Here is a 226726-nt window from a genome sequence, read left to right on the forward strand (position 1 = left end):
GTTCGAGCCCTCACAGACGGCTCGGATCGTCCGCGAGGCTCCCGAGCGCCTCGGGGTGCCGGCCGACCGCATCCGCTGGACGGCCCCGAACATCGGAGGGCTGTCCGCCGCATGGCTGAGCGAGGGCGTGCGCGTGGCCCGCTGTCACGACCTCGCCCTGGCCCAGCGCATCCTGCGCGCTCGGCCCGAGTCCGTTGGCGGCTACGCGCCCGTGGTCGATCTGCCGGTCGAGCAGCCGCAGGACGAGGCGTCCTCGGCCCTGGTCGGCCGGGCGCCGGCGGGGCAGAGCTCGTTCTTCGACGCCGCGGAGCTTACGGGCGGGCCTGACGCCTCGGCCCCCGATGTCCTGCAGTTGGCCGCCGAGTTGGCGGCACAGGAGCGGGCCGCGAGCGCTTCGACGCATCCGGCACGGCTGCGTCTGCTGCTGGCGGCCGAGTCGCAGGGCGCGCTCATCGCCGAGGAGATCCACGCCACGGGTCTGCCGTGGCGGGCGGACGTCCACGAGCGGCTGCTGCTCGAGACGCTCGGTCCTCGCCCGGCTGAGGGCGAGCGTCCGCCTCGTCTGCAGGAACTCGCCGGGCAGATCGCCTCCGATCTCGGCGCCGTCGACCTCAACCCGGACTCTCCGACCTCGGTGCTGCGGGCGCTGCAGCAGGCCGGCGTGCAGGTCGAGTCGACCCGGCAGGGCGAGCTGCAGCGCTGGATCGAGGCCGGCGGCCGGGACCGGGAGCAGCGGCGACGTCTGCTCGGCTCGACGCTCGAGTACAAGCGGCTGGCCCGGCTGTGGACCGCCAACGGCTGGCACTGGCTGGACGAGTGGGTGCGCGAGGACCGATTCCACGCCCGCTATCTCGTGGGTGGCGTCGTGACGGGCCGGTGGTCGGCGCACGGCGGCGGGGCGATGCAGATCCCCTCGGCCGTGCGCTCAGCGGTGCTCGCCGACGCGGGGCAGCTGCTGACCGTCGCGGACGCCTCGCAGGTGGAGCCGCGGATCCTGGCCGCGATGTCCCAGGACGAGGCGCTCGCGGCGGCCGGCTCGACCCCCGATCTGTACCGGGAGGTGGCCAAGCAGGGGCGGGCCGCGGGAACGCGCCTGCAGGACCGGGACCGGGCCAAGGTGGCGTTGCTGGGCGCCATGTACGGCGCGACGACGGGCGACTCCGGGGCGCTGCTGCCCCACCTGCGCCGGCTGTACCCAAGAGCGGTCGGTCTGCTCGAACGGGCGGCGGCCGAGGGCGAGCGCGGAGGTCAGGTGAGCACGTGGCTTGGCCGTCCGAGCCCGTCCCCCGACGAGCGGTGGCACAGGGCGGTGGCCCAGACCGGCACGCGGCAGGACGAGGCCCGGGCCGCGACCCTGCGGCGCGGCCAAGGCAGGTTCACCCGGAACTTCGTGGTCCAGGGGACGGCGGCCGAATGGGCCCTGTGCTGGATGGGTGAGATCCGCCGGCGCCTCACCGAGGCCGGGCTCGGCACCCGGCTGGTGTTCTTCGTGCACGACGAGGTGGTGCTGCACGGACCCGAGCCGGAGGCCGAACAGGTGCGCGGCATCGTGCAGCAGGCCGCCGCCGCGGCCGGTCGGCTGCTGTTCGGCGCGGCCCCGGTGGACTTCCCGCTCACGGTGTCGTCCGTGCGGTGCTACGCCGACGCCTGAGCCGTCCCGTGTTCCCCGGGCGCCAGCCAACCTGCCCGAGGCTGGCGCGCCGCCCGCGGACGGAGGCTGCGTGGCTCAGTACTCGGTGAACTCGCCGCCGGCCGCGCGGAAGCCGCTGTCCGTGTCCGTGTTGAGGCAGGAGACGCCGTCGTCGAGGGCGGTGCACTCGAAGTCGCCGGCCTGGATGCTCTGGCCGGTCTCGAGCGTCTGCGCCTCGTCGGCCTGCTCCTCGCGATAGACGGGTGTCGTGGAACCGTCGTGGCCGTACGTCGACGTCGTCCCGTCGGCGAAGACCCCGACCGCCTCCATGGCGCCGTCCTCACCGGGCTCCGAGCCGCACTCGACGAACGTTGCCTCGGAGATCGCGCAGGCGATGCCTCCGCCGGCCACCTGGAAGACCACCTGGTCCTCGATGGTCGTCTCGGCGTCGACGAGTTCGCCGGTTTCGTGCTGGGCGGCGCCGCCGGCCTCCTCAGCGTCGGACGGGGCAGCGGCCGACTGCTCGTCCTCGGAGCCGTCGGACTCCGCCTCGCCCTCCTCGGTGCTGTCGCCGTCGGAACCACCGTCCTCGGCCGCCTCGGACGACGCGTCGTCGCTCGGCTCGGACGACTCGTCCGCGGCGTCCTCCCGGTCTGTCGAGCTGCCGTCCTCGGTGTTCTCAGCGCCGCCCTGGCCGTCCGCACCGTCCGGTTCGCCGCCCGAGCCCGTCCCAGGCTCGGCGGTGGGGCCGTCGCCCGAGGTGGGCTGCGCCTGCTCCCCACCGTAGCCGCCGCCGGACCCTCCGGACCGCCCGGACGCGCCGTCGCCAGCGTCAGAATCGCCGTTCTCCCCCTCGGTCCCCGTCTCGGCGCTCTGCGTCTCGGGCTGCTCGGAGGACAGCGGCGTCACCTTCTTGGGCTGACCCCAGTCCTCCTGCTCGCCGCCGCACCCGCTCACGGTGAGACTCAGCGCGGCGCAGGCGGCGGTCAGGGCGAGAGCGGAACGGCGGCCGGAGGCATGACGGAAATAGCTCATATCCCCATCATGCCCGCTGCGGCCGCCGTCGTCCCTCACGCGGTGGACTGGGTTCCGCCTCCGAAGAACAGGGAGAGATCCTCCTCGGTGATCTGGTACGCGTCCTTCGGAGCGGTGAAGTCACCGACCTCATCCTCGTACTCGACCTCCATCGGCAGCTCGAGGTCCTTGGCCTTCTCGAAGGTCTCCCGCTCGTCCTTCGAGGCGTCCTCCGGCGGATCGATCAGATCGACGGCCTGCATCGGGTCGACGCCGACCGTGCGGAGCTCCCCCTCCTGGATGGTGTAGACGACGTCGAAAGTCTCGTCGGTCAGGTACTCGGCGATCTCGTCACCGTCCTTCGGCAGCTCCGCATCCGGATCCGCCTGCCGGGCGTCCTCCAGCATGCCGTCGACGAGCTCGTCCTCCTGCTGCACGAACTGCTTGACCTTGATCTTCATCGTGTACTCGTCGCCGTTGCGCTCGACGTCGCTGTGCTCGAACAGCGCCTTCTCGAACTTCTCCGCGGTCTCCGGGTCGACCTGCTGCTCGATCCGGCCGGCCTCGGAGTCGTCGAATGCGGCGCGCACCATCTCCGGGTCGAAGCCGAGCCACTTCGCCGTGTAGACGTCCTCCACCCAGGACAGCTCCTTCGGCAGCGCGTCGAGCTGCGCCTGGATCTCCTCGGACGAGGGTGCCGTGGACCCGCCGAACTCGTCGAGCAGCGTCTGCACATCGGCGCGGAAGTAGACCTCCATGTCACCGGTCTCCATGAGCTGGACCAGCTCCTCGCCGTCACGCACGTAGTCGAAGGCCACGTCCATGTCGTCGATGTGCGTGACGTCCTGGAGCGGCTCCCCGTTCGTCGAGCGGGCCCGCAGCGTCAGCTCGGTGCTACGGATCTCATCCCAGATCCGTTCCGTGTCTTCACGCACGGACTCGGAGCTGCCGTCGTCGAACGTGTCGAGAAGCTCGTCCACCTGCTTGTCCGAGGCGGTGACGCGGAAGGTGCTGGAGGTCTCGGTCTGCTTGTTCCAGGCGTCGAAGGCCTTCTTCACCACGTCCTCGGGCTTCTGATCCGAACCGCCGTCACCACCATTGTGGCCCTGCTGCTCGGCGGCCTGGTTCGCACCGTCCTTCTCCTGCGACGAGTCGCCCGTCAGGCCGCAGCCCGTCAGCGCGAGGCTGCCCGCAAGCCCCAGACCAAGAGTGATTCGCGCGGTGCGGTGTGCCGTCATGTCCATCCCCTTCACGTGTTCACGGCGCCCTCAGTGGGCATGCAGTCGCCTATGGCGTCCGACACAAGGCTAACAAAACGGCCGTGATGCGAACCGCCGGAACGGGCGCTGTGGATGCCGGGCGCGGACGTTCAGAGCCCCAGGTCGAGAACGCCCTGGTCCTGGCTCGGCCCGAGCTGAGCGCCCGCGGCGGGGAGCGTTGACGACGACGCGGACGACACCATCGCGGCGAGCCCCTGCAGACCGCCGGCGAGCGCCTCGACACGTCCGGCGGCGGTCACGACGGCCTCGGGCGAGATTGGCGGGACGGAGCCGTCCTCGTCCTTGTACCCGGCGAGGAACTCTCCGGCCGGGGACGGAATGCCCAGCCGGGCGCACAGCAGCCACGCGACCGTCTCGGCCTCGAACTCGCGGCTGCGGCGGCTCGGGGCCGGCTGGCGGCGGGGGCTGCGACCGGGACCGGCGTGCAAGTGATGGCAGTACACGTGTCCGAGGCCGTGGAAGATCGTGGCGAGCGTCGCGGCGGGGTCCAGCGTCGAGTTCAGGACGATCTCGAACTGCGGTGAGGCCGCGCTGCCGAGCCGGGCGACCGTCGCCTCCGGGTCGATGCGGCGGACGATGCCGGTCATCTCGGAGCCGTGGTGACCGGTTTCGCAGCGGATGCCGCGGGAGGCCAGGCGGCGAGTGAGCTCCTCGACGCCGCCGCGGGAGACCTCCCCGGCGACCCTGTAGGGATCCGTGACCGCCGGTGGCAGCGGCGCGCCATCGGTGTCTCGCACGTCGAACACGAAGTCGACCGGGCCGAACGGCTTGAGCACGACGATCGGGGTCGCGTGGGGGCGGACCTGGCGGTTGAACTGACTCGCCCAGACGTCGCGCCGGGCGACGAACTGCGCGCCAGGGCGCTGGATGTCGGCGAGCATCGCGTTATAGGGGCCGAGCATCGGAAGCCGGGTGAGCACCGAGTGGATCTCGCGCAGCCGCTCGGCGACGGACTGCTCCTGCTGTGCCCGGGCGAAGAGCTGGTCGAGTCCGGCCAGGTCCTCCTGGATCAGGTGCTGCATGCGCGGTGGTCTCCTGCCCTGGCGTCGCGTCCCCGGCGTCCTTCACGCACGGGCCTGGGCCGAAAATAACAAGTCAGTCCGTCTCGGTCGGGGAAGACGACTGTGGCCGCGACGATTGTGTCGCGGCCACGGTGCGGCGGGTCTGCGACGGCGTGGGGCGTCTTCGACCCGGGTGAGCTGCGCTCAGCGGAAGATGCGGCTCACCAGCTTGTGCGCGACGCGACCGCCGGCGCGCTTGCCGACCGCCTTGGGGCCGCGGCGCACGGCGTTGACGTCGCCCTTGGCACGGCGAGCGCGAAGAAGCCAATTCAGCATGATGGGTCTCCTTTCCTTTCACTGCGCGGCCCGCGTTCTGCGAGCCGTCGTGCTGTTCACGGTGCCACGGCCGCGTCGGGCGGCGCCAGCCACGGTCGTCGCAACGGCCCAGCCCGAGCAGAGCCGTGCGGGCCGGGCACCCGGCGCTGCAGCGGAGTCCGTCGCCGTCCGGTCGAGGTCGGTTCGGATGCGAGAGACTGGACGGCATGCCCTCCGATCTGCGCATCAGCCCCGGGCCAGGGGTGCCGCGCGGGCTCGTGGTGCCCGCCGCGGAGCTGACCGAGCGGTTCTCGCGTGCCTCCGGGCCAGGAGGACAGGGCGTGAACACGACGGACTCGCGAGTGCAGCTGAGCCTGGACCTGGCCGCGACGAGCGCGCTCGACGAGAGGCAGCGGGCGCGGGTCATCGCGGGGCTCGCGCCGCGCCTGGCCGGGACCGTGCTCACGGTGAGCGCCGAGGAGCACCGAGCACAGCGGCGCAATCGCGTGGCCGCCCGCGAACGCCTCGCCGCGCTGCTGCGTCAGGCGCTGGCCCCCGACGCGCCGCGACGGGCAACGAAGCCCACACGCGGCTCGCAGCGGCGACGGCTGCAGGCGAAGCGTCGGCGCGGGGAGGTCAAGCAGGGCCGCCGCCGCCCCGCCCCCGAGTGACGCGGGGCGGGCACGGCGACGCTCCCTCGACGCGGACTACTCGCCGAGATCCCGGCGGCTCACCCGCCGCTTCTTGCCGAGGCGGCGCAGCACAGGCCAGGGGTCCCGCGTGGCCCGACCGGCGCGACGGTCCTTATGGGGCGAGCAGATGCGGCAGCCCTTGTGCTGCCGATGAGGTGAATGAGCCATGACGACTCCCTTCCGTGGACCACTCCCGCCACGGTGGGCGGGGTGGGCACGAGAACGGGTCACGGCTGTGCATGCAGGCCACCGTAGAACGGACTCCGACGCAGGTCGACATTCTGTGTGACGCCGCTCGCTTCCCCGATGCCGAGTGTGCACCGAGTCACCGCTAGGCTGTTAGGTGCATCTCTCGTTCCGACCGCCACGTATCGGAGGCATTATGTCGACCCGCATCCACCATCCCGGCCTGCGCGCCAAGGTGATGTCCGCCGAGCAGGCGGCCGCCTTCATCCAGCCCGGCACGACGGTGGGCATGAGCGGGTTCACGGGCTCGGGCTACCCGAAGGCCGTGCCGGCCGCGTTGGCCGAGCGCATCACGGCCGCGCACGCCCGGGGCGAGCAGTTCCAGATCAACCTCCACACCGGCGCATCCACGTCGACGGAGATGGACGGCGCCCTGGCCGAGGCCGGCGGCATCGCCCTGCGCACCCCGTTCCAGTCGGACCCGACGATGCGCAAGAAGATCAACGCCGGCGAGATCGAATACATCGACACGCACCTGTCCCATCTGGCGCAGACGGTGTGGAACGGCTTCTACGGGCCCATGCGCACCGCGGTGATCGAGGTCTCCGCGATCCGCGAGGACGGCACGCTCGTGCCCAGCTCCTCCGTCGGCAACAACAAGTCCTGGCTGGACCTGGCCGACCAGGTGATCCTCGAGGTCAACTCCTGGCAGTCCGAGGACCTCGAGGGCATGCACGACGTCTACTACGGCACCGCGCTGCCGCCGCACCGCAAACCGGTGCTCGTCAACTCGCCCTCGGACCGCATCGGGCAGCCGTACTTCGAATGCGACCCGGAGAAGGTCGTCGCCGTGGTCGAGACCCACGGCCCGGACCGCAATTCGCCGTTCAAGCCGGCCGACGACGCGTCGATCGCAATCGCCCAGCACCTCGTGGAGTTCTTCGAGCACGAGGTGGCCCAGGGCCGCTATGACGAACGACTGCTGCCGCTGCAGTCCGGCGTGGGCAACATCGCCAACGCGGTGATGGCCGAGCTCGTGAAATCCCGGTTCACGGGGCTGACGGCCTTCACCGAGGTGGTGCAGGACGGCATGCTGGACGCGCTGGACTCCGGCACTCTGGCCATGGCCTCGGCGACCGCATTCTCGCTGTCCACCGAGTCGGCCGAGCGGTTCAACGCCAACGCCGCGAAGTACCGGGACAAGCTGATCCTGCGCACCCAGGAGATCTCCAACCACCCGGAGCTGGTGCGCCGCCTGGGCATCCTCGCGATGAACGGCATGATCGAGGCAGACCTGTACGGCAACGTGAACTCGACCCACCTGATGGGCACGAAGATGATGAACGGCCTCGGCGGCTCCGGCGACTTCGCCCGCAACGCGTTCACCTCGTTCTTCCTGACCCCCTCGATCGCCAAGGGCGGGGACATCTCCTGCATCGTGCCGATGGTCTCCCACGTGGACCACACCGAGCACGACGTGCACGTCGTGGTCACCGAGCAGGGCCTGGCCGACCTGCGCGGCCTCTCCCCCAAGCAGCGCGCCCGCAAGATCATCGACACGTGCGCGCACCCGGACTACCGGGACCAGCTCGAGGACTACTACCAGCGTGCCCTGGCCGGCTCCGGCGGCCTGCACACCCCGCACCTGATCGGCGAGGCGCTGTCCTGGCACCAGCGTTTCCTGGACACCGGGACGATGAAGCAGGGCTGACGGCTCAGCCTTCGCGGCGACCCTGCCCGCCGGACCGGCGCACCGTCCGGACCGCCAGCACGACGCCGACGAGGCCGTTGAGCAGGCCGAGGCCGCCGAGACCGGGCGAGTCGTCGGCCTGCCCGGCCACGGCCACCAGGGCTCCGACGGCGATCAGCAACAGCGCCGCGAGCAGACACAGGGCGGTCCACACTCGGTCGATGCGCGATCGGCGACCAATGGGCTCGTCGTCTGCCGGTTGTGTCATCGTCGCGCTTCATTCTCTCCGACCGCGACGGGTGGCCTCGTCCACCGCTGTCTCGTCCATGCGGGCTCCTCGCGGTTCGACCGGGGTGGTCAGTTCGTGGTGCGGGCTTGCCGGGCGAGGTCCCCGCCGAGGATGCACAGCAGCGTGGACGTGTCCGCCCCGTCGGCCCCGACGACCCCGACGACGACGTCCCCGGGCGCGACCGTGAGGTCGAGGTCGGCGAAGAGCGTGCAGTGAGCGTGGCCGCCGGCGAGGGCGGAGGCGACGGGAGTGGCGGTCATGGGCTGTCAAGAAGGAGATCGAGCTGTTCGGCCATTGGCGTCAACCGGCGTGTGACGACAGACCAGACGAGGGCGTGGTCGACGACGCCGTACTCGTGAGCGAGGATGTTCCGCATGCCGATGGCCTGATCAACGCCCGTGATCGTCCCGGCGAGGTCGGGAGCATCACGACGGAGGCGTTTGAGAGCTTCCCCCAGGATCTCCAGCTGGCGTTCCACCGCAGATCGGTGCAGATCGCTGGCGTGGAACTCTTCCTCCGTGAGGTCGCAGACGAACCCGAGCGCCGCGACGCAGGCCTCCCGGGCGTCCCAGAGGTGCGCTTCAGCCCTGTGCGACATAAACGTCCTGAGCACTGGCTGCCGCGCTCTCACGGAAATAGGGGTTGCGCACGGCACGGCGGATAACCAGGTCAACGGGTCGGCCGACGACCGTACCGAGCTCCTGTTGAAGCCGGGTGTAATCCTCGAAGAGGTCTTCGCGTCCAGGAAGGAAGTCCACGAGGAAGTCGACGTCGCTCCCCTGGTGGTGAGTGCCCGTCGCGGCAGAGCCGAAGACTTGAAGCCGCTCGACGCCGTGCCGAGCGGCCAGTCGTGCGAGCGCGACATGATCGAGGTTCAGCGATGCGGTGGGCATGGGCTCAGTATGACAGTGGATTCACGGCCCATGAAGTCCACGCATGGGACCTACGCACGGCCCAGGTCGCCGCGGCCGCCGTGTGCCTCATTCACGCCGTGGCCTGTGCACTGCGCCGCCGATCAGAGACACCAGCTGAATGACATTCGGCCCACCCTGCAGAACGACCCCGGCGGTCACGACGACGGCCGGTCGACGCAGGCCGGCCGCACTGCCGATCGGAGTGCCGAGGTCCAGAGTGACGACGCCCCGGAAGACATCACTCATGCGGGGTGAGCATCCAGCCAGTCCTTCTCCTCTGGCCGCAGGTCGGCGGCCAGGCCCCGCGCCATGGCCCCCTGGCGCAGCGCGCGACGCGCTCGCCTGACGGTCTCGTCCATGGTCTCGCGGCGAGACGATGCCAGGTCGACGAGCCGGCGGTGGGTCTGCCGGCTGACGCGGACGGTCATGGTCTCTGCCATGCGGTGCGCCGAGACCGTGTAGACATGATCGTCTGCATCCCACAGGGCACGGTGCACCACCGGTGCATCACCCGTCGCAGCACGTGAGCCCCGGTTCCCCCGCTGCGTGTTGAACTGCCCGAGGGTCTACCGTGGTGCGCATCGCATCGCGTCGCGCTGGCGCGCGAGCGTCACCTGACACGGAGGGAACGACACATGACCACCACCCCGCAGCCGAACCAGCCCGCCCTCAAGGAAGGGCGTGCCAATCTGCAGCGCGGACGGGAGACGGTGGGCGGCCGCTTGCGCCTGCTCAGCGACCGACTGGTCTTCACCCCGCACAAGCTCAACTTCCAGACCGACCCGGTGGAGGTCCCGCTGGCCGAGGTGCGCGGCACCCGCCCGGTGTGGACGAAGTTCCTGGGTGTCCTGCCGCTGGCACCGAACTCCCTGGCCGTGGAGCTAGCCGACGGGACCGAGCACGCGTTCGTGCTGTCGGGGCGCCAGGGCTGGAAGAGCGCGATCGACGACGCGGTGGCAGCTCAGCGCTGAGCGCGCTGCACCCAGGCGGCCCAACGGCGCCTCGCCGAATGGTGGTGCCGTTCGGCCGCCGACGCTTGGAGCCTGGACCTGGTGAGCGCCGCCTCTCTCGTAAAACAGGGCCAACCCACCGATGAGCACGTGCGCATCTGCCTGCCGGTGGTGGGCCTGGACGCGGGGACGGCCCCCGGATCCCCTCGAGGTGGATGAAGCGAACGGGTCGGTCATCGCCGGATCCGCCCCTACACGCCCCGCCACAACGGGAAGGTCGAGCGGTACAACCGGCTGATGATCGACGGGTCCCTCTTCACCCGCCCCTGTAGCTCAGAAAACCAGCGGCGTGAGGCCTTGGCCGTGTAAGTGAATCACGACAACAACCACCGGCCTCATCCCTCCTGCGCAGACGCCCCTGTGACCTCACTGGCCCCGGTCCGTGTTAATAACATCACACCCTCCTACACCTAGGGGTGCTGCGGTGCCGTCGCGTGCCGCGAACGTCTCGCCTTCCACGCGCCAGCTGCGGTCGACGAGGGTGGCGGTCATGGATTCATGGTGGTGAGGCGCAGTCGCCGGCCCTCTGCGGTTGTGAAGCGGATACCTCCTCCGTATCATGCGTGTCGACGAATCGGAGAGGTCCTCCGCATCACGTCCAGTCCCCCACCAGAAGGAGCCCCATGCGCATCGGCATCATCGGCACCGGCAACATCGGCGGCAGCCTCGTGCGGCACCTCAGCCGCGCCAGCCACGACGTGAAGGTCGCGAACTCGCGCGGCCCGGAGACGATCGAGGCGGACCTGCTCACCCACGGCGCACGCGCCGTGACCGCGGCCGAGGCCGCGCAGGACGTTCAGGTCCTGATCCTCTCCGTGCCGCTGGGCGCGATTCCGCACCTGGCGGACATCGTCCGCACCCTGCCGGAGTCCGCCACGGTGATCGACACCTCGAACTACTACCCGCAGCGCGACGGCGAGGGCTTCCTCCCGGAGGGCACGGTGGAGAGCGTGTGGGTGACCGAGCAGCTCGGCCGCCCCGTGGTGAAGGCGTGGAACTCGATCGGCGCGTCACCGCTGGCCGAGAAGGGCCGGCCCGCCGGCACGGAGGGGCGTGTGGCCCTGCCCGTGGCCGCGGACCGGGAGGAGGACCGCACGCGCGCCCACGCCCTCGTGGACGCCACCGGCTTCGACCCCTACGACGCCGGCCCGCTCGCCGAGTCCTGGCGGCAGCAGCCGGGCACCCCGTGCTACGGCACGGACCTGACGCTCGGAGAGCTGCCCCAGGCCCTGGCCACGGCCGACGCCGAGCATGCGCCGCGGCGCCGGGACATCTACGTGGACGCGGCCGCGGAGCGGCTCGGCAGCGGAATCAGCCCCGACGCCGACTGGGGCGTGGCCCTGGCCCGGCTGCTGTTCCGCTGAGGCGGCGGACCGCACGGCCCACCCGGCGGGATGACCGACCGCCGACGCCGTGGACGACTGCTCAGAGACCCACATGACCGAAACCCCGCGTCCGCGCCCCGCGCGCCTGCCCGCCGGCAGCGGGCGGACCCCGTCCGCCGAGCGCTGGGAGGTCGACCTGGATTGGCTGTGGGGCGCCCCGCCGGGCAACGACGGATCTGCCGCGACACTGCGCCTCGATGTCACCGGGCCCGGCGCGGCCCGAGCGGCGGAGGGCTGGATGGACTCGTTGAGCGCGGATGAGGACGGCGTGCGCGGTGAGAGCGGCTGGCGCGCCGACCCCGGCGACGTCGAGGGCGGCGAGGACCACGTCGTGATCCTGCTGACTTCGGCCGGTGAGGACGTGGCCGACGGCCTCGAGGCCGCCGCGGACACGGCGTACGAGGCGCTGTCCGCGGTGCCGGGGCTACGTTTGCGCTGGACGCCGCTGCCCCGGCGCTGAACAGCCACTGTGCCGCCCGTCAGTAGGCCGCCCGCCAGTAGGCTGACGGCATGGCGACGGTACTTCTCGTGCGGCACGGCCGCACCACGGCCAATGCGTCCGGCATCCTGGCGGGCCGGTCCCCCGGCGTCGAGCTGGATGACACTGGGCGGGAGCAGGCGGCTCGGACTGGGGACCGGATCGCGGCCGTGCCCGTGGCCACGGTGGTGGCCAGCCCCCTGGAGCGGTGCGCGCAGACCGCGCGGGCCGTCGTCGAGCGCCAACCGGGCACGGTGGCGTCACTGGTTGACGGCGACCTCACCGAGTGTGACTACGGCCGGTGGCAGGGGCGGGCGCTCAGCGACCTGTCCGCCGAGCCCCTGTGGTCGACGGTGCAGTCCCAACCGTCCGCCGTCGTCTTCCCCGGCGGGGAGTCCATGGCGGGCATGCATGCCCGCGCGGTGGCGGCGATCCGCCGGCATGACGCCGCCGTCGAGGCCGAGCACGGGCCGGGCGCGGTGTGGGTGGCCGTCAGCCACGGGGACGTCATCAAGTCGGTCCTGGCGGACGCGCTCGGCATGCACCTGGACCTGTTCCAGCGGATCGAGGTCGGGCCCGCGTCGGTGTCGATCGTGAGCTACGGGCCGAGCCGGCCGCGCGTCTGGGCGATGAACACCGACGACGGGGACCTCGCTTGGCTCTCGAAGCTCACCCCGGCCGACGACGCCGCGGTGGGCGGCGGCGCGGGTACTGGCGCGGGCGGCGGGTCTGGGGCGGGCGCTGGCGCCTAGGATCGAGGCATGACCGACGCACCCGCCTCTGTTCATGAGTTCGACTGGCCGGACCGGTGCATCATCGGCACGATCGGCCGGCCGGGAGCCCGCGCGTTCTACCTGCAGGTCCGCGCCGGGTCGCAGACCGTGAGCCTGGCCCTGGAGAAGCAGCAGGCCGACATGCTGGCCCAGATGATGGACGAGATCCTCGACGAGCTGAGGGCCCTGGACGGCAACCCGCACAGCGTGCCGGAGCACACGCCCGCCGAGCTCGTGGACAACAACCCGCTGGGACCCGTGCAGGAGCGGTTCCGCGTGGGAGCGCTCGGCCTCGGCTGGGATCCCACAACGACCCAGGTGGTCATCGAGGCGCACCCGCTCGCGGATGAGGATGCTGCCGAGGAGGAGGCCGAGGTGCTGCGTGTGCGGATGCCGGTGGGGGCGGCGCGGGCGTTCGCCCTGCGCACCCGGGAGGTCGTGGACGCCGGACGCCTGTTCTGCTCGGACTGCGGCCAGCCCATGGACCCCGAGGGCCACGACTGCACCACGCCCGAGCTCCCATAATGGCCGACGCCGTGGAGGACAACGCGCTTGCCGGCGGCGAACTGATGGGCGGCGAGCTGATACTCACCGGGCGCATCACGACGGCGTCCAACGCCACCTTCCTGGGCAGCATTGGGGAGACGACAGTGGTCTACAAGCCGGTGACCGGCGAGGCCCCGCTGTGGGACTTCCCCGCCGGAACCCTGGCCCGCCGGGAGGTGGCGGCGTTTCTGGTGTCCGAGGCGCTGGGGTGGGGCATCGTGCCCCGCACGTGGCTGCGCGACGGCCCGCTCGGCGCGGGCATGGTGCAGCTCTGGCAGGAGCAGGACCCTACCCAGGGCGCGGTGGACCTATTCCCGGCGGCTGCGGTGCCGGCCTCGGGCTGGCGGACGGTGCTGGAGGGTGAGGACGAGAACGGGAATCGGCTGGTCCTGGCCCACGAGGACTCGCCGGCGCTGCGCCGCATGACGGTGTTCGACGTGATCGTCAACAACGCCGACCGCAAGGGCGCCCACATCCTCGCCATGCCCGGCGGGCACCGACACGGCGTGGACCACGGGCTCACCTTCCATGTGGAGGACAAGCTGCGGACCGTGCTGTGGGGCTGGGTGGGCGCGGCCCTGCGCGACGAGGAGCGCAACGGCATCGGCCGTGTGCTCGACGGGCTCGATGGCGATCTGGGTCAGCGGCTCTCGGATCTACTCAACACCGAGGAGATCCACGCTCTCGCCGGGCGGTGCGCCCAACTGCTGGACGACGGGAGCTTTCCAGCGCCCAGCGGCCGGACGCCAGCAGTGCCCTGGCCATTGTTTTAGGGGCTCACGCTTTTGGTGTCAACTCAGCAGTGAGACAGAGCTTTACCGGCGGCAGGTCCGACGGGGAATGCTAAACTCGTCGCTTCAGGAACTACGAGCGAGGCACCAGCCCCCACTGCACGGGATTAGAAACATCCATCGCCGTGCAGAAAAACTCTCCCTGACTAGGGGAAGAGGAAAACCCTTTGACTACTTACCGAGCTGACAATTCTTTAACCGCTCCGAGTTGAGCAACCCGGAAATCATCGTTTATTTTTATAACGACCTGGCTCATTAAAAGAAGTACCTGCAGATACGCCAAACGGTGACCCTCTTGCGCTTCCGTTAGCGGCACACGAGCGTGGATGTAACTATTTCGCAACTTGGGCCCATCACTGAATTCCCGATCATTGAGCATGAAGTTTAGGAAGCTCGCTTCTTCGCGAGTGAACAACCGGCCGCTCCAATTAAGCCACCCCCTCTTATCCATTCGCAATAGCTCACTACGACCCCCAGTATCCAACCAGCGAGTATTAATAGCCCCCACGCGATACAGCTGGCCGAGAAGCCTTACTTGACTGCCGCTGCGAAAGCGAACCCTAGATGAGAGCCGGTCCAAAACATCCAGCTTGCGCAAATTTTGAATCGCGGGCGTCTGGTAATCATGAAAGTCTGCAATAGATAATGAATGGGAAAGAATCAATTCCGCAAAACTATCTCCACGCCTATTTTCATCTATATAATTCAGAGAGGACTGGTCAGAGAATAGTGCGTACAGGATTGATTCAATTTCACCACCCTTTTGCGGGAGTGCGTATTTGTCCGAGGCTTGACTCGGCAGTTCTTCAATGACTAGAGAATCACTCCCGTAAATCAGTCGAGACGCATCGATCTTCTTGTATTTTACAAACAGATTATACTGTCGCATAACGCTCTCCATCTCAATGAGGAGATGCCGTATCCGCTCAATATTGGAAGACCCTGGGGTAGAACGCGTGAATGTGATCCGCTCACCTTGCATCCATTCCGACAAATATTCTGCGCAGAACCATGCAAAAACATCTTCCAGCTCAATATCATTGTCGGCAAGAAAGCTGCTGTAGGCATATAATTGGAGAAGGGAAATGTTCTCTTTAGAGGAAAACACAGTACCGCGTGGATAGTTTGACCGCACTTCAAACGTAAAAAGTCGTTCGAGCCCGCGCCTCTCGGACCCATACGAGGGGAGTGTTAGAATAACATTGTCATCAGCAAATCCGAGAAGAATCTGTAAATTATTCAGAATCGATGGAAAATCAAGCGTTTCCTCCAGCCAAGTTCTCGAGAAGATTTGTGAAACCTCAAGAACTCCATCCTCATTTTCCGAAACCTTCTCAAGTTCCTCTTCTCCGATTCCAACTTCATATCGAACCCGTAACCCACTCGACGGATTCTCTAGCAAAGAAGTCTCCAGCTCTTCACAGCGCTGAATTGCCCGGATTCTGACGTCGTCATTCAAACCTAGGATATCGCGCGAGCGTGCCGTCTTGAGGAGACGGACATAGTTCAAGTTAGCTTCGTCGCCGTTCAGATATTCCATTATGAGCGACGCCCATTCTTCCTCAGAAATGTTTTTCGGGGCGTGGAAGCCCCTCTTGGCGTTATCCTGCACCGACGCCCCCACAAGTGCCTCCACGACGATCGGGCTGGACATGACGTGAGGTTTGAGGACTGGAGCAAACTCTTGAACGAAACCATATGAACCAAGCGCGTCACCCAAAGAAGCGCCGGCCTCGAACACTGCACTTAAGATGGTCTCTAAGTTGATTTTCTCATGAACAGAATAGCGATTAATAGCCTCGATCAGGTCAAATCGATAGCCAGGATAAAGATCGGAGATCCTTGATCGGATATTATCTTCTCTTAGGCTGGAAAAAATCTAGCAGCCTTCCGCTTGGCGAGACTGGCAGCCTCTGCCAGCGAGTCCCGGTCTTTACCAGTCATACATGCTGGATAGATTCCCTCGCCGATGATCAGCGCACTGTGCCATCCCTCAAGAGCGTCTGAGACCGTCGCGAATGAATCATCCTGCAGAGATGATTCTAGGAATTCGACGGCTTTCCTCAACATGAATACAAAGGATAAATCATCACGCCCATAGTATTTGACCCGTGACATGATTCGCCCTTCTATGGTCCAAAAATTGCTCGGGTGGTTGGCGCCACTCTAGATAGGATGAGCGAACGTGAGCCCGCCGTTCACGGCGCCTACGCCTCGGATCACACGTTAAACCGGAACTCCACCACGTCCCCGTCCTTCATCACGTAGTCCTTGCCCTCCATGCGCACCTTGCCGGCGGCCTTGGCATCGGCCATAGACCCGGCAGCAATCAGGTCATCGAAGGACACGATCTCGGCCTTGATGAAGCCGCGCTGGAAGTCGGTGTGGATCACGCCGGCGGCCTCGGGCGCCGTCGCGCCGACCGGGATGGTCCAGGCGCGCGTCTCCTTCGGCCCGGCCGTCAGGTAGGTCTGCAGGCCGAGGGTGGAGAAGCCGACGCGGGCCAGCTGGTCCAAGCCGGACTCGTCCTGGCCGTTCATCTCCAGCATCTCGCGGGCCTCCTCCTCGTCCAGCTCCACGAGGTCGGACTCCAGCTTCGCGTCCAGGAACACGGCCTGCGCCGGCGCCACCAGATCCCGCAGCTGCTGCTGCTTCGCCTCGTCCCCCAGCACGGCGTCGTCCGAGTTGAACACGTAGATGAACGGCTTGGCGGTGAGCAGGCTCAGCTCCCGCAGCCGGTCCATATCCAGCTGGTCCTTGTCCTTCGCCGCGAAGATCGTCTCGCCCCGCTCCAGCACCGCGAGCGCAGCCTTGAGCGCCTCGAGGTCAGCGGGCTCCTTCTTCTTGCCCTTGACCTCCTTCTCCACGCGCGGGATCGCCTTCTCCACGGTCTGCATGTCCGCGATGATCAGCTCGGTGTTGATGGTCTCCATATCCGAGGCCGGGTCCACCGTGCCGTCCACGTGCACCACCTCGCCGTCGTCGAACGCGCGCACCACCTGGGCGATCGCGTGGGCCTCACGGATGTTCGCCAGGAACTGGTTGCCCAGGCCCTCCCCCTCAGAGGCGCCCTTCACAATGCCCGCGATATCCACGAAGGACACCGTGGCCGGCAGGATGCGCTCCGAGCCGAAGATCTCCGCCAGCTGCGGCAGGCGCTCATCCGGCAGGTTCACCACGCCCACGTTCGGCTCAATCGTCGCGAACGGGTAGTTCGCCGCGAGCACGGTCTGGCGCGTCAGCGCGTTGAACAGGGTCGACTTGCCAACATTGGGCAGTCCCACGAATCCGATAGTCAAAGCCACGGTCCACCATCCTACCGGCGCACCCCGGCCCACCCCGGCCACGGTGCGGCGCCGTACCACCCCGCCTCGCCGTCTCACCGCCCGCCCCGTCTCCCGTCTTGCCGCCGCCGGTGCACCTCCGTAGCGTTCGGCGCATGAGCACCCCCGACACCTCGCCCCAGCCCGAGCCGGACATCGTCGCCGCCGAGGGCGACGTCCGCCCCGCCTCGCACTACATCCTCCCGCTGATCGGCCTGGCCGTGGAGCACGTGTTCGACGTGCTCGGCCGCGAGGGCGAGTTCACACCCACCATCCTCGCCACCGCCGAGGACGCCACCCAAGGCATGTGGGCCATCGACGACCTCGTCCCCGAGGACGCCGCCACCTACGTCGCGCAGATCCAGCCGACCCCGCGCACCGCCGTCGCCGTGTTCCACGGCGAGGGCGAAGACGTCGAGGGCACCCGCTTCCCCGCCGTGTTCACCGAGTCCTTCGAGGCCGGGGAGGACAGCTCGGTGCGCATGGTCTTCCCCTTCACCCTCGGCGACCCCGACTCCGAGGACGGCCCGCGGCTGGACGGCGAGCCGACCGTGGTAGCGAACGGACCAAACCCGATCGGCTGACCGCCCCGCGCGCATGGCCTACGGTGCAGAGGTCCGACACAAGCAATGGAAAGGACCCCTCCCGTGGGCACGCCCCCGTCGTCGACGGCCACCGAGGCCGCACAGACACCGCCGACACCCGCACCTGACCGCGCAAACAAGCCGAAACACGCGGCCCTGAACCCGCCGGTGTTCATCGGCACCGCCGCGATCGTCGTCGCCTTCGCCGCATGGGCGATGATCTGGCCAGGCACCGCCGAGACGGTGATCTTCGACACGATGGCGTGGATCGCCTCGAGCTTCGGCTGGTACTACGTGCTCACCGCGGCCATCGTCGTCGTGTTCGTGCTCGTGGTCGCCCTCACCCGCGTCGGCCGCGTCCGCATGGGACCGGACCACGCGACCCCGCAGTTCAACATGTTCACCTGGTCCGCCATGCTCTTCGCCGCGGGCATCGGCGTGGACCTGATGTTCTTCGCCACCTCCGGCCCGGCGACGAACCTGCTCACCCCGCCGGACGTCGAGCCGATGTCCGACGCCGCGGCCCGCTACGCCCCGCTGTGGACGATCTTCCACTACGGCATCCCCGGCTGGGCCATGTACGCGCTGATGGGCATGGCCTTCGGCCTGTTCGCCTACCGCTACCACCTGCCGTTGAGCATCCGCTCGGCCCTCGCCCCGCTCTTCGGCAAGCGCATCCACGGCGGCATCGGCCACGCCGCCGAGATCGCCGCGACCGTCGGCACCATCTTCGGCATCGCCGTCTCCCTCGGCGTGGGCGTCGTGTTCCTCAACGCCGGCCTCGCCCTGATCTTCGGTATCCCGGTGAGCACCGGCGTGCAGATCGCGCTGATGGCCCTGGCGGTGGGCATCACGATCCTCTCCACCGTCTCCGGCATCGACAAGGGCATCCGCCGGCTCTCCGAGCTCAACGTGTTCCTCGCGATCATCATCCTCGGCTGGGTGCTGGTCACCGGCCAGACGACGTACCTGCTCAACGCCCTGGTGCAGAACATCGGCGACTTCTTCGCCGGCTTCCCGGCCATGCTCATGCGCACCTTCGCCTACACCGCCGGCACCGAGGCCTACCCGTCCGAACAGTGGCTCGCCGACTGGACGCTGTTCTTCTGGGCCTGGTGGATCGCGTGGGCGCCGTTCGTCGCCCTGTTCCTCGCCCGCATCTCCCGCGGCCGCACGCTGCGCGAGTTCGTGCTCGGCGTGCTGCTGATCCCCTTCGCGTTCATCATGCTGTGGGTCTCAATCATGGGCAATGACGCCCTCGGCTACTTCCGCGGCGGCGACCAGGCCATGCTCGACGAAGCAGTCAACGCCCCCGAGTCCGGTTTCTTCACGCTGCTGCAGCAGCACCCCGGCTCCGCGTTCCTGATCGGCCTGGCCGTGTTCACCGGCCTGTTCTTCTACGTCACCAGCGCCGACTCCGGCTCGCTGGTCATGGCGAACATGACCTCCAAGGACTCGGTCGAGGACTCCGACGGCGCCCCGTGGCTGCGCATCGTGTGGGCCCTGGTCACCGCCCTGCTCACGCTGTCCATGCTGTTCATCGACGGCGTGTACACCCTGCAGGCGGCGACCGTGATCGTCGGGCTGCCGCTGTCCATCATGATCTACCTGGTGATGATCAGCCTGTGGCGGGTGCTGCGCTCCGAGCTGCACGCACTGGACTCACGCACCGCCGCCCTTCCCGATGTGCTCTCCGGCCGCGTGCGCGACGGCAGCAGCCGCACCACGTGGCGCCAGCGCCTCGCCCGGCACATGGACTTCGCCACCGCCCGGCAGGCCACCGCATTCGTCGAACGCGAGGCCGACCCGGCCCTCGAGGAGGTCGCCGCCGAGCTGCGCGACCACGGTGCCGACGTCGAGATCAGCCGCGGCGTGCACCCCGAATGCGGCGTGCCGTGGGTGGACCTCACCGTCCGCTTCGCCGGTCAGAACGACTTCAAGTACCAGGCCTACCCGGTCGCCTACCCCGTGCCGAGCTTCGCCACGAACATCTCGGCGGTGCAGGACGTGTACTTCCACATCGAGGTCTTCTCGGCCACCGGATCACGCGGCCGCGACATCATGGGGTACACCCGTGAGCAGATCTGCGCCAACGTCCTCGACGACTACGAGGCGCACCTGGCGTTCATGGCCATGACCGGCGACGACTCCTCGCTGGCCGCGCGCCTGGACTCCGAGGCGCCCGACGTCTGGACCGACACCGACCACACCGCACCCGTCACCGGCGAGCAAATCTCCGTCGCCGGCGGCGAGCGCGGAACCGACACCGACTCGACCACCGTGAGGAGCTCGTGAGCATGAGCCAGACAGAGAACACCGTCGCCACCCAGTTCATCGACGGGGCCTGGGTCCCGTCCTCGAACGGCCAGACCCGCACGATCCACTGCCCCGCCGACGGCACCGAGGTCGGCGTCGTCGCCGAGGGCACCCGTGACGACACGCTCGCCGCGATCGCCGCCGCCCGCCGGGCGTTCGACGAGGGCTCCTGGGCGGACACCCCCGCCGCCGAACGCGGCGACCTGCTGCTGCGCCTGGGCGACCACATCCTGGCGCACAAGGACGAGTTCGCCCGCGCCGAGGCCCTCGACACCGGCAAGCGCCTCGTCGAGGCCGAGGGCGATATGGAGGACATCGCCGCCTGCTTCCGGTACTTCGGCAAGCTCGCCGGTCAGAATCCCGGCCGTCTCGTCGACGCCGGCGACCCGCGGGTCGTCTCCCGCGTTGTGAACGAACCGGTCGGCGTGTGCGGCATGATCACGCCGTGGAACTTCCCGCTGCTGCAGGCGGCGTGGAAGATCGCCCCGGCGATCGCCGCGGGCTGCACCTTCGTGCTCAAGCCCGCCGAGCTGACCCCACACACCGCGATCCTCACGATGAAGGCCCTCGACGAGCTCGGCCTGCCCGCGGGCGTCGGCAACCTCGTGCTCGGCTCCGGCGCCGAGGTCGGCGCACCGCTGTCCGAACACCCCGACGTGGACCTGATCTCCTTCACCGGCGGCCTGGTCACCGGCAAGCGCATCGCGGCGGCAGCCGCCGGCACGCTGAAGAAGACGGCCCTCGAGCTCGGCGGCAAGAACCCGAACGTCGTGTTCGCCGACGCCGACTACGAGGCCGCGCTCGACAACGCGCTGAACGCCGCGTTCACCGACTCGGGCCTGGTGTGCTCGGCCGGCACGCGCCTGATCGTGCACGAGTCGATCGCCGAGCGCTTCGTCGACGACCTGGTCGAGCGCGCCGGCCACATCGTCATGGGCGGCCCGTTCGACGAGAAGGCCGAGACCGGTCCGCTGATCTCCGCCGAGCACCGGGACAAGGTCACCGACTACGTCAAGCGCGGCGTCGAGACCGGGGCCCGGCTGCGCGTCGGCGGCCACTGGGGCGGCGAGGAGCACCAGGACGGCTACTTCTACGCCCCCACCGTGCTGGACCGGTGCGACCGCACCAACCCGGCCGTCGTCGAGGAGGGCTTCGGCCCCGTCATCACCGTCGAGACGTTCTCCACTGAGGCTGAGGCAATTGCCACCGCCAACGACACCGAGTACGGCCTCGCCGGGGCCGTGTGGAGCTCCGACGCGGGCACATGCCAGCGCGTCTCCCGCGCCCTGCTCCACGGCACCGTGTGGATCAACGACTACCACCCGTACCTGCCGCAGGCCGAGTGGGGCGGCTTCAAGAACTCCGGCATCGGCCGCGAGCTCGGCCCCACCGGTCTCGGCGAGTACGTCGAGCACAAGCACATCTACGAGAACACCGAGCCCGCCGTGACCGGCTGGTTCACCGACCGCCGCTGACCTCCCCCTCGCCGAGAAAGGACCCGTCCATGACGAACACCACCCCGAACTCTGAGGCCCCCGCCGGGCAGGACCCCGCCGAGGGCGTGCGCACCTACGACTACGTCGTCGTCGGCGGCGGCTCCTCCGGCGCCACCCTGGCCGCCCGCCTGTCCGAGGACCCGCAGATCACCGTCGCCCTGCTCGAGGCCGGCCCCTCGGACGTCGACCTCGACGAGGTGCTCACCCTGCGCCGGTGGCCCGAGCTGCTCGAGTCCGGCCTCGACTGGGACTACCCGATCGAGCCGCAGCAGAACGGCAACTCGTTCATGCGCCACGCCCGCGCCAAGGTGCTCGGCGGCTGCTCCTCGCACAACTCCTGCATCGCGTTCTGGCCCCCGCGCGAGGACCTGGACCAGTGGGAGGCGATGGGCGCGACCGGCTGGGGCGCCGAACACACCCTGCCGCTGGTGAAGAAGCTCGAGAACAACGCCGCCGAGGGTGAGAACCACGGCCACGACGGCCCCGTCGAACTGATGGACGTCCCGGCTGAGGACCCGACCGGCGTCGCCCTGCTGCAGGCGGCCGAACAGGTGGGCATCCCCACGACGACGTTCAACACCGGCCAGACGGTCGTGAAGGGCGCCAACTGGTTCCAGATCAACCGCAAGCAGGACGGCACCCGCGCCTCCTCGTCGGTCTCCTACCTGCACCCGATCCTGGACCGGCAGAACCTCGACATCCTCACCGAGCACTGGGCCACGGGCGTGCTGTTCGACGAACAGAACCGGGCGTACGGCGTGCGCTATGTGGCCGACCGACACGGACGGCAGTCCGAGATCCACGCCCGCGCCGAGGTCATCCTCTCCGCCGGCGCGATCGACACCCCGAAGCTGCTGATGCTCTCGGGCATCGGGCCGGCCGAGCACCTGGCCGAGCACCGCATCACCGCCCGCGTGGATGCCCCGGGCGTCGGCTCGAACCTGCAGGACCACCCCGAGGCCGTGATCTCGTGGGAGTCCAAGCAGCCGATGTACCGCGATGCCACGCAGTACTGGGAGATCGGCGTCTTCTCGCCGACGAAGGAGGGTCTGGACCGCCCGGACCTGATGATGCACTACGGCTCGGTGCCGTTCGACATGCACACCTACCGCCAGGGCTACCCCACCGCTGATGAGACGTTCTGCCTGACCCCGAACGTCACCCACGCCAAGTCCCGCGGCACCGTGCGCCTGCGCTCGAACGACTACCGCGACAAGCCGGCCGTCGACCCGAAGTACTTCACCGACCCCGAGGGCCACGACATGGCCGTGGCCGTGGCGGGCATCCGCCTGGCCCGCGAGATCGTCTCCCAGCCGGCGATGGCCGAGTGGGCCGGCCGCGAGCTGGCCCCCGGCGTCGAGGCGCAGACGGACGAGGAGATCGCCGACTACGTGAAGCGCACCCACAACACCGTGTACCACCCGGTGGGCACCGTTCGCATGGGCGCCGATGAGGACGCCATGAGCCCGCTCGACGCACGCCTGCGGGTCAAGGGCGTGACGGGCCTGCGCGTGGCGGACGCCTCGGTGATGCCCGAGCACGTGACCGTGAACCCGAACATCACGTGCTTCATGATCGGTGAGAAGGCCGCCGAACTGATCCTCGCCGACCGCGGCTGACTCACAGCTGACCGGCAGCTGACCCGCGAACGCGTGTACACCTGTTCCAGTTCTCCGCCCGGATCCCTGGCACAGGTGTACACGCGTCTGCGCACGGGGCCGGGGCGCCGCCCATGACATCCGTCATGCTGAATCTCTGACGCACGCCGCATCCGCCCGACCGTCCTGCTCGGAATACTGGTGGTCATGAGGCACACCACAGCAGACGGGCCCGCCATTGCCGCCCGTGACGTCCACCGGCACTTCGGCTCGGTCCGCGCCGTCGACGGCATGAACCTGACCGTCCCTCACGGCGAGGTCCTGGCCCTGCTCGGCCCGAACGGCGCCGGCAAAACGAGCCTGCTGGACACCGTGCTCGGCTTCGCCCGCCCCGATGCAGGCACGGTCAGCGTGTGCGGCACCTCTCCCGAGACGGCGGTGCGTGATGGCCGCGTCGGCGCTGTGCTGCAGACCGGCGGCCTGCTCTCCGACCTCTCCGTGCGAGAGACGCTCGAGATGGTCGCCGCCTGCCACCGCGCGCACGTTCCCGTCGCCGAGGTGATGGCCCGCGCGGACCTGGACCGGATCGCCCGACGGAAGGTGAAGAAGTGCTCGGGCGGCGAGCAGCAGCGGGTGCGCTTCGGCCTCGCCCTGCTCACCGACCCTGAGCTGCTCGTGCTGGACGAGCCCACCGCCGGCATGGACGTCACCGCCCGCCGCCGGTTCTGGAGCACCATGCACGCCGAGGCCGATCGCGGCCGCACCATCGTGTTCGCCACCCACTACCTGCCCGAGGCCGAGGAGTTCGCCGACCGGATCGTGCTGATGCACCGCGGCCGCGTCCATGCCGATGGCACCCCGGACGCGTTGCGCGAGCGCGAAGGAGTGCACCTCTCCGCCCTCCCGACGAGCGAGACGACGCCCTCCCGGCTGGCCGAGCGGCTCGACCTGGCCTGGGACGACGTCGATCTCCGCGACGGACGCCTCGCGATCCGGGTGCGCACCGGCGATGGCCTGAGCGCGGGGGCTCGCGCCGACGCCGTTGCGCGCACGCTGCTCGTCGACGGGCTCGGCCAAGACCTTGAGATCACCCGCGCCAGCCTCGACGACGTGTTCCTCGCGCTGACCGACCAGACCCGCACCGCAGAGCCGACGCCCGAGGAGGCCGTAGCATGAGCACCCCCGACACCGCCCACATCCGTCCTCGAGCTCTTGCCACAGCCCCGGCCCCCGCTATGACGACGACGGGCCCGGTCGGCCGCGTGATCGGCTTCGCCCGCCGGGACGTCGTGCGCACCGTGCGCATGCTGGACTCGACGTTCTTCATCCTGGTGCTGCCCGCGGCCATGTACCTGATGTTCGGCGTCTCATCCGGCGCGGGCGAGCTCACCGTCGGCCACGGCAACGCGACGGCCCACGTCATGAGCGGCATGGCGCTGTACGGCGCGATCACCGCGACGACGGCCATCGCCGGGACGGCGGCGGTCGAGCGGCAGGCAGGCTGGGGCCGGCAGCTGTCCCTGACCGCGCTGACCTCCCGGGGCTACATGCTTGGCAAGACCCTCGTGGCCGTGGCTGTCTCGGCCCTGCCGATCCTGCTCGTGCTCACCGTCGGCGCCCTGACCGGGGCCGAGTACGACGAGGCGTGGCGGTGGGCGGCGACCGGCGCCATCGCTCTGATCTGTGCCGCCCCCTTCGCCCTGTTCGGACTGGCCGCCGCCCTGCTGTTCCGCTCCGAGGCCGCCGTCAGCGCGGCCTCCGGCATGCTCGTCGTGTTCGCGTTCCTCGGCAACCTGTTCGTGCCGCTGACCGGGACGCTGCTCGAGGTCGCCCGCTTCACCCCGATCTACGGAGCCGCACTGCTGACCCGGTGGCCGCAGAGCCAGGGTGCCCAGCTGAATCTCGACCACCCGATGACGCCGCTGCAGACCCCGCTGTGGCAGCCGGTGGCGTCCCTGACGGTGTGGGCCGTCGTGTTCGCTGTGGTCTGTCTGCTGGCCTCCCGCCGTCGGACGGCCCGCGCATGAGCGCCCGCCACGGCCGCCGAGCCGCATCGCTCCTGCCCGGCCCCCACCGGCAGGCGCTTCCCGGCGACGACGCGCTGCGCGTCGAGGACTGGTACCCGGACCGGCTGCCGCGTGAGGCCTGGCCGACGACCCTGCTGTTCGCCGGCGTGTGGCTGGTGTTCTTCCTCAGTGCCGCCGCGTCCGTCGTCGTGGGGCGGCTGGCGGCCAACGACCCGGGCCCGGCCCTGCTCGTGGCGGCCGGCACCGCCGCATTCATCACGGTCTACTTGCGCGCGTTCGTCGTACCCCGCCCGCTGCGCACCCTGCCGCTCTCCGGGCGCGAGGCCCCGCGGTGGCTCAACACGGTCGGCTACACGCTGACCCTGCTGGCCTGCCTGGCCCTCATGTCCCCGTGGATGGGACCGAGCGTCATCGCCGCCGTGCCGTACCTGACCGCGGTGTGGGTGTTCCCGCACTCGATGCGGCTGGGCGTGCCGGTCGCGGCCCTGTTCGTCGCCCTCGGCCTGGCCGCGGTGGGTCTGCTCGCACCGGTGGCGGACCGCGGCTGGCTGGTCATGCCGGTCGTCTTGCCGGCGGTGATCATCATCCTGATGCGCTGGGCCACGGGCCGCGACGAACAGCACGGGCAGACCTTGCGCCGCCTCGCTCTGGCCCAGCAGCGCGAGCGGCTGTCCCTGGACCTGCACGACATCCTCGGCCACTCCCTGACCACCATCAACGTCAAGGCGCAGCTCGTGCAGCGGCTCATGGACGCGGACCCGGCCCGGGCGAAGGCCGAGGCGGCCGAGGTCGTCGCCCTCTCCCGCACCGCCTTGGTCGAAGCGCGGGCCGCCGTCGCGGACCTGGCGGTGCCCGAGCTGGGCGCACAACTGTCCACGTCGGTGGCCGCGCTGCGCGACGCCGGGATCGAGGTGACCGCGCCCCCGCACGGCGCCGTGGCCGAGGTGCCGGCCGACCGGCGCGAGCTCGCCGCCTGGTTCCTACGCGAGGCCTCCACCAACGTGCTGCGCCACGCCGGGGCCGCGGGCGTCGTCGTGGGCCTGGACGCCGGCGGCGCCTCCGTACAGGATGACGGCGTGGGCCTGCCCGAGCACGTGCTCGCCGGAGCCGGCCTGCACACCCTGCGGGCGCGCGCCGCCGAGGCCGGGGCACGTGTCGAGGCGACCGCCGGGACCAACGAGACCGGCACCCGTGTCACCCTGCTGTGGACGGACGAGCACGACGAGGAGGGCGCGCGCGCATGACCGAGTCCACAACCCTGCGGCTGCTGTTGGCAGACGACCAGGCGCTCGTGCGCGGGGCTCTGGCCGCCCTGCTGGAGACCGAGCCGGACCTGCGAGTGGTCGCGCAGACCGGCACGGGTGCGGACGTAGCCGAGTTGGCCACCGCGCACGACGTGGACGTGGTGCTGCTGGACATCGAGATGCCCGGGGTCGACGGGTTCGGCGCCCTCGAACAGATCCGTGCCGCCGGACTCGACTGCGCGGTGCTCATGGTGACGACCTTCGACCGGCCGGGCTACCTCGGCCGGGCCCTGGCCGCGGGTGCGCAGGGGTTCGTCGTGAAGGACACCCCGGCCGAGCAGCTGGCCGAGGCCGTGCGCCGGGTGCACCGCGGCGAGCGCGTCGTGGACCCGAGCCTGGCCGTCGACTCGCTGGCCGCCGGAACGTCCCCGCTGACCGCGCGGGAGGCCGAAGCGCTACGGGAGGCGCTGACCGGCGCGAGCGTGCGGGACATCGCGGCGAGACTGCACCTGTCCCCCGGCACGGTGCGCAACCACCTGAGCGCGGCGATCGGCAAGACCGCGACGTCGAGCCGGGGTGAGGCCGCCGTCGTCGCCCGCGACCGTGGCTGGCTCTGATCCCGTCCGTCTCGGCCCCGGCCCGGCGGGGCGCCGCTATCGTCTCGGGACGCTCTGCCAGGCTGGTCGGCATGGATCTTCTCTCTGTGCTCGTGGGACTGCTGATCGGCGTGGTCGTGGGCGCCTGCGTGGTGGGCTGGGTACTGCTGCGGCGCGGTGCCGAGCGGGAGCGCCAGGCGCAGGACCGCATCCGAGCCGCCGAGGCCGAGGCCGGCCAGTCTCGGCAGGAGCTCGTCGAGGCCCGCACACGCGCGCAGATGCTCGAGTCCGTGCAGCAGGAGTCCTCCCTGCGCCACGAACGGGACGCGAACGTGCTCAAGGCCATCGGCCCGCTCGGCGAGCGCATGCAGACTCTGCAGCAGCAGGTGGCCCAGCTCGAACGCGATCGCGTGGACCAGTACGCCACTCTCACCGAGCAGCTGCGCACCGCCGCCGGGCACGATCGCGAGCTGATGCAGCAGACCTCCCAGCTGCTGTCCACCCTGCGCTCTACCACCGCGCGCGGCCACTGGGGTGAGGTGCAGCTGCGCCGCGTCGTGGAGGCCGCCGGCATGCTCGCGCACACGGACTTCACGGAGCAGGCGTCCCTGCGCAACGCGGAGGACACGCGGATCCGCCCGGACATGCTCGTGCACGTGCCCGGCGGCACGACGATCGCCGTCGACGCGAAGGCCCCGGCCTCGGACGGCGTTGCGGCCCAGCACCTGGCCGAGGAGCACGACGAGGACGCCCGGGCCCGGCGGGATGAGCTGGTGCGCGCGCACGCGGCCGCGGTGCGGCGGCACGTCGACGACCTGGCGAAGAAAAAGTACTGGACGGGCCTGGAACAGACGCCCGAGCTGGTGCTGTGCTTCCTGCCCTCGGAGTCCCTGCTGGCCTGCGCGCTCGAGGCGGACCCGGGGCTGCTGGACCACGCTTTCGAGCGCGGCGTCGCCCTCGTCGCGCCGGTGTCCCTGCTGACGGCCCTGAAGTCCGTGGCGCACGCATGGCGGCAGGAGTCGATCGCGCAGAACGCGCAGCAGGTGGTCGACGCCGCCCGCCAGCTCTACGACCGGCTCGGCACCCTGACCTCCCACCTGACGAAGCTCGGCGCCTCGATCAACGGATCGGTCGAGAACTACAACCGGCTGCTCGGCACCCTCGAGTCGCGTGTGCTGCCCTCGGCCCGGCGGATGCAGTCGCTCGACGCGACCCCGGGCGAGCCGATCGCCGCCCCGGACGGTCTCGAGAAGCACCCGCGCCGGCTCAGCGCCCCTGAGCTCGCCTCGCGCGTCGATGACGCCACCGACGGCGGACTGGGCGTGAGCCGGCCCTGAGGGCGAACTCAGCCCCGGTGGCCGAGACCGCTCAGTCCCGCTTGCGCCCGCCCAGGCCGCGCGAGGTGTCGCCGACCTTCTTCAGCTCGGCGCGCAGCTCCTTCGGCAGGGAGAACATGATGTCCTCCTCCGCCGTCACGACCTCATCGACCTGCCCGTAGCCGTACTCGGCCAGCAGGTCGAGCACCTCCTGCACGAGCACCTCCGGCACCGAGGCCCCCGAGGACAGGCCGATGGTCGCGACGCCCTCGAACCAGGACTCGTCCACCTGGTGCGCGAAGTCCACACGCTCGGCCCGGGCCGCCCCGTACTCGAGCGAGACCTCCTTAAGCCGCACCGAGTTCGAGGAGTTCGCCGAGCCGACCACGAGCATCAGGTCCACCTCGGGGGAGATCGACTTCACCGCCGCCTGGCGGTTCGAGGTGGCATAGCAGATGTCGTCGCTCGGCGGGTCCTGCAGGTTCGGGAACCGGTCGCGCAGCACCGAGACGATCTCGAGCGTCTCATCGACCGAGAGCGTCGTCTGGGACAGCCAGGTGAGGTTGTCCGGGTCCTCGACCTCGACGGTACGAGCCTCCTCGACGTCGTTGACGATGGTCGTGTGCTCGGGCGCCTCGCCGTAGGTGCCCTCGACCTCCTCGTGGCCGGCATGGCCGATCAGCAGGATGTGCTTGTCCTGCTTCGAGAACCGCACCGCCTCGCGGTGCACCTTGGTCACAAGCGGGCACGTCGCGTCGATCGTGCGCAGGTTCCGCCGCTCGGCATCCTGGACGACCGCCGGGGACACGCCGTGCGCGGAGAACACCGTCAGCGCTCCCTCGGGCACCTCGTCCAGCTCCTCGACGAACACGACGCCCCGCTCGGAGAGGCTGTCGACCACGTGCCGGTTGTGCACGATCTCCTTGCGCACGTAGACCGGGGCGCCGTAGTGGTCCAGCGCCTTCTCGACGGCGATCACCGCGCGGTCCACGCCGGCGCAGTAACCGCGCGGAGCGGCCAGCAGCACACGCTTCTGGCCGGTCACGGGCGCGGCGGCCTCGATCTCCTCGCGGGAGTGGCGGACCCGGGGCACGTGCGGCATACCCAGGCCCACGGTGGTGGTGGCGGACTGGGACTCGGTGGTCGGTGCAGACATGCCGACCATGCTATCGGCCGTCCCGGGGGCGACGCCGTCGCCCAGGCCACGCCGCAGCCAGCACCAGTCCCACTGCGGCGACGGCCGCGGCGGCCAGCGCGGTGCCCGTCAGCACCGGGGTCACCTGCGCCTCGAGCGAACGCTGCAGGGCCGACTCGAGCGCCTCAACCAGCCCCCGCACCTGCTCAGGCGCGGCGCCGTGCGCGTCCAGCCGCACCGGGTACATCCCCCGAGCCCACGCCAGCAGCCCGCAGCCGGCCAGGGCGGAGAGCCCGGCGGCCACCAGCGCCCCGCCGCGCCACCGGCCCCGGGCCAGGACCACCGCGACGACGGTCAGCAGCACGGCCGCACCCAGCCCGACCCGCCAGTGGGGCACGAGAGCCCACAACAGCACCGGGTCGACCGGCGGCGGCCCGTCGCCGTTACCGACGCGTGCCGTGACCACGAGACGCTCGTCGTGCTCCAGCGCGTCGATCCCGCTGCGGGCCTGGCCCAGCAGCGCCCCGAGGCCGCCGGACCCGCCCGCGTCCTCACCCCCGCCGAGCCCCGGGACGCCCAGGCCACCGAGGCCGTCGCCGATGATCCGTTCGAGGCCGGACTCAACCTCGTCGAGCCCGTCGCGCGCGGCCTCGGCCACGGGACCGGCCCACGCGATGCGCACCTGCCCGTCCTCGGCCGTGACCACCGGCTGCGGGCCCGGCGCGCCGCCGCCGGCACCCGAGTCGTCCGATCCGTCCTGCTCGGGCCGATCCCCGGCATCCTCGGGCCCGTCCTGCCCGTCCAGCAGCGTCCGGCGCCCCTGCTCGGCCGCCTCGAGCAGCGCGCCGCGGTTCTCCTCGCTGCGCACCGCCGACTCGGCCTGCTCGGAGAGCATGCGCGGCAGGGCGCCGCCGAAGGCCTCGCGCACGCCGCGGGGCAGATGCTCCTGACTCAGCCCGTCGACGGCTTCCGGCACCGCGGCGAGCACCTGGTCGTCGGAGAGCACGTCGTTCATCGTCTGGCGCAGCGGATCGGGCGTGTGCACCGCCGCGTCGACCACCGCCGCGCAGACGCACAGCACGGCCAACAGACCCGCGAAGCAGGCGACGACGAGCGAGACGACGGAGCCGAGGGCACGGCGCATCACAACGATCCTTCCACGCTGGGCTGTTCGAGGCGGTCGGGCCACGACCGGGGCGATCCGTCGGGGCCGCCTCCACGTCGTCCGACGTTACTGGCAGGATGGCAGCGAACACAGCCGCGCCCGAGCCCGACGGCGAGAGGAGCATCCCCGGTGCAGCACCCCGACGACCGCGCCGCCCCCGACGGACCGGGAGGTCATGAGCGTCCTGCCGGGTCCGGCGAGCCCGCCTCCGAGTCCGTCGGTGCGGCACCGCAGCGGGCCGCGCAGACCTCCGCCGAGAACCCCTGGCCGCTGCGCCGCCTCTCGGAGAACCTCAAGGCGCACATCGAACGCGCCCCTGCCACGTGGGTCGAAGGACAGCTGATCGAGGTCAAGGCCCACCGGGGCAACGTCTACATGACGATGCGGGACCTCGAGGACGACGTGTCCCTGCCCGTGAACGCGTGGCGCAACGTCGCGGCCGGCCTCTCCCCCGGCGTCCAGCCCGGAGCACGGGTCGTGGCGCAGGTGAAACCGAACTTCTGGCTCAAGGGCGGCCGGCTGTCGATGACCGTGAACGCGATGCGCCCGGTCGGCGTCGGCGATCTGCTCGCACGCGTCGAGATGCTCCGCCGTGCCCTCGACGAGGAGGGTCTGCTCGACCCCGCCCGCAAACAGCCCGTCCCCGTGCTGCCCGGCTGCATCGGTCTGGTGACCGGACGGGACTCGGATGCGAAGAAGGACGTGCTGCGCAACACCCGGCTGCGCTGGCCCGCCGCCGCCTTCGAGGTCCGCGAGGTCGCCGTCCAGGGCCCCGACGCCCCGCGCCAGGTGGTCGAGGCGCTGGCCGAGCTGGACGCGCTCGCCCATGTGGACGTCATCGTGATCGCCCGCGGCGGCGGCGCCCTGGAGGAGGTTGTCCTCCCGTTCTCCGACGAACGCCTGGTGCGCGCCGTCGCCGCGGCGCAGACCCCCGTCGTCTCGGCGATCGGCCACGAGGCGGACCGCCCCGTGCTGGACGATGTGGCCGACCTGCGCGCCTCGACGCCGACCGACGCGGCGAAGCGAATCGTCCCGGACGCCGCGCAGGAGTCCGCGGGACTGGCCGACGCTCGGCTGCGTCTGGCCGCCGCCGTCGAACGCCGGGTGCGGCAGGAAGCCGACGGGATTGCCCAGCTGCGCTCGCGCCCGGTGATGCTCGCCCCGCACCGCATGGTCGAGGAACGCGCTGACGAGCTGGCCGCCTGGGTCGAGCGGTCCCGTCGCGGGCTCGGGCACCGGCTCGAGCGCGAGGCGGACGCCGTCGACTCGCTGCTGGCTCGCGTCCGTTCGCTCTCGCCCCAGCAGACCCTCGACCGCGGCTACGCGGTCGTGCGGCAGGGGGCTGAGGTGGTCCGCGACGCCGAGCAGGTCGGCCCCGAGGACGAGCTCGACGTGCTCGTCGCCCACGGCCGGATCGCGGCCACCGTCACCGGAACGACGACACCCCCACCGAGTAAGGAGACGCCATGAGCACCCAGGACGCCACGACCACGCCGTCCTCCACCCCGACCGCCGTCGACGGGTTCAGCGCCGCGGACACCTCCGACGTGCAGAACATGAGCTATGAGCAGGCGCGCGGCGAACTCGTCGAGACGGTGCAGCGGCTCGAGGCCGGCGGCACCGGCCTCGAGGAATCGCTGGCCCTGTGGGAGCGCGGCGAGGCGCTGGCCGCCCGCTGCCAGGACTGGCTCGACGGCGCGCGGGCCCGCCTCGACGAGGTCCGGGCCCGCGCCGCCGAGCAGGAGGACGCGGCCGAGATGACCGACTGAACCGGTCGGTTCGGCTCAGCCCTCGGCCAGCTTCTCGACCAGCGCCGCGTTGAACGCGTCGAGATCCTCGGGGCTGCGAGAGGTGATCAGCTGCCCGTCGACGACCACCTGCTCGTCCTTCCAAACCGCCCCCGCGTTCTCGAGGTCCCGCCGCACGGACACATACGAGGTCATGGTGCGGCCCGAGACCAGGTCGGCATCGATCAGCGTCCACGGGGCGTGGCAGATCGCGGCGATCGGCTTGCCCTGGTCGACGAAATCCCGCACGAAGGCGCGCACGGACTCGTCCACGCGCAACGCGTCGGCGTTCAGGGTGCCTCCGGGAAGCACGAGCGCGTCGAAATCCCCGGCGTCCGCCTCGGCGGCGGCGACGTCCACGGGGAACGTGTCGCCGTGTTCCCAGTCGCCCTGCATCGCGGTGATGCTCTCGGCCTGGACGGACACCAGCCGGGGCGTCGCGCCGGCCTGCGTCACCGCCTGCCACGGCGAGGTGAGCTCCACCTGTTCGACGCCGCGCGTGGCGACGAAGGCGACGGTCTTGCCAGTCAGGTCTGCCGTGTTCTGCATGGTTGCCTCCCGGTTTCTGTTGGGCATCACGACGCGGTTGCGCGCCGTTGCGGCGACAATAGACACAGAACCCCCGCCGTGGCACAACCCCGGGGCGACGCCGCGCGGTCGTGCCCCACCGGTTCCGCGGGATCGGCCTCAGGCCTGGCTCAGGCGTGGCGTTCGCGGTAGTCCTCGAGGAAGTCGGCCATGCGTCCGATCGCCGTCTCGAGGTCCTCGACCGAGGGCAGGGTCACCACGCGCAGGTGGTCGGTGCTCGGGTAGTTGAACGCGCCGCCGTGGCTGACGAGGATCTTCTTCTCCCGCAGCAGCTCGATCACGAACGTCTCGTCGTCCTCGATCGGATAGACCTCCGGGTCCAGCCGCGGGAACAGGTAGAGCGCTCCTCGGGCAGGCTGCACGCTCACGCCCGGGATCTGCGAGAGCATCCGCTGGGCCAGGTTCCGCTGCTCGAGCAGGCGCCCGCCGGGCAGCACGAGGTCGTCGATCGACTGGTAGCCGCCCAGCGCCACCTGGATGGCGTGCTGAGCGGGCACATTGGCGCACATGCGCATGTTCGACAACAACGTGAGGCCTTCGAGGAAGTCGGCCGCACGGCGCTTCGGCCCGGAGATCGCGACCCAGCCCGAGCGGTACCCGGCCACCCGGTAGGCCTTCGACAGTCCCGAGAAGGTCAGGGTGACCACGTCATCGCTGAGCCCGGCGGCATTGAGGTGACGGACGCCGTCGTAGGTGATCTTCTCGTAGATCTCGTCGGCCAGCAGCACGAGGTCGTGCCGGCGGGCGATGTCAATCATGCCCATCAGGATCTCGCGCGAGTACACGGCGCCGGTCGGATTGTTCGGGTTGATCAGCACCAGGCCCTTGGTGCGCTCGGTGACCAGCGACTCGATGTGCTCCAGATCCGGCTGCCAGCCCTCTTCCTCCACGCAGCGGTAGTGGACGGCACGGCCGCCGGCGAGGGTCGTCGCGCCCGTCCACAGCGGGTAGTCCGGAGAGGGCACGAGCACCTCGTCGCCGTCGTCGACCAGGGCCTGCAGGACCATCGAGATCATCTCGGAGACACCGTTGCCGATGAACACGTCGTCCACGCCGATCTGCCGGATGCCGCGGGACTCGTAGTACTGGCTCACGGCGGTGCGGGCAGAGTAGATCCCCTTCGAATCGGAGTAGCCCTGCGCGTGCGGCAGGTGCTGGATCATGCCCTTGAGCACGGCGTCGGGCGCCTCGAAGCCGAACGGGGCGGGGTTGCCGATGTTCAGCTTCATGATGCGGTGACCCGCCGCCTCCATCCGCTGAGCCTCCTCGAGGATCGGGCCGCGGACGTCGTAGCGGACGTTCAACAGCTTGGAGGACTGACGGATGGGGCGCGGATGGGAAGTCGAAGCCATTCCCCCATCTTGGCACCCGCGGCCGCGTCACGGGGGGAACCTGCGTGGCCGGTCGGTCAGAACCAGCCCCGCTGCGGGACGTACCAGTCCTCGGGCGCCTGCTCCTCGTCGCGGGAGACGAGCCAGTACTGCGCGGCCTCCTCGGGGCTGAGCGCGTCCGGTCCCGAGACGAGGGACTGCAGATCGCGCAGCCCGTCGGCGTCGAGCCGGCCCATGATGTGCCGCAGGTCCCGCTCGACGGCGTCGGGAACCTCGTCGCCTCGGCCGAGCACGGAGACACGCCCTTCCGGCAGCACGCGACCGGTGTCCTCGAGCGGCACGAGCCCGTGATGCTCGATGCCCGGGTCGACGCCATAGGTCAAGCCGATCTGGGCCCGGTCGTCGGCGACGTCTTCGGAGACGGAGGTCTGCGCGGGACGCCATGCCTCCGGTCGACAGCCGGCGAGTCGGTCCAGCCGCTCGCGCAGCAGCGCGGTCGCCTCCGGGCGGGCCGTGGAGTTCACGTCGACGCGGGCCGCCGCGGTGAACTCCTCGCACCGCTGGTTCAGGTCCTGGACGGACTCCAGGTCCAGGCGGGCGGCGGTCGTGGCCGTGACGAGCGCCCGCAGACGCGTGGTGCCCTTCGAGGGGGCGAGCACCGTGACGGGCGCCTCGGGCGCGGCCTCGGGTGAGGTGGAGGCGGAGCCCGAGCCGTCGCCGGAGCCGCCGAGGGCGGCCAGCCGCTCCTCCACGAGCGCGTCCACCCGGTCCGCGCTCAGTGCCGAATCGCCCGATGGCAGTGTGGTCGGGGCGGCCTGCGACGACGATGCCCCCGACGAGGAGGGTTCCGGCGAGCGGGAGTCGCCCGGGTTCTCATCCGCGTCTGCCGGCTCGGATTCGGTGGCGGTGGGCTCGGGCGGGGCCGGCAGAACGCCCTCGGCATCGGCCTGCAGGGCGAAGGCCAGGGTGTCCACGACGGCCACCGTCTGCTCGTCGGTGTGCTTCCACGGTGTGGCCACCGGTTCCGAGGGCTCGACGGCGTAGCCCTTGTTCTTCAGGTGGCGCTCGACGACCGCGGCCACGGCGCGATCCAGCTCCGCATCCGTGTGGACCACCGAGATCGGGGTGTCCGCATTACCGGCGCCGTCGACCTGCTCCGAGGCGCAGCCGCTCGCCCCGGCCGTCAGCAGCGCGACGGTCAGCGCGGCTGCGGCGCGACGCCCCGGCCTCGGCAGCCCGCGGGCCCGGCTCATGCGTCCTCCCCGGTCGGCTCGTTCCCGGTCGGGGCGTTCCCGGTCGGCTCGTTGCCGGGGGCATGGCCGCCGAGTTCGAGCGCGGCCTGCACCCACGAGGACGTGCGCAACCGGTCCAGCTCGTCGAGCGCGAACCAGGCCGCGTCCACCGATGAGCCGTCGACCTCCGGACGCAGGGCGCCGCCGGTGATCTCGGCGCGGTAGATCACCTGGACGGTGAGCAGAGGCACCGCGGCACCACGCCGACGGCGCTCGGCCGGGATCTGGCCGGTGTTCACGCCGAGCAGCCCGCCCAGGCGCACCGTGTGGCCGGTCTCCTCCCACACCTCGCGTTCGCAGGCCTGCTCGCAGGACTCGCCCAGCTCGAGACCGCCGCCGGGCAGCGTCCAGACGGGGCCGTCGGGTCCGCCCCAGGCCGAGAGCAGGATCCGGCCGTCCTCGACGATCAGCGCGTAGGCGCCGGCGCGGGTCTGGAAGGGCTCCGGGGTCGCGGCAGGCGCGGACGACGCGGCGGGGTTCTCGGACATGGCCGCCAGTGTACTGAGGCTCTGTGGGCCGTGGCCCGTGCGGCGCTGACCCGTGCGCGGCCAGTAGGCTCCCGGCATGACCGCCTCCGCGCCGCACGCCGCCGATCCTTCGCCTCGTTCGCTGCCCCGTCCCCGCGGCCGGCGCGGCGTGCCCGTGTGGCCGCTCGCGCTGCTGCTTCTGGCGCCGCTGGCCGGCGACCTGAGCGTGTCCCTGTTTCCTGCCGACGCGGACCAGCCGTCGATGAGTCTGCCCACCCTGGTGATCGGCACCGGGCTGACGGCGCTCGCCGGAGCCGTGGCACTGCTGCGGGCCGGGCACCGTCACGGCATGCGCACGCTGGTGTTCGTCGGAATCGCCGCGCTGCTCGTCCTCGGCGTCCGGGGCCTCGGCCTGACGCTCGTGGACGGCTCGGACTCTGGGTGGAGCCTGTTCTCCCTCTCCTGGCTGCTCCTGGCCGGCGGCGTCGTGTGTGCCCTGCTGACCCTGACGGCCCTGACACGGCTGGCGCTCGAGCGCGTCGGGCCGCCGGTCTGGGCCTGGTTCACGCGTTGAACCTGACGCCGTGCTGACTCGCCCGTGTGCTCATCGGCAGGTATGCCCAGACCTCGGATCGGCGGGGTGATCTCCGCTCGTCGACGGACAGGCACACGGGACGACGGCTGGAATACTGTCCGCCATGGCCTCCGACCTCTCGCCCGAGACCCTCGAGGCGGCCCGCGTGCGGCTGGCCGCTGCGCTGCGCCTGGCCTCCGCGGACCCCGTGCTCGGCGCAGGGCTCGGCCTGGGCCTCGACTCGGCCCCGGGCCCAGGCCTCGAGCTTGCCGACCCTGACGCCCACGGCCCGGTGGATGCGCTCCTCTGCCTCGAGGCGGCGCGGCAGGCAGTGCTCGCTGAAGCGCCGGAGAGCGCCCGCACCGCCGTCGCCCGCGGACTCGACTCCCCCGGCGCCGAGGACCCTGCCGTGCGCCTGGCCCTGCTGCGCGCCCTGGCGATCGCCGCCTGCCTGAGCGACGAGGACGGCGAGCGCATGGCTGAGGCCCTGCAGGAACGCGCCGCGCTGCTGCGCCGGCTCGGCCTCGACCGACGGGCGAGCCGGGAACTGCAGCTGGGCGCGGCCCTGCTGCGCGAGCCCACCGATTTCGAGGCCACAGTCCTGCACGGGGTCCTCGACGACGAACGCGAGCACCTGGAACGCTCCGGCCGGTCCTCGGCGGACACCGTCCTGCCGGACGTCCTCACGGCGTTGGCCGTCCACGCGCTCTCGCGCGGCGGCCTGGAGCACGCCGAGGAGGCCGAGCGGCTGCTCGACGAGGCCCTGACGGCGCTCGAGGCGCAGCACGCAGCGGGCCGAGTGGTCCCGGTCGGCTCGACCAGCGCGGTGCGCCTGATGCTCGCGCGGCTGACCGCCGGGGCGGGGCGGCACGAGAGCGCCCGCGCCCACGCCGAAGCCGTGCTGGGCGCTGAATCCTCGGACAGCGCCCGGGCGAGCGCGCACCTGGTGCTGGCGGCCTCCCTGCCCGAGCCGGACGGCGACCAGGCGCTCGAGCACGGGCTGCGCGCGGTCGAGCTGATGACCGGTGCCGGGTTGCGGCGCGGGGCGGCCGCGGCCGCCGCCCACCTGGCGCGCCGCCTCGGCGAGCACGTGACGGTCGGCCCACGGGACGGCGGGGCCGGCCCCGACGAAGCCCGCCACGACGCCGGGCACGCCGCCGCCGACGCCGAGGGTCCGGCCGCGGTGCTGGCGGCGTGGGAGCTGGCAGCGACGCAGGCCGAGCGGGCCGAGGCGCCCGATGCCCCGGCCCTGGCCTTCGCGTGGGGCCACCAGCTGCTGCTCACCGGCCTCGAGGAGGAGGCCGAGGCCGTCCTCGACTCGCTGGTGACCCGCAGCGGCCTGGCCGGCGCCCACCGTTTGCGCGCCCACGCGCTGGTTGACCGCGGTTACGCCCGGCACGGGCTCGGCCGGGCCGACGAAGCCCTCGACGACTGGCGTCTGGCGGCGGAGCTGTTCGTCGACGAGGGCGATCACGAGGATGCGGCCCGCACCCTGTTGGCGGCTGGCGCCCTGGCCGGCAGCACCGAGGAGTCCGTCGGCGGCCTCGAGCTGTTCTCCCGGGCCGTCGACCACGCCCGGATCGCGCGCGACGAGGACCCCGGCCTGCTCGCGGTCGCCCTGCACTCGCTGGGCTATGCGATGTGCGAGCGCTCCGACCCGCAGGGGCTCGAGGTGCTCGACGAGGCCATGACTCTGGCCGAACGAACCGGCACGGCCTGGCAGCGCGCCGACTTCCTCGACACCCGGGCCCGGGCCCTGTGGGCCCTCAGCCGACCTCAGGAGGCGGCGAGCGCGGCTCTCGAGGCCGCCGACCGGTTCCGCGCGGCGGCAGACGCCCACGGCGGCGCCCAGGCGGAGCTGTTCGCCGCGTTCGTGGTGGCCGAGTCCGGCGCCCCCGAACAGGGAGCCACCCTGTTCGGGCTGCTCGCCGACGCCGAGGACCAGCCGTACCTGGTCCGCGTCGCCGCGTTGAGCGGGCTGGCGCAGTGCCTCGAGCAGATCGGCGACGACGACGGCGCCGCCGCGGCCCGCGACCGGCTCGAGGCGCTGCGAGAAGAACCGCCGTGACGTGCCTGCGCTCTCATACCGGTGTCATCCGTACGCGCCACAATCTCAGGCATGTCCGCTCGTTCCAGCGCCGGTCTCCGGCTCGCCGTGGTCGCCATGCTCATCGCCGTCGTCGGGGCGATCGCCCTCGCCGCGCACAGCGCCAGCCCCGGCGGTTCAGAACTCGGGCCGCAGATTCGGATCGGCTCGAGCACTTCGGACGAGAGCGCCGAACCCAGCTCCTCCGCCGAGTCCGGTTCCGCGTCGTCAGGCCCGACGCCCTCGGACCGGGCTTCTTCTTCCTCTGCTTCCTCGGCCTCCGATTCCGCGGCCCCGTCCTCCTCGGCCTCCGGGTCCTCCGGCTCCGCCTCGGACGCGTCCTCGCCCGCGGAACGCCCCGGCTCGGCCACCGGCTCCTCGGCGCCCGAGCCGCAGTCGTCACAGCGCACACCCTCCGCCGACTCCGCCTCCACCCCGGACGCCCCCGCCCCTGACTCGTCCACACCTCGTCCCGCGCCCGCCGCCTCCTCGGATGCCGGCCGGCCGACGCGCTCCGGCCCCAGCCCGGTGCCGGCCCCCGCCCCGAGCACCCTGGTCGCCAGCCCGACGGCGGCACCCGGACAGTCCGCTCCGGTTCGCGGCGTGCACGATGATGATGACGACGACCTTGACGACGAGGACAACGACCTCGACGACGAGGACGACGACCTGGAGGACGAGCCGGAAGACGAGCACGATGACGACGACTGAGACCTCTCCGGGCACGGGGCTGCGCAGCCGGTGGCGGCGCACCCCCGTGCGCGTGCGCCTGACGTTCCTGCTCGCGCTCGTGACGGTCGGCGCCCTCGTGCTCTCCGGGATCACGGCGTACCTGCTGAACCGCGCGGCGATGTACGAGCGGATCGACGAGGCCCTGAACCGCACCGTCACGGAGATCCAGATGCTCGCCGAGGACGGAGTCGTCCCAGAGACCGGGCAGCCGATCTCCTCGGCGAACGAGCTGATCCGCGTCGCCATGCTCCGCACCCTTCCCGTCGAGAACGAGGGCATCCTCGGGCTTGAGGACGGGCGTGCCACTCTCGGGGCCAACAGCGCCGTGAAGCTGCGGCTCGAGGACGACCCCCAGCTGGTTGCCTGGGCCGCCGAACAGACCGGCGGCCGCGCCGTCCGGCTTGAGACGACCCAGACCGACACCACCGAGTACCGAGCGGCCATCGTGCCGGTGGGCGGCCCCGAGCAGGAGGACCGCGGTGCCCTGCTCGTGGCTTTCGACCTCGATGCGGAGCGGGCCGAGCTGAACCGGAACTTCGCCGGCTACTTCGTGGCCGCGGCCCTGTCCGTGCTGATCGCGCTGCTGCTGGGCTGGTTCGTGCTGCGCCGGGCGTTCGAGCCTCTCGAGACCCTCGGCAGCACGGTCCGCGGCATCTCCGAGGCCGACCTCGACGACCGCGTGCACGTGCGCGGTGAGGACGACGTCGCCGCGCTCGGCCACCACGTCAACGCGATGCTGGACCGGTTGCAGGACTCCTTCGCCTCGCAGCGTCAGCTCATCGACGACGTCGGGCACGAACTGCGCACGCCCATCACGATCGTCCAGGGCAACCTCGAGGTCATGGACGCCGACGACCCTCGGGACGTGCGCGAGTCGACCGACGTGTGCTTCGACGAGCTGGCGCGGATGCGTCGCCTGGTCGACGACCTGGTCCTGCTGGCCAAGTCCGCTCGCCCGGACTTCGTGCAGCCCGAACTCGTCGACGTCGAGGACCTCACGCACACGGTGTTCGGCAAGGCGGCGCAGCTCGGCGAGCGCGACTGGGGGCTGGACGCCGTCGCCCGCACGACGGCCTCCCTGGACGCTCAGCGGATCACGCAGGCCTGGCTGCAGCTGGCCTCCAATGCGGTCCGCTACTCCGAGCCCGGCACGGCCGTGCACCTGGGCTCGTCGGTGGTGGAGAGCTCGCTGCGGCTCTGGGTGCGTGACGAGGGCGTCGGTGTGGCGCCCGAGGACCGGGAACGGATCTTCGAGCGTTTCAGCCGCGGCTCCACCGTCTGCCGGACCGACGGGTCCGGGCTCGGGCTCACGATCGTCGCGGCGATCGCCGAGGCCCACGGCGGGACGGTCGACCTGCAGTCGGTGCCCGGCATGGGCTCGCTGTTCTCCGTGACCGTGCCTCTGCACCGCACACCGCCGCTGCCGACCGACGACGAGGAGGACTGAGCCATGACCCCCATCCTGATGATCGAGGACGAACCGCGGATCCAGCGATTCGTCTCCAAGGGGCTCTCCGCGGAGGGCTTCTCCGTCACGTGCGCGTCGACCGGTGCCGAAGGTCTCGGGCTGGCCCTGACCGGAGCGTTCGAGCTGATCATCCTCGATCTGGGCCTGCCGGACGTCGACGGCTTCGAACTGCTGACCCGGCTGCGTCGGCAAGACCCGACCGTGCCGGTCATCATCCTCACCGCACGGTCCTCCGCCCAGGACACGGTGGAGGGGCTCACCTCCGGCGCCGACGACTACATGTCCAAGCCGTTCCGCTTCGCCGAGCTGCTCGCGCGGGTGCGGTTGCGGCTGCGTGCTTCCGCCCCCGCCGCACCCGAGGAGTCCGTCCCGGACCCGGTGCTGCGGCACGCCGACCTGGAACTGGACCCGCTCGCGCACCGCGTGCGGGTCGCGGGCCGGGCCGTGGAGCTCTCCGCCCGGGAGTTCTCCCTGGCCGAGGAGTTCCTGCGCCACCCCGGGCAGGCGCTCAGCCGCGAGCAGCTGCTCGACGCGGTGTGGGGCTACGACTTCGACCCCGGCTCCAACGTGGTCGACGTCTACGTGCGGTATCTGCGCCAGAAGATCGGCCCCGGCCGAATCGCGACGGTCCGTGGCGTCGGGTACCGGCTCGTCGCCCCCGAGGACTACACGGACGCACAGGGCTGAGCCGCCCCGGCGAGGGGCGCCTGCGGTCGGTGGGCGCGGTCAGCCGGCCCGACGGCGGGCCAGAACGTTGTCCAGGTCGAGCGCGGCGACCTGCTCGCTGCGGGCCGCCTCGTCGTCCTCGGCGGTCATGCGTGCCCGGGCCAGGACGCGCTCGCGATACTCGGCCGAGACCCCGTCCTTGAGCCGGGTGGCGGCGCTCGCGCGCTTGTCCTCGTCCTCGTCCTGCATCGGCCGGGGCGCCGGACGCACGACCTCGGGCGCGTCCAGGTAGGCCGGCCGGGGCAGGCTCAGGGCGGCGCCCCGCGCGGATCCGGCCGCTGAGGCCGCGGCCGCCGAGCCCGTGTTCGGCGTGTGCGCGGCCATCGGCTCCCCGGTCGTCGCGGCGGCATGCCTGGGCGTCGGGGCCCCGCCGGCCACGGACGCGCTCGGGGCGGAGGACTCTCCGGTCGGCGTCGTCGGCCGCTGCTGCACCTCGTGCGCGCCGGCGTCGAACACGTCGGTCACCCGGCGCCGCACGGGCCTGGAGTCGGCCTCGGGCTGGGCCTCGGCCACGGCCTGCTGCGCCGGCGCGCCTGCCGGACGTCGACGCCGATCGCGCACGGCGAGGACGCGCAGCCCGGCGACGCACCCGAGCGCGCCCACCAGGCTCCACCCGGCCAGGACCCCGGTCCCGGCGCCGAATGCCGCGGCCACGCCGGCCACCAGGAACGTCGTCAGCAGCACGAGGGCGCCGAGGGCGAGGGCGGTGCGGTCCCAGCGCACACGGAAGCCGTCGCCGGCTCCGGTGGGGGCCATCTCGGGGTGAGCGGCGGAGTCGGCGGGGCGGACGTCTGCGGTGCGGTCGGGCACGACGGTCTCCTGAGGTGAGGGCGTCGACGACGCGGCGGTCCGCGTGTCGGCTGGCAGATGCGGCTCGGCCTCGTCGAGTCGGTCCTCCGTGCCGCGGCCGCGGGCGAGCAGCCGCCAGCCGAACCACAGGACCAGGGCCAACACGACGAGAGAGGTGCTCACGCGGAGGTCGCCGACGAGACCCAGCACGGCGGACAGGCGTGCGGCGAGCTCATTGAGGGCCTCCATACCGACCAGACTACCGGCGGCACGGGCCCGGACTGCGCCGGCTGCGTGGCGTGTCCCACCACACTCACGAGAGTGTCAGGCGGGCGGCCGGGGCGATGTCGGTCCCCGCCCCGGCGTCGTGGCGAGCAGACGGGCGAGCACCCCGTCGCCGCTCTCCTCGACCGTGAGTGCATAGGCGAGGTGGTCGCACCAGTCGCCGGCGACGTGCAGGTAGCGCTCACGCAGTCCCTCACGGCGGAAGCCGAGCTTCTCCGGCACCCGGATGCTCGCGGTGTTCTCCGGCCGCACGTTGATCTCGAGGCGGTGCAGCCCGGCCATCACGAACGCCCAGTCGCAGACGAGCGCCACCGCGACCGGGGTGAGTCCTCGTCCGGCGACGCGGCGGTCGATCCAGTAGCCGATCGCACCCGAGAGCACGGACCCGTACTGGATCCCGCCCAGGCTCACCAGCCCGACGAGGCGGTCGCGTCCGGGCGCATCCGTGTCGAGGGTGATGCCCCACGTGTACCCGCTCCCCTGCCGGGCCGCCCGCCGCTGCCAGCGCACCATTTGGGCGAAGGTCCGCGGACCGCTGCCCGGGTGCGGGCTGGTCGCGTCCCACGGCGTCAGCCAGTCCGCGTTGCTCGCGCGCTGCTCCTGCCACGCGGCCCGATCCCGGAACCGCAGCGGCCGGACCGTGAGCACGTCGTGCCGCAGCACGGCCGGCCACGGCGAATGCAGGGAGGAGGCAGGACCGAGCGCGGACATGCCCTCGATGATCGCACGGGCCGGCCACCGGAGCCGGATCCGCCTCGTACCCTGGCAGGGTGAACGTCCCCTCCCCGTCCTCCCCGCATCCGGCCCGGCCGAGCGCCGACCGCCCCGCCGCCGACATCGCCGCCGCGAAGCAGGCCGAGCGGACGCGCCTGCGCGCCGCTCGTCGGGCGATCCGCCCCGAGGAGCGCGAGCGGCAGTCCAGGGCCGCGGTCGAGCACCTCTGGGCCTGGCTCGGACCCCGGGTGCGGGCACGGGTCGCCGCCGGTGACGCACCGGCGGTCGGCACCGTCCTGTCCATGCCGAGCGAGCCGGACACCGCCGGGCTGCGCAGACGGCTGATCGACACGGGCGCCGACGTGTTCGTCCCCGTGATCGAGCCGGAGCGACGCCTGAGCTGGGTGCGCTGGCGGCCCGATGCGGCCACGCGACGGGCACGCCTGGCCCCGGTCGAGGAGCCGATCGGACCCCGCCACGGCCTCGACGCTCTCGCCGACGCCGCGGCCCTGGTGATGCCCGGACTCGCCGTCACCGACGACGGGGCCCGTCTCGGCCAGGGCGGAGGCTACTACGACAGGGTGCTGGCCGCGCTGCCGCCGAGCGTGCCGACCGTCGCCGTGCTCTTCGAGGACGAGCTGCTGCCGGCCGGCTCGCTGCCGCTCGAGCCGACGGACCGACCCGTCGACGCCGTCGCGACCGCCGCCGGGCTCCACATGTGCAGACGCCCTCTGCCCGGCAGCCGCTAAGATCCTGTGCGGTCCGGCCCGGGCCTGCCACGGTGCCGGGCGTTGTCCGCCGTCCGCCCTGCCCCACGGAGGTCCCCGCGATGCCCACCTACGCCTACCGCTGCAAGGACTGCACCCACGCGTTCGACGTCGTCCAGTCCTTCACCGACGACTCGCTCACGCGCTGCCCCGAGTGCGGCGGCACGCTGCGCAAACAGTTCGGCAGCGTGGGCGTCACCTTCAAGGGCTCCGGCTTCTACCGCACGGACTCGCGTTCGAATTCCTCCGGCTCTTCCGGCTCAGGCGCCTCCGGTGCGGGATCTTCCGACGGCGGCACCTCGTCCTCCTCCGGCTCGAGCTCCTCCGACTCGGGGTCCACTGGCTCGGGGTCCACCGGCTCCTCGGACTGAGCTCCCGACCCGCTCAGCCCCAGTGCGGAGGCCGCTCGCGCAGCAGCCAGCGGCCCCGGTCGTCGGTCACCGCGGCCTCGGCCCCCTCGCCGTCCCCCGCGCCCGACCGCACCGGACTTGCCTCATCGGCCGGTGATGCGACGCCCAGGAGCCGCTCCAGGCGCGGTTCCGGGCCGTCCGCGGCGCCGGGCCCGGTTCCTGCGGCATCGGCACGCCGCGGCCCGCGACGCCGGGCCGGCGCAGGACGGTCCGGCACCGGCGCGGTCCGGGACGTGTCCCCGCCTGCCGCCTCGGTCATCGGGCTCCGCTCTCGTCGAACTCCTCCTCGTCGGGCTCGTCGAGCCGCAGGGTCGCGGCGTACCGGTCGGCGAGGGTCTCGGGGTCGGCGAACACGTCGATCGTCCACATCGTGGCGGTCTGCCAACCGCGGGCGTGCAGCTGCTCGACGCGCGTGCGGGTCCGCTCGCGCACCGGCAGCTGCGCGTACCAGTCAGAGCCGTCGGCGGTCAGCGCGAGCGGGGCGCCGCGGCGCGGATGCCACGCCGCCAGGTCGATCTGCCCGCCGTACAGCGGCCACACACCGGCACCGTGCTGGTCGAGCCGATCCTTGAGGTCCTGGACCAGCGGGTTCGGCAGCGTCGTCTGGGGCGGCCGCGCGGGCTCCCCCAGATACGCCTGCAGGATCCGGTAGAAGTCCAGGGCACCGCCCTCGAGCCGCTCCGGGTCCAGGTCCGAGGCCCGCAGCGCGGACACCAGGTGCATGCGCCGACGGGCGCGGGTGAACGCGAGGGCCACCATGCTGCGACCGTCATGCTCGGAGAACGCACCGAAATGGTGCACCACCCGGCCGTGCGGGGTGCGGCCGTAGCCGGGGGTCACCACGACGGCGTCCCGCACGATGCCCGCCGCGCGCACCACCGGGGCCACGACGAACGGCTCACGCGCGTCGTCCTCGCCCCGACCCCGGGCGAAGAACTCGGCGGCCCACGGGTTCTTCGCCGCGGTCGCCTGCACCGCGGCAGCGACCTTGCGCGCATGCTGTTCCGACACGGTGATCACCGCGAGCGACTCATCCGGGCGGTGGCGGATGTGCTCGAACACCGCCTCGACGCTGGCCCCCACCTCCGCCGCCGTGGAGACGACCGCGTCGCCGCCGGTGAGCGGGATGCCGGTGCCGTCCTCGAGGTAGCGCGCCGTGACCGGGCGATCGCGCCCAGTGAGCTCCCCGGCGGCCGGGACGGCGTCGAGGGCTCCCTCGTACGCGGCATTCGAGATCAGGCGCACCAGCGTGCGTTCCAGCCCCCGGTGGACGGTGTGCAGCATGAGCCGCGGCAGCACGTCGGCGAGCCCGTCCCGGGCCGAGGTGAGCGGCCGCAGCGGGCCGGCGGTCGCGGTCGGGTCCACCGAGACCTGGAACGGCTGCGGCCGGCCCAGTACGGGGTCGCCGAACGCGACGACCTGCGGCGCCCGGGTCAGCGCGCCCATGGCGGTGGCCAGTGAGGTGCTCTCCGCCTCGAGCAGGATCACCACGTCCGCGGACCAGTCGTCGGGGAACTCGGTCAGCGCCATCGGTGAGGTCGTGATCACCGGGGTCAGCGTCTGCATCAGCTCGGGCGTGATCGTCGCCAGGGACCCGACGGTCGGTGTTCCCTGGCGCAGCAGGTTCCGCAGCACGGACGCGTCGGCCCGGTACTGTCGGATCCCCTCCTGCCAGCGGCGGGTCAGCGCCCAGCGCAGGCGGGCGGGGCCGGAGTCGATCTGCCCGCGATCGAGGCGGCAGAAGGCGGCCTCCATGCCGGAGAGCGAGTCCCCGTCCATCATGGCCAAGAAGTCGTCGCCCGAGATCATCGCCTCGAGGGCGGACTGCCACCAGGCCAATTCGAGCTCGGTCACCAGCGCGCCGGTCGGCACCTGGCGTCGGTGCAGGTCCTCGAGCAGCTCGGTCAGACCGCGTTCGCGCAGCTCGTCGAGCACGAGGGTCCGCTCGGGCAGGGAGGCCAGGGTGTCCCGGTCGGCGACGAGCCCGTCCACCAGCGCGGCGAGCTCGTCCACATCCCGCTGGGCCAGCGGGGCCCCGTCGACCTGCTCGGGGGCGAGCACGCCCTCGAGCCGTTCGAGCATCTCCAGCAGCTGGGAGGTTTCCTCGACCATCGCGTCGCTCCGCGAGGGCGCGGCGATGCGCTCACCCACGCCGTCCACGGACCAGCGGTCCCAGCGACGCTTCTGATCCTCGACCTCGGTCAGCGCGGCGTGCAGGTCGCTCGGGTGCACGCCCGGGCGCACCACCTCCTTGGCGGCGCGGCGCATCCGGGAGCGAGCGACCGAGGACATCTCCACGAGGTTGGCCCGCCGCCACGCGCTCGAGGCGGTCGCGGCGACCATCCCGGGCACGTCCCGGTCGTAGACCTCGGGCAGGAAAGTGCCCAGGCTCTCGCGGACCGCGCCGAACAGGTTCGCCTGCTCGGCCCAGTCGGCCGCCGTGGAACCCGAACGCAGGCCGACCTCGCGCGCGGCGGACTCGACCGTGCCTCGGGTGCGCACCAGCTGTTCGGAGATCTGCTCGACCAGTTCGGAGGCGGCCTCGGTCTCCTGCACGTTGCGCACGCGGGCGCCGAACCAGCGGGACTCGGTGGAGGCCGCGGCGAACGCGCCGAGCGTGCCGGCGCGCAGAAGCATCTCCCCGATCGCCTGGCGGTTCACCGTCGCATCGAGCACCGACCGGCGCAGGCGCACGGTGGTCGCCGGCGGCTGCGGCAGCGAGGTCAGGGCGGCCAGGGCCTGCATCGCCTGGTAGGGCGAGCAGCCCCAGCGCGGCCGTACGTGGTGCAGGGAGCCGACGTGCTCGTCGAGCCGGCGACGGGCCTCGGTCAGCTGGGCGTGCATCGTCTGCGGCTGCGGGTCCTCGGCGCGCTCGGCGCGCAGCACGGAGGCGACGAGCTGGCGGCGCAGCTGCTCGGGATCCGGGTGGGCGGGGACGTCGAGGCAGATCTCCCGCAACCCGGCCGTCTCCAGCCGTGCGTGGACGTCCTCGAGTGCGGCGTAGCGCTCGGAGACCACCACGACCCGGCGCCCCTGCCAGGCCAGGCCGGCGGCGAGGTTCACGGCGGTCTGCGTCTGCCCGGTGCCCGGCGCGGTGTCCACGAGCAGGGAGCGACCGGCGAGCGCGTGGTCGAGCACCGCCTGCTGCGAGGCGTCGGCGTCGAGCACGAGGCGTTCGTCCTCGGGGGCGCGCTCGTCCAGCGGCCCGGCGCCGCTGTCGCCCAGCGGCTCGGGACGGGGCACCATGCCGGTGCCGGCGTCGTACAGGGCCTGAACGACGGGCAGCGTGCTCAGGTCCTCGGGCACGCGGGCGGTGTCGCCGAGGTCGGCGAACGTGGAGACCAGCAGGCGCTCGTCCACCTGCAGGTCGTTCAGCCCGGCGGCCTGTTCGCGCAGCAGCGCGAGCGCGGGGCCCGGCTCGAGGCGCGCCATCGCGTAGGCGGCGTGCTGGTAGCGCTCGGGGTCCAGATGGATGTCGTGGTGACGGGCCAGGTTGCGCACGAGGGCGGGGTTGAGCTGGGCCCGTTCGACGATCTGGATCTCCATCTCGTCGCGGCCGCGCGCACCGCGGCGCATCGTCAGCGCCAAGCGGGCCAGCAGCACGGGCGCCGAGCGCCGTTCGCGGCGACCGTCCTCGACGGCCGTCCAGGACGCGACGCCGACCGCGAGCGCCCCGACGTCGATGCCCCGCTCTTCCGAGAGCTCGCGGACCTTGGCCCGCAGGTCGAGGGAGACGTGCAGGGCCTGCTCACGCGCGGCCTCGTCGCTGAGCAGGGTCGAGATGCGTGTGCGACGGCCGAGCATCAGCTGCGACAGGCCCGAGGTGTTGCCGTGCGTGACGTCGATGCTGTTCAGCTCCGAGGGGGCGAAGCGCAGCATGGTGTCGTTCTCGGCTCCCGAGCCGAGCGAGGACACCCAGGCGGCGGGATCGGGACGCTCGGACTCCGCAGAGCCGGTCGTGCCCGCCCGCAGGCGTGCGAAACGTGGGAACTGCTGCTCGCTCACGCTGGTGTGTCCTTTCGCTCGGTTCGGCCGCTCACTCCCACTCGATGGTTCCCGGGGGCTTGCTCGTCACGTCGAGCACGACGCGGTTGACCCCGTCGACCTCGTTGGTGATGCGGTTCGAGATGCGGGCCAGCAGGTCCGAGGACAGCCGCGCCCAGTCCGCGGTCATGGCGTCCTCGGAGGTCACGGGGCGCAGCACCACCGGGTGACCGTAGGTGCGGCCGTCGCCCTGCACACCGACCGAGCGCACATCGGCCAGCAGCACCACCGGGCACTGCCAGATCTGACGGTCCAGGCCCGCGGCGGTCATCTCGGCGCGCACGATCGCGTCGGCGCGGCGCAGCAGGTCCAGGCGCTCGGCCGTGACCTCACCGATGATGCGGATGCCCAGGCCGGGGCCCGGGAACGGCTGGCGCCAGACGATCTCGTCGGGCAGACCCAGCTCGGAGCCGACGGCACGGACCTCGTCCTTAAACAGGGCGCGCAGCGGCTCACAGAGCTCGAACTCGATGTCGTCGGGCAGGCCGCCCACATTGTGATGGGACTTGATGTTCGCGGTGCCGTCTCCGCCGCCGGACTCGACGACGTCCGGGTACAGGGTGCCCTGCACGAGGAAGCGCACTTCGGGGGCGTTCGGGTCGTCGGCGGACTCGGCGATGATGTCTGCCTGCGCCTTCTCGAAGGTGCGAATGAACCGCTCGCCGATGATCTTGCGCTTGGCCTCCGGATCGGTGACGCCGGCCAGCGCGTTCAGGAAGTCCTCGCGCGCGTCGACCATGACGAGACGGGCCCCGCCGGTGGACTCGCCGAAGGCCTTCTCGATCTGAGCCGATTCGTCCTGGCGCATCAGTCCGTGGTCGACGTACACGCAGGTGAGCCGGTCGCCGATCGCACGCTGCACGAGCGCCGCGGCGACGGCGGAGTCCACACCGCCGGAGAGGCCGCAGATCGCGCGGGCGTCGCCGATCTGCTCACGGATCAGCTCGACCTGTTCGTCGATGACGTTCGCGGCGGTCCAGTCCGAGCCCAGGCCCGCCCCCTTGTGCAGGAAGTTGGCCAGCACCTCCTGGCCGCGGGTGGAGTGGCCGACCTCGGGGTGCCACTGCACGCCGAAAATGCGCCGTTCACGGTCCTCGAAGGCGGCGACGGGCGCGCCCGAGCTGGTCGCGGTGACGGTGAAGCCCTCCGGGGCGCCGGTGACCGCGTCGCCGTGGGACATCCAGACCACCTGGTCGTCGTCCTGCCCGTCGAACAGCACGGAGTCGGAGACGAGGGACTCGAGCGTCGTCGAGCCGTACTCGCGCGTGCCGGTCTTGGCCACCACGCCGCCGAGGGCGTGCGCGATCGACTGGAATCCGTAGCAGAGACCCAGCACGGGCACACCGGCTTCGAGCAGGGCGGGGTCCAGGCGGGGCGCGCCGTCCTCGTACACGGACGACGGGCCGCCGGAGAGGATCAGCGCGGCAGGGCGACGCTCCAGGATCTCGGCGGCCGGCGTGGAGGCCGGCACCACCTCGGAGTAGACGTTCGCCTCGCGCACGCGGCGCGCGATCAGCTGGGCGTACTGCGCGCCGAAGTCCAGCACCAGCACGGTGGGCATGACCTCGGCGAGCGCGGTGTCGTGGGAGTTCGCGGAGTGGTCCTCGCGGGGGGCGTTGTCAGTCACCCGATCAAGGATAGTCCAGCGTCGCCGCGCCGCGCGGCGCCCGTGAGATCAGTAACGACGCGCGGCCTCGGGGTGCTCGGCGAGCTCCTTCTCCACCTGGCGCCCGAGCCGCTTCTCCACCACGAAGGACAGGAACGGCACGACGCCGCCGCCGGCCATGACGAACAGCTTCACCGCGTCCCAGCGCATCAGGGTCCAGAGGCGGAAGCCGGCCAGCAGGTAGACCACGTACATCCAGCCGTGGGCGATCAGCACCGCGATCGAGAGGTTCACTCCCCCGACGACGGACTTCTCCGGCTGAAGAGAGAGGGTGTTGGGCTCCCCCTCGGCGGTGGTGCCGCCGGCGAACAGCTCCGTGCCCATGCCGTACTTGAACACCATCTCGGCCACCAGCAGCAGCAGCATGACGCCGGTGATGTAAGCACACACCGTGAAGAACCGCTTGGCCGAGCGGATCTGAGACTCGGTCCCACCGAAGCGGCGCCGGCTGCGGCCCGGACGCGGCGGCGCCGGCGGCAGGTCGTCCTCCGTGATGTCCTCCGGGTCGGGCAGTGCGTCGGGGTCGACCGGCTCTGTGTTCTGCATTCTCGTCTCCTCGATCTTCTCAGTCGTCGCCGGCGCGGCGACGGTGCGCCTCGGCGGCGGCGCGGGCCTGCTCCTTGGCGCGGGCGGCGGCCTCCCGGCGCCGCGCGAGCTCCTCGGCCCGCCACTGCGCCTCCCACTGGGCGTCGAGCTCGGCCTCACGCAGCTCGCGCTGGTGGTCGTCGCGCAGGAACCGCCACCACAGGAACAGCGCGAACCCGGCGAAGATGATCCACTCGATCCCGTAGAACACGTTCATCCAGACGATGGACGTCTCCTGCGGCTGCGGCGGCACCCACACCGGCTCGAGCCCGCCCGGTTCCGCCCGGACGGACACGTCCTCGCCCGCGCCGTCCACCACGGAGAACGCGGCGACGAACGAGGCGTAGCTGGGCCGGTCCCACACATTGGTCAGCTGGCTCGGGGCGAGCGAGGCGTAGTGCAGCCGCTGCGGCGCGCGGTCCGCACCCTCGTCCCGGGTCCGCGGCTGCGGACCCTCCGGCGGCAGGATGCGACCGGTGACGGTCACCTCGCCCTCGGGGGCCGGCTCGCTCACGGACGGGTCCTCGGCGAAACCGCGCACCACGGGCACGATCTCACCGTCGGGAGCGTCAGCCGGCGCGAACGCCGTCACCGTCCAGTAACCCTTCTCTCCCTCGTCGAGGCGAGGGCCCACGAGCACGTCCGTGCCCGGAAGGAACTCGCCGCGGGCCGAGACGATCTGGTCGACCTGCGTCCCCAGCAGTGGCTCGAACGGGCGCACGTGTTCGGTGAGTTCCACGGCGTTCTCCGTCTGCGTCCGAGGCGGCGGGGCCACGGTCTCGGCGGACTCGAACTGCCACTTCGACAACCAGACGAACACGCCGGAGGCCACGAGGGCCAACGCCAGCATGGCCAGCCAGAAGGGTTTGAGAGCGGTTTTGAGCACCGGGTCGGATCAGCTCCGGGAGACGGGGTTGACGATGACCTCGACCTTCTGGAAGTCCTTGAGCTCGGTGTATCCCGAGGTGGACACGGCGCGTTTGAGGGCGCCCAGCAGGTTCGAGGTGCCGTCGGTGTGGTGCCCCGGGCCCCACAGCAGCTCCTCGAGCGGGGCCACCTGCCCCACGCGGGTGCGGTGGCCGCGCGGCAGATCGTGGTGGGCGGCCTCCGCACCCCAGTGCCAGCCGCCGCCGGGCGCCTCCTCGGCACGAGCGAGGGCCGCGCCGAGCATGACCGCGTCCGCCCCCATGGCCAGCGCCTTCACCAGATCGCCCGAGGTGCCGACGCCGCCGTCGGCGATCACATGCACGTAGCGGCCACCGGACTCGTCCATGTAGTCGCGCCGGGCTTCGGCGATGTCCGCGATCGCCGTCGCCATGGGCACGCGAATGCCCAGCGAACGGCGCGTCGTCGTGGAGGCGCCGCCGCCGAAGCCGACGAGCACGCCGGCCGCGCCGGTGCGCATCAGGTGCAGAGCCGGGGTGTAGCCGGCCGCCCCGCCGACGATCACGGGCACGTCGAGCTCGTAGATGAACTGCTTCAGGTCCAGCGGCTCCTGCGTCTCGGAGACGTGCTCGGCGGAGACGGTGGTGCCGCGGATGACGAACAGGTCCACCCCCGCATCGAGCACGGTGCGGTAGAACTCGACGGTGTGCTGCGGGGTCAGCGAGCCGGCGACCGTCACGCCCGCCTCACGGATCTCAGCCAGGCGACGGGTGATCAGTTCGGCCTGCACCGGCGCGGAGTAGATCTCCTGCAGGCGGCGGGTGACGGCGGGGCTACCCGGTTCGTCGGGCATGGCGGCGACCTCGGCCAGCAGCGGTTCCGGGTCCTCGTGACGGGTCCACAGCCCTTCGAGATTGAGCACGCCCAGACCGCCCAGACGGCCCAGGGCGATCGCGGTGGCCGGGCTCATCACGGAGTCCATCGGCGCGCCGATCACCGGCATGTCGAAGCGGAACGCGTCGATCTGCCACTGCAGGCTCACGTCCCGCGGGTCGCGCGTGCGGCGGGCGGGGACCACCGACACGTCATCCAGGGCGTACGCCATGCGTCCGCGCTTGCCACGTCCGATCTCGATCTGATTCGTCACCCCACCAGGGTAGTCCAGACACGCCAACGGCCCCGCGCGGCGCTCCTGAACGGAGCACCGGGCACGGGGCCGCGGGCGGGGCGTCGCTATGCCCCCGCCGGATCAGCGCGAACGGTAGTTCGGCGCCTCGACGGTCATCATGATGTCGTGCGGATGGGACTCCTTGAGCCCGGCCGGGGTAACCCGCACGAATCGGCCCTTCTCCTTGAGCTGCGCGACATCGCCCGCGCCGGTGTAGAACATGGTCTGGCGCAGGCCGCCGACCAGCTGGTGCAGCACCGAGGCGACCGGTCCGCGGTAGGGCACCTGGCCCTCGATGCCCTCGGGGATCAGCTTGTCCTCGCTGGGCACATCGGCCTGGAAGTAGCGGTCCTTGGAGAACGAGCGCTTGCCGTTGCGCGTCTGCATCGCGCCGAGCGAACCCATGCCGCGGTAGGCCTTGAACTGCTTGCCCTGGTAAAAGACCAGCTCGCCGGGCGACTCCGCGGTGCCGGCCAGCAGGGAGCCGAGCATCACCGAGTCGGCACCGGCCACCAACGCCTTGCCGATGTCGCCGGAGTGCTGCAGGCCGCCGTCGGCGATGACAGGGACCCCGGCTTCACGGGCCGCCTTGGCCGCCTCGTAGATCGCGGTGATCTGAGGCATGCCCACGCCCGCCACCACGCGCGTGGTGCAGATCGACCCCGGGCCGACGCCGACCTTCACGGCGTCCGCTCCGGCGTCGACGATCGCCTTCGCGCCCGCATAGGTGGCCGCCTGGCCACCGATGACGTCGACGTGCGCGGCAGCCTTCTCCTTCTTCAGCCGCGCAATCATGTCCAGCACCCCGTGCGTGTGGCCGTTCGCGGTGTCCACCACGAGAGCGTCGACGCCCGCCTCCACGAGCGCCATCGCGCGCTCCCAGCCGTCGCCGAAGAAGCCGACCGCCCCGCCGACGCGCAGGCGGCCGTCGTCGTCCTTCGCGGCGTCCGGGTACTTCTCGGCCTTGTCGAAGTCCTTCACGGTGATCAGACCGGTCAGCCGACCCTCGTCGTCGACCAGCGGCAGCTTCTCGATGCGGTGCTTCGAGAACAGGGCGATCGTCTCCTCGCGGGAGATGCCGACGCGGCCGGTGATCAGCGGCATCGGGGTCATCGCCGAACGCACGGTGCGCGTGGCGAACTCGTCATGGTCGATGAAGCGGATGTCACGGTTGGTGATGATGCCGATCAGCGTGTTGTCCGCCTCAACGACGGGCAGGCCCGAGACCCGATACTGGGCGCACAGCTCGTCCAGCTCCTCGAGCGTCGCGTCCGGACCGACGGTCACCGGGTCGATGATCATGCCCGACTCGGAGCGCTTGACGGTGTCCACCTGCTCGGTCTGGTCCTGGATCGAGAGATTGCGGTGGATGATGCCCATTCCGCCCTGGCGGGCGATCGCGATCGCCAGCGGAGCCTCCGTCACGGTGTCCATCGCCGCGGAGATGACCGGGATGTTCAGGCGGATGCGCGAGGTCAGCTGCGTCGAGGTGTCCGCCTCGGCCGGGATCACGTCCGTGGCATTGGGCAGCAGCAGGACGTCGTCGTAGGTCAGGCCGTGGAAGCCGAACGGGTCCGCGGCGGTGGCCACCGGATCCGCGGAGGGGCCGTGGGAGGTGTTGCTCATGATGCAGGCCTTTCAGACGAGGGGGCGTGGACGAGTTGTCGGACAGTCTAATTGTCACGGGAGGTCACGCAGATTCCCTTCGTCACAGCCGCGGACCTACGCTCCTGCGATGATCACTCGACCCTCCTCCGCCGCCGGGACGGGCGCCGATGCGCCTGCCCGCCCCGCCGACGACGCCCCACGCTCCCCCTGGTACACGCGCTTCGGCCCGCAGATCGTGCTGGCCCTGATCGCCGGCGTCCTGCTGGGACTGCTGGCCCGAGCCCTCGGCCATACCGAGGACACCCCGGTGTGGCTCGGCGAGACGCTCGCGGTCATCGGCAGTTCGTACATCTCGCTGCTGCGGGCCACCGTCATCCCGCTCGTGTTCTTCGCGGTGGTCGCCTCGATCGCCAACCTCGCGCAGGTGACGAACGCCGCACGACTGGCCGCGAAGACCCTGCTGTGGTTCGCGCTCACCTCGCTGGCCTCGGTGCTCATCGGCCTGGCCGTCGGCACCCTCGTGCGGCCGGGCGTCGGCACCGGCCAGCAGGCACCCAGCGGGTTCGAGGCCCGCGAGGTCGGCTGGTGGGACTTCCTCGAGAGTCTGATCCCGGCCAACTTCCTCGGCCTCGAGGTCCACTCGGCCGCTGAGGCCGGCGCCATCGAGTCGGCGCCGAGCTTCAACGTGCTCCAGGTGCTCGTCATCTCCATCGCGATCGGCGTGGCCGCGCTGAAGGTCGGCGAGAAGGCCGAGCCCTTCCTCTCGTTCTCCCGCTCGGTGCTGGCGATCATCCAGAAGGTGCTGTGGTGGATCATCCGCCTCGCCCCGATCGGCACCGTCGGCCTGCTCGGCAACGCCGTCGCCTCCTACGGCTGGACGACGATGGGCACGCTCGCGAAGTTCGTCCTCGCGATCTACCTCGGGCTGGCCCTGGTGATGCTCCTGCTGTACCCGCTGCTGGCCCGCGCTCACGGCCTGAGCGTGAAGCAGTACTTCTCCGGCGTCTGGCCGGCGTTCCAGCTGGGCTTCGTCTCCCGGTCCTCCATCGGCACCCTGCCGGTCACGCAGCGCGTGGCCGAACGGAACTTCGGCGTGCCCACCGGCTATGCCTCCTTCGCCGTGCCCCTGGGCTCGACCACCAAGATGGACGGCTGCGCCGCGATCTACCCGGCCGTGGCGGCTGTGTTCGTCGCGCAGTTCTACGGCGTGGAGATGTCGCTGGCGCAGTACGGGCTCGTCGTGCTGGTCTCGGTGCTCGGTTCCGCGGCGACCGCCGGCACGACCGGTGCGACGGTCATGCTCACGCTCACCCTCTCCACCGCGGGACTGCCGCTGGAGGGCATGGCGCTGCTGCTGGCCGTCGACCCGATCGTAGACATGGGCCGCACGGGCGTGAACGTCGCCGGCCAGGCGCTGATCCCGGCGCTCGTGGCGAAGCAGGAGGGCATCCTGGACCAGGAGCGCTACGACGCCGCGCGCCTGGACATCATGGCCGACGACGAGGAGATGGTCCTGGCCCGCTGAGGCCTCGGCCGCCCCGGCCCCGACATGACGACGGCCCGGCCCTTCCCACGCGGGGAGGGGCCGGGCCGGCCTGGTGTGCGGCTCAGCGTCCTGACGTGTCGGCCGGCTCGCTCGTCCCGGGGTCCTCGAGGTACTCGCCGGTCTCGTAGTCGTACCCGATCGGATTCCCGTTCTCATCGGTGCGCGCGTACCAGTCGGTGACGCTCTCGTCGGTGGAGTCGAAGTCGGCCCCGGTGGCGTTCACGCTGTCGTGCGCCGTGGGCTCGAGCGACAGTGTGAAGTCGTCACCGTGCTCGGCGATGCCGCGGCGGACCGCCTTCTGCAGCGCCCAGCGCTCGTACTGGTCACGGATCGCCATCGGATCGTTGCGCAGCTCCTTGAGCAGGGCGATGCACATCAGCACGATGATCGCGGCGAACGGCAGCGCCGTGATGGTGATGAGGTTCTGCAGGCCCGTCAGCGCGTTCTCACCGCCGGTGAGCAGCATGACCACCGCGATGCCCGCCATGCACACCGCCCAGAACGCGGTGACGGTGCGCCGCGGCTCGGGGTTGCCGCCCTGGGACAGCTGCGAGTTCACCAGCGAAGCAGAGTCCGCGGTGGTGATGAAGAAGACCGCGAGCATCACGATCACGACCGGGGCGATCACCGACGCACCGGGCAGCTGCTCGAGCACCGTGTAGAAGATCTCCGGCGGAGCGGGCATCGACTCGGCGGTGCCGTCGGGGGCGATCGTGCCGTGCCGGCGCTGCAGCCAGATGGTGGTTCCGCCCAGGACCGTGAACGCCAGGATGATGATCGTCGAGGGGATCAGCAGCACGCCGAGCACGAACTGGCGGATGGTGCGCCCGCGGGAGATCTTGGCGACGAACACGCCGACGAACGGCGCCCAGCTGACCCACCAGGCCCAGTAGAACGTGGTCCAGGCCGAGAGGAAGGCCTGCATGTCCTCCCCGTCGGCCATCGAGGCCGAGAGCATGGGCGCCATCTGGTCGACGTACTCGACGATCACCGCGGGGATCACGTTGATCAAAAACGCCGTGGGGCCCACGACGAAGAAGAACAGGGCCAGGCACATCGCCAGCACCATGTTGATGTTCGAGAGCCAGCGGATGCCCTTGGCGACACCGGAGACGGCCGAGACGATCGTGCCGATCGTCAGCACCGTGATGATGACCAGGGCGAGGGTGTTGCCCGGGGTGTCCCAGCCGGTGACGATCTGCACGCCGCGGCCGATCTGCAGGGCGCCGATGCCCAGGGAGGCGGCGGTGCCGAACAGGGTGGCGATGATGGCCAGGCCGTCGATGACACGGGCGTGCAGCGAGCGGTGGTCGCCGCCGAACAGCGGGGTGAGGATCGAGCTCATCAGCGGGACGCGTCCGCGCCGATAGGAGACGTAGGCGACCGCCAGGCCGACGATGCCGTAGATCGCCCACGCGTTGACGCCCCAGTGCATGGCCGCCTGTGCCATCGCGCCCTTCACGGCCTCCGTGCTGGCCGGGTCATAGGCGCCGGGGCGCGGCGAGAGGTAGTAGCTCAGCGGTTCGAAGGGGCCGAAGAAGATGATGCCGATGCCGATGCCGGCCGCGAACAGCATGGCGGCCCAGGACATCGTGGAGTACTCGGGCTTCTCATCGTCCAGTCCCAGGGGGATGCGACCGTACCGGCTGAACGCCAGAACCAGCATCAGGATGAACAGTCCGGCCGCGAGCATGGTGAACAGCCAGCCGAGGTTCTGCATCACCCAGGTCAGCGCGGCGCCCGAGGAGTCGGCCACCTGCTTGGGCTGCAGCATGCCCCACGCGACGAACGCGAGGATCGCCAGGCCCACGGGGAAGAGGATGGCCTTGTCCACGCCGTAGCGGACCTTCTGGTCCTCGATGCAGACGCCCGGCACGAGTGCCGGGTGAATGCCGTGCGGATAGGTGACCTCGCGCAGGAAGCGTCGGGCGGGCCGCTCCTGGCCGGAGCTCGCCGTGGCCTGAGCGCCGTCGCGGTCGCGGCCGGGCGGAGCGTCGTTCTTCGGGGTGTCAGAGGTGCGTCTGCTCATGCTCCCTAGATTGGCCCAGGCCACAGCCGGAGGCGAATCGACGGGAGGCGCCCGCCCGGGCAGGCAGAACGCACACGCGCCCCGACGGACACGCGGTCCGTCGGGGCGCTGCGGCCGACCGGCTCGGCCTGCCCGCTCGTGTCGGCTCAGCGGTGCTGTGCCGACACGAGCACGGGGTCAGTGCTGGTGCTCGTCCTCGTCCTCCTCGGGCTTATCGGCCACGAGGGTCTCGGTGGTGAGCACGAGCGCGGCGATCGAGGCCGCGTTGGCCAGGGCCGAACGCGTCACCTTGACCGGGTCGATCACACCGTCGGACAGCAGATCGCCGTACACGCCAGTCTTGGCGTTGAAGCCGTGGTTCGGCTCCATCTCGGCCACACGCGAGACGACGACGAAGCCGTCCTCACCGGCGTTCTGGGCGATCCAGCGCAGCGGCTGCTTGAGGGCCTTGCGCACGATCTCCACGCCCACGACGGCGTCACCGGTCAGGGCCGTGACGTCGGCGTCCTCGTCCAGCACGGACAGGGCGTTGATCAGGGCGGTGCCGCCGCCGGCGACGATGCCCTCCTCGAGCGCGGCACGGGTCGAGGACACGGCGTCCTCGATCCGGTGCTTGCGCTCCTTGAGCTCGACCTCGGTCGCAGCGCCCACGCGGATCACGCCGATGCCGCCGGCGAGCTTGGCCAGGCGCTCCTGGAGCTTCTCCCGGTCCCAGTCGGAGTCGGTGGCGGCCGCCTCGGCCTTGATCTGCGCGACGCGGGCGTCGACGTCCTCGGCCTTGCCGCCGCCGTCGACGACGGTGGTCGAGTCCTTCGTGACGGTGACGCGGCGGGCGGTGCCCAGCACGTCGAGATCGGCCTGCTCGAGCTTCATGCCCAGGTCCGGGGAGACGACCTGCGCACCGGTGAGGATCGCCAGGTCCTGCATCATGGCCTTGCGGCGGTCGCCGAAGCCCGGGGCCTTGACGGCCACCACGTTCAGGGTGCCGCGCAGCTTGTTCACCACGAGGGTGGACAGGGCCTCGCCCTCGATGTCCTCGGCCACGATGAACAGCGGCTTGTTGGACTGCAGGACCTTCTCGAGCAGGGGCAGCAGCTCCTGCACGTTGGAGATCTTGCCGGAGTTCAGCAGCACGTGGGCGTCCTCCAGCACGGCCTCCTGACGCTCGGCGTCAGTGACCATGTAGGGCGAGAGAAAGCCCTTGTCGAACTGCATGCCCTCGGTGACGTCCAGCTCGGTCGAGGTGGTCGAGGACTCCTCGATCGTGATGACGCCGTCGGTGCCGACCGTGTCGAACGCGCGGGCCAGCAGCTCGCCGACCTCGTCGTTCTGGGCGGAGATCGCGGCCACGTGGGCGACCTCCGCGCCCTCGACGTCGCGGGCGTTCTCCTGCAGGCGGCGCTCGACGGCGGCCACGGCCGTCTCGATGCCCTTCTTGATCTCGTTCGGGGCGGCGCCTGCGGCCACCTGGCGCATGCCCTCGTTCACGAGGGCCTGGGCCAGCACGGTCGCGGTGGTGGTGCCGTCACCGGCGATGTCGTTGGTCTTGGTCGCGACCTCCTTGGCGAGCTGGGCGCCCATGTTCTCGTAGGGGTCGTCCAGCTCGACGTCGCGGGCGATGGTCACGCCGTCGTTGGTGATGGTGGGCGCGCCCCACGCCTTGTCCAGCACGACATTGCGGCCCTTGGGGCCGAGGGTCACCTTGACGGTGTCCGCGAGCTTGTCGATGCCGGCCTGCAGGGCGCGGCGGGCGTCGTCGTTGAACGTCAGCTGCTTGGCCATGGGTTCAACGCTCCTTTCGGGAAGAGGGGGTCAGCGGGACGTCGTGAGTCACTTCTCGACGACGGCCAGCACGTCGCGGGCCGAGAGGACGAGGTACTCCTCGCCGCCGACCTTCACCTCGGTGCCGCCGTACTTGGAGTAGAGGACGACGTCGCCTTCGGAGACGTCCACCGGCATGCGGGTGCCGTTCTCGGCGACGCGGCCCGGGCCCACGGCCACGACCTGCGCCTCCTGCGGCTTCTCCTTGGCGGTGTCCGGGATGACCAGGCCGGAGGCGGTGGTCTGCTCGGCCTCGAGCGGACGGACAACGATGCGATCCTCAAGGGGCTTGATGGCAACGGCCATGCTGCACTCTCCTTCGTGTCTGCCGCGCCGGTCTGGGCCGGCGCGATGCGGGATTGTCGTGCGCCACAGGTCTCGAAGCCCAACGTCGTCGCGGGTGCCGCCGGGCTCTTCCTTCAGGCATTGGCACCCGATGGTCCCGAGTGCCAAGACAAATCTAGCCCCGCTCCTGGCACTCGTTCAACACGAGTGCCAGGAGCGGGGCTCCGCCGTGAGCGGACGGGCGCGGGGCGCTCGCCCGTCCGGGCTCAGTAGTACACGGCCAGCGGCCCGTCGGGTCCCTCCACCACGGAGCAGGGCGTGTGGAAGATCCGCTCGAGCACATCGGGGCGCAGGATCTGCCGGGGCGTGCCGGTCTCGATGATCCGCCCGTCCCCCATGGCCACGATGCGGTCGGCGTAGCGGGCCGCGAAGTTGATGTCGTGCAGCACGATCACGACGGTGCGGCCCCATTCGTCGGCGGCGCGGCGCAGCTGGCGCATCATCTGCACCGACCGTTGCATGTCCAGGTTGTTCAGGGGCTCGTCGAGCAGCAGGTACTCCGTGTTCTGCGCGAGCACCATCGCCACGTAGGCGCGCTGGCGCTGACCACCGGAGAGCTGGTCGAGGTACCGGTTCTCGAGCGAGGTCAGACCGAAGAAGTCGATCGCTTCGGAGACGTACCGCTCGTCCTCGAGGGTCAGCCGGCCCTTGGAGTACGGGTAACGCCCGAAGCCGACGAGCTGGCGCACCGTCAGCCGCGTGATGAAGTGATTCTCCTGGCGCAGGATGGACAGGGTGCGGGCGATCTCACGCGAGGGCGTCGAGGTGATGTCCCGCCCGCCGACGCTGATCGAGCCGGCGTCCGCGTCCTGCAGCCGGCCCATCATGGTCAGCAGGGTGGACTTGCCGGCGCCGTTGGGTCCGACGAGCGCGGTCACTCCCCCGGCCGGCAGGTCGAGGTCGACCGGCCCGATGACGGTCTCGGCACTGTGGCGCTTGGTCACGCCCCGCAGCTGGATCACAGCCGCCCCTTTCTCATGACGACGAACAGGAACACGAGCCCGCCGACCAGCTCGATGATGACGGTGACCGCGCCGCCGGCGTAGAAGACGTGGCGCAGCACGAAATAGGCGGTGCTGAGCACGGCATAGCCCATCAACGCGGCCACAGGCAACACGAGGCGGTGGTCATAGGTGTCGGTCACCGCGTAGGCCAGGGTCGCCACCAAGAAGCCCAGGAACGTCATGGGCCCGACGAGCGCGGTGGTCATGGACATCAGCACCGAGACCAGCAGCAGCATCACCAGCATCTGCCGCCGATGGCGCAGCCCCAGAGTGATGGACACGTCGGCGCCCAGGCCCACCACGTTCAGCCGTCGGGCCGAGAGCAGCAGCGCGGTGCACGTGATCGCCACGATCGGCGCGGCCACCGGCAGCAGTTCCTCGGAAGCGTTGGAGATGTTGCCGAACAGGCGGGCGCTGAGCACGTCGAACGAGTTCGGGTCGAGCAGGCGCTGCAGGAAGGAGCTGATCGCGGCCAGACCGCCGCCGAGCACCACGCCCACCAGCAGCAACAGGTGCATGCTGCCGTAGGGCCGAGTGAGCAGCCACGTGTACAGGGCGGTGGCCAGGGCCACCATGAACACGGCCTGCGCGAGGAAGGGGCCGACGCCGGTCACCGCCGAGACTCCCGCCGCGCCCAGCACGAACACGGCCACGGTCTGCACCGCGATGTACAGGGCTTCGAAGCCCATGATCGAGGGCGTGATGATCCGGTTGTTCGTCACGGTGTGGAAGGTGACGGTCGCGAAGGCGTGGCACAGCGCGACCAGGCCGATCACGGCGATCGACCCGATGCGCATCTGCACGATCATCCAGAAGCCGCGGGATCCGGGCTCGGCTTTGTTCCCCCACAGCAGGATGCCGGCGGTCGAGGCCAGGCACACCAGCACCAGGGCCGCGACGAGCACCAGGTGGCGACGTCGGGCCGCGGGCGTCACGAAGGGTCCGGAGCGGCGGGACGACTCGGCCTGCTCGCGTGCGTGCTCGTCCGGTGCCGGGGCGAGGCCCGGGCGCGCGGGGGCGGCGGTGGGCTCAGCCATGCTTGGCCCTCCGCAGCAGCAGGGCGAGGAACGCGGCGGCGCCGACGACGCCGAGGATCAGGGAGATCGGCACTTCGAAGGGCGCGATGATCGTGCGTCCGATCAGGTCGCAGACGATGACGACCCAGACGCCGGCCATGCAGACCCAGGGCAGGTTGGTGCGCAGGTTGTCGCCGCGGATCATCGAGACGATGTTCGGCACCACCAGGCCGAGGAACGGCAGGGCGCCGATGACCACGGTGACGACGCCGGTGGCCAATGAGACCATCGCGACGCCGGTGAACACGACCGCGGTGTAGTTCAGGCCCACCGAGGTGGCGATGTCTTTGCCGAGCCCGGCCACCGTGAACCGGTCGGCGATCAGGAAGGCGAGCACGCCGACGACCAGCACGAGGAAGAGCAGCTCGTAGCGGCCGCGCACAACCCCCGTGAAGGAGCCGGCGAACCACGTGCCCAGCTGCTGGAGCATGTTCGTCTCGAGCGCGAGGAACGTCGAGGCCGAGCCGACGACGGCGCCGAGCATGATGCCGACGATCGGCACGATCAGCGAGGACTGCAGGCGCACCCGGCGCAGGAAGAGGAAGAAGACGAGCGTGCCGATGAACGCGAAGAGCACCGCACCGACCATGCGTCCGACGAGAGTGGCGCCCGGGAACAGGATCATCGTCGTGAGCAGGCCGAGGCCGGCCCACTCGGTGGTGCCCGTCGTGGTGGGCTCGACGAACCGGTTCTGCGTCATCAGCTGCATGATCAGGCCGGACAGGGCCATCACGGCGCCGGCGAGCACGAGCGCGACCGTACGGGGGATGCGCGTGATCGCGAACATCTCCCAGCCGTCGGCGGCACCGGCGACGTCGTACACGCCCACGAACAGGGACGCGACGGCGAGCGCGAGGGTGACCGCGGCGCCGATCAGCAGGGGCCAGGTGCGCTGCCACCGGGTGCGCTCAGGGCGCAGGACGGCGGAGGGCACCCAGCACACGCGCTCGCCCGGCGCGGCCTCCGAGCTGGAGGCCGGCCGGGCGGGGCCGTGCGAGCGGTGGTCCTGGGCCGCGCCGGAGCGGTCGGCGCGGCCCAGGACGTCGCCATCAGGGGCGTACGTGGAGACGCCGGAGGTCACTGGGCTCCTTCGAATGCATCGGCCAGGTCGTTGAAGAGCTTCGTGTGGTTCTGGATGTCCTCGGCCACGTAGAAGTCGTCGGGCAGGTAGACGATCTGGCCCTTCTTGACGGCGGTGACGTCCTGCAGCGCCTCGGACTTCTCGATGACTTCGTCGGCGGAGGCGGAGTCCTCGCCGATCGCTGCGTCGCGGTCCATGACGATCAGCCAGTCCGGGTTCGCCTTGGCGATGGCCTCCACGGAGATGTCGTCGCCCTGGTGGTCGTTGGAGCCCTGCTGGTCGATGGCCGGCTTCAGGTCCAGGATGTCGAACAGCGGACCGATCGAGCGGCCGTTGCCGGGAGCGACGTAGGTGGTGTTGCCGCCGGTGACCATCAGGCCCATGACGGTGTCCTCGCCGTTGTAGGCCTCCTTGGCCCGGGCGATCGAGTCGTCGAGCTCCGTATTGAGCTGCTTCGCCTCGTCCTCGTGGCCGGTGGCCTCGCCCAGCAGCGTCGTGAGCTCCTTGAGCCCCTTGTCGACGCGCTTGTCCTCGGGCTTGAAGTCCGTGTCGACGATCGCGGCGTCGCCGGTCAGCTCGTCAATCTCGCCCTTGCGCTCGGCGAAGCGCTGGCCGTTGATGACCACATCCGGCTCGGCGGTCACGAAGGCCTCCATGTCCGGCTCCTTGTGGTTGCCGATGTCGGTGACCTTCTCGTCCTTGACGTAGGAGACCTCCCCCTCGCCCTCGTACATGATCTGCTTGGGGGCCGCGGAGAGCTCGACGCCCCACTCGTCGAGGGTGCGGAAGGAGCGGTTGTCGGTCGCGATGACCGAGTCGACCTCCTCGGGGATCTGCACGGTCGCCCCGGACATGTCGGTGACCTCAGCGCCCACGGCGACGCCGCCGTCAGCGCTGCCGGAGCCGGAGGCCGGGGAGTCGCCGCCGTCCGAGGATGCCCCGGTCCCGCACGCGGTGAGCAGCAGCAGTGAGGCGACGGACAGGGACGCGGCGCGGGTGGCGCGGGAGCGAAGTGCCATGAGTGGGTCCTAGGGGTCGGGGCGGCGGACGGGCCGCATTCGTCGAGGATGGCAGGCGCGGGTCCGTCGTGTCGGTCAGCGCGTCGCCGATCGACAGGGCGCCGATCGACACGGTGCCGGGCGGCTGACTAAGGACAGCCTCACCTGCCGCGATTACCGTACATGAATGTTCCCTAATGGAGAAACGCGGCGTCACACACCGCCGAGGGGCGTGACCTCGAGCGCCACGCGGCGCTCGCCCACCCGGGCCAGCACGAGCGTGGCGTGCGCTCCCGCCCGGCCGGCCCCGCGCGTCTTCCCCGGCTTCGGCAGCAGCTGCGCGCGCAGCTTCTCCGGGGTCACATCGACGCCGCGCTTCTTCACGTCGAGGCGCGTGAGCGCCCGCTCGCGCGCCCACCGGCGCAGGACCTTGACGTCGAGCGGGTGCACCGCCTCGACCCGGAAGCCGTGCGCGAGCGGGACGGCCGGGTCCCTGCCGCCCGGCGCCCCGGCCGGGTCCTGGGACTCGGCGGGCGCCGGGAGGGCCTCCTCGGCGATCAGATACGCCAGGTGCTCATCGAGCAGGCGCACGCGCACGCCGTGCTGATCGGACCACCACCCCGCCAGGTCCGTGACGAGCCCGGCCCGCACGATGGCCCCGTCGGGTTCGTAGAGCACGGCCCCGGGCAGCTCGTCGAGGCCGGCCTGGCCCACGGCGGCCAGTTCCGGCGACGCCCCGGCCGCAGCGGCGCTGATGAGCTCGCGCGCTCCCTCCGCCGTTGCGGCGGCGGGCAGCACATGCGCCGCGCGACGCACGTCGGCACGGGCCAGCGAGCCCAGGTACAGGGCGACCTCCGTGACGTCCCCGCCGACCGAGGTCCAGCACGCTTCCGCCCCCGTCGGGACGTGCTCGTGCGGCAGTCCGGGGCCGAGCTTCACCGCGACGGGGCGGCCGGCCTCGGCCAGACCCGTCACGACGGACAGCGGCGGGGAGAAGGCCTCGGGATCGAACACACGGGAGGAGCCGCGCACCCCCGCACCAGGCCCGCCGATCTGCCGGCGGGCGGGATCGAACCAGAGGGCGTCGACCTCGTCGGCATGCTCGCGCGCCCAGGCCACAGCATCGCCGGTCACGACACGCACGCCGGGACGGTCGGCGAGGTTGTGGGCGGCGGCCGCGGCCACAACGGGATCGCGTTCGACGGCGGTCACCTCAAGCCCCGCGTCGGCGAACGCCAGGGCGTCGGCGCCGATGCCGCAGCCCAGGTCGGCGACGTGCCGCACTCCCGCGGCCACCAGACGACGGGCATGCTGGACGGCCACGACGCGGCGGGTGGCCTGCTCGACGCCGTCGCGGGTGAGCAGCATCGCGCCGGCCGCCTCGCCGAGCTTCGAGCGGGCGCGGTGGCGCAGAGCCAACTGGGTCAGCACGGCGGCGACGAGCCCCGGCTCGTGTCCGGCTGCGCGCAGCCGCCCGGACAGGGCCAGGGGGTCCGCGACGGCCCGGTCTTCGTCGTCACGGCCGAGCGAGTCGAGCAGGGCAAGCCCGGCGGGCTCGAGCACGGGGGCCAGCTCGGTGGCGTCGCGGCGTGACGCGGCGGCGGAGGGGCGGTCGGCGGTGTCGCGCGGCATGCTCGCCAGCCTATGCCGGCACCGCCGTGTCATGCCCGTCACTCGACCGGGTCGACGTGACGAACCCGCCCGGCCCGCGGCGGTGCGCGACCGTAGAATGCCACGCATGAGTGCTGCCTTCGAGAAGTCCGCCCAGTCGACGCTCGGCATCGAGTGGGAGCTCGCGCTCGTCGATGCCGACACCGGCGATCTGCGCGCCGAGGCCCCCGAGGTGCTCGCTGCGGCCAATGCGGCGGCGGGTCTGGCCCCGGATGAGGACAACCCCCACGTCACGGCGGAGCTGCTGCTCAACACCGTCGAGCTGGTGACGGGTGTGCACCAGAACGTGCCCTCCGCGGCCGAAGAGCTGCGGCGGATCGCCGCGGACGTGCTGGGCGCAGCTGAGCAGCGCGGGCTGCACCTCTACTGCCAGGGCTCCCACCCGTTCGCCGAGCCGTACCTGCAGCCGGTCACGGACAAGGAGCGGTACGGGAAGATGGTCGAGCTGACCCAGTACTGGGGCCGGCAGATGCTGATCTTCGGGGTGCACGTGCACGTGGGGGTCGACGACGTCTCGAAGGCCATGCCGATGGTCAATCACCTGGTGAACCGGTTCCCGCATCTGCTCGCGCTCTCCGCGTCATCGCCGTTCTGGGCGGGGTTGGACACCGGATACCAGTCCCAGCGCACGCAGGTGTTCCAGCAGCTGCCGACGGCGGGGCTGCCCCACCAGTTCGAGGACTACGCCGAGTTCGAGCACTGCATCGCCCAGATGGTGAAGGTCGGCATGGTCGAGGACGCCACCGAGTGCCGCTGGGACGTGCGCGCCGTGCCGCGGCTGGGCACAGTGGAGATGCGGGTGTGCGACGGCATGGCCACGATCGAGGAGATCGCCTCCGTCGCCGCGCTCACCCAGTGCCTGGTGCACGACATGTCCGCGCGGCTCGACCGCGGCGGCGACGCCCCGGAGATCCTGCCCGAGTGGTACGCGCAGGAGAACAAGTGGCGGGCCGCCCGCTACGGCCTCGACGCGCGCGTGATCATCGACGGCAAGGGCAACGACGTGGCCGTCGGCGAGCACCTGGCCGACGAGCTGGACCGGCTCGCCCCCGTGGCTCGCGAGCTCGGCTGCGAGGCCGAGCTGGACCACGTGCACCAGATGATGCGCGATGGCGGCGCCGCACAGCGTCAGCGGCGCGTCGAGCAGGAGGCGGCCTCAGTGCCGCCGGCCGAGGGCCAATCCCCCGACGACGGCGTCGCACCCCTGCGCGCCGTGGTCAAGGACTCTGCGGCGCGGACGCGCGAGTCGCTGCGGGGCGGGTGAGGGGCTCACGTTCGCGAAGCTTCTCGCCCTAGCGACACCACCATCGATCGATCGCCCGCGCTTCTCCAATAAGCTGCACGACCAATTCGCCAGTGCCCTGCAAGCATGAAAGTCTCTTGCGAGCGCCGACAAAGAACCGGAATCATAAGCGAAGGAATGCATACACCCTAACAGCGACAATGATTACAGCCAGATAAACCAAGTTCTGCAGAAACAGAACAACTGAGGCCGGGTAAACCGAGAACCAACCCAGAGCGGCGGCATTAAACGTGGTCATTGCCGAGAACGACCATGGTCCGATAGACCTTCTCACTCCCAACAGGAGTAAAGGAACCAGTGCCAGCGAAAAATACAGAATAATCATTCCCCGGACACCAACCAACACATAAGCGGTGGCCACCGGCAGAAACGTGGCAGACGACGTCTCGGCCCCCCCTAGGAGCTCCGTGTTGATCAACATTCCCGTGTTCAACGGCGGACGGTCCGGGTCAAACACTCGAGGGACAAGCCCATATCGAAAGACTTCCCAACCGGTGACCTGGCCAATGTCCTGCCCCGCAGTAAGCTCAGCAGCATCCGCGACCTGCAGGTCATACCTGAGGCGATCGTATGCGGAAACCTCCTGGCTAACCTCAACTCCCTGGTCCGCACGCGCCTCGTTCCGTACTGCATAGAGAGCAGGCCACGCAACGAGGACAAGCAAGAGAATCAAGACGGTCGTCCGCACTCGCAGCAAGCCAACGAACAGCAAGCTCACGACCATGACCACCACGAACTTGAACGCCGGCGCCGTCACAGCGAGCATCACGGCATGGACGAATGCAACGGCAGTTGCACTGATCAAAGTCCACCAAAATGCGCGCTTGCTCACGGCCCCCATTGCACGAGCCCAAATCACCAGGCCCAATCCAACGACGTCCATACCGGCTGCGAGCGCAGCGATAGAGGCAACCGCACCAGCAGCCCCCGCCTCACCTCCGGCCACCTGACTCTCAATCGTGCCGACACCCGCCTGCGCGCCGACGATCTTTGCTAAGGAAGCAAGCACTAGCGTCAACAGACCCACTCGCCATGCGGCACGTGACACCCACGGCGACACAGTCCTCTGAGCGGCAATGAGTCTCTCGAAACGCGTTCCCCGGGCGCCAAAAAACCACGAGAGGATCTTCACGAGAATCTCGCCAAGGATTGAGGCACCCATCGCTATCAAGTAGATCTTGACGATGAATCCAGTGTGCTCATTGCCAAAAATAAGCGCTGGCAGAATAATAAGTACGGAAAATGGAGCTACAACGGAAAAGGTGACAGGATACTCACGAACAAATCCTGCAAGACGGGACCTCACGACGAGACGGCGCGGCATACGCCGGCCCTTATTCACCTCAGGTATGGAATCGACTTCAACGGCCATCTTCACATACCTCTTCGATAGAAAATTCCCGCATCAGAAGTCCAATGTCACCTGACCTATAGGCTTGACGAATCTGCAGGTCATTTGCGCTCTCTTGCACGTTCGATGACAACAACGTCGTTCTCTGCGTCGACATCACCGTCGAGTAGTTCTGCGGAGCTGAGCGGACCTGCCGGACGCGGACTCCTGCGCGCATCGCGACCCAGTTCAGCCACACGTCATCCGCCTTCGGCGCGACATCTTGGAAGCGTTCGCCCTCGCGCACGAGCGCCCGCTGCATCCCGATAGGGTAAAGCACACCGGACACTCCCGTGAGGAAGTTCAGGTGCGACGGCTCGGTGGTTCGGCACGGCTCCCACGAATTGTATGGACGGATCTCGGGGCGCCCAGCCACACTCGTCACACCAATGCGGTGGCAGCGGTGAGCGATGATGTCGCCCGGATGCCGATCCGAGGCTGCACGCAGGTCCTCTAGCCAGGTCCTCGGATAGATCACGTCGTCATCCGCCGTCACCAGACGCTCCTGAGACTCCGGATTGGCGCAGAGATAGGGATAGTACTTCGTGTGCGGGCCGTATCGACCCGCCGATTCGACAATCTCCACCCCGCGGTCCACCATCCGCTGCAGCCCCTGGGGCAGCTCGTCGGGCAGCGGACTGTCCAGCGCGAGGACGAGTCGACTCGGACGGACGGTGCCCTGAGCGATCGACTGGATCGTCAGGTGAACGGTCTCGAGGCGTTCACCGTGCGTCGTCATGCTCACGACGACCCCGCTCGCAGGGTCGACCACCGATCTGGCACTGTGCGCCGCGTTCCACTTCAAGCGGGCGTAGTTGACCGGAAGCTGGACACGGCGCACAACGGCCCGGAGCAGTCGGTCTGGCGAGAGTCGGAACTCTCCGCGGGCGTCTCGCAGCTTCATCTCGTCTCCTCGGTGTCACGCCGGTGGGCGAGCTTGCGTCGTACATCGTGGGTGAGGGAACGCACATGCTCTCGCACGGCGCCCAGCCACGTGCTTCGGTGTGCGGCCATGCCGGGCTCATCCGCTCTGGACGCGGAGGCCAAGGCCTCGGCGACCGTCACGGCGGCCGGCACCCCCACAGTCTGCGGGGCAGGCCGACAGATCTGATCGACGAGCTCGAGTCCGCGGTACTGCCTTCCGAAGAATGCGGCGATCTTCGGTGCATAGATGATCGGATAGATCGGCACGCCGAGGTTCGACCAGATCGCGCTCGCATGCAGCTTCATCGACACGGCCACGTCCACGTCTCGCATCGCCTCGACGAATTCGAGCAGATTAGCGGACGAATACGTGGTGACTCTCGTCTCAAGCGACTCTCCGAGACGCTGCGCCGTGCGACGGCTCGCCTCGACGTCAATGCCGTCGCCGTGCTTAGACTCGAGGACGAAGATCTCGGCTCGGTCGCAGTCGTGGCGCTTCGCCGCCTCGAGCAGGAAGTCACACAGAACGTCCTGGCCCAGCCCGGGCCACTCCCGGAGGCTGACCCCCAGAGTCCCGCCGCCGGGCCGGCCCTGCCCGTCACGCCGGGGAACGAGTTCTCCGAGGAAGGCCTCATCGACGAAGTCCTCGCCCCGCTCGACGTCCCATCCCCAGCCCGCAACCATGTCGCGGGAGTCGTCGTCGCGGACATGCAGCTCATGGAAGGGCGAGGCCTGACGTCCGAACTTCTCCTGCCAACGTCGGCTCAGCGGGCCGAATCCGAGCCCGACGCCGACTACGCGCGTGTTCGAGCCCTTCAACGGCAGGAAGCCGAGCCAATGGTAGGGCCGCTGTGGATGATGCGACGTCTGGAAGAGCCCGCCGCCGCCGACGAAGACGACGTCTCGGTCGTCGAACACCCGGTGCCGTGAGGGCAATACCTCGCGGTACTCGTATTCGCGTCGTTCCAACGCCTCCGGGAGCGAGAGCCTGGACCGAAGCTGCGCCCAGTCCAACGGACAATCGAATCCGAGGTAGGCCACCTCCGTCTCCGGATCCGCCTGGGCGATGGCCCGGAGCAGCGCCAACAGGATCAGGTCGTCACCGAGGTTTCCTGCCTCACCCAGCGAGACAATGCCTGCTTTCACGGTCATGCTCCTCTCCTGGCCAACTGGACGTAGCTGGTCCACCACACAGCGAATGTCAGAGCGCTCGCAATCAGCGTGCCCCACGCGGCGCCGAACGGGCCCCATAGGATCCCACCCCCGACGATCAGCCCCAGCCGCACGGGGGACATCACCAGCCGGATCAGCAGCGTGCGGCGGTGGGCGCCCATGCTGCGATGCCCGGCGAACGCGACCGTGCTGGTCAACGATATCAGCGCCTCCGCCGAGAGTACGGGCAGCACCATGGCGGTCAGCGGCCACGTCTCGCCAAGCAACATGCGCCCCCAGGGGTCGGGGATGAAGTTGATCAGCACAAGCAGCGGAAGCGCCAACAGCGCCATCGCAGCAATGAGGTGTACGGCGGGCTTCAGCCCCTGCTGCTCTTTCCGACCACGGGAGAGGTATGGAATCACCAGGGAACGGCCGGAAACGACGAACGTTGTCACTGGTCCGAGCATCGTGCCGCTGCCACGGATCGCCGCATTGGCTCCCGGAGCCGCCCAAGCGCCGAGCCCGAAGGTCGAGAGCTGCGTGGTGCCGGCTCCGAGCAGATGGTCCGCGCCGTACGACATCGCCACCGGCGCGGGCACAATGTCACGCCGCAGCCGGGGCAGGAAGTAGATCCCCTGGATCGCCGTGAACACGTACCCGGCCAGAACCGCTCCCGCGCTCCAGACGACGAACAGCAGGACCGGGTCCTGGCGGACGGCCGGTACAGCGAATCCAGCGAGGAACAGGGCCAGCCGCAGACCTTCCTGGCCGATCGCCAAGGTCGGACGTCCGAACGCCGTCGCGGCGAACTTGCTGAACTCGCCCAGGCTCAGTCCGTGCGCGGCCAGGCCCACGCACACGAGGAATGGGTTGCCAACGAGCAGCCCCACCAGGAGCGAAATACTCCCCAGAGCCGTGCCCCACAGGGCCACCGGCTGCCCGGCATGCCGGAGGACAGCCTGCCCGGGCAGGTCTGCGGCGACCGGTTCGGACACCATGGCACGGGTAAGTCCCACGATGAGCAGGTACGCCGCAAAACCCACGGCGAACTCCGCGACTTGCCCGACGGACGACTCTCGTGCGATGCCGACCGATAGTAGGAAACCCGTGGTGCTGGCGAAACCGGTGCTGATCAGTGCGCTGTAGGCACGTCCGCTCGAGACAACTCGTCTAAGGAACGAACCGAATCCTCCGTCGTTCACCGACGAGTCACCCCCAGACGATCGCGCCGGCGGCGGGTCGACTCGTTCGCGTCACCGACGGATCCCGTGGCGCAGGTGATGCGTTCCCGTCATCGTGCGGATGAAGTTGACCACGCGACGCGACGAGTCGTGGATCGTGTAGTCGTTCGGGATCGTCGTGCGGCCGTCCTCCCGGAAATCCTCGATCGCGATGCGGACCGAATCGACAACATCGGCCGGGTTCAGCCCCGTCGCGATGATCGCGCCGGTGTCGATCGCCTCTGGCCGCTCGATCGCGTCGCGCAGCGTGATCGCCGGGAACCCGAGCATGGAGGACTCCTCGGAAATGGTGCCCGAATCGGAGATCACGCAGCGGGCGTTGAGCTGCAGCTTGTTGTAGTCGTGGAAGCCCAGCGGCTCGTGCAGGCGGATCGAGCTGTCCGCAGAGAGGTCGAACTGCTCCAAGCGCTTGCGGGTGCGCGGGTGGGTCGAGACGAGGAAGGGCACGCCCTGGTCCGCCGCGACGGCCTTGAGCGATTCGAGCACTTGTTCCAGGCGGTCGGCGCGGTCCACGTTCTCCTCGCGATGCACGCTGGCCAACAAGTACTCCCCCGGCGTCAGGTCGAGGCGCTCAAGCACATCGGAGGCCTCGATCTGCTCACGGTAGGAGTTCAGCACCTCGAGCATCGGCGAACCCATGACCATCACGTCGCGCGGGTGCATCCCCTCGGCCAGAAGATTGCGCCGAGAGTGTTCTGTATAGGTCAGGTTGTAATCCGAGACGTGGTCCACAAGGTGACGGTTGATCTCCTCCGGCACGTTCGGGTCGAACGAACGATTGCCCGCCTCCAGGTGGAACACCGGCAGCTTCATGCGCTTGCCCATGATGGCTGAGACGCAGCTGTTGGTGTCGCCGAGCACGACCATCGCATCCGGCTTCTCCTCGAGGATGACCTTCTCGGTGCCCTTGAGCACGTCACCCAGCACGTTCCCGAGCGAGGAGGTGTCGGCCTCCAGAAAGTGGTCGGGAGCGCGCAGGCCCAGGTCGTCGAAGAACACCTGGTTCAGCGAGTGGTCGTAGTTCTGGCCGGTGTGCACCAGGACGTGGTCCGTGTGCTTCTCCAGGCGCTTGATCACGCACGCGAGTCGGATGATCTCGGGCCGCGTGCCGACCACGGTCATGACCTTGAGTCGGCCGGACGTCGGGTTCTGCTGACCGGTCATGGTCACACCACCTCGGGAATCGTGTCGGGGTTCGTGGGGTCGAAGATGTCGTTGGTCCAGAACGCCGTGTACAGCGTGCCGGAGCCGATGTTCGTGATGTTGTGCGAGACGAAGGTCGGCATGTCGACCGACTGGGGCTCGTCGCCGCTGACCCGGAAAACGTGCTTCTCGTCCGTGCCCAACTTGCGCAGCGCGATCTCGGCCTCACCGGCCAGCACCGTGAAGCGTTCGACCTTGCGGCGGTGGTAGTGGTCGCCGCGCGTGATCCCGGGCTCGGTGGTTGAGAACGAGGTCTGGCCCGTGCCTCCCCGGCTGCGCACGATCTCGAAGAACGAACCGCGCTGATCGGCGTGACGCGTGATCGGCAAGGGCAGTCCCTCGGGGTACAGGAACGAGCGGTACGTATTGAACAGGTCGCGGTCGAAGCGCGTGGCCAGGTCTGGGAACTCGGTCTTGGCATAGGTCCCGGCCATCGACTGCAGACGATCGCGGAGCCCGGAGACGGTCTCCTGCACGGTCAGCTCCCCCATACCCGCAGGGTCGACCGCGCCGATCAGCAGATCGGCGGCGTCCTGCGCGTGCAGGAGGGTGAGCTCCTTGTCATCGGTCACCTCGGGCGCCTGACCCGTGGCGATCAGATGGCAGAACGTTGCGGTGACCGAGTTGTAGAAGGGTCGACCGAACTCGCCGAAGAGGTTGGGCAGCAGGATGTCCTGCATGTGCGCTCCCACCGTCTCGGCGGCGTCGGAGACGATGCGGCCCGCCTCCCGCTTGGCCTCGCCGTACACCGTGTCCGTCGCAGCGTGAGTGCTGTTCGCGAAGACCACCCGGGCAGGAGGGTTCTCCGCCGCCCGCAGCGCCTGGGCCACCTGCTGCGCGAACACGCGATTGCCGCGCGCCACCTGCTCGTGCTCGCCACGGTTCACCCCGGCGATGTGGATCAGCTGGTCGGCGCCGGCCACGAGTCGTGCAGCCTCGGCCGCGTCGTGGGCGTCGCCGACCGCGAAGGAACGCACCTCGTGGCCGTGCTCCTGGAGCGCGGCACGGACGTGGAAGCCGAGGAATCCCCCAGCACCGGTCAGGACGAACGTGGCCATGGGTCAGTTCCTCTCAGTCGGAAGGCCGGCGGCGTCGAGCTCGCGCCGCACCTCGGGAAGCGTGAGCAACAGGTCCTCGACCTCGGACACCGTCATGCGCTCCACGGTATGCGAGTCGTAGTCGTCGTACATGACCTGCCGCTTGTCCCCCTCCTCCACGTAGGGACCGTAGTTCAGATCCCGGGCGTCCGCCTTGATGCGGAAGTAGTCACCCATATCCTCGGCCCGGGCCAGCTCCTCCTGGGAAGCCAGTGCCTCGGAGACTTTCTCCGCATGCCGCGTGCCGATCACATCGATCGACACGTCCGCCTGGAAGAGGTTGATGACCGCCTGCGCCAGATCCTTGATGGTGCACGAGGGGGACTTCCGGATGAACAGGTCGCCCTGGTCGGCGTGCTCCCACGCGAACTCCACGAGGGAGACCGAATTCGCCAGCGACATCATGAACCGCGTCATCTCCGGGTTCGTGACGGTCAGGTTCTTGCCCGCCTTGAGCTGGCGGATGAACAGCGGGATCACCGAGCCCCGCGAGTACATCACGTTGCCATAGCGCACGCACGAAACGGTGGTGTCCGCCGAGCGGTTGTTCAGGCCGAAGGACAGCGCAACCTTTTCCATCATCGCCTTGGACATGCCCATCGCGTTGACGGGATAGACCGCCTTGTCCGTGGAGAGGCACACCACAGATTCCACACCGGCGAAGTCCGCCGCGCGCACGACGTTCTCCGAGCCGACGATGTTCGTACGCACCGCCTCCATGGGAAAGAACTCGCACGACGGGACCTGCTTCAGTGCCGCAGCATGGAAGATGTAGTTGACGTCGCGCACCGCACGCTCGACCGAGGTGTAGTCACGGATGTCACCGACGTAGAAGCGCAGGCGCGAGTCGGCAAGGTCATGGCGCATCTGGTCCTGCTTGGCCTCGTCGCGACTGAGGATGCGGATCTCCTCGATGTCGTCCCGCTCGAGCATGCGGCGGGTGACGGTGTGGCCGAAGGAGCCGGTTCCACCGGTGATGAGAATCGTGCGGCCGGGGGTGGTCATGCGTGTGCTCCCTGAAGGTTGAAGGTGGTCTCGTCGTGGTCTTGGGACCCGCGGTGGGCCTGACGGGGTCAGTCGCGGAGGACAGCGACGGCCGTCCTGGCCAGGATCGCCAGGTCACCCGTGAAGCTGCGGTGTCGGACGTACTCGGCGTAAAGGCGGGCCTTCTGCGGCAGGAGCACCTCGACGTAGTGCTTTTCGGGGTCCTCCGCCGCGGCCAGTTCGTCCGCTTCGTTGCGAAACCGGATCGAGGCCGGATCAGTGATGCCCGGACGCACCGAGAGGATCTCGTCTCTCAGCTCGTCGGGCCACTGCGCCACGTACTCCGGGACCTCTGGCCGGGGCCCCACCAGTGACATAGCCCCGCGCAACACGTCATAGAACTGAGGCAGCTCGTCCAGCTTGGTCTTGCGGAGCACACGCCCAACGGCGGTCACACGTGCATCCCCGGACTGAGACACCGCCAGACCCGAGTGATCCGTACGCATGGTCCGGAACTTGTGGATGCGGAAGGGGGTGCCTTCCAACCCGATCCGCGTCTGGCTAAAGAGCACTGGACCGGGCGAGCTCAGCTTCACCGCCGCGCCTGCGGCGGCCATCACAGGGGCAGAAGCGAGTAGCGCGGCAGCCGAGACGCCTACGTCCAGGGCACGCTTGAGCGTCATGAGAGCACCGTCCGGACGGCCGCAATGACACGCTCGACCTGTTCGTCGGTCATGGAAGAGAAGGCCGGCAGACTGACCGTGCGTTCGAACTGCGCGGTGGCGACGGGAAGCTCTTCCTGCCCTTCGGCGCAGTACTCGTTCCAGTACGGGTGCAGGTGCAACGGGATGAAGTGCACAGAGGTGCCAATCCCCTGCTCACTCATCCGCTCGATGAACTGGTCGCGGTGCATGCCGGCACCGTCGTCGTCGATTCGCGTGACGAAGAGGTGCCACGCGTGCGCCTCGGGCTCCTCATGCCATTGCGGAAGCTCGATCGGCAGGTCCGCGAGAGCCCGCGTATAACGCTGCGCTATGCTGCGACGCTTGTCCCGCATCTCCACGGCTCGTGACAGCTGCACACGCCCAACGGCCGCGGCCGTGTCCGGCAGGTTGTATTTGAATCCGGGAGCCACCACCTCATACCGCCATGACGGCGTCTTCGACTGGTACCGGTTGAAGACGTCACGGCTGATGCCGTGCAGCCGCATGGTGCGCATCCGGGCGGCCAGGTCCGCGTCCTTCACCATGACCATGCCGCCCTCGCCCGTGGTGATGGTCTTGGTCGCATAGAAGCTGAACACGACCGCGTCTGAGCTGGAGTTGCCAACGTATGCGCCGGCCGAGCGAACGGGGAACGCATGCGCCGCGTCCTCGATCACCTTCAACCGGTGACGGGATGCGAAATCCGCCAGTGCGTGGCCGTCCACCGGCAGGCCTGCGAAATGCACCGGCATGATGGCGACCGTCTTCTCCGACACCCGTCGCTCCGCATCGGCGAAGTCGATGTTCAGGGTCACCGGATCGACATCGACCAGCACCGGCCGGGCACCCATGTAGCGGACGACTTCGGCGGTCGAGGTGAACGTCCAGGCGGGGACGAGGACCTCATCGCCGGGTCCGACACCAAGCGCCTCGACCGCCAGGTGCAGCCCCGCGGTCGCCGAGTTCACCGCAATGCACTGCAGCTCGTCGTCCCCCTCCAGGAATGCGGCCATCTCCTTCTCGAACGCGGCCGCGTTCGGCCCAGTGGTCAGCCACCCGGATCGGACCGTCTCCGCAACAGCCTCGACTTCGGCCTCTGTGATGTCCGGCAGCGCGAACGGAAGGAAGGGCTCGTTCTGGTACTCAGGCATGCGTGCTCCTCGAATGGTCGGGCGCGGGGGAATCCAGGCGCTTCTCATAACGGTACATACGGCGTCCCTGCGGGGTGGTGTACTCCGATTCCACGGTCCAGCCACTGCGCCGGTAGAAAGCGTTGACTGCGTCATTCGCGTCAGCGTCGGTCGTGAGCATCGCGTGTGTGCGGCCCGAGCGAACGACCTGCTCGCACCAGCGTTCGAGGAGTCGACGTCCTGTGCCCGTGCCCTGCGCCTCGGGTGCCACGCAAATCGAGCTGAGCAGAGCAGCATCGGCTGGCGGACGTTCAGACGTCCCACCCCGATAAGCCAGTCCCGCCAGGAGACGGGGGGCCTTCCGAGGGTCCTTCGCCACGATCCCGGCGCTGCGCAGACCGAAACCCAGCAGACGCCGCTTCAGCAGGCGGGAGAAGAATCCCTCGGGGTTCCGGCTGCCCACGGCCACCCCGAGCAGGCGCTGGTCCTCGTCCTCGATGATGGTCGTCACGGCGTCAGGGTCCTGCAGGAAACCGCTGTAGAACTCACGGAGGAACCCCTCCCCAAGCGAGGAGAGAAAGAAATCCGGGAACGCTGCCTTGTGCAGTGCAGCTGCCGCCCTCACGTGCCTGCGACGCAGCGGCCCGGTGCGAACGTCCGCCACCTCGGCAGCTGCCGTGCCGAGCCGGCTCCGCCCCACGATCTGCGCCAGCAGACCTTCGATCTGGTCCGTCACGCGATCCACACTGAAATTCTCGGAGTAGGCACGTGCAGCGTTCACGCCCCATTGTGCGAGGCCGTCGCGCCCCTCAGCAACGAGCCGATCCAGCCCCGCGCGGATCGACGAGACGGAGGACTGCTCCACACCGAAGCCCGCGTGCGCGGCCTCCACCAGGGCGACAACGTCGCCGCTGGCGGCCACCATCGCTGGCTTACCCGCCGCGAGCGTCGCCTGCGTCTTACTCGGGATCGTGTACGGGGTGAGCGGGTCCTCCGAAAGGCTGATGTAACACACGTCCGCCGTCGCCATGAGATCCGGCATCTCCGCAGGGTCACGACGTCCGAGAAAGCGCACCGCAGGAACCGAATCGGCAGCGGCACGCAGCGTGTCGGCCTCAGTTCCCCCGCCCGCCAACAGGCACACGAGGTGGTTCGGATCGACCCCGCGGCAGGCCTCGACCAGGCCGTCCAGGCCCTGGGCCGCACCCATCGAACCTGCGTAGAGCAGGACCACCGTCTCCGGAGCGATCCCCAGCTCGGCACGAATGTCCCGCCCCGCAGACGCGAACACGTCTTCGTTGCCGGGCTTGGGAATATACGTGAGCTTGTCTCGCGGCACTCCACGCCGATGCAGGACGTCCACGACCGACGGTGCAATGGGCACAACGGCCTCCGAGGCCGCATACATGGCGTTCGTCCAGCGATGAAGCACGGCGGTGACTGCCTTGCCGACGCGCCCGCCGGGTCCGAATCCGGACGCGGTGAGCGTATCCGGCCACAGGTCGGCCACCTCGCTCACGACGGGCACCCCGTGGAGGTAGCGGGCTCGGAACATCGGAGCCGCGATCGTGATCGGCGAGTAGTTCACCCACACGACGTCGCAGTCCTTGAGTTCACCGGCGCCCAGAAGCGCGGATGTGACGGCGAAGGAGGCGTAGTTGAGCAGACGCCCCACCGTGCCGCTGCCGTGGGACGGGAACAGGGCTGTCCGCACGATCCGGACGCCATCGCGGTGCTCCACGGTGCGTGGGCGCATCGTGTAACCGGCGGCGAGTCGCCCGTCTGGATAGTTCGGGAAACCCGTCACGACAGTGACGTCGTGTCCGCGGGCAGCCAGCGCTCGCGCCATGAGACCGGGCAATGCTGCCGGACCGGGTTCCGGGTCGTACCACTGTGTCAGGATGCCGATCTTCATGCGTCTGGGTCGTCCTTCACAGAGCGGCTTCCTCGAGTCGGCTGTTCATCGATGCGCGCCCCGAACGCATCCTCCTCGAAGCCCATCCGCCGCAGCCACTCGACGCGGTCGAGGTTCTCCGGCGCGAGGACCTGCACGGAGGCATGCGAGATCTTCGGGTGTAGCGGACGTGCGTCCGATTCGCCCGCGCCGATCAGCTCCTCGTGCATCTTCTCGCCGTGGCGCAGACCGGTGAACTTGATGGCGATGTCCTTGCCGGACATCGCGATCATGCGCTCGGCGACGTCGAGGATCTTCACTGGTTCGCCCATGTCGAGGATCAGCACCTCGCCGGATGTGCCGATGGCCCCGGCCTGGATGACGAGGTGGCACGCTTCCGGGATGGTCATGAAGTAGCGCGTGACGTCCGGGTGGGTGACCGTCACCGTCTGCCCCCGACGGATGAGCTTGTGGAACGTGGGCAGCATCGAGCCGCGACTGCCGATCACGTTGCCGAAGCGAACCGAGATGTACGGCCGCCCCGTCTGCGTACCCATCCACGCCGTGAGCTTCTCCGCCACACGCTTGGAGTGGCCGAGGGCGGACGTCGGGTTGGCCGCCTTGTCCGTCGAGACATTGATGAACGTCTGCACGTCGACCCGCTGCGCGGCCCGCAACACGTTGAGCGTGCCGAGCACGTTCGTCTTCCACGCCTCATCGGGGTACTGCTCAAGCATCGGCAGGTGCTTCAGCGCGGCTGCGTGGTAGACGACATCCGGCCGGCGTTCCTCGAAGACCGCGGTGAGGGCGTCGTCGTCGCGGATATCCGCGAGCACGACGTCCCGGGTGTGGAGCAACCCGTGCCCTTCCGTCTCGAGCTGGGCCTCCTGCAGCAGCGTCTCGTCGCGGTCCAGCATGATCAGCTCCGCGGGAGCGAAGCGCTGGATCTGGCGGCAGAGCTCAGAACCGATCGAGCCGCCGGCGCCCGTCACCAACACCTTCTTGCCCGCGAGATACTCCGCGGCGTCCTCCACAGAGGTGTCGACCGTCTCGCGACCGATCAGGTCCTCGATCGACAGGTCACGCAGATCCGCGAGACCGGCATGGCCAGCCAGCTCCTTCGAGAGCTTCGGCAGCACCCGCACGTGCACACCCGCCTGGGCCGCAGCATCGGCGACCTTCTTGACCAGGTGATGGTCGGCCGCCGAGATGGCCACGACCAGCTGCGTGGCGCCGGTCCGCGTGACGACATCGTCCAGGTCACTCAGGGCACCGAGCACCGGTACGCCGCGCACGACGCGGTTGCGCAGCTGACGGTCGTCATCGAGCAACGCGACCGGACGGAAGCGCGAGTCGTCGTCGAGCTGCATGCGCCGCAGCAACTGATCGCCCAGAACGCCCGCGCCGTAGACGATCGTCGGCTCGGCGTGCTCGCCGGGGCCGTGGCGTCGCTCCTGCCGTATACGTTGGATGTATCGCACCCCCAGCATGAGCACGAGCGCAAGGGGTCCCGCGATCAGCATGAGGCTGCGCGGCACCTCCCACATGACGCCGACCGCCAGAAGCACCACGGTGACGAGGGCGGACACCATGAGCACGAGCAGGGCAAGGGCTCGAACCTCGTCGAAGGTCCCATAGCCGTGACGGCCACGGTAGACGTGCGTCAGATACCCGAGCACGAGCTGCAGCACCACCGTGATGACACCGACTGCCGCCAGCGGACCCCATTCGACGGCGTACGCGTTGAAGTCGAAGCGCAGCAGGGCGGCTGTGGGCAGCACCAGCAGCCACACTGCGACGTCAAGCAGCAGGAACGCGGCCCACGTCCTCCGCGACGGACGCCACGGAGAGCCGCCGTCTCGGCGCTCGGCGGCGGACTCGGCCTCCTGCGCAGGGGTGATCTCAGTCATCGGCTCAGACACCTCAGAGAACCGTGACCGCCGCCGAAGCCGGCACGACGTTCCGCGTGTCGAACACCCGTACGCCGAGATCGGCGAGCTGCTGATAGTCGACGTCCGAGTGATCGGTCAGGAGCACCACTAGATCGTGATCCTTCAACTCCGCGACCGAGTTCAGCCGCCGCACATGCTGCGGCCACGAACGATCATGCACCCACGAGTCCAGAGCGCTGAGGTCCGCCCCGTACTCGTGCAGCAGCTTCACGATCGCCTCCGACGGAGACTCACGCAGGTCTGACGAGTCACGCTTATAGGCGAGGCCGACGATCGCGACCTTGGCACCGTTGAGGGCCTTACGGTCCTCATTGAGCAGCTTCATGGCCCGCTCCACCACGTAGACCGGCTGGTGCTCGTTCACGTCATTGGCGAGCTCGACGAAACGGAAGGTCTGCCCGAGGTCCTTGCGGACCGCCCACGAGAGATAGCTCGGGTCCACCGGCAGGCAGTGTCCGCCCACCCCCGGACCGGGCGTGAACTTCATGAAGCCGAACGGCTTGGAGTTCGCCGCCTGGATGGCGTCCCAGATGTCCACGTTGAGCTGATGCGCGAACACCGCGAGCTCGTTGATCAGGGCGATGTTCACGTGGCGGAACGTGTTCTCCATGAGCTTGGTCAGCTCGGCCTCACGCGTGCCCTTGGCCGGCACGGGGGTGTCGATGATCGTGTCGTAGAACTCTCGCACCTTGGCCAGGGACGCCTCGTTCATGCCGGAGATCACCTTCGGCGTGGTCTTGAAGGTCCAGTCCTTGCGTCCCGGGTCAATCCGCTCGGGTGAGTAGCCGACGTAGAAGTCCTCGCCTGCCGTGAGCCCGGACCCCTGTTCGAGGATGGGCACGAGCAGCTCGTCGGTGGTGCCCGGGTAGGTCGTCGACTCGAGGATCACGGTCGAACCGGGCCGCACATGCTCCGCCAGGGAGGCGCCGGCCGACTCAATGAACCGCATGTCCGGCAGAGAGTCTCGCAACGGCGTCGGCACGGTGATCACGGCGACATCGAAGTCCGCCGCATCGGCGTAGTCCTTGGACGCGATGAACCGACCGCTGTCCAGGGCGGAGCGAACCTCGGCATCGGAGATGTCCTCCACGTAGGAGACGCCGTTCTGCAGGTCTGAGACACGTGCGTCGCTCAGATCCAGACCGACCACGTCGTGGCCGACGTCGACCGCGCGCATGGAGACGGGAAGGCCGACGTACCCCTGGCCGATGACAACAAGTTTCATTCTGAGCTGCTCTCTTCCGTGAGCGTGCGTTCTCTTCGCCCGGATGGCCCCTCGGCGATCGAAGGCGGACTTGCTGGCTAACCCTAGTCGCGATGGTCGCTCCGCAGGAGGGGTATCGACGCCGCGCCTGGCCTTTCAGGCGGTCATTGTGGTGCAAAACATGCGAGACGTCCCGGTTGCGATCATTTTCACAGCCCTCGCTCAGCACGTCGAGGACCGAGCCCCTGCGTGGGCTCAGACGTCCGCCAGCGACACGCGGGCGACATCGAGGCCCGGGTCGACGCCGAATCCCCCGCCGGAGGGCTCGACCCCATCGGCGACCAGTCGCGCCCCGAGCGCGGCCACCATGGCGCCGTTGTCCGTGCAGAGGTTCACCGGCGGCACCACCAGCTCGATGCCCGCCGAGGCGCACCGTGCCGCCAGCAGCGAGCGCAGCCTCGAATTCGCCGCGACCCCTCCGCCCAGCAGCAGGTGCTCGATCCCGTTCTCCTGGCAGGCTCGCACAGCCTTGGACGTCACGACGTCGGCGACGGCCTCCTGGAACGACGCAGCGATGTCTTCCCGCGGCACCTGAAGATCCCGGGCCTCAAACTGCTCGACGGCGCGGGAGACCGCGGTCTTGAGCCCGGAGAACGACCAGTCGTGCCGATGGGGCCCGGGCTCCTCCGCCGAGCCGACGAATTTGCCGGCGCTCAGGCCGCGAGGGAAACGGAAGGCAGCCCGGTCCCCGTCGGCAGCCATGCGGTCGATCACGGGACCGCCGGGATAGCCGGCGCCGATCAGCCGGGCAACTTTGTCGTAAGCCTCGCCCGCCGCGTCGTCGATCGTCGATCCGAGCAGGCGGACGGAGCGTGAGATGTCGTCGATGCGAAGGACCTCGGTATGGCCCCCGGAGACGAGGAGGGCACCCAGGTTCGAGGGCAATTCGTCCCAGCCGCCGGGTCTCACCCCGTCAAGCAGGCCCACCCCGACGTGGGCGACCAGGTGATTGATACCGTAGAGCGGCTTCTCGGCGGCCAGGGCCAGGGCCTTGGCCCCGGCCACGCCCACCATCAAAGCTCCGGCCAGGCCCGGTCCGGCGGTCACGGCGATCGCGTCGAGGTCCCGCAGACGCACCCCGGCGGCGTCGAGGGCACGGCGCACCGTGGGGACCAGGGCCTGCACGTGCGCACGTGCGGCGATCTCAGGGATCACGCCGCCGAAGCGAACGTGCTCCTCCACGGAGGAGGCCACCTCGTGGGCGAGCAGTCGCGTCCCCTGCACCACGCCGACGCCGGTCTCATCGCATGAGGACTCGATGCCGAGGACCACAGGCGAAGACAGAGCGAACGTCACACCTCTAACCGTCATGAGTCCAGGACACCGGGTGCTTGCTTCTGAATCTCGTCCACGATGTTCTCCCGCTGTTCCTCAAGTCTGGTCCTTGAGAGATGGTGACGGTCATAGAAAGTGAAAGTGTCACCAGCCATCGCTGGGCACATACGATCAGTACACCACAGATCCGTCAGGTCAACAGGGTTGATGTGATCGACCCCCTCGAACCTTTCCAATGGATTCTCATTAGCAACTGCTTCGTGGCGGGCAAGCGCGCAAACGTCGACATCCTGACGGTTTTTCCAGAGGCATGCATTCTGAAAATCCGGAAAACGTGGATTATCGCGAATTAGTAATACATCCACACCGGAACGCGCCACATTCTGCCACTTCTCTAAGCGATCACTTGAATTATCAATCTTCTCGGTGGCGTCTTTACCAGCAGGCTGCGTCCTCGTTCCGACATCAAAAATGACATCCGGATTTTCCTGCGCAACAATTGACTCATAATCAGGGTCTCGGAGTCGAGTAACAACCTTGAAGCCCATTGACTGTCCGGCCAGGTCAAGAACATCAAAGTATTGAGCGCTATGTGACGCACCAACAATGACTATCAACTTTTCAGCACTCAGGTCGCCTCCTACACACCTTGTGTCGAGACATTCCTCAATCCCCCTCGGCCGATCATAGTCAACGCTCGCCCAGGAAAGGATTCCAAGACCAGCCGGCCGGGCCTCCTCCAAAGGTGCGTCCACAACACGCGCCGGACGCGGCTGGAAGTGTCGATCCGCTATCACACTCGCCCCCTGACGTACCCCCGCAGCAACTACCGCGACCATTACGGCCACTGACACGATCGCTACCGTCATGCGACCGATCTGACGACTTGCATGACGCTTGCGACGAAGCATTGGATCTTCAACAAAAATCTTCGTCAGAACGGCAGCACATATTGCGGACCCAATCACAATACTGCCTTCCCACCAGGCAAGATGCGTCCGTCCAACGAGATGCTGAGTGAAGACCAAAAATGGCCAATGCCAAAGGTAGATACTAAAAGAGAAACCGCCAAAATATGCCAGCGGCTGCCACCCAAGGAACCGAGTGATCGATCCACTCGAACCAACCAGCTTTGGGCCCACCAACAACACCAAGGCAGCCCCCACAGGAACTAATGCCACCACCCCTGGAAAGTCCAAACTTGATCCGAAGACTAGGCCGCCACCGAGAAGAGCAGTCAGAGCGGCGAAGCTCAACACGCTCACTGTCATCCGAGCTTCACGACTGGACAACGTTGGCAGATACGGATAGATGAACGCCAGGGCAACCCCGAACAGAAACTCCCACGCGCGCGCGGCCGGGTGGAAGTAAGCCGCAGCCGGGTTAACTCCTGTGTAGTAGGCCGAAAAAATCAGTGATGTCACTGCCACAGCGATAACAACCGCCACAGCCAACCAGACGAGTCTTAACCGCTTAATGATCGCACCAAGTGCAGCGATAAGTATCGGCAATAGAATATAAAATTGAATCTGAATGGAAAGTGCCCAAAACTGTTGATACTGACTCGGCGGCGCCTCACGATCCAAATAGCTAGCACCGCTGCGCATCAATTCAAGATTCTCAACATGCAATGCAGACGCAAGAAATTCATTCGTCGCGAACTTCCAGAGTGGCGCGGGTACGAATACGAGTGTGAGAATCGCAGTCACCAATATAATCAGATATGCTGCAGGGAATATCCTCACAATTAGCCCCGACCAAAATCGAAGTGGAAGAATCTTCCCTTCCTTCGTCATCTGCCGGAGGAGCGTAGTGCTCACCAAGAACCCGGAAATGACAAAGAAAACATCAACCCCACCCGAGACTCCGTTAATCCAGATGTGGTACACCATGATCATAAGTGCACTAATCGCACGGATTCCCTGAATATCTTGTCGATAAAAACTTTCGCCGTACGGGGAAAGGCGGTCCGCGCGCGACCGCTGGCTGCGAATTGACTTATCGGTCACCACATTTTCCTTATAACCACGGGGGGGAAGGGGTCGAAAATAGATCTGTCGTAGGATACAGCAGGATTCCCTTCAATCCCTAGAGATTTAGGATAGCCCCCGCCGCATGACCCACGCATCCTCACCACCGGGGTAGTATCCCCGCCTGAGGTGCACGCGTTCGAACCCGTGCCGGGTGTAGAGCCGCTGAGCGGGCGCGTTCGAGGCACGCACCTCGAGCATGAGCGCCTCAGCACCACGAACGACCGCTTCCTGCAGCATCCACCGCAGCTGCAGCGCGCCGAGGCCCCTCCCCTGGGACGTCGGCGCCGTGCCGATCGTCTGCACATCGGCGATCTCACCGACGACCATGATGCCGCCATAGCCGACGATCGCCCCCGGCCGCAGACCGTCGGCGGTCGCCGATTCGTCGCGGACGACGACGCGGTAGTCGCGGGTGCTCGGGCGTCCGTGCGCGTCCCGGGCCCCGTGCGGGCCGGCCTGCGCCAGCTCCTCATGGTAGAAGTGCGCCGGCCAGGCGTCCTGCGGGAACAGTTGCGCCTCGAGCTCGAGGACCTCCGGAACATCCCACGGGGTCATGGGGCGAATCAGGATGCCGGTCGGTCCGACGTCGTCGTGCTCCTCACCGGCGCCGGGACGCTCCGTCACCGGCCGCCCGCTCTCTTCCGCGGGCCCGGCACCTTCGCGTCGGACTCGCGCAGGTACAGCGGCTCCACGGGGCGCAGGCCACGTCCGCGGCGCAGCGCCAGCTCCGCGACTGCGCCCAGGCTCGCCGCATCTGGAGTGGCGTCCTGCCACCCGGTCACGGCGTGCAGCGCCTGCGGATACAGGCCCGCCCCGGCCCCGTAGGCGGGCAGCGGGGTGACATCGTCGGGGGGCGTGACGAACGGCCCGTGAAGGGGCGTCGGCTGGCCGCCGACCTGGGCGTAGTGACTCCAGTAGACCTCGCGTCGCCGCGCGTCGATGGCCACGACGAACTCCTCCTCGGCCGCCTCGAAGGCGTGGCGCGCGGCGCGGTGCGCCAGAGCGTCGAGGCTGCAGACACCGTGCACCGGCACGTCCCACGCGAAGCCGAGGGCGGCCGCGGTGGCGAGTCCGACGCGCAGACCGGTGAACGGGCCGGGGCCGACGCCCACCGCGATGCCGTCCAGGTCCTCCCCGCGCAGCTCGGCCTCGGCCACCACGCTCCGCACGGCAGGCGCGAGGACCTCCGCGTGGGCGGTCGTCGACTCCGTCGTCCATTCCGCGCGGGTCTCACCGTCCACGACGAGGGCGACGGAGGCGGTGGCGGAGGTGTCGAGGGCGAGCAGCACAGACATGCCGGTCAGTCTAATGAGGCCTCAGGAGCCCCGGCGCTCGACCACGAGGTCGTCGAGCGGTTCCTGCGCCCACCGGGGCCCGTAGGCGCGCAGCACCGCGGTGCGCGTCTCATCGGTGGTGGCACCGTCCTCGTCCGAGAAGTCGAAGACCAGTCCGTCCCCGCCGTGCGGGCCCTCGTCCTGGTCTCCCTTCCCTCCGCTGGACCGGGTCAGGTGCAGATCCAGCCACGACGCCCGGGGGTCCTCGGGATGCCCAGCCAGTCGCTCTGCCATGCCGTGTCCCCACTCGACCACCGTGACGGACCCGGCGACCGTGTCCTCCAGTCCCGTGTCCAGCAACTCCTCAGCCGAGCCGAGACGGTAGGCGTCCACGTGCACCAGATCCGGCCCTCCCTCCAGCGACGGGTGAATGCGCGAGAGGACGAACGTGGGCGAGATGATCCCTTCGCGCACGCCCAGCCCCCGGCCCAGTCCCTGCGTGAAGGTCGTCTTGCCGGCACCCAGGTCGCCGGTCAGCACGAGCACGTCCCCGGCGCGCAGCAGGCCGGCGAGCCGGCCGGCGAACGCCTGGGTCTGCTCGACGCCGTCGAGCTGGAACCGCACTTCACGCACCGGCGACGCTGCCGAGCCGTGCCCGTCGACCGCGTCGTTCCCGCCGCCGGCCTCCGTATCGACGTGCACGCGCGGCACCCGCGCGCCGATGCGGGTCACCAGCTCGTAATTGATGGTGCCGGCCGCGGCGGCCCACGCGTCGGCCGTGATCCCGGACTCGGGGCCGAACAGCTCGACGGGCGCGCCGGGTGCCTCGGAGGCATCAGGCCCGAGGTCGACGACGAACTGGTCCATCGCGATGCGGCCGGCCACCGTGCAGGACCGACCGGCCACGTGCAGCGGCGCGTCGTCCGCGAGGCGCGGCACCCCGTCCGCGTAGCCCACCGGGACCAGCCCGAGGACGGTGGCCGCCTGGGTGCGGTGCCGAAACCCGTAGGAGACGCCCTGCCCGGCCGGGACGCGCTTGACGTTCGCGAGGGACGTGCGCAGGGACATCACGGGCCGCAGGCCAAACCGGGCGGCCGGAACGCCCTCGAAGGGGCTCAACCCGTAGAGGCCGAGGCCCACCCGCACCATGTCCAGGTGCGTGTCCGGTCGGGACAGCGTCGCCGGGGTGTTCGCCAGGTGACGGATCAGGCCGTGGCCCAGCGCTCGTTCCGCGTCGTCGACCCCGCGGAGGAACTCCTCCCGTTGTGCCTCGGTCTCGGCGGCGCGCTCGGGGTCATCGGCGACCCCGAGGTGTGAGAACACGCCGTCGACCTCGACGAGCCCTGCCTGCTCAAGCTCAGCGGCACGGGCACAGAACGCCGGTCGGTCCGCCGGCATGCAGCCGTGACGGCCGAGTCCGGTGTCCAGCTTGAGGTGCACGCGAGCGCGGGCCTGCCCGTCGCCGGCGTCACGGAGCGCGCGGACGGCCCCGGCCACGGCGTCCAGGTCCCACCCGGAGACGCCGAGCGTCACGTCGGCGGCGATGGCCTCGGCGAAGGGCGTGTCGGGCGTGTGCAGCCAGGCCAGGATCGGGGCCGTGAGGCCGGCCTGCCTCAGCTCGAGGGCCTCGCGCACGTGCGCAACGCCGAGCCGGTCGGCCCCGGCGGCCAGAGCGGCGCGCGCGACCGGCTCGGCGCCGTGCCCGTAGGCGTCGGCCTTGACGACGGCCATGAGTCGGGGACGCGGGGTCTGTGCGTCCGGCTCGGACGGCTGGAGACGGTCGAGCAGCGACCGGACGTTGTGGCGGACGGCCGCGAGGTCGATCACGGCGGCCCGCTCGAAGGGAAGCTCGTTCACACGGGTCATCCTCTCACTGTGGCGGCCCGTCATCCTCGAGCAGGCAGGTCCCGTCGAGCCGGTCGGTCATGCCCGCCGCTCCCCGATCGCATAGGCGAGCGCCATCGGCCCGTCGTGGCTGAGCGAGAGGTGCCAGTGGGTGATGCCCAGGGCGTCGGCGCGGGCGGCGACCGTGCCGGTCAACTGCGGTACCGGTACGGCGTCGCCGTGCTCGGGCCGCGGGATGACGCAGTCGTGCCAGTGCATCCCGGACGGGGCCGCGAGCGCCTTCGCGACGGCCTCCTTGGCGGCGAACCGGGCAGCGAGCGAGCGCAGCGGCAGGCCACGCTCGACCGGGGCGAACAGCCGGTCGCGCAGCCGGGGCGTCCGGTCCAGCTGTGCGGCGAACCGCTCCACGTCGACGACGTCGACGCCGATCCCGACGATCACGCTCCGACCGGTCGGGAGGACGGCTGCGGTTCGGCCACGGGTCCGGGGCCGGACGTCTGACCGCCGAGCGCACCACGTTCGCGCAGCACGGTGAGCACGTGGGGCCGATGCAAGGTCTCCGCACGCCAGGCGTTGAACGCCTCGGCGGCTCGCCGCCGCGAGGCGAGACGGTGCTCCCCGGACCCGGAGAGGACGCGCAGTGCCTCCCCGAGGCCGTCGACCGAACGGTCGATGATCACACCCGCGCTGTGCTCGCGCAGGAGCTCCGTCCACGGGGTGACGTCGGGGACGACGACAGGCACCGACGCGGAGAGGGCCTCGGCGATGACATGACCGAAGTTCTCGCTCCGCGTGGGCATCAGCAGGGCGTCGTACTCGGTCAGCCGGTCCCGGACCTCGTCGGACGCCAGCATGCCGTGCAGACGCACGCGGCCCCCGCTCTCGGAGGCCACCTGTTCCAGCCGGCAGACGTACTCGGCGTCCTCTTCAGGCCCGTAGACGTCCAGGCTCACCCCCTCGCCCACGGCGGCGACGGCCTGAGCCGCCAACAACGCCCCCTTGTGTTCGAGCAGACGCCCGACGAAAACGGCGCGCAGCCCGGTGCCACCGGCTGCCGCGACGGGCTCGGACGCCCGCTCCGGAAGCAGGCTGTCGTTCTCGTGCACGACGATCCGCGCATCACCGCCGATGTAGGCGCGGATGTCCGCGGCCTCGCGCTCGCTGCTGGCATGCCACGTGACGTCCGCATACATGCCCGTCAGCCGATTGACCGCCCGCAATACCTTCTTGCGCGCCCCGTGATGGTCAAGGGCCTCGCGGGCGAATTCTCCCCGCGGGGCGACGACAGCCTTGACCCGTCCGAAGACGCCGACTCGCCGCAACGCCATGACCGCCTGGCTGTAGAAAAGACTCCAGTAGGAGTTCAGGTAGAGGGCGTCAGGGCGGTACTCGCGCAGCCCACGCAACAGCGCGGCCACCCCGGCCGGGCGATGCACCTGGGCGTACAGGACGGGCACGCCGTGGTAGTCGGTCGGCGTGTTCACGACGTCGACCATGTCCTCGGCGGCGCCGTGGTCCCGGCTCTTCGTGAACACCTGCAGGTCAACGGTCGCCGGGGCCGAAGCGACCATGGCCGCGAGCGTGCGGATAGGCCCCCCGCCGCGGACTCCGGGCGGGAACAGCGGACTGATGACGGCGATGCGCTCGGACATGGAGGCCAGCCTACCCACGAGCGCCCGCGAAGATCGCGCGATGAACCATTCGCTGTACACCGTCAAGCCACGAACCCGTCTCCGGATCAGACGGCGTTCCGCGCTCGGGCATCAGCAGATCAGCGATCAGCTTGGGATAAGCGGCCACCGCGTACACCGTGTCGTACAGCTCGGCCCGCACGGTCTGGTCTGTCGCGTACATGAACCAGGCCCGCGGCCCGTCCCAGTGCTGACGCGTCAGCAGCTGTGCACGCACCATGTGCTGCCGAAAGGTCAGAACCCCGAGAGACTCGACTCCGTGCCGGCGGGCTACGTGCGTGCCCGCCTGCACCTCTCCAAGGGTCGTCGCCGGTACCGGCTCAAAACACACGACGGCCACATCCGATGGCGGACGTCCACAGAGATCCGTATACGGGCCGTCAGGAAGCTCTGTCCCCTCCTCCTCCGCACGTGCAGCTGATTCCGCGAAGGTGGACGAGTCCGAGACGATCAGCATGTCCGCGCGACCAGCACGGGCGAGCTCGACCGCCTCCTTGCGCGCCCCTGGTTTCGTCGCGAGCACCAGCAGGGCATCGACCCGCGCGTCGTCATCGCTCACGACGGGCAGCAGCGTCGCCAGCACCGCGCCGAGGACGAGTCCGCAGCACACACTTGCGACCCGCAGTCCCCACCGCGCCCTCGGTCGACGTTCCAGGGCCCCCACCCGGCGCGGGGTCGCGCTGCGTGCATGGCGCGCTTGCCCGCCCGGCTTCCAGCCGGGCACCGGATCGGCGACGCGCGGCGTGACCGGGCTGCGCCCTGGCCGTTTCAAGCGCTCACACCTGCCTCAGAATCACGGTCGAGCGGGGCGGCAGGTCCAGCACCTGGCCGGCCTCCACGACGGGCCGCTCCCCCGCGTGCGGGGCCTGTGTGGCGGCCAGGTCGGCCGAGGTGTCGACGACGATCTCCCAGCGGCCGGGGAAGAACGGTCCGGGCAGCGTGTAGGGCACGGACTCCCACCAGGCGTTCATGAGCACGTAGAAATCCCGGTCGGCGCCCTCCGGGTCCGCCGCGGCCTCGGGCTGTGCGTTCCCGTTGAGGTAGAACGCGATCGAGCGGGCCTCGGCGCCCCAGTCCTCCTCGGTCTTGGCGGTCGCATCGGGTTCGAGCCAGACGATGTCCGGCAGCGGCGCCTCGACGTCGCGTGCGGCGGGGCGGCCATCGAAGTGCCTGCGGCGGCGGAACACGGTGTGCTCACGGCGCAGCCGGATGAGCCGGGCGGTGAAGTCCAGCAGGTCCTCGTCGAGGTTCGCCCAGTCGATCCAGGCCAGCTCGTTGTCCTGGCAGTAGGTGTTGTTGTTGCCCTGCTGCGTGCGCCCGAGCTCGTCTCCGTGGCTGATCATCGGCACACCCTGGGACACCATGAGCGTGGCGAGGAAGTTGCGCTGCTGCCGTCCGCGCAGCGCACGGATCGCCGGATCGTCGGTCGGTCCTTCGGCCCCGCAGTTCCACGAGCGGTTGTGGGAGTCGCCGTCGCGACCGTCCTCACCGTTGGCCTCGTTGTGCTTCTCGTTGTAGGAGACCAGATCGGCGAGGGTGAACCCGTCGTGGGCGGTGACGAAGTTGACCGAGGCGCCGGGGGTGCGCCCGTCGCCCTCGTACAGGTCCGCCGACCCGGTGATGCGGGTGGCGAACTCGCCGAGGGTCCCGGGTTCTCCGCGCCAGAAGTCGCGCACCGTGTCCCGGTACATGCCGTTCCACTCGGACCACAGGCCCGGAAAGTTGCCCACCTGATAGCCGCCCCAGCCGACGTCCCACGGTTCGGCGATCAGTTTCACGGTGCGCATCACGGGATCCTGGCGGACGACGTCGAAGAAGCTCGAGAGCATGTCCGGGCCCTGCTCTCCCTCGACGCGGGTGAGCGTGGTGGCCAGGTCGAAGCGGAACCCGTCGACGTGCATCTCGGTCACCCAATACCGCAGGGAGTCCATCACCAGCTGCAGCGACTTCGGGCTGGACAGGTTCACCGAGTTCCCCGTGCCCGTGTAGTCCATGTAGTGCCGCTCGTCGTCCTCCATGAGGTGGTAGTAGCCGGCGTTATCCAGGCCGCGCAGCGAGAGCATGGGGCCGAGGTGGTTGCCCTCCGCGGTGTGGTTGTAGACGACGTCGAGGATCACCTCGAGCCCGGCGGCGTGCAGGTCCTTCACCATCTGCTTGAACTCGCGGACCTGTCCGCCGATCTCGCCGTCCGATGCATACGCGGCGTGCGGGGCCAGGTAGCCGAGGGTGTTGTAGCCCCAGTAGTTGTGCAGGCCCTTGTCCTGCAGCGTCGCGTCGTCGACGAACTGGTGGACGGGCATGAGCTCGACCGCGGTGACGCCCAGTCGAGTGAGGTGCTCGACGACCGCGGGGTGCGCCAGCCCGGCGTACGTGCCCCGCAGGTGCTCGGGCACCTCCGGGTGCGTGGCGGTCATGCCCTTGACGTGGGTCTCGTAGACGATCGTGTCCGTGAGCTCGGTGGCCGGCGGCGCGTCCTCGCCCCAGTCGAACTCGTCCGACTGGACCACGGAGAGCATGGTCAGGCCGAGGTTGTCCGTCTCGTCCCGGACGTTCTCGTCCTCGAACGAGTAGGCATGATGGGCCTGCCCCCACTGATGGGTGCCCGTGAACGCCTTCGCGTAGGGGTCCGCGAGCAGTTTGTGCGGGTTGAACCACAGCCCGCTCTGCGGCGCCCACGGCCCGTCGACGCGGAACCCGTAGCGCTGCCCGGCGCCCACCCCGGCGACATGGACGTGCCAGGTCGAACCGTGACGCTCGGTCAGTTCGATCCGTTCCTCGCCTCCGTGCTCGTCGATGAGGCACAGGTACACGGCCTCGGCTTCCCGGCCGGTGCTCACGGCGAAGTTGGTGCCGTGCTCGTCGACGGTGGCGCCGAGCGGGTACGGCATGCCGGTGTCCAGGGTGCGCATGTGTCTCCGGGTTCTCGAGGGGCGGGCCGCCGGGGCCGCTCGCGGGGCGGTCTCGCGGAGGCCGGATACCCGACCATCGTAGTGAGGGCAGCTGGATGCACGCGGCGCGTCGCCGGAACGGCGGCTCGAGATGCCCGGGCGCCGCGCCGGGGCGTGCCGACGATGCGGAGCCAGTGCGCCGCCCGGGGTTCGTCAGCAGGCCAACTCCAGGACACCTTGGACCCTTAGCGTCCCGAGTGTCCGACGCGCCGGCCTGACCGGCGCCTGCGTCCAGGAAGGGTGAGTGATCCTCGCACATGCGCATCTCCGTCATCGGCACCGGATACCTGGGGGCCACCCACGCCGCGTGCATGGCCGAGCTCGGCTTCGAGGTGATCGGTGTCGACGTCGACCCCGCCAAGATCCAGCGCCTGGCCCGCGGCGAGGTCCCGTTCCACGAGCCCGGGCTGCCGGAGCTGCTCGTGAAGCACGTCGACAGCGGCCGTCTGCGGTTCACCACGGACTACGCGGAGGTCGGTGGCTGGGCCGACGTGCATTTCATCGGTGTCGGCACACCGCAGAAGGACGGTGAGAACGCGGCGGACATGCGTTTCGTCGACGCGGCAGCGATGTCCCTGGCCGAGGCGATCACCCGGGACGCACTGATCGTCGGCAAGTCGACCGTCCCGGTGGGCACCGCCGCCCGACTGCGCGAGGCGATCGCCGCCCGCCGCACCGAGAACGGCCTGCCTGGTCGCGTGGAGCTGGCGTGGAACCCGGAGTTCCTGCGTGAGGGCTACGCGGTGAAGGACACCATCTCGCCGGACCGGCTCATCGTGGGTGTGGAGTCGGCGCACGCCGAGCAGCTGCTGCGCGAGGTGTATGCGGCCCCGCTCGAACAGGACACCCCGTGGATCGCCACGGACTTCCAGACCGCGGAGCTGGTCAAGGTCGCCGCGAACGCGTTCCTGGCGACGAAGATCAGCTTCATCAACGCGTTCTCGGAGATCACGGAGACCGTCGGCGGCGATATCCGCACCCTGGCCGACGCGCTCGGCCACGACTCGCGGATCGGCCGCCGCTTTCTCAACGCGGGCGTGGGATTCGGCGGCGGTTGCCTGCCCAAGGACATCCGTGCCTTGCAGGCCCGCGTCTCGGAGCTCGGGCTGAACCGCACGATGCAGTTCCTGAACAACATGGACGAGATCAATCTGCGCCGCCGCGATCGGGTGGTGGACCTGGCCGCGCAGCTGCTGGCCGAGGACCGGGACGACGACGGGCGGACGCACACGACCCGCACACAGATCCTTCAGGGCACGCGGATCGCGATCCTCGGCGCCGCGTTCAAGCCGCACTCGGACGACGTGCGTGACTCCCCCGCCCTCGACGTGGCCAACCGGCTGTTCTGCACCGGCGCGGCCACCGCGGTGTTCGACCCGCAGGCCAACGCGAACGCGGCCGCACGCTTCCCGCGGCTGGACTACGTCGGCTCGGCCGAGCAGGCGCTGCGGGACGCGGACCTGGCGATCCTGCTCACCGAGTGGCCCGAGTTCCGGGAACTGGACCCGGCACGCGTCGCCGAGCTGATGCGCACCCCGCGGATGATCGACGGCCGCAATGTGCTCGACCGCACCGCATGGGACGCCGCGGGGGTGCACACCGTGGGGCTAGGACAGCACATCGAGCCCCGGGTGCGCACGGTGGGCGACTGAGAACCGGCCTCCCGGCCGGGGCGGCGAGCGCCCCCGCGTGACACGGCCGTGACCAGCCGCGGTGTTAGCGCGTCGCCGTCCTGACGCGAAAAGGGCCGCTCCCCGCTGAGGCGGGGAGCGGCCCGTCGTCGTCGGCCGAGCCCGTCAGGGCCGACCGGGCGGATCACTCGACGGTGACCGACTTGGCCAGGTTGCGCGGCTGGTCCACGTCGTAGCCCTTCGCGGTGGACAGTTCCAGCGCGTAGATCTGCAGCGGGACGGTGGTCAGCAGCGGCATGAGCATCGGCTGGGTCTCGGGCACCTCGAACACGTCCTCGGCGTAGGCCGACACGGCCTCGTCGCCACGCTCGGCGACCACCATGGTGCGAGCGCCGCGGGCACGGACCTCCTGAATGTTGGAGACGACCTTCGCGTGCAGCGAGTGCCGGTCCATCGGCGAGGGCATCACGACGAACACCGGCTGACCGTCGTCGATCAGCGCGATCGGGCCGTGCTTGAGCTCGCCGGCCGCGAAGCCCTCGGCGTGGATGTAGGCGAGCTCCTTGAGCTTGAGCGCACCCTCCATGGCCACCGGGTAACCGACGTTGCGGCCCAGGAACAGCACGGAGTCGGCGTCCTTCATGGAGCGGGCCAGCTGCTTGATCTGGTCGCCGCGGTCCAGGATGTCCTGGATCTTCGCCGGGATGTCGGCCAGGTCCGCGAGGATGTCCTTGATCTGCTCGCTGAACAGCTGCTTGTTCAGCTGTGCCAGGTACAGGCCGAGCAGATAGGCGGCGGTGATCTGCGCGAGGAACGCCTTGGTCGAGGCCACGGCGATCTCCGGGCCGGCGTGCGTGTACAGCACGGCGTCGGACTCGCGCGGGATGGTCGAGCCGTTGGTGTTGCAGATCGACACGGTGCGGGCACCCTGCTCCTTGGCGTAGCGCACCGCCATCAGGGTGTCCATGGTCTCACCGGACTGGGAGATGGAGACGATCATGGTCGTGGGGTCGATGATCGGGTCGCGGTAGCGGAACTCGTGGGACAGCTCGACCTCGACCGGGATACGGCACCAGTGCTCGATCGCGTACTTGGCCACCATGCCCGCGTACGCGGAGGTGCCGCAGGCCAGGACGATGATCTTGCGCACGTTGAGCAGCTCCTCCGGCTCGATGCGCAGCTCGTCGAGGATCAGGCGGCCGGTCGCGTCGGTGCGGCCGAGCAGGGTGTCCGCGACGGCCTGGGGCTGGTCGTGGATCTCCTTCTCCATGAACGTGTCGTAGCCGCCCTTCTCGGCCGCCGACGCGTCCCAGTCCACCGTGAACTCCTTGCCCTGGGCCGAGTTGCCCTGGAAGTCAGTGATCTCGATGCTGTCTGCCGTGATCGTGACGACCTGGTCCTGGTCGAGCTCGATCGCCTTCCTGGTGAAGTCGATGAAGCCGGAGACGTCGGAGCCCAGGAAGTTCTCGCCCTCGCCGACGCCGACGACCAGCGGGGAGTTGCGGCGCGAGGCGACGACGCGGTCCGGCGAGTCGACGTGGATCGCCAGCAGGGTGAAGGCGCCTTCGAAGCGCTGCGAGGCCAACTGCATGGACTTCGTCAGGTCCTGCTCGCCCTCGTGCCGGTAGATGTGCCCCAGCAGCGTGGCGGCGACCTCGGTGTCGGTCTCGGAGAGGAAGGTGTGGCCCGCGGCCAGCATCTCCTCCTTGATCTGGGCGTAGTTCTCGATGATGCCGTTGTGGATCATCGCCAGACGGCCCTCGTCGGCCAGGTGCGGGTGCGCGTTCTGGTCCGTCGGTCCGCCGTGGGTGGCCCAGCGAGTGTGGCCGATGCCCACCTGCGCGGCCGGCACCGGGGAGCCCTCGAGCTCCTCGGCGAGGTTCGCCAGCTTGCCCGCCTTCTTGCGATGGTAGAGCTCACCGTCGGCCGCCACGGCGATGCCGGCGGAGTCATAGCCTCGGTACTCCAAACGACGCAGCCCCTCCATCAGGACGTCGAGCGCAGAGTGCTCACGCGACGAGGAGGCCTGGCCGATGTATCCAACGATTCCACACATGGGCGCCAGCCTACCGTGCGTGCGGCGCGCGACGCGCCCGCTCGCGCAGCACGCATAATGGGTCGGATGAAGCAGCCCGAGACGCCGTCGATGCACCACGGTTCCCCGTTCGTCGAGCTCGACCGGCCCACCTGGGCGCGCCTGGCCGCCGAGATGGCCCAGCCCTTCGACGAAGAGGACGTCGAGCGTCTACGCGGCATCGGCGACGCGCTCTCGCTCTCCGAGGTCCGGGACGTCTATTTGCCCCTGTCACGCCTGCTGAGCATCCGCGTGGAGGCCGCCGCCGCACTGCGTCGCGCCACGGACGAGTTCCTCGGCGGTCACACTCACCGCACCCCGTTCGTCATCGGCGTCGCCGGCTCCGTCGCGGTCGGCAAATCCACCACCGCCCGTGTGCTGCGGGAGATGCTGCGGCGCTGGCCGACGACCCCGCGCGTGGAGCTGCTCACGACCGACGGATTCCTCTACCCGAACGCCGTGCTCACCGAGCGCGGCATCATGTCCCGCAAGGGCTTCCCCGAGTCCTACGATTTACGGGCGCTGATGCGGTTCATGGCCGATGTGAAGTCGGGGGTCCCCGAGGTCCGCGCCCCGGTGTACTCGCACGTGACCTACGACATCGTCCCCGGGGAGGAACAGGTGGTCCACCGGCCGGACGTGCTCATCGTGGAGGGACTCAATGTCCTCGCTCCGCCGAGGGTGCGCGCCGACGGGACGACCGGGCTGAGCGTCTCGGACTTCTTCGACTTCTCCGTGTACGTCGATGCCCGCACCGACTGGATCCGCGACTGGTACATCAGCCGGTTCATGGACCTGCGGTCCGGAGCGTTCCAGGACCCGCGGGCGTATTTCCACCGCTACGCGACGCTCTCCGACGACGAGGCACGGACGACGGCCAGCGGGATCTGGGACCGCATCAACGGGCCGAACCTGCAGCAGAACGTGCTGCCCACGCGCGGGCGCGCGCGCCTGGTGCTACAGAAAGACGCCCGACACCAGGTGCACCGGGTGCTGCTGCGCAAGGTGTGATGGCCGCCCCGGCCGTGGCCAGGACCACGAGCACGACTCCGCCTCCGCGCGGACGGCTCAGCCGCGTCACGGACGTGGGAGGTGACGCCCGCCGCAGATCGGCGTGTCTCGTCGGCAACATGCCGGCGCCGAGGCAACGGCGGCCTAGAGTCCTACTCATGCTTCAGGGTTTCAAAGAATTCATCATGAAGGGCAACGTCGTCGACCTGGCGGTTGCCGTGGTCATCGGCACCGCGTTCGCGCAGGTCGTCAACGCCCTCGTGGACGCGGTGCTCATGCCGCTCATCTCCGCGCTGGTCGGCTCACCCTCGTTCGACCAGTTCCTGGTCCTCGACATCAACGGCAACGCCATCAAGTTCGGCGTGCTGCTCACCGCGATCGTCAACTTCCTGCTGATCGCCGCGGCCGTGTACTTCGCGATCGTGTTGCCGATGAACAAGCTCATCGAGCGGCGCAACCGGCGCCTGGGCATCGACCCGGACGCCGAGGAGCTCACCGCGGACCAGTCCCTGCTCACCGAGATTCGCGATCTGCTCGCTGAGGGGCGCCGCGACAGCTCCGGCCCTCGCCTCTGACCCGTACACACAGCACGGCCCGGACATCCTCGGATGTCCGGGCCGTCGTCATACGTCCTCACACCCGTCGGCACCGCGCCCGCACTCCGCGCGGCGGCGCCTCTCTCAGCCGCGTTCGCGGTTCTCCCGCGGGCTGTCCTCGCGCGGGGTGTCCGAGCGATCCAGGCACGGCTGCCACGACCGCGCGGAGGACTCGCAGGCCGGCAGCTGCGTGACCCAGGCAGCCGCGGCGAAGAACACCGCGGCCACCGCGCCGAGCACCGCGACCAGCCCCCACCGGCGGGGAGGCCGGGCGGGGCCCTCGGACCACGCCGCCGACGACCCGGTCACGGGTGCAGCGCCAGCTCTCGCTTGACGATGGTCGCCAGGTCCTCCGCCTCGCGTCGAGCCGTGTCCTCGTCGGGCGCCTCGACCATGACGCGCACCACCGGCTCCGTGCCGGAGGGACGCAGGAGCACACGACCCGACTCCCCGAGGCGGGACTCGACCGCGGCCACTGCCGCCTGGACCTCGGGGTCGTCCCCGGTCCGGGTCTTGTCGACGTCCTTGACGTTAATCAGCACCTGCGGAAGGTGGTCCATGACGGTGGCCAGCTCGGACAGCGGCGTGTCCGTGCCTGCCACGCGCGCGGCCACGTGCAGCCCGGTGAGCACGCCGTCGCCCGTGGTCGCGTGGTCCGCGAAGATCACGTGACCGGACTGCTCGCCGCCCAGCGAGTAGCCACCGTGCTTCATGCCGGCCAGCACGTAGCGGTCGCCGACCTTCGTCTCGACCATCCGCACCCCGGCCTCACGCATCGCGAGCTTGAGCCCGAGGTTCGACATCACGGTGACGACCAGGGTGTCGTCCACCAGCTCCCCACGCTCCTTGAGCGCGAGGGCCATGATGCCCATGATCTGGTCGCCGTCGACGATCTCGCCCTTCTCATCGACGGCGAGACAACGGTCCGCGTCGCCGTCGTGCGCGATGCCCAAGTCCGCGCGGTGCTCCCGCACGGCCGCCTGCAGGTTCTCCAGATGCGTCGAGCCGTAGCCGTCGTTGATGTTCACGCCGTCCGGGTCGGCGCCGATGACGACGACCTCGGCACCGGCATCGCGGAACGCGTCCGGCGAGCAGCCCGAGGCCGCACCGTGAGCGCAGTCGAGCACGACTGTGAGGCCCTCGAGCCGGTTCGGCAAGGTCTGCAGCAGGTGCAGCACGTAGCGGTCCTCGGCGTCCGCGAAGCGACGCACCCGACCGACGTCGGCGCCGGTCGGCCGCCGGGGGGCCTCGTGCTCGAGCCGCCGCTGAATCTCGTCCTCCTGCTCGTCGGTGAGCTTCTGCCCGCCGCGGGCGAGGAACTTGATGCCGTTGTCCGGGGCCGGGTTGTGCGAGGCGGAGATCATGACGCCGAAGTCCGCGTCGAGGTCGGCCACCAGGAACGCCGCGGCCGGCGTCGGAAGCACCCCGGCGTCCCAGACGTCCACTCCGGAGGAGGCCAGGCCGGCCAGGACGGCCGCGTTGATGAACTCGCCGCTGATGCGCGGGTCGCGGGCGACGACGGCGGTCGGACGACGCCCGGCGGCGACGGCGTCCGCACCGAGCACCGGCGCGGCGGCCTGGGCGAGCTGCAGGGACAGTTCCACGGTGAGCGTCTCATTGGCCAGGCCACGGACGCCGTCGGTTCCGAACAATCTACTCATAATGAACCACAGTGTAGGCCCCGCCTCGGCCGCCTCACGGGCCGCCCCGCCTCGGCCGTCTCACGGGCCGCCCCGTGGCGGCCGCTGCGCTCCCAGTCGTCCATGAGCCCATTGCCAGCCCGTTGCCAGCGCCGGCGTGCGCCGCATCATCGCCCACGCACCGGACCAGGCGGTAGCATGGCAGGCCGGATAGGACCGCTTCGCCCCGCGACGCCGGCCGTCACGCCCCGCGCGTCGGGCGACCGGTCCCCTCGCTTCAAACCTGCAAAGGACTCCCTGCATGGCCGATCACGTCGAGCACCCGGATGAACACCGCGCCGCCACGCCGCCGTGGCGGCGTCGGACGCTGCTCAGCGGCACCGGGCTCGCCCTGACCGGGGCTCTGGCCGCGTGTGCGGGCACCGGGGGGAAGGACGGCGGCACCGAGCAGGAGAACCCTGAGTCCGGCACGAACACCGCGGACAAGGCATCGCGTGTGAAGGAGCCGGACATCATCGGCACGGCCGATTGGGAGGCCGTGGAGCCCGAGCAGTACCTGCAGACCCTGCATGAGCGCCCCTCCTACCTGGTCATCCACCACACCACGACCCCGAACGTGACGGACGGGTCCCGTGAGGCCGCGATCGAGATCGCCCAGCGGGTCCAGAACGGCCACATCAACCAGCACTGGGGGGACTCCGGCCAGCACTTCACGGTCTCGCGCGGCGGCTTCGCCCTCGAGGCCCGGCACGGCTCGAAGTTCGCCCTCGAGAAGGGCGACCGTTTCATCCTCGGCGTCCACGCGCTCGGCTTCAACGCCTACGCGCTCGGCATCGAGTGCGAGGGCACCTACATGGTCAACCCGCCGCCACAGAAGATGTATGAGGGTCTGCTGCACCTGTGCACGTACATCTGCCAGCAGTACGACCTGCCGCCGTCCCGGATCATCGGCCACCGTGATCTGGTCCGCACGAGCTGCTGCGGCGACGCGTTCTACGCGAAGCTGCCCGTACTGCGCGAGGACGTGAAGGTCTCCCTCGAGCGGGGCGAGCTGCGCGTGAGCGAGGGATTCGGCGCCGACAACCTCTTCGACGATTCGGATGTGAAGGTCGAGGAGCGCCAGGCCCCCGCCGCCTGAGCTGGACCCAGCACGGCCCCTCCCCCGAGCCCGGCTCGGTGGAGGGGCCGTGTCGTTGTCAGCGCACGCGCGGGAATGCGCCGCCGCCGGCATCGTCTTCTCCCTCCGAGACCACGTTCGCCGGTCCGCACACCAGCGGGTCCGGGGTGTGCACGATCCTCGTGTCCTTGTTCGGATACGGCAGCACGTCGAGCACATGCCGCATGGCCTCAAGCCGGGCTCGCTTCTTGTCGTTGGACTTCACGACGGTCCAGGGCGCGTCGGCGGTGTGCGTGTAGAAGAACATCGCTTCCTTCGCCCGGGTGTAGTCCTCCCACTTGTCCAGCGAGGCCAGGTCCGTCGGGGAGAGCTTCCACCGGCGCACCGGGTCGGTCTCCCGCGTGGCGAAACGATTGAGCTGTTCCCCGCGGGAGACGGAGAACCAGAACTTGATCAGACGGATGCCGGAATTGACGAGCATGCGTTCAAGCTCGGGCGCCTCGCGCATGAACTCGAGGTACTGCTGCGGGGTGCAGTAGCCCATCACCCGTTCCACTCCGGCACGGTTGTACCAGGACCGGTCCATCATGACGATCTCACCGCCGGAGGGCAGGTGCGCGATGTAGCGCTGGAAGTACCACTGCGAGGCCTCCGCCTCGGTCGGCTTCTCAAGCGCCACCGTCCGGGCTCCGCGGGGATTCAGGTGCTCGTTGAAGCGCTTGATCGCGCCACCCTTGCCGGCGGCGTCACGGCCTTCGAAGATGATCAGGACCTTCTGCCCGGTCTCCTTGACCCAGAGCTGCATCTTGAGCAGCTCGATCTGCAGCTCGCGCTTGCGACGCTCGTAGACGCGACGCGAGAGCTTCTTGTCGTAGGGATAGCCTTCCCGCCAGGCCTCGGGGTTCGGCGGCGCCAGCTTCCGTCCGCCGCCCAGCGCGCTGCCGAGCTCCGTGAGCTCGTCGACCTCGGCGGCGTAGTCCTGGGTGACGGCGAACGTCGCGACATCCTCGTCGCTCGCCAGACGGTGCTGCCCGGCCAGAACCGTCTCGGCGTCGCGACGCTGGCCGCCTGCCCCGCCGGTCGTCGCCGTGGCCCGGGGCGTCGCCGCGCTGTCGGTGGACGCCGTCGACGCAGGCCCGGCCGGCGCCTGGGCCGTGGCCGCTGTGTCCTGCTTCTTCGCCGAGCGCGACTGGGGTGCGCTCTTCTTGGCCGTGTTCTTCTGCGGCGTGCGGGGGGAGGTCTTCTTCTCGGCCACGGGCGGCTCCTCGTCGATGTGATGCGATGGCTGCCGACGGTCGAGACGGCGATGCCGGCACCCGCCGCGCAGCCCGACCGGACGGCATTGTCCGGCTCCCTGATTCTACGCCGCGCACGCGAGGATCCTCCGCCTGCGGCCAGCGGCACAGGGCGCACGGCGCAGGTCACCGTCGACCCCGGCCGCGACGGGGACGGCGCTCGCCGCGTGGGGCCCGGGAACGCGGACGGCCCCGCCCCTGCGCGAACGCAGGCACGGGGCCGAACGGGCCTGCCGCACGTGAGCGGCAGAGCGGCGCGGGATCAGCGCTTCGAGTACTGCGGGGCCTTGCGTGCCTTCTTGAGGCCGGCCTTCTTGCGCTCGATGATGCGGGCATCGCGGGTGAGGAACCCGGCCTTCTTAAGGGCCGGACGGTTGTGCTCGCGATCGATCTCGTTCAGCGCGCGGGACACACCCAGGCGCAGCGCACCGGCCTGGCCGGAGGGGCCGCCGCCGGCGATGCGGGCGATCACGTCATAGGCGCCCTCGAGCTCCAGCAGGGTGAACGGGTCGTTGACCTCCTGCTGATGCAGCTTGTTCGGGAAGTAGTCCTCCAGGGTGCGGCCGTTGATGGTCCACTGGCCGGAGCCGGGGACGACGCGCACGCGGGCGACGGCCTCCTTGCGGCGGCCCACGGCGGCACCGGCGACCGTGAGGGCCGGACGCTCGGAGGCGACGGGCGCCTCGGCGGTCTGAGCGGACTCGGAGGTGTAGCTGGTCAGCACACCCTCGTTCTCGTTCTCGTTGATAGTCATGGGGGTCTCCTTGAAGAGGTCTCTACGGCGGCGCCCGATTACTGGGCGACCTGGCCGATCTCGAAGGTCTTGGGCTGCTGCGCGGCGTGCGGGTGCTCGGCGCCGCGGTACACCTTCAGCTTGGACAGCTGCTGGTCGGCCAGCGAGTTCTTCGGGAGCATGCCCTTGACGGCCTTCTCAACGGCGCGAACCGGGTTCTTCTCGAGCAGCTCGGCGTAGGAGACGGACTTCAGGCCGCCCGGGTAACCGGAGTGGCGGTAGGCCCGCTTCTTCTCGAGCTTGGCGCCGGTCAGGGCCACCTTCTCGGCGTTGATGATGATGACGTAATCGCCCATGTCCATGTGGGGGGCGAAAGTCGGCTTGTGCTTGCCGCGCAGCAGGGTGGCGGTGTGGGAGGCCAGGCGGCCCAGCACGACGTCGGTGGCGTCGATGACGTGCCACTGACGGTCGGCGTCACCGGGCTTGGGAGAGTACGTACGCACGTTGTCTGCCTTCATGGTCGGTAATCGGTCACAGTGCGCCATGGAAACCGGTCGTGAGGCCGGCACTGAGCACTGTCAGTTCTCGAGCGCGCACCGGGCGCCAGGTGAGGGCTGGCGAGCGTCCGGGGCCCAGAGCATCCGTGGGCGCCGAACGAGAACGCGGCCATGCAACGGGGCCTCTCGCGGCGCGCCTGAATCCGGATACGGACATGCGCAACGACGGTTCAGTCTAGCGCGTTTGCTGTGCCCGTGCCACCCACGGCACCCGCACCGCCCGGATGGTCAGCGCGGATGTGGCTGACGACGCCGACGGGGCGGAGAGCCACAGCTCTCCGCCCCGTCGGGACACTCCCCCGCGCCGCACAGGCGCGGAGGACTCACACGTCAGCGCGAGGCGACGTCGGACAGCGCAGCGCCCGAGTCGACCAGGCCCGCACCGCAGCCTGCGCTGCAGTACACCGGCATGGGGCGCGCGGTGTTCTTCAGGGCGGCCTCCACACGAGCCGGGGTCTGCTTGGTCTCCGCCTGCATCAGGGCCACCAGCCCGGCCACGTGCGGGGCGGCCATCGAGGTGCCCTGCATCTCGGAGTACCCGGCCGCACCCGGACGCTCGGTGCCGAGGTTGACGGTCGACAGGATGCCGCCGTTGGCGAACTCGAGGTTGCCGCCGGGGGCGGTGACGTCGATCGCCGAGCCGAAGTTGGAGAAGTACGAACGCGCACCGTCCGGGCCCGAGGAGGCCACGGTGATCGTGTTGGCACAGTTCGCCGGCGCGTAGTTCAGGGCGTCCTTGTTGTCGTTGCCCGCGGCCACGACGACCGGCACACCGCGGCTCACGGCGTAGTCGACGCCCTTCTGGTATGCCGGCAGGCAGGAGACGCGGCCGCCCAGGGACATGTTGATCACGTCTGCCGGGGTGCGGTTGCCCGGAACGCCCGGCACGGTGCCGCCGGCAGACCAGACGATGGCGTCGATGATGTCCGAGAGGTTGCCACCGCACTTGCCGAGCACGCGCACCGGCTGGATCTTGGCGTCCGGTGCGACGCCGACGACGCCCTGCGTGTTCGCCGCGGCCGCGACGGTGCCCGCCACGTGGGTGCCGTGCCAGGACGAGGCCTGGCCGTACATCTGGCCGCACTCACCGTCGTAGAACCAGTCGCCCTCGTCCTGCGGATTGGCGTCACGGCCGTTGTAGTCCCGCGAGGTCTCCGGGTTGGAGATGAAGTCGTAGCCGCGCACCAGGTTCGCATCGAGGTCCGGGTGGCGGGTGATGCCGGTGTCCAGCACCGCGACGACCTGGCCCTCGCCGGTGTTGTGGCTCCAGGCGACCGGCACGTTCATGCCGTTGGCGCTGTGGAAGCCCCACTGGTTCGAGTAGTACTCGTCAGCCGGGTCCAGGGCGGTGGGCTGCAGCGTCACATCCGGGGTGACGGACACGACGTTGGGATCGGCCTCGAGGGTGGCGGCGAACTCGGCGGACTCGGCCGGCGAGAGCTTCTTGTCCGCCTTGACCACGCGCTGGCCCAGGGCCATCTGGCGGTACTCCTTGACCGAGACGCCAGCCTCCTTGGCGGCCTTGCCCCAGGCCTTCGCACGGCCGTTCTTCGTAGCGGTGGCGGCGGAGTCCTTGTACTCGACGATGAAGGCGTCGACGTCCTGGTGCGCGGCGGCCGCCTTGGCCTTGCCCTTGGCCTTGCCGGCCTTCGACTTCGCCTCGCGCATCTCAGCGCCCTTGCCGTTGCCGCCCTTCTTCTCGGACGCGGCGGCACCCTTGCCCTGAGCATGATCCGGCACAGCGGAGGCCTGCAGCGGCATGGCGGTCAGGGTGGTGCCGGCCAGCACGACGGTGGCCAGGGCGGCGCCTGCACGGCCACGGAGGGTGGCGGGACGGTCGGTATGAGTGGTGTTCACCAAGGGGGTACTCCTCAAGTCAGGGCGCGGGGAGGGTGATGTCTCACCCGCCGATGCACAGCGTGATCCATGGGCCCATGAGCGTCGAACGCCTCCGGACCTGAGATGAGTCTATCCGAAAGCTGTTCTTTCACAGACACACTTATCTATGGCTGATCTGTCACACAGCTGATCGGCCTGGCTCCGCGTCCAGGCTGCGCCGACGCGCCCGCGTGCCCGTGGCGCGCGCCCCGAGACGATCATCGTCCGGATAGTCCACACCGGCGAGCACGAGCGCGTGCGGCGGAGCGAGCTGCGCCGAGGAATCCCGTCGCTCCGCGTCCAGGCGCGATACCGCCCATCCCGGGGGGCGCCGCCGCTCCCCCACGGCCATCACGGCGGCGAGCAGAGCTCGGACCATGTGATGGCAGAACGCGTCGGCGCTTAACCGGGCCACGATGACGCCCTCGGCGTCCCGCTCAAGGTCGAACGCCTGCAGCTGGCGGATCGTCGTACCTTCCGGCCGGGGACGACAGAAGCCGAGGAAATCGTGCAGACCGAGCATCGCGTCCGCTTCGGCCTGCATCAGCGCCACGTCCAGGCCTGCCTTGTGCCAGCAGGTGTCTGTCCGACGCAGCGGATCGCGGGTCCCCGGATCATCGCTGATGCGGTACCTGTAGTGACGGCGCAGGGCCGAGAACCGCGCGTCGAATCCGGCGGGTGCGCGGGCCGCGTCCCGCACGATCACCGCACCGTGCCGGGGGCCGAGCACCCCGTTGAGTCGACGCACCAGCGAGGAGCCGGGCTCGAGCCCGGCTCGGCCCCGTGTCAGAGCGCTCCACTCGGGTTCGGTCAGATCGAAGTGGACGACCTGGTGCGCGGCATGCACGCCCGCGTCGGTGCGCCCGGCGACCGTGGTCCGCACGGGCCTGCGCACGATCCTCTCCAGCGCGTCCTCGAGCACGCCCTGGACGGTCACCAACCCGGGCTGGGTGGCCCAGCCGTGGAAGCCCGTGCCGTCATAGGCTAAGTCGAGGCGCACCCGCGTCGACGGCGGCGGGGTCGTGGCGGGATCGGTGGGCTCCGGTGCGGACATGGGCCGATTCTAGAGGCCCGAGAGCACGACGCAGGGCCGCCCACCCCGCGGGGTGGACGGCCCTGTCATACGCCGTCGCGCACGTCAGTGCGCTGGCGGATCAGGCGTCGGCGACCTTCTGCGCGGCCTCACCGCCGGCCGGGGCAAAGCCGGCGGCCTTGGCGTCCTCAACGGTCTCGAACCAGACCTCGGCGGTCGTCTGGTCGTACCAGCGGGAACCAGGCACGTGGTACTTCTTCGAGCTGGCGTTGCCCTTGATGGCCGCACCCTCGGGCGCGGAACCGTCCTCGTTGGCCGGGATGGCCTCCTTGATCTGGGCGGCGGCCTCCTGGGACTGCTCGACGGTGACGTCCTCCGCGGCGGCCGGGTCCACGGACTCGACCTCGTCCGCGGCGGGTGCCTCGGCGGCGGGAGCGGACTGAGCCGCCTGCTCGGCCTCGGCCACCACGGCCTGCTTGGCGGACATCGGGTCCATGACCAGCTCGATCACGGCCATCGGGGCGTTGTCGCCCTGACGGTTGCCGATCTTGGTGATGCGGGTGTAGCCGCCGTTGCGCTCGGCCATCGCCGGGGCGATCACGGTGAACAGCTCGTGCACGATCGACTTGTTGGTGCGGTTCTTCGCCGCGATGATGCCCTGGACCTTGCGGCGGGCCGGCAGATCGCCCTTCTTCGCGATGGTGATCAGGCGCTCGGCGTGCGGGCGCAGGCGCTTGGCACGGGTCAGCGTCGTGGTGATCGACTTGTGCTCGAACAGCTGCGCCGACATGTTGGCCAGGATGATGCGCTCATGAGCGGGGCTGCCGCCCAGGCGCGGACCCTTGGTGGGGGTAGGCATTGGTGTATCTCCTCAGATGATCCTCGACATCGCACGCGACGTCGACGGACAGGTTCAGTGGTGCGTCGAGCTCAGTACTCGGAGAACGGATCGTCGTCCATCTGCTGAGCGTGGAGCTGCGGGTCGTAGCCGGCCGGCGAGTCCTTGAGGGACAGCCCGAGCTCGACGAGCTTCTCCTTGACCTCGTCGATGGACTTCGCGCCGAAGTTGCGGATGTCCATCAGGTCGGCCTCGGAGCGCGCGACGAGTTCGCCCACGGAGTGGATCCCCTCACGCTTGAGGCAGTTGTAGGAACGCACGGTCAGGTCCAGGTCCTCAATCGGCTGGCCCAGGTCGGCCGACGAGGCGGCCTCGACCGGCGCGTCGCCCAGGTCGATGCCTTCGGCCTCGACGTTGAGCTCGCGGGCCAGACCGAACAGCTCGACGAGCGTCGAGCCGGCGGACGCCACGGCGTCACGCGGGAGCATCGACTCCTTGGTCTCCACGTCCAGGACCAGACGGTCGAAGTCAGTGCGCTGCTCGACACGGGTGGCCTCGACCTTGAAGGTGACCTTCAGCACGGGCGAGTAGATCGAGTCGACCGGCATGCGGCCGATCTCCGAGTCCGCGAGCTTGTTCTGCGCGGCGGTGACGTAGCCGCGACCCCGCTCGATGGTGAGCTCCATCTCGAACTTGCCCTTGTCGTTCAACGTCGCGATGTGCAGATCCGGGTTGTGGATCTCCACGCCGGCCGGGGCCGTGATGTCCGCGGCGGTGACGACGCCGGCGCCCTGCTTGCGCAGGTAGGCGACGACCGGCTCGTCGTTCTCCGAGGAGACGGCGAGCTGCTTGATGTTGAGGATGACCTCGGTGACGTCTTCCTTCACACCGTTGATGGTGCTGAACTCGTGCAGCACACCGTCCACGCGGATGCTGGTCACGGCAGCACCGGGGATGGAGGACAGCAGAGTGCGACGCAGGGAGTTGCCGAGGGTGTAGCCGAAGCCGGGCTCGAGCGGTTCGATGACGAACCGGGAGCGACGCTCGGAGACAACCTCTTCGGTCAGCGTGGGGCGCTGTGCAATGAGCACGGACATTTCCTTTCGGCGGGCGTCCGCCATATGACGCACGCGGTGAGGTGGAAACGAGTTCGGGATGGGAGGGCCGGCTGATCCGACCTGTCCCCGCGCTCCGTCAGGACCGCGGGGACACGAGACGATCAGACGCGACGACGCTTGGCCGGGCGGGCGCCGTTGTGCGCCATCGGGGTGACGTCCTGGATGGAGCCGACCTCGAGGCCGGTGGCCTGCAACGAACGGATCGCGGTCTCGCGGCCCGAGCCCGGGCCCTTCACGAACACGTCGACCTTGCGCATGCCGTGCTCCTGGGCGCGCTTGGCGGCCTGCTCGGCGGCGAGCTGCGCGGCATAGGGCGTCGACTTGCGCGAGCCCTTGAAACCGACCTCGCCGGACGAGGCCCAGGCCACGACGGCGCCCGAGGGGTCCGTGATGGAGACGATCGTGTTGTTGAACGTGCTCTTGATGTGGGCCTGGCCCACGGCGATGTTCTTCTTGTCCTTGCGACGCGGCTTGCGCACCGCTGCGCGTGTCTTCGGGGGCATGGAATTCTCCTACGGGAAAGCTGGTGAGGATCGCTGGCTGCGGACGGCCGACCGTGCGGCACGGCGCCCGACGAGCCGGATCACTTCTTCTTGCCGGCGACCGTCTTCTTCGGTCCCTTGCGGGTACGGGCGTTGGTCTTGGTGCGCTGACCGCGCACCGGAAGGCCGCGACGGTGGCGCAGACCCTCGTAGGAGCCGATCTCCACCTTGCGGCGGATGTCCGCGGCGACCTCGCGCCGCAGATCGCCCTCGACCTTGTAGCTACCCTCGATGTGGTCGCGCAGCTGCACGAGCTGATCGTCCGTGAGGTCCTTCACGCGGATGTTCGGGTCGATACCCGTGGCCGCCAGAGTCTGCTCGGCGCGGGTGCGACCCACACCGTAAATGTACGTAAGTGCGATGATCACGCGCTTCTCGCGCGGGATGTCAACGCCTGCAAGACGAGCCATGTGGCCGTCCTCCTGTTCCTTCTGCAGCAGGGGTCTGCACCAGTGACCTCCCGAGAACGTCGGCGTGTCTCACGCCTGCGCGGCCGCCGCATCGCGGACCGGCGAAGAACCGGCTGTTCCGCGACGGACCTGCCGCCGTGATCGGTCTCCGGCCCCTGCGACCGGAGGTTGCGGTCCGCGGCCGGTGGCCGACGGACGCTGTCCTGATGTTCGGCCCTGATGGCCGAGATGATGTATTCGATGAGCACTCAGGCGACCGCGACCCCGAACGGGGCCGACGCTCAACCCTGGCGCTGCTTGTGGCGCGGGTTCGAGCAGATCACCAGCACGCGGCCCTGACGGCGCACGACCTGGCACTTGTCACAAATCCGCTTCACGCTCGGCTGAACCTTCACGGCTCCTCCTCTTGCGCTCGCTTGTGGACGGTTTACTTGTAGCGGTACACGATGCGACCCCGGTTGAGGTCGTACGGGCTAAGCTCCACCACGACCCGGTCCTCGGGGAGGATGCGGATGTAGTGCTGACGCATCTTTCCGGAGATCGTGGCGAGCACGATGTGCTCGTTCTGCAGGCGCACTCGGAACATCGCGTTCGGCAATGCCTCGGTGACCGTGCCCTCGACCTCGATGACACCTTCCTTCTTAGCCATGTCCTCCACAATCGTTGGGCCTTCGCCCCGTGACCGCGCGGCGGTCACGAGAGTCGAAGGCGGTGATGTTGACGACCGCGTCGGCGCCAGAGCGCACGACAAAGACAGTCAGCGCTCAATAGTAGCGCACGAGAAGGGTGAAACCAAGAGGACCCGACGGACGAAGTGCTCTGCACACGGCGACCTCGTCATCCGGCCCCCGCTGCGGCCGGTGGCCGCCGTGGCCAGGCCGGTCAGTTCCCCGGCGGCACCGGCTCGACGCCGTGACGGGCGAGCTCGGCCGCTCCCCCGTCCGGGGCCGAGAGGACCCAGAGGCCCCCGTCGTGGCGGCACACCGTGTGCTCCCACTGGCTCGCCCGCGCGCCGTCCACCGTCACGACAGTCCAGTCGTCCTCGAGCGTGGCGGTCTGGATGCCGCCGCGCACCAGCATGGGCTCGATCGCCAGGGCCATGCCCGGCTGGACCTTGGGGCCGCGGTGCCCGGTGCGGTAATTGAACACGTCGGGCGGCATGTGCATCTTGGAGCCGATGCCGTGGCCGACGTACTCCTCGAGGATGCCCAGCTCGGCACCGGGCTGGGCGGTGACGAAGTCGTCGATCGCGTCGCCGATCTCACCGACGTGGCGGGCCGTTGCGAAGGCGGCGATGCCGACCCACATCGCCTCGCGCGTGATCGCCGAGAGCCGCTCGTCCTCGGGGTCGGCGGTGCCCGCCTCGGACGAGCCCAGCAGGATCGTGCGGGCCGAGTCCGAATGCCAGCCGTCGACGATCGCGCCGCCGTCGACCTTGAGCACGTCGCCGCTGCGCAGCACCCGATCGGACGGGATGCCGTGCACGACCTCCTCGTTCACCGAGGTGCAGATGGCGGCGGGGAACCCGTGATAGCCCAGGAAGTTCGACGTCGCGCCGCGCCGTTCGAGCACGGCGCGGAACACGTCGTCGAGCTCCCGGGTGCTGATCCCGGGCGCGGCCGCGTCCACGACGGTGTCCAGCGCCTCGGCGAGCACCCGACCCGCTGCCTGCATCGACTGCAGCTGGGAGACGGACTTGAGTTCGAGGCTCCGACGGGAGAACACGAGGCGACTCAGTCCTGACGCGCGCGGTCGACCGCCGGGAACGAGCCGGTCGCGGCGCGCACGCTGTAGATCGCCTGCAGCAGCCGCTCGGTCACGTCGTCGATCTGACCGGTGCCGTCGACACGCGAGACGATGCCGCGGTCCGTGTACTGCTCAATCACGCTCGCGGTCTCGCGGTGGTACAGGTCCAGACGGTGTCGGATGACCTCGGCCGTGTCGTCCGCGCGGCCTTCGATCTCGGCACGCTTGAGCAGGCGTTCCACGAGCTCCTCGTCCTCGACCGTCAGCTCCACGACGGCGTCCAGGCGCAGCCCGGCCTCGTCGAGCATGGCGTCCAGCGCCTCGACCTGGCCCACGGTGCGCGGGTAGCCGTCGAGAAGGAAGCCCTGCGCCGCGTCCGACTGCCCGATGCGGTCGGCCACCATCCGGTTGGTCACCTCGTCGGGGACGAAGTCGCCGGCGTCGATGTAGCGCTTGGCCTCCTGGCCCAGGGGCGTCATCTCCTTGACGTTGTACCGGAAGATGTCACCGGTGGAAATGGCGACGATGCCCAGCTTGTCGGCGATGCGGCCGGCCTGGGTCCCCTTGCCGGACCCCGGGGGGCCCATGATCAGCATGCGAGTCACTCGCGAACTCCTCACTTTGTGTAGCGGTCTGTCTGGTCGGCCGGGCCGCCGCGTCTCAGCGCAGCAGACCCTCGTAGTGCCGCTGCTCCATCTGGGCGTTGAGCTGCTTGATGGTCTGCAGCCCGACACCCACCATGATCAGGATCGACGTGCCGCCGAACGGGAAGTTCTGACTGACGTCGATCAGCACGAAGGCGATCAACGGGATCATCGCGATCACGCCCAGGTACAGGGCGCCCGGGAACGTGATGCGGCTGATCACGTACTCAAGGTACCGCTCCGTCGGCCGACCCGCACGGACTCCCGGGATGAAGCCGCCATAGCGCTTCATGTTGTCCGAGACCTCCTTCGGGTTGAAGGTGATCGACACGTAGAAGTAGGTGAAGCCGATGATGAAAAGGAAGTACAGGGCCATGTAGACGGGATGGTCGCCCGAGCCGAAGTACTGGGACAGCCACGTCACCCACCCCGGCGGCACGGAGCCGTCCTGCGGGGTGTTGAACTGGATGAGGATGCCCGGGAGCATCAGGATCGACGAGGCGAAGATCACGGGAATCACGCTGGCCATGTTCACCTTGATCGGAATGTAGGTGGAGCTGCCGCCGACGGTGCGCGAGCCGATCTGCCGCTTCGCGTACTGCACGGGCACCCGACGCTGCGACTCCTCCACGAACACGATCGCCAGCATGGTCAGCAGCCCGATCGCGAGCACGATGATGAAGGTGCGCGGCCCCTGCGTCTGCCAGACCTGCCCGATGCCGGCGGGGAAGCCCGCCGCGATCGACGTGAAGATCATCAGCGACATGCCGTTGCCGACGCCGCGCTCGGTGATCTGCTCGCCCATCCACATCACCACGACCGTTCCGGTGGTGAGCACCAGCACGATCAGCAGCACCGTGAGGATCGAGTCGTCCCGCACCAGCGGCAGCGAGCAGTTCAGCAGCGCGCCGGTGCGCGCCAGGGAGGCCATGGTCGTGGCCTGCAGCAGCGCGAGCCCGAGAGTGAGGTAGCGCGTGTACTGGGTGAGCTTCGCCTGGCCCTGTGGCCCCTCCTGCTGGAGCTGTTCGAACCGCGGGATGACGACCCGCAGCAGCTGCACGATGATCGACGCGGTGATATACGGCATGATCCCGAGCGCGAAGATGGACACCTGCAGCAGCGCGCCGCCGGAGAACATGTTGACGAACGAGTACAGGCCGCCGGAGGCCGAGCCCTGGGCCAGGCACATCTGCACGGCCCCGTAGTCGACGCCCGGTGACGGGATGAACACACCGAGGCGGTACACCGCGATGATGCCCAGGGTGAACCAGATCTTTCGCTGCAGATCCGGCGTCCGGAAGATCCGGGCCATGGCCTTGAACACACGTCCTCCTGCGTACGGTTCACGGGGTCCGTCCGTTCGCCGCCGGGGACGGCGCTGCTCGGCGCGTCGACCCGTCCGCCACGGACATGACGAGGCCCGCGCGGGGGCGGGCCGTCAGGCGATTCTACATGCATGGAAAAGGCCCCCGTCCGGCAGGAGCGGGTCCTGCCGGACGGGGGCCGTCACGCGGTGGGCGTCAGAGGGTCTGGGTGGACCCGCCTGCCGCGGCGATCTTCTCCACGGCCGAGCCGGAGAAGGCGTGCGCCTTCACCTGCACGGCGGCGGTGATCTCACCGGTGCCCAGCACCTTGACGGGCTGGTTCTTGCGCACGAGGCCCTTGGCCACGAGCGCGTCGACGGTGATCTCGCCACCGTCCGGGAAATGCGCCGAGAGCTTGTCCAGATTCACGACCTGGTACTCGACGCGGAACGGGTTCTTGAAGCCGCGCAGCTTCGGCAGACGCATCTGCAGCGGCAGCTGGCCGCCCTCGAAGCCCGGCCGGACCTGGTAACGGGCCTTGGTGCCCTTGGTTCCGCGACCGGCGGTCTTGCCCTTCGAAGCCTCACCGCGGCCCACACGGGTCCGCGAGGTCTTGGCTCCGGGGGCCGGCCGCAGGTCGTGGATCTTGATGGCGTCGTTGTCAGCCATGAGTGACCTCCTCCACGGACACGAGGTGCGGCACCGTGTTGAGCATGCCGACCGTCGTCACGTCGGCCTTGCGGGTGACCTGGTGGCCGATCCGCTTCAGGCCGAGCGAACGAAGGGTGTCGCGCTGGTTCTGCTTGGTGCCGGTGACGCTGCGAGTCTGCGTGATCAGCAGAGTGGCGTCAGAGGCCTGGATGTTCTTACGAGTGGGCTCAAACATGGCTCACGCTCCTGCCTTCTGGGTGCTCTTGGCTTCCCGGTCGGCCTCGATCGTGCGCAGCATGGCGTGCGGGGCGATCTCGTCGAGATCCTTGCCGCGGCGTGCTGCGACGGACTGGGGCTCCTCGAGCTGCTTCAGGGCGTCCACGGTGCCGCGCACGATGTTGATCGCGTTGGCGGAGCCCATGGACTTGGACAGCACGTCGTGAATGCCCGCGCACTCCAGCACTGCACGCACCGGGCCGCCGGCGATCACACCGGTACCCGGCGAGGCCGGACGCAGCAGGACGACGCCCGCGGCGTCCTCACCCTTGACCAGGTGAGGGATGGTGGAGCCGACGCGCGGCACGCGGAAGAAGGACTTCTTGGCCTCCTCCACGGCCTTCGAGATCGCGGCGGGCACCTCCTTCGCCTTGCCGTAGCCGACGCCGACCATGCCATCGCCGTCACCGACGACGACCAGGGCGGTGAAGGCGAAGCGACGGCCGCCCTTGACGACCTTCGACACGCGGTTGATGCCGATGACGCGCTCGAGGAACGCGTCCTTGTCATCGTCACGGCCGCCACGGCCACCACGGCCACCACGGTCATCACGACGGCCGCCACGGCCGCCGTCGCGACCGCCACGAGCCGAGTCACGGCCGCCGGAACGCTCGGTGGACTGGCTGGCCGAGCCGGCGGCGGTCTCGGCGACAGCGGTCTCGGTCTTCTCGGTCACCTGGGTGTCCTTCTCGTTGTTGTTCTCGCTCACAGCTGCAGCCCACCCTCTCGGGCGCCGTCGGCGACGGCGGCCACTCGACCGTGGTACTTGTTGCCGCCGCGGTCGAACACGGCGGCGTCGACGCCCGCGGCCTTGGCGCGCTCAGCGAGCAGCTCGCCCACGCGCTTGGCCTTCGCGGTCTTGTCGCCGTCCAGCCCGCGCAGCTCCGCCTCCATGGTGGAGGCAGAGGCGAGGGTGCGGCCCTGCGTGTCGTCGACCAGCTGCACGAACATGTGGCGTGCGGAGCGGTTGACGACCAGGCGCGGACGCACGGCGGAGCCGGTGATCCGCTTGCGGACACGGAGGTGGCGGCGGGTACGGGCAACGGCCTTGCCCTTGCCCTTCACCTTCAGAGTAGACATCACTTACCTGCCTTTCCGGCCTTGCGGCGGATCTGCTCGCCCGCGTAGCGGACGCCCTTGCCCTTGTACGGGTCGGGGCGACGCAGCTTGCGGATGTTGGCGGCGACCTCGCCGACCTTCTGCTTGTCGATGCCGGAGACGGTGACCTTGTTGCCCTCGACGCCGAAGGAGATGCCCTCCGGGCACTTCACCGGCACGGGATGCGAGTAGCCCAGGGCGAACTCCAGGTCCTGCCCCTTGGCGAGCACGCGGTAGCCGGTGCCGACGACCTCGAGCTGCTTGGAGAAGCCCTCGGTCACGCCCAGGATCATGTTGTTGATCAGGGTGCGGGACAGCCCGTGGAGGGAACGGGACTCGCGCTCGTCGTCGGGACGGGCCACGGTGACCTGTCCGTCCTCGAGGGCGACCGTGATCGGTGCGGCGATGGTGCGCTCCAGCTGGCCCTTGGGGCCCTTCACGGTGACGTGGGCGCCGTCGATGGTCACATCGACGCCGCTGGGAATGGTGATCGGCAGACGTCCGATTCGCGACATTTCAGTACAGCCTTTCTTCCGTCTCGCCCGTCACCAGACGTAGGCGAGGACTTCCCCGCCCACGCCCTTCTTGGCGGCCTGCCGGTCCGTGAGGAGGCCGGAGGAGGTGGACAGGATGGCGATGCCCAGACCGCCCAGGACGTGGGGCAGGTTGGTGGACTTCGCGTACACGCGGAGGCCGGGCTTGGAGATGCGGCGCAGGCCGGCGATCGCACGCTCGCGCTGCGGGCCGAACTTCAGGTCGATGGTGAGGGTCTTGCCCACCTCGGCCTGCTCTTCGCGCCAGTCGGAGATGTAGCCTTCGGCCTTCAGGATGTCGGCCACGCGGGTCTTCAGCTTGGAAGACGGCATGGACACGGTGTCGTGGGAGGCCGAGTTTGCGTTGCGCAGACGCGTCAGCATGTCTGCGACGGGATCGGTCATGGTCATGAGGGCTTCACGCCCTTTCCCGCCCTGGTTTCCAACTCCGGTTCACCGGAGACAGGACCTGTGGCGTAGAGGTCTTACTTTTCGGTCTTGAACGGGAAGCCCAGCGCCTTCAGCAGCGCCCGGCCCTCGTCGTCGTTCTTGGCGGTGGTCACCACGGTGATGTCCATGCCGCGCACGCGGTCGATCTTGTCCTGATCGATCTCGTGGAACACGGTCTGCTCGGACAGGCCGAAGGTGTAGTTGCCATTGCCGTCGAACTGACGGTCCGACAGCCCGCGGAAGTCGCGGATGCGGGGCAGCGCCAGGGTCACGAGGCGGTCCAGGAACTCCCACATGCGGTCGCCGCGCAGGGTGGCGTGCGTGCCGATGGGCATCCCCTCGCGCAGCTTGAACTGCGCAATGGACTTGCGGGCCTTGGTGATCATCGGCTTCTGGCCCGTGATCTGCGTGAGATCGCGGACGGCGCCGTCGATGATCTTCGAGTCCTTTGCGGCCTCGCCGACACCCATGTTCACGACCACCTTGACCAGGCCGGGCACCTGCATGACGTTCGGGTACTCGAACTGCTCCTGCAGGGACGCACGGATCTGCTCGCGGTACTTCGTCTTCAGACGCGGGGTGACCTTCTCGGTCTGCTGAACCTCGGTCATCACAGCTCCTTCCCCGAGGCCTTGGCGAAGCGCACCTTCACGGTGCGGCTCTCGCCGTCCTTCTCGACGGTCTCGAAGCGGTAGCCCACGCGGGTCGGCTTCTTGGTCTCCGGATCCACAATCGCCACATTCGAGATGTGAATGGGCGCCTCGACGACCTGCAGGCCGCCCTCGGTGGAGCCGTTGTTGTTCTGACCGGCACGCAGGTGCTTGGTCACGCGGTTGACGCCCTCAACGAGGACGCGCTCCTGTGCCGGAAACACGCGCAGGACCTTGCCCTGCAGGCCGCGGTCCTTGCCGGCGATGACCTGGACCAGGTCGTCCTTCTTGATCTTGGCCATGGCGTCAGATCACCTCCGGTGCGAGCGACACGATCTTCATGAACCGCTTGTCACGCAGCTCGCGGCCCACGGGGCCGAAGATGCGGGTGCCGCGGGGCTCACCCTCGTTCTTGAGGATCACGGCCGCGTTCTCGTCGAAACGGATGTACGAGCCGTCCGGGCGGCGGATCTGCTTGCGAGTCCGCACGACCACGGCCTTGACGACGTCACCCTTCTTGACGTTGCCGCCGGGGATGGCGTCCTTGACGGTGGCGACAATGGTGTCGCCGATGCTTGCGTAGCGGCGTCCTGAGCCACCGAGAACACGGATGGTCAGGATCTCCTTCGCACCGGTGTTGTCGGCGACCTTGAGCCGCGACTCCTGCTGAATCACTTATCTCTCCTTGCGTCTCGCCGGTTCTCGCCCACGGTGGACGAGCCTTGCGGAACGGATTTCACGAGCGGTCCCGGCGTGCTTACCCCTGCCCTCTCGGCGGCGCACCGCTCCGGGCCGTCGAGGCGCGTGTTCAGACAGCGCGTCGAGGGCGGCGGACGCGGCGACCGCAGGGCAAGGCCGAGGCGGATCCGAGACCAGTAGTGCGTCGCCGCTGCGCTCGCGGGATGGATGGTCCCGCCTACAACGGACGCACGATCACAAGAGCTTACCGCAAAGGCCCGCCCCGCGCCACCGTCCGAGGGGACGGCGGGCGGGGCGGGCCCGTGCGAGGCGGCTCATGCCGCGCGCGTCACTTGGCGCGCTCGGTGATCTCCACGAGGCGGAAGTACTTGTCCGCCGACATGGGGCGGGTCTCCGCGAGGAGCACACGGTCGCCGACGCCGGCGGTGTTCTCCTCGTCGTGGGCCTTCACGCGCTTGGAGGTCTTCATGACCTTGCCGTACAGCGCGTGCTTCTTGCGGTCCTCGACCTCGACGACGATCGTCTTGTCCATCTTGTCGGACACGACGACGCCGCGAAGCGACTTGCGGTAGCCGCGCTCCTGGGCGGCTGCGGTCTGCTCGGTCACTTGGCAGCCTCCTCGTTCTTGTCACCCTCGCCTGCGACGTCCTCGCGGATGCCGAGCTCGCGCTCACGCAGGATGGTGTAGATGCGGGCGATGTCGCGCTTGACGGCCTTGAGACGGCTGGAGTTGTCCAGCTGGCCGGTCGCCGCCTGGAAGCGCAGGTTGAACAGCTCCTCCTTGGAAGACTTCAGAGCCTCCCGCAGACGGCTGTTGTCCATGGTGTCCAGGGACTCGACGTTCAGATCCTTGGTTCCGATGGCCATGGGATCACTCACCACCCTCTCGACGGATGATTCGGGCCTTGAGCGGCAGCTTGTGGATGGCCAGACGCAGCGCCTCGCGGGCGACCTCGTCCGAGACACCCGAGAGCTCGAAGAGCACGCGGCCCGGCTTGACGTTGGCGACCCACCACTCGGGCGAGCCCTTGCCGGAGCCCATACGGGTCTCGGCGGGCTTCTTCGTAAGCGGGCGGTCCGGGTAGATGTTGATCCAGACCTTGCCGCCACGCTTGATGTAGCGGGTCATGGCGATACGCGCGGCCTCGATCTGACGGTTCGTCACATAGGCCGGCGTGAGCGCCTGGATGCCCCACTCGCCGAAAGTCACGGTGGTGCCGCCCTTGGCGGCGCCGGTGCGCTTCGGGCTGTGCTGCTTGCGGTGCTTGACTCGACGGGGAATCAGCATCAGGCGTTGCCTCCTTCAGCGGGAGCGGCGGCCGGAGCCTGCGCACCGGCGCCCTGCGAGGCGTTCTCCTGACGCGGAGCACGCTCGGCACGGTCATTGCGACGACGACGCTCGCCGCCACGGCGGTCGCCGCCGCGGCCACGGCCCGAGGGCTGCGCGGCCTCCTTGGCCGCGAGCTCCTTGGCGGTCAGGTCGCCCTTGTAGATCCAGACCTTCACACCGATGCGGCCGAAGGTCGTCTTGGCCTCGAACTTGCCGAAGTCGATGTTCGCGCGCAGGGTGTGCAGCGGCACGCGCCCCTCGCGGTAGAACTCCGAACGGCTCATTTCGGCGCCGCCGAGACGGCCGGCGCACTGGATGCGGATGCCCTTGGCACCGGCGCGCATGGCCGACTGGATGGCCTTCTTCATCGCGCGGCGGAACGCCACGCGCGAGGCGAGCTGCTCGGCCACGCCCTGCGCCACCAGCTGAGCGTCGGTCTCGGGGTTCTTGACCTCGAGGATGTTCAGCTGGATCTGCTTGCCGGTGAGCTTCTCGAGCTCGCCGCGGATACGGTCAGCCTCTGCGCCGCGTCGACCGATGACGATGCCCGGGCGAGCGGTGTGGATGTCCACACGCACGCGGTCACGGGTGCGCTCGATCTCCACCTTGGAGATGCCGGCGCGCTCCATGCCGTTGGTCATCAGCTCGCGGATCTTGACGTCCTCCTTGAGGAAGTCCTTGTACCGCTGGCCCTCCTTGTGAGAGTCAGCGAACCAGTGCGAGACATGGTCGGTGGTGATGCCGAGGCGGAAACCGTTGGGGTTGATCTTCTGTCCCATTACTTGGTCCCACCCTTCTCGTCCTTGGAGGCAACAACCACGGTGATGTGGCTGGTGCGCTTGTTGATGCGGAAAGCGCGGCCCTGGGCACGCGGCTGGAACCGCTTCATGGTCGGGCCTTCGGAGACGAAGGCCTCGCTGATGTACAGCGAGCTCTCGTCGAAGGCGAGGCCCTCACGGTCGGCCTTGACGCGGGCGTTGGCCACAGCGGAGGCGACCAGCTTGTACACCGGCTCCGAAGCGCCCTGCTGGGCGAACTTCAGGATGGCCAGAGCCTCGATGGTGTCCTTGCCACGGACCAGGTCGACGACGCGCCGGGCCTTCATCGGCGTCACGCGCAGGTGGCGCGCAATTGCCTTGGCTTCCATTGCTTCTCTCTTTCGATTCTCTCGAAGGTCAAGCGTGCAGATCCCTCAGGGGGTCAGCGGCGCTTGCCCTTCTTGTCGTCCTTCACGTGACCGCGGAACAGTCGCGTGGGCGCGAACTCTCCGAGCTTGTGGCCCACCATCGACTCGGTGATGAACACCGGGATGTGCTTGCGGCCGTCGTGCACCGCGATGGTGTGGCCGAGCATGTCCGGGATGATCATCGACCGGCGAGACCAGGTCTTGATGACGTTCTTGGTGCCCTTCTCGTTCTCGGCCAGAACCTTCAGGTAGAGGTGCTGATCGACGAAGGGGCCCTTCTTCAGGCTGCGAGGCATGTCTTGTCAGCTCCCTTATCGCTTGTTCTTGCCGGTACGACGACGACGCACGATGTACTTGTCGGATTCCTTGTTCGGACGACGCGTGCGGCCCTCGGGCTTGCCGTTCGGGTTGACCGGGTGACGGCCACCGGAGGTCTTGCCCTCGCCACCGCCGTGCGGGTGGTCGACCGGGTTCATGACGACGCCGCGGACGGTCGGGCGCACGCCCTTCCAGCGCATGCGGCCGGCCTTGCCCCAGCTGATGTTGGTCTGCTCGGCGTTGCCCACCTCGCCGATCGTGGCGCGGCAGCGCACGTCGACGTTGCGGATCTCGCCCGAGGGCAGACGCAGCTGGGCGAAACGACCCTCGCGGGCGACCAGCTGGATGGAGGCGCCGGCGGAGCGGGCCATCTTGGCACCGCCGCCCGGACGCAGCTCCACGGCGTGGATCACGGTGCCGAGCGGGATGTTGCGCAGCGGCAGGTTGTTGCCGGGCTTGATGTCCGCGTTCGGACCGGCCTCGACGGCGTCACCCTGCTTCAGCTTGGCCGGAGCCAGGATGTACCGCTTCGTGCCGTCCACGTAGTGCAGCAGCGCGATGCGGGCGGTGCGGTTCGGGTCGTACTCGATGTGAGCGACCTTCGCCGGCACGCCGTCCTTGTCGTGACGACGGAAGTCGATCAGACGGTACTGACGCTTGTGGCCGCCGCCCTTGTGGCGGGTGGTGATGCGGCCGGTGTTGTTGCGGCCGCCGGTCTTGTGCAGCGGGCGGAGAAGGGACTTCTCCGGCGTGGACCGGGTGATCTCTGCGAAGTCGGCCACCGACGAGCCGCGCTGGCCCGGGGTGGTCGGCTTGTGTTTACGGATAGCCATGTACCTATTCCTCGATTAAGTGGTCTCCGCACGCCAATCAGGCGAGCGGACCTCCGAAGATGTCGATCGACCCTTCCTTGAGCGTGACGATCGCACGCTTGGTGGCTTTGCGCTGGCCCCAGCCGAAGCGGGTGCGGCGGCGCTTGCCGGGTCGGTTCAGGGTGTTCACCGAGGACACGGAGACGTCGAAGATGCGCTCGATCGCCTGCTTGATCTCGGTCTTGTTGGAGCGCGGGTCGACCAGGAAGGTGTACTTGCCTTCGTCGATCAGCCCGTAGCTCTTCTCCGACACGACGGGAGCGATGATCACGTCGCGGGGATCCTTGTTGATGGAGCCGCTCACTGGGCATCCTCCTTCTTGGCACCGGAAGCACGCGCCACGAACGCCTCGTAGGCGGACTGCGTGAACACGACGTCGTCGGCGACGAGCACGTCGTAGGTGTTCAGCTGGTCTGCGTACAGGGTGTGCACGGCGGGCAGATTACGGACGGACAGGGCGGCGACGTCGTCGGCGCGGTCGATGACGACCAGCATGGTCTTGCGACCGGTGCCCAGGGACGCCAGCGCCTCCTTGGCGGCCTTCGTCGACGGGGTCTCACCGGTGACGATGGCCTCAACGACGTGGACGCGACCGTTGCGGGCGCGGTCCGACAGGGCGCCACGCAGAGCGGCGGCCTTCATCTTCTTGGGGGTGCGCAGCGAGTAGTCGCGCGGCACGGGCCCGTGGACGATGCCACCGCCGGTCATCTGCGGCTCGCGGATCGAGCCCTGACGGGCACGACCGGTGCCCTTCTGCTTGAAGGGCTTGCGGCCTGCGCCGGACACCTCGCCGCGGTTCTTCGCCTTGTGGGTGCCCTGACGGGCGGCGGCGAGCTGGGCCACGACGACCTGGTGCATCAGCGGGACGTTGGCCTGCACGTCGAAGATCTCGGCGGGCAGGTCGACCTTGACAGTCTTCACAGAGTTGGCCATGGGTCTCAGGCTCCCTTCGCGGCGCTGCGCACGAGCACGACCTGGCCCTTGGGGCCGGGCACCGCGCCCTTGATGAGCAGCAGGTTGTTGTCCACGTCGATGCCGTGGAGCGTGAGGTTCTGGGTGGTCTGACGCACGGCGCCCATGCGGCCGGCCATGCGCTGGCCCTTGAAGACGCGGCCCGGGGTGGCCGCGCCGCCGACGGAGCCGGGCTTGCGGTGGTTCTTGTGCTGGCCGTGCGAGGCGCCCACGCCGGCGAAGCCGTGGCGCTTCATGCCGCCGGCGAAGCCCTTGCCCTTGGTCGTGCCGACGACGTCGACCTTCTGGCCGGCCTCGAAGATCTCGACGGTGACGTCCTGACCGAGCGAGTACTCGGAGGTGTCGTCGGTGCGCAGCTCGACAAGGTGGCGGCGCGGGGTCACGCCGGCCTTCTCGAAGTGACCGGCGACCGGCTTGGTGACGCGGCGCGGGTCGATCTGGCCGTAGGCGATCTGGACCGCGGCGTAGCCGTCGGTCGCTTCGTCGCGCAGCTGGGTGACCACGTTCGGGTCTGCCTGGACCACGGTGACCGGGATGAGCTTGGAGCCCTCGTCCCAGACCTGGGTCATGCCGAGCTTCGTGCCCAGCAGGCCCTTGACGTTACGGGTGTTGGTCATAGTCTCTCAGCACCTCCCTCTCAGAGCTTGATCTCGATGTTGACGTCCGCGGGCAGGTCCAGTCGCATGAGCGAGTCCACGGCCTTCGGCGTCGGGTCGATGATGTCGATGAGCCGCTTGTGGGTGCGCATCTCGAAATGCTCGCGGCTGTCCTTGTACTTGTGCGGAGAACGGATAACGCAGTACACGTTCTTCTCGGTCGGCAGCGGCACGGGGCCGACCACCGTCGCGCCTGCGCGCGTGACCGTGTCAACGATCTTGCGGGCCGAGACGTCGATGACCTCGTGGTCGTACGACTTCAGCCGGATGCGGATCTTCTGTCCCGCCATGGCGTCACGCCTCTCTATCGGGTGTGCTGTTCCTGTCCCTGTGCGCAAAGCCCGGGGCTTCGCCTGTTGTCCGTACCCGCACGAGGCGAATCCGAGGTGTCGGGTTCCTCGCCGCCGTCGGGCTCCGAGCCACGCGGTCGGGCGTGTCGCACTGTTCAGAGTGCGCACGCGGCGAAGCCGCGGTGCGTCGGTGGGATGCTGCGTGTGGGCCGCGCCGTCACCCGCGAGACACACGGGGACGCCGCATGGGCGCTTGAGCAACTTATCCAGTATGACAGATCGGGGCTCCCGGCGCCAAGTGGCGGTGGGAGCCCCGATCTGTGACGTCGGTTGCGGAGCGGACTCAGCCGCCCCACTCGCTTGGCGGGCCCGCGTTCAATAGGACGACGAACACGACCGCCACCGCGGCCACGGCGAGCAGGGCGCTCACGACGGGCCGACGCAGCACGAGCCGCAGCAGCCGCCGCGGCGCGGGGTCCGCGCCCTCGACCGACTCAAGCACGCTCCAGCGCTCCGCGGGCTCACCCCGGCGGGCGACGGACCGCTCGAAGGGCACGGTCAGGAACGGGAGGATCGAGCTGGCCAGCGCGGCCACGCCCCGGCCCGCGGCCCAGCGCGTGTCGATCCACACGGCGATGACGACCACCACGTAGCAGAGGAACACGAAGCCGTGGACCCCACCGGCGACCGGCATGAGCGCCTCGGTGGTGCCCGAGTACTTCAGCACCATCGCCAGGATCAGCAGCGCCCAGGTGACCATCTCAGCCAGGGCGGTCACGCGGAACAGGGTCCGAGGTCCGGGCAGCGCGCCGCCATGAGCTGGCTCGCGTACAGAGGAGTGGATCATTCACCCATGCTACTGGCCGTCAGTCTCGCCGCTCCGACCGTTGCAGCTGACGCACGCCCAGCACGAACAGCGCCACGGCGGCCAGCACGAGCCAGAGGAAGAACAGCTCGCTGAGCGCGTACATCACCGACAGCGTCAGCCCGGCCGCGCCCCACCACAGCAGGACGCGGTCAGCGATGAGCAGGCCCGCCGCCACCATGACGGCGAAGCCGGCCAGGCCGAGCAGCTGCGTCACGTGCGCCCCGGGCAGGATCAGGGACGCCGCGGCCGGGAGGACGACCGCCGCCATCGTGTGCAGCGCCGCGGCAGACCAGCGGCTCACCGACATCCGGTCCAGCACGGCGACGCAGGCCAGCACGACGGCGACGCCCACCAGGCTCCACCACAGGCGCGTGGCGGTCTCGACGAACGTCGTCGGCGGCAGCAGTCGGAACCACAGGTAGACGAGCAGCAGCGCGACCAGGGTGATCAGGTGCCAACGGGCCTGACGCACCGCCGGTTCGAACTCCGGCTGCAGTCGGACCAGCGCGTGCAGGCCGGCCCAGACGCCGACGACCACCAGCACGGCCGCGGTGCACACCGCCGGTGCCGGGCCCGGCAGCACGAGCGCGAGGGCGCTCACGGTCACGACCGTGCCGAGGGCGCCCAAGCTCTCCGGGCCGAGGGTCCGCCGGCTGCCGGCCCACGTGGCGGCCGCGGCGACCACACCCATCATGAGCACGAGGGGACCGACCGACTCCACGGGCAGCCGCGCCCCGAGACCGGTGTGTCCCAGCGCCGCGAGCACCCCGCGGCCCAGCGCCCAGGCGAGTGCCGGGGCGGTCACCGCGCCAACGCCAGGCGTGCCGAGTCGGCGGGCCATCACGGGCGGCACCAGGGCCGCGCAGGCCCACGGCACCGCGACGATCAGGCCGCTGGCGGCGCCGAGCTCGACGCCGTTCTGCGCGGCCCGCAGCAGACCCACCTCGGCCAGCACGATCCCGAGCATCAGTGCGGCAGCGAGGACCGCAGCACGCCGATGCACCGCGCCGACCGGCCCCTGCGATCCGTCCGGCCCATACGAGTCTGCCTGCCAGACGCGTCGGCCCCCGCGGATCAGCATCACCGTCGCGGCGACCGCCAGGGCCGGACCGGCCACCGCGGCGGGCACCAGCGCGTTCGGCAGCAGACCGCGGTCCAGGGTGATCGCGTCGGTCAGCACCGTCAGCGCGCTCAGGGCCGTCGCGGTGAGGACGTCTGTCCGCAGGCTGGGCATCCGGTCGATCCGCTCCGGCCGTTCCAGCACACCCGCCACGGCCAGGCCGCCCAGCGCGGACAGGCACGCGAACCGGTCGGCCTCGCCCAGGGACACCAGGAGCACGGCGAGGATCGCCAGGCCGGTGCACCACAGGCTGACCCGGTCCCACCGCCTGCCCATGCTCAGCAGCCGGACGCGCAGCAGGGCACCGAGGGCCAGGGACGCCACGAGCACGAGGGCCACGGGGCCGAAGCCCCAGGCCAGTTCGATGGCTGTGCGGGTGAGCGCCGTGGAGACGAGGGCCTGCACGGCCAGCAGCGCGAGCATACGCACGCCTCGGCCGAGGTACGGAGCGGACAGCCGCACCAGCTGCACCCAGAGGCCGGCCCAGACGAGCAGGGCCACGACGCCGACGACCCAGCTCGGATGCACCGCCGCCCGCAACGCGGGCAGCCCGGTCAGCACGGCTGCCGTGGCCACCACCGCCTGGGCGATGGGGCGTGTCTCGTTCTCGCCCAGCAGGCGGCGGGCGCCGACGAGCATCAGTGCCGTGCACAGCAGCAGCGGCACCAGCCAGGGGCTCGCCCAGAGGTGGTCGGCCGGCACCGTGACCGCTGCCCCCACCGCACTGCACGCGGCCCAGCCGGTGGCCGGCAGCCACGCCCGCGCTGCGGCGTCGCGTGCTCCGACGCGCCCCCAGGCGTACCCGAGGCCCAACAGGGCGATCAGGACTCCTGTGATCGCAAGCAGCCACAGCAGTCGCTCGCCGGTGAACCCGTCGGCCGTCAGGGCACGGGTCCAGGTCCAGGGGAGCCCGACGGTGCACGTGCCGGCGACCGCAAGCAGGCCGGCCTGCCACAGATCCCGCGTCGGGCGCGCCGAGCCGCCGCCCGTCGGTGCTGCGGGGATCCGCCGCGTCCGGGACAGAGCCGCCCAGAGGCAGGCCGCGGCCCCGGTGTGGACGAGGGGCCACATCTGTGCCTCGACGAAGGTCACAAACATCGCGGCCAGGGCGGCCGCGACGGCCCCGGAGGTCGTGGCCACCGCACGGGTGGGACTCACGGCTCGGAGCGGGACAGCGGCGCCGACCAGCAGCGCCAGCGCGAGAATCCCGTCAGCGGGGACCTGGGCCACGGCCGGTTCGGCGGCGGCGCAGGCGACGGCCAGCGCCGCCCATGTGCTCGGCTCTGCCACGGTGTGCGCCGGACCCGTCGCCTGCAGGAGACGGCGCCGTCCCAGGGCCAGGGCGAAGATCAGGGCAACACATCCCAGCACGAGCAGCATGGCGTGTGCGGGCGCCCGCAGCTGTGCCAGCAGGCACACCACGGCGCCCAGGCCCGCGGCGCGCACGATGACACCGTCCCACCAGTCGTGCTCGCCACCGGCGACAGCCCGGCTGCCCGCGTACACCACGGCCAGCGACAGCAGGAGCGCGAGGTCGCCCCAGGCGAGCACCGCCCCGGGCGCGGCCATGGCGATGACCAGCGCTACGGCCGGCAGACCGTAGCCGAGCCACGGATGCTGACGCCGCAGCGCCTGCACCAGGATTCCGTCCGCGCCGCCACGGCGCGAGAGCCACCAACACAGCCCGATGGACAGCACCAGTCCCGCCACCAGGCTCCACACGAGTCCCGAACGCAGGGTCGCTCCTCCGGCCAGGCTGGTCGAGGCGATGCAGGCCGCCGTCAGGTGCGCGACGACCACAGAGCGCAGACGCACCGCGAGCAGCGTCGCCGCCCCGACACCCACGACGGACGTGAGCAGCCAGGAGATCAGGGGCTCATGCACCACTTCGGCATCCAGCAGCAGGCCCAGAACGGGGAGCATCGCCAGACCCGCGCCGGCCAGGGCCACGGCGGCCGGACGCAGCCGTTCGGATCGATGATGCAGGAGCACGCCCGCGAGCATCAGACCGACCACGACCACCATCAGTCCCCCGAGGCGTGCCACCGGCGGCAGGAACGTCCCGACGAACAATGTCGCCGCGGCGACGAGCAGCAGAGTCGAGACGGCAAACGTGATGTTCACGTGCCGCAGCCGGCGTCGCTGCTGTTCCCCGGGATCCGGCGGAAGCGGCGCCACCACCGGACGGGGGCGGGCCGTCGCGGTCTCGGCGTCGGACACCGGCGGCCGACTCCCCCGGTTCCACTGGCCCATCGCCGGCGGAGCCTGCGGCCCGGACCCGGCAGCAGCGGTCACCGGCTTCGGCACTTCCGGCGACGCGGGTGCCACCGGAGACGGCGCGGGACCAGCCTGCATGGCCGTTTCTGCCTGCCAGGCCGAGCGCTGAACGGCGCTGGCTTCGGTCTGCGCTCGCTCCCACAGGACGCCCTGGCGGCGACCGGTGGAACGGCCGACGGCATAACCGAACACATAGACCACGACCAGCAGTATGAGCACCACCACGTGCACGGCCCCCCTTTCACACAGCGGATTCCGCCGACCGCCGCAATGGGGATCACACTACCGCGCCCCCTCCCCCCGCCGTGTCGACGGGCCTACACACGACGACGTCCCCGCCCTCCGGATCTCTCCGGACGACGGGGACGTCGTGCGTGGTCGGCTCACGCGGAGCCGACGGCCACGGTCAGTCGATCACTTGGTGATCTTGGTGACGCGGCCCGAGCCGACGGTGCGGCCACCCTCACGGATGGCGAAGCCGAGGCCCTCCTCCATGGCGATCGGCTGGATCAGCTCGACCGTCATCTCGGTGGTGTCGCCCGGCATGACCATCTCGGTGCCCTCGGGCAGCGTGATGACGCCGGTGACGTCGGTGGTGCGGAAGTAGAACTGCGGGCGGTAGTTCGAGTAGAACGGGTTGTGACGCCCGCCCTCGTCCTTCGAGAGGATGTAGACGTTCGCCTCGAAGTTGGTGTGCGGGGTGATCGAGCCCGGGGCCACGACGACCTGGCCGCGCTCGACGTCGTCACGCTTCAGACCGCGCAGCAGCAGGCCGCAGTTCTCACCGGCCCAGGCCTCGTCGAGCTGCTTGTGGAACATCTCGATGCCCGTGACGGTGGTCTTCTGCAGGTCGCGGATGCCCACGATCTCGACCTCGGAGTTGATGGACAGGGTGCCGCGCTCGGCGCGACCGGTCACCACGGTGCCGCGGCCGGTGATGGTGAAGACGTCCTCGATCGGCATCAGGAACGGCTTGTCGGTGTCGCGCACCGGATCCGGGATGTACTCGTCGACGGCCTCCATGAGCTCCTCGACCGACTTCACCCACTTCTCATCGCCCTCGAGAGCCTTCAGGCCGGAGGTCTTCACGACCGGGGCCTCGTCGCCGTCGAAGTCCTGCGAGGACAGCAGCTCGCGGACCTCCATCTCGACGAGCTCCAGCAGCTCCTCGTCCTCGACCATGTCGGCCTTGTTCAGGGCCACCAGCAGCGCCGGCACGCCGACCTGGCGGGCCAGGAGCACGTGCTCGCGGGTCTGGGCCATCGGACCGTCGGTGGCGGCGACCACGAGGATCGCGCCGTCCATCTGGGCAGCGCCGGTGATCATGTTCTTGATGTAGTCAGCGTGACCCGGCGCGTCGACGTGCGCGTAGTGGCGCTTGTCGGTCTGGTACTCCACGTGGGAGATGTTGATGGTGATGCCGCGCTGGCGCTCCTCCGGAGCGGAGTCGATGGTCGCGAAGTCACGGGCCTCGTTGAGGTCCGGGAACTTGTCGTACAGGACCTTCGAGATCGCTGCGGTCAGAGTGGTCTTGCCGTGGTCAACGTGGCCGATGGTGCCGATGTTGAGGTGCGGCTTCGTCCGCTCGAACTTTGCCTTTGCCACAGGTTCCTCCTAGAACTTGTTTCATCGTCAAGAAGACTTCTCAGCCGCGTGGGGCGTGCTGACAACTCGGTCAAGTCTACTTCGCCGATGGGGTGTAGGGAAATCCCGGCGAGATTGAGGACCAGTCCGGTTCCAGGCCTGCTGGGCCGCGATGCGCGGACCGGACCTTGCCCGTCCTGACGAAGGGGTCGACCACGCCGGGTGTGGGGACCCCCGCCCCCGGCGGCCACGCGTCACGCGCGGCCGCCGGGGGCACGTGTGCTCAGAGCACGTGACGCTCAGGTCACTCGCCCTGGGACTTCTGGATGATCTCGTCGGCGACGGCCTTCGGCACCTCGGCGTACGAGTGGAAGACCATCGAGAACACCGCACGGCCCTGCGTCTTGGAGCGCAGATCGCCGATGTAGCCGAACATCTCCGACAGCGGCACGAGGGCCTTGACGACCTTCACGCCGGTGGCGTCCTCCATGGACTGGATCTGGCCGCGGCGGGAGTTCAGGTCGCCGATGACGTCGCCCATGAACTCCTCGGGGGTGCGCACCTCGACCGCCATGAGCGGCTCCAGGATGATCGGCTGAGCCTTGCGCACGCCCTCCTTGAACGCCTGCGAGCCGGCGATCTTGAACGCCATCTCGGAGGAGTCGACGTCGTGGTAGGCGCCGTCGAGCAGGGTCGCCTTGACGCCCACCATCGGGTAGCCGGCCAGCACGCCGAACGTCATCGCGTCCTGGATGCCCGCGTCCACCGACGGGATGTACTCGCGCGGCACGCGGCCGCCGGTGACGGCGTTCTCGAACGCGTAGGTCTCGCCCTCGGAGGTGTCCAGGGGCTCGAACTTCAGCTGCACCTTGGCGAACTGACCGGAACCGCCGGTCTGCTTCTTGTGGGTGTAGTCGACCTTCTCGACGGTCTTCTTGATGGCCTCACGGTAGGCCACCTGCGGCTTGCCGATATTGGCCTCGACCTTGAACTCGCGCTTCATGCGGTCGACGAAGACGTCCAGGTGCAGCTCGCCCATGCCGCCGACCTCGGTCTGGCCGGTCTCCTCGTTGAGGGAGACGCGGAAGGTCGGGTCCTCCGCGACGAGCTTCTGAATGGCGGTGGAGAGCTTCTCCTGATCGCCCTTCGACTTCGGCTCGATGGCCACGGAGATCACCGGCTCCGGGAACTCCATCGACTCGAGGATGATCGGCTCATTGGGGTTGCAGAGGGTGTCACCGGTGGTGGTGTCCTTCAGCCCGATGACCGCGTAGATGTGACCGGCGACGACCTCGTCGACCGGGTTCTCCTTGTTCGCGTGCATCTGGAACAGCTTGCCGATGCGCTCCTTCTTGCCCTTGGTGGCGTTGAGGATCTGCGAACCGGTCTCGAGGCGGCCCGAGTACACGCGAATGAAGGTCAGCGTGCCGAAGAACGGGTGCGAGGCGATCTTGAACGCCAGCGCCGAGAACGGGGCCTCCTTCGAGGCCTCGCGGGTCATCGGCGTGTCCTCGTCGCCGACGGCGTGACCGGTGATGGCGCCCGCGTCGAGCGGGTTGGGCAGGTACGCCACGACGGCGTCGAGCATCGGCTGCACGCCGCGGTTCTTGAAGGCCGAGCCGCAGAAGACCGGGTAGGCCTCCGCATTCACGGTCAGCTTGCGCACGCCGGCCTTGATCTCGTCCTCGGAGAGCTCCTCGCCCTCGAGGTACTTCTCCATGAGCTCCTCATCGGACTCCGCGACGGCCTCGACGAGCGCCGCGCGGTACTCCTCGGCCTTCTCCTTGAGGTCGTCCGGGATCTCACGGGTCTCGTACTCGGCGCCCATGGTCACGTCGCCCTTGGCGTCGCCCGGCCACACGAAGGCCTTCATGGACAGCAGGTCCACGACGCCGACGAAGTCGTTCTCCGCACCGATCGGCAGCTGCATCACCAGCGGCTTCGCGCCGAGGCGCGAGACGATGGTGTCCACGGTGTAGTAGAAGTCGGCGCCGAGCTTGTCCATCTTGTTGACGAAGCAGATGCGCGGGACGTTGTACTTGTCCGCCTGGCGCCACACGGTCTCCGACTGGGGCTCCACGCCCTCCTTGCCGTCGAACACGGCGACCGCACCGTCGAGCACGCGCAGCGAACGCTCCACCTCGACGGTGAAGTCGACGTGGCCGGGCGTGTCGATGATGTTGATCTGGGTGCCCTTCCAGAAGGAGGTCACCGCGGCGGAGGTGATGGTGATGCCGCGTTCCTTCTCCTGCTCCATCCAGTCGGTGGTCGACGCACCATCGTGGGTCTCACCGAGCTTGTGGTTCACACCCGTGTAGAACAGGATGCGCTCGGTGGTGGTGGTCTTGCCGGCATCGATGTGGGCCATGATGCCGATGTTGCGGACCTTGTTCAGGTCAGTCAGCACGTCCTGTGCCACGGTGTCTCCCTAAGGCTCGGGTAGTGGGGGCTCGTCGAAAGGATAAGGGCGCGGGCACGTCCGAGACACATCTCAGGCGTGCAGCGGGCGAATCCGGCACGCGCCGGGGCACGGTCAGCACCGTGCCCCGGCGCGTGCAGGGTCGATCACCAGCGGTAGTGGGCGAACGCCTTGTTGGCCTCAGCCATCTTGTGCGTGTCCTCGCGACGCTTCACAGCGCCGCCCAGACCGTTCGAGGCGTCGAGGATCTCGTTCATGAGGCGCTCGGTCATGGTCTTCTCGCGGCGGGCCTTCGAGAAACCGACCAGCCAGCGCAGGGCCAGGGCCGTGGAGCGGCCCGGCTTGACCTCGACCGGCACCTGGTAGGTGGCGCCGCCCACGCGGCGCGAACGCACCTCGAGGGCCGGCTTGATGTTGTCCATGGCCTTCTTGAGCGTCACGACCGGATCGGCGCCGTTCTTCTGCTGGGCGCCCTCGAGCGCGCCGTAGACGATGCGCTCGGCGGTGGACTTCTTGCCGTCGATGAGCACCTTGTTGATCAGCTGCGTGACCAGCGGGGAGCCGTAGACGGGGTCGACGACGAGGGGGCGCTTCGGCGCGGGTCCCTTACGAGGCATTACTTCTTCTCCTTCTTCACGCCGTAGCGGGAGCGGGCCTGACCGCGTCCCTTGACGCCCTGGGTGTCGAGGGCGCCGCGGACGATGCGGTACCGCACGCCCGGAAGGTCCTTCACGCGGCCACCGCGCACGAGCACGATCGAGTGCTCCTGCAGGTTGTGGCCCTCCCCCGGGATGTACGCGGTGACCTCGACGCCGCCGTTGAGGCGCACGCGGGCGACCTTACGGAGCGCGGAGTTCGGCTTCTTCGGGGTCGTGGTGTACACACGGGTGCACACGCCACGACGCATGGGGTTCCCCTGCAGTGCAGGGGCCTTGGTCTTGACGACCTTCGGTGAGCGGCCCTTGCGGACCAGCTGCTGAATCGTAGGCACTCTTCAGTCTTCCTCTTCGGTGATCGCTGACGTGATCGCCCGATCCCGCGTCGGTGGTGTCCGGGGATCGGCGCTGCTCGTTCCTCGCTCTGCCTCTCCTGCTGGGGGCTCGAGAGCAAACGTCCGCAGGCGTGCAAAAGTGTGGCATTCGTTGCGCAACAACCCCGCAACCCGGACCGAGTCCATACTGCCACACGAAAAACAATCGTCGTCCAGACTAGCACGGGCTCAGAGAGCCTCCAAGCGGAGGTGACGCGCCCCGCATTCTGGCGCCGACGAGGCACCCCGTCCCGTGCGTACACTGGCGCCGTGACGACTTCTGCTGAGAACTCCCCCGCTTCGAACCAACCCGCCCCCGGCGGACAGGCCGGCCCCGACGCCCTCACGGTGCGCCCGATCACCGAGGCTGAGCACATCGAAGTGCTGCGTCGCCGTCCGGAGAGCTCCTTCCTGCAGAACCCCGCATGGGGCCGCGTGAAGGTCGGCTGGCGTCCGGTCTCGCTCGGCTTCTTCCGCGGCCACGAGCTCGTGGGCGCGGCCCTCGTGCTGTTGCGCCGCCTGCCCGTGCCGGCGAAAGTGCCTTTCCTGGGCCGCGCCTGCCTGGCCTACGTCTCCGAGGGCCCGGTGCTGGACGAGGGCGTCGACATGCTGGCCGCACTCGAGCCGATGGTCGCCCACCTCAAGGGTGAGGGCGCGTTCCTCGTCCGTGTGGGCCTGCCCGGTCCGGTCCGCCGCTGGGAGGCCGACGCGCTGCGCAAGGCGATCAAGGACCCCGAGATCGGCTCCGTCCTGGACCTGGAGGCCGAGGTGACCCCCGGCGCCCTGGAACTGCAGGACCGCCTGCGGGCGGCCGGCTGGCAGGCGCCGGAGGTCGGGGACGGATTCATCGCGGGCCAGCCGATGTTCCAGGCCCGCATCCCCCTCGAGGGCCTGGACGTGGACGGCGTGCTCAAGCGCATGAACCAGACCAGCCGCTCCGAGACCCGCAAGTCCACGCGCACCGACCTGGACGTGCGCGAGGCCGGCGCCGCCGGCCTCGACGAGTTCATGCAGACCTACACGCAGACCGCCGAGCGCGAGGGCTTCAATGGCCGCGCCAAGGAGTACTTCGAGGGTGTGTTCGCCGAGCTCGGCGAGTCTCCGATCGCCGATGTGGACCTGTTCCTCGCCTCCTACGAGGGCCAGCCCCTCGCCGGCGCGATCGCGATCCGTCAGGGCCGGTTCGCCTGGTACCCCTACGGCGGCTCAGCGACGGCCGAGCGCAAGCGCTTCGCCCCCCGGGCACTGCAGCTGCAGCAGATCGAGGCCGCCCTCGAGGCCGGCTGCCACTGGTATGACCTCGGCGGCGTCGGCCCTTCGCTCGACCCCGAGCACAAGCTCGCCGGCCTCATGCGGTTCAAGACCGCGATCGGCGCGGACGTCGTGCAGACCCACGGCGAATGGGAGCTGCCGCTGAACAAGCCGCTGGCCAAGGCCTTCGCGCTGTACCTGGCCCGGCGCTGACGCCAACGCGACACTGCGGGGCCTCCGGGTCCCGCGGCGGCGCCGCATCACGGTGCTGTCACGGCCGATCACAGAGGCATCACGTCCGGGCGCTCCCCCTCGTGTGGGCCAGTCGCGCTCGGTAGTGTCGTGTCGGTGAGCGACGAGTCAGTTTCGAGCACACCCGCACCGACGACTCCCGCCCGGGCCTTCCGCGCCGGGGGGCGCTCACGCGCCCACACGCCGTCACTGACGGCGCACCGCATCGACGCGGCTGCCCACGCAGCGCATCTGGCCGGACACCCCGACGCGTCGTTCCTGCAGAACCCCGACTGGGCGGTGCTGAAACAGGCGTGGGGCTCGCGCTCGGTGGGTTTCTTCCACGGCGACCGTCTCGTGGGCTCCGCCCTGATCCTCACTCGCCGCCTGCCGGTTCCCTCGCGGATCCCCGTGGCTGGCCGTGCACACCTCGCCTATGTTTCGGGCGGACCCGTGCTGGATGCGGGCGTCGACCTGCTCGAGGCCCTCGACGCACTCACCGGACTGGTCCGCGCCGACGGCGCGTTCCAGCTGCGCGTGGGCCCACCGGGCACCGTGCGCCGCTGGGCCGCCGACGACGTGCGCAAGGCCCTCCCCCGAGACGAGCATGCCGCCCTGCTCGACCTGCCGCCCGCCCACGAAGACGCCGAGGCCCTGGCCCTGCAGCAGAGGCTGCGCGAAGCCGGCTGGCGCACCGAGGACCCGGGAGAGGAGTTCGCGGACGGGCAGCCGGTGTTCCAGGCCCGGATCCCCCTCGACCCGTCTTCCGGTCCCGAGGAGGGGCTCGAAGCGGTGCTGGCCCGCATGAGTTCCTCGAGCCGCAAGCGCTCGCGTCGCAGCCTGCGCGCCGGCCTGACGATCGACCGCCACACGGGCCGTCCCGACGCCGACACCCTGGCCGTCTGGGAACGCCTGAGCGACGACACCGCCGCCCGCGACGGCTTCGCCGCACGCCCCACCGACTACTTCCGCACCCTGCTTGAGGAGTTCGGCGCCGCCGAGCCCGTGCACACCGAACTGCTGGTTGCCTGCACCGAGGGCGAACCCGCGGCCGCCGCGTTCACGATCCGTCAAGGTCAGATCGCGTGGCGGCCCTACAGTGCCTCCTCGTCGCGGCACCGCAAGGTCGACGCGCCCCGGGCGCTGCAGGTCACTCAGATCCAGGACGCCCTCGCCGCCGGCTGTCGCGTCTTCGATCTGGGCGGTGTCAGCGGGACCCTGCGCCAGGATCACCGCCTCGCCGGACTCACCGAGTTCAAAACGACGCAGGGCGCCGACATCGTGCAGACCCACGGCGAATGGGACCTGCCGCTGAACCGACCGCTCGCCGCGGCGTTCCGGCTGTACATGGCCCGCCGCTGAGGCCGCACCCGGCCTCGCGAACGCGAGAAGGCCCGCCCACCTCCCCCTCACGGGGACGCGGGCGGGCCTTCAGCGTGTGCCGGTCAGGCGCGGAAGTCCGTGCCGCCGTACTCGTCCAGGCTCATCGCGTGGAAGTCGCCGCCCAGGGACTGGTCCAGCCCCGGGTAGTCGAAGTCCGCGAACCCGGCCGGCGAGGTGAACAGGTTCTCCTTCGCCTCATCGGTCGGCTCGACCGCGATCTTCGTGTAGTGGTCCAGGCCGGTGCCGGCCGGGATCAGCTTGCCGATGATCACGTTCTCCTTCAGGCCCATGAGCGTGTCCGACTTGCCCTCCATGGCGGCCTGCGTCAGCACGCGGGTCGTCTCCTGGAAGGACGCGGCGGACAGCCACGAGTCGGTCGCGAGCGAGGCCTTCGTGATGCCCATCAACTCGTCACGGCCGGAGGCCGGCTGACGGCCCTCGGCCACGGCGGCGCGGTTGGCGGACACGAAGCGCACGCGGTCCGTGAGCTCGCCCGGCAGCAGGTCCGTCTCGCCGGACTCGATGACCGTGATGCGACGCAGCATCTGCCGGACGATGACCTCCACGTGCTTGTCGTGGATGCCCACGCCCTGCGACTGGTACACGTCCTGCACCTCGTCCACGAGGAACCGCTGGGCGGCCCGCGGGCCGAGCACACGCAGCACCTGCTTCGGGTCCACCGCACCGGCGACCAGCTGCGTGCCGACGTCCACGTGCTGTCCGTCTTCGACGAGCAGACGTGCACGACGCAACACCGGGTAGGCGATCTCCTCGGAGCCGTCGTCCGGCGTGAGGATCAGGCGGATCGAGGCCTCGGTGTCCTCGATTGCCACGCGCCCGGCGACCTCGGAGATCGGGGCCACACCCTTCGGCGTGCGGGCCTCGAAGAGCTCCTGAATACGGGGAAGACCCTGCGTGATGTCATCCGCCGAGGCCACACCGCCGGTGTGGAACGTACGCATCGTCAGCTGGGTGCCGGGCTCACCGATCGACTGAGCGGCGATGATGCCCACCGCCTCACCGATGTCGACGAGCTGACCCGTGGCCATCGAGCGGCCGTAGCACTTGGCACACGTGCCGACGGCGGACTCGCAGGTGAGCACGGAGCGCACCTTGATCTCGGTGACGCCGGCGGCGATCAGCTCCTTGATCTGCACGTCGCCCAGCTCGGTGCCGGCCTCGGCCAGCACCGTGCCGTCGGCCTCGGCCGCAGTCGCCAGGACACGGGCATACGCGGAGGTCTCCACGTTCTCGTGCGCGACGAGCTCGCCGTTCGAGTCCGGCACGGCGATCGTGATCGCCAGGCCGCGCTCGGTGCCGCAGTCTTGCTCACGAACGATGACGTCCTGCGAGACGTCCACGAGACGACGGGTCAGGTAGCCCGAGTTCGCCGTCTTCAGCGCGGTGTCCGCCAGGCCCTTACGGGCGCCGTGGGTCGCGATGAAGTACTCCAGGACCGATAGGCCCTCGCGGTACGAGGACTTGATCGGGCGCGGGATGATCTCGCCCTTCGGGTTGGCCACGAGGCCGCGGATGCCCGCGATCTGGCGCACCTGCAGCCAGTTGCCTCGCGCCCCGGAGGACACCATGCGGTTGATGGTGTTGAGCTTGCCGAGGCCGGACTGCATCGCGTCGGCCACCTCGTCGGTCGCTTTGTTCCAGATGTCGATCAGCTCGGAGCGCCGCTCGTCGTCGGCGATGAGGCCCTTGTCGTACTGGCCCTGCACCTTGAGCGCCTGCTCCTCATAGCCGGACATGATCGCCGCCTTGTCGAAGTCGGACGTGATGTCCGAGATGGCGACGGTGACGCCCGACCACGTGCCCCAGTGGAAGCCCGCGTCCTTCAGGTTGTCCAGGGTCTGCGCCGTGGTCGCCATCGGGTAGCGCTCGGCCAGGTCGTTGACCAGCTGACCCAGAGTGCTCTTCGTCGCCTGCGTGTCGAGCCACGGGTAGTCCTCGGGCAGCAGGTCGTTGAAGATGACCTTGCCGAGGGTCGTGGTGATCAGCGCCGGCTCGCCCGCGGTCCAGCCCTCGGGAGCCGGGACCTCCTCGGAGGGCACGAAGCCCTCCACGCGCATCTTCACAGGGGCGTTCAGGTGCAGCGCGCCGGCGTCGAACGACATGATGGCCTCGCCGACGGAGGCGAACTCCTGGCCCGCGCCTTCGGCGTCCTCCCGCACGGTGGTGAGGTGGTTCAGGCCGATGATCATGTCCTGGGCCGGCACGGCGACCGCACGGCCGTCCGAGGGCTTGAGGATGTTGTGGCTCGAGAGCATCAGCACGCGCGCCTCCGCCTGGGCCTCCGGGCTCAGCGGCAGGTGCACGGCCATCTGGTCGCCGTCGAAGTCCGCGTTGAACGCCGAGCACACCAGCGGGTGCAGCTGCAGTGCCTTGCCTTCGACCAGCAGCGGCTCGAACGCCTGGATGCCGAGGCGGTGCAGGGTGGGCGCACGGTTCAGCAGCACCGGATGTTCGGTGATGACCTCCTCGAGCACGTCCCACACCTGCGGGCGGAAGCGCTCCACCATGCGCTTGGCGGACTTGATGTTCTGCGCGTGGTTCAGATCCACGAGGCGCTTCATCACGAACGGCTTGAACAGCTCGAGCGCCATCTGCTTCGGCAGGCCGCACTGGTGCAGCTTCAGCTGCGGGCCCACCACGATGACCGAACGGCCCGAGTAGTCCACGCGCTTGCCGAGCAGGTTCTGACGGAAGCGACCCTGCTTGCCCTTGAGCATGTCGGACAGGGACTTCAACGGGCGGTTGCCCGGACCGGTGACGGGGCGGCCGCGGCGGCCGTTGTCGAACAGCGAGTCCACCGACTCCTGGAGCATGCGCTTCTCGTTGTTCACGATGATCTCGGGCGCGCCGAGATCCAGCAGCCGCTTCAGACGGTTGTTGCGGTTGATCACGCGGCGGTACAGGTCGTTCAGATCGGAGGTCGCGAAGCGGCCGCCGTCCAGCTGCACCATCGGCCGCAGCTCCGGCGGGATCACCGGGACCGCGTCGAGGACCATGCCCTCGGGCGAGTTGTCCGTGGTCAGGAACGCGTTGACGACCTTCAGCCGCTTCAGGGCGCGGGTCTTGCGCTGGCCCTTGCCGTTCTTGATGGTCTCGCGCAGCATCTCGGCCTCGGAATCGAGGTCGAAGGTCTGCAGACGCTTCTGGAGCGCCTCGGCTCCCATGGCGCCCTCGAAGTAGCGGCCGAACTTGTCCCGCATGGCGCGGTACAGGCCCTCATCACCCTCGAGGTCGGCGACCTTGAGGTTCTTGAAGCGATCCCAGACCTGCTCCTTGCGGTCCAGCTCGGCGTCGGCGCGCTTGCGCACCTGCGCCATCGTCTTGTCCGCGGTGTCGCGCAGCTTCTTCTTCTCGGCCGCCTTCGCGCCCTCGGACTCCAGCTTGGCAAGGTCCTTCTCGAGGTCCTTGGCGATCGCGGCGATGTCCGCGTCGCGCTGGTCCTCGAGGACCCGCATCTCCTGGTCATGCTCGGCCTGCAGGTTCGGCAGGTCCTGGTGCCGGGCCTCCTCGTCGACCGAGGTGATCATGTACGCCGCGAAGTAGATGACCTTCTCGAGGTCCTTCGGCGCCAGGTCCAGCAGGTAGCCCAGGCGGGAGGGCACGCCCTTGAAGTACCAGATGTGGGTCACGGGCGCGGCCAGCTCGATGTGGCCCATGCGGTCACGGCGGACCTTCGAGCGGGTCACCTCGACGCCGCAGCGCTCGCAGATGATGCCCTTGAAGCGCACGCGCTTGTACTTGCCGCACGCGCACTCCCAGTCACGGGTCGGGCCGAAGATCTTCTCGCAGAAGAGCCCGTCCTTCTCCGGCTTCAGGGTGCGGTAGTTGATGGTCTCCGGCTTCTTCACCTCGCCGTAGGACCAGCGGCGGATGTCCTCCGCCGTGGCCAGGCCGATGCGCATGAGGCCGAAAGAGTTGTCAGTGGACATGCTGTGAACGGTCATGTTCCGGTGAACTCCTCAGTTCAATGAATTCTCAGGTGACGTCTGTGGATGCGTGGGAGCGAGCCGAGGCTCAGACTTCCTCGACCGAGCTGGGCTCGGCGTGGGAGAGGTCGATGCCGAGCTCGTCCGCGGCCCGGAAGTTCTCGTCCTCCGCGTCCCGCATCTCGATGGTCTGACCGTCCGCGGAGAGGACCTCCACGTTCAGGCACAGCGACTGCATCTCCTTGATGAGCACCTTGAAGGACTCCGGAACGCCCGGCTCCGGGATGTTCTCGCCCTTCACGATGGCCTCGTACACCTTCACGCGGCCGTGGATGTCGTCCGACTTGATGGTGAGCAGCTCCTGGAGGGTGAACGCCGCGCCATAGGCCTCGAGCGCCCACACCTCCATCTCGCCGAAGCGCTGGCCGCCGAACTGGGCCTTACCGCCCAGCGGCTGCTGCGTGATCATCGAGTACGGACCCGTCGAGCGCGCGTGGATCTTGTCATCCACCAGGTGGTGCAGCTTCAGCATGTACATGTAGCCGACGGAGATCGGGTCCGGGAACGGTTCGCCGGAGCGGCCGTCGTACAGCGTGGTCTTGCCGTTCTGGCCCATCAGACGTTCCCCGTCGCGGGTCACGTTGACGTGGCCGAGCAGGCCCTCGATCTCGTAGGCCTCGGCGCCGTCGAACACCGGGGTGGCGACGTTGACCGGACCGGACTGGCGCGGGAAGTTCGGCAGGTCCTTGATCCACTCCGGCTCGCCCTGGATGTCCCAGCCGCGCGAGGCGGCCCAGCCCAGGTGCAGCTCCATGACCTGGCCGAGGTTCATGCGGCCGGGCACGCCGAGCGGGTTCAGGATGATGTCCACCGGGGTGCCGTCGGCGAGGAACGGCATGTCCTCGACCGGCAGGATCTTGGAGATGACGCCCTTGTTGCCGTGACGGCCGGCCATCTTGTCACCGTCGGTGATCTTGCGCTTCTGCGCGACGTAGACGCGCACGAGCTGGTTGACGCCCGGGGGCAGGTCGTCGTCCTCGTCACGGTCGAAGATCCGCACGCCGATCACGGTGCCGGACTCGCCGTGCGGCACCTTCAGCGACGTGTCGCGGACCTCGCGGGACTTCTCGCCGAAGATGGCGCGCAGCAGGCGCTCCTCCGGGGTCAGCTCCGTCTCGCCCTTCGGGGTCACACGGCCCACGAGGATGTCGCCGGCCTCGACCTCGGCGCCGATGTGGATGATGCCGCGCTCGTCGAGCTGCGAGAGCACCTCCTCGGACACGTTCGGGATGTCCCGGGTGATCTCCTCGGCGCCGAGCTTGGTGTCACGGGCGTCGACCTCGTGCTCCTCGATGTGGATCGAGGTCAGCACGTCCTCGGAGACCATGCGCTGGGACAGGATGATCGCGTCCTCGTAGTTGAGGCCCTCCCACGGCATGAACGCCACGAGCAGGTTCTTGCCGAGCGCGAGCTCGCCGTTGTCCGTGGCCGGACCGTCGGCGATCACCGAGTATTTCTCGACGCGGTCGCCCTCGGAGACGCGCACACGCTGGTTGTACGCATTGCCCTGGTTCGAGCGCGCGAACTTCATGATCGGGTAGTGCGTCGTGGTGCCGTCGTCGTTCATGACGGTCACCAGGTCCGCGGCGACCTCGGTCACGACGCCCGGCTGCGCGGCCGTCACGGAGTCGCCGGCGTCGATCGCGACGTACTTCTCCATGCCGGTGCCCACGTAGGGAGCCTGCGACTGCAGCAGCGGCACGGCCTGACGCTGCATGTTCGCGCCCATGAGCGCGCGGTTGGCGTCGTCATGCTCGAGGAACGGGATCAGGGCGGTCGCCGCCGAGACCATCTGCCGGGGCGAGACGTCCATGTAGTCGATGTCGTCCGAGGCGACGAGCACGGGCTCACCGCCGCCGCCGCGCTGACGGCAGAGCACGAGCTCCTCAGAGAAGCGGCTGTCCTCGCCCACCGGGGCGTTCGCCTGGGCGATCTGGCACTCGAGCTCGTCGTCCGCGGTCAGGTAGTCGACCTTGTCGGTGACCACGCCGTTCTCGACCCGGCGGTACGGGGTCTCGATGAAGCCGAACGAATTGATGCGGCCGAACGTCGCCAGAGAGCCGATCAGGCCGATGTTCGGGCCTTCCGGGGTCTCGATCGGGCACATGCGTCCGTAGTGCGACGGGTGGACGTCACGGACCTCCATGCCGGCCCGGTCGCGCGAGAGGCCGCCCGGGCCGAGCGCCGAGAGGCGGCGCTTGTGCGTCAGGCCCGCAAGCGGGTTGTTCTGGTCCATGAACTGGGAGAGCTGCGAGGTGCCGAAGAACTCCTTGATCGACGCCACGACGGGGCGGATGTTGATCAGGGTCTGCGGGGTGATCGCCTCGACATCCTGGGTGGTCATGCGCTCGCGCACGACGCGCTCCATGCGGGACAGGCCCGTGCGGATCTGATTCTCGATCAGCTCGCCCACGGCGCGGATGCGGCGGTTGCCGAAGTGGTCGATGTCGTCGATCTCGACGCGGACCTCGGTCTCCTGGCCGTCGCGCTTGCCCTTGACGGTGCTCTCGCCGGCGTGCAGCGCGCAGATGAAGTGCACCATCTGCGTGACGTCGTCCTCGGTGAGCACCGAGGCGTTCTCGTCGGTGAGCGGCACGTCGACGCCGAGCTTGCGGTTGAGCTTGTACCGGCCGACCTTGGCCAGGTCATAGCGCTTCGGCGTGAAGTAGAGGTTGTTCAGCAGGGTCTGCGCGGCGTCGACGGCGGCGGGCTCGCCCGGGCGCAGCTTGCGATAGATGTCCAGCAGCGCCTCGTCCTGGTCGGCCGTGCCGTCCTTCTCGAGGGTCGCGCGAATCGAGTCGTAGTGACCGAACTCCTCGAGGATGCGGGACTCGGTCCAGCCGAGAGCCTTGAGCAGCACGGTGACCGGCTGCTTGCGCTTGCGGTCCAGGCGCACGCCGACCTGGTCGCGCTTGTCCACCTCGAGCTCGAACCAGGCACCGCGCGAGGGGATGATCTTCGCGGAGAAGATCTCCTTGTCCGACGTCTTGTCCGGGGTGCGCTCGAAGTAGGCGCCCGGCGAGCGGACCAGCTGCGAGACGACAACGCGCTCGGTGCCGTTGATCACGAAGGTGCCGTTGCGCGTCATGAGCGGGAAGTCGCCCATGAACACGGTCTGCTGCTTGATCTCGCCGGTCTCGTTGTTCATGAACTCGGCCTTGACGTACAGCGGGGCCGAGAAGGTCGCGTCGCGCTCCTTGCACTCCTCCTCCGGCATCTTCGCGTCGGCGAACTCCGGCTCCGTGAAGGACAGGGACATGGTGCCCTGGAAGTCCTCGATCGGGGAGATCTCCTCGAAGATGTCCGTGAGGCCGGAGGTGACGGGAACCGACTGGTCCCCCTCCTGGCGGGCCTTCTCGACGCGCTCGGCCCAGCGCTCGTTGCCGACCAGACGGTCGAAGGATTCGGTCTGCAGCGCCAGCAGATCGGGCACGTCGAGCGGCTCGGCGATCTTGGCGAAGGAGATGCGGCCGGCTGAGGCGCCGGACCGGGGGGAGAACTGAGCGGTTTCGTTGGAGGTGCTCGAGGCGACCACGGAGGATCCTTCCACAGGCTTTTGTCGGGTCCATATCCGTCTCCCCGGTCCGCGCGCAGTCACGCGGTCGCGGGCCCACCGCTATATGAAGGCCCGGCGCAGTCCGTGCGCTCGTCCGGGGACCAGCAGGTCCGTTCCAGGGCGCACGGAAGCAGGGAGATGCAAAGAGCCAGCGTAACCCGCATTATCACAGATGTCCATCGGACGCCTCGTCCGCATCCCGCTGCGGGCAGGAGCGCGGGGAGACAGAACGACCCCCGGTCCGTGAGACGGACCGGGGGTCGAACGCTGAAGCGTGATGCGGCTCAGGCCGCGATCATCACTTGAGGGAGACGGTGGCGCCGGCGCCCTCGAGCTGCTCCTTGGCCTTCTCGGCGTCCTCCTTGGAGGCGCCCTCGAGGACCGGCTTCGGGGCGCCGTCCACGAGCTCCTTGGCCTCCTTCAGGCCGAGCGAGGTGAGGGCGCGCACCTCCTTGATGACGCCGATCTTCTTGTCGCCGGCGGCCTCGAGGATGACGTCGAACTCCGACTTCTCCTCAGCGGCCTCGGCCTCGCCGCCGCCGGCGGCGGCGCCGCCCGCGGCCATCGCCACGGGGGCGGCGGCGGTGACGTCGAACTTCTCCTCGAACGCCGTGATGAACTCGGACAGCTCGACGAGGGTCAGCTCCTCGAACGCGGCGAGCAGCTCTTCGGTGGTCAGCTTGGCCATGATGGCTCCTTTACGTGTACGTGCTTACGTGTGCTTGGGTGGGCCGGGCGGCCCGTGGTGGACTGCTCAGGCAGCCTGGTCCTGCTGAGCCCGCAGGGCCTCGACCGTGCGAGCGGTCTTGGACAGCGGGGCCTGGAACAGGGCGGCGGCCTTGGACATGCTGCCCTTCATCGCGCCGGCGAACTTGGAGAGCAGAACCTCGCGGGACTCGAGGTCCGCGATCTTCAGCACGCTCTCCCGGTCCACGGGCTGGCCGTCCATGTAGCCGCCCTTGAGCACGAGGTTCTCGTGGTCCTTGGCAAAGTCACGCAGGGCCTTCGCGACGTTCACGGCATCGCCGTTCACGAAGGCGATCGCGGTGGGGCCGGACAGGTGGGCCTCGAGGCCCTCGATGCCGGCTTCCTTGGCCGCGATCTCAGTGAGCGTGTTCTTCGCCACGGCGTAGGTCGCGTCCTGCCGGATGGTGTCGCGAAGCTCCTTGAGCTCCCCCACCGACAGCCCACGGTATTCCGTCAGCACGGCCGCGCTGGACTGGCGGAACAGCTCCGTCAGCTCAGCCACCGCCGTCGTCTTCTCGGACGTCGCCATGGCACTCCTCTCAATCTGATCTCGGGGAACCGCATACCCTACAGACGAGAAAACGCCCCGTGCAGGTGCACAGGGCGTGGCAAAACGGTACGCACGGGAGTGCGCGTCCGGAACGTCAAGCTCAGTCTCACCTGCGCGGGCCGCCTCCGTCAGGAGGGCCTTCGACGTGTCACAACGAGGTTGCGCACACGCGACCGGCGGTCTTCGGTCCGTCCAGACTACACGCCACGGATGGGGGCCGCAACAGTGGCCGAGGAACTCTCGATGCCCGCTCGCTTGTCATCGCGCAGCGTCGGCACGGACGACGACGGCCGCCCCGCGCCCTCATGGACGCAGGACGGCCGTCGTGCACGCGGATCACTGCCGCGTGAAGTCGATCAGCAGGCTCAGGCCTCGGTCTCGACCTTGGTCACATTGGGGTCCATCGGCACACCGGGGCCGAACGTCGTGGAGACGGTCGCCTTCGAGATGTAGCGGCCCTTCGAGGAGGACGGCTTCAGGCGCAGGATCTCCTCGAGCGCGGCGGAGAAGTTCTCCACCAGGGCGTTGGCCTCGAAGGAGGTCTTGCCGATGATGAAGTGCAGGTTCGCGTGCTTGTCGACGCGGAAGTCGATCTTGCCGCCCTTGATGTCGGCCACGGCCTTGGCCACATCCGGGGTCACGGTGCCGGTCTTCGGGTTCGGCATCAGGTTGCGAGGGCCGAGCACCTTGCCCAGACGGCCGACCTTGCCCATCATCTCGGGCGAGGCGACGGCGGCATCGAAGTCCACCCAGCCGCCGGAGATCTTGGCGATGAGCTCGTCGTCGCCCACGTGGTCGGCGCCGGCGGCGCGAGCGGCCTCGGCGCGCTCACCGGTGGCGAACACGACGACGCGGGCGGTCTTGCCGGTGCCGTGAGGCAGGCTCACGGAGCCGCGGACCATCTGGTCGGCCTTGCGGGGGTCGACCGACAGGCGGAGGGCGACCTCCACCGTGGCGTCGATCTTCGAGGGGTTGGTCTGCTTGGCCAGGGCGATCGCCTCGGCCGGGGCGTAGAGCCGATCCTCGATGGCGGCCTGTGCCGCCTTGTATGCCTTGCTGCGCTGTGCCATCTGCGTGTTTCTCCTTGTGCAGTCGTGGTCTGTGTGGGCCGCGCTCGGCCCTGCCACTGAAGGGGTGTGAAGGGGTGGATCAGCCGTCGACGGTGATGCCCATGGAGCGGGCGGTGCCGGCGATGATCTTGGTGGCGGCCTGCACGTCGTTCGCGTTCAGGTCGGCCATCTTGGACTGGGCGATCTCCTCGCACTGGGCCTGGGTCAGCGTGCCGACCTTGTCCGTGTGCGGGGTGGAGGAGCCCTTCGTGACGCCGGCGGCCTTCTTGATCAGCTCAGCGGCCGGAGGGGTCTTGGTGATGAAGGTGAAGGAACGGTCCTCGTAGACCGTGATCTCCACCGGGATGACGTTGCCGCGCTGGGATTCCGTGGCCGCGTTGTAGGCCTTGCAGAACTCCATGATGTTCACGCCGTGCTGGCCGAGGGCCGGGCCGATCGGCGGGGCCGGGTTGGCTGCGCCGGCCTGGATCTGAAGCTTGATCAGACCGGAGACCTTCTTCTTGGGAGCCATGGTTGGGTCCTTCTCTCACTGGTGGACCCGCAGCACAGGAGCGTACTGCGGGCGGTGGCCGCCGTGGCGCGGCGGCCGGTGCCCGGTCTCCCCCGGCAGGCGGCCGGGAGGACGGGAAGTCTGCGGCGCCCTCCGCACGAGTGGAGGGCGCGTCTCGCTCAGAGGATCTTGGTGACCTGGTTGAACGAGAGCGTGACGGGCGTTTCGCGCTCGAAGATCGAGACCAGCACGACGAGCTGCTGCGCCTCGGGCTTGATCTCCGAGATCGTCGCCGGAAGCGTCTCGAACGGGCCGTCGTTGACGGTGACCGACTCGCCCACCTCGAAGTCCACGTGGATCGGGGCCGCCGCCGCGGCGGTCTCCTCGACATCCGAGGCGGGAGCCGCACGCCCCTCCTTCTCGGCGGCCTTGGCGGCCTCCTGGATCACCGACGGGGCCAGCATGTCGTAGGTCTCGTCGAGCGAGAGCGGCTGCGGGTGGTGGGCGTCGTTGCCCACGAAGCCGGTGACTCCGGAGGTGTGCCGCACGACACCCCACGAAGCGTCGTCCAGATCCATGCGGACCAGCACGTACCCGGGGATACGGACGCGACTGACGATCTTGCGCGTCGTGTTCTTGATCTCGACGACGTCCTCCATCGGAACCTGGATCTCGTAGATCGAGTCCTCCATGTCCTGGGTGAGGATGCGCGCCTCGAGGTTCGTCTTCACGCGCTTCTCATAGCCGGCGTAGGTGTGCACCACGTACCAGTCACCCGGCTGGCGGCGCAGACGGGCGCGCAGCTCCTCGGCCGGGTCGACCTCAGGTTCCGCCTCCTCGGAGGCCTTGTCCTCAGCGGGCTCGTCCTGCGGGGACGAGTGCTCGGTCACCTCATCCTCGGGAGCGGCCTCGGCCTGCTCGGTCTCCACGACGTCCTCGGTCGCGGCCTGCTCCTGGCGAGGGGCGTCCTCGGTGGTCTGCGGATCGAGTTCCTGCTCGGACACGTGTTCCTGCTTTCTGCTGACGGGGATCTGCGCTCCGGACCGTGCCTGCGGGTCGCGGACGTCGCGTGGGGTGGCGGCGATCAGCACGGGCGGCGCTTCCGACGCCCTGCGCGGAAGGTCAGGCGCCCGGGCCACCGCCGCCGAAGGTGAAGCCGGCGGCCAGGCCGAAGAGCCAGTCCAGACCCATGACCAGCAGGATCATGAACGCCACGAACGCGAGCACGATGCCGGTCATCCGCAGCAGCTCCTCGCGCGTCGGGGTGACCACCTTGCGGAGCTCATCCCAAACCTGACGCAGGAACAGGGTGATTCGAGCGAAGAGGCCACGCCGCTTCGAGGCGGATCCGGACTGCCGCCCGTTCACTGCCGTCTCAGACACGTGGCCTCACTCGATCGACTCGCCGAAAAACGTCATTTCCGTACTGTTCGACCCGATCACGAGGATCGGGCCGACGAGCAGGGCAGACAGGACTCGAACCTGCAACCTGCGGTTTTGGAGACCGCTGCGCTACCAATTGCGCCACTACCCTACGGACCGCGACCGGTCCCGGACATCGCCCGGAGACCGCTTCGGCGGTACCGGAGGAACAGCCTACGCCATGCCGAGCCGGGAAGTCGAACCGTCCTCGTGCGGGCACGGCGGCACTCAGTAGGCTGGGCAGTGGCGAGCCGTCGGCCGCCGGAGCAACGACGAGAGGACTGCCCATGGCCCCCGCACCCACCCACCGTGTCTCGCAGCGCGTCAACTCGATCGCCCCGTCGGCCACCCTCGCCGTCGACGCCCGCGCCAAGGAGCTCAAGGCCGCCGGACGCCCCGTCATCGGTTTCGGCGCCGGCGAGCCGGACTTCGCGACGCCCGACTACATCGTGGAGGCCGCCGTCACCGCCGCACGGGACCCGAAGAACCACCGCTACTCCCCCGCCGCCGGCCTGCCCGAGCTGCGCGAGGCGATCGCGGCCAAGACGAAGCGCGACTCGGACGTGGACCTCGAAGCCGGGCAGGTGCTCGTGACCAACGGCGGCAAGCAGGCCGTGTACAACGCCTTCGCCACGCTGCTGGACCCGGGCGACGAGGTCATCGTGCCCACCCCGTTCTGGACCACCTACCCCGAGGCGATCCGCCTGGCCGGCGGCGTGCCCGTCGAGGTCTTCGCGGGTGCGGACACCGACTACAAGGTCAGCGTCGACCAGCTCGAGGCCGCCCGAACCGACCGCACGAAGGTCGTGCTGTTCGTCTCCCCGTCGAACCCCACCGGCGCCGTCTACTCGCCCGAGCAGACCGAGCAGATCGGCCGCTGGGCCCTCGAACACGGGCTCTGGGTCGTCACGGACGAGATCTACGAGCACCTGACCTACGACGGGGTCCCGTTCACCTCGATCCTGAAGGCCGTCCCGGACCTGGCCGAGCAGGCAGTGATCCTCAACGGTGTCGCCAAGACCTACTCCATGACCGGCTGGCGTGTGGGCTGGATGGCCGGTCCGCAGGATGTGGTCAAGGCCGCCGCCAACCTCCAGTCGCACGCGACCTCGAACGTCGCCAACGTGTCGCAGCAGGCCGCGTTGGCCGCCGTCTCCGGCCCCCTTGACGCTGTGGCCCGCATGAAGGAGTCCTTCGACCGGCGACGGCGCACGATGGTCACCGGCCTCAACGCGGTCCCGGGCTTCCGCTGCCCGCGACCGGAGGGCGCCTTCTACGCCTATGTGGACGTGCATGACGCCCTCGGCCGCACCGTGCGCGGGCGCACCGTGGCGTCCTCCGCCGACCTGGCCGCGGTGATCCTGGACGAGGCCGAGGTCGCGGTCGTGCCGGGCGAGGCCTTCGGCCCCTCGGGATACCTGCGCCTGTCCTACGCCCTGGGCGACGAGGATCTCGCCGAGGGCGTCGAGCGGATCCAGCGCCTGCTGGCGGAGTGAGCCGACGGACCCTGCCCCCGGCGCAGACGGGTCCGTAGAGTGGGCGGCGGTCGGCGGCATGCCTCGGGTCGCGTCCCGGCCGACCGCACCCCCACCCCACCGAAAGGATCGTGCGCCCATGCGAGTCGGACTGCTCACCTCCGGGGGCGACTGCCCCGGCCTGAACGCCGTGATCCGCGCCGCCGTGCTCAACGGCGTCAAGACCCACGACTTCGAGATGGTCGGCATCCGCAACGGCTGGGCCGGCATCATCGAGAAGGACGTCGTGGAGCTGACCCGCCAGAGCGTGCGCGGGCTGTCCAAGACCGGCGGCACGATCCTCGGCACCTCCCGCACCCACCCCTACGACGCCGCCGGCGGCGGTCCCGAGAACATGAAGGCCAACCTGGCCGAGCTGGGCGTCGACGCGGTCATCGCGATCGGTGGTGAAGGCACCCTCGCCGGGGCGAACCGTCTGGCCAAGGACGGTCTGCCGGTGGTGGGCGTGCCCAAGACGATCGACAACGACCTCATGGCGACCGACTACACCTTCGGCTTCGACACCGCCGTGCAGATCGCGACCGACGCCATGGACCGGCTGCGCACCACTGGCGAGTCCCACCGCCGCTGCATGGTCGCCGAGGTCATGGGCCGCCACGTCGGCTGGATCGCCCTGCATTCGGGGATGGCCGCCGGCGCCCACGCCATCCTGATCCCCGAGGTGCGCACCCCCATGACCCAGGTGTGCGAGTGGGTCCGGCAGGTGCACGAGAAGGGCCGCTCACCGCTGGTCGTCGTGGCCGAAGGGTTCATTCCCGAGGGACACGACGATCCGCTGGCCGAGGCAGGCGTCGAGGACTCGGGCCGTCCCCGCCTCGGCGGGATCGGCGAGTGGGTGGCGCACGAGATCGAGGCCGCCACCGACATCGAGACCCGCTCGACCGTGTTGGGCCACATCCAGCGCGGCGGCAACCCCACGGCGACGGACCGCGTGCTCTCCACCCGATTCGGCATGCAGGCCATGAACCTGGTCGCGGAGCGCCGCTGGGGCTCGATGGTCGCCGCGCGCGGCACCGAGATCATCACCGTGCCGATGTCGGCCGCGCTCTCCGGCCTCAAGCAGGTGCCGCAGGCCCGCTACGACGAGGCGAAGGTCCTGTTCGGCCGGTGACGCCCACCGACCCCCACCGACCCGACCCGCATTCGCTCGCCCTGCTCGCGCTGGCGGTCGCGCGTGAGCAGGGCGCCGACGAGGCCGCCCAGACTCGCCTGGGCCGAGCCCTGCTCGGACCCGACAGTCCGACGAGCGGACCGGAACCCGCCGAGCCCGTGCTCGTGCTGACGGCCCGCAGCGACGACGAGGACGCCGAGGTCGTCTGCCTGCCCGGCCTGACACTGGCCGCCGGGCCGGACTGGCTGCTGCGCGCGTGTGAGCGCCTCAGCCCCGAAGAGCTCACCCTCGCCTCGAGCCTGCTGCGCCTGGCCCGTCAGCACGGTCACGAGGCGGCGCGCTCGACCGGCGAGTCGGTCCTGTTCGCCGGCGCCGAGGCCCCCGAGATCGGCGATTCCACCGCCGTCGGCGTCTCCGAGGACCCCGACGACCGTCGGGACCTGGCCGCCCGGTGCCCCGCGGACGACGTCGCCGCTGCGGGGCTGCCGGCCTGGGACGCGGCCGCCGCGCTGGTGCCGGACGACGGCGCCGGCACCGCACTGCAGGCGTGCGTGGCGGCCGCCGGGCACCGGGTGCGCGGCGGTCTGCTCGCCGACCTCGGCGTCCTGGTCGTGCCGCGGCTGCGGGAGCGCGGGCTGGGCGCGTACGCCGCCGCGGTCGCGTGCGAACGGGCATGGCTGGACGGTCTGGTCCCGACGGCCCGTGTCCCGGTCCAGGCGCAGGCGGCCCACCAGACGGCGGTGGCCGTCGGACTCGCGCCCGTCGGGCACGTCGCCGGGCTGAGGCTGACCTGATTATTCCACCCGGCCGGGCCGCGGCGCCGGCTCAGCGGCCGCGGCGCAGGCCTGTGGGACGGCCGACGACCTGGCCGGCGTCCGGGGCGACGAGCACCTGTTGCGTCGCGGCGATCACGCCCGCGCCGGGCTCACCAGACTCAGCGTCGGTCTCCTCACGCACGAGCAGCGGCGCGTCGACGGGCACGCTGCGCTTGAGCAGGGCCAGGGCCAGGTGCCCAGCCTCGTGGTGCTGCGCCACCGAACGCACGCTCCCGACGGAGCGGGCGGCGGCACGAGCCTCGGGGGTGTCGGGCTCGGGACGCAGGATCACGTCCGCTCCGCGCGTGGGGAACACATGCACCGACCCGTCCAGCAGCAGCTGCACGAGTCGACGCGGTGGCCGACCCAGGTTGTGCACGCGGGCGACCGACTCCTGCCCCCGGTAGCACCCCTTCTCCAGGTGCACGGCCGTGCGCAGCAGGTCGAGCTCGTGCGGGATCGCCTTCGGATCGGCGTCGAGCAACGGTCGGGGGCGCCCGGCCTCGACGCGCAGCGCCTCCGCGGCCCAGGTGCCGGCAAGCGACCAGCCGGACAACTCCGCTTCCCCGAGGCGTTGCACGGTCGCCTCCAGGTCGGCGCGCGTGACGAGGTACTCGCGCCACGACCAGTCCATACCGGGGCGGTCGGACCCGGAGTAGGCCCAGCCGCCCTCGGCGACGTGCGGCCACGGGTCGATCCAGACCGTGCGGTCCTCCCAGCCGGGCACCGCGGCCCTCGCGCCGACGACGGCGACGGCCTCGGTGTGACGGCGCAGGGTGACCTCGTGCGCGAAGCGCATGCTCGTGAGCCAGTCGAGCAGCTGGCTCTCCTGCTCGCCCTCGACGATCAGCCAGGTGGCGGAGCCGTCCTCCAGCACGTGCACGGACGTCTCGATCCGGCCGTTCGCGTCGAGGAAGAGCGCCTCGGTCGACGTGCCGGCGGGCAGATCGCGCAGATGCTGCGAGGTGAGGGTGTGCAGCCACTCGAGCCGGCCCGGCCCGGAGACGGACAGGACTCCGCGGTGACCCAGGTCCACGATCGCACGGCCCCGGTCGAGGGCCCGCTGCTCGCGCAGAGGGCCGCCGTAGTGGGCGGGGACACCGGCGTCCGGGCCGTCCCCGTCGACGGCGTCGGCACGGGTCGAGACGAATGCGGCCATGGATTCCTCCTTTACGCGGTCTGCCCGGGCGCGGTCAGCGCGGGCGCGCAGCGCCGGGCGCGAGACGGCCCTCGGACGGATCCGGCATGCGATCCAGGATCGCCGAGGCGTGCGCCTGCAACTCGTCCTGCTCAGTCGCGGCCGTGTCCCAGCGCCAGAACAGCTGGGCGTTGACGAGCCCGGCCATGCGGGTCGCCCGGTGGTACTCGCCGCTCGCGCTGCCGCGCAGCACGGCGTCGGTGGCCAGCTGCAGCTGCGGTCCCTTGATCTTGCCGTAGTACAGCTCGCTCATCGAGCCGGGATGCGTGATCGTGGCCGTGATGGCGAAGGCGTCGTCCTCGCCGCGCAGGGCCTCGACGTCCTCGGCGCTGCGGTAAGCGGGCACGACGTCCGCCGGGCTCAGGCCGGGGCCGACGTCGCCATCGACGCGGGGACGGTCCACCTGCCAGAAACCGGCCTCGACCGAGAGCGGGCGCAACAGGGTGCCGTCCACTTCGCAGAGCCATGACTCGGCGCGGTACTCGAGGAACGGCAGGCCGTGCTCGGCGAAGTCGACGCGCTGATAGAAGATCTCGGTGCCGTCGGAGCCGTCACCGAGGCGGCCCTGCCCTTCCCACGCGCCGATCAGCCACGACAGCGGGGCGAGCTCGGGGGTCAGGTCGTACGGAAGTTCGGTAGCCATGCGAGACGAGAGCGCCTCCCCGGGCGCGACGAGCAGGCCGCGCCCCGAGGGGATCAGCGCTGGCCCTTGAACAGACCGCCGATGACCACGGCCGACACGAACGCCATGCCCAGCGAGGCCAGGCCGACCAGGCAGAGGAAGAAGATCTCGAGTGCGATGAGGTTGTCCATGCGCGTCAGTGTACCGCCCGCCTCGTTCCTCGTCCGGCGGCGATCAGCCCATGAACGCGAGCATGACATGGCCGATCACGCCGGCGGCACCGACCGGGGCCATCGCGAGCGCGAACCCGGCACGTCGAGGCCGGGCCGTCGTCGCGATCGGGCGGTCCTCATGCCGCGGACGAGCCGAGGGCGCCGTGGCGGCCGTGAGCGCGACCAGGATGCTCGCGGTCACCGCCGCCAGGCAGGCCAGCATGATCTTGCGCGGCTCCGACCCCATCAGCTCGGTGACGGCGAGCGCGACCGTGAACGCCAGCGGCACGATGATCCCCGCGAGCAGTCCGGGCCGGCCCTGCAGCGCCGGCATCAGGCCGACCAGTGAGCACAGCGCCACCGCCGCTCCCAGCGTGAACAGCAGCACGTGGGCGAGCGGGTGGTCGTTCCACTGCGCGATCGCCACCCAGCCGGAGGTCATCACGACGATCATGACGCCGCCCATCGTGCCGACCGTCGACTCGAGCCGCAGCGGCCGACCCGTGCCGCGCACCAGCTGCACGATGAACGCCGCCATCACGCCCCACGCGGCGACGACGGCCATGGGCTCGAAGAGGCCGAGCGGCCCGTGCAGGTCGAATCCCGCCGCCCGCCAGACGAGGTTGAGCACGACGCCGACCAGACCAGTCACGGCAAGGGTGATCGTCAACGACAGGCGGGCGGGGGCGCCGAGCTGCCGGGGCCAACCCCACGCGATCACGCAGATCACGACGGCGGCCGCCGCCGCCGCGGCCGCGGGACCCAGAAACGCAGCGCCGCTGAGCACGATCGCCCCGAGGGCGGCCGCCGCGGCCATCGACAGTCGCATCACGACCCCCATCTTGCCAGGTCTCGACCGCTCACCGGCCGCTGTCCGCGGGCCAGGCAGCGCGCTCCCCCGCATCACGGCCGGCCGCGCCGGTCGCGCAGGCCCTGCCACCGTTCCGGACCGGTCGTAGGGTGAAGCCCATGACCGATTCCTCCACCACCGCCCTGCCCCCCGTCGTCCCCGCCGGCGCGGCCGAGGTCGAATCCGCCCTGGCCACGGCGGCCGCCGCCGAGCACGCTGACGGCCATCCACCGTTCTCCGACCAGACCCGCGCCCTGCTGCGTCGCGGCGGCCACGAGCTGCTTCTGCTCGCGCGCGCCGACGACGCCCGGTCCGACGAGGCCGCGGGCGCCGCCGTCGTCGTGCGTGAGGGCGGCGATCTGCTCGTCGAGCTCGTCGTGCATCCACAGCATCGGCGACGCGGTGTGGGTCGGGCGCTCGCCGAGGCCGCGGCCGGGCACCTGCGCGCTCAGCATCCCGACGCGGTCGACCAGGGCGGCGTCGTCGCGTGGGCCCACGGAACGCTGCCGGGATCGGACAGGCTCGCCCGGGCCCACGGGCTCAGCCCCGTGCGCGAGCTGCGTCGGATGCGCCTGGACGCCGGGCAGGCACCGTCCTCGGCCAGCGAGCCGCCCGAGGGGGTGCGCCTGCGCGGCTTCCGCCCCGGCCAGGACGACGCCGCATGGCTCGCCCTGAACGCCGTGGCCTTCGCCGAGCACCCCGAGCAGGGGTCCCTGACGCAGCAGGACCTCGAGGACCGGATGGGCGAGGACTGGTTCGAGGCCGACGGTCTGCTGCTGGCCGAACGCGAGGAGGACGGCGCGCTGCTGGGCTTCCACTGGACCAAACACCCGGCCGCCGCCGCGGACGAGCCCGCCGCTGCCCGCGGCCCCGAGGGCGAGGTGTACGCCGTCGGCGTCTCGCCGCAGGCCCAGGGCACGGGGCTGGGTCGGGCCCTCACCCTGGCCGGCGTGCACCGCATGCTCGAGCGCGGCGCCCGGCGGGTGCTGCTGTACGTCGATGCGGACAACACCGCGGCTGTACACCTATACGAGCGGCTGGGCTTCGTCCTGGATGCCGCCGACACCCAGCACCGGCTCGCCCGCGCGGACTGATCGCCGGTGCATTCCTGGCCGCCGCGGCCCGTATCCTTGGCGTGACCTTTCGCCTCGCACCCGCACGCCCGTCGCGACGACCCCGCAGATTGGACCGACCGCATGCCCTCATTCTCAACCCCTCGCGTGGCCTCCCGCTCGAGCGACGACCACGTCTGCTCGGCTCCGACCTCGGACGTCGTGGCCGCCGGAGCCCTGCCGTGGCGGCTCGGGGCCGACGGGCTCGAGGTCATGCTCGTGCACCGTCCCCGCTACGACGACTGGTCGTGGCCGAAGGGGAAGCTCGACGCGGGTGAGACCCTGCCCGAGTGTGCCGTCCGCGAGGTGAACGAGGAGGTCGGGCTGGCGGTCACGCTCGGCCGGCCGCTGGCCGTCACGCAGTACACATTGCCGGCCCGCATCGGCAAGGACGGCGGACGGTCCAAGGAGGTCTGGTACTGGGCGGCCGATGCGACCGGCCTGACCGCCCGCCCCGACGGCGACGAGGTTGACGAGGTCCTGTGGACCACCCCCGACCACGCGCGCCGCACCCTGTCGATGGCCAGCGACGTTGCGCCGCTCGACGCCCTCGTGCGGGCCTACGAACAGCAGCAGCTGCGCACCGTGCCGCTGCTGGTGCTGCGACACGCTAAGGCCAAGCCCCGCTCCTCCTGGTCCCGCGCCGAGGAGGACCGCCCCCTCGCCGCGACCGGTCGCCGGCAGGCCCTGGCGGTCGCCCGACTGACCGCGGTGTGGCGGCCCGAGCATCTGGTGTCCTCACCGTGGCGTCGCTGCGTGGAGACCCTCTCGCCCCTGGTCAAGGCGACGGGGCTGGCACTGAAGTACAAGCAGGCGCTGACCGAGGCCGGCGCGAAGAAGGACTCACGCAAGACGCGCCGTGTCATGCGCAAGCTCCTAGACCGGCGTCATCCGCTCCTGGTCTGCTCGCACCGCCCCGTGCTGCCGCTGCTGTTCCAGGAAGTCGCCCGTCGCGCCGAGGACGATGCGGCGCTGCGGGTGCTGCCGGACGCCGAGCCGTTCCTGCGCCCCGGTGGCGTGCTCGTGGTCCATCAGGGCCTCGACGCCGGCCGCCGCGTCGTGGCCGTCGAGGTATACGACCCCGCTGAGCGCTGATCCGCCGGAGCACGCTTCGCGCCGTTGAGATCCCCGCTGGGCGCGGCCTAGGCTTCGGACATGGATGACACGGCTGTGAAGAAGATCGCGCACAATCGGCTCAAGCTGTTCCGCGACCCCGATCGCGGCCGCTTCGAACTGCGGCAGGACGGTGTCTACATCGGGTTCGTGGGGTACACCGTCGACGACGTCCCTGCGGCGCAGAGCCCGGACGGCGAGCCCGGCACGGCGATCCGCCTGCAGCACACCATCATCGACGAGGCCTACAGCCGCCAGGGCTACGCTCGGGCTCTGGTCACGATGATCCTGGAACGCGCCCGGGCCGAGGGCGACCGGATCGTCCCCGAGTGCAGCTACGTCCAGGACTACCTTCGCCGCTACCCCGAGTACGAGGACGTCGTCCTGCGCCGTGACTGATCTCGCCTGCCCGGGCCAGAGCTCGAGCCCGTAGAATCGAGCGCCGTGAGCATCCCGACGCCCTACGAGGACCTGCTGGCCGACGTGCTCGAGAACGGCAGCCTCAAGACCGACCGCACCGGCACCGGCACGCGCAGCGTGTTCGGTCGGCAGCTGCGTTTCGACCTGTCCGAGTCGTTCCCGCTGATCACGACGAAGCGCGTGCATTTCCGGTCGGTCGCCCTCGAGCTGCTGTGGTTCCTGCGCGGCGACTCCAACGTGCGCTGGCTGCAGGAGCGCGGGGTGCGCATCTGGAACGAGTGGGCCGACGAGAACGGCGACCTCGGGCCGGTCTACGGCGTCCAGTGGCGCTCGTGGCCGACCCCCGACGGCGCGCAGATCGACCAGATCGCCAACGTCGTGCGGTCGCTGCGCGAGAGCCCGGACTCACGCCGTCACATCGTCACCGCGTGGAACCCTGCCGAGGTCGCCGACATGGCGCTGCCCCCGTGCCACACCCTGTTCCAGTTCTACGTGGAGCCCGACCCCGCCGGCGGTCCGGGGCGGCTGTCGTGCCAGCTGTACCAGCGTTCGGCGGACATGTTCCTGGGCGTGCCGTTCAACATCGCCTCCTACGCGCTGCTGACGGTGATGGTGGCCGAGCAGACCGGTCTTCTGCCCGGCGAGTTCGTCTGGACCGGTGGCGACGTGCATGTGTATGCCAACCACGTGGACCAGGTCCGCCAACAGCTCTCCCGTGAGCCGTACCCCTATCCGCGCTTGCGGCTGACCCGCCGCCCCGCCTCGATCTTCGACTACGACTACGAGGACATCGAGCTGATCGACTACCGACACCACCCGACGATCTCCGCCCCGGTGGCCGTATGAGCGCCGCGCCGGAGCCCGAGGTCGCGGTGGTCTGGGCGCAGACCCCCGACCGGGTCATCGGGCGCGACGGCACGATGCCCTGGCACGTGCCCGAGGACCTGGCCCACTTCCAGGCCTTGACCCGGGGGCACCCCGTCGTCATGGGCCGCCGCACATGGGAGTCCTTCCCACCACGTTCACGCCCCCTGCCCGACCGCACGAACATCGTCGTCTCCCGGAGCATGACCCGCACCGATGAGGCGGTCAGCGGTGCGCGGGCGGCCGGGTGCCTCCCGGTCCCCGATCTCGACTCGGGGCTGCGTGCCGCGGCCCGGGCCGATGGCGGAGATCTGATCTGGGTGATCGGCGGCGCGACCCTGTACGAGCCGGCGCTCGAGACCGCCACGCGCGCCGAGGTGACCGTGATCGACGTGGCCGCCGACGGCGACACGCACGCCCCCGTGCTCGACGACGGTTGGCGTCTCGAATCCGCCGACCCCGCCCCCGGCGGCTGGCACGCCACGGCCGACGGCACGCGCTACCGTTTCGAGTCCTGGTACCGCGTGCCCCCGCCCACCGGATCTGACGACACGTCCCCGGCCACCCAGACCGAAGGAGCATGATGACCGACTCGCGCCGCCCCGGCACCGCCGCCGAGACTGACACGTCCCGGACGGGCTCCTCGGGACTGCTGGACAAGGACGCCCTGAACTTCATCGCGCTGATCGCCTGCCCGCTGCTGGCCGTCGTCACCGCGATCATGGGCCTGACGATGATCGTCAACGGCCACGTGCTGGCCGGGCTGCTGTTCCTGCTGCTGCTCACGCAGGCCTTCGCGATCGGCGGCCTCGTCGCCTGGACACGTCGACGCCGCTGACGCGGCCCCTCGCTACGGTGGTGCCCATGACTCACAGCTCTGACAATCCCTCCCCCTCCTCGACCACCCGGACGACCGCGGCCGCCGTCGCCCCGGCCTCGACGGCCCGAGCACCCCGTGTGGGCCTGATCGGCTGGCGCGGCATGGTCGGCTCGGTCCTGATGCAGCGCATGGCGGAGGAAGGCGACTTCGCCCGCATCGAACCGGTGTTCTTCTCCACGTCGAACGCCGGCGGCCCCGCGCCCCGCTTCGCCGGCATGGACGGCGCGGCCGACACCCTGGGCGACGCCTACGACCTCGACGCCCTCGCCGCGCTGCCGATCATCCTCTCGTGTCAGGGCGGCGACTACACCCGGACCGTGTACCCCCGGCTGCGCGCGCACGGCTGGCGTGGGCTCTGGATCGACGCGGCCTCCACGCTGCGCGGCGAGGACTCCTCCGTGATCGTCCTCGACCCCGTGAACCGCGAGGCGATCGACGCCGGCCTGGCCTCGGGCGTCACGGAGCTGGTCGGGGGCAACTGCACCGTGTCGCTGATGCTGATGGGCCTGGGCGGCCTTTTCCGCTCCGGGCTCGTCGAATGGGGCACCGCTATGACCTACCAGGCGGCATCCGGCGGCGGTGCGGCCCACATGCGCGAACTGCTGGCCGGGTTCGGCGCCCTGCACGGCGCGGTCGCCGACCAGCTGCAGGACCCGGCCTCGGCGATCCTGGAGATCGACCGGCGCGTGCTGCAGACGCAGCGGGGCGACGGCGAGGCTCCGGCGCTGCCGACCGAACAGTTCGGCGCGCCGCTGGCGGGCTCGCTCATCCCGTGGATCGACGCGGACCTGGGCGACGGCACCTCACGCGAGGAGCTCAAGGGCGACCGCGAGACGAACAAGATCCTCGGGCTCACCGGCGAGGACCGCATCCCGCTGGAGTCGCTGTGCGTGCGCGTGGGCGCCCTGCGCAGCCACAGTCAGGCGCTGACGCTGAAACTGCGACGGGCCGTCCCGCTCGACGAGGTCGAGCAGATGATCGCCGAGGCCAACGAGTGGGTGCGCCTGGTGCCGAACACCAAGGAGGAGTCGATGCGCCGGCTGACCCCGGTGGCGGCCACCGGCACGCTCGAAGTGCCCGTGGGACGGCTGCGCACGCTGGAGATGGGGCCGGAGTACCTGACGGCCTTCACCGTGGGCGACCAGCTGCTGTGGGGCGCCGCCGAACCCGTGCGCCGCGCGCTGATGATCGCCACCGGCAACCTCTGAGCGCGGTCTCCGGCGACCGCTCCGGTCAGGGCGACCGTTCCGGTCAGAGGGCGGTGCCGACGATCATCGGTTCGGGGTGCAGCTGGACCCCGAAGCGCTCGGCCACGCCGTCACGCACCGTCCGGGCGATCACGAGGATGTCCTCCGTGCTGGCCTGGCCGCGATTGGTCACCGCCAGCGTGTGCTTCGTGGACAGCGACGCGCGTCCGCCGACCAGCCCCTGCCCGTCACGACCGCGGCCGTCCGGCCCGCCCTCGCGCGGTTCGACCTCCGGCAGGCCGAAGCCCTTGCCGAACCCGGCGTGGTCGATCAGCCAGGCGGCCGAGAGCTTCACCAGCTCGACGCCGTCGTCGTCGTGTCCCGCCGCGAAGGCGGGAGCGCCCTCGGGCAGGCGCGCCCGCACCGAGGCCGGCACGATCGGATTGGTGAAGTAGCTGCCCGTCGACCAGGTGTCCGGGTCCTGCGGGTCCGAGACCATGCCCTTGGCGGCACGCAGGGCGAGCACTTCCTCCCGCACGGTCTGCAGCGACGCGCGTGTGCCCTCGGCAACGTCGAGCGCCCGGGCCAGCTGCGCGTAGCGCACCGGCGCACTCGCGTCGCCGTCCGCGGCAGGGCGGTGCAGGTCCAGGTCGATCGACAGCACGATCCACTGCGGGCTGGCCGCGCCGTGTTCCAGCATGGAGCGCTTGATGATCGAGTCGCGGTAGCCGAAGCGCAGCCGCTCGGCCTCGAGCTCGACGATCTGACCGGTCCGCCGGTCGAGCGCGCGCACGGCGTGCAGGACCTGCGAGACGTCCGCACCATAGGCACCGACGTTCTGCACGGGCGTCGCCCCGGCCGAACCGGGGATCCCCGACAGGGCTTCGACGCCGGCCAGGGACCGCTCGACGGTCCACGCCACGGCGTCGTCCCACGGGTGCCCGGCTGCGACGCGCACGCGCACGCGATCATCGGCCAGTCCCTCGGCCTCCGCTTCGGGCAGCTGTTCGATCCCGGTGAAGGCCATCTGCACGACGAGCCCGTCGAAGCCGTCGTCGGCCATCAGCGTGTTCGAGCCGCCGCCCAGCACGAACAGCGCTGTGCCCGCCTCGTCGGCGGCGCGGATCGCCTCGACGGCCCGGGCCTCGGTCTCAGCGCGCAGCCACTGCGCCGCGGGACCGCCGACGCGGCTGGTGGTGTGGTCGGCGAAGCGGACCGGGGCCACGGGAGACTGCTCCGTGATGCTCATGCGCGCCCCTGCTGTTCGGCGCTCCGCGCGGTCTGCGAGTCGGCCGAGCTCAGCCGGACCAGGGCCTGCGCCTTCGTCAAGGCTCGCGAGTCGTCGGCGGTGGGCACGGTGACCTTCAGGTCCACACGCACCGTGCCCGCCTCGGGGTCGATCGCGCCGACGGTGCCGGTGACCTCGAGTTCGGCGCCCGGCGTCGGGGCGCCGTCCGGCCCGGTCTGCCCGGTGGTGTCGGCGACCGGGACCATGGCGGTGAAGCGGGTCTGATAGTCCACGATCGCGCCCGGGTCCCCGGCCCAGTCGGTGACCAGCTGCACGGCGACACCCATCGTCAGCATGCCGTGGGCGATCACTCCGGGCAGCCCGACCGACTCGGCGAAGGAGGGCGACCAGTGGATCGGGTTTCGGTCGCCCGAGGCGCCGGCATAGTGCACCAGGTCCGCTCGGGTCAGCCGGATGCGACGAGCGCCGATGACGTCGCCCTTGGCCAGCGAGTCCAGTGTCGGGGCGGCCGGCGCCGTGTTCTGCTCGCTCATGCGTCCTCCTGTTCGTCCTCGGCCCGCACGAGCAGGGTCGAGGTCACGGTCGCCACGGGCTCGCCGTCGGCGTCGGTCATCTCGGTGACGGTGGTGACCATCGCATTGCCGCCGAGCGACTTCACCGACGCGACCGACACCGTCGCGGTGATGGAGTCCCCGGCGACGATCGGGCGAGCATGCGTGAAGCGCTCCTCCGCGTGGACCACGCGCGTGAAGTCGATGCCCACCTCGGGGTCGGCGACGACTGCGGCCTCGGCCCGCTGGGCGATGACCACCGCGAACGTCGGCGGGGCCACGACATCGGCGTAGCCGAGGGCGCGCGCGGCCTGCGGGTCGCGGTGCGCGGGGTGGGTCGCCTTGACGGCGGCGGCGAAGTCGACGATGGCCTCACGGCCGACCTGATAGGGCGGAGCCGGGGGGTACTCACGCCCCGCGGCGTCGGGGTTCACACTCATGCTGGACACGCGCTCCTCATCTCGGACGGCGGCGGGCGACGGTCCGCGACGCGCCACGGCGTCACGGGCCGGGCCCACTCTACCGGCGGGGGCCCTGGCTCCCGCGGCGGACCGCTTGGCGCAGCCGCACCAGTTGGGCGCTCAGGTGCACGAGAACGCCCCCGCCCAACACGGCGAGCGCCGTGAGGGACACCGCCGAACGGTCGAGGACCGCCCCGACGATGGACAGGATGATCCCGACGAGGAAGAGGCCGGAGCCGGTGAGCACGAGCCGCCGGTACAGAACGGACCCGTTCTCCCACGGCGACACCCAGCCAGCGGCACGGTCCTGAGCAGAGCGAGACATGCGGTCCAGTGTAGGCAGGGGCAGCGTCGCCGCGGCGGGTCGCGCATCCTCGGCCCCGGCCGACACACCGACAGTGATCCGCGTCTCTTTCAGACGAATCCGTCACAGTGGACGCCCGGCGGCCTGGAATGTCTTCCCCTGTGACTCTCACTACACTCTGTGCCGTCTCTGCACTAGTGTCGGGTCGCACTGCACCAGCCGCGACCGGGCTCTGCCCCGTCGTCGGTCACGACCGATACCATCTCGACATCCCGAGGTCCCCCCATGCCTGCTTCCCCCGCCTCGGCGGCACCCTCTGCCGCCCCGGCCGACGTCGGCCGCACCCCGCGACACTCCGCCCTCGGCACCGCGCTGATCATCGCCGGCGCCCAGTGCTCGTTCTTCATCGGCGCCGCCTTCGCCACCGGCCAGGAATCGATGCAGTACTTCACCTCCCACGGCTGGGCCGGCATCGTCACGGTGCTGGCGATGACCGCGCTCTTCGCCTGGACCATGACGTCCCTGACCGAGTGGGGACGCGCCCGTCACGGTCAGCGGGCCGAACCGTTCACGGGCATCTGCGGGCCGCTCATCGGCTGGGTGCTGCGCCTGCTCTCCCCGCTGTTCCTGTTCCTGATCTCGGTGATGATGGTCGCCGGGGCCGGCGCCACCATGTCCGACGCCTTCGGCTGGCCCGACTGGGGCGGCAAGGTGCTGCTGGCCGCCATGCTCCTGCTGACCCTCTCGATGGGCTTCGTCGGCCTGGTCGAGGTGATCGGCCGCCTCGGCCCGATCCTCGTGCTGCTCGTCGCCGTCGTCTCGGCCTGGATCCTGATCCGCAACTGGGGCGAGCTCGGCAACGCGGCCGAGAACCTGGAGAAGTACCAGCCGGCCGCGGCCATCGACAATCCATGGGTCTCGATGCTCATGTACTCGATCGCCATGCTCGTCATCGCGGTGCCCTTCCTGGCGGCGCTCGGCAGCAACGGGGAGGCCCCCTCGCGCTCCACGATCCCCGGCGGCCTGATCGGAGCACTCATCTTCGGTGTCGCGATGGGCGTGACCGCGCTCGCGCTGCTGGCGGCCCTGCCGCTGATCCATGACTCCGGGGCCCCGATGCTCGTGCTCGGCTCGGATCTGAACCCGACCCTGGGCGTGGCGTTCGCCCTCGTGGCCTTCCTCGGCATCTACTCGACGGCGGCCCCGATGCTCTGGACGATCGCCGACCAGATGCCCGGACGCGAGAGCCGCCTCGTGCACCGTCTCACGGGCGTCGCTCTGGCCGTGCTGGCCCTGATCTGCGGGCTGGTCCTGGACTTCAGCACCCTCGTGGGAGCGATCTACCCGAAGGTCGGCTACGTCGGGCTGCTGTTCTTCGGCATCCTGCTGGTCCGGCAGATCATCAGCCGGTCGTACTCGCTGGCTCCGCGCCACTGAGCCGCGCGGACGCGACAAGGCCCCGGAGCCACACGGCTCCGGGGCCTTCGTCATCGGTAGCGGCGGGGGGACTCGATCCCCCGACCTCACGATTATGAGTCGTGCGCTCTAACCAGCTGAGCTACGCCGCCACGACATGAGAACGCCCGCGCTCGCGGCGCAAGCCGAGAGAACGGGCTCTCACGTCAGAGCCCCGACCGGGAATCGATCCCGGGACCTCCATCTTACCAAGATGGCGCTCTACCACTGAGCTATCGGGGCAACGAGGTGAAACTCTACCAGAGCCTCACGCCCGTGTCCAAATCGCCGACGCCGGCCTGAGCTTCCGGGGGCGCTCAGACGGTTCAGCGACCCGAGCGGCGTCCGTCCTGACCCCAGCGAGGCTTGCGTCCGCCGCGCTCGTCTCGGTCCTTGCGGAACCCGCCCGAGCGTCCGCCACGATGATCACGGTCCTTGCGGAAGCCGCCGGAGCGTCCGTCCCGGTCGCCCCGGTCTTTGCCGAACCCGCCGGAGCGCTCGCGCCGGTCGCCCTGCTCGGAGCGCGTCGGCCGACCGGTGTCGAGGCGCAGACCCAGAGCGCGTCCGTTGACCTCGGCACGGGCTCCGGCCTCGAGCTGCGCCGGCGTCAGGTCCGCGGGCAGCTCCACGAGCGAATGATTGCCGCGCAGGTCGATCGCGCCGATCTGCTTCGAGGACAGGCCGACCTCATTGGCCAGGGCTCCCACGAGGTTGCCCGGCTTCACCCGGTCCTGGTGCCCCACGGCCACCCAGTACGTCGCGTTGCCGGCGGCCGGCTCCCGCGTCGGCCCGCGCGAGCCTCGCCCGTCGGAGCTCACCCGCCCGCCGCGCTCAGCCCGGTCACCGCGGCGTTCGCCCTTGCCAGAGAACGCCGGCAGTTCCTGCTCTTCGCTGAGCAGCGGCCGGCCGTTCTGCGCCAGCACGGCGATCGCGGCGGCCACCTGCCGCGGGTCTGCGTCGTTCTCGTCGATGAACGCATCGATGGTCGCGCGCAGCTCGGCGAGCTCGCGGTCGTCGGCATTCGCGAGGGTCTCGGCGATGCGCGCCGTGAACTTGGCCTTGCGGGCGGCGTTCACCTCCGCCACGGTCGGCACCTGCATCTGCTCGACGGGCATGCGCGTGGTCTTCTCGATCGACCTGAGCAGGTAGCGCTCCCGCGGAGTCATGAACAGCACGGCGTCTCCGGTGCGACCGGCGCGGCCGGTGCGGCCGATGCGATGCACATAGGACTCCGCGTCGTGCGGGATGTCGTAATTCACCACGAGCGAGATGCGCTCGACGTCGAGACCGCGAGCGGCGACGTCCGTGGCCACGAGGATGTCGACGCGCCCGGCCTTGAGATCGTCCACCGTCTTCTCACGCTGCTTCTGAGCGATGTCCCCGGAGATGGCGACGGCGCGGTAGCCGCGTTCCGAGAGGCGGCGAGTGAGCTCCTCCGTGCCGGCGCGGGTCCGAACGAACGCGATGACGCCGTCATGGTCCTCGGTCTCGAGGATGCGCGTCATGGCCTCGATCTTGAACTGGTGCGCGACCTGCAGGTACCGCTGGCGAATGGTCGACGAGGTCGTCGACTGACGCGCGACCGCGATCTCCTCGGGCGCGTTCAGGTACTTCGCGGAGATGCGGCGGATGGCCGGGGGCATGGTCGCGGAGAACAGAGCCGTCTGCTTCGACTCGGGAGTCGAGGCGAGAATGCGATCGACCTCCTCTGCGAAGCCCATGCGCAGCATCTCGTCGGCCTCGTCGAGCACGAGCGTCTGCAGCTGGGACAGATCGAGGCTGCCGCGCTCGAGATGGTCGATCACGCGCCCCGGGGTGCCCACGACGACCTGCGCCCCGCGACGCAGAGCCGACAGCTGCGGGCCGTACGGCGAGCCGCCGTAGATCGCGAGGACCTCGACCTCGGGCAGATGCGCGGCATAGCTGGTGAACGCGTCAGCCACCTGCAGCGCGAGCTCGCGGGTCGGGGCGAGGGCCAGGATCTGCGGGGACGTGGAGCGGCCGTTGACGTCCGCGGACTCTGCCAGGCGCGAGAGCGCCGGCAGCGCGAACGCGCCGGTCTTGCCGGTGCCGGTCTGGGCCAGGCCGACGACGTCACGACCCTCGAGCAGCAGTGGAATCGTTTGCTCCTGGATGGGCGAGGGAGCGGTGTAGCCCAGGTCCGCCACGGCCGCGAGCACGCGGCCGTCGAGGCCGAGGGAGGCGAAGGCGGCGGCGTCGGCGGCCGACTCGTTCTGGGGGGTCTGTTCGTTCTCGTTCATGCGGGTGCCTCACTGGAGGTCATCACAGGGCACGCCGTGCCGCTCATGCGCGGATCGACCGGCGTCGACGGCTCTGCTGGGGGTGGGAATTGACTCGACCGGCGCTCTCGGCGCGACCCCCGCGACGACGACGTTCGCCGTCCACATACACCTCTGGCACACTCAGCGCGGATTCACGCGACCGCGCGCTGCTCATCAGGGGGAAAACCGGACCCGGTCCGGCCAGTCTAGGCCACCGGCCCCGCCGCAGCGCAGAGTCGGACCTGTGTCACTGGCCACGGCGTCCGCCGATTCGGGGCAGACCCAGCGCGCCGGGCGTAAAGTTGTCCGCTGACCCGTGTTCACAGGCCCGTCCCCGACGCCGGGACGATGCGACCGCCCGGGCGCAGGGCGCCGCCTGAGGCCACCACCGTCCGAACCTCCCCTCGAGAAGGGACATCGAGTGAGCTCCCCCGAACCCCAGACCGCCCCGCCCGGAGGGTCTTCCGCTACGGACCCCGCCGAGGCCGACCAGTCCTCCGGCCTGCGCCGCACGCTCAAGACGCGGCATCTGACGATGATCGCCATGGGCGGGGCCATCGGCACCGGCCTGTTCGTCGCCTCGGGCAACTCCATCGCCACGGCCGGCCCGGGCGGCGCCCTGCTCGCCTACGTGCTGATCGGCTTCATGGTGTTCCTGCTGATGCAGTCCCTCGGCGAGATGGCCTCGTACCTGCCCGTCTCGGGTGCCTTCGAGGAGTACGCCACCCGGTTCGTCAGCCCCTCCTTCGGCTTCGCGATCGGCTGGAACTACTGGTACAACTGGGCGATCACGGTGGCGGCCGAGCTCGTCGCCGCGGCCCTGGTGATGCGCTACTGGCTGCCGGATGTGCCCTCGTGGATCTGGTCGGCGCTGTTCCTGGCGATCCTGTTCGGCCTGAACGCCCTGTCCACCCGCAGCTACGGAGAGAGCGAGTTCTGGTTCTCCCTGATCAAGGTGGCCACCGTCGTGATCTTCCTGGTGCTGGGCGTTCTCATGATCCTGGGCATCATGGGCGGCGAGGCCCCCGGCTTCGAGAACTGGACCACCGGCGAGGCCCCGTTCGTGGGCGGCGGCTTCGGACTGATGGCGATCTTCCTGGTCGCCGGGTTCTCCTTCCAGGGCACCGAGCTCGTCGGCGTCGCGGCCGGCGAGGCCGAAGACCCCGAGAAGAACGTGCCCACGGCGATCCGCACCGTGTTCTTCCGCATTCTGCTGTTCTACGTCGGCGCGATCACGATCATCGGCTTCCTGATCCCCTACACCAGTCCCAACCTGCTCGGCAGCGACGTCGAGGACATCTCGATCTCCCCGTTCACCCTGGTGTTCGAGAACGCCGGTGTCCTGGCGGCGGCCACCGTGATGAACGCGGTGATCCTCACCGCGATCCTCTCGGCCGGCAACTCCGGGCTCTACGCGTCGACGCGCATGCTCTGGGCCCTGGCCGACTCCGGCAAGGCCCCGCGGTTCCTGGCCAAGGTCAACCGGCGAGGCGTCCCCATGAACGCATTGCTGGTGACGACCCTCGTCGGCGCCCTGTGCTTCCTGACGACGCTGATCGGCGACGGGGCCGCCTACGTGTGGCTCGTCTCGGCCTCCGGCCTGGCCGGGTTCATCGTGTGGATGGGCATCGCCTGGAGCCACTACCGGTTCCGGCGTGCCTACCTCGCCCAGGGGCGCGACCTGGCGGACCTGCCCTACAAGGCCGCCCTGTTCCCGCTGGGCCCGATCGTGGCGCTGCTGATGTGCGCGGTGGTCGTGCTCGGCCAGAACTTCGAGGCGTTCGCCGCGGGCACCGCGGACCTGCTCTCGATCGTCACGGCGTACATCGGACTGCCGCTGTTCCTGGCGGTGTGGCTCGGCCACAAGCTCGTCACCAAATCCCGTCCGGTGCGCTACGAGGACGCCGACCTGTCCCGCATCACCTACTGACGTCCACCCGCACCCGTCCGACCGCCCCGACGAGTAGGCTCTGACCCCGTGGCACAGAACAGCAACGAACACCGACTTGCCCGCGCGGCAGGCCGCGCGGCCCGCTCGTTCAAGCAGAACCAGGCCGCCGACGAGGAACGTCTGCGGGAGCGCCGCGAGCAGCTGCGCACCGAGGACGAACGCCGACTCGAAGAACGGCGCGCGGACAAGGAGCGGGCGCTCGATGCGCGAGACGCTGCCGAGTCCGGGCGCGTCCACCCCCTGCTGAAGCTCGCTCGTCGCTGGTGGATGTTCGTCACAGCTGTGTTGGCCGGGCTGGCCGCGGCCTTCGTCTACAACGGTGTGCGGGCCGGCAGCGGCGAGGTCCTCGACCCGCTGACGGGAATGAAGTCGGTCGGTCCGCTCGGCGGTGCGACCGGTCAGTTCACGATGGCCGGCGTGCTCGGCCTGATCATGCTGATCACGCTCTGGGGCGTGATCGGGCTGTTCCGGCGCCGCCGCTCGGCGGTGAGCACCCTGACCACGCTCACGGTGATCGTCGCGGTGCCGTCGCTGCTGCGCGGCAACGCCCTGCTGATCGTGCTGGCGGCTCTGCTGGTCATCGGCTCCGTGCTGGTGTGGCTGCCGCCGGTGCGCTCGCGCGTACGCCGCTGAGCTGACGCCGGCGGCCCAGCCCGCACACGACGGCCTGGCCGCCCTCGAGACCGACGCCGTGAGCGTCGGTCCAGTGTTCAGTCGAGTTCCGGGCGCGGATCCGCGACCACCGGGCAGGCCGCCCGCGCGTCGTACTCCATGACCTGTTCACCCCCGATGTAGACCGCCAGCGCCCGGTTCATCACGTCGAGCGGGTCCCCGGACCACAGCACCAGGTCCGCGTCCTTGCCGGGCTCGAGCGAACCGATCCGCTCCCCCAGACCGAGCACCCGCGCGGGATTGATCGTGATCGCGCGCAGCGCCGTGTCCCGGTCGAGCCCCTCCTTCACCGACAGCGCCGCCTGGTAGACCAGGAAGTCGATCGGAATCACCGGGTGGTCGGTGATGATCGAGACCTCGACGCCGGCACGGGCGAGTCGGCCCGGGTTGCGCAGCGAGCGACCCCGCAGCTCCGGCTTGGACTTCGTCGTGAACAGCGGTCCGATCAGCACCGGCACGCCGCGCTCGGCGAGCTGGTCGGCGAGCGGATGCGCCTCGGTGCCGTGGTCGAGGACGAGCTCGTATCCGAACTCGTCGGCCAGCCGCAGGGCCGTGGCGACGTCGTCCGTCCGGTGGCAGTGCTGACGCCACGGGATGCGCCGCTCGAGCACGAGCGCGAGGGCCTCCAGATGCGGGTCTCGTGTGAACGGCTCCCCGTCCGCCTCGGCCTTGGCCCGACGGGCTGCATAACCCTGCGCCGCCATGAACGCCTCGCGAATCACCAGGGCCGTGCCGAGCCGGGTCGACGGCGTGCGGCCCTTCTCCCCGTACACGCGCTTCGGGTTCTCGCCGAGCGCGGACTTCAGGCCCGAGGGGCTGCGCAGCACCATCTCCTCGATCGTCCGGCCGTGTGTGTGCATCGCGACCGCCTGCCCGCCGATCGGGTTGCCCGAGCCCGGATTCACGTTGACGGTGGTCACCCCGCCGGCCAGGGCGTCGGCGAAGCCCGGATCGGCCGGGTCGACCGCGTCGATCGCCCGGACGCCGGCCATCACGGGGTCGGTCATCTCGTTGACGTCGACGGTGGAGCCGAGCTCCCCCTCCGGGTCCATGCCGAGGTGCACGTGCGCGTCGACGAGACCGGGCAGCAGCCACCGCCCCTCGCAGTCGATGCGGCGGGCCGTCGCCGGGGCCTGCACGTCCGGGCCGAGCGCGACGATCCGTCCGTCCTCGACGACGAGGGTGCCGTCGAAGGGCTCGGCCTCGATCGGGACGATATGGGCGTTGACGAAGGCGCATGAAGTCATGCACCTCACAGTAGCGGGCCGACGCCGCAGGCCTCAGGTGCCTGGGCGCCGGCCCGGGTCCGGACGCGGCGTGCCGGTCAGCCCGGCTCAGCGCGCCCGCAGCGCGGCGTCGAGGTCCGCCTTCAGGTCCTCGACGTCCTCGATGCCCACCGAGAGGCGCAGCAGATTGTCCGGCACGGCGAGCTCAGTGCCGGCGACCGAGGCGTGCGTCATCTCGGCCGGGTAGTTCATGAGCGACTCGATGCCACCCAGGGACTCGGCGAGCTGGAACAGGCGCGTGGACTCGGCGACGCGGCGGGCCTGCGCGGCGCCACCGGCCAGCTGCACCGAGACCATCCCGCCGAAGCCGCGCATCTGGGCGGCCGCGAGCTCGTGGCCGGGGTGGTCCGGCAGACCCGGGTACAGCACGCGGTCAACGCCCGGCTGCTCCTGCAGCCAGCGGACAATCTCGCCGGCATTGGCCTGGTGCCGGTCCATGCGCACGCCGAGGGTCTTGAGCCCGCGCGTGGTCAGGTACGCGTCCCACGGGCCGTTGACGGCGCCGGCGGCGAACTGCTGGAACTTCACGGCCTCGGCCACCGCGGGGTCCTTGATGACGACCGCGCCGCCGATGACGTCGGAGTGCCCGCCGATGTACTTGGTCGTCGAGTGGACGATCACATCGGCGCCGAAGTCGAACGGGGTCTGCAGGTAGGGCGTCGCGAAGGTGTTGTCGACGACCAGCAGGCAGCCGGCGTCGTGGGCCACGCGCGCGATCGCGGCGATGTCCGAGACCGTCATCATCGGGTTCGACGGCGTCTCGAGCCACACGAGCACCGGGCCCTGCGCCTGGGCGGCGGCCACCGCGTCGGCGACTTGCTGCTCATCGCCCATGTCCACGACCGCGTGCTTGACTCCCCACTTGGCCAGGACCGTCGAGATCAGGCGGTAGGAGCCGCCGTACACATCGTTTCCCATGACGATCGTGACGCCCGGTTCCGCCGCGCCCATGATCAGCGCCGTCTCAGCGGCCAGGCCGGAGGCGAAGGTCAGCGCGGTGGCCTTCGGGGCGCCGTTCTCATCGACGCCGGCCTCGAGCGCGGCCAGCTGCGCCTGGAGTGCGTCGCGGGTCGGGTTCGTGCCGCGGCCATAGTCATAACCACGACGCAGCTCGCCGACACGGGTCGGAGCGTAGGTGCTGGAGAGGTGGATCGGCGGGACGACGGCGCCGAAGACCTCGTCGAGGTCCTGCCCGGCATGGACGGCGCGGGTGCCGAAACCCTGGCCGGTGTCGGTGGTGTTCTGCTCGGTCATCTGACGGTCCTTTCGGTCAGGCGGTTCAGGCTGGCTCGGGCCGGGGCGGCGGACGGCGCGCCGCCCTCTCCGGAACTCGGTTCAGGCCGTGGTGTAGGCCAGCAGGTCATGCAGGGTCAGGATTCCGGCGACCTGACCGCCGCGCGCGACGAGCAGCGTCGGCTCCTCGCTCAGGCGGGCGAGGGCCTCGCGCAGGCTCGTGCGGGCGCCGATCATGGGCAGCGGCGCCTCCATGTGCTCGGCGACGGGATCATCGGTACGGGCCCGGCCGTCGGCGAGCGCGGCGGCCAGAGCCGCGACGGCGATGGTCCCCCGGACCTCGCCGACGCGCAGGTCGTGGACCGGCTCGGCCACGACCGGCAGGGCGTCCACACCGTAGCGGTTCATCGTGGCCGCGGCGTCGGCGACGGTGGTCTCGGGCGAGGCGGTCACCAGCATCGGCACGGAGCCGGGGAACAGGTCCTCCTTGTCCGCCATGAGATCGCCGACGGACGCATCCCATCGGCCGGTCGGCGCGGCGGCCGCGGCCTCCACTGCGGGTGCGGCGTCGCCGGATCCGTCCGGGACGGCGGAACGGGAGCGTCCCTGTGCCCAGGCGGGCAGCACGGTCGGCCGTGCCTCGTAGGAGAAGCCGTGGGCGTCCATCCACGGGTCGTTGAAGATCTTGGCGAGGTAGCCGCGGCCGGAGTCCGGCAAGACGATCACCATGACGTCCTCCGGACCGAGCTGACGCGCGGCCCGCAGACCGGCGACGACCGCCATGCCGGAGGAGCCGCCGACGAGCAGGCCCTCTTCCGCGGCGAGGCGCCGGGTCATCGCGAATGCTTCGTCGTCGTCGACGGCGATGACCTCGTCCGGCACCGACGGGTCATAGTTGTCCGGCCACATGTCCTCGCCGACGCCCTCGACGAAGTACGGACGGCCCGTGCCGCCGGAGTACACCGAGCCCTCGGGGTCAGCGCCGATCACGCACACCGGGCCCGAGTCACGATCCGCGGAGACCTGCTTGAGGTACCGGCCCGTGCCCGTGATGGTGCCGCCGGTGCCGGCGCCCATGACGACGTGCGTGACCTTCCCCGCGGTGTCACGCCAGATCTCGGGTCCGGTGGACTCGAAGTGCGAATCCGGTGCAGCGGGGTTGAAGAACTGGTTGGGCTGATAGGCGCCCTCGATCTCCGCCTCGAGCCGATTGGCCACGCCGTAATAGGACTCGTCGGAATCCGGGGCGACGGAGGCGGGGGTCACCACGAGCTCCGCGCCGTAGGAGGCGAGCACGTCGCGCTTCTCCTGGCCGACCTTCTCCGGGGTCACGAAGACGGTGCGGTATCCCTTCTGCTGGGCCACGATCGCCAGGCCCACGCCGGTGTTGCCGGAGGTGGGCTCGACGACGGTGCCGCCGGGCCCCAGACGGCCCTCGGCCTCAGCGCGCTCGATCATCTTCAGCGCGATGCGGTCCTTCACCGAGCCGCCGGGGTTCAGGTATTCGACCTTCACCAGGACGGTGGCGTCGATGCCCTCGGTCACGTTGTTGAGCCGGACCAGGGGCGTGTCGCCGATCAGGTCGAGGACGGTGTGCGCGTAGCGCATCTGGCTCTCGGTCTGGGCGTCGCCCTGGTGCGGGGTGTCGGGGGAAGCGGTCGTGTCAGTCACGGCGGCCACGCTACCCGGGCCGGACGCCGCGTGGCAGCGCGGCCGACATGCGGAGCAACAGCCGCCGTTACGATCAGCCCGTGCCCCAGGACGAGCTGCCCCATGATCCCCTGCCCGACGCCGACGCGACTCGGTCGTTCCCGGCCGAGGTCCCCGTGGATGTGGGGCTCACGCTGCGGCCGCTGCAGCGCGGCGCCGCGGATCCCTGCGTGCGGGTGACGGGACGCCGGGCCTGGCTCACGCGACGCACACGGTCCGGGGCCGCGGCGCTGCTGGTCGAGGGCCCGGCGTCCCCGTTCCTCCCCGGTTCGGTGCGGGCACGCGCCTGGGGCCCCGGCGCGCAGGAGGCGGTCGAACAGGTGCCCGCCCTGCTCGGGCTGGGCGATCAGGGCTGGAGCGCGTTCGACGAACTGCTGGCCGAGCACCGGCGTCGGCTGCCGGCCTCGGTGCTCGAGGCGCGACGTCGGCACCCGGGGCTGCGTCTGCCCGCGGCCGGCGCGTTGTCGGTCGGACTGCTGACGGTCGTGCTGGAGCAGAAGGTGACGCATGACCAGGCCCGGCACGGCTGGCGCAGCCTCGTACGGGAGGCCGCCCGCGGCTCCTCAGGCGGGGGCACGCCGCCCGGCCCGGTCCCCGCGGGGATGCTCCTGCCGCCCCGACCGGAGCAGGTCGCGCTGATCCCCTCGTGGCGGTGGCACACCGGATGGGTCCAACCGGCGCAGTCCCGCACCCTCGTCCAGGCCGCACGGCGGTCCGCCTCGATCGAGCGGGTGGCCGCAGCGTGCCCGCCTTGGGATCCCTCAGCGGCCGAGGGACTGAACCGGCGGCTGTGCTCGCTGCCGGGCATCGGGCCGTGGTCGACGGCGGAGGCGTTGCAGCGCAGTCACGGGGCGGCGGACCTGGTCTCGGTCGGCGATTACCACCTGGCGCATTTCGTGGGGCAGGTGCTCACCGGACGACGTGTGGACGATGCCGGAATGCTCGAGCTGCTCGCCCCGTTTGCCGGTCACCGGCAGCGGCTGGTGCGGCTGCTGGGCCTGACCGGCGAGCGCCGACGGTCCTTCGGTCCCCGGCTGGCCCCGGCCGATCACCGCCGCCGCTGACCTCCGGCGGCATCGGCGCGCGGCCGGTCCGCTCCTGCACAGGCACCGGGCTGCGCCCCGACGATCCACAGCCGCATCGCGCGGCCACGGCACAGGCGGCCGGCCTTCCTAGCGTGGAGGACGTCGCCGCGACCGCGGCGAGCGCACCGGACCGGGCATGAGCGCCGGTCCGGCGCCACGATCGGCTCAGGGAGCAGGAGGGATGACCGCCATGCTGGGTCTGCACGAGGAGAACCTGTACGACGAGAACGAGGCGTGGACACACCAAGATCGGTTCCGCGGCCCGAGCAGCCCGGGCACCCTGGTGCCGGGCGAGCGGGCCTCGGTGCTCGTGGTCTCAGGAACGCCGGACCCGGAGGAGGCCATGCGGGAGGCCATGGGCCGGATCGGCGCTTTCGAACGCGACTGCCCGATCGTGCTCGACTCCACGGCGACGAGCCTCTACGCCGTGGCCGCGGCCGAGCAGCTGCAGGAAGGGCTTCGTCCGCCCGCGGACGAGGGCCCCGCCGAGTTCCTGGACTTCATCGCCGCCGAGCAGCAGTGGTGGCACCGCGGAGACTGCCCCGCCACTCCGCCGGACAGCAACGGGGCCTCCGCGTGGGCCTGGGCGTACTACCGGGCCGTGCAGGGCGCACACCCGCAGACGCTGTGCACGATCTGGGACGTCTACCCGCTGTCGGCCGCCGCGGACTGAGCTCACACAGACGGGGCGGTGCGGACGGTCGCGGCGTCGAGCCGTGCCGCCCGGCGGCCCGACTCAGCCGAGCGCGGCGACGTAGTCCCGGCCCTGCTCGCGCAGTTCGACCTTGCGCACCTTCCCGGACACCGTCATGGGGAAGGCGTCGCGGACCTGCACATAGGCCGGGACCTTGAAGTGGGCGATCCGACCGGTCGAGAACTCCTTGATGTCCTCCGCCGTGAGCGGCTCGGCCCCCTCGCGCAGGATCACGCAGGCCAGCAGCTGTTCGCCGTACTTGTCGTCGGGCACCCCGACGACCTGAACGTCCTGGATGTCCGGATGCGTGTAGAGGAACTCCTCGACCTCGCGCGGCGAGATGTTCTCGCCGCCGCGGATGATCAGGTCCTTGATCCGCCCCTCGATCCGCACGTACCCGTCCTCGTCCATCGAGGCGAGGTCACCGGAGTGCATCCAGCCGTGCTCGTCCAGCACGGCGGCGGTGCGCTGCTCGTCGTCCCAGTAGCCGCTCATGACGCAGTAGCCGCGGGTGCACAGCTCTCCGGTCGCACCGCGGGGCACGACCTCCCCGGTCGAGGGGTCCACGATCTTCGTCTCGACGTGGGGCATGCTCCGACCGACCGTCTCGGTGCGGCGAGCCAGGGAGTCGTCGCGGCGAGTCATGGTGGACACCGGCGCGGTCTCCGTCATGCCGTAGCAGATCGCGACCTCAGTCATATTCAGCTCGTCGATCACCTGCTTCATCACCTCGACGGGGCACGTCGAGCCGGCCATCACCCCGGTGCGCAGCCGAGACAGGTCCAGCGTGCGGGCCTCCTCGCGGGCGAGCATGGAGATGAACATGGTCGGCACGCCGTACAGGCTCGTGGCCCGCGTCGCCGCGGCGGCGGCGAGCGTCTTCGCCGGATCGAACCCGCGGGACGGCAGCACCTGGGCGGTGCCGTGGGAGACCGCGGCCATCGTGCCGATGACCATGCCGAAGCAGTGGAAGAACGGCACCGGGATCACGAGCACATCGTCGGCGGTGTAGCCGAGCAGCTCACCGATGTGGAAGCCGTTGTTCAGGATGTTCACGTGCGAGAGCGTCACGCCCTTCGGAAAGCCCGTGGTCCCGGAGGTGTACTGCAGGTTCACCGGGTCGTCATGGTGCACCTGCGCCTCACGCTCGGCCAGCTGGGCATCGCTCACCTGATCGGCGCCGGCCAGCAGGGTGCTCCAGGTGAGCTCCTGGACCTGCGCTTCGGCGGCCTTGCCCGGTACGGTGTCCGGCCGGGCGTGCGGATACGAGTCGGCACCGATCCGGCCTGGCGTGGGCAGCATGATCAGCTGACGCAACGCGGGGGCGCCCTCCTGTGCGACGCGGCGCGCGGTGGTCGGCGGGTCCATCCGCTCGTCGGGACAGGCGACCACGAGGCCGGCCATGTCGCACTGCTCCACGACGTAGGTCAGCTCGTGACTGCGATAGACCGGGTTCAGGTTCACCAGGATCACCCCCGCCCTGGCGGCGCCGTAGAGCAGGGTGGTCCACTCGGCGACGTTGGGACTCCACATGCCCAGCCGGTCCCCCGGGGCGTAGCCCGCGGCGATCAGGGCCTTGGCGACCCGCACGGATTCGGCCCGCAGCTGGGCGAAGGTCCAGGTGCGGCCGCCCTCGGGGGTGCCATCGGGGCCACACTCGATCACGGCCGGGGCTTCTGGATGCCGGGCGGCCGTCTCATCGAGGTTCTGGGACAGGGTCTGGCGCAGCAGCGGCAGGTCGGTGGGACCTGCCGTGCACGACGGGGCGGCGGTCTCGGTCATCGTCATGCGGGGACTCTCCTGGATGCCGGGCGGCCCGATGCGCCCAGGCACGGGCCGAAGTCGAGGCGGCCGATACACGGCGGCCATGTGAGCGGGAACACTGTGTTCTGGCTCACGTTACATCTCGGCGCGAGGTCCGTCACCACCCCCGGATGGCGGGGCGCGTCGATCACCCCAGAAAAACCATGAGCCGGGCCATCGTGGAAACGATGGCCCGGCTCATGACGGACGGTGGCAGATGAGGGATTCGAACCCCCGTAGGCAATGCCAGCTGATTTACAGTCAGCCCCCTTTGGCCGCTCGGGTAATCTGCCGCGCGACGGTCGATCGGCGCTCGCGCACCGGATCAACAGACGAGAGAAGAGCCTACCGCACATCCCGCATGGGTCCAAACCGCACCCGGCCGGTAGGGTGAACTCAGATCCGAGCCCGTCCACGAGAAGGAGCACGCACGTGGCCAGCGATTCCACATTCGACGTCGTCAGCAAGGTCGACCGTCAGGAGGTCTCCAACGCTCTGAACCAGGCACAGAAGGAGATCGCCCAGCGCTACGACTTCAAGGGCGTCGGCGCGCAGATCGACTTCTCCGGCGAGAAGATCCTCATGCAGGCCGCCTCCGAGGAACGCGTCAAGGCGGTGAAGGACGTGTTCGAGTCGAAGCTCATTAAACGCGGCATCTCGCTGAAGTCCCTCGACGCCGGCGAACCCTACGCCTCCGGCAAGGAGTACCGTCTCGAGGCCGCCATCAAGGAGGGCATCGACCAGCCCACCGCGAAGAAGATCACGAAGCTGATCCGCGACGAGGGCCCCAAGTCCGTGAAGGCCACCATCCAGGGCGACGAGCTGCGCGTGTCCTCGAAGTCCCGCGACGACCTGCAGGCGACCATCGCGATGCTCAAGGACTTCGAGGACGCCGACCTGCAGTTCATCAACTTCCGCTGACCCGCGACGCCCTGTCCGCCCCTGCTGAGGAGACACCGATGCTGTACCTGATCGATCCGCGCGGCGCCGTCTGGTCCGCCGACACCACCCTGGGGGCCGCCCGGGCCCGGGCCCGCGTCGACGGCGCGCAGCTCGACGACCAGCGCTGGACGACGGCCCAGATGCGCTTGAGCTATGAGGACTACCTGGACCTCGCCCTGCGTCACGGCCTGGCCGTGCCGCACGGCCTGATGCTGGACTCCGGATTCGTCGACCACGCGCTCGCCCCCGCCCGCCTGGACGCCTCGCTGCGAAACCAGGACGAGCTCTCCGAGCGGCTCGAGCACGTCGGCCGGGACACCGAGGACCGCTCGACGCGTCTGCGTGAGCGCCGTCGCGTCCACGAGGCCGGCCGCTCCTCGCTCGCCGACCGCCAGTCCTCCGCGGAGAAGAAGGCCCGCGAAATCGTCAACGCCCCGGTGCGCCGGGACCTCGTCGACCACTGGGACCGCCTCGACGGCGTCCTGCCGGTCACCGTGTCCCAGGAACTGCACGCCGAGCAGGCCTGACCGTCCCGCCGACCCACCGGCACCGCGACCACGCGAGAAGGGCCCGCGCCGTGCATATCGCACAGCGCGGGCCCTTCGCCTCGGAACACGGGCTCAGGACTGATCGGCCTCGCGCATGATGCGGGTCATCTCGTCGCGGTCGACGACCTTGACGCGTTCGCGCTCCACGGGACCGGCCTCGGTCGCGGCGAGGCCCAGGGACTTCTCGTGTGCATCGAGGGCGTGCCAGCCGGCCCAGGTCGTGACGGGCACGTCGCGCTCGGCGAGCAGCTCGAGCACCGACTCCTCCGAGGGCTGCTGCGCGGTGTACAGCGAGTCGACGTCCTCGATGAGGTGGGTGATGGTCTCAAGGGCGCAGCCCTTCGTGTGTCCGATCAGGCCCACGGGACCGCGCTTGATCCAGCCCGAGGCGTAGAGGCCGGGCACCGGGTTCCCGTCGGCGTCGAGCACACGGCCCTCCGCGTTGGGGATGACGCCGCGGCGCTCGTCGAACTCGACGCCCTCCACCGGGGAGCCGAAGTAGCCGACAGCCCGGTACACGGCCTGCACCGGGTAGTCGACGGTCTCGTCGGTCGGGCGAATGCCGCCTTCGCCATCGAGCTCCATGCGGCGCATCCGCAGCCCGTCGAGGCGACCGTCGCCGTCGACGTCGAGGAACTGCTCGGGCGCCTGGAGGAAGTGCAGGTGCAGGCGACGGGAGGCCTGCTGTGTGCGGTCCTCCTGCTCCATGAGCCAGTTGGTGAGCGTGTTGACCATCGTGCGGGTCTGGTTGTTCGACTCGATCGCGGCCTCGGAGGCGGCGTCGAAGTCGAAGTCCTCTTCGTACAGGACGATGTCCACGTCACGGGAGTGCGCGAGCTCGCGCAGCTCGAGCGGGGTGAACTTCACCTGGGCGGGTCCACGGCGCCCGAAGACGTGCACGTCCGTCACAGGCGAGGCCTTGAGCGCCCGGTAGACATTGTCCGGGATCTCGGTGGTGAGCAGGTCGTCGGCGTGCTTGGAGAGGATGCGGGCGACGTCGAGCGCAACGTTGCCGTTGCCGATCACGGCGATCTGCTCGGCGTCGAGACTCCAGTCACGCGGGACGTCCGGGTGACCGTCGTACCAGGAAGCGAAGTCCGCGCCCCCGAAGGAGCCCTCGAGCTCGACTCCCGGCACGTCGAGGGCGGCGTCCTTGACGGCGCCGGTGGCGAAGACGATCGCGTCGTAGTGTCGGCGCAGGTCCTCGAGGTGGATGTCCGTGCCGTAGTCCACGTTGCCGAGGTAGCGGATGTCGCCGCGGTCCATCACCTTGTGCAGGGCGGTGACGATGCCCTTGATGCGCGGGTGATCCGGCGCGACGCCGTAGCGGATGAGGCCGAACGGCGCCGGGTAGCGGTCGAACAGGTCGATCGAGACCGGGAAGTCGCGCTCCTGTTTGGTGAGGATGTCGGCCGTGTAGACGCCGGCGGGGCCTGCTCCGACGATGGCGATGCGCAACGGACGGTCGGGGCGTGCGGTCACGGCGATGTAGTCCTTCCAGAGGGGTTCGGGATCAGCGCTCAAGTCTACCGATCACGCCACGGTGCGCGGTGGTGAGGCGTCTCACCACTACAGCGCTATGGTGGCGCCGTGACGCAGACTTCCCCCTCCTCCGCACCGCCGCCGGACGCCACGACGCACGCAGACGCCGCGCCCGAACAGAGCCACCGGGGGCTGGCCCTCGGCGCCGGCGCCTACGCGATCTGGGGTGCGCTTCCGCTGTACATGGCGGTCACGGCGCCGGCGACCGCCGTGGAGATCGTCATCATGCGCATCGGGTTCTCTCTGCTGTTCTGCCTCGTGCTGCTGGCGCTGCTGCGCCGCCTGCCCGAGCTGCGTCGGGCTCTGGGCACCCGGCGACGCGTCGGGATCGTCGCACTGGCCGCCGTGACCATCGCGGTGAACTGGCTGCTGTACGCGTTCTCGGTGACCTCCGGGAACATCCTGCAGGCGTCGCTGGGCTATTTCATGAACCCGCTGGTGAACGTGACCCTCGGCGTCGCCCTGCTCGGGGAGCGACTGCGCCGCGCCCAGTGGATCGCGGTCGGCGTCGCGGCGGCGGCCGTCGCCGTGATCACCGTCGAGGCCGGCCAGGTGCCGTGGATCGGCCTGGGCCTGGCCTGCTCGTTCGGTGTCTACGGGCTCCTGAAGAAGCGCACCGCGGCCGTCCACCCGGTCACGGCGCTGACGGCCGAGACGATCGTCCTGCTGCCCCTGTTCGTCGGCGGCACCGCGTGGCTGGCCTCCGTGGGCATGCTGACCACCGGCCAGCACGGCGCCGGGCACCTGGCGATCATGGCGGCCTCGGGGGTCGTCACCGCCGTGCCGCTGATCCTCTTCGGCGCCGCCGCACAGACCGTGCCGCTCTCGGTGCTCGGAATCCTGCAGTACATCGCCCCGGTCGGGCAGTTCCTGCTCGCCGTGCTGGTGTTCGGCGAACACATGCCTTCGGCACGCTGGATCGGCTTCGGCCTGGTGTGGCTGGCCCTGATCGTGTTCACCACCGATCATCTGGCGCACGCCCGCGCGCAGCGGCGACTCACGAGCACTCGTCCCGTCCGCAGGCGGCCCGGCCGGGCCGTCGGGTCGCGACGGTCGTAGACTGGCGCCATGCCCGCCAAGCCTGCCGCCCCTGTGTACCTGCCCGGTTTCCAGCAGCTCGTGCCCGCTCTGCTCGGCGAGCCCTGGGCCGCCGACGACGGCCTGGACGCCGAGCAGATCGACCGGCTGCTGGACGACTCCCCCGCCGCCGAGCAGCTCGGGCAGCGGCCGACCCTGCCGGTCGCGCTGCGGGAGTTCTACCTGGCGCTGGGCAACTGCGGGGACCTGCTCGAGACCGACCATTACTTCTGGGACCCCGACGACCTGGAAGTGCGCGACGGGTTCCTCATGTTCCTCGAGGACGCCGAGGAGTCCGTCGTGTGGGGTCTGCCGGTCGACAACCTCCCGCTGCCCGATCCGATCGTCTGGCGGCGCAGTACCGGCGCCGACGCCGAGGACGGGCAGTGGTCGGACGAGGGTGGCACGTTCAGCGAGTTTGTCTCCGACCTGCTGGCCTGGACCTTCGAGGACCCCGCCGAGGACGACGAGCGGAGCGGCGGTTGAACGGCGCAGACGACGCCGCTGTCGGCACGGGCGCCGCGGCCCGGGTGAGCCACGCGCCCGAGGGGTACGCGTGTCCGTTCTGCGGGCTCGTGGCCGGCGACTGCTCGGACCCGGGCAACCGGTGCGAGGTCGGCGACACCGTCTATCAGGACGAGGACCTGATCGTCCTGATCGCGTGCGACGGGTTCGGCGACCACGAGGGGCACGCCATGGTCTGCCCGTCGGAGCACTACGAGAACCTCTACGAACTGCCTGACCGCGTCCTGCAGCGCATCGCGCTGATGGCCCGACAAGTGGCGCTGGCGATGAAGGCGGCGTGGTCGCCGGATGGGATCTCCACCCGTCAGCACAACGAGCCCGCCGGAAACCAGCACGTATGGCACTACCACCTGCACGTGTTCCCCCGTTATGACGGGGACATGCTCTACCGGCAGCGGCGCCACGGCGTCGAGCCACACGTGCGGGCGACGAAGGCCCGGGAGCTGGCCGCCGCCCTCGACGCGGCCCCGACCCGTCTCTGAGACGGCGGCCTGACCGGCAGGTCGGTCAGGCGGCGCGGTCCACCACGTAGTCGGCGAAACCGGCCAGCGCCTGCTTGACCACCGACTCCGGCAGGGGCTCGAGCACCTGCTTGGCCCGCTCGGCGCGCTCGCGCGTCATGGCCCAGGCCTCGTCCATCACCGGATGCGCCGTCACGGCCGCGACCGCCGTCGCGAGCTGCTCGTCAGAGTCGAGCGGGCCCGCCACGAGCGCCACGGCCCGCGCCGCCGCCTCGTCTCCCGCCTCGGCACGGCGCTGCAGCAGCAAGGTCGTCAGGGTGGGCACCCCCTCCCGCAGATCGGTGCCCGGCGTCTTGCCCAGCTGCTCCTGCGTGGAGGTCAGGTCGATCAGGTCGTCGGCGAGCTGGAACGCCAGCCCCACCTGTTCGCCGTACTCGGCCAAGATCTCGACGACCGACTCCTCGGCCCCGCCCAGGTGGGCGCCGAGCAGTCCGGCTGCGGCGATGAGCGAGCCGGTTTTGCCGCCGAGCACCTGCAGGTAGTGCTCGAGCAGGTCCTCTCCCGGCTGTGCGCCGCGGGTCTCCCCCAGCTGGCCCATGACGAGGCGTTCGAAGGTGTCCGCCTGCACCCGCACCGCGCGTGCCCCCAGCTGCGACATCAGCTGCGAGGCGCGCGCGAAGATCAGGTCGCCGGCCAGGATCGCGGCGGAGTTTCCCCACAGCCGGTGGGCCGACTGCGCGCCGCGGCGCACCGGGGCTTCGTCCATCACGTCGTCGTGGTACAGCGTCGCCAGATGCGTCAGCTCCATGACCACCGCCGCCTGGCGCACCTCGGCGCTCACGTCAGCGACCTCACCCGAGGCCAGCTCCGGGTCCGCCAGCAGCGAGGCGAGCACCGTCAACACGGGGCGGATGCGTTTACCGCCGGCGGTGAGCAGGTGGCGCGCGGCGGTCTCGGCGAAGTCGTCCTCATGGGCCAGCGCCTCGTGCAGCTGCTCCTCAACTCGCTCCAGGGCCGTCGTCACGACGTCGAGCACACGCCCGTGCTCGGCCATCGCGTCGAAGCCGGGGGGCAGGGAGAAGCCGTCGGTGGAGGTGATCACCGTGTCAGCCTACCGAACCGCCGGCACGTCAGCGGTGGTCAGCGCGGGAGTGAGCCCCTCGAGGGCCCACACGAGACGGTCCACGCCGTCTGGGGTCGCTCCCGCCCGCCCGCGCGGCTCGACCAGGTTGCCCATGACCCGCACGAGGGGTCGCAGCAACGCCGGAGCGCTCATCCCGGCCGCGAGCGAGGCCCGCATCACCGCCGGGTGGCCGATCAGCCGGGCGAACTGCGCGCCGAGCCGGAAGTGCCGGCCCCACAGATGCTGGGTCAGCAGCGGGTACCGGCTGAGCACCGCATCGGCGCCGCGGTCGGTGCCGACCGCGAGCGCCTGGAGGGTCAGCTCGGCGGCATGACGGGCGGCCTCCATCGCGAATCCGATGCCCTCACCGTTGAACGGGCTCACCATGCCGGCGGCGTCGCCGACCAGCAGCATGCCCGGCACGTGCTGCGGCGTGCGGTTGAACGCCATCGGCAGGGCGGCGCCGAGGATTCGCGAGGCGCGCGTGTGTTCGCCCAGCCCCCAGTCCTCCTCGAGGGCGCCGGTCCACTGCCGCAGCAGCCCGCGATAGTCGAGCTGGCCGAACTGCGGGGAGGTGTCGAGGATGCCCAGGCCCACGTTGACGGTGCCGTCGGCCAGCGGGAACAGCCAGCCGTAACCGGGCAGCGGGTTGCCGTCGGCGTCGGGCAGACGCAGCCACGATTCCATCCATGCGGACCGGTCCCCGCTCGGACCCGAGCGCTCGTCGGCGGCCTCGACACCGTAATAGGCGCGGACGGCGACGCCCATCGGCCGGTCCTGACGGCGATGGATGCCGGCGGAGACCGCGGCCCGCGTCGCGTTTCCGTCGCAGGCGAGCACGATCGGCGCCTCGACGTGCAGCGTCTCACCGGTGCGGCGGCCGCGGTCGTCGAGGACGGCGGCCACCAGACCACGCACGCGTCCCGTGTCGTCGCGCCGCACCCCGGTCACGGAGCGCCGCTCGAGCACATCGGCCCCGGCCGCGCGGGCCTGGGCGACGAGTAGGGCGTCGAAATCCTGTCGCGTGCGGGTGAGCGCGTAGTCCGGCCACGGGCCCGCCTGGGGCCACGGAACGTCGACGGACCGCTCCCCCGCGCGCAGACGCAGCCCGCGGATGAGCTGCCAGCCGCCGTCGTCGCCGGGTTCGCCGCGATGAGGCACGTCCAGCAGCTGCAGCTCGCGCACCGCCTGCGGGGTCAGGCCGTCGCCGCAGACTTTCTCGCGCGGATGCGCCGTCTTCTCCAGCACCACGACGCGCGCCCCGGCCCGGGCCAGGTGCGCCGCCGCGGTCGCGCCCGCCGGGCCTCCACCGGCGATCGCCACGTCCGCGCGGATCGACTCCGTCACAGCGGTCTGCCCGCTCATACGCCTACCGTCCTCTCGTCCTCGTTGCCGGCCGGGAAGGTCGAGCGGACCGCCGCGGCCAGACGGGCGGTCACGGCAGGCCGGTCCGCGCGGTCGCAGCGCACTTCGAACAGCCGTCTGCCCCGCGCCGGCCGGCTCAGGTGATTGTGCAGATCCGTCGCGCTCCTCAGCCGTTGGTAGGGCACTGCATAGGCGGCCGCGAGCGCCTCGAGGTCCGCCTCGTGCGGGGTGCCGAAGAAGCGTTCGACGATCGGCGCCAGATGGGGTTCCCGGGCCACCTCGCCGTGCTCGAGCCCCGCGAAGATCGCCCCGCCGGCGTCGTTCACCACGACCACATCGACGTCCGGCTCCGGCTCGCCCTCCCCGACGAGCAGCCCGCCGGCATCATGCAGGGCCGTCAGGTCCCCCATGAGCGCCACGGTGCGGCGCTGGGTCGCCAAGGCGACGCCGGCAGCGGTCGAGATCGTCCCGTCGATGCCCGCGAGTCCGCGGTTGGCGTACACGTGCGTCTGCGGCGCGCCCGGCGGCCGCCAGGTCAGGTCCACATCCCGGATGACCGACGAGGAGCCCAGCACGAGGGGCCCGCGCACGGTCGAGGCGAGCGCGAGCGCGACCGTGTGCGGAGTCAGATGCGAGTCGGTCTCGCGCGTCACCACGACGTCCTCGACCGCGTTCTGGGCGCGCAGGGACGCCTGTTGCCAGTCGCTCAGCCAGCCATGGTCGCCGTGCCCGGCGAACTGGGCGAGCTCGGCGAGGGTGCCGACCTCACGTTCCCGGCGAGCGCCCGGCTCGTGCCAGGGGGCCGGCTCCGGGGCGTAGAGCGCGGTCTGCACATCGGGCCGGGCGAGCAGCGCCTGCACGGGCCGGGTGAGCGTCGGACGGCCGAAGAGCACGACCCGCTCGATGCGCGTCGAGAGCGGATGCCCGTCCCCGTCGAGCCCCCCGGAGGGGCCCAGCAGCAGCGGATAGGCGGCGATCGCGTTCACGCTGAACCGCGCGTTCGAGCTGGGCTCGGCCAGCAGCGGCAGCCCGAGCGCGAGGGCGAAGGCGGCCGCGACGGGGCCCGCGTCATGACCGGCGAGCACGACCGTGCGGGCCGGGTCCGCCGCGGTCACCTCAAGCTCCGGGAAGCCAGACAGGTCGGCGCCGGCCGGGCGCCACACCGGCACGGTGGCCGCGCGCACCGCGGCGGCCCCGTGCGCGGACAGGTCCGGCAGCGCACCCGTGGTCGGGCGGGCGTCGAGACCTGCCGGCGGCCCGGTCTGCGGCGGGCAGGCCCCCGGCACACACGCGCACTGCCGGGCCAGACGCGGCAGGTCCTCGGCGTCCGGGACGAGCGGGACGTCGAACTCGAGGTTCACGTGCACGGGCCCGGGCGGCCCGGGCTCGACCCGCACCGCGTCCGGCTCCTCGTCGCAGCTAAACCCCTCCGTCGCGAGCATCGCCTGCCCGATGCGCGAGCGCACCGTGCGCAGGTGGGCCGCCGCGTCGCCGTCATGCACGGCCGCGACGGACACCGCGGCCCGGACGTGGGGACCGAACATGCCGATCTGCTGGGTGGTCTGGTTCGCCCCGGTGCCGTGCAGCGCTGCCGGCCGGTCCGCGGTGAGGGCGACGACCCGGGTGCCGGCGTGGAAGGACTCCATCAGCGCCGGGGTGAGGTTCCCGACCGCCGAGCCCGAGGTGGTGAGCACGCCGACGGGACGACCCGAGCCCAGGGACAGGCCGTGGGCGAGGAACGCTGCCGAGCGCTCGTCGATCCGCACGTGCAGCCGCACCGCGCCCGCGCGTTCGCACGCGGCGAGGGCGTAGACGAGCGGGGCCGAACGCGAGCCCGGGCAGATCACGACGTCGCGCATCCCCCCGTCGACGAGGGCGTGCGCAACGACCTGCGCCGTCGCGAGCGAGTCGGCCGGAGTCTGCGTGCCCTCAGAAGTCATGGTGCCCTCCAGTCTAGGCCGGGCCCGACACGCCCGTGGCCCCGGTGGCCGTCCCACAGGGGACGGCCACCGGGGCCACGGATCACACCGCCGGTCGCGGCTCACGCCGCCGGCCGGCCGGCCGCATCAGCCGAAGTTGACGTCGGCCTTGGTGAACTGGCGCGGGTCCGAGTACGGGGTGCCCTTGTGCATGCCCGAACGGCGCTCCCAGGCCTCCTGGTTCTTGGTGAGCCAGGCCTGGACGACCGACGGACGCGGCGCGGCAACCTTGTCGCCGACCTGGACGGCGCCCGAGGCGGGCAGGTGGTCCGGCCACAGCGAGGTCTGCGCACCCCACTCGCCGTCCTCGCCCGGGTGCTGGACGTTGACGAACACGGTGTTGTCCTGGTCGTGGATGACCGGGCCGCAGCACTCCGCGTCACGCGGCACGGACAGGAACTGGGCCACGCGACCACGGTCCGGGCCCTGCAGGATGACCTTGTGGAGGGCGTCGCCGTAGCCGATGGTGCCGGGGGCGCCGTCGGTGGAGACCCACAGGTTGCCCATCGAGTCGAACGCCAGGTTGTCCGGGCAGGAGATCGGGGAGACCTTGGCGGCCGGGTAGCCCTGGAAGTACACCGAGGAGGACTTCTTGGGATCGCCCGCCATGATCAGGATGTTCCAGATGAACTTCTCGGCGGTGTGGTCGTTGTCCCACTCCTCCATCTCGACGACGTGCCCGTCGCGGTTGCCCACGACCGGGTTGACCTCGTCGACCTCGACGCGCTCCTTGTTGTTCGTCAGGGCCATGTAGACACGGCCGTTGACCGGGTTGGTCTCGACGTCCTCGGGGCGGTCCAGCTTGGTGGCGCCGATCTTGTCGGCGGCCAGGCGCGGGTTGATGAGCGCCTCGGCGACCGAGAAGCCCGGCACGAAGGACTTCTTGTCCGAGGTGACCGGCAGCCACTCGCCCCAGCCGTCGAAGCGGCCGTCGGCCGGCAGGGTGCCCTTGCCGTCGATCTGGCCGGCCGGCGAATCGCCGTGGAACTTGGCGACGTAGAGGGTGCCCTTCGACAGCAGCGACATGTTGTGCTTCTTGTCGCCCTCGATGTAGGTGCCCTCGGAGACGAACTTGTACAGGTAGTCGTGGCGCTGATCGTCACCGGAGTACACGACGACCTTGCCGTTGTCGGCGACGACGGCGGTGCCGGCCTCGTGCTTGAAGCGGCCCAGCATGGTGTGCTTCACCGGGGTCGAGGTCGGGTCCTCCGGGTCGATCTCGACGATCCAGCCGAAGCGGTTGCCCTCGTTCTCGTAGCCCTCGTTGCGCAGGTCGAAGCGCGGGTGGTACTTCTCCCAGCCGCGGGAGGTCGGCTCGTTCGCGAAGCCGATGCGCTCCTGCGCCTCATCGTTCTCCACGGGGCCGTTGAAGTAGCCGTCGAAGTTCTCCTCGCCCGAGAGGACGGTGCCCCACGGGGTGAAGCCGCCGGCGCAGTTGCCGAGGGTGCCCAGGATCTTGGTGCCGGTCGGGTCCTCGACGGTCTTCATCATCTCGTGGCCGGCGGCCGGGCCGTCGACGGTGAACTCGGTCATGCCGGTGATGCGGCGGTTGCGAGCGCCGCCACGGACGTACTCCCACTTGGCGCCCTTGGCCTTGCGCTTGAGCTCGACGACCGACAGGCCGTGCGCGGCCAGGCCGATGTTGGCGACCTCCTCCGGGTTCTGCTCCATGAACTCCGGGGAGAACATGATGTTCTCGTTGGTGTACTCGTGGTTCGACACGAGCACGCCGGTCAGGCCGGTCTCGTCGTCGGCCTGCACCGCGAGGAAGTCGCAGTTGTAGCCGAACTGCAGCTCCTGGGCGGCCGCGGTCTGGTTCTCGATCTCGAACTCCGGGGACTGCGCGAACAGCGGGTCGCCCCAGCGGATGATGACGTCCTGGGCGTAGCCCTTCGGAACGGTGACGACGTCCTTGGTGCGCGGAACCGGGTTGATGGCGGTGTACGGCAGGGTGCCGCCGCCCTCGGCGCCCTGAGCGGGAGCCGCGGCGAGAGCCTCGGCCTGCCCGGCCTGCGACACGGTGGTGCCGACGACGACCGCGGCGGCCAGGCCGCCGCCGAGGGCCATACGGCGCGAGATCGCCGACTCGGCGATGTCACGGAAGTGCTCGTTGCCCGAGGTGTTCGGAATCGGCTTCGAGCACGCGTTCGCGCACTTGAGCTCGCAGGTGACGGCGGAGCGGTTGCCGCGCGTGTGGCCAGCCATGGGAAGCAGTCGCTTGAACATCAGGTGTCCCTTCGAGTCAGACGACGGCCCCGCCCAGGGCGAGACCGCGAGTGAGGATGCAGACAGTGTCAGTGCGCCGACGTCCCCGCCCGGGGTCCGCGACCCTCGCGACCGGCGACGCCGCACCGCCAGCCACTGTGGTGCCCTCGAGTCGCCAACGGGCGTCGTCGAGGTGTCCTCCGCGTGAACGTCTCCCGTCCCCCAATTTTCGGCATCCTGACGTGCGGTAATTGGCTCCGGTCCGGCCCGTCAGCCCCCGGCGAGCACGGCGCGTGCCGCGCTCACCCGCTGGGCCCACCACCGTGCCTGCGCCTCGTCGGCTCGCACGCGGTCCAGCCGGGTCGGCTCCGGTGCGGGCGCGCGCCTCCCCGGGGCGGGCAGCACGCCGTGGTGCGGCCGCCATGACGGATCGCACACGTCCGCCTCGAACAGGGCGGCGGTGCCCAGTCCGCACGCGTGCGGCAGCGCGGGAAGATGCGCGGCCAGGGCGGCGCCGCCGGCGATCCCGACGGAGGTGTCCAGGGCCGAGGAGACCACCGCGTCCAGGCCGGACTCGAGCACGATCGCGGCCGCCCGGCGCACCCCGCCCAACGGCTGGACCTTCACCACGATCAGATCGGCGGCCCCGGAGGCGGCCACGGCCAGCGGGTCCGTCTCCTTGCGCACCGCCTCGTCCGCGGCCAGGCGCACCGGAATGTCCGCAGCGGCGAGCGCCCCGCGCAGACGCGCCATCGGTGCGATGCCCGGCACCGGCTGCTCCGCGTACTCCAGGCCGTGCTCGGCGAGCCGGGCCAGAGCGGTCGTCGCGGTCGGCACGTCCCACCCGGCGTTGGCGTCGACGCGCAGCGCCGCCTCCGGCAGCGCCGCCCGCACCGCCGCCACACGGGCGAGGTCGTCCTCGACGCTCTGCCCGGGCTCGGCCACCTTCACCTTCACGGCCGACACCTCGCCATACCGGGCGAGGACGGCGGGGACGTCCGCGGCCGCGACGGCGGGGACCGTGGCGTTGACCGGCACGGTGTCGCGCACCGGCTCCGGCCAGCCCTGCCACCCAGCCTCGATGGCGGCGGCCAGCCAGCGGGAGGCCTCGTCGGGACCGTACTCGGGGAACGGTGAGAACTCCGCCCAGCCATGCGGGCCGCGCAACAGCAGCGCACGCCGCAGCTGCGTGCCGCGGAACCGCACGCGCATCGGCAGCTCGACGGCCACCGCCCCCGCGAGCAGCTCGTCGACGCTGGGCAGGGGCGGGCCGTCGGGGGCACCGGGCAGAGACGGGAGCGTGGCCATGCCCGTCAGTGTAGGAGCGCCCCAGGACGAGCTCGCCGGGCGCGGCGGCTCAGACCGCGCGCACGTATCCGAGTGCGCGGGCGAGCGAGACGGCCCGCGCGTGATCGCCGAGTTCCGCCTCAATCCCCGCCACGACCCCGGCGAGCACCTCGTGCGTCAGCGACCAGTCGGGGGTGAACGGGTCGTCGAACCGGGCCCAGGCGGCCCCCACCGCGGCGAGCGCGCGCGTCATCTCGAGCACGTCCTGGAACACCGGTTCCGGTTCGGCCTGGCGGTCCTCCCAGCCGTCATCGCCCGGAGCCATGAGCACCCGGCCGGTCGAGGCCTCGTGAATGAACGGTTCAGCACCCTGCTTCGCCACCACGGTCCAGTCGTCGTTCCAGTCGACCAGGCGGGCGCCGGTGCGCCGACTCCAGCGATAACCGGCCTGCTCGTCCCAGAGTCGATCCAGCGGGAAGAACATCAGGGGCAGGCCGAGGGTGTCGATCTCGATCCAGCCCGGGCCGACGTGACGGTAGAAGGCCGCGAGTTCGGGCGCCAGGGGCTCCTCGGCGGCCCACTCGATCGGCTCCTGACGGCCGACGGGGCCGAACACCGCCAGCGCCGACCGACATGCGGCGTACTCGGCGGGATCAGGGACCCGGGCGCTGGTCGGTCGGGGCGGTGCGGCGGCGCCCACGGCTTCGGGAGAGACGATGGTGCTGTCAGTGCGGTGCGGAGAGGAGTCGCGCTGCATGGCCCCACGGTAGGCCGCACGCGCCCGGACCGGACCGACGCGCAGACGACCGGACCATGACGGCCGCGTGAATCCTGTGTGACGGCGGCGAGGCCGGGGCGGGCTTCGACGACGCGGGCCGCGCTGTGCGGCTCGGCGCGCGCGACGGCATGATGGGTGCCGTGGATCTGATCACCCGGCACACCTCCCCCCTGCCCCCGGACGGGCACACCCCGGCTGACCGGTTCCGCCACGACGACCCGTGGCGGGATCTCGGTCCGGGCGGCCGGAGGCCCCCGGCAGGCGGCACCCGCTGGTGGCCGTGGCTGTTCGCGGCCCTGCTGACGGTCGCCGCGCTCGCGGCGGTCATCCGGTTCTTCGTGTTCTCGCCGACGGGACAGCTGATCGAATACCGGGCCTTCCACCTGGTCGAGCAGCGCCAGAACGCCGGCCCGGGCGGGACCGCGCAGCAGCTGCTGACGATTGCGCCGATCGCGGTGGAGCTGGTGGCCGGACTCGCAGTCCTGCACGCACTGGCCGTGCGCCGGCGCTGGCGCGCCGCGACGGGCGTCGTCGTGGCCCTGGTGGGCGCGAACGTCACGACGCAGCTGCTGAAAGCGCTGCTCGAACGGCCAGATTTCCCCAACGGCGTGCCCTACCTGGCCGGGAACTCACTGCCCTCGGGCCACACGACGCTCGCGGCCTCGGCGGCCGTCGCGCTCGTGCTGCTCGCGGCCCCGCGGTGGCGAGGCGTCGTGGCGTTCGCCGGCGCGGTGTTCACCGCCGTGATCGGCGCCGCCGCGTACCTCGAGGCGTGGCACCGCCCCTCGGACATGATGGCCGCGTGCCTGACGACGCTCGCCTGGGGCCTGCTGGTGGCCCCGCTCGTCCAGCACGACGTGGTGGGCACCGACGAGCACCTGCGCGCCTCGCTGCGTCCGAGCCTCTGGGGCGCCCTGCTGTGGACTTTCGGCCTGCTCGGCACCGCGGCCGCGGTGGGCCTGCTCGCGGCGACCGTCGCCGTCGCGGACTCGGGCGCCGAGCCCGGGACGCTGGCGCTGGCCGCGGGGGTCGGCCTCTCGGCCGGTCCCGTACCGCTGCACTGGGCTCTGCTCGCCTCGGGGCTGCGCCGCGACCGCCCGCGCCGTCGCGGCTGATCGGACGCGGACGGGCCCGCGTGCTCGACCTCGACGGTCAAGCGCGCGGGCCCGTCCCCGGGCGCGGCGGGACGGCTCAGATCTGCGCGAGCGCCGCCTGCGGGTCGTTCAGGCAGCCGGCCACGAACGTCAGGAATGCCGAGGCGGTGGCGCCGTCGGTGACGCGGTGGTCGAAGGTCACCGTCATCTCGGTGACCTTGCGGACCTGGATCTCGCCGTCGATGACCCAGGGACGGTCGATGATCCGGCCGATGCCGAGCATGCCCACCTCGGGGATGTTCAGGATCGGGGTCGCGCCGTCGGTGCCCAGCGGCCCGTAGTTGTTCAGCGTGAAGGTGCCGCGCATCAGCTCGGCCGGGGAGGCCTTGCCGTCGCGGGCCCGGCCCACGGTCTCGCCGATCGCCGCGTTGAGTTCGGCGGCCGAGAGGCGCTCGGCGTGCTCGATCGACGGGACCATCAGTCCGCGCTCGGTCTGGACGGCCAGGCCGAGGTTCACGCCCTCGACCTCGACGATCTCCTCCTTGCCGCCCGCGCCGGTCTCGATGCGGGCGTTCATCACCGGATACTTCCGCAGCCCCGCGACGGTGAACCGGGCGATCAGCCCGAGCAGACTCGGCGCGGTCTCCGGGTCCTTCGCCTTGAGCGCGGCGCGCAGCTCGAGCAGAGCCGTGACGTCCACATCGAGCCACGCGGTGACCTCGGGGACCTCGCGGCGCGAGCGGGAGAGCTGGTCCGCGATCGCCTTGCGCACACCGGTGATCGGGGTGCGGGCGGCCACGCGCAGCCCGGAGCGCGCGTCGTCCTCGCCCACGCCCCCGACGACCGCCGCGGTGACCGCGTCCTGGGTCGACGTCGGCTGCTGCGGAGTCCGGCCCGCCGAGATCGCCGCGGTCACGTCCGCGCGGGTGATCAGCCCGTCCGGCCCGGTGCCGGTCACGGTCGCGACGTCGACGCCGTTCTCACGAGCGAGCTTGCGCACGATCGGCGAGACCACCCGCGGCGCCCGGCCCGACCCCGACGCAGCAGCCGGTGCCGCGGTCGACGAGGCCGACCGGGTGCCGCCCCGACGCCGCTTCGAGGGACGGGTGCGACTCGTCGAGGTCTTGCCCGAGGTGCCGTAGCCGATCAGCACGGCCCCGGAGGCCTCCTCGTCGGAGCCGTCCACGTCGCCGTCGCCGCCGCGGGCCTTGTCCGGGGCCGGCTGGTCCGCGCCCGGCTGCATGACGCCGGCGCGCTCCTCCTCCCGGTAGGACAGGGCCCCGGCCTTCTCGTCCGAGCCGGGCTCGCCTGCGGTGCCGACGGTGATGAAGGGGGCGCCGACGTCCATCGTCTCGCCCTCGCAGCCGTGCAGCGTCAGCACGGTGCCGGCGAACGGGCAGGGAACCTCCACGAGGGCCTTGGCGGTCTCGACCTCGGCGATCGGCTGGTCGACGGCCACCTCGTCGCCCTCGGCGACGAGCCAGCGCACCAGATCGGCCTCGGTGAGGCCCTCGCCCAGGTCCGGCAGATTGAAGGTGTTGCTCACGAGCGGGCCTCCTCGGCGTCCAGGTCCCAGTTCAGATCGTCGATCGCGTCCAGGATGCGGTCGATGTTCGGCAGGTGGTACTCCTCCAGCTTCGGCGCCGGGAACGGGATGTCCCAGCCGGTCACGCGCAGCACCGGGGCGGCCAGCGAATGGAAGCAGCGCTGTTGGATGCGGGCCACCAGCTCCGAGGCCACTGAGGCGAAGCCCTGGGGCTCCGCGACGACGACCGCACGGCCGGTCTTCTCGACGGAGGCCGCGATCGTGTCCTCGTCGAGCGGGGTGATCGTGCGCAGGTCAACGACCTCCACTGAGTAGCCCTCCTCTGCGGCGGCCTTGGCGGCGGCGACGCATGTGGGGACCGACGGGCCGTAGGAGACGAGCGTGACGTCGGTGCCCGGGTGCGCGACCGCGGCCGCCGCGGCCGGCACGCCGGAGGCCGCGGCCTTCTTCTCGGCGGCCCAGCGGCGGTCGAACTCGGCGCGCAGCTCATCGAGGTCCAGGTCGGCCTTCGACCAGTACAGCTTCTTCGGCTCCATGAAGACGACCGGGTCGTCGAGGCGGATCGCCTGGCGCAGCATCAGGTAGGCGTCGGCCACCGTCGCCGGGGTGAAGACCTTCAGGCCCGGGGTGTGCGCGTAGTACGACTCGGAGGAGTCGCAGTGGTGCTCGACACCGCCGATGCCGCCGCCGTACGGGATGCGGATGGTGATCGGCATGGGCGCGCCGCCCTTGGTGCGATTGCGCATCTTGGCGATGTGGCTGGCCACCTGCTCGAACGCCGGGTAGGCGAACGCGTCGAACTGCATCTCGATGACCGGGCGGGCGCCGCCGAGGGCCATGCCCACGGCGGTGCCGGCGATGCCGGATTCGGCCAGCGGGGTGTCGAAGCAGCGGTGGTCGCCGAAACGCTTGGTCAGTCCGTCCGTGATGCGGAAGACGCCGCCGAGGGTGCCCACGTCCTCGCCGAACACGACAACCAGGTCGTCGGCGGCCATCTCGTCGGCCAGGGCCGCGTTGAGCGCGGCCGCAAAGGTCAGGTTCGCCATGCTCAGGCCTCCTTGTTCTCGGTGCGGGACAGCTCCTCGGCCAGCTGCTCTCGCTGCTCGGCCAGCTGCGGGGTCTGCACGGTGTAGACGTGGTCGAACAGCTCGAGCGGATCGACCTCGGGCTCGGCGTTCATCGCCTCACGCAGCTCACCGGCCACGCTCTCGGCCTCCTGCTGGATCTCGGCGGAGACCTCCTCGGTGAGCACACCACGCTCGGTGAGAAACGCGGTCATGCGGCGCAGCGGATCGCGGGCCTCCCACTCCGTCACCTCGGCGTCGTCGCGGTAGCGCGTCGGGTCGTCCGTGTTGGTGTGGGCCTGCATGCGGTAGGTGTCCGCCTCGACCAGGAACGGGCCGCCGCCGGCACGGCAGAGGTCCACCGCACGACCGAGCACGGCCAGCAGCGCGGCCAGGTCGTTGCCGTCGACGCGCTCACCGGCCAGGCCGTAGCCGACGGCCTTGTGGGCGAGCGTGGGCGCCGCGGACTGGCGGGCCAGGGGCACCGAGATCGCGTACTTGTTGTTCTGGACGAAGAAGATCACCGGCAGCTTGAACACGGCGGCGAAGTTGAGCGCCTCGTGGAAGTCACCCTCGGAGGAGCCGCCGTCGCCGACCATCGCGAGCACGACGGCGTCCTCGCCCTTGAGGCGCTTGGCCTGGGCCAGGCCGACCGCATGCAGCATCTGCGTGGTCAGCGGGGTCGACTGCACCGACGTGTTGTAGTCCGACGGGTTGTAGCCCTGGTGCCAGGAGCCCTGGAAGGCGACCATCACCTCGGTCGCAGGAACGCCGCGGGACATCACGGCGACGGTGTCGCGATAGGTCGGGAACAGCCAGTCGTCCTTGCCCAGGCACACGGCGGCCGCGACCTCGGAGGCCTCCTGACCGTGCGAGGAGGGGTAGACCGCCATGCGCCCCTGACGCACGAGCGCATAGGCCTGGTCGTTCACGCGGCGGCCCACGACGAGGTGGCGGTAGGCCGCGAGCAGCTCGTCATCGGAGGGCATCGGATACTCGTGGCCGGACTCGACGTCCTGCTCCTCGGGTGAGAGCTCTCGGCCGTCCTCGGAGACGAGCTGAATGCGGCGCGTGGCCGGCAGCAGGTACTCCTCGAGGGTGATGCCGAAGCTCGTGTGGGGTTCCGCGGCGGGGCCGACCTGATCGTCGGCGACGGCGCCGTCAGCAGCGTTCTCGCGCATGGGCACTCCTTTCCAATGTCGCCCCATTCTGCATCCTCGGTCACAATTCGTCGCCGCCCTTCGCATCCGTTGGATACAGTTCCGCCGATCACATGCCGCTATGAAGACAATGTGATAATGTGGCGTATCACACTGAACGGAATGTCCGGCATCACCCTGGAGCACGCCAAGGAGTCCTCTCGATCATGGAACTCGACGCCACCGACCGCGCGATCGTCACCGAGCTCAGCCGGGACGGGCGTGTCTCGATCGCCGCCCTGGCCGAGCGCATCCACGTCTCCCGCGCGCACTGCTACTCGCGCCTGAACCGACTTCAGGACGCCGGCGTCATCACCGGCTTCACCGTGACCGTGGACCCGGTGCGCGCCGGCTTCGGCGCCTCCGCCCACGTGGCCCTCAAACTGCGCCAGCACAACTGGCGCGAGCTGCGAGCCCGCCTGCTCTCGATCCCGGAGATCAGCCAGGTCTCGCTGATCGGAGGGAACATGGACGTGATGATGATGGTCCGCGCCCGCGACATCGCCGACCTGCGCCGCGTGGTGTTCGAGCAACTGCAGGGCCTGCCCGGCGTTGTGGACACCCAGACCTACATGATCTTCGAGGACCACTCCTCCGACGCCTACCTCCAGCAGGACGGGGCGGACAGGGACTAACCCGGGCGCTCCCGGGCCCGCGGCCTCATTAGAATCGGGGGCATGTCAGCCACGCGCACCGCCCCTGCCCGGGCCTCCGGGATCGACCGTTACTTCCGCATCACCGAACGCGGCTCCTCGATCAGTCAGGAGCTGCGCGGCGGGCTCGCCACGTTCCTGGCCATGAGCTACATCGTGGTGCTCAACCCCCTGGTCCTCTCCGGGGCCGACACGAACGGCGATGTGCTCGGCATCCCCCGCGTCGCCGCCGTCACCGCGCTCGTCGCCGGCGTCATGACGATCGTGATGGGCCTGTACGCCCGGCACCCGTTCGCGCTCGCCGCCGGCTTGGGCGTCAACGCGTTCGTGGCGATCACCGTCGCCACCACCCCGGGCCTGACGTGGCCGCAGATCATGGGCCTGGTGATGCTCGCCGGGCTCATCATGCTGCTGCTGGTCGTCACCGGTTTCCGGCGCGCGGTGTTCGACGCCGTCCCGGCCGCGCTCAAGACGGGCATCGTCGTGGGCATCGGCCTGTTCATCGCGCTGATCGGCCTGGTCAACGCCGGGTTCGTGCGCCGCCTGCCCGACGCAGCCCAGACGACCGTCCCCGTCGGCCTGGGCACCGGCGGCGACCTCGAGGGATGGCCGGTGCTGGTGTTCGTGGTGGGCCTGATCGTCACCGCGGTGCTCGTCATCCGCAAGGTCCGCGGGGCCATCCTGGTCGGGATCATCGTCGCCACCGCCCTGGCCAACCTCCTGGAAGCCCTGTTCGACATCGGCCCGAGCGTGCACGAGGACGGCTCGCCGAACCCCACCGGCTGGTCGCTGGTGACCCCCTCCGCTCCCGACTTCGCCGCACCGGACCTGTCCCTGCTCGGCGCCGTCGACCCGTTCGGCGCGTTCTCCTCCGTGGGCGGCCTGCTCGCCACGCTGCTGGTGTTCGCGATCCTGCTGTCGGTGTTCTTCGACGCGATGGGCGTCTCCGTCGGCCTGGCCCAGGAGGCCGGCAATGTGAACGAGGACGGATCGATCCCGGACCTGAACCGCGCCCTGGCGGTCGACGCCCTCGCCGTCACGGTCGGCGGCGGCGCCTCGGGGTCGGCGAACCAGATCTTCGTCGAGTCCGGCACGGGCATCGGCGAAGGCGCCCGCACGGGACTGGCCTCCGTCGTGACCGGCGTGCTGTTCCTGGTGGCCATGTTCCTGACCCCGCTGATCCACCTCGTGCCGTTCGAGGCGGTGGCCCCCGCCCTCGTCGTCGTCGGGTTCATGATGTGCCAGCACGTCGTGCACATCGACTGGACCGACGCCGGGGCCGCGTTCCCCGCGTTCCTGACGTTCATCCTGATGCCGTTCACCTACTCGATCGTCAACGGCATCGGCGCGGGCATGGTCTCCTATGTGCTGATCCGCGTCGGGCAGGGCCGCGCCCGCGAGGTGCACCCCCTGCTGTGGGCCGTCGCCGCGGCGTTCGTCTTCTACTTCGGCATGGGTGTATTCCGAGGCCTGCTCGGCATAGGGTGACCGTGATCCCGTTCACAGAGTGAGGCGGTCCGTACCGCCACAGAAGGAGCACCATGCAGTTCACCGACCGCACGTTCCTGGTCACCGGCGGCGCGTCCGGACTGGGCGCCGCGACCACGAAGCGGCTCCTGTCCCACGGCGCGCAGGTCGTCGTCGCGGATCTGAAGGGCGAGGCACCCCCGGGTGCCGTCATGGTCCCCACCGACGTCACCGACGAGCAGCAGGTCGCCCACGCCGTCGAGGTCGCCGGCCAGCAGGGCGCCCCGTTGTCCGGCGTCGTGAACTGTGCCGGCATCGCGCCGGCGGAGAAGACGCTGGGCCGCGACGGCGCGCTGCCCCTGGAGAACTTCACCCGGGCGGTCGAGATCAATCTGATCGGCACTTTCAACGTCGTGCGGCTGGCGGCCGACGCCATCTCGGCCAACGCACCGGGCGAGGACGGTGAGCGCGGCGTCATCGTGAACACCGCGTCCGTGGCCGCGTTCGACGGTCAGATCGGCCAGCCCGCCTACGCCGCATCGAAGGGCGGCGTCGCGGCAATGACCCTGCCGCTGGCCCGGGAGTTCGCCCGCCACGGCATCCGCGTCATGACGATCGCCCCGGGTATCTTCTGGACGCCGATGATGGCCGGGCTGCCGGAGAAGGCGGTCCAGTCCCTCGGCGGGCAGGTGCCGTTCCCCAACCGCATGGGCCGACCCGAGGAGTACGCGAGCCTCGTCGCGCACATCGTGGAGAACCGGATGCTCAACGGGGAGACGATCCGCCTGGACGGAGCCGTCCGCATGGCGCCGCGCTGAGCGGCGCGCCGGTGCGTGCACCTGCCGGCCGCGGCGGCCCCGTCCGGGCGGCGGGTTCGCGTCAGCCGACCCAGCAGTGCGCCGAGGGGATCCAGGGCGCGACGCCGAGCTCGTTGTACAGCTCGACCGCGGCCGCGTCCTGCACATGCTCCGGGGCGTCCGCCGGCGTGGCGTAGCCGTCGCCGGCCGAGAGGTACTCCCAGGTGAAGTCCATGAACTGATAGGCGCCCGAGGCGGACGAAGTCGGGTTCTGGGCCTGGTAGTCGCCGCCGGACTCACACTGCTTGATCTCCTCAAGCACCGGGATGCCGGTGTCGGCGGCGTGGGCCGGGGCAGCCGCCCCGATCGCGGCAGCGGCGCCGGCCACGGTGAGCGCGGCGGCGGAGGTCAGACGGGCCAGGCCGAAGCGGGACGTACTGTTCGTGCTGTGCTGCATCGGTCGTGTTCTCCTCACACTGGTGACTGTGCTGTCGTGTCGTTCGGGTGGGCGGTGCTCGGCACAGGGGCCGTGCACACGCAGTCGCTCGGGCCCCGAGCAATCGGGCGGCCCGAGCGACGATGCCCCGACTGTGCACGGCCCGCCTCATGGCGATCTGACCGCAGACTGATCACGGACTCCTCACGAGGCAGGAGCAGGCTCAGGCGAGCCTGTGCCACGGCTGAGCGACCGTGACTCTGGCGCGACGACATGCCGGTGCCCGCCCTTCACGCCCGGACGGCGCCCTCCAGGCACATGCCAGACGATGCTGTCCCACACCTCAGCACACGGCGTCAATGATTGGATATGGGCATGACCGACACCACCGGATCCGCTCCCTCCGACCGCTCCGACGACACGTTCGACGCCGCGGCGACCCCGCCGCAGGCCGCCGTCGAGACGGAGGAGCGCGCCGTCCACGGCGACACGTTCGCCGACGACTACGCCTGGCTGCGCCACAAGGACCAGGCCCGCGTCCTCGAGCACCTGCATGCCGAGAACGCCTACACCGACGCCGTCACGGCTGACCAGGAGCCGTTGCGTCGGGCGATCTTCGAGGAGATCAAGGCGCACACCGTGGAGACCGACCAGTCCGTGCCGGCCCGGCGCGGTGCCTGGTGGTATTTCGTGCGCACGATCGAAGGGGAGCAGTACCCCGAGCACTGCCGGGTGCCCGCTAAAAGCACAGGCGAGACGAGTCAGGACTGGACTCCCCCGCAGGTGCATCCCGGCCAGCGCCTTCCCGGCGAGCAGGTGATCCTCGACTGCAACGCGGAGGCCGCCGGCCACGGGTTCTTCGCTCTCGGGGGCATGCACGTCAGCGAGGACGGAACACGCCTGGCCTACGCCGTGGACCTGACCGGCGATGAACGGTTCGAGCTGCGCGTGCGCGACCTGCGCACCAGCGACGATCTGCCGGACCGGGTCGAGAACATCGCGCACGGCGTGCGCTTCGACCGCACCGGCACGCGGGTGTTCTACACACTGTGGGACCAGACGTGGCGCCCGTACCGGGTGATGGCGCACGTGCTCGGCACCGACCAGTCCGAGGACACCCTGCTGTTCGAGGAGTCCGATCCCGGCATGTGGACGGGCTTCGAGGCCTCGGCCGACCGCGAGCAGCTGCTGATCGTCGTCGGCAACTCCGAGGTCTCAGAGACGTGGGCGCTCGAGCTGCCTGACGACCCGGCCGTTGCGCTCGAGGAGCCCCGTCTGCTCGTGCCGCGCTCGGCCGGCATGCTCGCCGACTGCGAGCCGCTCGACATCGACGGGGTCCGGCACGTGCTGATCGTGCACGACCGCACCGCTGACGGCCGGCCGGCGCCGAACGGGATGCTCTCCCTGGTCCCGCAGCAGCGCATCGAAGACCGGTCCGCGTGGCGGACCGTCGTGCCGCACCGCGAGGACGTCAAGGTCGACGGCCTGCTGCTCAACGCGACCCACGTGGCGCTCGAAGTGCGACGGGAGACGACGCCGCGAGTGCAGTTCGCCTCGCTCGACGCCCTGGTCTCGGCTTCCGGGCCGGACTGGTTCGAACCGGCCTTCGACGAAGAGCTCTACGCCTGCCATCTGACCTGGGCCTCACTCGAGGCGCCGCTGATGCGGGTGGCCTACACCTCGTGGATCACACCGGGCCGGGTGCTCGACGTCGTCACGCAGACGGGCCAGGTGCTGCTGCGCCGAGAGGTCGAGGTGCCCGGCTATGACCGCGACGACTACGTCGTCGAGCGGATGTGGGCGCCGGCGAGCGCCCCGGGCTCCGACGGCCAGCCGGTGCGGGTGCCGCTGAGCGTGATCCGCCGCCGCGATGTGCAGCCGGACGGGTCGAACCCGTGCGTCGTGTACGGGTACGGCTCCTACGAGATGTCGATGGACCCGGTGCTGGGCGTGGCCCGGCTGTCGTTGCTGGACCGCGGCGTGGTCTACGCGGTGGCGCATGTGCGCGGCGGCGGCGAGCTGGGCCGTGGCTGGTACGAGGACGGCAAGAAGCTCGCGAAGACGAACTCCTTCACGGACTTCGTGGACGCGACCCGCTTCCTGGTCGACGCCGGCTGGGCCGACCCGGCGCGGGTGGCCTGCCATGGCGGTTCGGCCGGCGGCCTGCTCGTCGGCGCGGTGCTGAATCTGGCACCCGAGCTGTACCGGGCGTGCCTGGCGGTGGTCCCGTTCGTGGACGCGTTGACCTCGATCCTCGACCCGGAGCTGCCGCTGTCGGCCCTGGAGTGGGAGGAGTGGGGCAACCCGATCGAGAGCCGGGACGTGTACGAGTACATGAAGGCGTACACCCCGTACGAGAACGTGCGCGCTGCGGACTACCCGGCGATCGCCGCGGTGACGAGCCTGCACGACACCCGCGTGCTGTACGTGGAGCCGGCCAAGTGGGTGGCGCAGCTGCGCCGCACGGTGACGAGCGACCAGACGACGCCGCTGGCCGAGGGCGGAGCCCCGGTGCTGCTGCGCACCGAGATGGAGGGCGGCCACGGCGGCGCGTCCGGCCGGTACCGCGGCTGGGAAGACACCGCGTGGGAGTACGCGTTCCTGCTGACGGCTCTGGGCGCGACCGGCTGAGGGAGCCGTTCGAGGAAGGGAGCGCGTGAGGACGGATCAGCCGGTAGTGCTGCTGGCCGGGGCGGGGAAATCTTCCGGGTCGGAGAAACGATCATGCGGGACCGTCGGGTCGGCGTAGGGGTCGTTCGGGACCTTGTACTCGTATCTCGGGTCGTTGGCGCGGTCGTCGTGATGCTGGATCACCGTGGGATGGGCCGAGCACGGGGTCTGGATCGAGAACCGAGTGATCTCCGTGGAGGCATCGAAGGTCACGGAGGGCAGACCGGCACCCGTGAAGTGGATGAACACGCTGCCGCTCTCGTCACTGCCACCACCGGGACCGGTGTTGGCTTCGTGCCAGCCGTTGGCTCGAGCCCAGGCACGGGCCTGGTCCAGAGCCTCGTCCGGGTCATCCACCCCAGGACCCTCGAGCCGATACCCGAAGTTGTACCCCTTGTCGGGCTTGTCCTCGGGCTCGTCATGGACACTGGCGCACGTCCGCGCGGGATGGCCCATAAAGCGGGATTCGCTCAGATCCGCACCCTCATAAGGCTCACCATTGGGTTTGTCCCACGGGCCGGCCACGTTCTGCGCGAACGCCGCGGTGGTCCGTTCGAGCAGGGTGAGCAGCTCATCACGGGTCGGCTCCTGACCCAACGGCTCCAACCCGGGCGAGGGCCGCATGCTGGGGGTGTTCATCGTCTCTCCTGCCTCAGAGGTGCTCTCACCGGTCGAGCCTGACGGGCTGCTCTGCCCGGCCCCGGACTCCGTTCCCGCGCATCCGGTCAGGGCCAGGGCCAGCAGAACACCCGTGGCCAGTCGGGGCGGGATGCGGTGTCCTCGCGTCGTGGCATGTCTGGTCATCTGGTCATCGTCCCCTCATCCAGCCGGGCGCCATCTCCGTGACGTCGACGCCCTCGTCCAGCTTCTTGAGTGTCTCGTTGGACCTATGGAGTCCCGCCTCGAACAGGTCCTTCGGTGTGCGGAGAAGCTCCTGAGTGCCATCGACAACGTGCTCCTCCACCCACAGCCGGGATTGCACGACCTGCTCATCCAACACCTGTATGCCGTCGATCATGAGGTGACGCTGGTCGGTAGGGACGAGGCCTGCCTGATATGAGTCCAGGAAGGCGTGACGGCCGGTCAGCGCCGCCTCGGCCTGGGCGCGGCGCTCTCTCTGCCATGCATCCACCTCGGGTTTAGAGCGCGTCGGGTCCAGTGCCTCCAGCCGGTCACGCCGACTCATCCCAGAAACTCTGTTCCACCTGGGTGACGTGCTCGCTGTGACCGTTGACGATCTTCACGATCGTGCATCCGCTCGTCGTGGATCGTTTGCACGTAAGGCCCCATCGTCTCAGTGTTCTCGTCGAACGCTGCCACACTAAATGATGCGAGGAAGATGTCAACGACATGAGTGCTCGAACCGATGAGGGGACGATGACCAGATGACCAGACATGCCGCGACGCGAGGACACCGCATCCCGCATCGACTGGCCACGGGTGTTCTGCTGGCCCTGGCCCTGACCGGATGCGTGGGAACAGGACCCGAGGCCGGGCAGAGCAGCCCGTCAGGCTCGACCGGTGAGAGCACCTCTGAGGCAACAGAGACGATGAACACCCCCAGCATGCGGCCCTCGCCCGGGTTGGAGCCATTGGGTCAGGAGCCGACCCGTGATGAGCTGCTCACCCTGCTCGAACGGACCACTGCGGCGTTCACGCAGAACGTGGCCGGCCCGTGGGACCAGTTGGACGGCACCGACTACCCCGGCCCGCGGCTGGATCCGCAGACATTCCTCGAGCACCCTGCCGTGACCTGCGCCGACGTCCATGACGAACCCGGCTCGAAGGGTTACCGTTTCCGCTATGCACTCGAGGGTCCTGGGGTGGATGACCCGGACGAGGCGCTGGACCAGGCCCGCGCCTGGGCTCGAGCCAACGGCTGGCAAGAAGCCAACACCGGTCCCGGTGGTGGCAGTGACGAGAGCGGCAGCGTGTTCATCCACTTCACGGGTGCCGGTCTGCCCTCCGTGACCTTCGACGCCTCCACGGAGATCACCCGGTTCTCGATCCAGACCCCGTGCTCGGCCCATCCCACGGTGCTCCAGCATCACGACGACCGCGCCAACGACCCGAGATACGACCCGACGGTCCCGCATGATCGTTTCTCCGACCCGGAAGATTTCCCCGCCCCGGCCACCGACTAGGGATGACGAACACCGGCTCCCCGTGCATCTCCCACCCCCGTGCCCGGGGATGTCCCGGCCCGGCGCCGGCCCGGCAGCGCCCCCGAGGCCGAGGCGACGGCCTAGACTCGGCCGCATGAGCACCCCGCAGACCGACGCCGACCGCTTCCCCGTCCCCGAGAAGGTCTCCGACGTCTTCGACCCGCAGCGCTGGCGCGTCGTCGAGGGCTTCGACTTCGAGGACATGACCTACCACCGTCAGGTCGAGCGCGACGCCGAGGGCCGCTGGGTGCGTGACCTGCCCACCGTGCGCATCGCCTTCGACCGTCCCGAGGTCCGCAACGCGTTCCGCCCGGGCGCCGTCGACGAGCTCTACCGCGCCCTCGACCACGCCCGCATGACCCCTGACGTCGGCACGATCCTGCTCACCGGCAACGGCCCCTCCCCCAAGGACGGCGGCCACGCGTTCTGTTCCGGCGGCGACCAGCGCATCCGCGGACGCGACGGCTACCGCTACGCCGAGGGCGACACGGCCGAGACGATCGACCCGGCCCGCGCCGGCCGCCTGCACATCCTTGAGGTGCAGCGGCTCATGCGCACCGCCCCGAAGGCCGTGATCGCCGTCGTCAACGGCTGGGCGGCCGGCGGCGGCCACTCACTCCACGTCGTCGCGGACCTGACGCTCGCCTCCCGCGAGCACGGCCGATTCAAGCAGACCGACGCCACGGTCGGCTCCTTTGACGCCGGCTACGGCTCGGCGCTGCTGGCCCGTCAGGTGGGCCAGAAGCGGGCCCGGGAGATCTTCTTCACCGCCCGCGAGTATTCGGCGGAGGACATGGTCGCCATGGGCGCCGTGAACGAGGCGGTGGACCACGAGCGGCTCGAGGAGGTCGCGCTCGAGTACGCGGCGGACATCAACGCACAGTCCCCGCAGGCGCTGCGCATGCTCAAGTTCGCGTTCAACCTGCCCGACGACGGCATGAACGGCCAGCAGGTGTTCGCCGGCGAGGCCACCCGCATGGCCTACATGACGGACGAGGCCGTCGAGGGCCGGGACGCGTTCCTGCAGAAGCGTGACCCGGACTGGTCGGCGTTCCCCTATTACTTCTGAGACCCGGCGCACAGCGGGGCACCATGGTGGTCAGGCCACGGCTATCCTCGGACGCGACCGGCCGGGCCCGCTGGCCGACGTGACCTCCGGAAGGCTCCCCCGATGCTCGACCTGCTGCAGCAGCAGCCGCTGCTGGTCCTCCTGGCCACCATCGCCGCCGGTGCCGCCGTCGGCGCGATCCCCGTGGGTCCGCTGCGCTTCGGCGCGGCGGGCGCCCTGTTCGTCGGTCTGCTCGTCGGTGCGCTGCTGCCCGAGGTCGGACCGCAGCTGGGCCTGTTCCAGAACTTCGGCCTCGCCCTGTTCGCCTACGTGATCGGTCTGGGGGCCGGCAAGGTGTTCTTCCGTGACCTGCGCCGCAACGCTCCCCTGATGCTCGCCTCCATCGCGGTGATCGCCGTGACGGCGGTGACGGTGCGTCCGCTGGCCGCCGTGCTCGACCTCGACCTGCCCACCGCGATCGGCGTGTGGGCCGGTTCACTCACCGCGACGCCCGCCATGGCCCTGGCCGGTGACCTCACCGACAGCCCCGATCCGGCGGTGGGCTACGGCCTGTCCTATCTGGTGGGCGTGATCGGCACGATCCTGATGATCATGGCCTTGGCGTCCCGTCCCTGGTCCTCAGCCCCCCGCGACCCCGCCTCCACCTCCGACGGCAAGCTGAAGTTCCGGGCCGCCACGGCCCACGAGGAGATCGCCGTCCAGGACATCCCCGGTGTCGCCGAGCGGCGCGTGCGCGTCGTGGCGGTCAACCGACGCGGCCGCGTCCGGCTGCTCTCCGCCGCGGAGCTCATCCGCCCCGGCGACCGAGTCGTGCTCGACGGCACCTCGGACAGTGTCTCCACCGCCGTTGAGGCCTTCGGGAGCCTGACCAAGGAGACCCCCGGGGCGATCATGCAGACCGTGCACGTGGCCATGATCATTGTGACGGCACGCGAGCTCGCGGATCGGCGGCTCGGGCATCTGGCCCTGCGGGAGCGCTTCGGCGCCCAGGTGGCCCGGCTGCGCCGCAGCGACGTGGAGTCCCTGGCCGCCCCGGAGACCGAGCTGAAGGTCGGCGACCGCGTGCTGGTGGTCGCCCCGTACCGTCGCATGGAGGCGGTGCGCGACTTCTTCGGCAACTCGATGCGCGGCCTCTCCGACCTCGACTGGGTGTCACTCGGGGTGGGCATGAGCATCGGCTATCTGGTCGGCATGATCACGCTGCCCCTGCCCGGCGGGGCGTCGTTCGCATTGGGCTCGGCGGCGGGGACGCTCGTAACCGGCCTGGTCCTGGGCGCCGTCGGCCGCACGGGACAGACCGTCTGGGAGCTGTCCACCGAGATCAACCTGACGCTGCGACAGTTCGGCCTCATGCTGTTCCTCGGAGCCGTGGGCCTGGCCTCCGGCCCGGCCTTCGTGGAGACCGTCGTGACCCCCGTCGGGCTGCGCTCGATCGGCATGGCCGCACTGATCACTGCGCTCACCGCCTGCCTGCTGATTCTCGCCGCGCGCCTGCTCGGGCAGTCCGTCGAACGCACCTACGGCGCGATGGCGGGCATCACCGGGCAGCCCGCGATCCTCGACTTCGCGCTCTCACGCACCAACGACCCCCGCGTGACCGAGGGCTACGCCCAGCTGTTCGCGCTGATCATGGTCGTCAAGATCGTGGTGGTCCCGTTCCTGTTGTGACCCCGGCGTCGCCGGGACCGGCCACTCGAGCGACCCCTCACTAGACTCGAGGCATGACTTTGTCCCCCTCCGAGCTGCGCACGGTGCACCGCGCCCTGGCCGCCGCCGTCGACGGCTCCGGCGACCCCGTCGAGCTGACCGAGTCCGGTGAGGCGCTCCCCCGCCCCGAGGCCCGCCATCCGCGCCGGGGCGGTCATCCGGACGCGGCCGCCGTCGTGCGGACCTCAGGGTCGACGGGGACGCCGAAACAGATCGTGCTGACCCGCGCCGCGCTGCAGGCCTCGGCGGCGGCCACAGCCGAGCGGCTCGGCGGGGCGGGGACATGGCTGCTGGCCGTGGGTGTCCACTACGTGGCCGGGCTCGCTGTCCTCTCCCGGTCGATCGTCGCGGGCACGCAGCCGGTCGCGATGCGTCCGGGGCCGTTCACCGTCGAAGCCTTCGCCGATGCCGCCGATCGCCTGCCCGCGCACGGCCCCCGCTACGTCTCGCTCGTGCCCACCCAGCTGGCCCGGCTGCTGGCCGATGGCGCCGACCCGGCAGGCTCCGACGCCCTGCGCGGCTTCGACCGGGTGCTGGTCGGCGGGGCACGCCTCGACCCGGGCCTGCGCCGCCGCGCCGAGGACGCCGGCGTGCGCGTCACCGCGACCTACGGGATGGCCGAGACGTGCGGCGGCTGCGTCTACGACGGCGTGCCGCTACCCGGAGTGCGAGTGGAGACCGTCCCGATCCGCCGGGGCTCCGCCCTGCCCGGCGTGCCCCGAAGCGATCAGCCCCGGCCCGACGCCGCGGCCCCGGGTGCGCCCGCCCTCGAGCGCGTGCGCCTGGCCGGGCCCATGGTCGCCGCCGGGTACCTCGACGACCTGACCCGCACGGTCGCGCATTTCGGCGTGTCCGACGGGGTGCCCACGTTCCTGACCGAGGACACGGGCCGGCTCGTCTGGCCGGACGCGAGTGACGACTCCGGGGCACCGGTCCTCGAGGTCACCGGCCGGCTCGACGACGTGCTCATCACCGGAGGCGTGAAGGTCTCGGCGGCCGCCGTGCAGGCCGTGCTCGAGTCGGATCCTGGCGTCGCACAGGCGCACGTGGCCGGGGTGCCCGACGAGCACTGGGGCCAGCGGGTCAGCGCGGCATTCGTTCCCGCCGGCGACGTCCCGGACGACGAGGGCCCCGAGCTCGCCCGGCTGACCGAGCGGGCCGGGGCACTCGTGCGCGAACGGCTCGGCGCGGCCGCCGTCCCCAAGACCTGGCTCGCACTGCCGCAGCTGCCCCGGCTGAGCACGGGCAAGACGGACCGCCGTCGGGTGGCCGAGCTGCTGGCCGAGCGCGCGTCCGGCACGGACGCCGAACGGTGAGCACCCGCGTGGGACAATGGCCACGGCCCGCCGTGCTCGGGTCCGTCGTCATCAGCTCGTGAAGGAGTCCCGCACCCCATGGCCACCATGCACCAGTGGATCGCCGCCGCCCGCCTGCGCACCCTGCCCATGGCGGTCGCGCCGGTCGTCGTCGGCTCGGCGGCGGCCGCGCTGCTCGACGCGTTCCACCCGGGCCGGGCGCTGCTCGCCCTGATCGTCGCGCTGGCCCTGCAGATCGGTGTGAACTACGCGAACGACTACTCGGATGGCGTCCGCGGCACCGACGACGACCGCGTCGGCCCCTTCCGGCTGACCGCCTCCGGTGCGACGGACGCGAAGAACGTCAAGCATGCCGCCTTCACGTGCTTCGGCCTCGCGATGCTCGCCGGGCTCGTGCTCGTCGCCCTGGCCGGAACGTGGTGGATGCTCCTGCTCGGGGCCGCCTCGGTCGCCGCGGCCTGGTACTACACCGGCGGCAAGAAGCCATACGGGTACATGGGCCTGGGCGAGGTGTTCGTGTTCGTGTTCTTCGGGCTCGTCGCGACCCTCGGCACCACCTACACACAGGCGCTCGAGTTGCATCCGGCGGCGTGGGTTGGGGCCGTTTCCTGCGGCCTGTTCTCCACGGCGCTGCTGATGGCCAACAACATCCGGGACATCCCGACGGACCGGCAGGTCGGCAAGATGACCCTCGCGGCCCGGCTGGGTGAGACGCCCGCACGGTGGTCCTACGTCGCGATGATGGCGGTCGCCACGGTGCTGCCCCTGCTGCTGCTCGGTGAGACGGGCTGGTTCGCGCTGACGCTGCTCTCGGCGGCCCTGGCGTGGATCCCGTGCCGGAAGGTGCTCACCGCGCGCCACCCGCGCCAGCTGATCCCGGTGCTCAAGGCGACCTCGACGGTCGGCATGGCCTTCACCCTGCTGTTCCTCGTGGCCGTGCTGCTGCACCGCTGAGCGGCACGGCGAGGCGCCGGGCTCACGGACACGCCGGGCTCACTCGCGGTAGCGGCCCTGAGTGTAGGCGTCCTCGGCGTCGGCGTCCGCCTGCTCGGTGCGGCCCCGGCGGCCAGGGCGGCCGGCCCACGCCTCGTTCAGCTGGCTCGTGGCGGAGCGGCGCAGCCGGTCGAGGAACAGATAGCTGATCGCGAAGGTCAGCACGGTCGCCACGATCACGGCGACAAGGAAGCCGGTGCCCAGCCACAGGCACAGGCCCCACACGGCGGCGAAGATCGCGAGCCGGACGAGTCCGTAGAGAAGAATGCGCACCGTGTCAGTTTAGGCGGTCCCGGCCCGGCCCCGCGGGCCGGGACCGCCTCCTAGACTGGGTCGATGGTCCGCTTCCTCGTCCCCGCCGCGATCGTGCTCGTCGCCCTGACGCTCTACGCTCTGTTCGAGTCGCTGCTGACGCCCGCCCACCGCGTGCGCGCCCTGCCGAAGTGGGCGTGGGTGCTCGTCGTGCTCGTCGTGCCTCTCGTGGGGCCGCTGCTGTGGCTCACGCTCGGCCGGGCGCAGCGTCACGTCGATCGGCCCGGGACGCGTTCGAGCGCCCCCGACGACGACGAGGAGTTCCTGCGTGGGCTGCGCGAGCAGAGGCGTCGGGAGCGCCGCGAGGACGGCCCGGCGGACGGCACCGAGCGTTGAGACGCGGTCAGCCCCGCACCTCGAGGTGCTCTCGCGCCCAGAGGTTCATCGCCGCCCTGATGACCTCTGCGTTCTCCCTGCCGCCGTAGACCACGGAGAATCTCTCGTCCGCGACATAGAGGTCCGCCAGGCCCCGGTAGGCGTCGGCGTCGGGCACGCGCCCGCCCCACCAGTCGGCGACCCACCGGTGATGCACGGCGATCAGGGCCTGGAGACGCACCCCTGCCGGGTCCTCCCCTTGCGTCGCGGCGTCACGCAACGCGGCCGTGAGATCGCGGGTGCGTTCCTCCTCGGAGCGTCGCCGCTCCGCGGTCATGCCTCCGTGCCGGCGTGCGCCGCGCTCCCACGCGTCGTCGCCCCAGCGCCGCCGCACCTCGGTCTCGAAGCGGGTCGGGTCGGCCCCCGCAAAGACGTCGTCGATGTCCATGCCCGTCCCCTTCCTGAAGCTCTCCAGCGCATGCTGCACGCGGATGATCTGCGCGTCCGTGCGTGCGCGACGGCGCTGCAGCTCCACCAGATGGGCACCCATCGTGTCTTCCAGCGACAGCCCCTCATCAAGCATCAGCCGGATGCTCTCCAGAGGAAGGTCGAGGTCGCGCAGGGACAGGATGCGGTACAGGCGCGACAGCTCAGCCTCGCTGTAGCGGCGGTGACCGTTCGAGCCGAGACTCGAAGGCTGCAGCAGCCCGATCTGTTCGTAGTGGCGCAGGGCCCGGCTCGTCAGCCCGCTTGCCCGGGCGACATCCGTGATGGACCACTCCCCCGGCCCGCGAGGACGCCCGGACCGGTCAGGCATCGGCGTGGCCCTGACTCAGATCCCGGGACCGGGTCGGACGATCGAAGACGCCGACAATCTGCTGGGCCGCCCACTCCTGCGCGGCATCAGCGTCGGCCTGTCGCGGGGCGGTCAGCGTCGTGGTGTTGCCGTCCCGGTCGGTGAACGTGAGGTCGGTCGAGAACCACGGGGTGTCGACGGGACCGGTCACCTCTGCTCCCGCCTGACGCAGCTGCTCCGCCACCGCGGCAAGGTCGACGTCCCCCGCGGCGAAGGACGCGCTCGTCGTCCCGGTGACGGGCTCGCCCGATGCCAGCAGCACGTCCTGGTGCCGCTGACGACGCAGATGGACGACGGCCGGAACGCCGTCCGGGCCCGGGACCGTCGCCAGCACGGCGAATCCTGCCGCGGCGTACAGGCCCTCGGCGGCGTCGAGATCCCGCACCGTGTAGGTCACGAACATGGGCATGAGGTACACGGAGCGATCGATCTCCAGCATGGTGTTCTCAGTCATGCGCGCCACGATGCCGGTTGACGCGACGGCAGACGCAAGCCGGCCGCCCAGTGCGTCAGCTCGGCAGCCCCGCGTACGAGTGCAGTCCCGGGAAGTACGTGTTGACGATCGTGTAGTTGAACACGATGCAGGAGAAGCCGATGATCGACAGCCAGGCCGAGCGCACACCCGTCCAGCCGCGGGTGGCGCGTGCGTGCATGTAGGCGGCGTAGACCACCCAGATCACGAACGACCAGACCTCCTTGGTGTCCCAGTTCCAATAGCGGCCCCACGAAGCCTCGGCCCAGATGGCGCCGGCGATCACCGTGAAGGTCCACATCACGAAACCCACCGCGTTGATGCGGTAGGACCAGTTCTCGAGGGCGCCGGCGCTGGGCACCAGCCGCAGGAACGACCACGTCCGCCGGCCCTCGGCAGCCCGCCGCGCGGCGTTGTGCTGCAGCAGCTGCAGGATCGCCATCGCCGTGGTCAGGGTGAACAGAGCGGTCGCGAGCACAGCGATCGAGACGTGAATGACAAGCCACGGGGACTGCAGCGGCGGCTGCAGGTGGCCCACGGGCGTCGGGAAGCCCATCGTCGCGGCGCACATCATGGCCACCACCAGTCCCAAGACGAACGTGCCGACGAAGCGCAGGTCCTTGCGGAACAGGAACGCCAGGTACACGGTGATCACCAGCACCGCACCGGTGGTCATGAACTCGTAGAGGTTGCCCCAGGGCACGCGGCTGGCGGCGATGCCTCGAGCGATCACGGCGAACGCGTGCAGCGCCCAACCGACGCCCGTCACGGCCACCGCGACGTTCGCCAGCGGACGCCGGCCGGTGCCCGTGTACTCCATGTCGTCGTCGACGAGCTCAGCCTGCGCCTCGTCCGCCCCGCGTGCCGGCAGGCCTGAGGCCTCGCGTTCATCGGCGAGCTCCCGTTCGAGCCGGGCGATCGTCGAGGAGGAGACCGCCATGTCGATGGCGAACAGGATGAACGCGCCCGCGTAGACCAGGGCGGCGATGAGCATGAACAGGTCGGAGTACGACGCCAGCTGCTCGTTGACGGGGGCCGTCGGGTTGAACATGGTCAGTCACCAGATCCTTCGGGGGCGGGGGTCGTGGGAGCATCGGTCGTCGCGGCGGGGCGGGTCCGGTCCTCGGCGTCCGGCGCCCGCACGGGCCACATCTTCTCCATCGCGGCGCGCAGGGCGACGTTCTCCGCGCGCAGCCCAGACTCTTCACCCCGGGCCAACAGGGCGTAGTCGACGCGGGTGCGGCCGTGCTCGTCACGGTCGGCGCGCACCCACACCCGGCGGCGGCGCACGAACAGGCTGATGCCCAGTCCCAGCAGCGCCAGGCCGGCGAACACGCCCACGCCCCACTTGCCCGGGTCATGGTGGATGTCGAGGCCGACATAGCGGCGCACGCCGTCGAAGCTGATCGACCCCTTCCCCTCGGGCAGCTCGTAGGTCTCCCCCGGGGACAGCGTGATGCCGCCGTTCTCGTTCTTGCGGCTGTTCAGCTCGGTCATGTTCTCCGTGTCCAGCACGTACACGTTCTGCGGACGGCCGTCGTCGAGGCCGAGGTCGCCGTGATACGAGTTCAGGATCAGCTGCGGATTCAGCAGCTCGGGGTCCGCGGACACCGCCACTCCGTCGCCGCCGTCGACGGCTGCGGGCAGGAACAGCCCGACGAAGCCGAGCTGGTCCGGGGCAGCGTCGGGAACCTTGATGACGGCCGTCGAGGTGAACACCTGATCCTGCACCCGCGTGACGACCGGGCCCTGATAGGCGACGTCGCCGTTGCCGTCGCGGACCGTCACGACGGGCGCATAGCCGTTGCCGACCAGGTACACGCGCACCCCGTGGATACTCAGCGGGTAGTTCACCTTGAGCTGCTCGGTCCGGGCGGGCTCGCCGGGGGCCTCGCGGACCTTCATCGTCGCGGTGTAGTCCAGCGGCTGGCCGTAATGCGATTCGGACTGCCGGTCGAACTCGACTTCGAACGATTCGAGGGAGAGCGAGAACGGCTGCAGCTGCTCCGCGTCGAACCTCGTGCCGGGGGTGAAGGAGTCATAGGCGACGAGATTGTTCGCGAACCCCTCCCCCTCGACGATGATCTTCTGGCCCGAGTACTTCGTCATGCCGCCGTAGGCCATGAACACCAGCACGCCGATCAGCGAGAAATGGAACAGGATGTTGCCGACCTCGCGCAGGTAGCCGCGCTCGGCCGCCACAGAGCGACCGCCGGGCCCGTCCACGACGCGCGTGCGGTACCGGCGGCGCGACAGCCACGCCCGGGCCTGGGCGACGGCCTCATCGGGGTCCGGCCCGTCCTGTTCGAGCACGACGACGCCGGATTCGGCGAACCGGTCCAGGCGCTTCGGGGTCGCCGGAGGTGGGTTCCGCATCGCCCGGACGTGGTGCAGCGCGCGGGGCAGCACGCAGCCGACGAGCGAGACGAACAGCAGCAGGTAGATCGCCGAGAACCACACCGAGGTGTACACGTCGAAGAACTGCAGGGCGTCCAGCACCGGCCCCCAGAACGGGTTGTCCTCGATCCACTGGTCGACGACCTCGGGACCGGCCCGCCGCTGCGGCACGAGGGAGCCCGGCACGGCGGCCACCGCCAGCAGCAGCAGGAGCATCAGCGCGGTGCTCATGCTGGTCAGCTGCCGCCAGGCCCAGCGGGCCATCCCCACGGCCCCGAGACGGGGCTGGGCGACGTCGGTGCGGTGCGCGGCTCGCGAGCTCACAGGGGCAGCCTCACTTCGTTCTGGAACCAGGTCTGCAGCTGAATCATCCATGCGTTCCACAGGCCCGTGACCATGAGCAGGCCCAGCACGATCAGCAGGACCCCGCCCACGCGCACCACGGCGACCCGGTGGCGGCGGAAGAACGTCATGGCCTTCTGGCCGCGCTCGATGCCGAACGCGATCAACACGAACGGGATGCCCAGGCCCAGACAGTAGACAAAGGCCAGCAGGGCCCCGCGTTCGACCGTCCCCGAGGCCGCCGTGGACATCGCGAGCACCGCGGACATCGTCGGGCCGATGCAGGGGGCCCAGCCCAGTCCGAACGTCATGCCGAGGAAGGGCGCGCCGAGCAGGCCCGCCGCCGGCTTGGCGTGGATGCGACGCTCGGTCTGGAAGCGGTCGAGCCCGCCCATGAACACCACGCCCATCAGGATCACGACGGCGCCGAGCACGGGGGTGACCCAGTCTCCGTTGCGCCGGAACCAGAGCATGGCCTGCGTGAACAGGATGCTGAACACCACGAACACGACGGCGAAACCGAGGACGAACAGCACGGCGGCGAGCACCATGCGGCTGCGGCGACGCTGCTCGAGCGCGGTGCCGGACATGCCCGTCATATACCCCAGGTAGCCGGGCACGAGCGGCAGCACACACGGCGAGAGGAATGAGATCAGGCCGGCCAGCAGCGCGATGGGGGCCGCCACGAGCAGCGACCCGTCGTTGACCAGCTCGGCGAAGGGGTTGTTCTGCATGGCTGGGGCGTCACTGCTCCGACTCGTCGACGACGCTCGTCAGCAGCGCCTTGAGCGTGGACTCCTCCGCCGCACCGAGCACGCGGGCGGCGACCCGTCCCTGGGCATCGAGCACGAGGGTCGAGGGCACCGCCTGCGGCGGCACATAGTCGGTCATGGCCAGCAGCACCTCGCCGCGCACGTCCTCGATGGACGGGTACGGGATCTCGAAGCGACGCTCGAACGCCTGCGCGGTGGTGGCGGTGTCACGCACGTTGACCCCGACGAACTGCACACCCTTGGGCTCGAACTGGTCGTGGAGCGCGACCAGGTGGGGCGCTTCGACGCGGCACGGCGCGCACGCGGCGTACCAGAAGTTCAGCAGCGCGGGAGCCCCGCGCAGGGACTCGCCGGTGATCGTCTCGCCGTCGAAGAGCGTCGCCTCGAACTCGACGGGCTCCGAGCGCTTGTCCGGGGCGTACTCCGCGACGGAGCCGTCACCGGCGATGTAGTTCTTGCCGTCCGCGTTGCCAGCCTGGGCTGCCAGGTCGTCGTCCTCGTTCCCCGAGCACGCCGCGAGCAGCGGCGCCGCAGCGGCCAGGCCGAGCCCGGCGAGCACGCGACGACGAGCCGGGACAACGGCGGAACGCAGAGGCGCACCGCGGTGCGGACGAGGCTGAGCAGGCATGGAGGACACTCACTCCCAGACGGGTCGGGGGCACGACGAGGGGGTCTATCAATGGTACGCCCCACCCCCGACCCTGATGGAATCCTGAGCGCTGAGGATCGATCGGAGCCGACGCCCCGCGCGGCCAGCTCGACGCCTGCCTCCCGGGCGGGGCGAGCGGCTCAGGCGCCGGGCAGATTCGCGGCGTGGGCGAGCAGCTCCTGGTTCGGCTCGTGATACTCGACGCGCGGCACCGAGGCGCCCTGCTCGAAGACGAGCGAGGTGACCGAGGTCAGGGTGCACTCACGCTGGCGCGGGTCATGGGCGAGCGGACGCCCCTCGGTGGCCAGGCGGGTGACCCAGATCGGCAGCTGGTGGGAGACGAGGATCGCCTCGGCGCCCGGGCCGAGGGTGTCGACGGCGACCTCCCGCGAGCGCTGGACGACCTCGACCATGCGGGCCACCTGCTGCGTGTAGGGCTCCCCCCATGACGGCCGCGCGGGGTTGCGCAGCTTGGGCCACAGACGCGGGCTGCGCTTGAGGGTGGCAGCCACCTGCGACATGCCTTCGAAATCGTTCTCCGCCTCGATCAGGCCCGGCTCGGTCTCGAGCTTGTTGCCGAAGACCGCAGCGATCGGCGCCGCGGTCTGCTGGGCCCGAAGCAACGGGGACGCGGCGACGATCGCCGGCTGGCGCTGCAGCTGATTGGCCCGGTGCATGAACCACTCCGCGACGGACTCGGCCATCTGGTGGCCGAGATCGGAGAGCCCGAAGCCGGGCAGCCGCCCGTAGAGGACCTTGTCAGGGTTGTGGACTTCGCCGTGACGAACCAGGTGCACCGTGGCCAGAACGCTCATGCGGCCAGTGTGCCATGCCCCCGATGCGCCCCGGCCGCGGCACCGGCCGCCGTATGCGGGCGATACCGTGGGGCACGAGCAGCACACCGGTCCGACTCGTCACGAAAGCAGGCCCGTCCATGGCTTCCCACTCCAACCCCTACGGCGGCGGCCCCGTGCCGCGCGTGCCCACCCCCGAGGACCAGGCCCCCTACGGCCGTCCCCCACAGGATCGCCCCCACGGTGCAGCAGAGCACCCAGCGCCGGGCGCGTCGCCGCACGCTCCCGCGCCCGGAACCGGCCCGGCCGGCGGCCCGTGGCAGAGCGCCGCGGGGCCGACCGCCCAGCACGGGCCGGGCCAGCCGCCGCACGGGACGGATGGCTGGACCGTCCCCGAACCGTCTCGACCCCGGTCGATCACCCTCGCGTTCTGGCTGATCGTGGCCTCCGGCCTGGTGATGACGCTGACGACGGTGCTGAGCGGTGTGCTCTCGCAGACCCCTGAGGGCGAACGCATGGTCCGTGAACAGGCCCGCGCGGGCCTGGAGAGCACTGGCGGCGGACTCACCGCCGCCCAGCAGGAGCAGTACCTCGACGCTATGGTCCCGCTGATGGGCGTGGGCACCATCGTGATGGGGCTGATGATGCTCGCGGTGTTCCTGCTCGTCGCGTTCGGCGTGCGCCGCGGCGCCCGCGCGGCCCGCGTCACCGCAGCGGTGTTCAGCGCGCTGAGCGTCCTGGTGATCCTCGGCTCACTGCTGCTGGGCCAGATCTCGCCGCTGGACCTGCTCTGGGTCGCCCTCGGCGTCGCCGGCGTCGTCATGGCGTTCCGCCCGGAGGCGACCGAGTACATGCGCCAGAAGGCCTGGCAGAAGTTCCATCGTCGACAGGCCGCGATGGGGGCCGTCCCGCCAACGGGACCGTCGTCCGGGCCGCAGGGCTGAGGCTCAGCCGCGCAGCAGACGCTCGAGCCGCGCGGGGTCCACGCGCCAGAAGTCGCGCTGGACCCCGTCGACGAACAGCACCGGAACCTCCTCGAGGTGGCGCTCCAGCAGGTCGGGGCGCTCAGCGCCGTCGACCGTCTCCCACGGCTCGTCGAGTCGGGAGCACACCTGCCGGACCGTCTCCACGGCCTGCTCACACAGGTGGCAGCCGTCCTTGACGAGCAGCGCGACGCGAGGGGCCGAACGAGCGGAGGAGTCGGTGGCGGTCATGCCCCCATGCTAGGGCCGGACGCAGACGAGGCCGCCTCCGGCGAACCGGAGACGGCCTCGTGGACGCTCACAGGGAGCAGGTCACTTCTTGTTGCGGCGCTGGTGGCGAGTCTTGCGAAGCTGCTTGCGGTGCTTCTTCTTCGACATGCGCTTGCGGCGCTTCTTGATCACAGATCCCATGGGGGCTCCTTGCATCGGGGTGTAGGTCGGCGGACCGTGGCCTGCCGGTGACGCTGAGCCCTCTCGGCCCAGGCCGTCCGACTCCACGCCGTCACGCTCGGGCCCTGCTCGGGCTCCGGGCCGTCAGCGGGCGCCGACCCGCATTCCACCGGGTGTGGAACGCTCGGAAAACGTTCTCGGCCACAATACCGGCCAGGCCGACCCCGGCGCGAATCGCCCCATTCGACCCGTGTTCACGCAGTTCGCCTCAGTCGAACCAGGGGTCAAGCCCGTGATACGGGAAGACCTCCTTGCGGGTGGCCATGATCGCCTGGTCCACCGGATCGGCCGGGTCGTAGCCGACCTCCCAGGACCGCCACCACACGTCGGCCCCCTCCCCCATCGTGCGCGGGATCCGCGCGGCGTCCTCGCCCTCGCCGGTCAGGGACATGTCGCACTCGACCTGATCCGGCCCGAGCCCGCGAACGTGCTCGATCCACTCGTCCGGGACGGGCGCGTCCACGGGGATCGGCGCGCCGACGGCCGCGGCCACCAGATGCGTCCACACCCGCGGGACCACCTTGAGCGGGTTGTATCCGCCGCCGCCCGTGGCGATCCACCGGCCCTCGGCGAACTGCTCGGCCCAGTCGGCGACGTCGAGCGCCAGCCGCCGTTGCCCGTCCACGCTCAGCCGCAGGTCTGCCAGCGGATCGTCGGCGTGGGCGTCGCAGCCGTGCTGGCTGACGATCACCTGCGGCCGGAAGGCGCGCAGCAGCTGCGGGACGACGGCGTTCACCGCACGCAGGAAGCCCGCGTCCCCCGTGCGGGCAGGCACCGCCACGTTCACGGCGGTGCCGAGCGCCTCCGGCCCGCCGACCTCGTTCGCGAAGCCGGTGCCGGGGAAGAGGGAGAAACCGGTCTCATGCACGGAGATCGTGAGCACGCGCGGGTCGTCGTAGAAGATCGACTGCGTGCCGTCGCCGTGATGGGCGTCGACGTCGAGGTACACGACACGCTCGGCCCCGGCGTCCAACAGGTGACGGATGCCCAGGGCGCAGTCGTTGTAGATGCAGAAGCCCGAGGCCTTCGCGGCGGCCGCGTGGTGCATGCCGCCGGCGAAGTTCACGGCGCGCCGAACCTGCCCCGACCAGACCGCCCGGGCCGCCGCGAGCGTGCCCCCGGCCAGGCGGGCGGCGGATTCGTGCAGGTCCGGGAAGATCGGGCAGTCCTCGGTCCCGAGCCCACGCGGCTCGTCGGCGACACCGCGCTCGGCGGCGGCACGCACCGCGGCCACATAGGCGGGCTCGTGCACGCCGGCGAGCTGCTGATCGGTCGCCACCGGAGGCTCGATCACGCGCACATGCTCGGCCCGGAGCAGACCGAACGCCTCGACCAGCCGATGAGTCAGGTCCAGACGCAGCGGCGCCATGGGGTGCCGGTCGCTGAACCGGTACTGCAGCAGGTCGGGGTGCCAGACGATCGCCGTCGGCGCACTGCCCTGGGTCTCAGATGTGCCGTTCATCACCGGCCAGCCTACGACGTGGGGCCGAGTACGCTACGTGCTGGACTCTTCGTGACCGCGGGCCGAGCGGTCCTGCCCGAGTCCGCCCGCCGTGGAAGGAAGGTGCGCGTCGTGGCTCGACCCGTCCCACCCTGGCGAACCCTGCCCCGACCGCGTGCAGACCGCATCGCTCGGCCCCGCACCCGCTCCACGCGGCCGCTCGGCGCCTCCTCGCTCGAGCACGCCTCGGGCATCCGGCGCCTGTACCGGCGGGCCCGCGATGAGGTCGGCGCCGCCGCCGGCGGCTCCCCAGCCCGCACGGCCCTGCTCGCGTTCCTGCTGGTGAGTCTGTTCTTCACCACTCTGCTCTCCCTGCCGATCTCCTCGGCGTCGGGGAAGGTCACGCCGCTGCACGAGTCGATGTTCACCGCGGTTTCGGCGGTCTCGGTCACCGGTCTGACGGCCGTGAACACCGAGCAGCACTGGTCGACGGTCGGACACGTCGTCATCCTGGTGGCCATTCAGATCGGCGGCCTGGGCATCCTCTCGATGGCCTCCCTGCTGACGATGGCCGTCTCCCGGCACCTCGGACTGCGTTCGAAGCTGCTCACCCAGCAAAGCGGCATGACGACGGGGCATGTCGGCGAGATCTCCACGCTGTTGCGGGTCGTCGTCTCCTACGTCCTGGTGTGCGAGGCGCTCATGGCGCTCGTGCTGGTCCCCCGGTTCATGCTCGAGCGGGACTCCTGGCTCGAAGGCCTGTGGTTCGGCGTCTTCTACTCCGTCAGCGCCTTCAACAACGCCGGGTTCTCGCTGCATCCCGGCGGGCTGGTGGACGTGGCGCACGACCCGGTGATCCTCACGGCGATCTGTGCCGGCGTCTTCGCCGGGGCCCTGGGCTTCCCGGTCGTGATGGTCCTGAAGGAGAAGCATCTGCGCGTGCGCGCATGGAACCTGCACACCAAGCTGACCGTCGAGATCACCCTCGCCCTGCTGGTGCTGGGCACGGTGGGCCTGTTCGTCTTCGAGATGAACAACGAGGCGACCCGCGGCGGCATGGGCCTGCTCGACCAGATCGGACACGCACTGTTCTCCTCGGTGATGACCCGCTCGGGCGGGTTCAACATCGACGACACGAACGCCTACACCCCGGCCTCGTTGCTGCTGATGGACGCGCTGATGTTCGTCGGCGGCGGCGCGGCCTCGACCGCCGGCGGCATCAAGGTCACGACGTTCGCCGTCATGCTGCTGGCGATCGTCGCGGAGGCCCGCGGCGACAAGGAGGTCACGGCACACGGTCGCACTATCGCTCCGGAGACGCTGCGCGTGGCCATCGCCGTGCTCGCGCTCGGCTCGACCCTCGTCCTCGCGGCGACCATGGCCCTGGTCGCGATCACCGGTGAGTCGCTGCAGCGGCCGCTGTTCGAAGTGCTCTCCGCGTTCGGCACGTGCGGCCTGTCCGTGGGCGTCTCGGGCGAGGCGCCGCCGGCCGGCCAGTACCTGCTCACGGCCATGATGTTCGCCGGGCGCGTTGGTACGATCACGTTCGCCGCCGCGCTGGCCCTGCGCCAGCGCCGCGTGCTGTACCGCTACCCCGTCGAGAGGCCCATCCTTGGCTGATAAGCGCCGCACCGACCCGCACGCCCCCGTCCTGGTGATCGGCCTGGGGCGCTTCGGCGCGGCCACCGCGGAAGAACTCACCATGCAGGGACGCGAGGTCCTCGCGATCGAGAAGGACCCGACGCTGGTGCAGAAGTGGTCCTCACTCGTCACGCACGTCGTCGAGGCCGATGCGACCGACCCGGAGGCGCTGCGTCAGCTCGGCGCGCAGGACTTCTCGGCGGCCGTCGTCGGTGTGGGCACCTCGATCGAGTCCTCGGTGCTGATCACCGTGAACCTCGTGGACCTCGAGGTGCCGCACATCTGGGTCAAGGCGATCACGGCCCCGCACGGAAAGATCCTGCGACGCATCGGTGCGAACCACATCATCTTCCCCGAGCATGACGCGGGTGTGCGTGCCGCCCACCTGGTGAACGGGCGCATGCTGGACTTCATCGAGTTTGACGACGACTTCGCGATCGTGAAGATGCACCCGCCGACGGAGGTCGTGGGCTTCACCCTCACCGAATCGGACGTGCGCGCGAAGTACGGCGTGACGGTCGTCGGTGTGAAGACCCCGGGCGAGGACTTCACCTACGCGCAGAAGGACACCAAGGTCGGCCCGCGCGACACGCTGATCGTCTCGGGGCACACCGACCTGATCGAGCGCTTCGCCGCGCGGCCCTGAGGCGGGGCCGCCCGCTCGGCCCCGCCCGATCCCGGACGCAGCCGAACCGGCACGGCACGGCGGCCGTCGCTCAGGCGGTGAACTCCTCGCCCATCTCGCGGTCGCGCGCGGCGGCGGCGTCCATCGCCCGAGCGACGATGTCCTCGAGTCCGTCGGCCTGGAACGATTCGATCGCCTTGGCCGTCGTGCCGCCCGGGCTCATGACGTTCGTGCGCAGCTGCTCGGCGGTCTGATCGCCCTGCTCAAGCATCAGCCCCGCGCCCTTCACGGTGGCCGCGGCCATGCGTTCGGCGTCGGCCCGCGGCAGCCCGAGCTGTTCGGCGTGCTTCGCGATCGCCTCGGCGAACAGGAACAGGTAGGCCGGGGCGGAGCCCGCGGTCGCCACCACCGCCGGCAGCAGCGACTCCTCGACGCGGACGACGAGGCCCGAGCCGGAGAACAGCTGCTCGATCAGGTCCGCCTGCTCGGTGCTCACGTGCTCGCCGGGGGCCATGCCCACCACGCCCGATCCGACCGTCAGCGGCGTGTTCGGCATGGTGCGCACCAGGGGCTGCCCGGCCCGCAGCACCGACCCCAGGGTCTTCGCGGTGACGCCCGCGGCGACCGACACCACGACGGCGTCCGCCGGCAGGGCGTCGGACAGCTCGCGCAGCGCGGCAACGATGTCCTTGGGTTTGACGCCCACGAGCACGACATCGGCCTCGGCGACCGCGGTGCGGTTGGCCTGCGGGTCCTGCTCGTTCGAGATCACGCGGACCCCGTACTTGTCGGCCTTGGCGGCGGCGGAGTCGGCCGAGCGGGTCGTCGCCACGACGTTGTCGGCCGGGAGGCCGGCCGCCAGCATCCCGGTGAGGATCGCACCGTTCATGTTTCCCAGGCCGAGGACGGCAAGGCGGGTGGTGGCGAGCGTGTCGGTGGAACTCATCTCGTCGGTCTCCTTCGGGTCGCGGTCTCAGTCGTGCTCAGGCTTGCAGATGCTCACGGGCGAAGGCCAGCGAGGCCGCCAGGCGCTCCTCCCGCTCGCCCGCGTAGCTCACCCCGCGCGTGCCCACCTCGACGCACACCGTGCCGGCCAGTCCGACGCGCCCCAGGTGGCGCAGGCAGGCGGCGACGTTCTGGGTGCCCTCCCCCGGGAGCAGATGGTCGTCCTTCGGGCTGTCGTTGCCGTCGGTGAGGTGCACGTGGCGCAGCCGGGAGCCGAGCTGTCGGATCGCCTCAAGCGAGTCCGCGCGGGAGATCGCGGCGTGGGAGAAGTCCCAGCAGATGTGGTCGTACACGCGCGGTACCGGGTCCCAGTGCGGCAGGTACATCGTGAGCTCACGACCGTAGGCCCGCCACGGGTACATGTTCTCCACCGCGATGAACACGCCGGTCTGCTCCATGAGCTCGGCGATACCGCGCGCGAAGTCCGTCGCGTAGCTGCCCTGCCAGCGGAAGGGCGGGTGCGCGACGACCGTGCGGGCGCCGACGGCCCGCGCCAGGTCGACGGCCTTGCGGATCTTCGTCCAGGCGGTGCCCCACACCTGCTGGGTGAACAGCAGGGTCGGCGCGTGGATCGAGTCGATCGGCATGTCGTGGCGTTCGGAGAGCTTCACCAGCTCGGCGGCGTCCCGGCTGAACGCGTTGTGGGTGACCATCACCTCGACCCCGTCGTAGCCGAGGTCCTGAGCGGTGGCGAACACGTCCTGCGTGCCGAGCGGGAACACCGAAGACGAGGACAGGGTCACGGGGATGTCGGCGCCGTGACGGGCCGGCGGCGCGGGGATCGAGGCGGCGGAGACGGGTGTCTGGCCGTCCTCGGTCAGGGACGGGTGGGTCGGCTCGGTCGTGCGGTCGGCGTTCTCGGTCATGGGCTCAGTGTTCCTCTCTCACCAGCCCCGGCAACAGGGAGTCCGGGTTCAGGTTCACGTGGCCGACGCCGCTGCGACCGTCCGAGCTGAGGTGCCCGGTGAGCATGAGAGCGTCGATGCGGTTGAGGATCAGGCCCTCACGCAGCGCCCACGGGCAGATCTGCAGCTCGGCCACGCCGAAGACCCGCATGGCCGCCAGAGCGACCATCGCCCCGGCGAGCACCTGTTCGGCGCGCACCTGTGAAACTCCGGGCAGCTCCGCCCGGTCCGTCGACGACATCGCGGCCAGCCGGTTGACCCACAGGTGCAGGTCGTCGGCGCGCAGGGTGCGCTGCACGTGCGGCCCGGCCGCCGACGGCGCGGCGCCGGTGATCCGCGCCAGCGAACGGAACGTCTTGGACGTGGCGGTCACCTCGACGGGCGCGGTCAGCGCCGGAAACGACGGGAACGCCGCCTCGAGCTGGCCCTCGATGTACTTGCGCAGCCGCTTGACCGCCTTCGGGTGCGGCGGGTCGTCGTCGAACCAGTCCCGGGTGAGCCGGCCGGCGCCCAGCGGCAGGGAGACGGCGTGGACGGGCAGCTCGTCCTGGCCGTAGGCGATCTCGCACGAGCCTCCGCCGATGTCGAAGTTCAGGATCGAGCCGACGCGCCACCCGTGCCAGCGCCGCACCGCGAAATACGTCATCGCGGCCTCCTGCTCGCCGGTGAGCTCCTCGAGCCGGACCTTCGTCTCCGCCTGCACCCGGGCGAGCACCTGTTCGCCGTTGACGGCCTCCCGGATCGCCGAGGTGCAGAACGCGATCATGTCCTGGGCCTGGGCGTCCTCGGCGACCCGCACCGCCTCCGAGATGAACGCCACCAGCTCGGCCTGCCCCTGCTCGGTGATCGCGCCCTCGGCGTCGAGGAACTGGATCAGCGGCAGGGAGCGCTTGTGGTCCGCATACGGGACAGGCCGGGCGCCCGGCTGGGCGTCGACCAGGAGCAGGTGGACCGTATTGGAGCCGATGTCCAGGACGCCCAGGCGCACGAGTCAGGCCTTCTTCCGCGTGGTGGACTTGGCGGCGCCCTTCGTCCCCGACGCCTTCTTGGCGGGGGTCTTCTTGGCGGCCGGCTTCTTCGCGGGGCCCTTGGCCCGCTTCTCGGCCAGCAGCCGGTAGGCGTCCTCGGCCGTCAGGTCCTCGGGGTTCATGGCCCGCGGCACGGTGACGTTGGTCTGACCGTCGGTGACGTAGGGGCCGAACCGACCGTCCTTGACCGTGACCGCGCGCCCGGAGACCGGATCCGCGCCGAACTCGGCCAGCGGGGGCTTCGCGGCGCCACGGCCGCGCTGCTTGGGCCGGGAATAGATCTCGAGCGCCTGGTCGAGGGTGATCGTGAAGATCTGCTCCTCGGACTCGAGCGAACGGGAGTCCGTGCCCTTCTTCAGATACGGGCCGAACCGGCCGTTCTGTGCCGTGATGTCCACGCCCTCGGCGTCCTGACCGACCACGCGCGGCAGGCTCAACAGCTGGAGCGCCTGCTCGAGAGTGACGGTGTCCACGGACATGGAGGTGAACAGGCTGGCCGTGCGAGGCTTCTGCTTGGGCGGCTTCTTCTTCGGCTTGGGCTTGCCGTTCTTGTAGTACTCGGTGGGCTGCGCGTCGAGCCAGGCCTGCAGCTGCTCCTCGGTCATCTCCTCGATGACCTCGGTGACGTACGGGCCGTACCGACCGTCCTTGGCGACGATGCCTCGCCCGGTCTGCGGGTCGGTGCCGAGCTCGCGCTCACCCGGCCCCGCGGCGGCGAACAGCTCCTCGGCCTTGGCCGCGGTCAGCTCGTCGGGAGCCATGTCCTCGGGCACATTGGCGCGCTCGGGGGTCGTCCCCGGCTCGGCGTCGGCGGGCAGCCGCTTCTCCAGATACGGACCGTACTGGCCCACGCGCAGCGTGATCTCCTCGGTCACCGGCAGGGAGTTGACGGCGCGCGCGTCGATCTCGCCCAGGTTGTCGACCACCTGGCGCAGCCCCTCGGCCGCCTGCGCGCCCTCCTGCCCCGGCTCGGCGCCGAAGTAGAAGGTCTGCAGCCAGGCCTCACGGGCCAGCTCGCCGGCCGCGATGCGGTCGAGATCATCCTCCATGCGGGCGGTGAAGTCGTAGTCCACGTACTTGCCGAAGAAGTCCTCGAGCAGGCCGATGACGGAGAACGCCGTCCAGCTGGGCACGAGCGCGGTGCCGCGCTTGGTGACATAGCCGCGGTCCATGATCGTGGAGATCGTCGGCGCGAACGTGGACGGGCGGCCGATCTCTCGGCGTTCCAGCTCGGCGACGATCGAGGCTTCCGTGTACCGCGGCGGCGGGGAGGTTTCGTGCCCGGTCGGCTCCACGGGCTGACCCGTGAGGGTCTCCCCCTGCGCGACCTGCGGCAGGCGACGGCTCTGGTTCGACTCGGCCGGATCCTGCCGGGCGTCCGGGTCCTTGCCCTCCTCGTAGGCGTCGAGGAAACCCTTGAACGTGATGATCGTGCCCGACGCGCTGAACTGGGCGTGTCGTCCGTCGGCGGCGTCCGCCGAGAACCGCAGCGTGGCCGTGTACCCCTTGGCGTCGGCCATCTGGGAGGCGACGGTGCGCTTCCAGATCAGTTCGTACAGACGGAACTCATCGGCCCGCAGCTCGTCCTTGACCTGAGCCGGGGTGCGGAAGGAGTCGCCGGCCGGACGGATCGCCTCGTGCGCCTCCTGGGCGTTCTCGCTGCGCTTGGCGTAGGTCCGGGGCTTCTCCGGCACCGCGCTCGGCCCGTACAGCTCGGTGGCCTGCCGCCGGGAGGCCTGCACGGCCTCCTGGGAGAGGTTCACCGAGTCGGTTCGCATGTAGGTGATGTAGCCGTTCTCGTACAGGCGCTGGGCGACCTGCATCGACACTCGCGAGGACATGCGCAGCTTGCGCGCGGCCTCCTGCTGCATCGTCGACGTGGTGAACGGGGCGGCCGGGCGGCGGGTGTAGGGCTTGTCCTCGACCGAGTCGACGGTGAACCGCGCCCCGGCCAGGCCCGCGGCGAGGGAGCTGGCCGCCTGCTCGTCGAGGTGCGCCACCGATGTCGCGGACTGCTTCAGCTCGCCCGCGTCGGTGAAGTCGCGGCCGGTGGCCACCCGCTTCCCGTCGACCGTGGACAGGCGCGCGGTGAAGCTCTGGCCGACGGCCTCCGAGACGGCGGCGCCCTGATCGACGGTGAACGTGCCTTCCACACCCCAGTAGCGGGCGGCGACGAACGCCATGCGCTCGCGCTCGCGCTCCACGACGAGGCGGGTGGCCACCGACTGCACGCGGCCGGCGGACAGACCGCGGGCGACCTTGCGCCACAGCACCGGGGAGAGCTCGTAGCCGAAGAGGCGGTCGAGGATACGCCGGGTCTCCTGCGCGTCGACCAGGTGGGTGTCCAGCTCGCGGACGTTCTCGAGGCCGCGGGCCACCCCCTCCTTGGTGATCTCGCCGAAGGTCATGCGGTAGACGGGAACCGTCGGCTTGAGGGTCTGCAGCAGGTGCCAGGCGATGGCCTCGCCCTCGCGGTCGGCATCGGTCGCGAGGTAGAGAGCCGCAGCGTCTTTGAGGGCCCGTTTGAGCTCGGTGACCTTCTTCTTCTTGTCCGGGTGCACGACGTAGTAGGGCTCGAAGCCGTTCTCCACGTCCACGGCGAACTTGCCGAACGGGCCCTTCTTCATCTCCGCGGGCAGGTCCGAGGGTTTGGGCAGGTCCCGGATGTGGCCCACCGACGAGTCGACCACCCAGCCCTCGCCGAGCGCGCCGAGGTACTTCGCGATCGACTTGCTCTTGGCCGGGGACTCCACGATGACGAGCTTGGTGCCCTCGGGCACGCTCGACACGGCGGTGGTGGTTCGGGACACGTCGTTTCCTCCAACTCGTCTCAGGTGGGCGCTCGGACCGCGGCGATGTAGCCACGGCGTGAGAACCAGTGCCCCACACTAACCGTTCGGTCCGGGTGCCCCTCTCTTCGTCCTCCGCCCCGTGCGCGGCGGTCCGCGCGGCGGCGGCAGACCGTCATCCGGCCGTCGTGACCTCCTCCAGGAAGCCATCGCAGTAGAGCTCGCGCACGGCCTGCACGAAGCGGGCCGAGGACTGGTCGTCGAGCTCGAGCAGTCCCGAGACCGCACCGATCAGGGCGCCGACCGGCACCTGCCCGTCCGCGGCGGAGAGCAGTCCGGCCGTCGCGGTGTCGAGCGTGGCCACGCGACGCAGGCCTCCGCCCTGACGGGCCAGGATCACCTCGGGGTGCTCGGCGCCGAACCGGGCGTGACGCTCCTCGGTCACGTGGCCGGGAACACGCAGCACCAGGCCCGCGAAACCCTCCTCTC

General features: G+C 70.1%; 215 protein-coding genes, 4 tRNA genes and 2 pseudogenes (2 of these 221 only partly in view). 70 read left to right on the top strand and 151 right to left on the bottom strand.

What is annotated here, in order from left to right; all coding sequences use genetic code 11:
• A protein-coding gene (locus tag HDA30_RS05680; protein ID WP_184241343.1) for a bifunctional 3'-5' exonuclease/DNA polymerase crosses the window boundary here: on the top strand, window positions 1-1651 show its 3' portion. 125 nt of this gene lie to the left of the window's left edge; 1651 of the gene's 1776 nt are visible here — the last part of the coding sequence; its start codon lies beyond the left edge, outside the window; its stop codon occupies window positions 1649-1651.
• A gap of 75 nt (window positions 1652-1726) precedes the next feature.
• Here HDA30_RS05680 and HDA30_RS05685 read toward each other — a convergent pair whose 3' ends face one another.
• The 4 genes from HDA30_RS05685 to HDA30_RS10660 form a co-directional block, all read right to left on the bottom strand.
• Entirely contained in the window at window positions 1727-2665 is a 939-nt protein-coding gene (locus HDA30_RS05685; RefSeq protein WP_184241344.1) for a putative sodium/potassium/calcium exchanger, read from the bottom strand.
• 35 nt (window positions 2666-2700) lie between these two features.
• Entirely contained in the window at window positions 2701-3882 is a 1182-nt protein-coding gene (locus HDA30_RS05690; protein WP_184241345.1) for a hypothetical protein, read from the bottom strand.
• 131 nt (window positions 3883-4013) lie between these two features.
• Window positions 4014-4946: a M78 family metallopeptidase domain-containing protein gene (locus tag HDA30_RS05695; protein WP_184241346.1), complete on the bottom strand. Its 933-nt coding sequence runs from the start codon at window positions 4944-4946 to the stop codon at window positions 4014-4016.
• Between the two features lie 183 nt (window positions 4947-5129).
• Complete coding sequence (locus tag HDA30_RS10660) at window positions 5130-5261, bottom strand: hypothetical protein (RefSeq protein ID WP_281383459.1); 132 nt, start codon at window positions 5259-5261, stop codon at window positions 5130-5132.
• 206 nt (window positions 5262-5467) lie between these two features.
• Here HDA30_RS10660 and arfB point away from each other — a divergent pair, with 206 nt between their 5' ends.
• Window positions 5468-5911 (top strand): alternative ribosome rescue aminoacyl-tRNA hydrolase ArfB, encoded by a 444-nt coding sequence (gene arfB / locus HDA30_RS05700; protein WP_184241347.1) that lies wholly within the window; start codon window positions 5468-5470, stop codon window positions 5909-5911.
• Window positions 5912-5947: 36 nt separating this feature from the next.
• Here arfB and HDA30_RS05705 read toward each other — a convergent pair whose 3' ends face one another.
• Window positions 5948-6100, bottom strand: coding sequence for a hypothetical protein (locus HDA30_RS05705; protein ID WP_184241348.1), 153 nt, complete (start codon window positions 6098-6100; stop codon window positions 5948-5950).
• 214 nt (window positions 6101-6314) lie between these two features.
• Here HDA30_RS05705 and scpC point away from each other — a divergent pair, with 214 nt between their 5' ends.
• Window positions 6315-7829: a succinyl-CoA:acetate CoA-transferase ScpC gene (gene scpC / locus HDA30_RS05710; RefSeq protein ID WP_184241349.1), complete on the top strand. Its 1515-nt coding sequence runs from the start codon at window positions 6315-6317 to the stop codon at window positions 7827-7829.
• A 4-nt stretch (window positions 7830-7833) separates the two neighbouring features.
• On the opposite strand, the gene HDA30_RS05715 is transcribed toward scpC, so the two are convergent.
• The 5 genes and pseudogenes from HDA30_RS05715 to HDA30_RS05735 all read right to left on the bottom strand — a co-directional run bounded on the left by HDA30_RS05715 (window position 7834) and on the right by HDA30_RS05735 (window position 9451).
• Window positions 7834-8076 (bottom strand): DUF8108 domain-containing protein, encoded by a 243-nt coding sequence (locus HDA30_RS05715; protein ID WP_184241350.1) that lies wholly within the window; start codon window positions 8074-8076, stop codon window positions 7834-7836.
• 104 nt (window positions 8077-8180) lie between these two features.
• Window positions 8181-8357, bottom strand: a pseudogene (locus HDA30_RS05720) (ABC transporter ATP-binding protein); the annotation flags it as partial.
• A complete protein-coding gene (locus HDA30_RS05725; RefSeq protein WP_184241351.1) occupies window positions 8354-8695 on the bottom strand; it encodes a HepT-like ribonuclease domain-containing protein in 342 nt (113 codons plus the stop codon). The pseudogene HDA30_RS05720 and the gene HDA30_RS05725, both read right to left, overlap by 4 nt.
• Entirely contained in the window at window positions 8679-8990 is a 312-nt protein-coding gene (locus HDA30_RS05730; protein ID WP_184241352.1) for a nucleotidyltransferase family protein, read from the bottom strand. Before HDA30_RS05730 ends, HDA30_RS05725 begins: the two co-directional genes overlap by 17 nt.
• A gap of 263 nt (window positions 8991-9253) precedes the next feature.
• A complete protein-coding gene (locus tag HDA30_RS05735; protein ID WP_184241353.1) occupies window positions 9254-9451 on the bottom strand; it encodes a hypothetical protein in 198 nt (65 codons plus the stop codon).
• A gap of 195 nt (window positions 9452-9646) precedes the next feature.
• Between HDA30_RS05735 and HDA30_RS05740 the strand changes: the two genes are divergently transcribed.
• From HDA30_RS05740 to HDA30_RS05770, 7 genes and pseudogenes are all read left to right on the top strand, one after another.
• The gene (locus tag HDA30_RS05740) at window positions 9647-9982 is read left to right on the top strand and encodes a hypothetical protein (RefSeq protein ID WP_184241354.1); all 336 of its coding nucleotides are present in this window, start codon (window positions 9647-9649) and stop codon (window positions 9980-9982) included.
• A 213-nt stretch (window positions 9983-10195) separates the two neighbouring features.
• Window positions 10196-10435 (top strand): annotated as a pseudogene (locus HDA30_RS05745) (integrase core domain-containing protein); the annotation flags it as partial.
• A 209-nt stretch (window positions 10436-10644) separates the two neighbouring features.
• Window positions 10645-11385 (top strand): NAD(P)-binding domain-containing protein, encoded by a 741-nt coding sequence (locus HDA30_RS05750; protein ID WP_184241355.1) that lies wholly within the window; start codon window positions 10645-10647, stop codon window positions 11383-11385.
• 73 nt (window positions 11386-11458) lie between these two features.
• Window positions 11459-11866 carry a hypothetical protein gene (locus HDA30_RS05755; protein ID WP_184241356.1) on the top strand — a complete coding sequence of 136 codons (408 nt, stop codon included), beginning with the start codon at window positions 11459-11461 and terminating at the stop codon, window positions 11864-11866.
• Window positions 11867-11916: 50 nt separating this feature from the next.
• On the top strand, window positions 11917-12636 hold the full coding sequence (locus tag HDA30_RS05760; RefSeq protein WP_184241357.1) for a histidine phosphatase family protein: 720 nt from the start codon (window positions 11917-11919) through the stop codon (window positions 12634-12636).
• Window positions 12637-12645: 9 nt separating this feature from the next.
• The gene (locus HDA30_RS05765) at window positions 12646-13182 is read left to right on the top strand and encodes a DUF3090 domain-containing protein (protein WP_184241358.1); all 537 of its coding nucleotides are present in this window, start codon (window positions 12646-12648) and stop codon (window positions 13180-13182) included.
• A 44-nt stretch (window positions 13183-13226) separates the two neighbouring features.
• Window positions 13227-13976, top strand: coding sequence for an SCO1664 family protein (locus HDA30_RS05770; protein WP_184242388.1), 750 nt, complete (start codon window positions 13227-13229; stop codon window positions 13974-13976).
• Window positions 13977-14169: 193 nt separating this feature from the next.
• Here HDA30_RS05770 and HDA30_RS05775 read toward each other — a convergent pair whose 3' ends face one another.
• A complete protein-coding gene (locus tag HDA30_RS05775; RefSeq protein ID WP_184241359.1) occupies window positions 14170-15735 on the bottom strand; it encodes a hypothetical protein in 1566 nt (521 codons plus the stop codon).
• A gap of 478 nt (window positions 15736-16213) precedes the next feature.
• Window positions 16214-17299, bottom strand: a complete 1086-nt coding sequence (gene ychF, locus HDA30_RS05780) for a redox-regulated ATPase YchF (RefSeq protein ID WP_184241360.1) — start codon at window positions 17297-17299, stop codon at window positions 16214-16216.
• 134 nt (window positions 17300-17433) lie between these two features.
• Between ychF and HDA30_RS05785 the strand changes: the two genes are divergently transcribed.
• From HDA30_RS05785 to HDA30_RS05825, 9 genes are all read left to right on the top strand, one after another.
• Window positions 17434-17901 carry a hypothetical protein gene (locus HDA30_RS05785; RefSeq protein ID WP_246418710.1) on the top strand — a complete coding sequence of 156 codons (468 nt, stop codon included), beginning with the start codon at window positions 17434-17436 and terminating at the stop codon, window positions 17899-17901.
• A gap of 63 nt (window positions 17902-17964) precedes the next feature.
• Complete coding sequence (betT, locus tag HDA30_RS05790) at window positions 17965-20196, top strand: choline BCCT transporter BetT (protein WP_343059311.1); 2232 nt, start codon at window positions 17965-17967, stop codon at window positions 20194-20196.
• 2 nt (window positions 20197-20198) lie between these two features.
• A complete protein-coding gene (locus HDA30_RS05795; RefSeq protein ID WP_184241362.1) occupies window positions 20199-21692 on the top strand; it encodes an aldehyde dehydrogenase family protein in 1494 nt (497 codons plus the stop codon).
• A gap of 29 nt (window positions 21693-21721) precedes the next feature.
• Entirely contained in the window at window positions 21722-23332 is a 1611-nt protein-coding gene (locus HDA30_RS05800) for a GMC family oxidoreductase (RefSeq protein WP_184241363.1), read from the top strand.
• Between the two features lie 186 nt (window positions 23333-23518).
• A complete protein-coding gene (locus HDA30_RS05805) occupies window positions 23519-24487 on the top strand; it encodes an ABC transporter ATP-binding protein (protein ID WP_184241364.1) in 969 nt (322 codons plus the stop codon).
• The gene (locus HDA30_RS05810; protein ID WP_158496652.1) at window positions 24484-25338 is read left to right on the top strand and encodes an ABC transporter permease; all 855 of its coding nucleotides are present in this window, start codon (window positions 24484-24486) and stop codon (window positions 25336-25338) included. The genes HDA30_RS05805 and HDA30_RS05810 overlap by 4 nt, the downstream gene beginning before the upstream one ends.
• On the top strand, window positions 25335-26582 hold the full coding sequence (locus HDA30_RS05815; protein WP_184241365.1) for a sensor histidine kinase: 1248 nt from the start codon (window positions 25335-25337) through the stop codon (window positions 26580-26582). The genes HDA30_RS05810 and HDA30_RS05815 overlap by 4 nt, the downstream gene beginning before the upstream one ends.
• Complete coding sequence (locus HDA30_RS05820; RefSeq protein WP_184241366.1) at window positions 26579-27199, top strand: response regulator transcription factor; 621 nt, start codon at window positions 26579-26581, stop codon at window positions 27197-27199. The genes HDA30_RS05815 and HDA30_RS05820 overlap by 4 nt, the downstream gene beginning before the upstream one ends.
• A 71-nt stretch (window positions 27200-27270) precedes the next feature.
• Entirely contained in the window at window positions 27271-28515 is a 1245-nt protein-coding gene (locus HDA30_RS05825; RefSeq protein ID WP_184241367.1) for a DNA recombination protein RmuC, read from the top strand.
• 31 nt (window positions 28516-28546) lie between these two features.
• Here the strand turns inward: HDA30_RS05825 and HDA30_RS05830 are convergent, their stop codons facing one another.
• Together HDA30_RS05830 and HDA30_RS05835 are read right to left on the bottom strand one after the other, a co-directional pair.
• Window positions 28547-29659, bottom strand: coding sequence for a 4-hydroxy-3-methylbut-2-enyl diphosphate reductase (locus HDA30_RS05830; protein ID WP_425488388.1), 1113 nt, complete (start codon window positions 29657-29659; stop codon window positions 28547-28549).
• A 1-nt stretch (window position 29660) separates the two neighbouring features.
• Window positions 29661-30773: a hypothetical protein gene (locus HDA30_RS05835; RefSeq protein ID WP_246418711.1), complete on the bottom strand. Its 1113-nt coding sequence runs from the start codon at window positions 30771-30773 to the stop codon at window positions 29661-29663.
• Between the two features lie 150 nt (window positions 30774-30923).
• On the opposite strand from HDA30_RS05835, the gene xseA reads away from it, so the two are divergent.
• Together xseA and HDA30_RS05845 are read left to right on the top strand one after the other, a co-directional pair.
• Window positions 30924-32264, top strand: coding sequence for an exodeoxyribonuclease VII large subunit (gene xseA, locus HDA30_RS05840; RefSeq protein ID WP_343059312.1), 1341 nt, complete (start codon window positions 30924-30926; stop codon window positions 32262-32264).
• The gene (locus tag HDA30_RS05845) at window positions 32261-32563 is read left to right on the top strand and encodes an exodeoxyribonuclease VII small subunit (protein ID WP_184241371.1); all 303 of its coding nucleotides are present in this window, start codon (window positions 32261-32263) and stop codon (window positions 32561-32563) included. Before xseA ends, HDA30_RS05845 begins: the two co-directional genes overlap by 4 nt.
• Before the next feature lie 15 nt (window positions 32564-32578).
• Here HDA30_RS05845 and HDA30_RS05850 read toward each other — a convergent pair whose 3' ends face one another.
• The 4 genes from HDA30_RS05850 to HDA30_RS05865 form a co-directional block, all read right to left on the bottom strand.
• Window positions 32579-33130, bottom strand: a complete 552-nt coding sequence (locus HDA30_RS05850; RefSeq protein ID WP_184241372.1) for a type 1 glutamine amidotransferase domain-containing protein — start codon at window positions 33128-33130, stop codon at window positions 32579-32581.
• 149 nt (window positions 33131-33279) lie between these two features.
• The gene (locus tag HDA30_RS05855; RefSeq protein WP_184241373.1) at window positions 33280-34521 is read right to left on the bottom strand and encodes a pyridoxal phosphate-dependent aminotransferase; all 1242 of its coding nucleotides are present in this window, start codon (window positions 34519-34521) and stop codon (window positions 33280-33282) included.
• A gap of 56 nt (window positions 34522-34577) precedes the next feature.
• Complete coding sequence (locus HDA30_RS05860) at window positions 34578-35753, bottom strand: glycine betaine ABC transporter substrate-binding protein (RefSeq protein WP_184241374.1); 1176 nt, start codon at window positions 35751-35753, stop codon at window positions 34578-34580.
• On the bottom strand, window positions 35750-36280 hold the full coding sequence (locus HDA30_RS05865; RefSeq protein ID WP_184241375.1) for an NUDIX hydrolase: 531 nt from the start codon (window positions 36278-36280) through the stop codon (window positions 35750-35752). Before HDA30_RS05865 ends, HDA30_RS05860 begins: the two co-directional genes overlap by 4 nt.
• Before the next feature lie 76 nt (window positions 36281-36356).
• Between HDA30_RS05865 and HDA30_RS05870 the strand changes: the two genes are divergently transcribed.
• The 5 genes from HDA30_RS05870 (at window position 36357) to HDA30_RS05890 (ending at window position 41806) form a co-directional block, all read left to right on the top strand.
• Window positions 36357-36833: a hypothetical protein gene (locus HDA30_RS05870; protein WP_184241376.1), complete on the top strand. Its 477-nt coding sequence runs from the start codon at window positions 36357-36359 to the stop codon at window positions 36831-36833.
• 124 nt (window positions 36834-36957) lie between these two features.
• Entirely contained in the window at window positions 36958-38901 is a 1944-nt protein-coding gene (locus tag HDA30_RS05875) for a hypothetical protein (protein WP_184241377.1), read from the top strand.
• A gap of 51 nt (window positions 38902-38952) precedes the next feature.
• Window positions 38953-39630 (top strand): hypothetical protein, encoded by a 678-nt coding sequence (locus tag HDA30_RS05880; RefSeq protein WP_184241378.1) that lies wholly within the window; start codon window positions 38953-38955, stop codon window positions 39628-39630.
• On the top strand, window positions 39617-41098 hold the full coding sequence (locus HDA30_RS05885; protein WP_221419050.1) for a sensor histidine kinase: 1482 nt from the start codon (window positions 39617-39619) through the stop codon (window positions 41096-41098). Before HDA30_RS05880 ends, HDA30_RS05885 begins: the two co-directional genes overlap by 14 nt.
• 3 nt (window positions 41099-41101) lie before the next feature.
• Window positions 41102-41806 carry a response regulator transcription factor gene (locus tag HDA30_RS05890; RefSeq protein WP_184241379.1) on the top strand — a complete coding sequence of 235 codons (705 nt, stop codon included), beginning with the start codon at window positions 41102-41104 and terminating at the stop codon, window positions 41804-41806.
• A 39-nt stretch (window positions 41807-41845) separates the two neighbouring features.
• On the opposite strand, the gene HDA30_RS05895 is transcribed toward HDA30_RS05890, so the two are convergent.
• Both HDA30_RS05895 and HDA30_RS05900 read right to left on the bottom strand, forming a co-directional pair.
• Window positions 41846-42883 (bottom strand): hypothetical protein, encoded by a 1038-nt coding sequence (locus tag HDA30_RS05895; RefSeq protein WP_184241380.1) that lies wholly within the window; start codon window positions 42881-42883, stop codon window positions 41846-41848.
• A 75-nt stretch (window positions 42884-42958) separates the two neighbouring features.
• A complete protein-coding gene (locus HDA30_RS05900) occupies window positions 42959-43630 on the bottom strand; it encodes a GNAT family N-acetyltransferase (protein ID WP_184241381.1) in 672 nt (223 codons plus the stop codon).
• Between the two features lie 59 nt (window positions 43631-43689).
• On the opposite strand from HDA30_RS05900, the gene HDA30_RS05905 reads away from it, so the two are divergent.
• Window positions 43690-44382: a 5-formyltetrahydrofolate cyclo-ligase gene (locus tag HDA30_RS05905; protein WP_184241382.1), complete on the top strand. Its 693-nt coding sequence runs from the start codon at window positions 43690-43692 to the stop codon at window positions 44380-44382.
• Between the two features lie 80 nt (window positions 44383-44462).
• Complete coding sequence (locus HDA30_RS05910) at window positions 44463-44771, top strand: FmdB family zinc ribbon protein (RefSeq protein WP_184241383.1); 309 nt, start codon at window positions 44463-44465, stop codon at window positions 44769-44771.
• 294 nt (window positions 44772-45065) lie between these two features.
• On the opposite strand, the gene HDA30_RS05915 is transcribed toward HDA30_RS05910, so the two are convergent.
• The 6 genes from HDA30_RS05915 to guaB all read right to left on the bottom strand — a co-directional run bounded on the left by HDA30_RS05915 (window position 45066) and on the right by guaB (window position 54784).
• Window positions 45066-48815, bottom strand: a complete 3750-nt coding sequence (locus HDA30_RS05915; RefSeq protein WP_184241384.1) for a hypothetical protein — start codon at window positions 48813-48815, stop codon at window positions 45066-45068.
• 31 nt (window positions 48816-48846) lie between these two features.
• Window positions 48847-50481 (bottom strand): glutamine-hydrolyzing GMP synthase, encoded by a 1635-nt coding sequence (gene guaA, locus HDA30_RS05920; protein WP_425488389.1) that lies wholly within the window; start codon window positions 50479-50481, stop codon window positions 48847-48849.
• 48 nt (window positions 50482-50529) lie between these two features.
• Complete coding sequence (locus HDA30_RS05925; protein ID WP_184241385.1) at window positions 50530-51066, bottom strand: DUF3817 domain-containing protein; 537 nt, start codon at window positions 51064-51066, stop codon at window positions 50530-50532.
• Between the two features lie 19 nt (window positions 51067-51085).
• The gene (locus HDA30_RS05930; RefSeq protein ID WP_184241386.1) at window positions 51086-51991 is read right to left on the bottom strand and encodes an SURF1 family cytochrome oxidase biogenesis protein; all 906 of its coding nucleotides are present in this window, start codon (window positions 51989-51991) and stop codon (window positions 51086-51088) included.
• A gap of 9 nt (window positions 51992-52000) precedes the next feature.
• Window positions 52001-53137: a GuaB3 family IMP dehydrogenase-related protein gene (locus HDA30_RS05935; protein ID WP_184241387.1), complete on the bottom strand. Its 1137-nt coding sequence runs from the start codon at window positions 53135-53137 to the stop codon at window positions 52001-52003.
• A 102-nt stretch (window positions 53138-53239) separates the two neighbouring features.
• A complete protein-coding gene (gene guaB / locus HDA30_RS05940) occupies window positions 53240-54784 on the bottom strand; it encodes an IMP dehydrogenase (RefSeq protein WP_184241388.1) in 1545 nt (514 codons plus the stop codon).
• A gap of 109 nt (window positions 54785-54893) precedes the next feature.
• Here guaB and HDA30_RS05945 point away from each other — a divergent pair, with 109 nt between their 5' ends.
• A complete protein-coding gene (locus HDA30_RS05945) occupies window positions 54894-56291 on the top strand; it encodes a dicarboxylate/amino acid:cation symporter (RefSeq protein ID WP_158496627.1) in 1398 nt (465 codons plus the stop codon).
• Window positions 56292-56373: 82 nt separating this feature from the next.
• On the opposite strand, the gene HDA30_RS05950 is transcribed toward HDA30_RS05945, so the two are convergent.
• The 8 genes from HDA30_RS05950 to HDA30_RS05985 form a co-directional block, all read right to left on the bottom strand.
• Window positions 56374-58341 carry a BCCT family transporter gene (locus HDA30_RS05950; protein WP_184241389.1) on the bottom strand — a complete coding sequence of 656 codons (1968 nt, stop codon included), beginning with the start codon at window positions 58339-58341 and terminating at the stop codon, window positions 56374-56376.
• Between the two features lie 177 nt (window positions 58342-58518).
• Complete coding sequence (gene groL / locus HDA30_RS05955) at window positions 58519-60123, bottom strand: chaperonin GroEL (RefSeq protein WP_184241390.1); 1605 nt, start codon at window positions 60121-60123, stop codon at window positions 58519-58521.
• Window positions 60124-60171: 48 nt separating this feature from the next.
• On the bottom strand, window positions 60172-60468 hold the full coding sequence (gene groES, locus HDA30_RS05960; protein ID WP_158496624.1) for a co-chaperone GroES: 297 nt from the start codon (window positions 60466-60468) through the stop codon (window positions 60172-60174).
• Window positions 60469-60713: 245 nt separating this feature from the next.
• Window positions 60714-61469 (bottom strand): iron ABC transporter ATP-binding protein, encoded by a 756-nt coding sequence (locus HDA30_RS05965; RefSeq protein ID WP_158496623.1) that lies wholly within the window; start codon window positions 61467-61469, stop codon window positions 60714-60716.
• On the bottom strand, window positions 61466-62548 hold the full coding sequence (locus HDA30_RS05970) for an iron chelate uptake ABC transporter family permease subunit (protein WP_184241391.1): 1083 nt from the start codon (window positions 62546-62548) through the stop codon (window positions 61466-61468). Before HDA30_RS05970 ends, HDA30_RS05965 begins: the two co-directional genes overlap by 4 nt.
• Complete coding sequence (locus HDA30_RS05975) at window positions 62541-63506, bottom strand: ABC transporter permease (RefSeq protein ID WP_221419208.1); 966 nt, start codon at window positions 63504-63506, stop codon at window positions 62541-62543. Before HDA30_RS05975 ends, HDA30_RS05970 begins: the two co-directional genes overlap by 8 nt.
• Window positions 63507-63664: 158 nt before the next feature.
• The gene (locus HDA30_RS05980) at window positions 63665-64687 is read right to left on the bottom strand and encodes a siderophore ABC transporter substrate-binding protein (protein ID WP_184241392.1); all 1023 of its coding nucleotides are present in this window, start codon (window positions 64685-64687) and stop codon (window positions 63665-63667) included.
• Window positions 64688-64879: 192 nt separating this feature from the next.
• A complete protein-coding gene (locus HDA30_RS05985; protein ID WP_246418712.1) occupies window positions 64880-66298 on the bottom strand; it encodes a class I SAM-dependent methyltransferase in 1419 nt (472 codons plus the stop codon).
• 106 nt (window positions 66299-66404) lie between these two features.
• Between HDA30_RS05985 and HDA30_RS05990 the strand changes: the two genes are divergently transcribed.
• Window positions 66405-67601, top strand: coding sequence for a glutamate--cysteine ligase (locus HDA30_RS05990; RefSeq protein WP_184241394.1), 1197 nt, complete (start codon window positions 66405-66407; stop codon window positions 67599-67601).
• A gap of 142 nt (window positions 67602-67743) precedes the next feature.
• Here the strand turns inward: HDA30_RS05990 and HDA30_RS05995 are convergent, their stop codons facing one another.
• The 21 genes from HDA30_RS05995 to glgX all read right to left on the bottom strand — a co-directional run bounded on the left by HDA30_RS05995 (window position 67744) and on the right by glgX (window position 93605).
• Window positions 67744-69018 carry a hypothetical protein gene (locus HDA30_RS05995; RefSeq protein WP_184241395.1) on the bottom strand — a complete coding sequence of 425 codons (1275 nt, stop codon included), beginning with the start codon at window positions 69016-69018 and terminating at the stop codon, window positions 67744-67746.
• Entirely contained in the window at window positions 69002-69934 is a 933-nt protein-coding gene (locus HDA30_RS06000; RefSeq protein WP_184241396.1) for a glycosyltransferase family 2 protein, read from the bottom strand. Before HDA30_RS06000 ends, HDA30_RS05995 begins: the two co-directional genes overlap by 17 nt.
• Entirely contained in the window at window positions 69931-71106 is a 1176-nt protein-coding gene (locus HDA30_RS06005) for a polysaccharide pyruvyl transferase family protein (RefSeq protein WP_184241397.1), read from the bottom strand. The genes HDA30_RS06000 and HDA30_RS06005 overlap by 4 nt, the downstream gene beginning before the upstream one ends.
• Window positions 71103-72152: an MATE family efflux transporter gene (locus tag HDA30_RS06010; RefSeq protein ID WP_184241398.1), complete on the bottom strand. Its 1050-nt coding sequence runs from the start codon at window positions 72150-72152 to the stop codon at window positions 71103-71105. The genes HDA30_RS06005 and HDA30_RS06010 overlap by 4 nt, the downstream gene beginning before the upstream one ends.
• Window positions 72153-72362: 210 nt before the next feature.
• On the bottom strand, window positions 72363-73514 hold the full coding sequence (gene wecB, locus HDA30_RS06015; protein WP_184241399.1) for a non-hydrolyzing UDP-N-acetylglucosamine 2-epimerase: 1152 nt from the start codon (window positions 73512-73514) through the stop codon (window positions 72363-72365).
• Between the two features lie 2 nt (window positions 73515-73516).
• Window positions 73517-74611: a polysaccharide biosynthesis C-terminal domain-containing protein gene (locus tag HDA30_RS06020; RefSeq protein ID WP_184241400.1), complete on the bottom strand. Its 1095-nt coding sequence runs from the start codon at window positions 74609-74611 to the stop codon at window positions 73517-73519.
• 3 nt (window positions 74612-74614) lie between these two features.
• Complete coding sequence (locus HDA30_RS06025) at window positions 74615-75655, bottom strand: polysaccharide biosynthesis protein (RefSeq protein ID WP_184241401.1); 1041 nt, start codon at window positions 75653-75655, stop codon at window positions 74615-74617.
• Window positions 75656-75723: 68 nt separating this feature from the next.
• On the bottom strand, window positions 75724-76317 hold the full coding sequence (locus tag HDA30_RS06030) for a sugar transferase (RefSeq protein WP_184241402.1): 594 nt from the start codon (window positions 76315-76317) through the stop codon (window positions 75724-75726).
• A complete protein-coding gene (locus tag HDA30_RS06035) occupies window positions 76314-77489 on the bottom strand; it encodes a DegT/DnrJ/EryC1/StrS family aminotransferase (protein WP_184241403.1) in 1176 nt (391 codons plus the stop codon). The genes HDA30_RS06030 and HDA30_RS06035 overlap by 4 nt, the downstream gene beginning before the upstream one ends.
• Window positions 77482-79383, bottom strand: coding sequence for a GNAT family N-acetyltransferase (locus HDA30_RS06040; RefSeq protein ID WP_184241404.1), 1902 nt, complete (start codon window positions 79381-79383; stop codon window positions 77482-77484). Before HDA30_RS06040 ends, HDA30_RS06035 begins: the two co-directional genes overlap by 8 nt.
• Window positions 79380-81272, bottom strand: a complete 1893-nt coding sequence (locus HDA30_RS06045) for a nucleoside-diphosphate sugar epimerase/dehydratase (RefSeq protein ID WP_184241405.1) — start codon at window positions 81270-81272, stop codon at window positions 79380-79382. The genes HDA30_RS06040 and HDA30_RS06045 overlap by 4 nt, the downstream gene beginning before the upstream one ends.
• A gap of 13 nt (window positions 81273-81285) precedes the next feature.
• The gene (locus HDA30_RS06050) at window positions 81286-82539 is read right to left on the bottom strand and encodes a nucleotide sugar dehydrogenase (RefSeq protein WP_184241406.1); all 1254 of its coding nucleotides are present in this window, start codon (window positions 82537-82539) and stop codon (window positions 81286-81288) included.
• 234 nt (window positions 82540-82773) lie between these two features.
• Window positions 82774-83889, bottom strand: a complete 1116-nt coding sequence (tsaD, locus tag HDA30_RS06055; protein WP_184241407.1) for a tRNA (adenosine(37)-N6)-threonylcarbamoyltransferase complex transferase subunit TsaD — start codon at window positions 83887-83889, stop codon at window positions 82774-82776.
• Window positions 83886-85862 (bottom strand): acyltransferase family protein, encoded by a 1977-nt coding sequence (locus tag HDA30_RS10740; RefSeq protein ID WP_184241408.1) that lies wholly within the window; start codon window positions 85860-85862, stop codon window positions 83886-83888. Before HDA30_RS10740 ends, tsaD begins: the two co-directional genes overlap by 4 nt.
• An 87-nt stretch (window positions 85863-85949) precedes the next feature.
• Window positions 85950-86510, bottom strand: a complete 561-nt coding sequence (locus tag HDA30_RS06065; RefSeq protein WP_343059315.1) for a GNAT family N-acetyltransferase — start codon at window positions 86508-86510, stop codon at window positions 85950-85952.
• Window positions 86507-87181: a tRNA (adenosine(37)-N6)-threonylcarbamoyltransferase complex dimerization subunit type 1 TsaB gene (tsaB, locus tag HDA30_RS06070; RefSeq protein WP_184241409.1), complete on the bottom strand. Its 675-nt coding sequence runs from the start codon at window positions 87179-87181 to the stop codon at window positions 86507-86509. Before tsaB ends, HDA30_RS06065 begins: the two co-directional genes overlap by 4 nt.
• 21 nt (window positions 87182-87202) lie before the next feature.
• On the bottom strand, window positions 87203-89026 hold the full coding sequence (gene alr / locus HDA30_RS06075; protein ID WP_184241410.1) for an alanine racemase: 1824 nt from the start codon (window positions 89024-89026) through the stop codon (window positions 87203-87205).
• Between the two features lie 57 nt (window positions 89027-89083).
• Window positions 89084-89446: a holo-ACP synthase gene (locus HDA30_RS10510; RefSeq protein ID WP_158496603.1), complete on the bottom strand. Its 363-nt coding sequence runs from the start codon at window positions 89444-89446 to the stop codon at window positions 89084-89086.
• Entirely contained in the window at window positions 89443-90657 is a 1215-nt protein-coding gene (locus HDA30_RS10745; RefSeq protein ID WP_184241411.1) for a glycosyltransferase family 4 protein, read from the bottom strand. The genes HDA30_RS10510 and HDA30_RS10745 overlap by 4 nt, the downstream gene beginning before the upstream one ends.
• A gap of 10 nt (window positions 90658-90667) precedes the next feature.
• Window positions 90668-91279, bottom strand: a complete 612-nt coding sequence (locus HDA30_RS06090; protein WP_158496601.1) for a YdcF family protein — start codon at window positions 91277-91279, stop codon at window positions 90668-90670.
• Window positions 91280-91472: 193 nt separating this feature from the next.
• On the bottom strand, window positions 91473-93605 hold the full coding sequence (gene glgX / locus HDA30_RS06095) for a glycogen debranching protein GlgX (RefSeq protein WP_184241412.1): 2133 nt from the start codon (window positions 93603-93605) through the stop codon (window positions 91473-91475).
• A gap of 296 nt (window positions 93606-93901) precedes the next feature.
• Here glgX and HDA30_RS06100 point away from each other — a divergent pair, with 296 nt between their 5' ends.
• On the top strand, window positions 93902-95296 hold the full coding sequence (locus HDA30_RS06100; RefSeq protein WP_184241413.1) for a UDP-glucose dehydrogenase family protein: 1395 nt from the start codon (window positions 93902-93904) through the stop codon (window positions 95294-95296).
• Between the two features lie 163 nt (window positions 95297-95459).
• On the opposite strand, the gene glmS is transcribed toward HDA30_RS06100, so the two are convergent.
• Window positions 95460-97331, bottom strand: a complete 1872-nt coding sequence (gene glmS, locus HDA30_RS06105; RefSeq protein WP_184241414.1) for a glutamine--fructose-6-phosphate transaminase (isomerizing) — start codon at window positions 97329-97331, stop codon at window positions 95460-95462.
• Between the two features lie 57 nt (window positions 97332-97388).
• Here glmS and coaA point away from each other — a divergent pair, with 57 nt between their 5' ends.
• Window positions 97389-98360, top strand: a complete 972-nt coding sequence (gene coaA / locus HDA30_RS06110) for a type I pantothenate kinase (RefSeq protein WP_158496597.1) — start codon at window positions 97389-97391, stop codon at window positions 98358-98360.
• 158 nt (window positions 98361-98518) lie between these two features.
• A complete protein-coding gene (gene mscL, locus HDA30_RS06115; protein ID WP_184241415.1) occupies window positions 98519-98935 on the top strand; it encodes a large conductance mechanosensitive channel protein MscL in 417 nt (138 codons plus the stop codon).
• 105 nt (window positions 98936-99040) lie between these two features.
• Here mscL and HDA30_RS06120 read toward each other — a convergent pair whose 3' ends face one another.
• Both HDA30_RS06120 and glmM read right to left on the bottom strand, forming a co-directional pair.
• Entirely contained in the window at window positions 99041-99265 is a 225-nt protein-coding gene (locus HDA30_RS06120) for a hypothetical protein (protein ID WP_158496595.1), read from the bottom strand.
• Window positions 99262-100617, bottom strand: a complete 1356-nt coding sequence (gene glmM / locus HDA30_RS06125; protein ID WP_184241416.1) for a phosphoglucosamine mutase — start codon at window positions 100615-100617, stop codon at window positions 99262-99264. The genes HDA30_RS06120 and glmM overlap by 4 nt, the downstream gene beginning before the upstream one ends.
• Before the next feature lie 280 nt (window positions 100618-100897).
• On the opposite strand from glmM, the gene HDA30_RS06130 reads away from it, so the two are divergent.
• Window positions 100898-101734 carry a peptidoglycan recognition protein family protein gene (locus tag HDA30_RS06130; RefSeq protein WP_184241417.1) on the top strand — a complete coding sequence of 279 codons (837 nt, stop codon included), beginning with the start codon at window positions 100898-100900 and terminating at the stop codon, window positions 101732-101734.
• Window positions 101735-101792: 58 nt separating this feature from the next.
• On the opposite strand, the gene ppk2 is transcribed toward HDA30_RS06130, so the two are convergent.
• The 40 genes from ppk2 to rpsL form a co-directional block, all read right to left on the bottom strand.
• A complete protein-coding gene (gene ppk2 / locus HDA30_RS06135; RefSeq protein ID WP_221419210.1) occupies window positions 101793-102752 on the bottom strand; it encodes a polyphosphate kinase 2 in 960 nt (319 codons plus the stop codon).
• A gap of 518 nt (window positions 102753-103270) precedes the next feature.
• Window positions 103271-103762, bottom strand: a complete 492-nt coding sequence (rpsI, locus tag HDA30_RS06140; RefSeq protein WP_184241418.1) for a 30S ribosomal protein S9 — start codon at window positions 103760-103762, stop codon at window positions 103271-103273.
• A 38-nt stretch (window positions 103763-103800) separates the two neighbouring features.
• Window positions 103801-104244, bottom strand: coding sequence for a 50S ribosomal protein L13 (gene rplM, locus HDA30_RS06145; protein WP_158496837.1), 444 nt, complete (start codon window positions 104242-104244; stop codon window positions 103801-103803).
• A gap of 384 nt (window positions 104245-104628) precedes the next feature.
• On the bottom strand, window positions 104629-106155 hold the full coding sequence (locus HDA30_RS10750; RefSeq protein WP_343059316.1) for a S8 family peptidase: 1527 nt from the start codon (window positions 106153-106155) through the stop codon (window positions 104629-104631).
• A gap of 160 nt (window positions 106156-106315) precedes the next feature.
• Window positions 106316-107230 (bottom strand): tRNA pseudouridine(38-40) synthase TruA, encoded by a 915-nt coding sequence (truA, locus tag HDA30_RS06155; protein WP_184241419.1) that lies wholly within the window; start codon window positions 107228-107230, stop codon window positions 106316-106318.
• Window positions 107231-107330: 100 nt separating this feature from the next.
• Window positions 107331-108068: a 50S ribosomal protein L17, sunset domain variant gene (gene rplQ, locus HDA30_RS06160; protein WP_158496591.1), complete on the bottom strand. Its 738-nt coding sequence runs from the start codon at window positions 108066-108068 to the stop codon at window positions 107331-107333.
• 71 nt (window positions 108069-108139) lie between these two features.
• Window positions 108140-109138 (bottom strand): DNA-directed RNA polymerase subunit alpha, encoded by a 999-nt coding sequence (locus HDA30_RS06165; protein WP_158496590.1) that lies wholly within the window; start codon window positions 109136-109138, stop codon window positions 108140-108142.
• A 128-nt stretch (window positions 109139-109266) separates the two neighbouring features.
• A complete protein-coding gene (rpsK, locus tag HDA30_RS06170; RefSeq protein WP_158496589.1) occupies window positions 109267-109668 on the bottom strand; it encodes a 30S ribosomal protein S11 in 402 nt (133 codons plus the stop codon).
• Window positions 109669-109748: 80 nt separating this feature from the next.
• Window positions 109749-110117 carry a 30S ribosomal protein S13 gene (gene rpsM / locus HDA30_RS06175; RefSeq protein ID WP_158496588.1) on the bottom strand — a complete coding sequence of 123 codons (369 nt, stop codon included), beginning with the start codon at window positions 110115-110117 and terminating at the stop codon, window positions 109749-109751.
• A gap of 281 nt (window positions 110118-110398) precedes the next feature.
• Window positions 110399-110512, bottom strand: coding sequence for a 50S ribosomal protein L36 (gene rpmJ, locus HDA30_RS06180; protein WP_158496587.1), 114 nt, complete (start codon window positions 110510-110512; stop codon window positions 110399-110401).
• A 32-nt stretch (window positions 110513-110544) separates the two neighbouring features.
• A complete protein-coding gene (gene infA, locus HDA30_RS06185) occupies window positions 110545-110766 on the bottom strand; it encodes a translation initiation factor IF-1 (RefSeq protein WP_067188402.1) in 222 nt (73 codons plus the stop codon).
• Window positions 110767-110999: 233 nt separating this feature from the next.
• The gene (gene map / locus HDA30_RS06190; RefSeq protein WP_184241420.1) at window positions 111000-111842 is read right to left on the bottom strand and encodes a type I methionyl aminopeptidase; all 843 of its coding nucleotides are present in this window, start codon (window positions 111840-111842) and stop codon (window positions 111000-111002) included.
• Between the two features lie 8 nt (window positions 111843-111850).
• Window positions 111851-112468: an adenylate kinase gene (locus HDA30_RS06195; RefSeq protein ID WP_158496585.1), complete on the bottom strand. Its 618-nt coding sequence runs from the start codon at window positions 112466-112468 to the stop codon at window positions 111851-111853.
• Between the two features lie 55 nt (window positions 112469-112523).
• Window positions 112524-113831, bottom strand: a complete 1308-nt coding sequence (gene secY, locus HDA30_RS06200) for a preprotein translocase subunit SecY (RefSeq protein WP_184241421.1) — start codon at window positions 113829-113831, stop codon at window positions 112524-112526.
• Between the two features lie 196 nt (window positions 113832-114027).
• The gene (gene rplO, locus HDA30_RS06205) at window positions 114028-114480 is read right to left on the bottom strand and encodes a 50S ribosomal protein L15 (RefSeq protein ID WP_158496584.1); all 453 of its coding nucleotides are present in this window, start codon (window positions 114478-114480) and stop codon (window positions 114028-114030) included.
• Window positions 114473-114697 (bottom strand): 50S ribosomal protein L30, encoded by a 225-nt coding sequence (gene rpmD, locus HDA30_RS06210; protein WP_158496583.1) that lies wholly within the window; start codon window positions 114695-114697, stop codon window positions 114473-114475. Before rpmD ends, rplO begins: the two co-directional genes overlap by 8 nt.
• Window positions 114698-114700: 3 nt before the next feature.
• Window positions 114701-115447, bottom strand: coding sequence for a 30S ribosomal protein S5 (gene rpsE, locus HDA30_RS06215; protein ID WP_158496582.1), 747 nt, complete (start codon window positions 115445-115447; stop codon window positions 114701-114703).
• Window positions 115444-115818: a 50S ribosomal protein L18 gene (gene rplR / locus HDA30_RS06220; RefSeq protein ID WP_158496581.1), complete on the bottom strand. Its 375-nt coding sequence runs from the start codon at window positions 115816-115818 to the stop codon at window positions 115444-115446. Before rplR ends, rpsE begins: the two co-directional genes overlap by 4 nt.
• Complete coding sequence (gene rplF, locus HDA30_RS06225; RefSeq protein WP_158496580.1) at window positions 115818-116351, bottom strand: 50S ribosomal protein L6; 534 nt, start codon at window positions 116349-116351, stop codon at window positions 115818-115820. The genes rplR and rplF overlap by 1 nt, the downstream gene beginning before the upstream one ends.
• A gap of 30 nt (window positions 116352-116381) precedes the next feature.
• Window positions 116382-116780: a 30S ribosomal protein S8 gene (gene rpsH / locus HDA30_RS06230; RefSeq protein ID WP_158496579.1), complete on the bottom strand. Its 399-nt coding sequence runs from the start codon at window positions 116778-116780 to the stop codon at window positions 116382-116384.
• Between the two features lie 74 nt (window positions 116781-116854).
• Complete coding sequence (gene rplE, locus HDA30_RS06235) at window positions 116855-117430, bottom strand: 50S ribosomal protein L5 (RefSeq protein WP_158496578.1); 576 nt, start codon at window positions 117428-117430, stop codon at window positions 116855-116857.
• Entirely contained in the window at window positions 117430-117771 is a 342-nt protein-coding gene (gene rplX, locus HDA30_RS06240) for a 50S ribosomal protein L24 (RefSeq protein WP_158496577.1), read from the bottom strand. The genes rplE and rplX overlap by 1 nt, the downstream gene beginning before the upstream one ends.
• A gap of 4 nt (window positions 117772-117775) precedes the next feature.
• Entirely contained in the window at window positions 117776-118144 is a 369-nt protein-coding gene (rplN, locus tag HDA30_RS06245; RefSeq protein WP_158496576.1) for a 50S ribosomal protein L14, read from the bottom strand.
• A gap of 352 nt (window positions 118145-118496) precedes the next feature.
• Complete coding sequence (rpsQ, locus tag HDA30_RS06250) at window positions 118497-118775, bottom strand: 30S ribosomal protein S17 (protein ID WP_158496575.1); 279 nt, start codon at window positions 118773-118775, stop codon at window positions 118497-118499.
• Window positions 118772-119035: a 50S ribosomal protein L29 gene (rpmC, locus tag HDA30_RS06255; RefSeq protein WP_158496574.1), complete on the bottom strand. Its 264-nt coding sequence runs from the start codon at window positions 119033-119035 to the stop codon at window positions 118772-118774. The genes rpsQ and rpmC overlap by 4 nt, the downstream gene beginning before the upstream one ends.
• Before the next feature lie 4 nt (window positions 119036-119039).
• Complete coding sequence (gene rplP / locus HDA30_RS06260) at window positions 119040-119456, bottom strand: 50S ribosomal protein L16 (RefSeq protein ID WP_158496573.1); 417 nt, start codon at window positions 119454-119456, stop codon at window positions 119040-119042.
• Entirely contained in the window at window positions 119456-120277 is an 822-nt protein-coding gene (gene rpsC, locus HDA30_RS06265; protein ID WP_158496572.1) for a 30S ribosomal protein S3, read from the bottom strand. Before rpsC ends, rplP begins: the two co-directional genes overlap by 1 nt.
• Entirely contained in the window at window positions 120277-120645 is a 369-nt protein-coding gene (rplV, locus tag HDA30_RS06270; RefSeq protein WP_158496571.1) for a 50S ribosomal protein L22, read from the bottom strand. The genes rpsC and rplV overlap by 1 nt, the downstream gene beginning before the upstream one ends.
• A 53-nt stretch (window positions 120646-120698) precedes the next feature.
• Window positions 120699-120980: a 30S ribosomal protein S19 gene (rpsS, locus tag HDA30_RS06275; RefSeq protein WP_158496570.1), complete on the bottom strand. Its 282-nt coding sequence runs from the start codon at window positions 120978-120980 to the stop codon at window positions 120699-120701.
• 15 nt (window positions 120981-120995) lie between these two features.
• Window positions 120996-121835, bottom strand: coding sequence for a 50S ribosomal protein L2 (gene rplB / locus HDA30_RS06280; protein ID WP_158496569.1), 840 nt, complete (start codon window positions 121833-121835; stop codon window positions 120996-120998).
• Window positions 121836-121872: 37 nt separating this feature from the next.
• Window positions 121873-122178 carry a 50S ribosomal protein L23 gene (rplW, locus tag HDA30_RS06285; RefSeq protein ID WP_158496568.1) on the bottom strand — a complete coding sequence of 102 codons (306 nt, stop codon included), beginning with the start codon at window positions 122176-122178 and terminating at the stop codon, window positions 121873-121875.
• Window positions 122175-122807 carry a 50S ribosomal protein L4 gene (gene rplD / locus HDA30_RS06290; protein WP_158496567.1) on the bottom strand — a complete coding sequence of 211 codons (633 nt, stop codon included), beginning with the start codon at window positions 122805-122807 and terminating at the stop codon, window positions 122175-122177. The genes rplW and rplD overlap by 4 nt, the downstream gene beginning before the upstream one ends.
• Window positions 122808-122812: 5 nt before the next feature.
• On the bottom strand, window positions 122813-123463 hold the full coding sequence (gene rplC / locus HDA30_RS06295; protein WP_158496566.1) for a 50S ribosomal protein L3: 651 nt from the start codon (window positions 123461-123463) through the stop codon (window positions 122813-122815).
• Between the two features lie 20 nt (window positions 123464-123483).
• On the bottom strand, window positions 123484-123792 hold the full coding sequence (rpsJ, locus tag HDA30_RS06300; protein ID WP_002857463.1) for a 30S ribosomal protein S10: 309 nt from the start codon (window positions 123790-123792) through the stop codon (window positions 123484-123486).
• A 343-nt stretch (window positions 123793-124135) separates the two neighbouring features.
• A complete protein-coding gene (locus HDA30_RS06305; protein ID WP_158496565.1) occupies window positions 124136-124639 on the bottom strand; it encodes a DUF3817 domain-containing protein in 504 nt (167 codons plus the stop codon).
• Between the two features lie 19 nt (window positions 124640-124658).
• The gene (locus tag HDA30_RS06310; RefSeq protein ID WP_184241422.1) at window positions 124659-128282 is read right to left on the bottom strand and encodes a hypothetical protein; all 3624 of its coding nucleotides are present in this window, start codon (window positions 128280-128282) and stop codon (window positions 124659-124661) included.
• Between the two features lie 189 nt (window positions 128283-128471).
• The gene (gene tuf, locus HDA30_RS06315) at window positions 128472-129662 is read right to left on the bottom strand and encodes an elongation factor Tu (protein ID WP_158496563.1); all 1191 of its coding nucleotides are present in this window, start codon (window positions 129660-129662) and stop codon (window positions 128472-128474) included.
• Window positions 129663-129945: 283 nt separating this feature from the next.
• Window positions 129946-132060, bottom strand: coding sequence for an elongation factor G (fusA, locus tag HDA30_RS06320; protein ID WP_158496562.1), 2115 nt, complete (start codon window positions 132058-132060; stop codon window positions 129946-129948).
• 146 nt (window positions 132061-132206) lie between these two features.
• Window positions 132207-132677: a 30S ribosomal protein S7 gene (gene rpsG / locus HDA30_RS06325; protein WP_158496561.1), complete on the bottom strand. Its 471-nt coding sequence runs from the start codon at window positions 132675-132677 to the stop codon at window positions 132207-132209.
• Window positions 132677-133051: a 30S ribosomal protein S12 gene (gene rpsL, locus HDA30_RS06330; protein ID WP_158496560.1), complete on the bottom strand. Its 375-nt coding sequence runs from the start codon at window positions 133049-133051 to the stop codon at window positions 132677-132679. The genes rpsG and rpsL overlap by 1 nt, the downstream gene beginning before the upstream one ends.
• Window positions 133052-133360: 309 nt before the next feature.
• Between rpsL and HDA30_RS06335 the strand changes: the two genes are divergently transcribed.
• Both HDA30_RS06335 and HDA30_RS06340 read left to right on the top strand, forming a co-directional pair.
• Window positions 133361-134554: a lipid II:glycine glycyltransferase FemX gene (locus HDA30_RS06335; protein ID WP_184241423.1), complete on the top strand. Its 1194-nt coding sequence runs from the start codon at window positions 133361-133363 to the stop codon at window positions 134552-134554.
• Window positions 134555-134689: 135 nt separating this feature from the next.
• Window positions 134690-135934, top strand: a complete 1245-nt coding sequence (locus HDA30_RS06340) for an aminoacyltransferase (RefSeq protein WP_262337772.1) — start codon at window positions 134690-134692, stop codon at window positions 135932-135934.
• A gap of 83 nt (window positions 135935-136017) precedes the next feature.
• On the opposite strand, the gene HDA30_RS06345 is transcribed toward HDA30_RS06340, so the two are convergent.
• From HDA30_RS06345 to HDA30_RS06385, 9 genes are all read right to left on the bottom strand, one after another.
• Window positions 136018-139905, bottom strand: coding sequence for a DNA-directed RNA polymerase subunit beta' (locus HDA30_RS06345; protein ID WP_184242406.1), 3888 nt, complete (start codon window positions 139903-139905; stop codon window positions 136018-136020).
• A gap of 85 nt (window positions 139906-139990) precedes the next feature.
• Entirely contained in the window at window positions 139991-143497 is a 3507-nt protein-coding gene (gene rpoB / locus HDA30_RS06350; protein ID WP_184241424.1) for a DNA-directed RNA polymerase subunit beta, read from the bottom strand.
• Window positions 143498-143816: 319 nt separating this feature from the next.
• Window positions 143817-144206, bottom strand: a complete 390-nt coding sequence (gene rplL, locus HDA30_RS06355) for a 50S ribosomal protein L7/L12 (protein WP_184241425.1) — start codon at window positions 144204-144206, stop codon at window positions 143817-143819.
• Window positions 144207-144272: 66 nt separating this feature from the next.
• Entirely contained in the window at window positions 144273-144794 is a 522-nt protein-coding gene (rplJ, locus tag HDA30_RS06360; RefSeq protein ID WP_184241426.1) for a 50S ribosomal protein L10, read from the bottom strand.
• Between the two features lie 386 nt (window positions 144795-145180).
• Entirely contained in the window at window positions 145181-145885 is a 705-nt protein-coding gene (gene rplA, locus HDA30_RS06365; protein ID WP_184241427.1) for a 50S ribosomal protein L1, read from the bottom strand.
• Between the two features lie 79 nt (window positions 145886-145964).
• A complete protein-coding gene (gene rplK / locus HDA30_RS06370; RefSeq protein ID WP_158496555.1) occupies window positions 145965-146396 on the bottom strand; it encodes a 50S ribosomal protein L11 in 432 nt (143 codons plus the stop codon).
• Window positions 146397-146554: 158 nt separating this feature from the next.
• Window positions 146555-147379, bottom strand: a complete 825-nt coding sequence (nusG, locus tag HDA30_RS06375; protein WP_184241428.1) for a transcription termination/antitermination protein NusG — start codon at window positions 147377-147379, stop codon at window positions 146555-146557.
• A 118-nt stretch (window positions 147380-147497) separates the two neighbouring features.
• Window positions 147498-147758: a preprotein translocase subunit SecE gene (gene secE, locus HDA30_RS06380; RefSeq protein ID WP_184241429.1), complete on the bottom strand. Its 261-nt coding sequence runs from the start codon at window positions 147756-147758 to the stop codon at window positions 147498-147500.
• Between the two features lie 78 nt (window positions 147759-147836).
• A tRNA-Trp gene (locus HDA30_RS06385) sits at window positions 147837-147909 on the bottom strand.
• A gap of 175 nt (window positions 147910-148084) precedes the next feature.
• On the opposite strand from HDA30_RS06385, the gene HDA30_RS06390 reads away from it, so the two are divergent.
• The 3 genes from HDA30_RS06390 (at window position 148085) to HDA30_RS06400 (ending at window position 151237) form a co-directional block, all read left to right on the top strand.
• Entirely contained in the window at window positions 148085-149293 is a 1209-nt protein-coding gene (locus HDA30_RS06390) for a pyridoxal phosphate-dependent aminotransferase (protein ID WP_184241430.1), read from the top strand.
• 118 nt (window positions 149294-149411) lie between these two features.
• Window positions 149412-150443, top strand: a complete 1032-nt coding sequence (locus tag HDA30_RS06395; protein ID WP_158496552.1) for an ATP-dependent 6-phosphofructokinase — start codon at window positions 149412-149414, stop codon at window positions 150441-150443.
• Entirely contained in the window at window positions 150440-151237 is a 798-nt protein-coding gene (locus HDA30_RS06400; RefSeq protein WP_158496551.1) for a hypothetical protein, read from the top strand. Before HDA30_RS06395 ends, HDA30_RS06400 begins: the two co-directional genes overlap by 4 nt.
• Window positions 151238-151268: 31 nt before the next feature.
• Here HDA30_RS06400 and ygfZ read toward each other — a convergent pair whose 3' ends face one another.
• The 3 genes from ygfZ to HDA30_RS06415 all read right to left on the bottom strand — a co-directional run bounded on the left by ygfZ (window position 151269) and on the right by HDA30_RS06415 (window position 154119).
• Window positions 151269-152417 (bottom strand): CAF17-like 4Fe-4S cluster assembly/insertion protein YgfZ, encoded by a 1149-nt coding sequence (gene ygfZ, locus HDA30_RS06405; RefSeq protein ID WP_158496550.1) that lies wholly within the window; start codon window positions 152415-152417, stop codon window positions 151269-151271.
• Between the two features lie 34 nt (window positions 152418-152451).
• A complete protein-coding gene (locus tag HDA30_RS06410; RefSeq protein WP_158496549.1) occupies window positions 152452-153099 on the bottom strand; it encodes a nitrobindin family protein in 648 nt (215 codons plus the stop codon).
• 213 nt (window positions 153100-153312) lie between these two features.
• Window positions 153313-154119, bottom strand: a complete 807-nt coding sequence (locus tag HDA30_RS06415) for a hypothetical protein (RefSeq protein ID WP_246418860.1) — start codon at window positions 154117-154119, stop codon at window positions 153313-153315.
• A 140-nt stretch (window positions 154120-154259) separates the two neighbouring features.
• Between HDA30_RS06415 and mshD the strand changes: the two genes are divergently transcribed.
• From mshD to asd, 7 genes are all read left to right on the top strand, one after another.
• Window positions 154260-155234: a mycothiol synthase gene (gene mshD / locus HDA30_RS06420; protein ID WP_184241432.1), complete on the top strand. Its 975-nt coding sequence runs from the start codon at window positions 154260-154262 to the stop codon at window positions 155232-155234.
• Between the two features lie 102 nt (window positions 155235-155336).
• Window positions 155337-156347 (top strand): NUDIX hydrolase, encoded by a 1011-nt coding sequence (locus HDA30_RS06425; protein ID WP_184241433.1) that lies wholly within the window; start codon window positions 155337-155339, stop codon window positions 156345-156347.
• A 60-nt stretch (window positions 156348-156407) separates the two neighbouring features.
• Window positions 156408-156764 carry a GNAT family N-acetyltransferase gene (locus tag HDA30_RS06430; RefSeq protein WP_184241434.1) on the top strand — a complete coding sequence of 119 codons (357 nt, stop codon included), beginning with the start codon at window positions 156408-156410 and terminating at the stop codon, window positions 156762-156764.
• A 45-nt stretch (window positions 156765-156809) separates the two neighbouring features.
• Window positions 156810-157631 (top strand): thymidylate synthase, encoded by an 822-nt coding sequence (locus HDA30_RS06435; RefSeq protein WP_184241435.1) that lies wholly within the window; start codon window positions 156810-156812, stop codon window positions 157629-157631.
• Entirely contained in the window at window positions 157628-158233 is a 606-nt protein-coding gene (locus tag HDA30_RS06440; RefSeq protein ID WP_158496543.1) for a dihydrofolate reductase, read from the top strand. Before HDA30_RS06435 ends, HDA30_RS06440 begins: the two co-directional genes overlap by 4 nt.
• Window positions 158233-158487 carry an NF038396 family protein gene (locus HDA30_RS06445; protein WP_221419054.1) on the top strand — a complete coding sequence of 85 codons (255 nt, stop codon included), beginning with the start codon at window positions 158233-158235 and terminating at the stop codon, window positions 158485-158487. The genes HDA30_RS06440 and HDA30_RS06445 overlap by 1 nt, the downstream gene beginning before the upstream one ends.
• Before the next feature lie 26 nt (window positions 158488-158513).
• Window positions 158514-159737, top strand: a complete 1224-nt coding sequence (asd, locus tag HDA30_RS06450; protein WP_184241436.1) for an aspartate-semialdehyde dehydrogenase — start codon at window positions 158514-158516, stop codon at window positions 159735-159737.
• 43 nt (window positions 159738-159780) lie between these two features.
• Here the strand turns inward: asd and HDA30_RS06455 are convergent, their stop codons facing one another.
• From HDA30_RS06455 to HDA30_RS06470, 4 genes are all read right to left on the bottom strand, one after another.
• A complete protein-coding gene (locus HDA30_RS06455; RefSeq protein ID WP_184241437.1) occupies window positions 159781-160965 on the bottom strand; it encodes a UDP-N-acetylmuramate dehydrogenase in 1185 nt (394 codons plus the stop codon).
• Complete coding sequence (locus HDA30_RS06460; protein ID WP_158496540.1) at window positions 160962-161498, bottom strand: MaoC/PaaZ C-terminal domain-containing protein; 537 nt, start codon at window positions 161496-161498, stop codon at window positions 160962-160964. Before HDA30_RS06460 ends, HDA30_RS06455 begins: the two co-directional genes overlap by 4 nt.
• Window positions 161495-161956, bottom strand: coding sequence for a MaoC family dehydratase N-terminal domain-containing protein (locus tag HDA30_RS06465; protein ID WP_158496539.1), 462 nt, complete (start codon window positions 161954-161956; stop codon window positions 161495-161497). Before HDA30_RS06465 ends, HDA30_RS06460 begins: the two co-directional genes overlap by 4 nt.
• 79 nt (window positions 161957-162035) lie before the next feature.
• Window positions 162036-162302: a hypothetical protein gene (locus tag HDA30_RS06470; RefSeq protein ID WP_184241438.1), complete on the bottom strand. Its 267-nt coding sequence runs from the start codon at window positions 162300-162302 to the stop codon at window positions 162036-162038.
• A gap of 264 nt (window positions 162303-162566) precedes the next feature.
• On the opposite strand from HDA30_RS06470, the gene HDA30_RS06475 reads away from it, so the two are divergent.
• Entirely contained in the window at window positions 162567-163718 is a 1152-nt protein-coding gene (locus tag HDA30_RS06475) for a YkvI family membrane protein (protein WP_184241439.1), read from the top strand.
• A 57-nt stretch (window positions 163719-163775) separates the two neighbouring features.
• On the opposite strand, the gene HDA30_RS06480 is transcribed toward HDA30_RS06475, so the two are convergent.
• The 3 genes from HDA30_RS06480 to HDA30_RS06490 all read right to left on the bottom strand — a co-directional run bounded on the left by HDA30_RS06480 (window position 163776) and on the right by HDA30_RS06490 (window position 165997).
• Window positions 163776-163849: transfer RNA gene (locus HDA30_RS06480), tRNA-Met, on the bottom strand.
• 58 nt (window positions 163850-163907) lie between these two features.
• Window positions 163908-163979 (bottom strand) — tRNA-Thr (locus tag HDA30_RS06485).
• Between the two features lie 83 nt (window positions 163980-164062).
• The gene (locus HDA30_RS06490) at window positions 164063-165997 is read right to left on the bottom strand and encodes a DEAD/DEAH box helicase (RefSeq protein ID WP_158496536.1); all 1935 of its coding nucleotides are present in this window, start codon (window positions 165995-165997) and stop codon (window positions 164063-164065) included.
• A gap of 442 nt (window positions 165998-166439) precedes the next feature.
• Here HDA30_RS06490 and HDA30_RS06495 point away from each other — a divergent pair, with 442 nt between their 5' ends.
• Window positions 166440-167948 carry an amino acid permease gene (locus tag HDA30_RS06495; RefSeq protein WP_184241440.1) on the top strand — a complete coding sequence of 503 codons (1509 nt, stop codon included), beginning with the start codon at window positions 166440-166442 and terminating at the stop codon, window positions 167946-167948.
• Window positions 167949-167996: 48 nt separating this feature from the next.
• Window positions 167997-168602 carry a hypothetical protein gene (locus HDA30_RS06500; RefSeq protein ID WP_184241441.1) on the top strand — a complete coding sequence of 202 codons (606 nt, stop codon included), beginning with the start codon at window positions 167997-167999 and terminating at the stop codon, window positions 168600-168602.
• Between the two features lie 77 nt (window positions 168603-168679).
• Here HDA30_RS06500 and HDA30_RS06505 read toward each other — a convergent pair whose 3' ends face one another.
• From HDA30_RS06505 to HDA30_RS06515, 3 genes are all read right to left on the bottom strand, one after another.
• Window positions 168680-169888: an amidohydrolase gene (locus HDA30_RS06505; protein WP_184241442.1), complete on the bottom strand. Its 1209-nt coding sequence runs from the start codon at window positions 169886-169888 to the stop codon at window positions 168680-168682.
• 87 nt (window positions 169889-169975) lie between these two features.
• Window positions 169976-171181, bottom strand: coding sequence for a cystathionine gamma-synthase (locus HDA30_RS06510; RefSeq protein ID WP_184241443.1), 1206 nt, complete (start codon window positions 171179-171181; stop codon window positions 169976-169978).
• An 81-nt stretch (window positions 171182-171262) separates the two neighbouring features.
• Window positions 171263-172768: a cystathionine beta-synthase gene (locus tag HDA30_RS06515; protein ID WP_184242408.1), complete on the bottom strand. Its 1506-nt coding sequence runs from the start codon at window positions 172766-172768 to the stop codon at window positions 171263-171265.
• Between the two features lie 143 nt (window positions 172769-172911).
• On the opposite strand from HDA30_RS06515, the gene HDA30_RS06520 reads away from it, so the two are divergent.
• Window positions 172912-173934, top strand: a complete 1023-nt coding sequence (locus HDA30_RS06520) for a DNA-3-methyladenine glycosylase family protein (protein ID WP_343059318.1) — start codon at window positions 172912-172914, stop codon at window positions 173932-173934.
• Between the two features lie 202 nt (window positions 173935-174136).
• Entirely contained in the window at window positions 174137-174628 is a 492-nt protein-coding gene (locus HDA30_RS06525; protein WP_184241444.1) for a hypothetical protein, read from the top strand.
• A gap of 63 nt (window positions 174629-174691) precedes the next feature.
• Here HDA30_RS06525 and HDA30_RS06530 read toward each other — a convergent pair whose 3' ends face one another.
• On the bottom strand, window positions 174692-176431 hold the full coding sequence (locus HDA30_RS06530) for an AMP-binding protein (protein ID WP_184242412.1): 1740 nt from the start codon (window positions 176429-176431) through the stop codon (window positions 174692-174694).
• Between the two features lie 232 nt (window positions 176432-176663).
• Window positions 176664-176745, bottom strand: a tRNA-Tyr gene (locus tag HDA30_RS06535).
• A 139-nt stretch (window positions 176746-176884) separates the two neighbouring features.
• On the opposite strand from HDA30_RS06535, the gene HDA30_RS10755 reads away from it, so the two are divergent.
• Window positions 176885-177373, top strand: coding sequence for a YajQ family cyclic di-GMP-binding protein (locus HDA30_RS10755; protein WP_184241445.1), 489 nt, complete (start codon window positions 176885-176887; stop codon window positions 177371-177373).
• A gap of 38 nt (window positions 177374-177411) precedes the next feature.
• Window positions 177412-177921, top strand: coding sequence for a hypothetical protein (locus HDA30_RS06545; protein ID WP_158496531.1), 510 nt, complete (start codon window positions 177412-177414; stop codon window positions 177919-177921).
• A 93-nt stretch (window positions 177922-178014) separates the two neighbouring features.
• Here HDA30_RS06545 and HDA30_RS06550 read toward each other — a convergent pair whose 3' ends face one another.
• On the bottom strand, window positions 178015-179424 hold the full coding sequence (locus HDA30_RS06550) for an FAD-dependent oxidoreductase (protein WP_184241446.1): 1410 nt from the start codon (window positions 179422-179424) through the stop codon (window positions 178015-178017).
• A 108-nt stretch (window positions 179425-179532) separates the two neighbouring features.
• Between HDA30_RS06550 and rarD the strand changes: the two genes are divergently transcribed.
• The 3 genes from rarD to HDA30_RS06565 are packed head-to-tail and all read left to right on the top strand — an operon-like array spanning window position 179533 to window position 181568.
• Window positions 179533-180543 (top strand): EamA family transporter RarD, encoded by a 1011-nt coding sequence (rarD, locus tag HDA30_RS06555; protein ID WP_184241447.1) that lies wholly within the window; start codon window positions 179533-179535, stop codon window positions 180541-180543.
• A 9-nt stretch (window positions 180544-180552) separates the two neighbouring features.
• Complete coding sequence (locus HDA30_RS06560; protein WP_158496529.1) at window positions 180553-181047, top strand: hypothetical protein; 495 nt, start codon at window positions 180553-180555, stop codon at window positions 181045-181047.
• The gene (locus HDA30_RS06565; protein ID WP_221419056.1) at window positions 181044-181568 is read left to right on the top strand and encodes an HIT family protein; all 525 of its coding nucleotides are present in this window, start codon (window positions 181044-181046) and stop codon (window positions 181566-181568) included. Before HDA30_RS06560 ends, HDA30_RS06565 begins: the two co-directional genes overlap by 4 nt.
• A gap of 25 nt (window positions 181569-181593) precedes the next feature.
• Here the strand turns inward: HDA30_RS06565 and HDA30_RS06570 are convergent, their stop codons facing one another.
• From HDA30_RS06570 to HDA30_RS06595, 6 genes are all read right to left on the bottom strand, one after another.
• Window positions 181594-182601, bottom strand: coding sequence for a polyprenyl synthetase family protein (locus tag HDA30_RS06570; protein WP_221419224.1), 1008 nt, complete (start codon window positions 182599-182601; stop codon window positions 181594-181596).
• 57 nt (window positions 182602-182658) lie between these two features.
• Window positions 182659-184035 (bottom strand): NAD(P)/FAD-dependent oxidoreductase, encoded by a 1377-nt coding sequence (locus HDA30_RS06575; RefSeq protein ID WP_184241448.1) that lies wholly within the window; start codon window positions 184033-184035, stop codon window positions 182659-182661.
• Window positions 184032-185975 (bottom strand): 2-succinyl-5-enolpyruvyl-6-hydroxy-3-cyclohexene-1-carboxylic-acid synthase, encoded by a 1944-nt coding sequence (gene menD, locus HDA30_RS06580; RefSeq protein WP_184241449.1) that lies wholly within the window; start codon window positions 185973-185975, stop codon window positions 184032-184034. The genes HDA30_RS06575 and menD overlap by 4 nt, the downstream gene beginning before the upstream one ends.
• A 126-nt stretch (window positions 185976-186101) precedes the next feature.
• Window positions 186102-188240: a PhoX family protein gene (locus HDA30_RS06585; protein ID WP_184241450.1), complete on the bottom strand. Its 2139-nt coding sequence runs from the start codon at window positions 188238-188240 to the stop codon at window positions 186102-186104.
• Window positions 188241-188489: 249 nt separating this feature from the next.
• Window positions 188490-189527, bottom strand: coding sequence for an o-succinylbenzoate synthase (locus HDA30_RS06590; protein ID WP_158496524.1), 1038 nt, complete (start codon window positions 189525-189527; stop codon window positions 188490-188492).
• Window positions 189528-189576: 49 nt separating this feature from the next.
• On the bottom strand, window positions 189577-190263 hold the full coding sequence (locus HDA30_RS06595; protein ID WP_246418713.1) for a hypothetical protein: 687 nt from the start codon (window positions 190261-190263) through the stop codon (window positions 189577-189579).
• A gap of 161 nt (window positions 190264-190424) precedes the next feature.
• Between HDA30_RS06595 and HDA30_RS06600 the strand changes: the two genes are divergently transcribed.
• Complete coding sequence (locus HDA30_RS06600) at window positions 190425-191399, top strand: phosphatase PAP2 family protein (RefSeq protein WP_184241451.1); 975 nt, start codon at window positions 190425-190427, stop codon at window positions 191397-191399.
• Window positions 191400-191475: 76 nt separating this feature from the next.
• Here HDA30_RS06600 and HDA30_RS06605 read toward each other — a convergent pair whose 3' ends face one another.
• From HDA30_RS06605 to HDA30_RS06615, 3 genes are read right to left on the bottom strand one after another with little or no spacing between them, the layout of a single operon-like run.
• Window positions 191476-192924, bottom strand: a complete 1449-nt coding sequence (locus tag HDA30_RS06605) for a 2-oxo acid dehydrogenase subunit E2 (RefSeq protein ID WP_184241452.1) — start codon at window positions 192922-192924, stop codon at window positions 191476-191478.
• Window positions 192921-193970 carry an alpha-ketoacid dehydrogenase subunit beta gene (locus HDA30_RS06610; RefSeq protein WP_158496521.1) on the bottom strand — a complete coding sequence of 350 codons (1050 nt, stop codon included), beginning with the start codon at window positions 193968-193970 and terminating at the stop codon, window positions 192921-192923. Before HDA30_RS06610 ends, HDA30_RS06605 begins: the two co-directional genes overlap by 4 nt.
• Before the next feature lie 2 nt (window positions 193971-193972).
• Window positions 193973-195169 (bottom strand): thiamine pyrophosphate-dependent dehydrogenase E1 component subunit alpha, encoded by a 1197-nt coding sequence (locus HDA30_RS06615; RefSeq protein WP_158496520.1) that lies wholly within the window; start codon window positions 195167-195169, stop codon window positions 193973-193975.
• A 185-nt stretch (window positions 195170-195354) separates the two neighbouring features.
• On the opposite strand from HDA30_RS06615, the gene HDA30_RS06620 reads away from it, so the two are divergent.
• From HDA30_RS06620 to HDA30_RS06630, 3 genes are read left to right on the top strand one after another with little or no spacing between them, the layout of a single operon-like run.
• The gene (locus HDA30_RS06620) at window positions 195355-195822 is read left to right on the top strand and encodes an Lrp/AsnC family transcriptional regulator (protein WP_158496519.1); all 468 of its coding nucleotides are present in this window, start codon (window positions 195355-195357) and stop codon (window positions 195820-195822) included.
• A gap of 42 nt (window positions 195823-195864) precedes the next feature.
• Window positions 195865-197328: an NCS2 family permease gene (locus tag HDA30_RS06625; RefSeq protein WP_158496518.1), complete on the top strand. Its 1464-nt coding sequence runs from the start codon at window positions 195865-195867 to the stop codon at window positions 197326-197328.
• Between the two features lie 53 nt (window positions 197329-197381).
• Window positions 197382-198125, top strand: coding sequence for a 3-hydroxyacyl-CoA dehydrogenase (locus HDA30_RS06630; RefSeq protein WP_158496517.1), 744 nt, complete (start codon window positions 197382-197384; stop codon window positions 198123-198125).
• A gap of 61 nt (window positions 198126-198186) precedes the next feature.
• Here HDA30_RS06630 and HDA30_RS06635 read toward each other — a convergent pair whose 3' ends face one another.
• A complete protein-coding gene (locus HDA30_RS06635; protein WP_158496516.1) occupies window positions 198187-198561 on the bottom strand; it encodes a transglycosylase family protein in 375 nt (124 codons plus the stop codon).
• Between the two features lie 348 nt (window positions 198562-198909).
• Here HDA30_RS06635 and HDA30_RS06640 point away from each other — a divergent pair, with 348 nt between their 5' ends.
• Complete coding sequence (locus HDA30_RS06640) at window positions 198910-201171, top strand: S9 family peptidase (protein ID WP_158496515.1); 2262 nt, start codon at window positions 198910-198912, stop codon at window positions 201169-201171.
• Between the two features lie 36 nt (window positions 201172-201207).
• Here the strand turns inward: HDA30_RS06640 and HDA30_RS06645 are convergent, their stop codons facing one another.
• The gene (locus HDA30_RS06645; protein WP_158496514.1) at window positions 201208-202014 is read right to left on the bottom strand and encodes a hypothetical protein; all 807 of its coding nucleotides are present in this window, start codon (window positions 202012-202014) and stop codon (window positions 201208-201210) included.
• A 4-nt stretch (window positions 202015-202018) separates the two neighbouring features.
• Window positions 202019-202396, bottom strand: coding sequence for a hypothetical protein (locus HDA30_RS06650; RefSeq protein ID WP_158496513.1), 378 nt, complete (start codon window positions 202394-202396; stop codon window positions 202019-202021).
• Between the two features lie 199 nt (window positions 202397-202595).
• Between HDA30_RS06650 and HDA30_RS06655 the strand changes: the two genes are divergently transcribed.
• The 5 genes from HDA30_RS06655 (at window position 202596) to HDA30_RS06675 (ending at window position 208421) form a co-directional block, all read left to right on the top strand.
• The gene (locus HDA30_RS06655; RefSeq protein ID WP_158496512.1) at window positions 202596-203354 is read left to right on the top strand and encodes a hypothetical protein; all 759 of its coding nucleotides are present in this window, start codon (window positions 202596-202598) and stop codon (window positions 203352-203354) included.
• A gap of 115 nt (window positions 203355-203469) precedes the next feature.
• The gene (locus HDA30_RS06660; protein ID WP_158496511.1) at window positions 203470-204444 is read left to right on the top strand and encodes a 1,4-dihydroxy-2-naphthoyl-CoA synthase; all 975 of its coding nucleotides are present in this window, start codon (window positions 203470-203472) and stop codon (window positions 204442-204444) included.
• Between the two features lie 102 nt (window positions 204445-204546).
• The gene (locus HDA30_RS06665; protein WP_184241453.1) at window positions 204547-206112 is read left to right on the top strand and encodes an aspartate-alanine antiporter-like transporter; all 1566 of its coding nucleotides are present in this window, start codon (window positions 204547-204549) and stop codon (window positions 206110-206112) included.
• Window positions 206113-206165: 53 nt separating this feature from the next.
• Window positions 206166-207467, top strand: a complete 1302-nt coding sequence (locus tag HDA30_RS06670; RefSeq protein ID WP_184241454.1) for an AMP-binding protein — start codon at window positions 206166-206168, stop codon at window positions 207465-207467.
• Between the two features lie 78 nt (window positions 207468-207545).
• Entirely contained in the window at window positions 207546-208421 is an 876-nt protein-coding gene (locus HDA30_RS06675; protein ID WP_184241455.1) for a 1,4-dihydroxy-2-naphthoate polyprenyltransferase, read from the top strand.
• A gap of 39 nt (window positions 208422-208460) precedes the next feature.
• On the opposite strand, the gene HDA30_RS06680 is transcribed toward HDA30_RS06675, so the two are convergent.
• Complete coding sequence (locus HDA30_RS06680) at window positions 208461-208733, bottom strand: DUF4229 domain-containing protein (protein ID WP_158496507.1); 273 nt, start codon at window positions 208731-208733, stop codon at window positions 208461-208463.
• A gap of 63 nt (window positions 208734-208796) precedes the next feature.
• Here HDA30_RS06680 and HDA30_RS06685 point away from each other — a divergent pair, with 63 nt between their 5' ends.
• Window positions 208797-209108: a PLDc N-terminal domain-containing protein gene (locus HDA30_RS06685; protein ID WP_184241456.1), complete on the top strand. Its 312-nt coding sequence runs from the start codon at window positions 208797-208799 to the stop codon at window positions 209106-209108.
• A 7-nt stretch (window positions 209109-209115) separates the two neighbouring features.
• Here the strand turns inward: HDA30_RS06685 and HDA30_RS06690 are convergent, their stop codons facing one another.
• From HDA30_RS06690 to HDA30_RS06720, 7 genes are all read right to left on the bottom strand, one after another.
• Window positions 209116-209904, bottom strand: a complete 789-nt coding sequence (locus HDA30_RS06690) for a MerR family transcriptional regulator (RefSeq protein WP_184241457.1) — start codon at window positions 209902-209904, stop codon at window positions 209116-209118.
• Entirely contained in the window at window positions 209897-210397 is a 501-nt protein-coding gene (locus HDA30_RS06695; RefSeq protein ID WP_184241458.1) for a VOC family protein, read from the bottom strand. Before HDA30_RS06695 ends, HDA30_RS06690 begins: the two co-directional genes overlap by 8 nt.
• Window positions 210398-210452: 55 nt before the next feature.
• On the bottom strand, window positions 210453-211466 hold the full coding sequence (gene ccsB, locus HDA30_RS06700) for a c-type cytochrome biogenesis protein CcsB (RefSeq protein ID WP_184241459.1): 1014 nt from the start codon (window positions 211464-211466) through the stop codon (window positions 210453-210455).
• Between the two features lie 2 nt (window positions 211467-211468).
• A complete protein-coding gene (gene resB / locus HDA30_RS06705; RefSeq protein WP_184241460.1) occupies window positions 211469-213136 on the bottom strand; it encodes a cytochrome c biogenesis ResB family protein in 1668 nt (555 codons plus the stop codon).
• Window positions 213133-213888: a cytochrome c biogenesis CcdA family protein gene (locus HDA30_RS06710; protein WP_184241461.1), complete on the bottom strand. Its 756-nt coding sequence runs from the start codon at window positions 213886-213888 to the stop codon at window positions 213133-213135. Before HDA30_RS06710 ends, resB begins: the two co-directional genes overlap by 4 nt.
• Before the next feature lie 10 nt (window positions 213889-213898).
• Window positions 213899-214555, bottom strand: coding sequence for a TlpA family protein disulfide reductase (locus tag HDA30_RS06715; RefSeq protein WP_184241462.1), 657 nt, complete (start codon window positions 214553-214555; stop codon window positions 213899-213901).
• 161 nt (window positions 214556-214716) lie between these two features.
• The gene (locus HDA30_RS06720; protein WP_184241463.1) at window positions 214717-215391 is read right to left on the bottom strand and encodes a histidine phosphatase family protein; all 675 of its coding nucleotides are present in this window, start codon (window positions 215389-215391) and stop codon (window positions 214717-214719) included.
• A 119-nt stretch (window positions 215392-215510) separates the two neighbouring features.
• On the opposite strand from HDA30_RS06720, the gene HDA30_RS06725 reads away from it, so the two are divergent.
• Window positions 215511-216314 carry a hypothetical protein gene (locus tag HDA30_RS06725; RefSeq protein WP_184241464.1) on the top strand — a complete coding sequence of 268 codons (804 nt, stop codon included), beginning with the start codon at window positions 215511-215513 and terminating at the stop codon, window positions 216312-216314.
• Window positions 216315-216317: 3 nt separating this feature from the next.
• On the opposite strand, the gene HDA30_RS06730 is transcribed toward HDA30_RS06725, so the two are convergent.
• From HDA30_RS06730 to HDA30_RS06740, 3 genes are all read right to left on the bottom strand, one after another.
• Window positions 216318-216584, bottom strand: a complete 267-nt coding sequence (locus tag HDA30_RS06730; RefSeq protein WP_158496497.1) for a glutaredoxin family protein — start codon at window positions 216582-216584, stop codon at window positions 216318-216320.
• 81 nt (window positions 216585-216665) lie between these two features.
• Window positions 216666-216764, bottom strand: a complete 99-nt coding sequence (locus tag HDA30_RS06735; RefSeq protein WP_009882927.1) for a 30S ribosomal protein bS22 — start codon at window positions 216762-216764, stop codon at window positions 216666-216668.
• A 247-nt stretch (window positions 216765-217011) separates the two neighbouring features.
• Window positions 217012-218265 (bottom strand): acetoin utilization protein AcuC, encoded by a 1254-nt coding sequence (locus tag HDA30_RS06740; RefSeq protein WP_158496496.1) that lies wholly within the window; start codon window positions 218263-218265, stop codon window positions 217012-217014.
• Between the two features lie 165 nt (window positions 218266-218430).
• On the opposite strand from HDA30_RS06740, the gene HDA30_RS06745 reads away from it, so the two are divergent.
• Complete coding sequence (locus HDA30_RS06745; RefSeq protein WP_262337800.1) at window positions 218431-219864, top strand: TrkH family potassium uptake protein; 1434 nt, start codon at window positions 218431-218433, stop codon at window positions 219862-219864.
• Complete coding sequence (locus HDA30_RS06750; protein WP_158496494.1) at window positions 219857-220531, top strand: potassium channel family protein; 675 nt, start codon at window positions 219857-219859, stop codon at window positions 220529-220531. Before HDA30_RS06745 ends, HDA30_RS06750 begins: the two co-directional genes overlap by 8 nt.
• A 70-nt stretch (window positions 220532-220601) precedes the next feature.
• Here the strand turns inward: HDA30_RS06750 and proC are convergent, their stop codons facing one another.
• The 5 genes from proC to HDA30_RS06775 form a co-directional block, all read right to left on the bottom strand.
• Window positions 220602-221456: a pyrroline-5-carboxylate reductase gene (gene proC, locus HDA30_RS06755; protein ID WP_158496493.1), complete on the bottom strand. Its 855-nt coding sequence runs from the start codon at window positions 221454-221456 to the stop codon at window positions 220602-220604.
• Between the two features lie 37 nt (window positions 221457-221493).
• Entirely contained in the window at window positions 221494-222381 is an 888-nt protein-coding gene (locus tag HDA30_RS06760) for a sugar phosphate isomerase/epimerase family protein (protein ID WP_158496492.1), read from the bottom strand.
• A gap of 4 nt (window positions 222382-222385) precedes the next feature.
• Window positions 222386-223408, bottom strand: a complete 1023-nt coding sequence (locus HDA30_RS06765) for a Ppx/GppA phosphatase family protein (RefSeq protein ID WP_184241465.1) — start codon at window positions 223406-223408, stop codon at window positions 222386-222388.
• A gap of 3 nt (window positions 223409-223411) precedes the next feature.
• The gene (topA, locus tag HDA30_RS06770; RefSeq protein ID WP_184241466.1) at window positions 223412-226258 is read right to left on the bottom strand and encodes a type I DNA topoisomerase; all 2847 of its coding nucleotides are present in this window, start codon (window positions 226256-226258) and stop codon (window positions 223412-223414) included.
• A gap of 154 nt (window positions 226259-226412) precedes the next feature.
• A protein-coding gene (locus HDA30_RS06775) for a DUF7059 domain-containing protein (RefSeq protein ID WP_158496489.1) crosses the window boundary here: on the bottom strand, window positions 226413-226726 show its final stretch. Its footprint extends 1336 nt past the window's final position; 314 of the gene's 1650 nt are visible here — the last part of the coding sequence; its start codon lies beyond the right edge, outside the window; the stop codon is at window positions 226413-226415.

This window comes from Micrococcus cohnii (genome assembly GCF_014205175.1).
Classification (GTDB): Bacteria; Actinomycetota; Actinomycetes; order Actinomycetales; family Micrococcaceae; genus Micrococcus; species Micrococcus cohnii.

Coding starts and splice junctions, on each gene's coding strand:
- truA (WP_184241419.1), bottom strand. CDS start 107,230: ATGTCCGCACCGGAGCCCACCGATCCCGCCACGACCCCGCCGCCGTCG.
- HDA30_RS05845 (WP_184241371.1), top strand. CDS start 32,261: ATGAGCACCCAGGACGCCACGACCACGCCGTCCTCCACCCCGACCGCC.
- rpsG (WP_158496561.1), bottom strand. CDS start 132,677: ATGCCTCGTAAGGGACCCGCGCCGAAGCGCCCCCTCGTCGTCGACCCC.
- rplJ (WP_184241426.1), bottom strand. CDS start 144,794: ATGGCGACGTCCGAGAAGACGACGGCGGTGGCTGAGCTGACGGAGCTG.
- HDA30_RS05715 (WP_184241350.1), bottom strand. CDS start 8,076: ATGACACAACCGGCAGACGACGAGCCCATTGGTCGCCGATCGCGCATC.
- HDA30_RS05970 (WP_184241391.1), bottom strand. CDS start 62,548: ATGGCTGAGCCCACCGCCGCCCCCGCGCGCCCGGGCCTCGCCCCGGCA.
- HDA30_RS06560 (WP_158496529.1), top strand. CDS start 180,553: ATGCCCGCCAAGCCTGCCGCCCCTGTGTACCTGCCCGGTTTCCAGCAG.
- rplC (WP_158496566.1), bottom strand. CDS start 123,463: ATGACCAACACCCGTAACGTCAAGGGCCTGCTGGGCACGAAGCTCGGC.
- HDA30_RS05945 (WP_158496627.1), top strand. CDS start 54,894: ATGATCACTCGACCCTCCTCCGCCGCCGGGACGGGCGCCGATGCGCCT.
- HDA30_RS10745 (WP_184241411.1), bottom strand. CDS start 90,657: ATGTCCGAGCGCATCGCCGTCATCAGTCCGCTGTTCCCGCCCGGAGTC.
- HDA30_RS06525 (WP_184241444.1), top strand. CDS start 174,137: ATGACCGCCATGCTGGGTCTGCACGAGGAGAACCTGTACGACGAGAAC.
- mshD (WP_184241432.1), top strand. CDS start 154,260: ATGACCGATTCCTCCACCACCGCCCTGCCCCCCGTCGTCCCCGCCGGC.
- rpsJ (WP_002857463.1), bottom strand. CDS start 123,792: ATGGCGGGACAGAAGATCCGCATCCGGCTGAAGTCGTACGACCACGAG.
- HDA30_RS06100 (WP_184241413.1), top strand. CDS start 93,902: ATGCGCATCTCCGTCATCGGCACCGGATACCTGGGGGCCACCCACGCC.
- rpsI (WP_184241418.1), bottom strand. CDS start 103,762: ATGACTATCAACGAGAACGAGAACGAGGGTGTGCTGACCAGCTACACC.
- rpsM (WP_158496588.1), bottom strand. CDS start 110,117: ATGGCTCGTCTTGCAGGCGTTGACATCCCGCGCGAGAAGCGCGTGATC.
- HDA30_RS06415 (WP_246418860.1), bottom strand. CDS start 154,119: ATGCGACTGTCGATGGCCGCGGCGGCCGCCCTCGGGGCGATCGTGCTC.
- HDA30_RS05750 (WP_184241355.1), top strand. CDS start 10,645: ATGCGCATCGGCATCATCGGCACCGGCAACATCGGCGGCAGCCTCGTG.
- HDA30_RS06675 (WP_184241455.1), top strand. CDS start 207,546: ATGGCCACCATGCACCAGTGGATCGCCGCCGCCCGCCTGCGCACCCTG.
- HDA30_RS05815 (WP_184241365.1), top strand. CDS start 25,335: ATGAGCGCCCGCCACGGCCGCCGAGCCGCATCGCTCCTGCCCGGCCCC.
- rpsC (WP_158496572.1), bottom strand. CDS start 120,277: ATGGGACAGAAGATCAACCCCAACGGTTTCCGCCTCGGCATCACCACC.
- HDA30_RS05875 (WP_184241377.1), top strand. CDS start 36,958: ATGGCCTCCGACCTCTCGCCCGAGACCCTCGAGGCGGCCCGCGTGCGG.
- rplR (WP_158496581.1), bottom strand. CDS start 115,818: ATGTCTACTCTGAAGGTGAAGGGCAAGGGCAAGGCCGTTGCCCGTACC.
- HDA30_RS05820 (WP_184241366.1), top strand. CDS start 26,579: ATGACCGAGTCCACAACCCTGCGGCTGCTGTTGGCAGACGACCAGGCG.
- rplQ (WP_158496591.1), bottom strand. CDS start 108,068: ATGCCTACCCCCACCAAGGGTCCGCGCCTGGGCGGCAGCCCCGCTCAT.
- HDA30_RS05695 (WP_184241346.1), bottom strand. CDS start 4,946: ATGCAGCACCTGATCCAGGAGGACCTGGCCGGACTCGACCAGCTCTTC.
- HDA30_RS06000 (WP_184241396.1), bottom strand. CDS start 69,934: ATGAAGCTGCGAGACGCCCGCGGAGAGTTCCGACTCTCGCCAGACCGA.
- HDA30_RS05770 (WP_184242388.1), top strand. CDS start 13,227: ATGGGCGGCGAGCTGATACTCACCGGGCGCATCACGACGGCGTCCAAC.
- rplX (WP_158496577.1), bottom strand. CDS start 117,771: ATGGCCAAGATCAAGAAGGACGACCTGGTCCAGGTCATCGCCGGCAAG.
- HDA30_RS06515 (WP_184242408.1), bottom strand. CDS start 172,768: ATGCGCTACGCGCACACCGTCCTCGACCTGATCGGCGACACGCCCCTG.
- HDA30_RS06730 (WP_158496497.1), bottom strand. CDS start 216,584: ATGACCGCCACCGACTCCTCCGCTCGTTCGGCCCCTCGCGTCGCGCTG.
- HDA30_RS06590 (WP_158496524.1), bottom strand. CDS start 189,527: ATGGCCACGCTCCCGTCTCTGCCCGGTGCCCCCGACGGCCCGCCCCTG.
- HDA30_RS06025 (WP_184241401.1), bottom strand. CDS start 75,655: ATGACCACCCCCGGCCGCACGATTCTCATCACCGGTGGAACCGGCTCC.
- HDA30_RS06390 (WP_184241430.1), top strand. CDS start 148,085: ATGGCCCCCGCACCCACCCACCGTGTCTCGCAGCGCGTCAACTCGATC.
- rpmC (WP_158496574.1), bottom strand. CDS start 119,035: ATGGCCATCGGAACCAAGGATCTGAACGTCGAGTCCCTGGACACCATG.
- rplO (WP_158496584.1), bottom strand. CDS start 114,480: ATGGCTGACAACGACGCCATCAAGATCCACGACCTGCGGCCGGCCCCC.
- HDA30_RS05910 (WP_184241383.1), top strand. CDS start 44,463: ATGCCCACCTACGCCTACCGCTGCAAGGACTGCACCCACGCGTTCGAC.
- HDA30_RS06690 (WP_184241457.1), bottom strand. CDS start 209,904: ATGCCTGACCGGTCCGGGCGTCCTCGCGGGCCGGGGGAGTGGTCCATC.
- HDA30_RS06630 (WP_158496517.1), top strand. CDS start 197,382: ATGCAGTTCACCGACCGCACGTTCCTGGTCACCGGCGGCGCGTCCGGA.
- HDA30_RS06475 (WP_184241439.1), top strand. CDS start 162,567: ATGCCTGCTTCCCCCGCCTCGGCGGCACCCTCTGCCGCCCCGGCCGAC.
- HDA30_RS06725 (WP_184241464.1), top strand. CDS start 215,511: ATGGCTTCCCACTCCAACCCCTACGGCGGCGGCCCCGTGCCGCGCGTG.
- HDA30_RS05830 (WP_425488388.1), bottom strand. CDS start 29,659: ATGGTCGGCATGTCTGCACCGACCACCGAGTCCCAGTCCGCCACCACC.
- HDA30_RS05735 (WP_184241353.1), bottom strand. CDS start 9,451: ATGGCAGAGACCATGACCGTCCGCGTCAGCCGGCAGACCCACCGCCGG.
- wecB (WP_184241399.1), bottom strand. CDS start 73,514: ATGACCGGTCAGCAGAACCCGACGTCCGGCCGACTCAAGGTCATGACC.
- HDA30_RS06635 (WP_158496516.1), bottom strand. CDS start 198,561: ATGCAGCACAGCACGAACAGTACGTCCCGCTTCGGCCTGGCCCGTCTG.
- HDA30_RS05825 (WP_184241367.1), top strand. CDS start 27,271: ATGGATCTTCTCTCTGTGCTCGTGGGACTGCTGATCGGCGTGGTCGTG.
- HDA30_RS06305 (WP_158496565.1), bottom strand. CDS start 124,639: ATGATCCACTCCTCTGTACGCGAGCCAGCTCATGGCGGCGCGCTGCCC.
- HDA30_RS05900 (WP_184241381.1), bottom strand. CDS start 43,630: ATGTCCGCGCTCGGTCCTGCCTCCTCCCTGCATTCGCCGTGGCCGGCC.
- guaB (WP_184241388.1), bottom strand. CDS start 54,784: ATGAGCAACACCTCCCACGGCCCCTCCGCGGATCCGGTGGCCACCGCC.
- HDA30_RS06620 (WP_158496519.1), top strand. CDS start 195,355: ATGGAACTCGACGCCACCGACCGCGCGATCGTCACCGAGCTCAGCCGG.
- HDA30_RS06470 (WP_184241438.1), bottom strand. CDS start 162,302: ATGTCTCGCTCTGCTCAGGACCGTGCCGCTGGCTGGGTGTCGCCGTGG.
- HDA30_RS06660 (WP_158496511.1), top strand. CDS start 203,470: ATGAGCACCCCGCAGACCGACGCCGACCGCTTCCCCGTCCCCGAGAAG.
- HDA30_RS05895 (WP_184241380.1), bottom strand. CDS start 42,883: ATGGAGGCCCTCAATGAGCTCGCCGCACGCCTGTCCGCCGTGCTGGGT.
- HDA30_RS06625 (WP_158496518.1), top strand. CDS start 195,865: ATGTCAGCCACGCGCACCGCCCCTGCCCGGGCCTCCGGGATCGACCGT.
- HDA30_RS05690 (WP_184241345.1), bottom strand. CDS start 3,882: ATGACGGCACACCGCACCGCGCGAATCACTCTTGGTCTGGGGCTTGCG.
- HDA30_RS05990 (WP_184241394.1), top strand. CDS start 66,405: ATGAGTGCTGCCTTCGAGAAGTCCGCCCAGTCGACGCTCGGCATCGAG.
- arfB (WP_184241347.1), top strand. CDS start 5,468: ATGCCCTCCGATCTGCGCATCAGCCCCGGGCCAGGGGTGCCGCGCGGG.
- HDA30_RS06455 (WP_184241437.1), bottom strand. CDS start 160,965: ATGAGCATCACGGAGCAGTCTCCCGTGGCCCCGGTCCGCTTCGCCGAC.
- glgX (WP_184241412.1), bottom strand. CDS start 93,605: ATGCGCACCCTGGACACCGGCATGCCGTACCCGCTCGGCGCCACCGTC.
- HDA30_RS05685 (WP_184241344.1), bottom strand. CDS start 2,665: ATGAGCTATTTCCGTCATGCCTCCGGCCGCCGTTCCGCTCTCGCCCTG.
- HDA30_RS06510 (WP_184241443.1), bottom strand. CDS start 171,181: ATGACCGAGCAGAACACCACCGACACCGGCCAGGGTTTCGGCACCCGC.
- rpsK (WP_158496589.1), bottom strand. CDS start 109,668: ATGCCCCCGAAGACACGCGCAGCGGTGCGCAAGCCGCGTCGCAAGGAC.
- glmS (WP_184241414.1), bottom strand. CDS start 97,331: ATGTGTGGAATCGTTGGATACATCGGCCAGGCCTCCTCGTCGCGTGAG.
- HDA30_RS05765 (WP_184241358.1), top strand. CDS start 12,646: ATGACCGACGCACCCGCCTCTGTTCATGAGTTCGACTGGCCGGACCGG.
- HDA30_RS05835 (WP_246418711.1), bottom strand. CDS start 30,773: ATGCGCCGTGCCCTCGGCTCCGTCGTCTCGCTCGTCGTCGCCTGCTTC.
- rplD (WP_158496567.1), bottom strand. CDS start 122,807: ATGGCCAACTCTGTGAAGACTGTCAAGGTCGACCTGCCCGCCGAGATC.
- HDA30_RS06505 (WP_184241442.1), bottom strand. CDS start 169,888: ATGACTTCATGCGCCTTCGTCAACGCCCATATCGTCCCGATCGAGGCC.
- groES (WP_158496624.1), bottom strand. CDS start 60,468: ATGGCCGTTGCCATCAAGCCCCTTGAGGATCGCATCGTTGTCCGTCCG.
- ccsB (WP_184241459.1), bottom strand. CDS start 211,466: ATGTTCAACCCGACGGCCCCCGTCAACGAGCAGCTGGCGTCGTACTCC.
- HDA30_RS06020 (WP_184241400.1), bottom strand. CDS start 74,611: ATGGCCACGTTCGTCCTGACCGGTGCTGGGGGATTCCTCGGCTTCCAC.
- HDA30_RS06490 (WP_158496536.1), bottom strand. CDS start 165,997: ATGAACGAGAACGAACAGACCCCCCAGAACGAGTCGGCCGCCGACGCC.
- HDA30_RS06615 (WP_158496520.1), bottom strand. CDS start 195,169: ATGCGCGAGAACGCTGCTGACGGCGCCGTCGCCGACGATCAGGTCGGC.
- HDA30_RS06430 (WP_184241434.1), top strand. CDS start 156,408: ATGGATGACACGGCTGTGAAGAAGATCGCGCACAATCGGCTCAAGCTG.
- glmM (WP_184241416.1), bottom strand. CDS start 100,617: ATGAGTAGATTGTTCGGAACCGACGGCGTCCGTGGCCTGGCCAATGAG.
- HDA30_RS06545 (WP_158496531.1), top strand. CDS start 177,412: ATGCTGTACCTGATCGATCCGCGCGGCGCCGTCTGGTCCGCCGACACC.
- HDA30_RS05890 (WP_184241379.1), top strand. CDS start 41,102: ATGACCCCCATCCTGATGATCGAGGACGAACCGCGGATCCAGCGATTC.
- HDA30_RS06695 (WP_184241458.1), bottom strand. CDS start 210,397: ATGACTGAGAACACCATGCTGGAGATCGATCGCTCCGTGTACCTCATG.
- HDA30_RS06045 (WP_184241405.1), bottom strand. CDS start 81,272: ATGACTGAGATCACCCCTGCGCAGGAGGCCGAGTCCGCCGCCGAGCGC.
- HDA30_RS05795 (WP_184241362.1), top strand. CDS start 20,199: ATGAGCCAGACAGAGAACACCGTCGCCACCCAGTTCATCGACGGGGCC.
- rplP (WP_158496573.1), bottom strand. CDS start 119,456: ATGCTGATTCCCCGTCGAGTCAAGCACCGCAAGCAGCACAGCCCGAAG.
- HDA30_RS05755 (WP_184241356.1), top strand. CDS start 11,459: ATGACCGAAACCCCGCGTCCGCGCCCCGCGCGCCTGCCCGCCGGCAGC.
- tsaB (WP_184241409.1), bottom strand. CDS start 87,181: ATGTCTGTGCTGCTCGCCCTCGACACCTCCGCCACCGCCTCCGTCGCC.
- HDA30_RS06575 (WP_184241448.1), bottom strand. CDS start 184,035: ATGAGCGGGCAGACCGCTGTGACGGAGTCGATCCGCGCGGACGTGGCG.
- HDA30_RS05980 (WP_184241392.1), bottom strand. CDS start 64,687: ATGGCACTTCGCTCCCGCGCCACCCGCGCCGCGTCCCTGTCCGTCGCC.
- HDA30_RS06640 (WP_158496515.1), top strand. CDS start 198,910: ATGGGCATGACCGACACCACCGGATCCGCTCCCTCCGACCGCTCCGAC.
- HDA30_RS06530 (WP_184242412.1), bottom strand. CDS start 176,431: ATGACCGAGACCGCCGCCCCGTCGTGCACGGCAGGTCCCACCGACCTG.
- HDA30_RS05785 (WP_246418710.1), top strand. CDS start 17,434: ATGAGCACCCCCGACACCTCGCCCCAGCCCGAGCCGGACATCGTCGCC.
- HDA30_RS05880 (WP_184241378.1), top strand. CDS start 38,953: ATGTCCGCTCGTTCCAGCGCCGGTCTCCGGCTCGCCGTGGTCGCCATG.
- rplV (WP_158496571.1), bottom strand. CDS start 120,645: ATGGAAGCCAAGGCAATTGCGCGCCACCTGCGCGTGACGCCGATGAAG.
- HDA30_RS05705 (WP_184241348.1), bottom strand. CDS start 6,100: ATGGCTCATTCACCTCATCGGCAGCACAAGGGCTGCCGCATCTGCTCG.
- HDA30_RS05925 (WP_184241385.1), bottom strand. CDS start 51,066: ATGCAGAACACAGAGCCGGTCGACCCCGACGCACTGCCCGACCCGGAG.
- tsaD (WP_184241407.1), bottom strand. CDS start 83,889: ATGACGGTTAGAGGTGTGACGTTCGCTCTGTCTTCGCCTGTGGTCCTC.
- groL (WP_184241390.1), bottom strand. CDS start 60,123: ATGGCCAAGCAGCTGACGTTCAACGACGACGCCCGCCGCGCCCTGCAG.
- HDA30_RS05800 (WP_184241363.1), top strand. CDS start 21,722: ATGACGAACACCACCCCGAACTCTGAGGCCCCCGCCGGGCAGGACCCC.
- HDA30_RS06040 (WP_184241404.1), bottom strand. CDS start 79,383: ATGAAGATCGGCATCCTGACACAGTGGTACGACCCGGAACCCGGTCCG.
- HDA30_RS06595 (WP_246418713.1), bottom strand. CDS start 190,263: ATGCAGCGCGACTCCTCTCCGCACCGCACTGACAGCACCATCGTCTCT.
- ygfZ (WP_158496550.1), bottom strand. CDS start 152,417: ATGGCCGCATTCGTCTCGACCCGTGCCGACGCCGTCGACGGGGACGGC.
- HDA30_RS06030 (WP_184241402.1), bottom strand. CDS start 76,317: ATGACGCTCAAGCGTGCCCTGGACGTAGGCGTCTCGGCTGCCGCGCTA.
- HDA30_RS06345 (WP_184242406.1), bottom strand. CDS start 139,905: ATGTCCACTGACAACTCTTTCGGCCTCATGCGCATCGGCCTGGCCACG.
- HDA30_RS06710 (WP_184241461.1), bottom strand. CDS start 213,888: ATGCAGAACAACCCCTTCGCCGAGCTGGTCAACGACGGGTCGCTGCTC.
- HDA30_RS06050 (WP_184241406.1), bottom strand. CDS start 82,539: ATGAAACTTGTTGTCATCGGCCAGGGGTACGTCGGCCTTCCCGTCTCC.
- proC (WP_158496493.1), bottom strand. CDS start 221,456: ATGAGTTCCACCGACACGCTCGCCACCACCCGCCTTGCCGTCCTCGGC.
- HDA30_RS05950 (WP_184241389.1), bottom strand. CDS start 58,341: ATGAGCAGACGCACCTCTGACACCCCGAAGAACGACGCTCCGCCCGGC.
- HDA30_RS06460 (WP_158496540.1), bottom strand. CDS start 161,498: ATGAGCGAGCAGAACACGGCGCCGGCCGCCCCGACACTGGACTCGCTG.
- HDA30_RS05725 (WP_184241351.1), bottom strand. CDS start 8,695: ATGTCGCACAGGGCTGAAGCGCACCTCTGGGACGCCCGGGAGGCCTGC.
- HDA30_RS06130 (WP_184241417.1), top strand. CDS start 100,898: ATGGCCGATCACGTCGAGCACCCGGATGAACACCGCGCCGCCACGCCG.
- HDA30_RS05805 (WP_184241364.1), top strand. CDS start 23,519: ATGAGGCACACCACAGCAGACGGGCCCGCCATTGCCGCCCGTGACGTC.
- HDA30_RS06395 (WP_158496552.1), top strand. CDS start 149,412: ATGCGAGTCGGACTGCTCACCTCCGGGGGCGACTGCCCCGGCCTGAAC.
- HDA30_RS05865 (WP_184241375.1), bottom strand. CDS start 36,280: ATGTCCGAGAACCCCGCCGCGTCGTCCGCGCCTGCCGCGACCCCGGAG.
- HDA30_RS06670 (WP_184241454.1), top strand. CDS start 206,166: ATGACTTTGTCCCCCTCCGAGCTGCGCACGGTGCACCGCGCCCTGGCC.
- HDA30_RS06665 (WP_184241453.1), top strand. CDS start 204,547: ATGCTCGACCTGCTGCAGCAGCAGCCGCTGCTGGTCCTCCTGGCCACC.
- HDA30_RS06035 (WP_184241403.1), bottom strand. CDS start 77,489: ATGCCTGAGTACCAGAACGAGCCCTTCCTTCCGTTCGCGCTGCCGGAC.
- HDA30_RS06720 (WP_184241463.1), bottom strand. CDS start 215,391: ATGAGCGTTCTGGCCACGGTGCACCTGGTTCGTCACGGCGAAGTCCAC.
- coaA (WP_158496597.1), top strand. CDS start 97,389: ATGGGTCGGATGAAGCAGCCCGAGACGCCGTCGATGCACCACGGTTCC.
- rpmD (WP_158496583.1), bottom strand. CDS start 114,697: ATGTTTGAGCCCACTCGTAAGAACATCCAGGCCTCTGACGCCACTCTG.
- HDA30_RS06740 (WP_158496496.1), bottom strand. CDS start 218,265: ATGAACGGCACATCTGAGACCCAGGGCAGTGCGCCGACGGCGATCGTC.
- HDA30_RS06735 (WP_009882927.1), bottom strand. CDS start 216,764: ATGGGATCTGTGATCAAGAAGCGCCGCAAGCGCATGTCGAAGAAGAAG.
- HDA30_RS10660 (WP_281383459.1), bottom strand. CDS start 5,261: ATGCTGAATTGGCTTCTTCGCGCTCGCCGTGCCAAGGGCGACGTCAAC.
- mscL (WP_184241415.1), top strand. CDS start 98,519: ATGCTTCAGGGTTTCAAAGAATTCATCATGAAGGGCAACGTCGTCGAC.
- HDA30_RS05885 (WP_221419050.1), top strand. CDS start 39,617: ATGACGACGACTGAGACCTCTCCGGGCACGGGGCTGCGCAGCCGGTGG.
- HDA30_RS05985 (WP_246418712.1), bottom strand. CDS start 66,298: ATGCCGCGCGACACCGCCGACCGCCCCTCCGCCGCCGCGTCACGCCGC.
- HDA30_RS06650 (WP_158496513.1), bottom strand. CDS start 202,396: ATGAGTCGGCGTGACCGGCTGGAGGCACTGGACCCGACGCGCTCTAAA.
- HDA30_RS05850 (WP_184241372.1), bottom strand. CDS start 33,130: ATGCAGAACACGGCAGACCTGACTGGCAAGACCGTCGCCTTCGTCGCC.
- HDA30_RS05860 (WP_184241374.1), bottom strand. CDS start 35,753: ATGAGCCGGGCCCGCGGGCTGCCGAGGCCGGGGCGTCGCGCCGCAGCC.
- rplE (WP_158496578.1), bottom strand. CDS start 117,430: ATGACCGAGGTTCAGCAGACCGAGAAGGTCACCCCGCGTCTGAAGACG.
- rplL (WP_184241425.1), bottom strand. CDS start 144,206: ATGGCCAAGCTGACCACCGAAGAGCTGCTCGCCGCGTTCGAGGAGCTG.
- HDA30_RS05870 (WP_184241376.1), top strand. CDS start 36,357: ATGACCGCCTCCGCGCCGCACGCCGCCGATCCTTCGCCTCGTTCGCTG.
- HDA30_RS06585 (WP_184241450.1), bottom strand. CDS start 188,240: ATGTTCAAGCGACTGCTTCCCATGGCTGGCCACACGCGCGGCAACCGC.
- HDA30_RS06760 (WP_158496492.1), bottom strand. CDS start 222,381: ATGACCGAGAACGCCGACCGCACGACCGAGCCGACCCACCCGTCCCTG.
- rplK (WP_158496555.1), bottom strand. CDS start 146,396: ATGGCTCCCAAGAAGAAGGTCTCCGGTCTGATCAAGCTTCAGATCCAG.
- alr (WP_184241410.1), bottom strand. CDS start 89,026: ATGACCCGTGTGAACGAGCTTCCCTTCGAGCGGGCCGCCGTGATCGAC.
- asd (WP_184241436.1), top strand. CDS start 158,514: ATGACTCACAGCTCTGACAATCCCTCCCCCTCCTCGACCACCCGGACG.
- HDA30_RS06570 (WP_221419224.1), bottom strand. CDS start 182,601: ATGGCCGAGCACGGGCGTGTGCTCGACGTCGTGACGACGGCCCTGGAG.
- HDA30_RS06005 (WP_184241397.1), bottom strand. CDS start 71,106: ATGACCGTGAAAGCAGGCATTGTCTCGCTGGGTGAGGCAGGAAACCTC.
- HDA30_RS06715 (WP_184241462.1), bottom strand. CDS start 214,555: ATGCCTGCTCAGCCTCGTCCGCACCGCGGTGCGCCTCTGCGTTCCGCC.
- scpC (WP_184241349.1), top strand. CDS start 6,315: ATGTCGACCCGCATCCACCATCCCGGCCTGCGCGCCAAGGTGATGTCC.
- HDA30_RS06645 (WP_158496514.1), bottom strand. CDS start 202,014: ATGACCAGACATGCCACGACGCGAGGACACCGCATCCCGCCCCGACTG.
- HDA30_RS06410 (WP_158496549.1), bottom strand. CDS start 153,099: ATGGCTACCGAACTTCCGTACGACCTGACCCCCGAGCTCGCCCCGCTG.
- menD (WP_184241449.1), bottom strand. CDS start 185,975: ATGACTTCTGAGGGCACGCAGACTCCGGCCGACTCGCTCGCGACGGCG.
- HDA30_RS06655 (WP_158496512.1), top strand. CDS start 202,596: ATGACCAGACATGCCGCGACGCGAGGACACCGCATCCCGCATCGACTG.
- HDA30_RS06425 (WP_184241433.1), top strand. CDS start 155,337: ATGCCCTCATTCTCAACCCCTCGCGTGGCCTCCCGCTCGAGCGACGAC.
- HDA30_RS06610 (WP_158496521.1), bottom strand. CDS start 193,970: ATGGCGAACCTGACCTTTGCGGCCGCGCTCAACGCGGCCCTGGCCGAC.
- rplA (WP_184241427.1), bottom strand. CDS start 145,885: ATGGCACAGCGCAGCAAGGCATACAAGGCGGCACAGGCCGCCATCGAG.
- rpsH (WP_158496579.1), bottom strand. CDS start 116,780: ATGACCATGACCGATCCCGTCGCAGACATGCTGACGCGTCTGCGCAAC.
- HDA30_RS05740 (WP_184241354.1), top strand. CDS start 9,647: ATGACCACCACCCCGCAGCCGAACCAGCCCGCCCTCAAGGAAGGGCGT.
- HDA30_RS05730 (WP_184241352.1), bottom strand. CDS start 8,990: ATGCCCACCGCATCGCTGAACCTCGATCATGTCGCGCTCGCACGACTG.
- rplF (WP_158496580.1), bottom strand. CDS start 116,351: ATGTCGCGAATCGGACGTCTGCCGATCACCATTCCCAGCGGCGTCGAT.
- HDA30_RS06465 (WP_158496539.1), bottom strand. CDS start 161,956: ATGAGTGTGAACCCCGACGCCGCGGGGCGTGAGTACCCCCCGGCTCCG.
- HDA30_RS06445 (WP_221419054.1), top strand. CDS start 158,233: ATGACCGACTCGCGCCGCCCCGGCACCGCCGCCGAGACTGACACGTCC.
- HDA30_RS05810 (WP_158496652.1), top strand. CDS start 24,484: ATGAGCACCCCCGACACCGCCCACATCCGTCCTCGAGCTCTTGCCACA.
- HDA30_RS05855 (WP_184241373.1), bottom strand. CDS start 34,521: ATGGCTTCGACTTCCCATCCGCGCCCCATCCGTCAGTCCTCCAAGCTG.
- HDA30_RS05760 (WP_184241357.1), top strand. CDS start 11,917: ATGGCGACGGTACTTCTCGTGCGGCACGGCCGCACCACGGCCAATGCG.
- HDA30_RS06440 (WP_158496543.1), top strand. CDS start 157,628: ATGAGCGCCGCGCCGGAGCCCGAGGTCGCGGTGGTCTGGGCGCAGACC.
- rplB (WP_158496569.1), bottom strand. CDS start 121,835: ATGGCTATCCGTAAACACAAGCCGACCACCCCGGGCCAGCGCGGCTCG.
- infA (WP_067188402.1), bottom strand. CDS start 110,766: ATGGCTAAGAAGGAAGGTGTCATCGAGGTCGAGGGCACGGTCACCGAG.
- HDA30_RS06685 (WP_184241456.1), top strand. CDS start 208,797: ATGGTCCGCTTCCTCGTCCCCGCCGCGATCGTGCTCGTCGCCCTGACG.
- rpsS (WP_158496570.1), bottom strand. CDS start 120,980: ATGCCTCGCAGCCTGAAGAAGGGCCCCTTCGTCGATCAGCACCTCTAC.